167 protein-coding genes, 2 tRNA genes, 1 pseudogene and 1 riboswitch (1 of these 171 cut by a window edge) are annotated in these 230686 nt (G+C 40.8%); of the genes and pseudogenes, 89 read left to right on the plus strand and 81 right to left on the minus strand.

Features of this window, described 5'->3' with window-relative positions:
• Positions 1-142, plus strand: a pseudogene (locus tag AAG747_RS11435) (IS630 family transposase); the annotation flags it as partial.
• Here the strand turns inward: AAG747_RS11435 and AAG747_RS11440 are convergent.
• Together AAG747_RS11440 and AAG747_RS11445 are read right to left on the minus strand one after the other, a co-directional pair.
• Positions 139-459: a hypothetical protein gene (locus tag AAG747_RS11440; RefSeq protein WP_346821307.1), complete on the minus strand. Its 321-nt coding sequence runs from the start codon at positions 457-459 to the stop codon at positions 139-141. The pseudogene AAG747_RS11435 and the gene AAG747_RS11440 overlap by 4 nt on opposite strands.
• A gap of 259 nt (positions 460-718) precedes the next feature.
• Complete coding sequence (locus AAG747_RS11445) at positions 719-2635, minus strand: OmpA family protein (protein ID WP_346821308.1); 1917 nt, start codon at positions 2633-2635, stop codon at positions 719-721.
• A 188-nt stretch (positions 2636-2823) separates the two neighbouring features.
• Between AAG747_RS11445 and AAG747_RS11450 the strand changes: the two genes are divergently transcribed.
• The 3 genes from AAG747_RS11450 (at position 2824) to AAG747_RS11460 (ending at position 5926) form a co-directional block, all read left to right on the plus strand.
• Positions 2824-3183: a phage holin family protein gene (locus tag AAG747_RS11450; protein ID WP_346821309.1), complete on the plus strand. Its 360-nt coding sequence runs from the start codon at positions 2824-2826 to the stop codon at positions 3181-3183.
• 278 nt (positions 3184-3461) lie between these two features.
• Positions 3462-4811 (plus strand): magnesium transporter, encoded by a 1350-nt coding sequence (mgtE, locus tag AAG747_RS11455; protein ID WP_346821310.1) that lies wholly within the window; start codon positions 3462-3464, stop codon positions 4809-4811.
• A 554-nt stretch (positions 4812-5365) separates the two neighbouring features.
• Positions 5366-5926 carry a hypothetical protein gene (locus tag AAG747_RS11460; RefSeq protein ID WP_346821311.1) on the plus strand — a complete coding sequence of 187 codons (561 nt, stop codon included), beginning with the start codon at positions 5366-5368 and terminating at the stop codon, positions 5924-5926.
• A 149-nt stretch (positions 5927-6075) separates the two neighbouring features.
• On the opposite strand, the gene AAG747_RS11465 is transcribed toward AAG747_RS11460, so the two are convergent.
• From AAG747_RS11465 to rpoN, 6 genes are all read right to left on the minus strand, one after another.
• Positions 6076-7260, minus strand: a complete 1185-nt coding sequence (locus AAG747_RS11465) for a homoserine dehydrogenase (RefSeq protein WP_346821312.1) — start codon at positions 7258-7260, stop codon at positions 6076-6078.
• Positions 7244-8326, minus strand: coding sequence for a homoserine O-acetyltransferase MetX (metX, locus tag AAG747_RS11470; protein ID WP_430300608.1), 1083 nt, complete (start codon positions 8324-8326; stop codon positions 7244-7246). The genes AAG747_RS11465 and metX overlap by 17 nt, the downstream gene beginning before the upstream one ends.
• Before the next feature lie 112 nt (positions 8327-8438).
• Positions 8439-9758 carry an O-acetylhomoserine aminocarboxypropyltransferase/cysteine synthase family protein gene (locus tag AAG747_RS11475; protein WP_346821313.1) on the minus strand — a complete coding sequence of 440 codons (1320 nt, stop codon included), beginning with the start codon at positions 9756-9758 and terminating at the stop codon, positions 8439-8441.
• Positions 9759-10032: 274 nt separating this feature from the next.
• A riboswitch (SAM riboswitch) is annotated at positions 10033-10142 on the minus strand.
• Between the two features lie 165 nt (positions 10143-10307).
• Complete coding sequence (gene dacB, locus AAG747_RS11480; protein ID WP_346821314.1) at positions 10308-11765, minus strand: D-alanyl-D-alanine carboxypeptidase/D-alanyl-D-alanine endopeptidase; 1458 nt, start codon at positions 11763-11765, stop codon at positions 10308-10310.
• A gap of 267 nt (positions 11766-12032) precedes the next feature.
• Positions 12033-12656, minus strand: coding sequence for a hypothetical protein (locus tag AAG747_RS11485; RefSeq protein WP_346821315.1), 624 nt, complete (start codon positions 12654-12656; stop codon positions 12033-12035).
• A gap of 30 nt (positions 12657-12686) precedes the next feature.
• Positions 12687-14153, minus strand: coding sequence for an RNA polymerase factor sigma-54 (gene rpoN / locus AAG747_RS11490; protein WP_346821316.1), 1467 nt, complete (start codon positions 14151-14153; stop codon positions 12687-12689).
• Between the two features lie 929 nt (positions 14154-15082).
• On the opposite strand from rpoN, the gene sufB reads away from it, so the two are divergent.
• A complete protein-coding gene (sufB, locus tag AAG747_RS11495; protein ID WP_346821317.1) occupies positions 15083-16534 on the plus strand; it encodes a Fe-S cluster assembly protein SufB in 1452 nt (483 codons plus the stop codon).
• Positions 16535-16629: 95 nt separating this feature from the next.
• On the opposite strand, the gene AAG747_RS11500 is transcribed toward sufB, so the two are convergent.
• A complete protein-coding gene (locus AAG747_RS11500) occupies positions 16630-17385 on the minus strand; it encodes an O-methyltransferase (RefSeq protein ID WP_346821318.1) in 756 nt (251 codons plus the stop codon).
• Positions 17386-17652: 267 nt separating this feature from the next.
• Here AAG747_RS11500 and ychF point away from each other — a divergent pair, with 267 nt between their 5' ends.
• The 5 genes from ychF to AAG747_RS11525 all read left to right on the plus strand — a co-directional run bounded on the left by ychF (position 17653) and on the right by AAG747_RS11525 (position 22501).
• Entirely contained in the window at positions 17653-18750 is a 1098-nt protein-coding gene (ychF, locus tag AAG747_RS11505; RefSeq protein WP_346821319.1) for a redox-regulated ATPase YchF, read from the plus strand.
• Positions 18751-18911: 161 nt separating this feature from the next.
• A complete protein-coding gene (locus AAG747_RS11510) occupies positions 18912-20015 on the plus strand; it encodes a glycosyltransferase (RefSeq protein WP_346821320.1) in 1104 nt (367 codons plus the stop codon).
• On the plus strand, positions 20006-20611 hold the full coding sequence (locus AAG747_RS11515; protein ID WP_346821321.1) for an RNA polymerase sigma factor: 606 nt from the start codon (positions 20006-20008) through the stop codon (positions 20609-20611). Before AAG747_RS11510 ends, AAG747_RS11515 begins: the two co-directional genes overlap by 10 nt.
• A gap of 138 nt (positions 20612-20749) precedes the next feature.
• Positions 20750-21373: a 16S rRNA (guanine(527)-N(7))-methyltransferase RsmG gene (gene rsmG, locus AAG747_RS11520; protein WP_346821322.1), complete on the plus strand. Its 624-nt coding sequence runs from the start codon at positions 20750-20752 to the stop codon at positions 21371-21373.
• Positions 21374-21526: 153 nt separating this feature from the next.
• The gene (locus tag AAG747_RS11525; RefSeq protein WP_346821323.1) at positions 21527-22501 is read left to right on the plus strand and encodes a polyprenyl synthetase family protein; all 975 of its coding nucleotides are present in this window, start codon (positions 21527-21529) and stop codon (positions 22499-22501) included.
• A gap of 47 nt (positions 22502-22548) precedes the next feature.
• Here AAG747_RS11525 and AAG747_RS11530 read toward each other — a convergent pair whose 3' ends face one another.
• Positions 22549-24219: an AMP-binding protein gene (locus tag AAG747_RS11530; RefSeq protein ID WP_346821324.1), complete on the minus strand. Its 1671-nt coding sequence runs from the start codon at positions 24217-24219 to the stop codon at positions 22549-22551.
• 676 nt (positions 24220-24895) lie between these two features.
• Here AAG747_RS11530 and AAG747_RS11535 point away from each other — a divergent pair.
• The 3 genes from AAG747_RS11535 to AAG747_RS11545 all read left to right on the plus strand — a co-directional run bounded on the left by AAG747_RS11535 (position 24896) and on the right by AAG747_RS11545 (position 28192).
• Positions 24896-25561, plus strand: coding sequence for a ParA family protein (locus AAG747_RS11535; protein ID WP_346821325.1), 666 nt, complete (start codon positions 24896-24898; stop codon positions 25559-25561).
• Entirely contained in the window at positions 25561-25839 is a 279-nt protein-coding gene (locus AAG747_RS11540) for a hypothetical protein (protein ID WP_346821326.1), read from the plus strand. Before AAG747_RS11535 ends, AAG747_RS11540 begins: the two co-directional genes overlap by 1 nt.
• 940 nt (positions 25840-26779) lie before the next feature.
• Positions 26780-28192, plus strand: coding sequence for a sigma-54-dependent transcriptional regulator (locus AAG747_RS11545; RefSeq protein ID WP_346821327.1), 1413 nt, complete (start codon positions 26780-26782; stop codon positions 28190-28192).
• 70 nt (positions 28193-28262) lie between these two features.
• On the opposite strand, the gene AAG747_RS11550 is transcribed toward AAG747_RS11545, so the two are convergent.
• The gene (locus AAG747_RS11550) at positions 28263-30962 is read right to left on the minus strand and encodes an ATP-binding protein (protein WP_346821328.1); all 2700 of its coding nucleotides are present in this window, start codon (positions 30960-30962) and stop codon (positions 28263-28265) included.
• 1034 nt (positions 30963-31996) lie between these two features.
• On the opposite strand from AAG747_RS11550, the gene AAG747_RS11555 reads away from it, so the two are divergent.
• Together AAG747_RS11555 and AAG747_RS11560 are read left to right on the plus strand one after the other, a co-directional pair.
• Positions 31997-32617 (plus strand): DsbA family protein, encoded by a 621-nt coding sequence (locus AAG747_RS11555; protein WP_346821329.1) that lies wholly within the window; start codon positions 31997-31999, stop codon positions 32615-32617.
• A gap of 207 nt (positions 32618-32824) precedes the next feature.
• Positions 32825-33301 carry a hypothetical protein gene (locus AAG747_RS11560; protein WP_346821330.1) on the plus strand — a complete coding sequence of 159 codons (477 nt, stop codon included), beginning with the start codon at positions 32825-32827 and terminating at the stop codon, positions 33299-33301.
• Here the strand turns inward: AAG747_RS11560 and AAG747_RS11565 are convergent.
• The 3 genes from AAG747_RS11565 to AAG747_RS11575 form a co-directional block, all read right to left on the minus strand.
• Positions 33298-34068: a LytR/AlgR family response regulator transcription factor gene (locus AAG747_RS11565; RefSeq protein WP_346821331.1), complete on the minus strand. Its 771-nt coding sequence runs from the start codon at positions 34066-34068 to the stop codon at positions 33298-33300. The genes AAG747_RS11560 and AAG747_RS11565 overlap by 4 nt on opposite strands.
• A 117-nt stretch (positions 34069-34185) precedes the next feature.
• Positions 34186-35208: a histidine kinase gene (locus tag AAG747_RS11570; RefSeq protein WP_346821332.1), complete on the minus strand. Its 1023-nt coding sequence runs from the start codon at positions 35206-35208 to the stop codon at positions 34186-34188.
• 109 nt (positions 35209-35317) lie between these two features.
• Entirely contained in the window at positions 35318-42037 is a 6720-nt protein-coding gene (locus AAG747_RS11575; RefSeq protein ID WP_346821333.1) for a PAS domain S-box protein, read from the minus strand.
• A gap of 866 nt (positions 42038-42903) precedes the next feature.
• On the opposite strand from AAG747_RS11575, the gene AAG747_RS11580 reads away from it, so the two are divergent.
• Entirely contained in the window at positions 42904-44406 is a 1503-nt protein-coding gene (locus AAG747_RS11580; RefSeq protein WP_346821334.1) for a GH3 auxin-responsive promoter family protein, read from the plus strand.
• 40 nt (positions 44407-44446) lie between these two features.
• Positions 44447-45031 (plus strand): DNA-3-methyladenine glycosylase I, encoded by a 585-nt coding sequence (locus AAG747_RS11585; RefSeq protein WP_346821335.1) that lies wholly within the window; start codon positions 44447-44449, stop codon positions 45029-45031.
• Positions 45032-45129: 98 nt separating this feature from the next.
• Here the strand turns inward: AAG747_RS11585 and AAG747_RS11590 are convergent, their stop codons facing one another.
• Complete coding sequence (locus AAG747_RS11590) at positions 45130-46779, minus strand: S8 family serine peptidase (protein WP_346821336.1); 1650 nt, start codon at positions 46777-46779, stop codon at positions 45130-45132.
• Between the two features lie 243 nt (positions 46780-47022).
• Between AAG747_RS11590 and AAG747_RS11595 the strand changes: the two genes are divergently transcribed.
• Complete coding sequence (locus tag AAG747_RS11595) at positions 47023-48333, plus strand: cryptochrome/photolyase family protein (RefSeq protein ID WP_346821337.1); 1311 nt, start codon at positions 47023-47025, stop codon at positions 48331-48333.
• 58 nt (positions 48334-48391) lie between these two features.
• Here AAG747_RS11595 and AAG747_RS11600 read toward each other — a convergent pair whose 3' ends face one another.
• From AAG747_RS11600 to AAG747_RS11610, 3 genes are read right to left on the minus strand one after another with little or no spacing between them, the layout of a single operon-like run.
• Positions 48392-49600 carry an exo-beta-N-acetylmuramidase NamZ family protein gene (locus AAG747_RS11600; protein ID WP_346821338.1) on the minus strand — a complete coding sequence of 403 codons (1209 nt, stop codon included), beginning with the start codon at positions 49598-49600 and terminating at the stop codon, positions 48392-48394.
• A 40-nt stretch (positions 49601-49640) separates the two neighbouring features.
• Complete coding sequence (locus tag AAG747_RS11605; protein WP_346821339.1) at positions 49641-52697, minus strand: AAA family ATPase; 3057 nt, start codon at positions 52695-52697, stop codon at positions 49641-49643.
• Positions 52698-52746: 49 nt separating this feature from the next.
• Positions 52747-53970 (minus strand): metallophosphoesterase family protein, encoded by a 1224-nt coding sequence (locus AAG747_RS11610; protein WP_346821340.1) that lies wholly within the window; start codon positions 53968-53970, stop codon positions 52747-52749.
• Positions 53971-54276: 306 nt separating this feature from the next.
• On the opposite strand from AAG747_RS11610, the gene AAG747_RS11615 reads away from it, so the two are divergent.
• Positions 54277-54855, plus strand: a complete 579-nt coding sequence (locus AAG747_RS11615; protein WP_346821341.1) for an RNA polymerase sigma-70 factor — start codon at positions 54277-54279, stop codon at positions 54853-54855.
• Between the two features lie 193 nt (positions 54856-55048).
• Positions 55049-56077 (plus strand): FecR family protein, encoded by a 1029-nt coding sequence (locus AAG747_RS11620; protein ID WP_346821342.1) that lies wholly within the window; start codon positions 55049-55051, stop codon positions 56075-56077.
• 78 nt (positions 56078-56155) lie between these two features.
• On the opposite strand, the gene AAG747_RS11625 is transcribed toward AAG747_RS11620, so the two are convergent.
• A complete protein-coding gene (locus tag AAG747_RS11625; protein WP_346821343.1) occupies positions 56156-56995 on the minus strand; it encodes a hypothetical protein in 840 nt (279 codons plus the stop codon).
• Between the two features lie 539 nt (positions 56996-57534).
• Here AAG747_RS11625 and AAG747_RS11630 point away from each other — a divergent pair.
• The 7 genes from AAG747_RS11630 to AAG747_RS11660 all read left to right on the plus strand — a co-directional run bounded on the left by AAG747_RS11630 (position 57535) and on the right by AAG747_RS11660 (position 66558).
• A complete protein-coding gene (locus tag AAG747_RS11630) occupies positions 57535-57897 on the plus strand; it encodes a hypothetical protein (protein WP_346821344.1) in 363 nt (120 codons plus the stop codon).
• A gap of 511 nt (positions 57898-58408) precedes the next feature.
• On the plus strand, positions 58409-60415 hold the full coding sequence (locus tag AAG747_RS11635; protein ID WP_346821345.1) for a DUF3858 domain-containing protein: 2007 nt from the start codon (positions 58409-58411) through the stop codon (positions 60413-60415).
• Between the two features lie 14 nt (positions 60416-60429).
• Positions 60430-62382, plus strand: coding sequence for a DUF3858 domain-containing protein (locus AAG747_RS11640; protein WP_346821346.1), 1953 nt, complete (start codon positions 60430-60432; stop codon positions 62380-62382).
• Between the two features lie 332 nt (positions 62383-62714).
• Positions 62715-63488: a hypothetical protein gene (locus tag AAG747_RS11645; protein ID WP_346821347.1), complete on the plus strand. Its 774-nt coding sequence runs from the start codon at positions 62715-62717 to the stop codon at positions 63486-63488.
• Positions 63489-63832: 344 nt separating this feature from the next.
• On the plus strand, positions 63833-64348 hold the full coding sequence (gene folK / locus AAG747_RS11650; protein WP_346821348.1) for a 2-amino-4-hydroxy-6-hydroxymethyldihydropteridine diphosphokinase: 516 nt from the start codon (positions 63833-63835) through the stop codon (positions 64346-64348).
• A 124-nt stretch (positions 64349-64472) separates the two neighbouring features.
• Complete coding sequence (gene rlmD, locus AAG747_RS11655; protein WP_346821349.1) at positions 64473-65882, plus strand: 23S rRNA (uracil(1939)-C(5))-methyltransferase RlmD; 1410 nt, start codon at positions 64473-64475, stop codon at positions 65880-65882.
• A gap of 223 nt (positions 65883-66105) precedes the next feature.
• Positions 66106-66558, plus strand: a complete 453-nt coding sequence (locus tag AAG747_RS11660; RefSeq protein ID WP_346821350.1) for an Hsp20/alpha crystallin family protein — start codon at positions 66106-66108, stop codon at positions 66556-66558.
• An 89-nt stretch (positions 66559-66647) separates the two neighbouring features.
• On the opposite strand, the gene AAG747_RS11665 is transcribed toward AAG747_RS11660, so the two are convergent.
• The 9 genes from AAG747_RS11665 to rocD all read right to left on the minus strand — a co-directional run bounded on the left by AAG747_RS11665 (position 66648) and on the right by rocD (position 85220).
• Positions 66648-67100, minus strand: coding sequence for a hypothetical protein (locus AAG747_RS11665; protein WP_346821351.1), 453 nt, complete (start codon positions 67098-67100; stop codon positions 66648-66650).
• Between the two features lie 108 nt (positions 67101-67208).
• Positions 67209-69785, minus strand: coding sequence for a leucine-rich repeat domain-containing protein (locus AAG747_RS11670; protein WP_346821352.1), 2577 nt, complete (start codon positions 69783-69785; stop codon positions 67209-67211).
• 182 nt (positions 69786-69967) lie between these two features.
• Positions 69968-72748, minus strand: a complete 2781-nt coding sequence (locus tag AAG747_RS11675; RefSeq protein ID WP_346821353.1) for a leucine-rich repeat domain-containing protein — start codon at positions 72746-72748, stop codon at positions 69968-69970.
• 51 nt (positions 72749-72799) lie between these two features.
• Complete coding sequence (locus tag AAG747_RS11680) at positions 72800-75598, minus strand: leucine-rich repeat domain-containing protein (RefSeq protein WP_346821354.1); 2799 nt, start codon at positions 75596-75598, stop codon at positions 72800-72802.
• Positions 75599-75647: 49 nt separating this feature from the next.
• Positions 75648-78188, minus strand: a complete 2541-nt coding sequence (locus AAG747_RS11685; RefSeq protein ID WP_346821355.1) for a leucine-rich repeat domain-containing protein — start codon at positions 78186-78188, stop codon at positions 75648-75650.
• A gap of 85 nt (positions 78189-78273) precedes the next feature.
• On the minus strand, positions 78274-80946 hold the full coding sequence (locus AAG747_RS11690) for a hypothetical protein (protein ID WP_346821356.1): 2673 nt from the start codon (positions 80944-80946) through the stop codon (positions 78274-78276).
• A 44-nt stretch (positions 80947-80990) separates the two neighbouring features.
• A complete protein-coding gene (locus tag AAG747_RS11695) occupies positions 80991-82100 on the minus strand; it encodes an ATP-binding protein (protein ID WP_346821357.1) in 1110 nt (369 codons plus the stop codon).
• Positions 82101-82305: 205 nt separating this feature from the next.
• Positions 82306-83502: a vWA domain-containing protein gene (locus AAG747_RS11700; protein WP_346821358.1), complete on the minus strand. Its 1197-nt coding sequence runs from the start codon at positions 83500-83502 to the stop codon at positions 82306-82308.
• 476 nt (positions 83503-83978) lie between these two features.
• Positions 83979-85220: an ornithine--oxo-acid transaminase gene (rocD, locus tag AAG747_RS11705; protein ID WP_346821359.1), complete on the minus strand. Its 1242-nt coding sequence runs from the start codon at positions 85218-85220 to the stop codon at positions 83979-83981.
• Between the two features lie 431 nt (positions 85221-85651).
• On the opposite strand from rocD, the gene AAG747_RS11710 reads away from it, so the two are divergent.
• Positions 85652-85987, plus strand: a complete 336-nt coding sequence (locus tag AAG747_RS11710; RefSeq protein ID WP_346821360.1) for a hypothetical protein — start codon at positions 85652-85654, stop codon at positions 85985-85987.
• 72 nt (positions 85988-86059) lie between these two features.
• Here AAG747_RS11710 and AAG747_RS11715 read toward each other — a convergent pair whose 3' ends face one another.
• From AAG747_RS11715 to AAG747_RS11730, 4 genes are all read right to left on the minus strand, one after another.
• Positions 86060-87130 (minus strand): o-succinylbenzoate synthase, encoded by a 1071-nt coding sequence (locus AAG747_RS11715; RefSeq protein WP_346821361.1) that lies wholly within the window; start codon positions 87128-87130, stop codon positions 86060-86062.
• A 102-nt stretch (positions 87131-87232) separates the two neighbouring features.
• On the minus strand, positions 87233-88069 hold the full coding sequence (locus AAG747_RS11720; RefSeq protein ID WP_346821362.1) for an ion transporter: 837 nt from the start codon (positions 88067-88069) through the stop codon (positions 87233-87235).
• Positions 88070-88226: 157 nt separating this feature from the next.
• A complete protein-coding gene (locus tag AAG747_RS11725; RefSeq protein ID WP_346821363.1) occupies positions 88227-89015 on the minus strand; it encodes a zinc ribbon domain-containing protein in 789 nt (262 codons plus the stop codon).
• Between the two features lie 153 nt (positions 89016-89168).
• Positions 89169-90266 carry a Nif3-like dinuclear metal center hexameric protein gene (locus AAG747_RS11730; protein WP_346821364.1) on the minus strand — a complete coding sequence of 366 codons (1098 nt, stop codon included), beginning with the start codon at positions 90264-90266 and terminating at the stop codon, positions 89169-89171.
• 232 nt (positions 90267-90498) lie between these two features.
• Here AAG747_RS11730 and AAG747_RS11735 point away from each other — a divergent pair, with 232 nt between their 5' ends.
• The 3 genes from AAG747_RS11735 to AAG747_RS11745 all read left to right on the plus strand — a co-directional run bounded on the left by AAG747_RS11735 (position 90499) and on the right by AAG747_RS11745 (position 96812).
• On the plus strand, positions 90499-90816 hold the full coding sequence (locus AAG747_RS11735; protein ID WP_346821365.1) for a DUF6660 family protein: 318 nt from the start codon (positions 90499-90501) through the stop codon (positions 90814-90816).
• Positions 90817-91143: 327 nt separating this feature from the next.
• A complete protein-coding gene (locus AAG747_RS11740; protein WP_346821366.1) occupies positions 91144-95490 on the plus strand; it encodes a CusA/CzcA family heavy metal efflux RND transporter in 4347 nt (1448 codons plus the stop codon).
• Between the two features lie 83 nt (positions 95491-95573).
• On the plus strand, positions 95574-96812 hold the full coding sequence (locus tag AAG747_RS11745) for an efflux RND transporter periplasmic adaptor subunit (RefSeq protein WP_346821367.1): 1239 nt from the start codon (positions 95574-95576) through the stop codon (positions 96810-96812).
• Positions 96813-96991: 179 nt separating this feature from the next.
• Here the strand turns inward: AAG747_RS11745 and AAG747_RS11750 are convergent, their stop codons facing one another.
• Positions 96992-98212 (minus strand): nucleoside permease, encoded by a 1221-nt coding sequence (locus AAG747_RS11750; RefSeq protein ID WP_346821368.1) that lies wholly within the window; start codon positions 98210-98212, stop codon positions 96992-96994.
• Positions 98213-99152: 940 nt separating this feature from the next.
• Between AAG747_RS11750 and AAG747_RS11755 the strand changes: the two genes are divergently transcribed.
• The 14 genes from AAG747_RS11755 (at position 99153) to AAG747_RS11820 (ending at position 112205) form a co-directional block, all read left to right on the plus strand.
• Positions 99153-99599: a BT0820 family HAD-type phosphatase gene (locus tag AAG747_RS11755; protein WP_346821369.1), complete on the plus strand. Its 447-nt coding sequence runs from the start codon at positions 99153-99155 to the stop codon at positions 99597-99599.
• A gap of 467 nt (positions 99600-100066) precedes the next feature.
• On the plus strand, positions 100067-100447 hold the full coding sequence (locus AAG747_RS11760; RefSeq protein WP_346821370.1) for a DoxX-like family protein: 381 nt from the start codon (positions 100067-100069) through the stop codon (positions 100445-100447).
• An 11-nt stretch (positions 100448-100458) separates the two neighbouring features.
• Positions 100459-101202, plus strand: a complete 744-nt coding sequence (locus AAG747_RS11765) for a DUF2071 domain-containing protein (protein ID WP_346821371.1) — start codon at positions 100459-100461, stop codon at positions 101200-101202.
• Positions 101190-101951 carry a class I SAM-dependent methyltransferase gene (locus AAG747_RS11770; RefSeq protein WP_346821372.1) on the plus strand — a complete coding sequence of 254 codons (762 nt, stop codon included), beginning with the start codon at positions 101190-101192 and terminating at the stop codon, positions 101949-101951. The genes AAG747_RS11765 and AAG747_RS11770 overlap by 13 nt, the downstream gene beginning before the upstream one ends.
• Complete coding sequence (locus AAG747_RS11775; protein WP_346821373.1) at positions 101935-102333, plus strand: hypothetical protein; 399 nt, start codon at positions 101935-101937, stop codon at positions 102331-102333. Before AAG747_RS11770 ends, AAG747_RS11775 begins: the two co-directional genes overlap by 17 nt.
• Positions 102334-102574: 241 nt before the next feature.
• A complete protein-coding gene (locus AAG747_RS11780) occupies positions 102575-103003 on the plus strand; it encodes a DUF1330 domain-containing protein (protein ID WP_346821374.1) in 429 nt (142 codons plus the stop codon).
• Positions 103004-103418: 415 nt separating this feature from the next.
• Complete coding sequence (locus tag AAG747_RS11785) at positions 103419-104843, plus strand: amidohydrolase family protein (RefSeq protein WP_346821375.1); 1425 nt, start codon at positions 103419-103421, stop codon at positions 104841-104843.
• A gap of 57 nt (positions 104844-104900) precedes the next feature.
• The gene (locus AAG747_RS11790) at positions 104901-105695 is read left to right on the plus strand and encodes an RDD family protein (protein ID WP_346821376.1); all 795 of its coding nucleotides are present in this window, start codon (positions 104901-104903) and stop codon (positions 105693-105695) included.
• Between the two features lie 243 nt (positions 105696-105938).
• Positions 105939-107447, plus strand: a complete 1509-nt coding sequence (locus AAG747_RS11795; RefSeq protein ID WP_346821377.1) for a serine hydrolase domain-containing protein — start codon at positions 105939-105941, stop codon at positions 107445-107447.
• A gap of 183 nt (positions 107448-107630) precedes the next feature.
• Positions 107631-109082: a serine hydrolase domain-containing protein gene (locus tag AAG747_RS11800; RefSeq protein WP_346821378.1), complete on the plus strand. Its 1452-nt coding sequence runs from the start codon at positions 107631-107633 to the stop codon at positions 109080-109082.
• A gap of 315 nt (positions 109083-109397) precedes the next feature.
• Positions 109398-109862, plus strand: coding sequence for a hypothetical protein (locus AAG747_RS11805; RefSeq protein ID WP_346821379.1), 465 nt, complete (start codon positions 109398-109400; stop codon positions 109860-109862).
• Between the two features lie 478 nt (positions 109863-110340).
• A complete protein-coding gene (locus AAG747_RS11810; RefSeq protein ID WP_346821380.1) occupies positions 110341-110703 on the plus strand; it encodes a DDE-type integrase/transposase/recombinase in 363 nt (120 codons plus the stop codon).
• A gap of 238 nt (positions 110704-110941) precedes the next feature.
• Entirely contained in the window at positions 110942-111514 is a 573-nt protein-coding gene (locus AAG747_RS11815; RefSeq protein ID WP_346821381.1) for a hypothetical protein, read from the plus strand.
• Between the two features lie 145 nt (positions 111515-111659).
• Positions 111660-112205, plus strand: coding sequence for a DUF4303 domain-containing protein (locus AAG747_RS11820; protein ID WP_346821382.1), 546 nt, complete (start codon positions 111660-111662; stop codon positions 112203-112205).
• Between the two features lie 323 nt (positions 112206-112528).
• On the opposite strand, the gene AAG747_RS11825 is transcribed toward AAG747_RS11820, so the two are convergent.
• From AAG747_RS11825 to AAG747_RS11845, 5 genes are all read right to left on the minus strand, one after another.
• Positions 112529-112612 (minus strand) — tRNA-Leu (locus AAG747_RS11825).
• Between the two features lie 74 nt (positions 112613-112686).
• Complete coding sequence (locus tag AAG747_RS11830) at positions 112687-114006, minus strand: dicarboxylate/amino acid:cation symporter (RefSeq protein WP_346821383.1); 1320 nt, start codon at positions 114004-114006, stop codon at positions 112687-112689.
• A 390-nt stretch (positions 114007-114396) separates the two neighbouring features.
• The gene (locus tag AAG747_RS11835) at positions 114397-116751 is read right to left on the minus strand and encodes an ABC transporter permease (RefSeq protein WP_346821384.1); all 2355 of its coding nucleotides are present in this window, start codon (positions 116749-116751) and stop codon (positions 114397-114399) included.
• 75 nt (positions 116752-116826) lie between these two features.
• Positions 116827-117513 carry an ABC transporter ATP-binding protein gene (locus tag AAG747_RS11840; RefSeq protein ID WP_346821619.1) on the minus strand — a complete coding sequence of 229 codons (687 nt, stop codon included), beginning with the start codon at positions 117511-117513 and terminating at the stop codon, positions 116827-116829.
• A gap of 284 nt (positions 117514-117797) precedes the next feature.
• The gene (locus AAG747_RS11845) at positions 117798-119021 is read right to left on the minus strand and encodes an ABC transporter permease (RefSeq protein ID WP_346821385.1); all 1224 of its coding nucleotides are present in this window, start codon (positions 119019-119021) and stop codon (positions 117798-117800) included.
• 341 nt (positions 119022-119362) lie between these two features.
• On the opposite strand from AAG747_RS11845, the gene AAG747_RS11850 reads away from it, so the two are divergent.
• The 9 genes from AAG747_RS11850 to AAG747_RS11890 all read left to right on the plus strand — a co-directional run bounded on the left by AAG747_RS11850 (position 119363) and on the right by AAG747_RS11890 (position 129914).
• Positions 119363-120337: a DUF2027 domain-containing protein gene (locus tag AAG747_RS11850; RefSeq protein WP_346821386.1), complete on the plus strand. Its 975-nt coding sequence runs from the start codon at positions 119363-119365 to the stop codon at positions 120335-120337.
• A 491-nt stretch (positions 120338-120828) separates the two neighbouring features.
• Positions 120829-122208, plus strand: coding sequence for a glycosyltransferase (locus AAG747_RS11855; protein ID WP_346821387.1), 1380 nt, complete (start codon positions 120829-120831; stop codon positions 122206-122208).
• A gap of 7 nt (positions 122209-122215) precedes the next feature.
• Entirely contained in the window at positions 122216-123439 is a 1224-nt protein-coding gene (locus tag AAG747_RS11860; RefSeq protein WP_346821388.1) for a glycoside hydrolase family 57 protein, read from the plus strand.
• Positions 123440-123718: 279 nt separating this feature from the next.
• Entirely contained in the window at positions 123719-125389 is a 1671-nt protein-coding gene (locus AAG747_RS11865) for a TolB family protein (RefSeq protein WP_346821389.1), read from the plus strand.
• Complete coding sequence (locus AAG747_RS11870) at positions 125359-125811, plus strand: OmpA family protein (RefSeq protein WP_346821390.1); 453 nt, start codon at positions 125359-125361, stop codon at positions 125809-125811. The genes AAG747_RS11865 and AAG747_RS11870 overlap by 31 nt, the downstream gene beginning before the upstream one ends.
• Positions 125812-125874: 63 nt before the next feature.
• Entirely contained in the window at positions 125875-126876 is a 1002-nt protein-coding gene (locus AAG747_RS11875) for a stage II sporulation protein M (RefSeq protein WP_346821391.1), read from the plus strand.
• Positions 126869-127873 (plus strand): hypothetical protein, encoded by a 1005-nt coding sequence (locus AAG747_RS11880; RefSeq protein WP_346821392.1) that lies wholly within the window; start codon positions 126869-126871, stop codon positions 127871-127873. The genes AAG747_RS11875 and AAG747_RS11880 overlap by 8 nt, the downstream gene beginning before the upstream one ends.
• 61 nt (positions 127874-127934) lie before the next feature.
• Positions 127935-128693: a DUF4129 domain-containing protein gene (locus AAG747_RS11885; protein WP_346821393.1), complete on the plus strand. Its 759-nt coding sequence runs from the start codon at positions 127935-127937 to the stop codon at positions 128691-128693.
• A gap of 12 nt (positions 128694-128705) precedes the next feature.
• Positions 128706-129914 carry a DUF4350 domain-containing protein gene (locus AAG747_RS11890; RefSeq protein WP_346821394.1) on the plus strand — a complete coding sequence of 403 codons (1209 nt, stop codon included), beginning with the start codon at positions 128706-128708 and terminating at the stop codon, positions 129912-129914.
• 75 nt (positions 129915-129989) lie between these two features.
• Here AAG747_RS11890 and AAG747_RS11895 read toward each other — a convergent pair whose 3' ends face one another.
• A complete protein-coding gene (locus tag AAG747_RS11895) occupies positions 129990-130472 on the minus strand; it encodes a SixA phosphatase family protein (RefSeq protein ID WP_346821395.1) in 483 nt (160 codons plus the stop codon).
• A 190-nt stretch (positions 130473-130662) separates the two neighbouring features.
• Here AAG747_RS11895 and AAG747_RS11900 point away from each other — a divergent pair, with 190 nt between their 5' ends.
• A complete protein-coding gene (locus tag AAG747_RS11900) occupies positions 130663-131520 on the plus strand; it encodes a hydroxymethylglutaryl-CoA lyase (RefSeq protein WP_346821396.1) in 858 nt (285 codons plus the stop codon).
• Between the two features lie 41 nt (positions 131521-131561).
• Here AAG747_RS11900 and AAG747_RS11905 read toward each other — a convergent pair whose 3' ends face one another.
• From AAG747_RS11905 to AAG747_RS11915, 3 genes are all read right to left on the minus strand, one after another.
• Positions 131562-133712 carry a 3-hydroxyacyl-CoA dehydrogenase NAD-binding domain-containing protein gene (locus AAG747_RS11905; protein WP_346821397.1) on the minus strand — a complete coding sequence of 717 codons (2151 nt, stop codon included), beginning with the start codon at positions 133710-133712 and terminating at the stop codon, positions 131562-131564.
• A gap of 71 nt (positions 133713-133783) precedes the next feature.
• The gene (locus tag AAG747_RS11910) at positions 133784-135082 is read right to left on the minus strand and encodes an acetyl-CoA C-acyltransferase (protein WP_346821398.1); all 1299 of its coding nucleotides are present in this window, start codon (positions 135080-135082) and stop codon (positions 133784-133786) included.
• A 457-nt stretch (positions 135083-135539) separates the two neighbouring features.
• Positions 135540-137102 (minus strand): malate synthase, encoded by a 1563-nt coding sequence (locus tag AAG747_RS11915; protein WP_346821399.1) that lies wholly within the window; start codon positions 137100-137102, stop codon positions 135540-135542.
• Between the two features lie 178 nt (positions 137103-137280).
• Here AAG747_RS11915 and AAG747_RS11920 point away from each other — a divergent pair, with 178 nt between their 5' ends.
• Positions 137281-138774, plus strand: a complete 1494-nt coding sequence (locus AAG747_RS11920; RefSeq protein WP_346821400.1) for a helix-turn-helix domain-containing protein — start codon at positions 137281-137283, stop codon at positions 138772-138774.
• Positions 138775-138894: 120 nt separating this feature from the next.
• The gene (locus tag AAG747_RS11925; RefSeq protein ID WP_346821401.1) at positions 138895-139776 is read left to right on the plus strand and encodes a 3-hydroxyacyl-CoA dehydrogenase family protein; all 882 of its coding nucleotides are present in this window, start codon (positions 138895-138897) and stop codon (positions 139774-139776) included.
• A gap of 82 nt (positions 139777-139858) precedes the next feature.
• On the opposite strand, the gene AAG747_RS11930 is transcribed toward AAG747_RS11925, so the two are convergent.
• On the minus strand, positions 139859-143035 hold the full coding sequence (locus AAG747_RS11930; RefSeq protein ID WP_346821402.1) for a trypsin-like serine protease: 3177 nt from the start codon (positions 143033-143035) through the stop codon (positions 139859-139861).
• A gap of 201 nt (positions 143036-143236) precedes the next feature.
• On the opposite strand from AAG747_RS11930, the gene ctlX reads away from it, so the two are divergent.
• The 3 genes from ctlX to AAG747_RS11945 all read left to right on the plus strand — a co-directional run bounded on the left by ctlX (position 143237) and on the right by AAG747_RS11945 (position 145830).
• A complete protein-coding gene (ctlX, locus tag AAG747_RS11935; protein ID WP_346821403.1) occupies positions 143237-144166 on the plus strand; it encodes a citrulline utilization hydrolase CtlX in 930 nt (309 codons plus the stop codon).
• 312 nt (positions 144167-144478) lie between these two features.
• Positions 144479-145087 (plus strand): RNA polymerase sigma factor, encoded by a 609-nt coding sequence (locus AAG747_RS11940; RefSeq protein WP_346821404.1) that lies wholly within the window; start codon positions 144479-144481, stop codon positions 145085-145087.
• Positions 145084-145830, plus strand: a complete 747-nt coding sequence (locus tag AAG747_RS11945; RefSeq protein WP_346821405.1) for a tetratricopeptide repeat protein — start codon at positions 145084-145086, stop codon at positions 145828-145830. The genes AAG747_RS11940 and AAG747_RS11945 overlap by 4 nt, the downstream gene beginning before the upstream one ends.
• A gap of 67 nt (positions 145831-145897) precedes the next feature.
• On the opposite strand, the gene AAG747_RS11950 is transcribed toward AAG747_RS11945, so the two are convergent.
• Together AAG747_RS11950 and AAG747_RS11955 are read right to left on the minus strand one after the other, a co-directional pair.
• Positions 145898-146137 (minus strand): CDGSH iron-sulfur domain-containing protein, encoded by a 240-nt coding sequence (locus AAG747_RS11950; protein ID WP_346821406.1) that lies wholly within the window; start codon positions 146135-146137, stop codon positions 145898-145900.
• Between the two features lie 22 nt (positions 146138-146159).
• Complete coding sequence (locus tag AAG747_RS11955; protein WP_346821407.1) at positions 146160-147182, minus strand: acyl-CoA reductase; 1023 nt, start codon at positions 147180-147182, stop codon at positions 146160-146162.
• A gap of 103 nt (positions 147183-147285) precedes the next feature.
• On the opposite strand from AAG747_RS11955, the gene AAG747_RS11960 reads away from it, so the two are divergent.
• Positions 147286-147633: a 4Fe-4S binding protein gene (locus AAG747_RS11960; RefSeq protein ID WP_346821408.1), complete on the plus strand. Its 348-nt coding sequence runs from the start codon at positions 147286-147288 to the stop codon at positions 147631-147633.
• Between the two features lie 89 nt (positions 147634-147722).
• On the opposite strand, the gene AAG747_RS11965 is transcribed toward AAG747_RS11960, so the two are convergent.
• A complete protein-coding gene (locus tag AAG747_RS11965; protein WP_346821409.1) occupies positions 147723-149960 on the minus strand; it encodes a hypothetical protein in 2238 nt (745 codons plus the stop codon).
• 447 nt (positions 149961-150407) lie between these two features.
• Here AAG747_RS11965 and AAG747_RS11970 point away from each other — a divergent pair, with 447 nt between their 5' ends.
• Positions 150408-151019, plus strand: a complete 612-nt coding sequence (locus AAG747_RS11970) for a fumarylacetoacetate hydrolase family protein (RefSeq protein ID WP_346821410.1) — start codon at positions 150408-150410, stop codon at positions 151017-151019.
• A gap of 148 nt (positions 151020-151167) precedes the next feature.
• Here the strand turns inward: AAG747_RS11970 and AAG747_RS11975 are convergent, their stop codons facing one another.
• The 5 genes from AAG747_RS11975 to pheT form a co-directional block, all read right to left on the minus strand.
• The gene (locus AAG747_RS11975) at positions 151168-152379 is read right to left on the minus strand and encodes a hybrid sensor histidine kinase/response regulator (protein WP_346821411.1); all 1212 of its coding nucleotides are present in this window, start codon (positions 152377-152379) and stop codon (positions 151168-151170) included.
• 265 nt (positions 152380-152644) lie between these two features.
• On the minus strand, positions 152645-154231 hold the full coding sequence (gene rny, locus AAG747_RS11980) for a ribonuclease Y (RefSeq protein ID WP_346821412.1): 1587 nt from the start codon (positions 154229-154231) through the stop codon (positions 152645-152647).
• Positions 154232-154323: 92 nt separating this feature from the next.
• On the minus strand, positions 154324-154599 hold the full coding sequence (locus AAG747_RS11985; protein ID WP_346821413.1) for a cell division protein ZapA: 276 nt from the start codon (positions 154597-154599) through the stop codon (positions 154324-154326).
• Positions 154600-154614: 15 nt separating this feature from the next.
• Complete coding sequence (locus AAG747_RS11990) at positions 154615-154917, minus strand: hypothetical protein (protein ID WP_346821414.1); 303 nt, start codon at positions 154915-154917, stop codon at positions 154615-154617.
• Between the two features lie 371 nt (positions 154918-155288).
• Complete coding sequence (gene pheT / locus AAG747_RS11995; protein WP_346821415.1) at positions 155289-157706, minus strand: phenylalanine--tRNA ligase subunit beta; 2418 nt, start codon at positions 157704-157706, stop codon at positions 155289-155291.
• Between the two features lie 250 nt (positions 157707-157956).
• Between pheT and AAG747_RS12000 the strand changes: the two genes are divergently transcribed.
• Together AAG747_RS12000 and AAG747_RS12005 are read left to right on the plus strand one after the other, a co-directional pair.
• On the plus strand, positions 157957-158601 hold the full coding sequence (locus AAG747_RS12000; protein ID WP_346821416.1) for a DUF502 domain-containing protein: 645 nt from the start codon (positions 157957-157959) through the stop codon (positions 158599-158601).
• 303 nt (positions 158602-158904) lie between these two features.
• A complete protein-coding gene (locus AAG747_RS12005; RefSeq protein ID WP_346821417.1) occupies positions 158905-161310 on the plus strand; it encodes an ATP-binding protein in 2406 nt (801 codons plus the stop codon).
• Positions 161311-161622: 312 nt separating this feature from the next.
• Here the strand turns inward: AAG747_RS12005 and mdh are convergent, their stop codons facing one another.
• Positions 161623-162555, minus strand: a complete 933-nt coding sequence (gene mdh, locus AAG747_RS12010; protein ID WP_346821418.1) for a malate dehydrogenase — start codon at positions 162553-162555, stop codon at positions 161623-161625.
• 362 nt (positions 162556-162917) lie between these two features.
• Here mdh and ccsA point away from each other — a divergent pair, with 362 nt between their 5' ends.
• Positions 162918-165482: a cytochrome c biogenesis protein CcsA gene (ccsA, locus tag AAG747_RS12015; protein ID WP_346821419.1), complete on the plus strand. Its 2565-nt coding sequence runs from the start codon at positions 162918-162920 to the stop codon at positions 165480-165482.
• A 175-nt stretch (positions 165483-165657) separates the two neighbouring features.
• On the plus strand, positions 165658-166185 hold the full coding sequence (gene rimM, locus AAG747_RS12020) for a ribosome maturation factor RimM (RefSeq protein ID WP_346821420.1): 528 nt from the start codon (positions 165658-165660) through the stop codon (positions 166183-166185).
• Positions 166186-166250: 65 nt separating this feature from the next.
• Here rimM and murB read toward each other — a convergent pair whose 3' ends face one another.
• Together murB and AAG747_RS12030 are read right to left on the minus strand one after the other, a co-directional pair.
• The gene (gene murB, locus AAG747_RS12025) at positions 166251-167267 is read right to left on the minus strand and encodes a UDP-N-acetylmuramate dehydrogenase (protein WP_346821421.1); all 1017 of its coding nucleotides are present in this window, start codon (positions 167265-167267) and stop codon (positions 166251-166253) included.
• Between the two features lie 12 nt (positions 167268-167279).
• Positions 167280-168647 (minus strand): UDP-N-acetylmuramate--L-alanine ligase, encoded by a 1368-nt coding sequence (locus AAG747_RS12030; RefSeq protein ID WP_346821422.1) that lies wholly within the window; start codon positions 168645-168647, stop codon positions 167280-167282.
• Positions 168648-169071: 424 nt separating this feature from the next.
• Between AAG747_RS12030 and dnaB the strand changes: the two genes are divergently transcribed.
• Positions 169072-170649: a replicative DNA helicase gene (gene dnaB / locus AAG747_RS12035; protein WP_430300595.1), complete on the plus strand. Its 1578-nt coding sequence runs from the start codon at positions 169072-169074 to the stop codon at positions 170647-170649.
• Between the two features lie 180 nt (positions 170650-170829).
• On the opposite strand, the gene AAG747_RS12040 is transcribed toward dnaB, so the two are convergent.
• The 3 genes from AAG747_RS12040 to AAG747_RS12050 all read right to left on the minus strand — a co-directional run bounded on the left by AAG747_RS12040 (position 170830) and on the right by AAG747_RS12050 (position 173523).
• Positions 170830-171447 carry a bifunctional nuclease family protein gene (locus tag AAG747_RS12040; protein WP_346821424.1) on the minus strand — a complete coding sequence of 206 codons (618 nt, stop codon included), beginning with the start codon at positions 171445-171447 and terminating at the stop codon, positions 170830-170832.
• Between the two features lie 327 nt (positions 171448-171774).
• Complete coding sequence (locus AAG747_RS12045) at positions 171775-172740, minus strand: electron transfer flavoprotein subunit alpha/FixB family protein (protein WP_346821425.1); 966 nt, start codon at positions 172738-172740, stop codon at positions 171775-171777.
• A gap of 51 nt (positions 172741-172791) precedes the next feature.
• Positions 172792-173523, minus strand: a complete 732-nt coding sequence (locus AAG747_RS12050; protein WP_346821426.1) for an electron transfer flavoprotein subunit beta/FixA family protein — start codon at positions 173521-173523, stop codon at positions 172792-172794.
• A gap of 213 nt (positions 173524-173736) precedes the next feature.
• On the opposite strand from AAG747_RS12050, the gene AAG747_RS12055 reads away from it, so the two are divergent.
• Both AAG747_RS12055 and AAG747_RS12060 read left to right on the plus strand, forming a co-directional pair.
• Positions 173737-174063, plus strand: coding sequence for a tetratricopeptide repeat protein (locus AAG747_RS12055; protein ID WP_346821427.1), 327 nt, complete (start codon positions 173737-173739; stop codon positions 174061-174063).
• A gap of 142 nt (positions 174064-174205) precedes the next feature.
• The gene (locus tag AAG747_RS12060) at positions 174206-175147 is read left to right on the plus strand and encodes a helix-turn-helix domain-containing protein (RefSeq protein WP_346821620.1); all 942 of its coding nucleotides are present in this window, start codon (positions 174206-174208) and stop codon (positions 175145-175147) included.
• 98 nt (positions 175148-175245) lie between these two features.
• Here the strand turns inward: AAG747_RS12060 and AAG747_RS12065 are convergent, their stop codons facing one another.
• From AAG747_RS12065 to AAG747_RS12075, 3 genes are all read right to left on the minus strand, one after another.
• On the minus strand, positions 175246-176694 hold the full coding sequence (locus AAG747_RS12065) for an alpha-L-fucosidase (protein ID WP_346821428.1): 1449 nt from the start codon (positions 176692-176694) through the stop codon (positions 175246-175248).
• 31 nt (positions 176695-176725) lie between these two features.
• Complete coding sequence (locus AAG747_RS12070; protein WP_346821429.1) at positions 176726-179011, minus strand: GH92 family glycosyl hydrolase; 2286 nt, start codon at positions 179009-179011, stop codon at positions 176726-176728.
• Between the two features lie 459 nt (positions 179012-179470).
• Complete coding sequence (locus tag AAG747_RS12075) at positions 179471-180217, minus strand: phosphoglycerol geranylgeranyltransferase (protein WP_346821430.1); 747 nt, start codon at positions 180215-180217, stop codon at positions 179471-179473.
• Between the two features lie 184 nt (positions 180218-180401).
• Between AAG747_RS12075 and pyk the strand changes: the two genes are divergently transcribed.
• The 3 genes from pyk (at position 180402) to AAG747_RS12090 (ending at position 183986) form a co-directional block, all read left to right on the plus strand.
• Positions 180402-181829 (plus strand): pyruvate kinase, encoded by a 1428-nt coding sequence (pyk, locus tag AAG747_RS12080; RefSeq protein WP_346821431.1) that lies wholly within the window; start codon positions 180402-180404, stop codon positions 181827-181829.
• Positions 181830-181980: 151 nt separating this feature from the next.
• The gene (locus AAG747_RS12085; RefSeq protein WP_346821432.1) at positions 181981-183069 is read left to right on the plus strand and encodes an LptF/LptG family permease; all 1089 of its coding nucleotides are present in this window, start codon (positions 181981-181983) and stop codon (positions 183067-183069) included.
• 5 nt (positions 183070-183074) lie between these two features.
• Positions 183075-183986: a DMT family transporter gene (locus AAG747_RS12090; protein WP_346821433.1), complete on the plus strand. Its 912-nt coding sequence runs from the start codon at positions 183075-183077 to the stop codon at positions 183984-183986.
• Positions 183987-184072: 86 nt separating this feature from the next.
• Here the strand turns inward: AAG747_RS12090 and xylA are convergent, their stop codons facing one another.
• Both xylA and AAG747_RS12100 read right to left on the minus strand, forming a co-directional pair.
• Positions 184073-185401 carry a xylose isomerase gene (gene xylA / locus AAG747_RS12095; protein WP_346821434.1) on the minus strand — a complete coding sequence of 443 codons (1329 nt, stop codon included), beginning with the start codon at positions 185399-185401 and terminating at the stop codon, positions 184073-184075.
• Positions 185402-185486: 85 nt separating this feature from the next.
• Positions 185487-186974 carry a xylulokinase gene (locus tag AAG747_RS12100; RefSeq protein ID WP_346821435.1) on the minus strand — a complete coding sequence of 496 codons (1488 nt, stop codon included), beginning with the start codon at positions 186972-186974 and terminating at the stop codon, positions 185487-185489.
• Positions 186975-187761: 787 nt separating this feature from the next.
• Here AAG747_RS12100 and AAG747_RS12105 point away from each other — a divergent pair.
• The 3 genes from AAG747_RS12105 to ahcY all read left to right on the plus strand — a co-directional run bounded on the left by AAG747_RS12105 (position 187762) and on the right by ahcY (position 190952).
• Positions 187762-188490 (plus strand): NUDIX hydrolase, encoded by a 729-nt coding sequence (locus AAG747_RS12105; protein ID WP_346821436.1) that lies wholly within the window; start codon positions 187762-187764, stop codon positions 188488-188490.
• 262 nt (positions 188491-188752) lie between these two features.
• Entirely contained in the window at positions 188753-189526 is a 774-nt protein-coding gene (surE, locus tag AAG747_RS12110; RefSeq protein WP_346821437.1) for a 5'/3'-nucleotidase SurE, read from the plus strand.
• Between the two features lie 115 nt (positions 189527-189641).
• On the plus strand, positions 189642-190952 hold the full coding sequence (gene ahcY / locus AAG747_RS12115) for an adenosylhomocysteinase (protein ID WP_346821438.1): 1311 nt from the start codon (positions 189642-189644) through the stop codon (positions 190950-190952).
• 85 nt (positions 190953-191037) lie between these two features.
• On the opposite strand, the gene AAG747_RS12120 is transcribed toward ahcY, so the two are convergent.
• From AAG747_RS12120 to AAG747_RS12130, 3 genes are all read right to left on the minus strand, one after another.
• Positions 191038-192918: an ABC transporter ATP-binding protein gene (locus tag AAG747_RS12120; RefSeq protein WP_346821439.1), complete on the minus strand. Its 1881-nt coding sequence runs from the start codon at positions 192916-192918 to the stop codon at positions 191038-191040.
• Between the two features lie 246 nt (positions 192919-193164).
• A complete protein-coding gene (locus AAG747_RS12125; protein WP_346821440.1) occupies positions 193165-196566 on the minus strand; it encodes a ThuA domain-containing protein in 3402 nt (1133 codons plus the stop codon).
• A 120-nt stretch (positions 196567-196686) separates the two neighbouring features.
• Complete coding sequence (locus tag AAG747_RS12130; RefSeq protein WP_346821441.1) at positions 196687-197439, minus strand: 3-keto-disaccharide hydrolase; 753 nt, start codon at positions 197437-197439, stop codon at positions 196687-196689.
• 362 nt (positions 197440-197801) lie between these two features.
• Here AAG747_RS12130 and AAG747_RS12135 point away from each other — a divergent pair, with 362 nt between their 5' ends.
• A complete protein-coding gene (locus AAG747_RS12135; RefSeq protein WP_346821442.1) occupies positions 197802-198674 on the plus strand; it encodes a sigma-70 family RNA polymerase sigma factor in 873 nt (290 codons plus the stop codon).
• A gap of 361 nt (positions 198675-199035) precedes the next feature.
• Complete coding sequence (locus tag AAG747_RS12140) at positions 199036-199269, plus strand: hypothetical protein (protein ID WP_346821443.1); 234 nt, start codon at positions 199036-199038, stop codon at positions 199267-199269.
• A gap of 115 nt (positions 199270-199384) precedes the next feature.
• Here the strand turns inward: AAG747_RS12140 and tig are convergent, their stop codons facing one another.
• Entirely contained in the window at positions 199385-200743 is a 1359-nt protein-coding gene (gene tig / locus AAG747_RS12145; RefSeq protein WP_346821444.1) for a trigger factor, read from the minus strand.
• Between the two features lie 87 nt (positions 200744-200830).
• Positions 200831-200912: transfer RNA gene (locus AAG747_RS12150), tRNA-Leu, on the minus strand.
• 587 nt (positions 200913-201499) lie between these two features.
• Between AAG747_RS12150 and AAG747_RS12155 the strand changes: the two genes are divergently transcribed.
• A complete protein-coding gene (locus tag AAG747_RS12155; protein ID WP_346821445.1) occupies positions 201500-203710 on the plus strand; it encodes a RelA/SpoT family protein in 2211 nt (736 codons plus the stop codon).
• 57 nt (positions 203711-203767) lie between these two features.
• Here the strand turns inward: AAG747_RS12155 and AAG747_RS12160 are convergent, their stop codons facing one another.
• The gene (locus AAG747_RS12160) at positions 203768-204637 is read right to left on the minus strand and encodes a sigma-70 family RNA polymerase sigma factor (protein WP_346821446.1); all 870 of its coding nucleotides are present in this window, start codon (positions 204635-204637) and stop codon (positions 203768-203770) included.
• Positions 204638-205087: 450 nt separating this feature from the next.
• Positions 205088-205936: a DUF4349 domain-containing protein gene (locus tag AAG747_RS12165; RefSeq protein WP_346821447.1), complete on the minus strand. Its 849-nt coding sequence runs from the start codon at positions 205934-205936 to the stop codon at positions 205088-205090.
• A 371-nt stretch (positions 205937-206307) separates the two neighbouring features.
• Here AAG747_RS12165 and moaA point away from each other — a divergent pair, with 371 nt between their 5' ends.
• Positions 206308-207309, plus strand: coding sequence for a GTP 3',8-cyclase MoaA (gene moaA / locus AAG747_RS12170; protein ID WP_346821448.1), 1002 nt, complete (start codon positions 206308-206310; stop codon positions 207307-207309).
• Between the two features lie 7 nt (positions 207310-207316).
• Here the strand turns inward: moaA and AAG747_RS12175 are convergent, their stop codons facing one another.
• The 6 genes from AAG747_RS12175 to rsmA form a co-directional block, all read right to left on the minus strand.
• Positions 207317-207508, minus strand: a complete 192-nt coding sequence (locus AAG747_RS12175) for a hypothetical protein (RefSeq protein WP_346821449.1) — start codon at positions 207506-207508, stop codon at positions 207317-207319.
• A gap of 329 nt (positions 207509-207837) precedes the next feature.
• A complete protein-coding gene (locus AAG747_RS12180; RefSeq protein WP_346821450.1) occupies positions 207838-208452 on the minus strand; it encodes a hypothetical protein in 615 nt (204 codons plus the stop codon).
• A 162-nt stretch (positions 208453-208614) separates the two neighbouring features.
• A complete protein-coding gene (locus AAG747_RS12185) occupies positions 208615-209028 on the minus strand; it encodes a hypothetical protein (RefSeq protein WP_346821451.1) in 414 nt (137 codons plus the stop codon).
• 200 nt (positions 209029-209228) lie between these two features.
• Positions 209229-209876, minus strand: coding sequence for an NUDIX hydrolase (locus tag AAG747_RS12190; protein ID WP_346821452.1), 648 nt, complete (start codon positions 209874-209876; stop codon positions 209229-209231).
• A gap of 245 nt (positions 209877-210121) precedes the next feature.
• Positions 210122-211219 carry a DNA-processing protein DprA gene (gene dprA, locus AAG747_RS12195; RefSeq protein ID WP_346821453.1) on the minus strand — a complete coding sequence of 366 codons (1098 nt, stop codon included), beginning with the start codon at positions 211217-211219 and terminating at the stop codon, positions 210122-210124.
• Positions 211220-211486: 267 nt separating this feature from the next.
• Positions 211487-212281, minus strand: a complete 795-nt coding sequence (rsmA, locus tag AAG747_RS12200; RefSeq protein ID WP_346821454.1) for a 16S rRNA (adenine(1518)-N(6)/adenine(1519)-N(6))-dimethyltransferase RsmA — start codon at positions 212279-212281, stop codon at positions 211487-211489.
• Positions 212282-212550: 269 nt separating this feature from the next.
• On the opposite strand from rsmA, the gene pdxA reads away from it, so the two are divergent.
• Positions 212551-213639 carry a 4-hydroxythreonine-4-phosphate dehydrogenase PdxA gene (gene pdxA / locus AAG747_RS12205; RefSeq protein WP_346821455.1) on the plus strand — a complete coding sequence of 363 codons (1089 nt, stop codon included), beginning with the start codon at positions 212551-212553 and terminating at the stop codon, positions 213637-213639.
• A gap of 63 nt (positions 213640-213702) precedes the next feature.
• Here the strand turns inward: pdxA and hemL are convergent, their stop codons facing one another.
• The gene (hemL, locus tag AAG747_RS12210) at positions 213703-214998 is read right to left on the minus strand and encodes a glutamate-1-semialdehyde 2,1-aminomutase (protein ID WP_346821456.1); all 1296 of its coding nucleotides are present in this window, start codon (positions 214996-214998) and stop codon (positions 213703-213705) included.
• Between the two features lie 469 nt (positions 214999-215467).
• Between hemL and AAG747_RS12215 the strand changes: the two genes are divergently transcribed.
• The 4 genes from AAG747_RS12215 (at position 215468) to AAG747_RS12230 (ending at position 219295) form a co-directional block, all read left to right on the plus strand.
• Entirely contained in the window at positions 215468-216109 is a 642-nt protein-coding gene (locus tag AAG747_RS12215) for a TetR family transcriptional regulator C-terminal domain-containing protein (protein ID WP_346821457.1), read from the plus strand.
• 15 nt (positions 216110-216124) lie between these two features.
• Positions 216125-217462 (plus strand): ABC1 kinase family protein, encoded by a 1338-nt coding sequence (locus tag AAG747_RS12220; protein WP_346821458.1) that lies wholly within the window; start codon positions 216125-216127, stop codon positions 217460-217462.
• A gap of 115 nt (positions 217463-217577) precedes the next feature.
• The gene (locus AAG747_RS12225; RefSeq protein ID WP_346821459.1) at positions 217578-217970 is read left to right on the plus strand and encodes a GtrA family protein; all 393 of its coding nucleotides are present in this window, start codon (positions 217578-217580) and stop codon (positions 217968-217970) included.
• A gap of 296 nt (positions 217971-218266) precedes the next feature.
• Positions 218267-219295 carry a glycoside hydrolase family 73 protein gene (locus tag AAG747_RS12230; protein ID WP_346821460.1) on the plus strand — a complete coding sequence of 343 codons (1029 nt, stop codon included), beginning with the start codon at positions 218267-218269 and terminating at the stop codon, positions 219293-219295.
• Positions 219296-219380: 85 nt separating this feature from the next.
• Here the strand turns inward: AAG747_RS12230 and AAG747_RS12235 are convergent, their stop codons facing one another.
• Both AAG747_RS12235 and hemF read right to left on the minus strand, forming a co-directional pair.
• A complete protein-coding gene (locus tag AAG747_RS12235) occupies positions 219381-220601 on the minus strand; it encodes a serine hydrolase domain-containing protein (protein WP_346821461.1) in 1221 nt (406 codons plus the stop codon).
• Positions 220602-221198: 597 nt separating this feature from the next.
• On the minus strand, positions 221199-222116 hold the full coding sequence (hemF, locus tag AAG747_RS12240; RefSeq protein ID WP_346821462.1) for an oxygen-dependent coproporphyrinogen oxidase: 918 nt from the start codon (positions 222114-222116) through the stop codon (positions 221199-221201).
• A gap of 373 nt (positions 222117-222489) precedes the next feature.
• Between hemF and AAG747_RS12245 the strand changes: the two genes are divergently transcribed.
• Positions 222490-223299: a DUF3108 domain-containing protein gene (locus AAG747_RS12245; RefSeq protein ID WP_346821463.1), complete on the plus strand. Its 810-nt coding sequence runs from the start codon at positions 222490-222492 to the stop codon at positions 223297-223299.
• A gap of 172 nt (positions 223300-223471) precedes the next feature.
• On the opposite strand, the gene yaaA is transcribed toward AAG747_RS12245, so the two are convergent.
• On the minus strand, positions 223472-224239 hold the full coding sequence (yaaA, locus tag AAG747_RS12250) for a peroxide stress protein YaaA (protein WP_346821464.1): 768 nt from the start codon (positions 224237-224239) through the stop codon (positions 223472-223474).
• Positions 224240-224467: 228 nt separating this feature from the next.
• Between yaaA and AAG747_RS12255 the strand changes: the two genes are divergently transcribed.
• The 4 genes from AAG747_RS12255 to AAG747_RS12270 all read left to right on the plus strand — a co-directional run bounded on the left by AAG747_RS12255 (position 224468) and on the right by AAG747_RS12270 (position 230060).
• The gene (locus AAG747_RS12255) at positions 224468-225046 is read left to right on the plus strand and encodes a hypothetical protein (protein ID WP_346821465.1); all 579 of its coding nucleotides are present in this window, start codon (positions 224468-224470) and stop codon (positions 225044-225046) included.
• 167 nt (positions 225047-225213) lie between these two features.
• Positions 225214-226560 (plus strand): argininosuccinate lyase, encoded by a 1347-nt coding sequence (gene argH / locus AAG747_RS12260; RefSeq protein WP_346821466.1) that lies wholly within the window; start codon positions 225214-225216, stop codon positions 226558-226560.
• Between the two features lie 458 nt (positions 226561-227018).
• Complete coding sequence (locus tag AAG747_RS12265) at positions 227019-227564, plus strand: hypothetical protein (protein WP_346821467.1); 546 nt, start codon at positions 227019-227021, stop codon at positions 227562-227564.
• Between the two features lie 123 nt (positions 227565-227687).
• Complete coding sequence (locus AAG747_RS12270; protein ID WP_346821468.1) at positions 227688-230060, plus strand: prolyl oligopeptidase family serine peptidase; 2373 nt, start codon at positions 227688-227690, stop codon at positions 230058-230060.
• Between the two features lie 63 nt (positions 230061-230123).
• Here AAG747_RS12270 and AAG747_RS12275 read toward each other — a convergent pair whose 3' ends face one another.
• Together AAG747_RS12275 and AAG747_RS12280 are read right to left on the minus strand one after the other, a co-directional pair.
• Positions 230124-230417: a hypothetical protein gene (locus tag AAG747_RS12275; RefSeq protein WP_346821469.1), complete on the minus strand. Its 294-nt coding sequence runs from the start codon at positions 230415-230417 to the stop codon at positions 230124-230126.
• Positions 230401-230686, minus strand: the 3' end of a protein-coding gene (locus tag AAG747_RS12280) for an RNA polymerase sigma factor (RefSeq protein WP_346821470.1). The gene runs 287 nt beyond the window's last position; 286 of the gene's 573 nt are visible here — the last part of the coding sequence; its start codon lies off the right edge, out of view — the gene reads right to left on this strand; the stop codon is at positions 230401-230403. Before AAG747_RS12280 ends, AAG747_RS12275 begins: the two co-directional genes overlap by 17 nt.

Below are 230686 nucleotides of genomic sequence, written 5' to 3' on the forward strand. Positions count from 1 at the left end.
GGGAGACCAAGAGACTGTCGCCAGAGAGGTGAATGCTTGGCAAAATGACCGCAACAACAAAGAAAGTCGGATAAACTGGCAGTTTACCACCAAGGAATCAAGAGTGAAACTAAAAAGACTTTATCCGTCATTTAATGATTAACATAACACTAGTTCAGGTTGAGGCCCGGGGGGTTCCTCAATTATTTCTTTCGAAACTTCCCCCTCATCCTCTACAATTTCTATACAAGGATATGAACCTTCGGAAGGAGAAGGCGGTGGCGGAGGGTCTTCTTTGATATTGGAAATATATATCATTTCGATAATTTCCGGTTCTGAGCTTCCCAAAGAAACTAATGGCTTTGGATCGTCAATTTCCCAATCAAAAGCTATTAATACAAATGAAAGGCTCATGATAAAGCCAATTTGCATATGGAGAGGTCTTCCTTCACTCCAATGATTGTTTTGTTTTACTACCATAGTAAAGGGGGTTTGTTTTTTTACCTTTATAATGGTAGTATTGAAAATAGATACAGTTTTTGTGAAAATCTTTTTCACATGGGTTGTAAAAGCAAAAACGGCAACACTTTAAACAAGCACTGCCGTTTTCGCTTTTAAATGAAGTAGGATATTATAAAGTGGTTTACACTTATCGTTTTTGACCGAAGGTTGAAAAAAGGAACACAGAGGAAGCGTTTATGAAACATTTTTTAGGAAAAAGAAAAAGGATAATTCACTTCTATAATATCTCAAATTCGATTCTTCTGTTTTGGGCTTTATTTTCATCGGAATCATTAGGCACCAAAGGCTCTGACTCTCCATAGCCAATAGAGCTGATTTGTTCCGAAGCAATCCCTTTCTGAGAGAGGTACTCCACCACGGCCTTGGCTCTGTTGAGCGATAAGTCTTGGTTGTATTTTTCAGAACCATCACTATCCGTATGGGCTCCGACCTGGATTTTTACGCTTGGATTTTCCTTCATAAATTTCACCAGTTTTTCCAATTCCGTTTTGGATTTACCCAACAAGGTATAGGAATCCGATTCAAAGAAAATATTGTTCAATCGCACTTTTGAACCCTTCTTCAAAGGGTCTAAGGGAACATCAAGCTCCTTGGATTCGTGTGTTTTGTCTGCTTGTAAATCAAAGCGCAAACTTTTAAATAAATAACCAGGCCGGTTTACATACAAAGCATATTCAGCGCCTTCATTCAGTACGATGAGGTATTCCCCATTTTCAGCATCCGACTCTACGGTCGATAAGATTTCTTCCGTTTCAATATCAATCAAATCGATCTTGGCAGCAAGGCTTTGCTTAGTGCTTGCATCGTACACTTTTCCTTTTACATACCGGCTGACTTTCTGAGGTTTAATTTGAGCAGGCACCTCAAAGGAAAGTAATTTACTTCTTACATTATCGCTTTCATCTCTGTACTGTCGTGAGAAGTAAGCGGTTTGTCCGTCTGAAGTGATAAACAGTGATAATTGATGTGTATGATCGTTGAGAGGATACCCCAGGTTTTCGGGCATTTCCCATTCACTATTCACAAATTCGGCTTTGTATAAATCAAAACCACCCATGCCAAGATGCCCGTTTGAGGCAAAAAACAGGGAAAGGCCATTCACATGGATGAAAGGAGAAATTTCATCATGAGGTGTATTGATTTCCGGACCCAAATTTATGGCTTGAGACCATTGTCCGTTTTCTTGTAAAGTGCTCATCCAAATGTCTCGTCCTCCTACCCCACCGGGCCGGTCTGATGTAAAAAATAATTTACGCCCATCCGCCGAAAGCGAAGGTTGCGAATCCCAATTTCTCGAATTTACAGCCGGTCCCAAGTTCACCATTTTGCTCCAAGTGTCCCCCACTTTTTTACAAATATACAAATCACACTGCCCGTAATTCTTTCTACTCCGGTTGCCATCACAAGAAGTAATGATCATGGTTTTACCATCTGCCGAAATACTACAAGTGCCTTCGTTGATCGCTGAATTGATATCTTTTAAAGGGATGGGTTCTGTCCAGTCACCGTTTTCAAACTTACACTCGTAAACATTCTCATCGCCCAATTCGGAGAGGCCTGTAAAGATCAAGGTTTGTTTATCGGCAGTAATTACCGGAAATGATTGTTCGCTCAGCCGGTTCACCTTACTATTTAAAGAAACCGGATCAAACGGGATAGGATGGTTAACAGCCTCCAAGGCATACTCTACGTTTTTCATCAACAAATTCAACTCGTTGACCAATCGCTTACGTTTCCGGGGAGAATTGCTGTTCAGGTACTTCCCGGCTAATTCTTTCGCTTCTTGATATCTTCCGGAGGCCATGGCATCCTGGGCCAAAAAATACCAAGCGTGAAGAAAACGGCTTTCCGCAGGCGACAATTTTACCGTTTGTTGATAGTATTCACGGGCCTGATTACCTTCCCGGTATAGCTCGTGAATATTCCCCAAAGCAAAATAAGCATCGGAAAAGGTATCGTCTGTTTTGATAGCTTTTTGCAATAATTCTTTGGCTTTGTCAAAATTCCGGGTCTTTTTGGCCTCAACCGCTGCTTCGAATAATTTGACAGCCTTCTTGCTCCTTGTATGAAACTGAGCCTCTGCCGTAAGCCAGGTAAAAGAAATGAGTAGTAGTGTGAAAAATGGGGTTTTCATAGAATTAAAATTCCTTATGTGAGCGTTTATCATGAATCTTTTCATAAATTACAACAAGAATTTCCAAGAAAGCATGTTTTTTATCCAATGTTGAAACTTCCTTAACCTGATTAAGCGTTAAAAACTGCGATTTTTTACATGCTTGAATGTAATTAAAAGGATAAATATTGTTCCAAAAGTGAAAAACAGTGAATAAACAAGTAACTAAATTTATCATTTCGATAATGGCTCTGTTTGTCGGAGCTTATCTTTTGCCTGGTATTTCTATTGATAGTCTCCTGACCAGTATCATTGTGGCCATCGTTTTATCATTTCTCAATATGTTTCTACGGCCAGTGTTTATTTTACTCACCTTGCCCTTTACCATTATCACCTTCGGGTTGTTCTTGATCGTTATTAATGCCTGCCTATTTTTACTCACAGACTGGCTCGTCCCCGGTTTTGAAATAGGCGGCATGTGGGATGCTATTTTTTACAGCATTATTTATTCCTTAACACTCTCATTTTTAAGCTATTTACTTGGACTAGACAAAGAGAAAAGAAAATAATAGCTCGAACATCAAACAAACTTACCGGCAGGAAACCACATGGGGGTATAGATTTTGAGCAGATATTCTTCAATAATACAAAACAGGTCAAATTATCTTTTAAAGGGCGAATTCCTAAAGGGAAGCGCCTTGGTTTTACGGAAACTTGTTAATTTCTGCTAAAGCAGTAAATTATAATTTTCAATATTTTAATTCCTGAAAATTATTTGTTAATTCTGCACTTTGATTCACATTTTTGAATTGCGAAAACGAGTCGCAAACACAAAAAAGCCCTGCGTATGTCGGTAAAGCTGAATGAGAAACTTCTGGAAAGCCTACAAGTAGCAATACAACAACAAAATAACCGGTTCATCCAAGAAACGCTGAAGGATAAACACGCAGCCGATATCTCGGTTTTATTGGACCAAATGGATGCTCTAGAGTCCAAATACATTTTAAGACTCTTAAATCCCGAAATGAGTGCGGATATTGTAGCCGATCTGGAAGAAGACACTCGCAAAGGCTTTTTGAAAAACTTTTCATCGGAAGAGTTGGCCGGACTCATGGACTATACGGATTCCGATGATGCCGCCGATATCTTAAACGATCAGCCGGTAAAAGTAAGGGAAGAAGTAATTGCTTTAATGCAAAACAGTGAAAAGGCAGAGTACATTATCGACTTATTGCACTATGAGGAGGACTGTGCCGGAGGGTTGATGGCCAAAGAACTGATCAAGGCCAATATCAATTGGAATATTAAGCAGTGTATTGAAGAAATCAGGCGGCAAACCAAAAATGTAGAAAAGGTCTATACGGTATATGTGGTAAATGATAAAGATACTCTGTTGGGTAGGGTTTCTTTGAAAAAGATTGTATTATCAACAGATGATACGAAGATCAAAGATATCTACGTCAGTAATATTCAGACGGTACAAACATACTATAGTGAAGAAGAGGTGGCGGAGATCATGCGAAAATACGACTTGGAAGTGGTGCCGGTAGTCAATGTACAAGGCAAACTGCTGGGTAGGATTACGATTGACGATGTTGTGGATGTCATCACCGAGCAGGCCGAGTTAGAGCGGCAAATCATGTCCGGACTTTCGGAAACGGCAGAAGTGGATGACAGCATCTGGACCTTGTCCAGGGCCAGGCTCCCTTGGTTGATTATTGGAATGATGGGAGGTTTATTAGGAGCTCAATATATGGGATTCTTTGAAAACGAGCTGAAAATCGTGCCTGCCATTGCTTTTTTCGTTCCGTTGATACAAGCTACGGGGGGAAATGTAGGAATTCAATCCTCTACCATTGTGGTACAAACGCTGGTAGGCAATCCCTTTGACGGAAAATCACTGGGTTCCAGGCTGTTCAAAGTGCTGTTGGTAGCTATTTTCAATGGGATTGTTATTTCTTCACTGGTATTTGGTTTTGTCATGATTTTCAATGAAATGAACATGGCCTTTGTTGTTGCGGTGGCATTATTCAATGTGGTATTGATTGCATCGCTTACCGGAACCATCACGCCTCTCATCCTTGACAGGTTAGGGGTAAATCCGGCATTGGCCTCCGGCCCATTTATCACCACCGCCAATGACCTAATAGGTTTGGCTGTGTACTTCACAGTAGCCAAATTGTTATTTTCGATCTAAGATATTTCAAAATGCAAAAACAAAAATTTGATTGGCGTGTTATACTACTAAATTGGCTTTTGCTCCCAGCCTTTCTAGTACTATTAGCCGTATTCCTTTACCATATTGCACAAAACCAAGAACCGGATAAAAGGACTATTTCTTATCCGTTATTAATAATAGGAGGCATCCTACTTATCATGCGGTTTATCACCCAAAAAAACCGCTGATCACAGAATACAAGTCAATTTATTTCAAAAAAATAAAAAAAATGGAAACAAGAAGATTACAGTATTGTTGTATAGACATTAAAACAGTGATTTCTTACTGTCTTTGAGAGAGATAACATTTAATACATCAATCACCCCAAACGGTAAAATGATGTAAAGTGAATACCATGAAATTCTTATTTAAGGTAAAAACCCATAACTAAAACAGTAGATATGTTTATACAACAGTTTGATTATAAGCGATTAATTTTCTATTTTGCCCAAAAATTAAGGAGGTTATTCTCACCGAATAGGACATTTACCATCTTACAATTAAAATACATTCACTAACATTATTTATTGGCTATGCACGAAATTTGGCAAGAAATTGACTTTAATGATCAATTTTTCTCTAACTACGATTTTAAAGGAAAAACACCCGTACACAGTTATGCAATATCCAATTGGGGTCATATCAAACGCGATGGCGAATTAATTGCCCCCAGGGTATGTAAAATCAGAAAAACAGAATATAAATACCTGATTGTTTACTGTGGCTATGACAAAGAAAAAAGACGGGGCATCGAAGTCAGAATTCCTTTACAACGCGTAGTGGCGCATTATTTTGTAAAAAACACGCAACCTGAGACCCTCAATTATGTGACCTTTGTGGATGAAGACCCCCTAAACTGTATTGCTTGGAACCTGAAATGGATTGACCAAAGCGAAGCTGGAAGAAAGGGAAATATGTCTCCTAAGCGGCAAGGCCCCAACAAATACGGCAAGCATGTAAAGCTTAATAAAGCCAAGGCCGATATTATCCGGAAACTGGTGAGTCGCGGTACACGCCAGAAGGTTATTGCCAAACGGTTTGGGATATCAGAAATGCAAGTTACCAGAATTATGCGAGGGGAAAACTGGAAGTAACAGCAATAACACAGTATAAAATTATTATACCCTTAAGCTTATTTCCTATATGATTGATCTGTACTGAATGATAAAAAGGGGCTGCATAATAATACTAGCCCCTTTTTATCTATGTGCATTTTGATCATCCAAGCCCGTTGAATGATCGATTAATTCGCTAATTCGATCAGCATCGTACCTTCTTGGGTATAATAGTCTGACTTCTTGAGGTCACTGAGCTTCACAGTCGCTATCACGTAATTGTACTCTTCACTTTCGTACTTTTCATTAATCCGAACAAAGCGATCGCGGACAAACTGATCTTTGTTCAAATAGCGGAAGTAGACCTCCAATTCAATGTCTTGATGAATGTTCAAGCCGTTTTTACGATAGCTCTTTCGATACTCGTACTTATAAGCATACCGGGTGGCGGAAATATCCGAAAGCACGGCTGAGCCTGTGGGGTGCCCTCCGGCTCCTTTTCCACGAAAAAACTGACGATCAGAAAAGGCCGCTTGTACTATCACTCCATTATACTCATTATCCACATTGTACAGGTAATTATTTTCCCGTACAAACTGAGGCATTACATATAATGCCAAGTGGTCGTCATCTACTTTGTAAACCTTGGCAATCTGTTTGATCCTTAAGCCCTTCTCTTTCGCATATTGGATATCATAACCTGCCAGTTGTTGTATGCCATAGTTAAAGACCTCTTCCGGCTTTACATACACTCCATAGCTATGAGCTGTAAGAATCACCAGTTTATACTTTGCATCAAACCCACCGACATCTAAGGTAGGATCGGTTTCGGCAAAGCCTTTCTCTTTGGCTTCTTGCAGAGCCGTTTGATAATCTACATTTTCGTCAAATACCTTGGTGAGGATGTAATTGGACGACCCATTAAAAATCCCTTGCAAAGAGTAAAGCAATTCGTTGTCATAATACTCCTCCAAGGTGCGAATGATCGGAATACTCCCACAAGCAGAAGCTTCATATAAGAAGGAGGCACCGGTTTCTTTTTGTAGATTCACAAATTCTTCCAAATGCTCCGCAATCATTTTCTTATTTGCACTCACCACTCCTTTTCCGTTTTTCAGGGCAGTAGACACGATTTCATATGCATCATCGGCATTGTCGATCAACTCGACAATCAGGTTGATATCTTTGTTAGAAAGTATTTCCTCTTTCTCATAAGTAAAGTACTCTGCGGGCAAAGAACGCTTTTTGTCCCGGTGTTTTACTGCAATTTTATGAATGTCAGCCGTAATTCCTTTACTATTGTTAAGCACATCATGTAAACCTTGACCTACACATCCGAATCCGAATAAGCCAATTTTAATATCCCTCGTCATGAATTAATTTTTTTCTGTTTTTCTGTTTAAAAAATGCTTGAATCCCCTTTGTTAGTTTTTCAGTTTCTATTAAAAAACCATCATGCCCATACATGGAATTGATTTCTTCATAGGTTACGTTATCCGTATGCCGGGCAATAAACCGTTGTTCGATAATGGGAAAGAGCACATCCGTCACAATCCCGATCACCATGGTGTAGGCTTTGACTTTTTTCAAGGCCTCTTCCACGCTGCCTCTGCCCCTCCCTAAATTATGCGAATCCATCGCCTTGGAAAGCGTCCAATACGAATAAGCATTGAAACGGTTTAGCAGTTTTTTTCCTTGGTACACTTGATAAGAGGAAGCCCTGAAATCATCCGATTTCTCTATGTCTTCTTCGTATTGTGTTTTTTGGTAAGTTTCATAGTTACGATACGACAACATTGCAATGGCACGTGCCGCTACCAGGCCATCTGCACCTGCATCTTCTTTACTTTCTTTCCAAGAAGGGTCAGCGGCAATAGCCAAACGTTGCGTTTCATTAAAGGCAACGCCCCAAGGAGAATGCCGGGCATTTGTACCGATTACGATCAAATTTTCCATCAGCTCCGGTTGCTGTACGGCCCATTCCAACGCTTGTTGTCCTCCCAGTGATCCGCCAATCAATGTATTGATGCGTACAAGCTGTAAATGTTGCCGGAGCAGATCCAATGAACGCACAATATCCCGGATGGTAATATCCGGAAAATCATGATAGTACGGAGTTCCCGTTTCCGGATTCATGGAAAGTGGCCCGGTAGAACCATAACAAGACCCGAGCACATTGGCACAGATGACAAAGTGTTCTTCAGCATTGAAAAGGCAACCTTCTCCGAAAAGTCCGGTCCACCAATCCTCCACTTCGGCATTGCCTGTAAGTGCATGGCACACCCATACGCTATTGGACTGGTCAGCATTCAACGTCCCGGCGGTATAATAAGCCAAAGTAAAGCCCTTCAGCGTTCCGCCTTTCTCCAGTTCAAACTCCTGATCGTAATGAAAATACCTCGTTTGCATGCAGCGTATTTTTTTAACAGTTAGTGTTATGATATTTCTAGTAATTCTCAAGTGATCATTCTTCTGCTTTTCAAGCAGCTTTTCACACTATTCCATTCCTCTGAAAAACCGGGCGAACCTCAACCTCCCAGCTTTTTACAACTTATGCTTCTACGGAAGTGGCTACTTCTTTAAAAGCAGCTTCGAAATCCGCTTTGATATCTTCAATATGTTCTATTCCCACAGACACCCTCAATAGACTAGGGGTGACTCCAGCCTTTTTCTGTTCTTCCTCAGACAATTGTTGGTGGGTTGTTGAAGCAGGGTGAATGATCAATGTTTTTGCATCTCCCACATTCGCCAAATGACTCACAAGCTTTAAGCTATTCACAAATTTTTTGGCATTTTCATACCCTCCGCCAATTTCAAAGGAAAGAACGGCCCCAAATCCGTTTGTTAAATATTTCTTGGCCAATTCGTGGTGTGGGTTATCTTCCAGACCCAGGTAATTTACATTTGTTACCGCCTCATGTTGTTGCAACCATTGGGCGAATTCCAAAGCATTGTCTACATGTTTTTGCATTCTGAGGGACAAGGTTTCCAAGCCTTGTAACAGCAAGAAAGAGTTAAACGGGCTTATCGCCGGGCCAAAATCGCGAAGTCCCTCTACTCTTGCCCGGATAGCAAATGCAATGTTTCCAAACGGCCCGTCAGCACCGAATACCTCCCAGAAGTTCAAGCCATGGTACCCCTCGGCCGGCTCGGAAAACTGAGGAAACTTTCCATTCCCCCAATTGAAGTTTCCGGCATCCACAATGATTCCACCAATGGATGTACCATGCCCTCCGATCCATTTGGTAGCAGAAGCAACTACTACATTGGCCCCGTAATCAATAGGCCTGCACAGGTACCCGGCACCGGCAAATGTATTGTCAACAATCAAAGGAATATCATACTTTTGAGCGAGTGCTGCCAAGGCTTCAAAATCCGGAATGTTAAACCTCGGATTTCCGATAGTTTCTACATACAAGCCTTTGGTTTTTTCATCTATTTGTCGCTCAAACGAACCCACATCGTCTCCATCCGCAAAGCGAACATCAATGCCCAAACGCTTAAAACTTACTTTAAACTGGTTGTATGTTCCTCCATACAGGTAAGAGGTTGATACTATATTATCTCCAACAGAAGCCAGGTTCTGAATTGCCAAAAATTGTGCTGCCTGACCGGAAGCCGTAGCAACAGCCGCTACCCCTCCTTCCAATGCAGCAAGCCGCTTCTCGAACACATCGGTGGTGGGGTTCATAATTCGGGTATAAATATTACCAAACTCTTTGAGAGCAAACAAGTTTGCACCGTGGTCGGCATCTTTGAACTGATACGAAGTAGTTTGGTAAAGTGGTACGGCTCTGGAAAGTGTGGTTGGATCTATTTCTTGTCCGGCGTGTACTTGTAAAGTTTCAAATCTAAGTTTATTTTCTGACATGGTATTAAGATGTTTAAGTAGTAGATGGAAGAAAAAGGATATACGGATGCGCCCTCGTGGCAATCACAATGCTGTGATATACACATCCACCCGCCTTGGCGAATCAACCTATATATTTTGAGAAATGGAGATTGGCTACAGGCTTGTGAGGGTTAACAACAGCTACAACAAGCCATCATCATACACATACTGACAGACATCTGTCCGGTAGCTTTGTGAGATGGAATAAAGTGTGGGTAATCTGAATTTAATTGGGTCTTTTTCATAATTAATTAATTTATATACCCTAAATAAAATTTAGGCTAGGAATTAGCACCATCGCCTTTGGTAGACAGGTTGCTAGAGGGTCATTGAGCCTAGTCTCTCGCCTCTTCTTTATAAATCAATCATGCGTACATGGAATGACTTAATCTTGGGACACAAAGTAAGGATGATTTTTTTTAATTACCAAATACTTTGACTTTGTTTCTTTCTTTCGAAGAAACACAAACACACAAACTACTCATTATCAATATAATAAAAGCAATATTCTTCGATAGAATATTTCTATTATAAGTGGACCAAGGTATTCATTAATTCAACAAAAAACGGATTTAACGATGAATACGCACCATGATAATTATTCACCATCACAGCAAACGCCAACTGTTTCCCATTTACAGTTTCTGCATATCCGGTATATGCCCGTACCCTTTTGATATAACCGCTTTTTGTACGCACTTTGCCTTGAGCCACGGAGCCTTTTCCCATTGAGCGAACCGTACCACTTTGTCCCCAAACCGGTAAAGAATTAACAAATGCGGTAGAAGATGCACTTTTTGCCATAACCGTTCCCATTTGCCGGGCAGTTAAACCATTGGCTCTGGACAAGCCGCTTCCATCCTCCATCGTAAATCCCAACACATCAATACCTTTTCCTGCCCAATAAGCTTTTATTACTTCTGTTCCTGCTTCCGTACTCCCTTCTCCACCCTTCGCTTTCCCAAGCATTTTAAGAATGGCTTCGGCATATAAGTTGTTACTTTTATGATTGGTTGTTTTTACAATTTCCTTTAACGTTTCAGAGTGGTGGGTATAGATAAGTGTTTTATTGACTTCTTGGGAAGAAAGCGCCTGAGCTGCGCCTGTAACTGCTATTCCACGTTGGAGTAATGCTTTTTTTAAGGCTTGCGCAAAAAATAAAGCAGGATCCGGAATAGAACCCTTGATGGAAAACTTTTGTACACCTGCCGGAACAGACCCTCTTAAATGCCGGATATAGGAAAACGGAGCGCCATAAATATACCCGTTGTCACCAGATCCTATTTTGCCGGTTTTCATTTCATTGACAAAAGACAATCCTGGAATTTCCGGCCGGGTACCCAGTACTTTCGCAATACTTCCCACCGTTTTTCCGGGCTGAAAGTCCACATAATATAAATTTTGATGAATGCTTAACCCCGATGCTCCGGCACCGTAATAATTCCCCATGTCTTCCCATTGCCAGGTGTTGGGAGTCAGCTGTGTATTGTAAATGGAAGCGTCCGCAACAATATTTCCCGTAATGCTTGTAATCCCGCTTTCCTTCACTTTACTGGCTAATAGATCAAGTTCATACTCATAATTTTTAGCCCCAAAGGTCGGATCCCCTCCCCCTGTAATATACAGATCGCCCTGAAGGGTTCCTCCTTCTACCTTTCCGCTACGTTCAATTTTCGTCTTAAAGGTAAAGTTATCCCCCAATACGGCCAAAGCCGTAGCAGTCGTAATGGCTTTCATGGTAGAGCCGGTCGCCAGGCTTAAATCCCCTTGATAATTGACTAATTCTTTCCCACTCTCCACTTCTGTTACATATACCCCGATGGTGGCGGGATTCATCGCTCTGATATTCTGCTTGTGTTTTTCAATCACACTGACAACGGTTTGCCCTGAATACAGTATTTTTTCCTCATTTTCATATTCACCGGAAGACAATTGAGAAGAACACCATACGAGCAATAAAGCGGGAAGGGTAAAGATCAATTTCATAAATCAAAAAAATTACAAATACCAATAAAACCTCAGTTCTAAACACTCAATGCAATCAGGTTCTGTTCAACATTGGCCTGGCTTACTAAGAAAACAAGTGATAGTTGATTAAGAACTGGTTCGGGATACCAAGTTACCAATAAAGAGTGGCTATTTCATAAAAATCAATGGCGGAAATTTTATGACACAGAATTTCCTTTCTTCCATTCCGCAGTTTTCTTCCTTTTGGCATGAAAATATTTATGTAACGGAATAGGGCTCTTCCTCCTAAGCGGCCAGCATAAAAAATACCGTAAAAAAGCAAGCCGGTACTCCTACGGCCACACCACTGTAGATTTGCTTTGGAGTATGTGCATCCAATGCCAGTCTTGCTGCCATCACCAAACCCATAGCCATTAAAACTGTGATGGCGGGATATACCAATGAATATTGAGAATACACATAATCAATCCCCATAATCACGCCCAACACACTTCCGATTGCACTGCTATGCAAGCTAATCTTATAAAACAAGGAAATAACTGTTACCAAAAACAAAGTAACGGTTAAGCCCAACATGATGGATGAGATCAATTCACCTGCATGAAGTTTGTTAATCAAGACATAGGTAAGCATGGCCTGATAGACAAAAGAGATAAGTAAGGGGATAGGCCGCTCCTTTCTGGACTTCATAAAAATGCTCTCGATAAACCCGGAGCGGTAAAGTAAATACACACTTAAAAACGGAAACCCTAAAGTAAAAATACCGATATAAAGCAGAAGTAGGGCCTGGGCCTTTTGATCAAACATAAAGTCAGTTCTACAATAATGCAATACCAACCATATACAAAGAACCGGCATCATCGCCGGGTTCAATACAAGCGAAATAATATCTGCTAACTTTTTATTCAAAATTCAAGTAAGGTATTTGGAACGGTTCCACTACAGTTCTTTGCGCAAGCGGGCAACGGGAATATTCATTTGTTCCCGGTATTTTGCCACGGTTCTTCGCGCAATATTATACCCCTGTAGTTTTAAAAGTTTTTCTAATTTATCATCAGACAAGGGTTTGCGCTTATCCTCTTGTTCGATAATGTTTTTCAATTTGTATTTCACTTCTTTACTACTTACATCCTCTCCGCTTTCTGTGGAAATACTTTCCGAAAAGAAGAATTTTAAAGGATATAAACCGAAATCGGTTTGAACAGCTTTACTATTAGCCACCCTGGATACCGTGGAAATATCCATGCTGATCTCCTGGGCAATATCCTTCAAAATCATCGGCTTTAACTTGCTTTCATCACCGGTTAGGAAAAAGTCAAACTGGTACCGGACTATTGCGTTCATGGTTTTCAACAAGGTTTCCTGCCTTTGCTTAATGGCATCGATAAACCATTTGGCCGCATCCAGTTTCTGTTTCACAAACGTTACCGTCTTCCGCAGCTTCTTATCCTTCTTTTTACTTTTGTCGTATGCATCCAGCATTTCCGCATAAGAACGGCTAATTTTCAGGTCGGGAGCATTTTTCGAATTCAACGAAACCTCCAATTTCCCGTTCACTTCCTTCACAATGAAGTCAGGAGTCAGGTATTGCGTTTTGGAATAGACCCCACCATATCCTCCGGGTTTAGGATTAAGACGGATGATTTGCTGAATGGCGTCTTTTAACTGCGATTCCGTCAGCCCCAGTTTCTTTTGGATTTTTGTATAATGCTTTTTCTTGAATTCTTCAAAACAAAGCATCAATACTTTCAGCGCATTTTTTACTTTGGGTTCCTCTTGATTTTTGCGTCTGATTTGTAAAACCAAACACTCCTGAAGGTCACGGGCGGCAATACCGGGAGGGTCAAAATGTTGAATTTTTATCAATAGCGATTCTACTTCCTCCGCAGTCGTTTCAATGCCTTGTGCAAATGCCAAGTCATTTACTACGGCTTCCATTTCCCTACGGATATATCCATCCCCATCGATGCTTCCGATCAACTGCTTTCCGATGATCGTTTGCCGTTCATCCAGGCGAAGGTATCCCAATTGATCCATCAGGTTATCAACCAATGTCTCTACCGTGGCTATGGGCATTTCTTTCTCCTCATCGTCTACAGGCAAGCCATCACCGTACATTTTATAGCCACTTACATCATCTTTATTGATATAATCTTCCAGATTGATTTCCTCCATTGAGTCAATATTCTCTTCTCCGTATTCCTCATTTCCTAAGGAATCCTCCTCCTCGTACGTACCGGGTTCTTCATACTCGTCTTTCCCCTCTTCCAATGCAGGATTACTCTCAAGCTCTTCCTCAATACGAGAGGCCAACTCAATAGTAGGCACTTGCAACAACTTGATAAATTGAATCTGTTGTGGCGAGAGTTTCTGTGATAAAGTCTGTGTTAGATTGAGTTTTTGCATACTTCTATTTGGTTAAAAACCCAACAATTTTAAAAAGTTGAACTGGTTTAATTGCGGTTCTTTATTTCTACTAAAACGAAATAAAATCCATTTTGATTAAAAATATCGTACCAACTAATATTATCTATCTAATAATCAATTATTTAAAATTTGTTTTTTTCTTAATCACTACTTTTTTTCTACATCTCATTCAAAAAATAATCACTATAATATGCTTTCTATATATACAAAAATAATGTATCTCAAGGTGTAGGCCGAAGAGGTTGTGGATCTTCTTTTATGAGTGGCTGTTCAAACAGCAATTTCGGAAGGTTGAAAAGGCAAAAGAATTATTTACAAATTTAACTATTGCATAATCCACTCTTCTACTTGCCCACTTTGCACTGTTCCATTAAAAAAGTTGGTAAAATAAATAAATTTTTCTGTTTTTCTACTTGTGCCCCTTAAGAATCTTACTTTTTAGAGCATATCTAAAATACATTGTGCCCCCCGTGGGAGATGTCCCTTTTCCCTTGGGTAGTAAAAATTCTCGGTTTAGGGTTCTCAGAAGATCATTTTTGTGGCCCGACACTCGGTGGTCCCACACTCGGCGGTCCGGTATACCGGAGAGCAATCGTACTATTTGACAGGATGCCGGCCGCCGGGGTACCAGCCATTCAACAAGCTGCGTTGAGGTTTCTGAAATGGGAATTTTTGACCCAAAGGGTGAAATTTAAACATGCTCTTCTTGTTAAACTTCAGGCCTTCTCATGTAAAATTAATAGAAAAATAGTTCGGAATACATATAGAGTGCTTAGTTTTGCTATAAAGCCAGGTACCAAAAGGCGAGAACTTCACCTCTCTGAAAATTTACCTGGAAATAACATTGAAAAGCAAGAATTTGTTATAGCTTTGTAATTTAGTATTATTCTAAATAAAAATTATCTACAATGAGCGCAGATAAGGATTCTCAAATCTTAGAGGAATTTACATCCAAGGAATATGAGCATGGGTGGACTGTAGACCTTGAGGCGGATACAATTCCCAAAGGGCTTAATGAGGACATTATCAGAATAATTTCACATAAAAAGAATGAGCCGGAGTGGCTTACAGAGTGGCGGTTAAAGGCTTTCAAGCGATGGAAAGAAATGGAAACCCCACGCTGGGCAAATGTAAAATTTGATGAAATCAACTATCAGGATATCATATACTACTCTGCTCCCAAACAAAAAGTCAGTCCCTCTTCGCTGGATGAAGTAGATCCGGAGTTGTTGAAGACTTTTGAAAAACTGGGGATTTCTCTCACCGAACAAAAGCGATTGACAGGAGTAGCGGTAGATGCCGTAATTGACAGTGTTTCCGTCAAAACCACATTTAAAGAAAAGTTGGCAGAGCAAGGTATTATCTTTTGCTCTTTCAGTGAAGCGGTTCAGGATCACCCTGACTTGGTAAAAAAATACCTGGGTTCAGTGGTGCCTGCCAACGACAACTACTTTTCAGCCCTTAACTCTGCTGTGTTTAGTGATGGTTCGTTCTGCTATATCCCTAAGGGAGTGCGTTGCCCCATGGAGCTATCTACTTACTTCCGCATTAATGCCGCGAATACAGGACAATTCGAGCGAACGCTCATCATTGCCGATGAAGCTTCTTATGTCAGTTACCTGGAAGGTTGTACAGCTCCAATGCGTGACGAAAACCAACTGCATGCTGCCGTAGTGGAGATTTACGCAGCAAAAGATGCAGAGGTGAAATATTCGACCGTGCAAAACTGGTACCCTGGGGATGAAAACGGCAAAGGAGGAATTTATAACTTCGTAACCAAAAGAGGGATTTGTGCCGGAGACAATTCAAAAATTTCTTGGACACAAGTGGAAACCGGTTCTGCCATTACTTGGAAATACCCTAGTTGTATATTAAAAGGAGATAACTCTATCGGAGAGTTTTATTCGGTAGCTGTCACCAACGGTATGCAACAAGCAGATACCGGAACCAAAATGATTCATATTGGTAAAAACACCAAAAGCAGGATTGTTTCTAAGGGGGTTTCTGCCGGAAGAAGCCAAAATAGCTATCGCGGCTTGGTAAAAATCCAAAAACGGGCCGAAAATGCCAGAAACTTCTCCCAATGTGACTCCCTGCTAATGGGCGACCAATGCGGAGCTCATACCTTCCCTTACTTGGAAGTAGAAAACAATACCGGACAAGTAGAACACGAAGCCACTACTTCTAAGATCGGTGAAGACCAAATCTTCTATTGCAACCAACGTGGAATTGATACGGAGCAAGCCGTGGCCTTAATTGTCAACGGTTACTGTAAGGAAGTGTTAAACCAACTTCCGATGGAGTTTGCTGTAGAAGCCCAAAAACTACTGGCCTTAAGCTTAGAGGGCAGTGTCGGATAATTTGTATATCAGTTTTTAACAATACCAATATTTAAGGCGGCCCTGTTTGGGGCCGCCTAATTTTTTTATCTCACCGCTTCAGTTTCAGAGCATGTTTAAAATTTGAGCGTAAAATGCTGTTTGGGTTGCTTTTTCCGGAAAAAGACCAATCCCACCTGAAACAAATCAACCGTTAAAGTGACATCCGGGTGATTTTGAATCTCTTGCCAAGCCTCTTCCATTTCATCGGACCAATGGATATCGTCAAAAATAAATACACTTGCCTCATGGGCTTTGGATAAGCATGTACGGAAGTAATTTAATGTAGGCTCCTTACGATGATTGGCATCAAAAAACACAAAGTCAAGCTTAGGCACTTCTTTTACCTTAGGAGCCAGTGTATCATCCAAATTGCCCGTAACGATTTTGATAGGTTTATTTTTAAACTGCCGGAAATTACCCTGTGCCACTTTTGCAATTTCATTGCAGCCTTCAAAGGTTATTACTTCTGCCTTATGAGAAGCCAAATTCATATACAAAGTATTGACCCCCAGGCATGTACCTAACTCCAAAATAGATTTAGGATTAAAGTAGTCGACCAGACGAAAAAGCAACTCTGACACTTTGGTAGAACTGACAGAATACTTGGCTATTTCGGCAACTTTCCGTTGGTTACTGTTCATTTTCTTGGAGCCCGCCCCAAAATCGGTAACGTCTATTTGTTCGCGACTTTTCAAAAGTTTTTTGCGAATACGCCCAATCCGCTCAAAGTGATAGTACTGCTTTTTACAAGCAATTGCCTGAGTATAAAGGGCAAAGACAAACGGCGAATGCACGCCATGAGCATCTTGCGCCTGCAGTTTATACTTCAAATACCTAGCTGTAAATTTAATTTTATCGAACACTTATTTATGTAAATTTATCATTTCGTTATACTAACATCGCATCAACGGCTGCACGGTATCCACCCCTTGGCAAAAGCTGACAGACATGACTATCTCAGGCAAAAGAACGCATTTCAAAGGAATACAATTTTTCCCTAAGGATATCTTTCATGCTTCAAAAGTAAGTAGAAAGCTCTATCTTTGCAGCGTTTCACTTTATTTTGAATAAAATTTTCAACAAATAAATCACGACAAATGGGACTGAGATGTGGAATTGTCGGTCTACCCAATGTGGGAAAATCGACTCTTTTCAATGCCTTATCCAATGCTAAAGCAGAGGCTGCCAATTACCCTTTTTGTACCATTGAACCGAATGTAGGGGTAGTTACCGTTCCGGACGAGCGCTTACAAGTATTGGAGTCACTGGTAAATCCGGAAAAAGTACTTCCTACCGTCATTGAATTTGTGGACATTGCCGGTTTAGTAAAAGGAGCCAGTAAAGGTGAAGGACTGGGAAATAAATTTTTAGGAAATATCCGGGAAGTGGACGCCATTATCCATGTAGTACGCTGCTTTAAAGATGACAACGTAGTACATGTGGATGGAAAAGTAAATCCGGTATCCGATAAAGAAATCATCGACACGGAGCTTCAAATCAAAGATTTGGAATCCATTGATAAAAAAATCCAGCGATTTCTAAAAGTTGCGAAAAGTGGTGACAAAGAGGCCCGCAAAGCATTGGAAATGCTGGAAAAATTTAAAACCCATTTAGAAAATGGAAACAATGCCAGAAGTCTGGAAGCATCCAAAGAAGAATGGGAAGTCGTAAAAGATTTGTGTTTGCTTACCGCCAAACCCGTCATCTACTTGGCCAATGTGGAGGAAGGCTCTATTCTCAACGGGAATGAACACTCGGAGGCCTTGAAGGAAGGGGTAAAACATGAAGACGCTGAAGTATTATTAATCTGTGCAGCCATCGAATCGCAAATTGCGACCCTGGAAGACGAAGAGGAAAAAGCGATGTTCCTTCAGGAATACGGCTTGGATGAATCCGGCTTGAACAAGTTGATTAAAGCATCTTACCGCTTATTAAACCTGATCACATATTTTACTGCGGGGGTAAAAGAAGTAAGAGCATGGACCATTCGCAATGGCTGGAAAGCCCCTCAAGCGGCCGGGGTAATCCACACAGACTTTGAGCGGGGTTTCATCCGTGCCGAAGTCATTGGCTATGAAGACTATAAAGAATATAAGTCCGAAGCGGCCGTCAAAGATGCTGGAAAAATGTCCATCGAAGGAAAAGAGTATGTTGTGAACGATGGGGATATTATGCATTTCAGGTTTAATGTATAATACAACAGAACTGTTTTCAAGGGGTTGCTTCCGGTATCAGGGAGCCTCTTTAAAAAAGAATAGTTTTACCATTTTTAAATAATCAGTGCAGTCCTTGATTGGTAACATGTTTGTATCAGTCAAGGACTGACATTTCTAAAAAAGTACACAATACTCTACTCTTGTCGATAGCGCTTCTCTCCATATTGCTTTTAGCCAGTGCTTTTCAAATTTTGCTATATGCCATCATATTTGGAAAGCTCCTTAAAAAGCAGACTCCCCCCTCCTCTTCTACCTTTCCTCCGGTTTCAGTCATTGTGGCCGCTCATAACGAAGCCCCCAATTTACAAAAACTTGTTCCACTTTTACTGAGTCAAGAATATCCTCAGTTTGAGATCATAATTGCTAACGATCGCTCTACTGACAACAGTGAAGCGATTTTGGAAGATTTTGCGAAACAACATCCATCCTTTCGTTTTATCACAATCAAACAAACCCCTCCGGAGTACACATCGAAAAAATTCGCTTTGACACAAGCAATTCAACAAGCCCGTTATGATACCCTTTTGTTTACTGATGCAGACTGTTGGCCTACCTCGCCTCATTGGATAAAAACCATGTGTCAACCTTATACAGGTACTACTCATGCAGTGTTGGGGTTCAGTCCATATGTTAAAACAGACGGTTTGCTCAATCAACTTATCCGGTATGAAACCTTTATCACGGGTATTCAATACCTGTCTTTTGCTTTATGGGGAAAGCCTTATATGGGAGTAGGTAGAAATATTTCATATCAAAAATCTTTGTTCAGGCAACAAAAAGGCTTTGGAAAGTATTCTTCAATATTAGGGGGGGATGATGATCTGTTTATCAACGGGCTACAAGCGGGTACCAAGGTTGCTATTGCACTCTCCCCTAACAGCCAAATGCTTACGGAACCCAAGCATACCTGGCGGGAATGGTATATACAAAAAAAACGCCATCTATCGGTGGGAAAACACTACCAGAAGGGTAGCCAAGCGCTCTTAGGACTTATTCTCCTTTCGCATTTTTTACATTATTTTTTGGTTATCATACTGACAATCCTAAATTTTTATACTAGTATTGCTATTGGAGTACTACTTATTCGACTATTAGTCGTTTCCATAGTGTTAAAGTATCTTAGTTTTAAATTACATTATAAAATTAGCATCTTTAGCATCCCCTTATTAGACAGCTTGTATTTAGTCTATTTACTTATTATGGGGGGGGTGACCCTTACTTCAAAACGAATAACATGGAGTTGAAAAAACGGTTTTCAGAAAAGGCACTAGCTGATTTTAAATTAATTGATCAAGCTCTTAACGGTGAAGAGAAAGCCTATGCTGAGTTGATGGATAAGTACCGGAAATCGGTGTATCATATGATGCTCAAAATGGTAAGAAACGTAGATGACGCGGAAGACTTGACCATAGAAGCCTTTGCCAAAGCCTTTAAAAACTTACATAAATTTAAACGAGATTATACGTTTAGCACTTGGTTGTTCCGGGTGGCTACCAATAATTGTATTGACTTTATCCGAAAAAAGAAACTGGATACCTATAGTATCAACTCGGAGTTTGAAAACGATGAAGGTGACAATATCAGCATTGATATCAAAGATAAAAACCTCAATCCTCAGGAAGTCGCTATCAAACTTCAAAAGGTAGAAATCGTCCGGAAGGTGGTTGACTTATTACCGCCGAAATACAGGCGACTGGTAAAGCTCCGCTATTTCCAAGAGCTTTCATACGATGAAATTGCCAAGGAAATAGAAGCCCCGCTAGGTACGGTCAAAGCACAACTACACCGGGCCAGAGAGTTACTCTATGATATGGTCAAAGACAGCAAACATGTCATATAAGTTTCAGCGGGTTTAGCCCGCTGTTTTTTTGTCGGGGAAATTAAAGACGATTTTAAGCTTGCACATTGATCATAGCTATTAGGTTTTTATATTTGCTCTTTCATTCAGAAATCCACAAAGAGTACTATACTATATTACATGGAGGTATTACTAAAAAAGTATTTTCCTGAGATCACTCAAACGCAATTAGACTTATTTAAAAGTCTGCCACCTTTGTATGCTTATTGGAATGAGAAGGTGAATGTAATTTCCCGCAGAGATGTGGAGAATTTAACCGAACGCCACATCCTACATTCCTTGAGCATTGCCAAAATTTTTCCACTGGCTCCCGGTACCCGTGTATTGGATGTGGGAACAGGGGGTGGTTTCCCTGGAATTCCTCTGGCGATTTTTTACCCTGAAGCTCAGTTTCATCTGGTTGATTCTATTGGCAAAAAAATTAAAGTGGTGGAAGAGATTGCCAAAACCCTGGAACTGTCCAATGTAACGGCAGAGCAAATCCGTGCTGAAAAACTAACCCAACAATATGACCTCATTGTAAGCCGGGCAGTCACCCGCATTGACGTACTTCACCGTTGGACGAAAAAACTCATTCGCAGCGGACAAGCCAACTCATTTAAAAACGGTATTCTTTGTTTGAAAGGAGGCGATTTAAAGGAAGAGTTTGCCAAATTCAAAAACCATCATCGCTTCTACCCTCTGAAGGAATATTTTGAAGAAGAATTTTTTGAGACCAAAAAACTCGTTTACGTTCCGGTTTAGTGGCTTTTTTATGTATAACCAGCATTGCTCCTTAAAGGACTCTAACAGTACGATTCAAGGCAGTGTGAAACCCTAAGCGCCCAAACATAAAAACTAAACATGGGTTGTGGATTATTAAGGAATAAGATTGTATAATTGCGCCCTGTAACACTCATGGCTATAAACATCAAGCAAATAAAGTCCCCCGTCTCGGATGAGATGGCCGAATTTGAGAAGAAGTTCCGCTTTTTCATGAAAAGTAAAGTGATGTTGCTCGACAACATCATGAGTTATATTGTCAAGAAAAAAGGGAAACAGATCCGGCCCATCCTGGTTTTCCTGACTGCAGGAATTACCGGTGAAGTCAAAGAAGCCACTTACCGTGGCGCTGCTTTGATTGAGCTATTGCACACGGCTTCCCTGGTACACGATGATGTGGTGGATGACTCTCAATACCGCAGAGGTTTTTTTTCGGTCAATGCCTTATGGAAAAACAAAATTGCCGTCTTGGTTGGAGATTACCTTTTGGCCAAAGGCCTGCTTCTTTCGGTGGACAACGGGGATTTTGAACTCTTGAGAATTGTTTCCAATGCAGTAAGGGAGATGAGTGAAGGAGAACTCTTGCAAATGGAAAAGGCCCGGAAATTGGACATTACCGAAGAGGTATATTTCCAGATTATCCGTCAAAAAACCGCCACACTTATTGCCGCTTGTTGTGCCGTAGGTGCCAGCTCCGTAGGAGCTCCTCAGGAAACCGTTGACAGGATGTTGACTTTTGGAGAGAAGATCGGTATTGCCTTTCAAATGAAAGACGACCTGTTTGATTATGGCAACGCTGAAATCGGTAAACCCCTTGGTATTGACATCAAGGAAAAGAAAATGACCTTGCCTCTCATCTATGCCTTAAATCAAGCCGACAAGCCTACCAAACGGAAAATCATCAATACGATCAAAAATAAAAGTGACAACCCGGATAAGGTAGCGGAAGTGATTGACTTTGTCAGAAAATCCGGGGGAATTGAGTATACCACCCAGGTAATGAAACAATATGTGCAAGAGGCCAAAGATCTCTTGGCTTCATTTCCCGAGTCGGAATTTAAGTCTTCTTTACATGCTTTGATCGAATACATCATTGAAAGAAAAAAATAAGGGGAAATTTTCGTTCCCCCTTATTTTTTCATCACCGGGATATCTGCTTAAGCATCCTGCTCTTTTAAAGCCCTTCTCAGTATTTTACCGACATTCGTTTTAGGCAATTCGGTTTTAAACTCATAGTACCTCGGCACCTTGTAGGCGGTAAGTTGCTCTTTACAAAAAGATTTTAACTCTTCTTCTGTTAAGCTTTCATCTTTTTTCACAATAAAGACTTTTACGGCTTCGGTAGACTTGCTATCGGGCACTCCTATTGCGGCAGCTTCCAGTACCTTGGGATGTTCCATAATTACATCCTCCACCTCGTTCGGATATACATTAAACCCTGATACCAAGATCATATCCTTTTTGCGGTCGACAATTTTGAAAAAGCCATCGGGCTCCATCATCGCCACATCTCCTGTTTTAAACCAACCCTCTTTCCAAAAAGACTTTTGCGTTTCGTCCTCTCTCTGCCAATATCCCTTCATCACTTGAGGGCCACAAGCAACCAACTCCCCTACTTCACCCACTTCTTGTTCGATACCGTTTTCATCGATAATTTTGACCTCCGTGCTTGGAAATGGCAAACCAATAGTCCCTACATGTTCACTGCCATCCAATGGATTACAGCACAATACCGGGGAGGTTTCCGTCAAGCCATACCCTTCCAACAGTGGGCATCCGGTCACTTCTTTCCAACGTTTGGCAACGGCCTGTTGTACGGCCATTCCCCCGCCTATGCTTACTTTCAATTTACTAAAATCCAGTGTCGGAAAATCAGCCTGATTCAACAAGCCATTGTATAACGTATTTACTCCTGTGAAGATCGTAAACTGATGCTTTCTCAACTCTTTCACAAAACCGGGCATATCTCTTGGGTTCGTAATCAAAATATTTCTAGCCCCGATTTTTAACATGGTCAATGCATTGACCGTCAGAGAGAAAATATGATACAAAGGCAAAGCAGTAATCACAATTTCTTTTCTTTCGACTAATTTGGGTTTTAACCATTGCCCGGTTTGCTCCAAGTTGGATACAATATTTCTATGGGTAAGCATCGCCCCTTTGGATACCCCGGTGGTTCCGCCCGTATATTGCAAATAGGCAATGTCTTCTCCGGTTACTTTTACTTCCTTGTATTCTCCCGGACTGGTTTTTCCAATTGCCTGGTTAAACGGTATCGCTTGAGGAATGGAGAATGCCGGCACCATCTTTTTGATATATTTGACCACCGCATTGACGATTAGCTTTTTAGGAAAGCCCAACATATCGCCAATATTGGTTACAAAAATGTGCTCAATTGAGGTATCCGCCAATATATTTTGAAGTTTTGAGGCAAAATTTGACAAGATAACGATCGCCTTCACTCCCGCATCGTTAAACTGATGTTTCATTTCCCGTTCAGTGTACAGCGGATTGGTATTTACAACAATCATCCCTGCCCGTAGTACGCCATACATGGCCACAGGATATTGCAACAAGTTGGGCATTTGAATGGCCACCCGGTCCCCTTTTTTCAACCCTGTATACTGTTGTAAGTATGCAGCAAATTTTTTAGATAAATCATCCAGCTCTCCATACGTGATGCTTTTTCCCATATTCTCATAGGCCGGTAAATCTTTGTATTTTTGAAATGCTTCATTCATCAAGGCCAACAAAGAACTATATCGATTGGGATCGATCTCTGCATTGACACCTTCGGGATAATGCTTTAGCCAAGGCTTCATTTCCATATTCATCAGTGTTTAATTGGTTACTTTTTAGAAATCTTACGATGAAAGTCCGTTTCAACTATTTGTTAATGAAGTGAATTAACCTTTTTCTTTTTCCTGAAAAAGGTTTCAAACACGCCTCCTCTGTCTTACTTTTTGCAACAATAGCTTTGGCTATTCTCTTCAAAAAGCGCCTTGATGAGCCGATTTTGATTCCATCTTCGGTCAAAAACTATACGTGGAAACCACCTCAATAGAAAGAGTATTTAAGTAAAAAACATATTTTTATAGACAAACATCATTTTTTTACGATATTCCTTACTCAGAAGGTTGATCTTATCATTACTTTTTCCACAAACTTCCTCAATATGAGAAAGCTACCTTTCCGCTTAGTACAAATCCTTTTACTATTGCAATAAAGAAAGCATTAATATAAAAATATCTTGGCAAAAGAGGAACAGAGTGCTTGCTTTTTAAGCAAGCGAGTGATAAATAATGTAAGAATAACACAATAACCATATGACAATCAAGCTGATTACCACCTGTCTAATCACTCAACGGAGAGCAATGAGGGCCCTGAAATTTCGTCAAAGAGTTTAAAGCAATAAGATACACTTCTACCTTATACGTATAAGTAGAATTTGATGATGTAAGATTTTCCTATTAATTTTGCAGATACAATTAAACAAAGTAATTCATGAGTTGTAGAATTATCTCATTTGCCACTCAAAAAGGAGGAGTAGGCAAAACTACGCTATTAATGCTTACGGCAGCGGCTATACATAATCGCACCAAAAAACGAGTACTTGTGATAGATTGCGACCCGCAAAGATCGGTGAAAACGATTTACAACCAAGAGAACAATAACGATTCGTACGATGTTTTTGCTTTTAACTGGAACCAGCCAAAACCGGAAGCTAACTTTGAGAAGACCATTACCCTGGCCGAAAAAAGGTATGATGTAATATTGATGGATGTGCCGGGAAAAATGGAGGGTAAAGAGATTTATTATAGCGTATTAATTTCCGATTTCCTGATCGTTCCTGTAGTAGCCAGTGCATTGGACATTAATGCTACCATCAGTTTCCTGAAAAAGATTCCGCCCATACGCGAAGACAAAATGGACCAGGGGTTTCCTTTCGAGGTATATGGAGTCATCAATAAAAAGGATCAGACGATCGAACATCAACGACTGAAAGAATTGGCAGGCATCGGAGGAATGAAACTGTTCTATTCGCCAATTTCTAACTTGGTACGATACCGGAGAAATATTTCTACTGTTCATGACATTACGGACTCATCCATCGAGAAGGATGAATTTAACATGTATTTCGATGAGTTTATGACTAAATGCTTATTATAATGGCAGAGAAAAAAAGTAAATCTGATCTCATATTCGACTCGCTGAAAAAAAACAGAGATTCGTTGCTATATCGAGAGAAAGAAAAAAACTTGTCCTTCACTAACTTGGACATTGATTCCATTAAACCTAAGAAAAAACAAATTGAATACGCTTCGGTGAAACTGAGGGCTGACTTGTATGAAAGGCTAAGAAATGCAGCAAAAGACCAAGGGATCAAACAACCGGGAAAACTTATTGCCCTAATCCTTGAAACATACCTAAACCAAATTGAAAAGTAAACGGCTTACGTCTTTTACCCACTAATTGTAGTCAACATCAACAAAATGTAGATTTTTTCCACAAAAACATCTCCTAGAGACCTATCACTATAAGCTGATTTACAGATACTTACAATATTTTATTTTTATGGTACACAATTTTCTAAGTTAAGAGTAGAAATGCAAAAGATAAGTTATAAACTACTGAATAAAATCAGTAATTTGACTTTTCATTACTAGGGGAATTGTATAGGAATAAGGTCTTTGTTTCAAGGACCTTATTTTTTTTGCCTTTGCTAAAATAATGAAAGTCAACAAAACGTAACTCTCACAACAGCCCACGATCTTTTCCCTTATAAGCTCAGTATGTTTATACCAACCCAGGTTCCTTCTTGTTTTTTTGTATAACAATGCACTTTAACACCGTACAGGATTAGCTCAGATTTAACTATCTAATCTTGTCTTCATTTAATATGTTAACGACACTCATGTATAATAATCTAAAAAAACGCCAATTTGAAGTCAGAATAAAAAACAAAATAATACCGGAAAATGTAGGGAAAAGTGTTTATGAAATCAACAACCTGAGGAAGGCCTCAACAATATTTTCAAATAGCACGGGAAGCAGTATTAGTGATATTATTTTGAATTACAGTCATTTAGTGAAATTTTATACTTTTGGTACAAATTTGTTAATTATCCTTAATGTCTTTGACAGTATTAGGAAATAGAAATTGACTAAAAAGTAAACTTACTTATCATTACTAGGGGAATTGTATGGAATGAGATCCTTGCTTCAAGGGTCTTATTTTTTTATATTTACCTATAAACGAAATAGTTATTCTTTCTTTCAGAACCTACAGCTTCATTTAGAATAAACCTCTCAACATTTCCACACAATAGCGCAAAGTTTAATAAATTTGCAGAGCGCAACATTCCTGACGAACGATTATAATTCTATATGAAAAAGATATTGATAATAGACGATGATCCTACGTTTCGTTTAATGCTTAAAACATTTCTTTCAAAGAAGAACTACAACATTACCGATGTGTCTTCGGCAAAAGATTGTGTAAAGCTACTCCAATCGGAACGTTATGATCTTATCCTAACAGACTTCCGGCTTCCAGACCTTGACGGTCTTGAGTTATTACAAAAAATAAAATCTATTTCACCCGGGACACCCGTCATCATTATGACAGGATACGGAGAAATCCGTATGGCGGTCAAATCCATGAAATACGGAGCATTTGACTATGTAACCAAGCCCATTAACCCGGATGAAATTCTGCTGATCATCAATAATGCTTTACAAAAAAAGATTATTGAGAAAGAAGAAAAGCCCGTTAGCAACAGCAGCCGGCCTGCACCTGGTACGGGAAGCTCTCCTCAAAAGACAAACCTTAAAGACAGGGAGTTTGTAAAAGGAAGCAGTAGTAGTGCAAGTCAAATTTTAAAATATATTGACTTGGTATCTCCTACGAATATGTCAGTGATTGTGCAAGGAGAAAGCGGTACGGGAAAAGAATATGTCTCCCGGATGATTCACCAAAACAGTAAACGTGCCGATGCTCCGTTCATCGCCATCGACTGTGGGGCCTTATCCAAAGACTTGGCCGGAAGTGAGTTGTTCGGACACATCAAAGGTTCTTTTACGGGCGCGCTTGGAGATAAGACAGGGCAATTTGAAGCAGCCAACGGAGGCACCTTGTTTTTGGATGAAATCGGAAACTTGTCTTACGATATCCAAGTAAAGTTACTCCGGGCAATCCAAGAGCGAAGAATCCGGAAGCTGGGAAGTAATAAGGATATCGAAGTGGATGTGCGGATCATTGCCGCTACTAATGAAGACTTGCTATTGGCCGTTCAGAACGGTGACTTCCGGGAGGACCTTTACCACCGAATCAACGAGTTTAAAATCGAAGTACCTCCGTTACGAGAGCGGAAAGAGGATATTGAAATATTTGCCCAACACTTTTTGGACGAAGCCAATGCCGAGCTGGAAAAAGACATCACAGGCTTTGACCAAGATGTATTGGATGTGTTATATACCTACAGTTGGCCCGGTAACTTGCGGGAGTTCAAAAATGTAGTGAAGCGTGCGGTTTTACTTTGTCAGGAAGAAATTATTACCATGCCTTGTATTCCGCAGGAAGTAACCTCCGAAGACCGGAATGATCTCTTAACGGTAGAAAAAGGAAATATTCCGTCTGATTCTGTGGATTTAAAAGCAATTCAAGAGAAAAACGAAAGGGAGTTAATCATCAATACGTTAAAGAAGACGAGTTATAACAAATCAAAAACAGCCCGTTTGTTAAATATTGATAGAAAGACATTGTATAACAAACTCAAATTATACGAGATTAGCATATAATTTATTTAGCACAGCACAAAAAAACAGCTCTGATTCATGGAGCTGTTTTTTGAGTGTTGTTTTTTCGCCCTTAGGCTCCTTCCAGCGTTTCCAATTCTTTGGCTTTTTCATCAATTAACACAAACAACGTTTTGGCTCTCTCCGAGATCAACGTTACCAGCTCCGGCACCCTTTCCAGATGTTGGTTTTCTTTAACCCAACTTTCCAGATATTTGACTGGGACAGCTAACGCATCTACTCGCAAATGCTCCAAAGCCGGATGTAACCGATGGGCCAGCTCCCTGATTTGTTCCATATTGTTTTGCGCCATTGCTTCCGACATTCGTTTTACTCCCTCTTCACTGGATTCTTTTAGGGTCGTTAAAATGGCGGCTAATGCCGTTTTGTCTCCACCTGCGTAAACTTCTAATTCGGATAAGTCAATCACGACTTCTTCAGGCCCTTTCCAATCTATCTCTTCCAACTCTTCCTCCTCTTCGGATTCCGAATATGCATAATTTCGCCCTTCATCTTGCACTTTCACACTTTCCATTCCCAATACATTGGCAATTTTATTTAATAAACTTTCTTCCTTGAAGGGCTTTAACAAGTAATCGGTCATTCCCTTTTCCAAATAATGATCCAGGTCTGTTTGTTTGGCATTAGCCGTCAGTGCGACTACAGGCAATTCGGATTTTTCTTTATCCGGCATTGCTCTTAAAGCCTCTATAAACTCCACCCCACTCATTTCAGGCATTTGAATATCCGACAAAATAATATCGAATGGATGTAAGTGAACAAGCCTCAAGCCTTCTTTTCCATTTTTAGCGATAAATAATTGCACGCCACACTTTTTTAATATCGCTTGGGTCAACATGATATTAAAGTCATCATCATCCATTACCAGAATGCGTAAACCCCGGTTGATAAACTCTTCGTAATTGATAGAACTGGATTGTTTAACAATTTCTTTCAGTTCGCTAATTTTATATGCCAGATTGAACGAAAACTCAGTTCCCTTGCCCGGTTCACTGGCTACTTGGATACTTCCTCCTTGCTCTTCCAGAATTTTACGAGAAATGGTTAAGCCTAAGCCTGTACCGCCATATTTACGAGTAATGGTTGTATCACTTTGGCTAAAACTCTCAAAAATCACTTCCAATTTATCTTTGGGAATCCCGATCCCCGAATCTTTCACCATAATACTCACCTGTAGTGTTCCGTCTTGGTTATCTTCCCCACTGGCAAATATTTGTACCGATCCTTTTACCGTAAATTTAATGGCATTGGAAAGCAAGTTATACAACACTTGTCGCAGGCGAAACTCATCCCCTTCCAATATATACGCTTGGACTTTATCATCCAGAATATAGGAAAGCGCTAAGTTTTTTTTGTCCGCTTGCACCTTACAAATCCGGTACACCTCACTCAAGACGTATTCCAACTTAAACGGTTTTTGTTCAAACCGCAATTTCCCGGCTTCTAATTTGGAAAAATCCAGGATATCGTTCACCGTATCCAATAAGTGAATTGAGGAATCTTTGACAGCACTTAACCATTGTTCTTGTTTACCCACCAACCGGGTTTGGGCAAGCTGTTCTGAAAACCCCAAAATAGCATTAAGCGGAGTCCGGATTTCGTGGCTCATATTGGCGAGAAATTCCTCTTTGACCCGGGCCAAACGCTCCGCTTCGCTTTTGGCTTTAATCAATTGCCTCCGGTAAAAATTACTTTTTGCTATATCCCTGGAAATCAAATAAATAAAAACAATACTAATCACCAAACCTGCCAAGCCCACTACTAACATTACTAAGATGGAGGAGTTGGCAATATTTTTTGCCGCCTTGGTTTTTTCTTGGGAACGGAGAAATTGCTCCTGCTCCATTTCGGTAATGATGGACTTGATTTGTTCCATAATTTGCTGATCCTTCTGCAAAAGCTTCAACTCCTGTTCATTCATATACCAGTTTTGATACCGCTCTTCCATTTTTATTTCTTCCAGAATACTTTTCACATCCCGGATTAGCTTTCCCTGATTACTTTTTACCACCACACTGGTATCGTATTTCACTTTGGTTTCAGTCACTTTCGTGGCGACTTCGTTTTCAACGTTTTTCGCCTTATCGCTCTCTTTGCTTTCCTCGCTCTCTGTTTTTTCTTCTTTAGCCTCTTTGGCCTTTTTATTTTTTTTAGATGAAAACAAGCCTCCCAAACCCAAAAAGCCCTTTTTCTTTTTTTCTTCTTCGTTTTCAACTACCAGTGTATCCACCTTTACATCCGTAGTTGTTTTTGTTTGCGTAGTGATAATAGCAGAAACCGTATCAGAAGTGTTTTGGTCAATCTCTTTGATGGCTTTGTCCGTAAACATTTGACTTTGTTGCCAGGATTTCCATTCAATGTAGGTAGCAAACCCCTCTTTTTTCTCTGCCATTAAGGTAGAAATAGAATCTAACCGGACTCGTTGAGAATCAACATCCAGTGTAAAGGATTTGAGAGAGTCTAAAGTTTTGGAGATTTTATCCATGTATTTGTAATACATGTCCAGGTTCTCTTGATTGCTGGTAAGAGTAAAAGCTCTGGCGCTGCCTTCAGCCTCGGAGATATCCGTAAGGACCCGGTTAAACATAAAGAGCTTTTGATCCGGATGCGAAAGTAGTTCAACCGAAGAGGAAAGCTTTTGGAAATTAGAAATCGTAATGTACCCGGCAACTACTATGATCAGCAAAGCCAAGCCAAATCCTAGGCGTACTTTTGCTTTGATGTCTGGTACCTGATTATTTGTTTTCGCCATTTTATAAACTCATTTCTTTAGAGCCCCGAAAAGCAGTGTAGAGTCTTTCAGTTTTGCTCACCATCACCCCCCTCATTACATCAACACAGGGTATTTCACCCACTCTCTTACAACATAGACAGATTTTAAAATAGGGGATTTATTCGGTTTTAAAGGTCTTCGCAGCTCTATGATAAAGCATTCTTTGCCAACATTCTCAGGGATTGAGAAATACTATTTTGTGAATTTTACTATAAAAATAGACCTTTTGTGTCTGCTAAAAAAAGATTTTACTTTCTTTTAAAGTACTCCCTGATATTTCTTGAATTTTCATTTCGTTTCCATTCGTACAAATCGAGCTCACTTAATGCCCTATAGAATCCAGGCACAAAAATACGATAAGCTGCTGATTTTATGTCCATAGCAATTCTAAACTTTTTCGCTAATGCCTTTTCAATAACCTCCTCATTTCCATTCATTGTGATCTCAAATGTATTGATCACAACAGCTGTGATTCCCGGATGCTAAACCAGTCTTATTTGTATATACAATAATCAACCCTATACAATGCTGTAATCTGATTTTTTATAAGGAACTTTGCATATCTTTAATCGCCCTAAGAGCATGTTTAAATTTCACCTTTGGGTCAAGAACTCCCATTTCAGGAACCTCAGTGCAATATGTTGAGAGTCCTAAACTGAGATTTTTTACCGCCAAAGGGGCGACCTCTCAAAGGAGCAGCTCCCGCAACGAGTTTTCAACATGCTCTAAACAGGTATTTGCCCTCAGGGTATCAAGTATTTACGCACTACCCTTGAGAGGGAGGCAGTCTCAAAAGAGGTAGCTGTTTTTCTTTGAACTTAATTATTGAATGAAGTGGTTTAAACGTATAGTTTTTGACCGAACATGGAATCAAAACCGGCTCATCAAGGCACTTTTTGAAAAGAATAGCCAACGCTATTGTTAAAAAAAGTAACACAAAGGAGGCGCTTTTGAAACATTTTTCAGGAAGAAGAAAAAGGTTAATTCACTTCCATAACAAAATTCCTTGTTATATGAAAGAAGAAATTATTTATATAGGTGATCCCATGTGCTCATGGTGTTACGGAATGGTCAACGAGCTTGACAAACTGATGTCGAAGTATCAAGATAGGTTCCCATTCAGAACTGTAGTAGGAGGCTTGCGTCCCTATGAAACTCAACCGATGGATCAAAAAATGCGTGATTTTCTGAAAGACCATTGGCAGGAAGTACACACCCGCACACAACAGCCTTTTGATTTCCGGCTTTTAGAAAGTGCAAAAGGCTTTGTTTATAATACGGAAAAACCTTGCCGTGCCATAGTTACTGTTCGACATTTCATACCTGAAAAAGCTCATGCCTATTTTAAGGCAATCCAAAGTGCCTTCTATGCGAAAGCAATAGATATTACCCAAGATGAAGTTCTTATTGAAACAGCAAAATCACTAGGTATCAACCCTATAGATTTTAATACCTATTTCCAAAAAGAAAGCACCCGAAAGGAAACATACGATGACTTCACATGGGCTCAACAGATAGGCGTTACCGGGTTTCCATCCGTTATCCTCAGTTACAACCAAGAGCTTTTTGCCTTGGCTTTAGGTTATAGGACTTTTGAAGACATGGATGAAATCATCCGGAAAATCATTGACTAGCCCGATCCCTTACTTGAAAAGAGGTCAAAATAGGAGACAGAGTTACCGAGGTTTTCGGAGCAATGTTTTATTTTATGCTTTACAACTCATAAATTTGTTTCTATTCAATTCAGCTTGATTCATTCTATCCGAATATAAGACTATTTTATGAGACACTATATCTCCTTTTTGCCCATTATTTTTCTTTCCTTTTTACCAAACTTCAGTATGGCGCAAGATCCTATTGAAGGATATACTAAAATTGCCACATTAAGCGCTTCTGACTTTGACGGAAAGGCATACAAAGTACTGGTTTCCAGCGATAATAAATATATATTTATTAAGCATGGCAATGATAATAAAAGCCGGGCACTTACGGTTTACCGGTTCGGTTCCTGGGAGAAGCTGTACGATATTCGTTTAAGGGGAAATTTTATTTCTTTGCAAGAGGCCTACATGGATGAAGAGAAAAAATACTTCTATGTACGAATCAGTAACGAAACCACTTTTTATCAAATTGATTTAAACAATGGAAACGATAAAAAGCTGCCGTGCAAAAAAACACCGAAAGGTTGTATTGTGTTTAAAGCCGCCAGCTTTGGATCTATCTTAGAGGATGTATACAAACATCAGAGTGCCTATGTATTTACCAGGGACAAAAGCAACCCGAAACTGGTTACTGTTTACGGGTCAAAGCCCCATTAGTGATTCAGCCACTCTTTGAAGTTTGCCGAGCGTTCCACACTGACAATCGTTTCCATTTCATCGGCTACTTCAGGCTTTAAAATTAGCTTAACCCGGCTTTTGGAGTAGGCGATCATTTCCGTAATGGCCTCAAAGCTAACAATATACTTGCGGTTAATCCGGAAAAACCGTTTGGGATCCAAAAGTTTTTCGAGTTTTACCAATGACATATCCATAATGTATTTCTGATTATCTTTGGTAATGATGTATAAATACTTGCCTTCACCTCTGAAATAGGCAATGTCTTCTACTAAAATGGAGCGAATGGTGGCTCCGGAAGTCACCATAAAGCGGCTTTGAAATTTATTCTCACTACGATCCAGCGCATTGACCAAAGCTTTATAATCAAACGATTCCCCGGATTGTTTACCTACGGATTTTTCATATTTCTGCAAACTAATCCGTAAATCTTCCTCATCAATCGGTTTCAACAGATAGTCAATACTATTGACTTTAAATGCTTTGATGGCATATTCATCATAAGCAGTAATAAAAATAATGGGGATATCTACTTCGATTTGTTCGAATATGGTAAAACTGTTTGCATCTGCTAAATGGATATCCAAGAAGATCAGGTCAATTTGAGCTCCATGTTCTTTGAGCCACCCCACCGTTTCGGAAACGGTATCCAATTTATTGACAATTTGAATACCTGGCCGAATCTCGGTTAACATATGCTCCAACTCTACTTGTGCTTTTGGTTCGTCTTCTACAATCAAAACTCTCATAGTACTCAGTTTATACCCTAAATGGAAATTTATTCTAAGTAGTCAACATTTATCTGTAATTGTTGTCTATACAAACTTCCCTGAAAAAAGGGAGGGGAAATGCGTAAATATATTTTTTTAAATCTTGCTATACCCTGGTTTTAGCAAAGGTATTCGGGCGATATAATCCCTTTCGGAGCGGTAAAATTCGGGTTGCAAAGTAGAGAGAAAGCGGTACCTCTCTTTCAAATTATTCTGCCCTACTCCTGTAGATGTCACTTCACCTTTTCGGGGCTGAAAGCTATTCGATACTAACAGGTAGTTATTTTTGTCCAAAAGTACTTTAATTTCCAGCGGGCGTTTGGAAGAAATGACATTGTGCTTGATGGCATTTTCAATCAGCAATTGCACGGCTGATTGCGGCACAAAGTATTTATACATTTGGTCGTCAATCTCACAAACAAATTTCAGTTTGTCTTCAAACCTTGTTTTTTGCAAATACACATAGTCATCTACGTATTGCATTTCATCCTTTAGGGAGACAAGTTGTTGATCTCGAAAGTCCAACGCGTAACGGTACACTTTGGACAACTTGGTAATAAACTTTTTGGCCTCCCTATCGCTCACCATGGCATATAAGGAGTTCAAAGAATTAAAAAGGAAGTGGGGGTTAATTTGATTTTTCAGGTTTTCTAATTGCGACAAGATATGTTCTTTCTCCCGTTTTTCGGCTTCCAACTTCAATTGTTCCTTTTCCTGAATCAATTGAATTTTATCTTTACGAAGTTGATAAGCTTCTAAAGCTTTGTCCAATAAGATTTTAAACTCATCGGGATCATAAGGCTTCCGCAGGTAGTAATTGACTTTACCTTTGTTGATTGCATCAATGATGGCCTGAGTATCACTGTACCCTGTCAGCACAATTCGCACGGCTTCAGGGCTGACTACGATCGCTTGTTCCAAAAATTCCACACCTGTCATCCGGGGCATTCGCTGATCGCTGATGATCAGATCTACCGAGTGTTGTTTTAATAACTCTAAGCCCTCATTGCCACTTTGGGCTTTTAAAATATGGAAGAACTCACGAAAGGCCGCTTCAAAAGATATCAGGTTAAATAGCTCATCATCAACATATAATATAGTATATTTATGTTCTAACATAATCTATGGTTAGATTGGTAATTTGACATTCAAGTATAGCATTTCCTTTGACATCAGGAAAAATTTATTTAGCATTAATAGTTAGTTGACAATGGTTGTCGACAACGATTTACACCGTTTTTTCTACAATATATTTTGGGTTTTGGAGCACCGGTAATGTGATTATAAATTCGGTACCATGACCCGGAAGCGAATGTACAGTAATCTTTCCATTGTGTTGTTCGATAATACCATAAGATATAGACAAACCTAACCCCGTCCCTTCTCCAATATCTTTGGTGGTAAAGAAGGGTTCAAAGATTTTGGATTTTAACTTTTCATCCAGGCCTAACCCCGTATCTTTGATGGATACCATCACTTTATGGCTGTTTTCATTCCAGGTTTTGATATAAATCGTTCCTTTTGTTCCCACTGCCTGAATCGCATTGTTCAGAATATTCATAAAAACCTGGTTAATCCTCCCAATCTGACATTGCACTTTTGGCAGTTCTCTCAAGTCTTTCTCTACCTTGATCGTCTTTTTGAGTTTATTACTCAACAAGGTCAATGTAGACTCCAAACCTTCGTTCAGGTCTGCATACCGGAACACCCCGGCAGAGTCCATTCTCGAGAAGTGCCGCAGGCCGTCTACTATTTCGGCAGTGCGGTCGGTACCTTCTTTTATACCTTTTAAGAGAAGATCCACTTCCGAAAAGACCTCATTTACTTTCAATTGTTTATAAAGTGTGATCAAGGATTTTACCTCTTCTATTTCGATGGTAGTCTTATCAAAGGCTTCTACTTTATTCAATACACTTTTGATAATGTCCAAATCTTTCAATAAAGGCTTGACACTTACACTCACAAAGTTAATCGGGTTATTGATTTCATGGGCAATACCAGCTGTTAATTGCCCCAAAGAAGCCATTTTTTCTGCTTCGATCAAATGACTTTGAGTGGACTTCAATTCTTTATGTGCATGATTTAGTTCGGCATAGGCCATCTCCAGTTTTCTGTTTTGCATGGACAATTCTTCATTCAAAACACGCATCTCTTCACTATATCGTTTGAGTTGTTCTTCGGTGATTTTGCGCAATGTAATATCCATAGATACTCCTATCATCCGTGCAGGAGTGCCGTCTTCTTTATAATCGATGATGGCTCCTTTGGACAATATCCAGCGAAAACCGCCTTTTTTCAGTCTCACCCGGTATTCCACTTCATACCGCGGCACTTCTCCGTTTAAATATGCCTGGAAGAAATTTTTGGTTTTTTCATAATCCTTTGGCACCAATGAATCCAACCAATCGTCCAGGGTGGCATAGCGGTAGCTTCTTGGAAAGCCATGCATTTTCGCACAGGCTTCGTCCCATATGGTACGTTCAAAGTTGGTATCCCAAGACCCTAAACGGGAAGCCTCCATAGCAAATTTAAGCCGGTTTTTACTTTCCTCCAATGCCTCATTGGTAGCTGCTAACGACTCCATCATGGTCGTAATTTCTTCGTTTTGTTGTTGAATTTCCTCGTTTTGCAACTGGATTTCCAAGTTCTTTTGATAGAGTTCTTCGTTAGTACTGCTCAACAAATGGTTTTGATGTTGGATTTTCTTCTGAGCAGCTTTGATTTCCGTCACATCAATCATTCCGAAGACCGTAGTCAAGTTACCTTCGTATTCAAACAGGCTGCCGGAAAGTGCCATCCACATTTTACGACCGTTGATATTTAAAGGCACTTCCCAATTGTTGATGATTCCCTTTTCTTTTAACTCTAACATCATCTTCACCCGGTCTTCTTTGTTCTCATACAGTTCGATAGAGCTGGCCTTCAACACCTCCTCGGGTTCATAGCCTAATAGTTCCAAGCCATTTTTGTTAGAATAAATGATCTTTCCGGTTTTATAGTCCGTCATCACCACCGGAATAGGCAAACTTTCCAAAATCACCCTACGCAGGTTCTCACTTTGCTTCAGTTTCTCTTCGGCTTCTTTTTTATCGGTAATATCAAAACGAATGCTTAAAAACTGGTCGGTTTTTCCATCCTCGTTCATAAACGGAGAGATAACGGTGTCCACCCAAAAAAGCGTTCCGCTTTTCGAACGGTTACAGATTTCTCCCCTCCAAGTGTTTCCTTTGCGGACGGTAGCCCAAAGTTCGTCAAAGAAAGACTCGGGATGGTAACCCGAACGCAACATGTCAAAATTTCCTCCTATCAATTCATGGGCTTCGTATCCGGTTAATTCCCTGTACTGTTCGTTTGCGTAGAGGATATTTCCTTGATCATCCGAAATAGTGACAAGGGCAGCAGTATCCAAGGCCCGGTTTTTCGTCATCATGTTCCGGTTAAGCTCTTTCAACTCGGCCAAAGCAGTTGACAATTCGTCTCTTTGTTCTTGTACCTGTTTGTTTTTCAACATCAGTTGCCTTGTACGCTCCTCTACTTTCTCTTCCAACTTTTGATACACCAGCGCATTTTCAATCGCAATAGCCATTGGAGTTGACAGGAGTTTCAGGATTTCCACCCTGTTCCGGGTAAAAGCCCTGTCTGTCAGGTTGTTTTCAAGATAAAAAATCCCCACCGTCTTTTGCTTGGTGATCACGGGAAAACAGATTACTGATTTGGGTTTATACTTTTTGTTATAAGGATCGTTTCCAAACTTCAACTCTTTACTCAAATCATCAAATACCATCATCTTATTGGTCCGGTCTACATAGCGAATCAATGAGTTGGGTTGTAATTGAGATGCTGACAAAGCAGTATTGCGAGACAAGGTAAACCGTCCATTGGTCATGGAAGCAATGGGCAAGAGTTCTTCTTTCTGCCGGGTAATCAACACGGCCTTTTCTGCTCCGGCATTTTCAATGAGTAAAGCCAGCATTTTCTTCAACAAACGGGGCAATTGTACTTCCCGGGCCAAGGTTTCGGAAACTTTGAGTACGCTCAGTACATCGATAGAGACGGTAGAGGAAGTGGTTGAGCTGGATACATAACTCTGCCCTGTCAGATTGGGGAGCCCCGGATAAAAGGAAGAGGAGATGGTGGCTCCTTTGTCCCAAGTAGTGGAATTTAAAGTGGCGGAATATTTTGCTTCCAGCTGGTCTACTTTGGTTTTTGCCCCCCAGATTTGATACTTATACCGGGCTTCGGTAAGGTAAGTACGGGCAACTTTATCCATATTTTGACTTCTGGCAAACTCTCCGGCCATCTCGTTGATCAATGCCTCGTCAAACAAAGCTCCTACTTTGGCGGCTTGTTTGGCGGCTTGGTCGTAAAGCTGCATAGCTTCCCAAAAGCGTCCATACTGCTTGGCCAGTTCCGCTTTTACCAAGCTTAATTTATGGGCAAAATTTTCAGGAGCATGTGCGGCCAAGCCCTCCAATTCCGGCAAGGATTTTTCAATGGCGGCCAATTGAAGGTGTTCACCTTCTTTAATATTGGCCAGCGCAATCAATACTTTATAATAACTAAAGGTAGGTTTAAAATATGCCCCCACCGTTTCAGTTTTGTATTGCTCGGCCAGTTGTGCAAACTCTTCTGCTTTTTGATAATTTCTAAAAATATAATGCAAGATGGCTTTTGCCCCGTTCCAGTTAAAAGACAGTACTTTGGAACGATTCCAATCCACTTTTTCAAAAGCATCGGTTTCATCAAAAGCTTTTCCGTTAAGCAAAGCAGGTTGTTTCCCTCCCTCAGACAGGTTGTACAACACCTGTAAGAAAAGACTGGAGGTTAAAAAATTATATTTGAGGCGATAAGGCTTAATTTCTTCCAGCATCCTTTCCAACTTTGCCTTGGCAAAGTCCACATTCTTACACGTAAAAAACTGCCCCATTGCATAGTTGGTCATCGCATACCCTGCATACTCAATATCGCCTATTCCGATGCCCTCTTTCACCAGTTTGCCTAACTCTTCCACATTATCAGACATATTGTCTTTGTAATAGGAAATATAATTATAGTACAGATAGCGAACCCTTAATTCGATTTCTTTATCCGGGTACTTTTTGGTTAATTCTATTCCCAACTTTCCCAGATCGTATCCCAGATCAATTTCGTCTAGCGAATCACAAAGCTGGATAGCTTTCAAACAGATAGCAAAAGAGGCGTATTTGGAGAGCCCATATTCGTTGACCATCCCCATCATTGCATCAATTTTATAGCGCATTACTTGTGGGGCAGAGCTGTAGTATACAGGCATCATTGCAATGAGTATACGCATAATAGCCAAATGATAGGGGTCTTTCATTTCAGGCAGCTGTTGTATGGTCTTGAAATCAATCTCTTTGGAGAGAAAGGCTTCCTGTTGAAAACCCAACACTTCCAACATCCTTTCCCCTTCTTCCAGCATTACTTTTTGATTTCCTTTCTGCGCCAGATAGCGGATTTTCAACTCAAATACATCCACCTTGTCATGAACGTTACGGATTTGCTGTTCTAGTTCCACAATAAAGGTTTCCGCCTTGTCTTCATCTTGCAATAGATAAGCAATGCGAATGGCTTCATTGTACAACCTTAACACTTCAGCATAATCGGACTCCCAACGCTTCCCATCCACCAACTTGAGGCCTTTTTCTATAAAAACCATCGCTTCGGCATAGGTCAATACATCCCTGGCTTTTATAGCCGCATTCAGGAAAAGGCCCAACAAGGCTTTGGCCGGGGGCTTTTCTTCTTGTAAACACTGATCCACTTGAAGAAAACGGGCTATTTCAAAGACTTTTTGTGTAGTATCTTTCTCCCTCAATTCTTCCCAGAAAAACAAGGCCACTGCATGGGGAATCTGTTTCTTCTCATCCCCTTTTAATAAATTATAGGTAGCTTCAAAAAACGTATCATGAGAAAACTTCAACAATACCTTGCTTGCCACTTCTTTCCCGCTATTGGCATGAAGCAACTGATACTCTAAGTTAATCGGAATGACAAATTGTTGTTCGATAGCCGGAGTCAGTATTTCCAACACCTCTTTGGGGGCCTTCCCTCCTATTTGGGAGAGGGCATACAAACTGAACGGATTCCCTACGCAGGAAGCAATTTTCAACAAGTACAGGCACTCTTCCGGTAAGGTATTGATTTTCAAAATATTGTACTCTGCCAGTTGCTTGGATAAATTGACCTGTTGGATTTGCTTCTCATCCCACACCCATTGTTTTTTTTGAAGAGTCAATACTCCGTCTTCTTTCAAACTATGTAAGGTCTGCCAAATATCAAATGGGTTCCCGGAAGTACGTTCGTATAATATTTTGCTGAGCCAACCCGTCTGGGAGGGTTCCCGCTTCAGGATTGCGCTGACCATTTCATTAACAGCCAGATAATCCATGGGTTCAAGTGGATGTAAGGTAAAATTGCTTGTTTTAATTCCGGGTAAGCCTCCTGTCAAGGCTAAGAGTTCAGGGCCTTGCCGGCAAGCCGCACTGATCATACAATAGGGAATACAGGGGTCTTTGATGACCTCTGTAAAAAAATCCGAGGTAGAGGTATCGGCCTGATGGAGGTTATCAATAAATACCAACAATGGCTTTCTGAATGAAGTCACACAACCGAAAAGTTTTTTGATCAAGTAAAAATTACTACTCTTCTGTGTTAAAAAATGACCTTGTTTCAATTCGCTGGCCCTAATTCCCAATACTAATTGCAGACGTGGAAACAATGCCACCAGCCGGGAAGCTTGGGGGCCCAGTTCCATGATAATTTTTTCGCGGAAAGCCGTCAGTTTTCCATCGCTTTCCGAAAGCAGGCAATCCACCAGTCCATGAATTATTTTTTGGACCCCACCCAGCGGAATGTTCTTCATTTGTGCATCACATTCAACTTCCACATAGTAACATTCGGCAAGACAGGTTCTGGCGAATTCTTTTAACAAGAGGGATTTCCCCAAGCCGGGTTTTCCGGTTAATAAAACCGTAAGATTTTCTCCATTTTTAACAAACTCCCATTGGTCGGCTAAAAACGAGAATTCTTTATCCCTTCCAAAAAGCTTTTCCGGTTTCGGTAAAGAATTGGAGACATCTGCAAATCCCAATTCAAAGGACGGAATATTCTTGGTTTGAGCTAAAAACTGAATTTTGTTCAAATCGACAATCAGCCCTTGGACCGTTTGGTAGCGCTCTTCTGGCAATTTGGCCAAAAGTTTTACAACTAAATCGGAAAGAATTTCGGGTATGGCGGGATTGAGAGCTTTGGGCTCTATTACTTTTTTGGCAAGGTGTTGATGAATCACCGACAGAGGATCTTTGGCAGTAAACGGCAGACGTCCTGTCAACAGTTCATAAAAAACGACTCCCAAAGAATACAAATCACTTCGTTGGTCAACATTGCGATTCGTCCGGCCGGTTTGCTCCGGTGAGATATAGCTTAATGTACCATGAAGGTGGGTTACAGATTGATTCGTAGCCAAGTCGGGATGCAAACGGGAGGACAATCCAAAGTCAATCAGCACCACCTTTCCGGCATCATCCAAGAGGATATTGTTGCTCTTCAAATCATTATGCATATAGTGATGCTGATGAATAACCTTCAGCAGTTTGGCACATTGAATGGCAATAGTCAGAAATTGCGGGATGGGTATGGCCCCTTTTTCGACCAACTCTTTTAGAGAGCATCCCTCCACGTATTCCATCACTAAAGCCTGATGCCCATCGACAATGGTTTTTGCCAGTACCTTTCGAATTCCCGGAGACTGTACCTCTTGCGTAAATGTGTATTCATTATTAAAACGGGCTATTTGCCAGAGATCCGGATATTCCAGGCTCATTACTTTCATTACCTTTGGCGGCCCATCGCCTTCATTTTTCAGGTAGATACGCGTCCTATCACTAGCATAGATTAGCTGCTCCTGATCTAATGTATATTTCATTTGTTAAGTTGAGTAATTGACACTTACTATTTCACATAGTCTGCATATCGAAAAGCAAGAATTTGGTTTATAATATAGCAAAAAATTCTCTGGGGAAACAGCCTTTAAGGGATAAATATGTCCTGAAAGAGATATCTTTACGCTTGTCGAGGAGATACCTCTCAATCTTTGCCCTCCTTTTGGCAATGGCCGTTGCCTTTACATTGTATTTCAAAGAATTCTTTTTGCTCAATTTAATCTTTCTCTTACGCGAATGCTTTTTTCACATGATTGCGTTTTAAACATAAAGAACTCAATACTACGTATTTTCATTCCCCGGATTTGCACTTATTTTATACAAACCGGAATTTCTAAAAGAAAAATCTCAGTGAGATACAATAAGGACGTATCCAGAAAGACTTTCCCCTATAGAAGCCTGCTTTTTTATCGCATTTTTTTCGGGTACCGTATCATCCTCATTTCCCATTACTAACTCGAACGATAACCAGGAGCCGTGTATGTACTCGGCACATTGTTAGGATCATCAATTCTTTGTTACTTAAACAGCTTCTTTTAGGAATTTTCAAAGAATTCACACTGGTCTAAAAACATTCTCTACACAAGGGCCGTTGTTTAACAAAATTCTCAAACAAATGCCCTGTTCGAAATAAGAACAAGGAGCATATTTTTTCAACTGACATTTGATTTTTTAGGCTAGTTTTAGGAAAGTTATCTCAAGAAAAACCCCTGGCAACTTGCCAGGGGTTTTTCTGTTTGGTTCCCAGACAAGAGGGAAAAACAGGAAAATTCCCGAAAATTCTTGCCTTCGTTTATTGCGTTCCTCCTTGGATTATTCATCTTTGCTTTGAAAACAGAAGCAAGAAACTATGGGTATCAGATCTGTACTAAGCAAGCCTTTGGCCGCCTTTGTATACCGGCAGCAACAGGCTTGGGCTTTACAAGCAGCAAAGACACAACAAAACGTATTTGGGAGCCTGATCAAAACGGCTTCGTCTACTCATTTTGGGAAAGACCATGCCTTTGATGAAATCAAAACCTATGAGGATTTCAAGAAACGGGTACCCATTCGCGATTATGAAGCGCTCAAACCTTATATAGAAAAAATAATTACCGGGACACAAGATGTGCTTTGGCCTGGAAAACCGGTATATTTTGCCAAAACATCCGGTACCACTTCCGGAACAAAATATATTCCTATTACCAAAGCGTCTATTCCCAATCATATCAACTCAGCAAAAAATGCCTTGCTGAGCTATATTCACACGACAGGAAATAGTCAATTTTTAGACAAAAAACTAATCTTCTTATCCGGAAGCCCGGTATTGGATACCAAAGGAGACATCCTTACCGGAAGGCTATCCGGCATTGTCAATCACCATGTGCCCGGATATCTACGAACCAATCAAATGCCCAGCTATCCGACAAACTGTATAGAGGATTGGGAAGAAAAGCTTGAGAAAATCATTGATGAGACATTAACACAACCTATGTCTTTGATTTCAGGAATCCCCCCTTGGGTGCAGATGTATTTTGACCGGATTACGGAGAAAACCGGTAAGAAAATCAAAGATATCTTTCCGGATTTTTCATTATTTGTCTATGGAGGGGTCAACTTTGAGCCTTACCGGGCAAAACTATTTGACTCCATAGGTAAACCCATTGATTCGATTGAAACATACCCTGCCTCCGAAGGCTTTATTGCTTACCAGGATTCACAGGTAGACCCGGGATTGCTTCTGCTATTGAACAGTGGTATTTTCTTTGAATTCATCCCCACGGAAGAATACTTCAATGAAAACCCTACCCGCTTACGAATTGAAGAAGTTGAGTTGGATAAGAACTATGCTTTGATCATTAATTCCAATGCAGGTTTATGGGGTTACTCCATTGGAGATACCGTAAAGTTTATTTCCAAAGACCCGTATCGCTTGTTGGTTACCGGAAGGATTAAGCATTTTATTTCTGCTTTTGGAGAGCATGTGATCGGAGAAGAGGTGGAACAAGCCATGCGGTATGCCATGAGCCAACACCCGGAGGTTGCCATTTCGGAATTTTCGGTTGCTCCTCAAGTAAATCCAATGGAAGGCTTGCCTCATCATGAATGGTTGGTGGCCTTTGAACGCTTACCCACAGACCTCAATGCTTTTGAAAAAACACTTGACCAAAAGTTGTGTGAGCTCAATTCCTATTATGAGGATTTGATTCAAGGAAATATTTTGCAAACACTGAAAATCAGCCCATTGCAAAGTGATGCTTTCCAACAATATATGAAATCTATAGGAAAATTGGGCGGGCAAAATAAAGTTCCTCGACTTGCCAATGACCGGAAAATTGCCGACCAAATTAACCAATATACCTTAAACGGGTAATCGTCAAATACCTTTATTAAAAGAAAGCATTATCAAAACCATGGAAAAGCAGCGATGTAAATGGGCAAACCCTAAAAATAAACTTTACATTCAATACCATGATGAAGAATGGGGGGTCCCGGTGCACGATGACCAAGTCTTATTTGAATTTATCGTATTGGAAAGTGCTCAAGCCGGATTGAGCTGGGAAACGGTATTGAACAAACGGGAAAACTACCGGATAGCTTTTGATCAATTCGATCCTGAAAAAGTGGCGACCTACGATAACGAAAAAATAGAAACCTTACTACAAAATCCTGGCATTATACGTAACCGGGCAAAAGTGGCCGCAGCAGTAAACAATGCGCAAAAATTCCTGGAAATACAAGCAGCTTATGGCTCTTTTGATCAATATATCTGGCAATTTGTTGAAGGCACGCCCAAAGTGAACCATTGGAAATCCAATGAAGAAGTGCCTGCCACTACTGCCGAATCCGATGCATTAAGCAAAGATTTAAAACAAAAAGGATTTAAATTTATGGGCAGCACTATATGCTATGCCCATATGCAAGCAACCGGTATGGTAAATGATCATACGTTGGATTGTTTCCGGTATGCGGAATTAAAAAACGGTCACTTAAAATAAGTGACCGTTCCGAATTTCATCCATTATGAAAACGATTTATCAAAAGTTGAATGACAAGCATTCCAACTCTTATATAGATAACTCGCATTGTACATTTCTTAGTTTTTCAACAGTCTGAAAGTTTCCACTTCCCCCTCTAGATCGATCCTTAAAATATAAGGCCCGGCAGCTTCCATCACGGCGGGTATCTGAAACGTATGACGGGTTCCTTGAATGACAATTTCCGATTGTAATACGCTTTTTGCATCTGTGCTATAAATGGCCACTTTGCAGGGCTTACCGATCACTTTCCGGGGAAAACGGATGGTCAACTGCGCATCCTGAATCGGATTGGGGTATACCGACAATCCCTCTACGCTTTTACTTAAACTTTTGATAAACTCAGTCGCATTTGTATAGCCGGGAATTCCAAATCCTAATTTTGAATTAGCACTGTGTGCCATAGAGGCAGACTCTTTGATTACAAAAATCAAATCCATATTGGTCAGTTGAGGATTGGCTTGCCATATACCCGCGGCCAAACCTGCCACCAATGGCGCAGAAAAAGAGGTTCCGCTATTGGTCGCAATATTGCCATTAATTCCATTCACTACAGTACCTACTCCCAGGGCCACAACATCCGGCTTGATCCGGCCATCCGCCGTAGGGCCTACACTGCTGAAGAAAGCTAATTCATTATTCCGGTCAACGGCCCCGATACTCAAAACAGAATCGGCATCGGCAGGGGCGGTAATTTTTTTCCACGGATCATTCCCTTCATTACCGGCACTGGTCACTACTAGCATACCCGTAGCAGCAGCCAGATCCGCAGCTTGGGTAATGATAGCCGTATTACCATCCAAATTCTCATGAGTATAGTTCTGCGACTCATAATCAAATGTATTATACCCCAAAGAAGAACTGATAATATCCACCCCCAAACTATCCGCTTTTTCGGCTGCAATCAACCAATTAATTTCCTCCAAGCGTGTTTCCGTTGAAAAATCTTCGGTACGAAATAAATAATAGTCTGCCTTGTATGCCGTACCAATCAACCCCTCCGAAGAGTATCCGGCCAAACAAGAAAGTACTTGCATTCCATGCCGGTGGTCATCGTATACATTCTCTTCGGCATCGACAAAATCGTATGTACCTAAAATTTGATCGTTGGCAAACAATGAATCAAAAGCGGAAAGAGAATTAACTTTATAAAACCCCGCATCCAGCACGGCTATTTGTATCCCTTGCCCCGCAAAACCGTCCTCGTGCATTTGATCGGCATTTAACATACTGACCTGATCAAAAGAATAGCCATAATTCAATTTGGCATTGCTTTGTGGCTTCACAAGAGGTAATGATTCTTTATGGTAGGATTCACTCAATTCTTTTGTTTCCAATTGACCGAAGGCATGTAAATAGCCCGATACGAACTCCAAGGCTAGCAAACCTTTCAATTCTTCCTCCGTCACTTTGACCAACACCCCGTTCAACCACTTGGAAGCATACAAGACCTCTACATTTTGGGCTCGCAACGCGGCAATGTACTGATCACTTACAGGCAAATCGCGTTCAGACAAAGTAATATTTTGACGACTTCTGCGCTGCAAAGCCCTTTCCGATAAAAATTCCTCCGGTTTCTCCAGGGTATAAGTATTGTGGTCCTTATCTTTAAAATAAAGGAAAAACTTCAATGCATCCTGGCTCCATCCTTTCGTAGGCATGCTCATACCCAGTACACATGCCCCAATCAAAAGCAGTATTTTTTTCATTTTTTAATCACAATTATCTTCAAAGAATTCTGCAAACTAAACAGTATTTTTCTAAACACAATAACAAACATTTAGTTACCCATAAGTTTAACATTCTTTTATGTTGAATGCTTTTTGGGATTCGCACAAGTTGACTTTCATGTAGGCGATACCAATGCAAAAAACACATACACTACTGTAAGCAAGATACTTACATACAAATACAAATTGATAAATCAGCCACAAAATCCGATTATTTAATATATGCAAATAGCAATTCATTGGTTTAGAAGAGATTTACGGTTACAAGACAATGCCGCTTTGTACCACGCTTTAAAAAGTGGGTACCCCGTCCTCCCTATTTTTATCTTTGACAGGAATCTCTTGGAAAACCTTTCCGACAAAAAAGACAGAAGGGTGCAGTTCATTCATCATCAACTCAACCTTCTGAACAAAGAGCTGGCCCGGTACGGAAGCACTTTACTTGTGAGCTATGGCACCCCTTACAAAGTGTGGACTTCTCTTCTAGAGAAATACAACATTACGGAAGTCTATGCCAACCGGGACTATGAGCCCTATGCCAAAGAGCGTGATCAAGTCATTGCCGAATATTTAGCCTCCGAAGGCATTTCTTTTAAAAGCTATAAAGACCAATGTATATTTGAAATGGATGAGGTGGTAAAGGCAGACGGTAAGCCTTATACCCTATTTACTCCTTACAGTAAAAAGTGGATGGAAAAGCTAATGATCAAGGATGGGTTTTACTATCAGCCTTATCCCAGTGTAGATTATATGCAAAATATGTTTGCCTTACCTTCTTCAACTATTCTTTCCTTGGAAGAAATAGGTTTCCAAACGATGAAATGTGATTTTCCCAAAAAGGGCATCAAGGTGGATATACTCGACAAGTACTCTCAACATAGAGATTTTCCCGCAGTTGAAGGGACGAGCCGCCTCAGTGTTCATTTCCGCTTTGGCACAATCAGCATACGGAAAGCGGTACAAGCCGGACTTCAATACAGTCCGAAATGGTTAAATGAATTGATTTGGAGAGATTTTTATATGATGATTTTACATCATTTCCCTAGCGTTGTGACTGAAAATTTCAACACAAAATATAACCGGCTAGAATGGAGAAACAATCCGGAGGAATTTAAAGCATGGTGTGATGGGCAAACCGGTTATCCCATTGTGGATGCGGGTATGCGGGAATTAAATGCTACCGGTTTTATGCATAACCGGCTTCGAATGATTACGGCCAGTTTTCTAACCAAACACTTATTGATTGATTGGCGTTGGGGTGAGCAATACTTTGCCCAAAAATTATTGGACTATGACTTGGCGGCCAACAATGGAGGTTGGCAGTGGGCCGCAGGCACCGGTACGGATGCTCAACCGTATTTCCGGGTTTTTAACCCTTCTACTCAAACCGAAAAGTTCGACAAAGACCTTAAGTATATAAAAAAGTGGGTACCGGAGTTGCACACAGGTAATTACCCACCACCCATAGTGGATCATACGTTTGCCAGAGAGCGAGCCATCAAGGCATTTCAAAAAATCAGTAAGGGTGTATAAAAAGCCATCGCCCTCAAATTTTGAACATTGAGGGCGATGGTCTAAAAAGCTATTTTGCTTAAAAATCTTCATAGAGCAGGTATTGCTTTCGCATTGCTTTGTAGGCTCCCAGCTCCGGCTCCCAGCTTTGACGGATTTCGGCTTCGGACTTCTCCTCTTTGATTTGCTGAATCAACCGGTCATTACCCGCCAGCTTGTTGAAAAAAGAGCTTCTGAAGAAATTTTTTTTATCCGGTGAGTTTTGATAAAAATCAATTAACTCTGAGAAAAACAAATTGTTTTCTCTTTCCTCTTTCTCCCGCAAATCTTTTCCACAACATTTTTCATTTTTGAATTTAGGGTGTTTTGCCCCCTCCCGGCTCACCGGAGTAAAAGTATAAGAACAATCAGGATACCAAGGTGCCCCGATCATTTGAAAAGGCGCTTCGGTTCCTCTCCCCTCACTCACTACTGTTCCTTCAAAGAAACAGATGGAAGGGTATAATTCAATGGCCCGGTCATTCGGCAAATTCGGTGATGGCTTTACGGGAAGCGAATACCGGGTAGTGTGCGTGTAATTTTCCATGGGCACCACTTCCAAATCACATTGTTTTCCTCCTTTTAACCAAGCTTCTCCATTGATCATGTCAGCCAACTCGCCCACCGTAAGGCCATGTACTACCGGAATAGGATGCATGCCTACAAAAGAGCGGAATTTCAAATCCAACACGGGCCCATCCACATACCAACCATTCGGATTAGGCCGGTCCAATACAATTACTTTTTTGCCATTTTCCGCACAAGCTTCCATGATATAGTGCATTGTACTGATGTAGGTATAAAAACGGACACCCACATCTTGTATATCAAATAAAATGACATCTAAGTTTTCCAGCTGTTCCGCGGAAGGCTTTTTATTTTTCCCATATAAAGAAAGAATCGGCAAGCCCGTTTTCACATCTTTCCCGTCTTTCACCACTTCTCCGGCATCAGCCGCCCCTCTAAAGCCATGCTCCGGGGCAAAAATTTGCTTCACTTCTATACCCTGATGCAACAAGGTATCTATCAAATGTGTCTGTCCCACCATAGAAGTCTGATTCACAACCGCCCCTACCCGTTTGCCTTTTAACTGAGGCAAATAACTACCCATCCGCTCGGCTCCTAAACGGAGTGTTTTGGCAGTGGGATTTTGTTGGGTTTCTACTTGTTTTTTTTGTTCATTTTCTGGCTTTTCCGAGGGTTTACATGCGAGGGTAAACAGTAAACACAAAAGGGTTAAAATATTCATGTACATATGTTTAATAGTTATATTTCCAGGTTGATTTCGCTCATACTGGCATTTGCCAACTGTATTTCACGATACTTCCTTCTTCACTGTGATTTTCAATCTTAAGGGCCACGTCTATTTCCTGTTGAAGTTCTTCTACATGCGAGATAATCCCTACGATGCGATTCTCTTGCTGAAGAGCTCTCAGAGTATCAAATACAATGGAAAGGGATTGTTTGTCCAAAGTACCAAAACCCTCATCTAAAAAGAAGAAACTTTGCTCGGATCGATTCAAGGCTTTTACATTTTCTGCCAGTGCCAATGCCAAGCATAAAGCCGCCTGAAAAGTTTGCCCTCCGGACAATGTTTTCAGCAAACGCGTCCGGCCATTGTTCAAATAATCCCTGACGATAAATTCATAGCGATCGTTCAGCTCCAAACTCATCTGGCTGTGCGTAAGCTTCATAAAGCGTTGGTTGGCAGCATATACCAATTCTTTCAAATAAATAGAAGAAACATACTCTACAAAACCTTTGCTTTTAAACAGGTCTTGAAGGGTTTTCAAATTCTCTCTTCTTTTGTCCAGTTCACCGGTTTGCTTTTGCAACTCTTTTTTCTCTTCCAGTTTACGGATCAGCTCTTCGATTTCTTTTTGCAACACAGCCAATTGTTGTTCATTTTGCAAGCGCTCCTTTTCAAAGATTTCAATCTGTTGCAAAAGATTTTGATAGGCTTCTTTATCAAATACCTTTCCGGCTATTTTTCCCTCAAGCTCAGCCAATTTTAATTCTAAATTCCGCCAGGCTTCCTTATAAGCTTCTAGCTGCTTTTTCAGCTCCTGAACATTCAGGTTTTTATTTAAGATCTCTCTGATATGCTCCAAACTTTCAAAAGGGCTTTCTTCCACCTCTTTTAAGAGGTTTCCTTCCAGTGCCACCATCTTACCTTTCAACTCTTGTTGATGGACTTGTTCCGTCTTTAATTGCCCCTTGGTTTCTGCCAATTGCTTTTCCAAACGGTCCACTACCCTCTGCCTTTCTTCCAGAATTTTATCGATGTTTTTCAACTTTTCTCTTCCTTTTTCCTGGCTGGTTTCCAGTTGACCTAAAGTAAATTTGATCATTTTATCATAGGCCAACACCTTCAGTGAGTTCCTGTCTTTTTCACAATTGCTTCTCAACACTGTCAATTTCGTCTGCTGCTCGTTGACGATTAATTTATGTTGGTCGATTGCCTTACTTAATTCCCGTTCCTTTTGCCGGAGCTCTTCCGATTGTTTATCCAACTGTTGTAATTGTATTTCATTTTTCCGGTTGAGCTGTAAGGCTTCTTGCACTTTTTCCAATTTCCATTCTTGAAAATCATCCCATACAAAAGCGTTCTTATGCAAGCGTATTATTTCCCGGACCTCTTTTACTTCCCGTTTATTTTTCTCTAAAAAAGTACCTTCTGTCAGCAGTTTGTTTTGCAACTCCTGCAAATACCTTTCAGCTTTTTCCAACTTGGCAAGTTTCTGATCTTCCGGTTTCGCTTTGTCATGTTCAGCATGCACTTTCCCCTCTAGGCCGGGGTGCTCAGTGGCACCACATACCGGACAAGGCTCACCCGCTTTCAACTGTTGTCTGACTTCCTTGTACCGCTCTTCTAGTTGTTGGGCAATTTTTGCTTCATGCAAAAGCTCTTTTTCACTTTTGATCCTCTCAAACAATTGTTCAATGTTTACTTGTTCAGTGATACCGGATAGCCCTAATTTTTTTATAATTTCACCTTTCTTTTGCTGAAGTTGAGCAACGGTATTTTGATATTGAACCGACAGTCCTTCTATTTTTTTGAGTTGTTCTTTCAAATCATACATGCGCAAATGCCAGCCTTCCACATCTTTTAAAGTAGTTGTATCCTGCTTTTCACCGACAAGCTTTTTACGTTCCAACAGCAAAATATCCTGCCGCTCCACAGCCTTATTTTTTTCTTGTTCCCGCTTTTCCCCTTGCTCCACCAATACACCCAATTGTTTCTCTAAGACTTCCATCTCTTTCAAAGCATGCATGATCCCAATCACTTTGGTCAAGTCTTCCAACTTCGCTTGCTGTTCTTCTTTCTGTTGCACATTTAAGCGGGCCTCCTCCAATGCCTTCAAAGCAGGCAACAATGCCTTTTCCGTCTCTTCCTTTTGAGATAGTAAGTTGCCAATATGTTTATGTTTCCGGGTGGTTTCTTCCGCTAATTCCTTCAATTGGCGAAGCCTTTCCTTATAGGTTCGTTCCGCCAAGTCAACTAATTCCAATACTTGTTCTTTGGCAAGGACATTTGTTTTTTGCTTGACTAATTTTTGTTGTTCCGCTAGCGTATATTCTCTTTCTCGAAACAGCTGCTCCAACTCTTTGAATGCCCCGAGTTGCTCTTGCAAGTGTTGCCACTCCAAGGTCATTGCTTCTTTTTTCTTTTCCCTTTCCGACTTTTGAATTTCCTTTTCGTCCAATACTTCTTTCGAAAACTCTTCCAAACCTTCCAGTTTCGTACGGGTTATGGTCAATGCCTCGCTATTTTTGGCAATCAGTTGTTTGGTTTTGTCAAACAGGTCAAATTTATCTAGTTGGAACAACTCCTGTAACATCCGGGTACGGTCAGTGGGTCCTAAGTCAATAAATTCCCGAAATTTTCCTTGAGGAATAATCACCGTTTGCCGGAAATGCTTGGCACTCATCCCCATAATAGATTCTACCTCCCAATCCTCCATAGCCACCCAATTTCCTTGTATTTTTTTCATCACCCTACGAGCAGGTGATTTCACATCCTGAAAGTTTTTCGAATTCCGTTTGGCCTCGTACACAAAGCGGAATTCTTCCAGGCATTGTTCCCCTGCATAGCACTCCAAATCGATCAACAGGCGATCTGACTTCAGGTTCATCATGTTATAGTTCCGGTTATCTCCCCGGGCACTCAAGCGGTCTGTTTCTCCATAGATGGCAAACATCATCGCTTCCAGAATGGTGGATTTCCCGCTCCCCACCTGTCCGAAAATCCCAAAAAGCTGATTGGATATCAGGGTGGAAAAATCTATGGTTTGCTGCTTTTGATAAGAATAGAGCCCTTCTAAAGTCAAGCGAATGGGTATCATTATTTTCTTGAATTTAATAGATTGGAAATTTAATTGGAGACATGAGCAATCAAGACTCCCGGTGTGTCACTTGCCGGAACAATTCCAGAAGCTCTTCATTCACTTCTTGTCCTTTTTTGTGTTGAAAATACTGTTTGAAAAGTAACTCCACATCACGGCTGGGGTCAATATGCTCTACCCCTTCCCTTTCCAACCGGTCTCTTTTTACTTCGGGAATTAAGGTAACAATGCCTGAATGTACATTAAACAACTCCTTTTTTAATTGAGCACTCAGATAGTCATCACTTACCAAAGTAAGTTCTACAAAGCAGTCTTGGTTTTGCTCCAGCCATTCCAGAGCCTCACCGGGCGATTCAAAGCGCTTTCTATACAACTTCTTCCCGGAGGTAATTTTAAGCGGTGTTACTTGTACCTCTTCGCCTGGTACGGCATCCAATAACATGACAAATTTTTGTTGATGGGCTTCGCTAAAACTATACTCTAACAAACTTCCGCTATATACTACAGGGCTGGCATTCTTTTTATTTGCAAAATGAAAGCGATGTAAATGTCCCAAGGCTGTATATTGAATTTGCGATGGAATATTTTCCGTATATACCGCCTGGGCCCCACCCACATGCAAAATATGTTTTTCGTCTTCCGGCTCTTCCACCGGTTGCTCCTCGGTTCCGTTGACCATAAATAAGTGACTAAGCAAAATATTTACCCCCTGCTCGTCACAATACTTTTGAGCAGTACTTTGCCAGCTTTCTTCCAATACCTGCCGAAAAGCCGCTTCAGGGTCATTCACTCCCAAAAATTGCCGCAGTCTGGCCTCATTGGCATATGGGGTTAAAAGCAGACGAAGAGGATACTCATATTGAGGCAAACTTAATTCGATAAACCCGGGGGCAGAGTGAACACTTTTCAAGCCCGACTCCAAAGAAAAAGCGGGCACTTCGGTAGCGGGATACCCAGAAAATACAATGCCACAGGCCCTTGCCAAGGGATCAGGCGCTTCGATACGATCTGCCGAATCGTGGTTTCCGGCAATAGCCACTACTGCCCTTTGCCCCCGGTTTGACAAACGGTGGAGAGTTTGGTAAAATAATTCTACGGCATCGGCCGGGGGGTTGAACGTATCGAATAAATCTCCTGCAATCAGCACTACATCCACTTGATGCTGGTCGGCCAAGTTGCAAATTTCATGTAAGACCTCTTTTTGTTCATCCAACCGGGAAAATTCATTAAGCTTTTTCCCTAAGTGCCAATCAGCCGTATGCAATATTTTCATGAAATAATTGAAATTAAAACCTAAACCTGTACAGAGAGTGTTTTACTTACAAAGTAATCTATGACAACCCTCCCATGTTGGATAATAATTGATTCCAGTAATGAGTAGAGGCTGTTTGATTAAAAAAATGAAATGGATTTTTCTTAAAGATTTTGACATCCAATTGACTCAAATTTCGTATTTAAAGATTAAAAATAAATATCCCGAATCAGGATTTACCATTATTTCCATAAAAACTCACTAAATTTAGCACTAGAAAATGGTATTCCTTGAATTACACTTATACAGATCAAATTTCTAAATCACTTGGCAAAAACAGAATATATACCTACAGATGAACAGGCACTTGTAGACGCTATCTGCAAGGGAAACCGCTCTGCCTGGGAGTTTATGACCAAACAATATTACGAACCTTTACTGTATTACATCTTGAGCATGGTCAAAGAGCGGGAGAGTGCGGAGGAGTTGATTCAGGATGTCTTGGTTAACTTCTGGGTAAAACGGGAACAAATAGAAATCACCTCCTCTTTAAAAGCATATCTTTACCGCGCAGCCAGAAACCACGCGCTGAACTTTATCCGGAGAAGAAATTTTGAATTGGATTACCAAAAAAGCCTTCAACACAAGCTCACCTTACACCACAATGATACCGAAGAACAGTTTCATTTTAGCGAGTTAGAAAAAAAGCTCACGGATGCCATTGAGAACCTTCCTGACAATTGCCGGGAGATTTTTAAATTAAGCCGGTTTAACAACCTCACCTACAAAGAAATTGCCGATACATTGGACTTACCCGTAAGAACGGTTCACTACCAAATCGGACTGGCTTTGAAGGAACTTCGACAGAAACTTAAAGGGTATGTGGACCAACAATTAATCTCCTAACACAAAAAAAGTTACCTCATCTTTGTCTAACCCCTACTTTTATTTGTCACATTATAAATGTAACTTGGTCTGGAGTAGACCCAATTGATAGATAGCTATCAGAGTATTATTACTGAAAAATATACTATTTCATCTTTTACTGATCAAAACTTACTGAACAGTAATCGGAGGTGAGTAAAAAAATATACGCCCTATGAATAATAAAGATTGGGATTTGATCGCGCAGTTTCTTTCTTCTGAAAAAGATGAGGACTTGTATAAGGAAGTAGAGTCCCGAAAAGGAGAAAGTGCCAGCTTCAAAGAAACCATGGACGATTGTAAGCTCATTTGGTCCAACTCCCAGAAGCTTTCCAAGGGTCGGAAAAAACTCGTTGACGAACAGGCATTTACGAACTGTTTGGCAAAAATGAACGAAAAAATCGACCAATTAGAACAGAAAGAACAGGTACCGTCCAAACGGCAACAAGTTGAATTTTCTACGGTATTCAACCTTACCTTTTTTCAAAAAGCGGCAGCCGTCATAGTACTGGCCATAGCCGTATCCAGTTTGGCCTATTTTTTAGGAGGGGAATCCCCCACTAGCCCCTCTTCGTATGTAATGAGTGAATCACACGGTGATCAACTCAAAAAAGTAATTCTTCCCGACAACTCTATCGTTTGGCTCCAAGCAAAAAGTAAATTGCAATACCCACAGGCCTTTCAAGGCAATGAAAGAAGGGTGAGCTTACAAGGAGAAGCCTTTTTTGATATCGCTCATAACCCGGAGCAACCCTTCGTCATTGAAGCGAACGAAACAGAAACCAAGGTACTGGGGACCTCCTTTAATTTGAAAGCCCAACCCCATGCCAACCGGGTAGAGCTCGCTCTGCTCACGGGTAAAGTAGCCTTTAAATACAATGACCAACTGACCGAGGTAGTTCCTGATCAAATGATTACCGTAGATAAGTCATCTGCTTCTTTGAAAGTTGATCAAGGAAATGTAAGAGAGTTAATTTGGCAAAAAGGCTTGTTGAAGTTTAACGACACACCTCTGGCAAGTGTAATCAAAGCTCTTGAAAGTTTGCATCAAGTTAAAATTGATACTCAGGGAGATTTTTCACAAAACAATGCTATTACCGGAGACTTCACCGGAAAAACATTGGAGGTTAGTTTAAAACAAATCTCAGAGATCTTAGGAGCTCAGTTGAATGTGGAGAATCATCAATATAAACTCATCATGTAGTAATTCTTAACGCATGAAAAAAGCCCCGGCAAGTTGAACTTGTCGGGGCTTTTTTCATGCGCTGGAAACCCCGCTAACTTATAAATCTTCGGTAAACGTTGGAGCTGCCATACTGGTAAACACTTTATCCGGTAAACTCTCATGCACTTCAATCTCCGACAGCTTTCTATCCCCCCGGTCTCCCGAAAGAAGGATGTTCCCCTTCTTTTCATATCCTACCCAAGGAGTTACAAAAGCAGGTTCTTCGTCCGTTGCCTTTGCAAAAAAGGCCCATTGGGAAACCAACTCGGAATCTTTCTCTACAAATACCTGGTATTTATTTTCCGGTGTGACACCTACACTTTCAAAGGTTAATTGCAATACATCACAACGCTTGCCTTGTTGGTCAGCTTCTTCCCCTTGGTATTTTAAAGTTACTCCCGAGTCTTTTAACTTAAAAGGCATCACCAGCCAATAAGAGTCATTGATCCAAATTTCTTTTCCTCTTTGCAAAAGGTTGGACAAGGCTTCGGGGTCGGAAACCTCCTTTTCGTTCACCCAAGCTTTTCCTTTCATGGTATGGATATTCATTGCGATACTAGTTTCCTGTTCGGGAATATCGATACGGACACGCCCCTCCCATTTGTCCCACACCAAAGAGCGTACTCCAAAGAAGTTCCAGGAAATAAAACGGGTATTATCCCAATTCTGCCTCCCTCCCATTGCCTTCATCACATCATCGGCAACCTCTATGGCTTTTTGATCAGAGCTTTCCAAATGAAAACCTTCGGCTGGAGGGTTTCCAATCATTGCGTCTTGGACTTTTCCGGCATTTGCATTGTCCTCTCCTTCTTTTTCACGATGAGAGGTACATGCAAGTACCCCAGAGCACAATAAAGTCATCACTCCCCATTTTACTGCATTTTGTAGTTGTTTCATAAGTTGTTGAATTAAGAAATAGATTACTTTTGAGTACTATTTTTGTTTTCTTTAAGATTAAATTTATCAGTCGACTGTATCCCCACATTAGTATAATACCCAATAACTTATACAGACAGATTCTAAATTACAAATTGTACTTTTAGGTGATTACTTTTTTTTGTATCATTGCAAATAAATAAAAAGGACTCGATGAAACTAGAAAGATATCAAAATATTGATTTAAGCGCTTCTACTGAAGTAAGAAAGGTATGGACGGATTAAGCAATTCACAACTGTTTGCTACTAATTCGCCCTGACCCAACCGTCCGGGCTTTTTTATTGCCAAAAAATATATACCCATTAGAAAAAATAGATTTTAAACTTTAAAAATAAAAAATATCACTGCTCATGAAATTCGGCATCGACTTATATCGTATCACTACCCGGTGGAAAAGGAATTATTGCTGATAAGCATCGAATTCTTGAGCATACAATGCTTACAAAAACCGGGTTTTTTAGCCCGGTTTTTTTGTTTTTAACCCCTAAAGAGTAAAACCATGAAAAATCTTAAAATTCAATTAACACTCATACTTCTCTTGCTTCATGTTCAAGCTTTGGCAAATGAGGAAAATAAAAAAGAGGCACAGGCTTCCCGCTTGATGACTCCTGTGGAAGTCATTCTGACCGTAGCAGGCTTAATCCTCATGTTCAAAGTGTTTGGAGCTTCTAAAAAGAAAGTAAAAAGCCAAAAAAGCATAAAAAGTGCACAAGAAGCACCGAAAGTCCAAGTAGTGGCCGGTGTAAAAAATGCTATTTCCACTCCTCATGGACAAGATGTAATACTAAAATGTAAGGTCTTAAGAAATGAACATAAAGATCAGATCGTATTGGTGGTTTCTGAAATGTATGAAGCCAAATAAACCGAAGTTTTTCTGTTAAGCATTCATTGCACAAGCCCTTGCTTTCGAGCAAGGGCTTTTATTTACAATTATTAAACATATGTTCTAAAGCCGGGTTTTAGTATAGTATACTCCTCATTTTCAAAAAAATAATCAGTAAAAAACTATAAAAGCTGGTACCATCAGTAACATAACACCAAAACTAAATACCTTTTTAAAAGTATATTTATTAATATTGAAGTTTTCGTTTTTAATCGTTTTCCAATAAAACATTCAACAGTCACCGTGAAGTGCATGTTTAAAATTCGTTGCGGGAGGCCGCCCCTTTGGTGGTAAAAACTCTCAGTTTAGCGTTTTCAAAATGCTGCGCTGAGGTTCCTGAAATGGAAGTTTTTGACCTAAAGAATGAAATTTAAACGTGCTAAAATACATTCCGGACAGAAAGATTATAACACTTTATTTTTCTGTAAAAGGATACGCATATTGAATTCTTCAATCGGACCATTTGAATACACACTACAAAATTTACTTTATGAAAAGATTATTTCACTCAATTTCCCTAGTAGCATTCTTCTTATTTACTATTTCTCAAAATTCTTTTGCCCAAAGCGAAAAATTCGGAAAAATCGACAAACAATCCTTGGAAATGGACTACTATGAAAAAGATAGTAGTGCCAATGCCGTAGTACTGTTTGATGTGGGCCGCTCTTATTATGAATATAACCGCAATGAGGGTTTTAAATTGGTGTATGAAAGACATCGTAGGATTAAGATCTTTAACCAGAATGGATATGACTATGCCGAACATGCATTTTCCTATTACAACCCCAAAACTTCCCGGGGAGCGAATGAAAGAGTGTATGGCCTTAAAGGATACACCTACCTTTTAGAAAATGGGAAAATAGCAAAGTACAAACTGGAAAAAGATGCCATCTTTGAAGAAGAAGTAGATAAAAAAGGGCGGTACCGCACAAAATTTACCATGCCCAATATCAATGACGGAGCGGTGGTAGAATACACTTATAAAATAGTTTCTGATGGCTCTTCTCTTCGCGATTGGTATTTCCAAGGTGAAATTCCTGTTATGTGGAGTGAGTATACGACTGAAATCCCTGAGTATTTTCACTATAAAAAATTCTCTCAAGGCTTTGAAAGCTTTCACAAACATGAGGAAAACCAACGAACGGGCACGATCACATTTATGGGACGAGGCTATGCGGAGAATCTCAATTACACTATTAATACTGAAAAATTTGTCATCAAAGATGCCCCGGCTTTAAAAGACGAGAAATTTATTACTACCGAATGGGACTACTTTACTCAAGTAGAATTTCAGTTGGCTACGGTCAGATACCCCAACTCTCCATTGAAAAATGTACTTAACACATGGGAAAAAATATGCGAAGTGTTACTTCAACACGAAGATTTCGGGGGGCAAATTCGAAAAAAAGGTTATTTAAAGGAAGTTGCAGAAGGAATCAAAAGCCAATACAAAACGCCTGAAGAGAAAGCCCTTGCCGCGTATGCATTTGTCCGTGAAAACATCAAGTGGAATGGTGAAAAAAGCCTGATAGCGGATAAAGGGAGTAAAAAAACCTTTGATGAAAAGGTGGGAAATTCCGCAGACCTCAACCTTATGTTGGTTTCACTTCTGCATGCCGTAGATATAAATGCACAAGCCCTTATTTTAAGTACGCGCGACCATGGAAAAGTAAACCCTTTTTACCCTTTGATTGATAAGTTTAACTATGTCATTGCTTATGTCAAACTAGGAGAGAAAACATTTCTCTTGGATGCCACAGAAAAGACACTTCCTTACGGTATGCTTCCCTACCGTTGTCTCAATCAGCAAGGGAGAATCATCTCAGAAAAATTTTCCGATTGGGTAAGTCTTTACAACGGAGGAAGCCACTCTTCTCTTACTTCGGTTCATTTGAAGATGAACGATATGGAAGAACTCAGTGGCGTGATGCAAATGCAAATAAAAGATTACTCAGCCCGTCCGGCACGTTTGGCTTTACGCAATGGGACTTCAGAAGAGGAATATTACAAAGAAAATATTCAATCCGAAACAGCCGGCTATTCTGTAGATTCCTATACATTCAAAAATGTGGATGATTTAAATAAACCGCTGGATACCCAGTTGAATATTACCTTGGAAGATGTAACCGTAGGCGGCCGGGTATATTTGAACCCTATTTTGGAAAGTCCTTTTACCGAGAACCCTTTAAAACAAGAAGAGCGGAAATTTCCGGTAGACTTCGGGTGCCCACAAAGCTACCAGTTTAACCTCACCTTAGAATTGCCCGAAAAGTATGAAGTAGAAGAGTTACCCCAAAACATTAAAATTAACCTGCCCAATAAAGGAGGCTACTTTCAATATTTAGTGGGGAAAAGCGCTAACCTGATTCAACTCAGATGCGTTGTGAGTATTTCACAAACAATGTTTTTACCGGAAGAATATCCTATTTTAAAAGAGTTTATCAATCAAATTGTCAACAAACAAAAGGAGCAAATTGTATTGAAAGAACGCACTTAAGCTGAATATTCCTCATGAAAAAATATTGGATGTATCACTCAATTCAAAATAAGCTAGGCCCCAACATATTCATATGGGTACTGGCTTTTGCCGGTTTGCTTAGCTTACAAGGTTTTGCACAAAACTATCCGGTCAACACAATCCCCAAAGACCTTCTTCAGGGAGCGGATGTTGTAGCCAGGGAAAGCGTACTTGAAATTGAATTTATTTCTGAAAAAGAATACCTTACCAAAGAAAAACAGGTATATACCATCTTAAACCGGGCAGGAGAAGAGTTTGCCGAGCATATTAGTTTTTATGACAATGACATCAATATTTCATATATCAAAGGCAGCGTGTACGATGCGAGTGGTAGAGAAGCAAACAAGTTAAAAAAGTCCGAAATCCAAGACTTTAGCGCTGCCGATGGTATTAGTCTGCACACTGACGCCCGGGTGAAAGTAGCCAAGCTCACTCATCACACTTATCCCTTTACGGTAGCATACGAAGAAGAAAATAAATATAACACTTTGTTTCACTTACCCACTTGGATGCCTCAATCGGCAGAAAAAATGGCCGTGGAATATGCTTTGTTAAAAGTACATATTCCTAACAACCTAAAAATCCGGTCCAAAGAATTGAATTTGCCCAAACCGGGAAAAATCAATAAAACAGAAGGAAGCACTACTTATACTTGGGAAGTAAAACAATTATCCGCCATCAAAGAGGAGCCCTTTAGCCCCAGATGGGATGAACAAACACCAAGTGTCATTTTTGCGCCCAGTCAATTTGAAATGGGTGGATACTCGGGCAATATGGATTCCTGGGAAGGCTTTGGAAAATGGATTGCTCAATTAAACCGCAACCGGGATCGGTTGCCGGATGCCACCCTACAGGAAATAAAAGAACTGACACAAGGTGTAAACTCTTCCCGTGAAAAAATTGCGAAAGTGTACGAATACCTCCAAAACAAAACCCGATATGTCAGTATACAATTAGGCATCGGAGGATACCAACCTTTTGAAGCTTCTTTTGTAGATGAGAAAGGATATGGCGATTGTAAAGCACTTTCCAACTATGCCTATGCCCTGCTAAAGGCCATTGGCATCGATTCACATTATACTTTGGTATATGCAGGAAAAAGCGGTGGGTATCCTCTTTACAGAGACTTTCCCGATAACCGGTTTAACCATGCCATCTTATGTGTACCCAACCAAGGAGATACCGTATGGTTGGAGTGTACCAGTCAAACACAGGCTGCAGGATATATGGGTACTTTTACAGGAGATCGTGAGGTTTTGCTTATCACCCCGGAAGGAGGAAAGATCGTTAGTACTCCTCAATATGGAAAAAAGGAAAACCGGCAAGTCCGGGTAGGCCATGTAAACCTGGATGCACAGGGCAATGCCAATGCCAACGTTACTTCTCGTTACTATGGGGCTATACAAGACGGCAGCCGGGCACACTATGTCAACCAATCTGCCAAAGAACAAAAAAAGTGGCTATATGAAACTATGGAAGTATCCAATTTCGCTATTCAGGACTTTGAATTACAAAGACAAAAAGAAGAAATTCCGTTTGTAACAGAACGCCTGACAATCCAAGTCAATAAATATGCCTCTCAAAGTGGCAAAAGATTGTTTTTCGCTCCTAACCTCATGAGCAAAAACTCATTTGTCCCACAGCGAACGGAAGAACGCAAAAACGAAATTGTAAAACGCAATGCCTACATTGAAGCAGACACCATCACCTATCAGCTACCCGAAAACTATCATATAGAACACCGGCCGGAAACCACCTCTTTCCAATCGCCTTTCGGAAGCTATGAATCTTCCGTTCTTCAAAAGGATGGCAAGTTGATTTATATACGAAAAGTAGAAATCAACAAAGGCCGGTTTCCCAAAGAAGAATACGATGCGTTAGTCAATTTTTATAAAGCCATGTATAAGGCAGATAAACAAAAAATAGTACTCGTAAATAAAACCTAAACAAAGTACCTCCTGCATACTCAAGGGTCTCTACGGGGCCCTTTTTTTAATTTATTTCGTTCAACTTGGTACACCGCTGAACAATTCCGTACACTCCGGTTGTTTTAAATTTAACTACACAACACTGTATCACAGATACTTACACACAAAGGCATTAAACTTGGCAAAAACAAGTTAATAATCCTTTTGGGAGTAAACCCCTCCTCTGATACATCTATTTAACTCCTTATTTCACGCAAAGGGCCTTTCCCTTCTGCCAACTTCCACTGTACTATCTCAAAGTATCCTTTAAGATTACTACCGTCAAATTAATGTTTACAAAAAACACCGCAATGAAACTCATCCAACCTTCCTTGCTCATACGTTGGGCTTTCGTATTTTTTTTCTTTGTATGTTGTAATTACGGAATGGCTGTCGATGGCAGTAAACACAAATTGAAAAGGCTTCAACAAGAGGCTGCTAAAGTGGGGCTGAAATTCAGCTTTTACCCTGTCAAAGACAGCAAAATCATCAAAGTATTTTACAGCAAGGAAGATGGCAAAAAGTTAACCTTTGAAGTCCTGAGCCTTAATGGAAAGGTACTTGCCAAAAGTGTACATAATGCCAAACACGAAGGGAGAATTACGTTTAACCTTCAAAAAGAAAGCCCCCGGTTTGTTCAATTAAGAATTGTCAAAGAGCAGTTTAAAGGCACTTTTGAAATTGATTTAGAGCATTTTTCCCAACCTGCTTTAGAGGCTGATTCCGGTAGCAAAAACGCTTTTGAAAGTAGTGCTTATGCTGTGATTAACACATTTCATATTAAATTTTTCTATATCAACCCTGACTTAGTTCCTACAGTGGTCAAAATTTACAATGAGAAAGATAAACTGGTAATGACCCAACTACTTCCCCAGGAAAAAGAAGCACAAATACGCTTTGACATGGAAAAAATCGGATTAGGTAAATATACCATCGTAGCAGAACAGGCTGATCATCAATATACGCATAGAGTATGGGTGAAATTTCATAAACAATATGCTCCCTTTAAAGCCGACAAAAAGAAAAATCCCGTAAGGCAATTGGGGAAATACTTGTTATTGCTCCCCTTAGCACTTTTATTATAGAAGTGGTTTACACGTATAGTTTTTGACCGAACATGGAATCAAAACCGGCTCATCATGGCACTTTTTGAAGAGAATAGCCAAAACCATTGTTGAAAAAAGTAACACAGAGGAGGCCTTTTTGAAACATTTTTTAGCTAAAAGAAAAAGGTTAATTCACTTCATAACTTAAGTTCAATCCTCAACCGATAGCTCTACTCTGGTCGGTTCCTTATCCCCTCAAAGTTAAAAACCTTGAGGGGATTTTACTTTCCACCAAATGATCCTGTTCCGGAACACATGAAACCCAGTCTTACATTTTGCCTTGTAGTCTGGGATTGATAACTTTGCGCCTTGATTGAAAGGCTATGCATAAGGTAGTATTATTATTAGGCGGCAATATTGGCGACAGGCAAGCCAACTTAACACAGGCAAGGTTGGAAGTCGATCGGCAATTGGGAAAAGTACTGCAAACCTCCGCGTTGTATGAAACGGCTGCTTGGGGAGTGGAGGATCAACCTTCTTTTCTCAACCAAGCCTTAGTCATCCTTACTGCATTGCCTCCCGAAGAACTCCTTCAAAAGATTCATAAGGTAGAGGCTAAACTGGGCCGCAAACGCCAGGAGCGTTGGCATAGTCGCACCATCGATATCGATATTCTTTTTTATGGGGATTTACAGATAGATACTCCCACACTCACCGTTCCACATTCCGAACTACATAACCGCAAGTTTGCCTTATACCCCCTGAGTGAAATAGCCGCAGACTGGATGCACCCGGACTTTAAGATGTCTGTCAAACAATTATTGGACATATGCCCTGATAAACTTCCGGTCAAGCGCTTCGACAAACACCACGGCCTCCTTACTGTAGACGAATTTTAGAAATTCAACTGAAATAAATCATTGATTTGGCTACCAAGCTGCCACAAACAGAAGGCTCTTGGCTTTAATCACTTATCTTTGCTTTACAATTTAATTACCTATTGATCAACTTGAACTGTATTCGATGGCAAGAAAAAATAGAAATCGGATTATTGAAAATTTGGAAATTATCGATATCGCGGACGAAGGAAAAAGTGTGGCCAAACAAGACAATATGGTCATTTTTATAGACCGGGCCATTCCGGGCGATATTGTGGATGTCAGAATCACCAAAAAGAAGAAGAACTATATGGAAGGTCTGCCGGTCCGGTTTCATCAATATTCCCCGGAACGCAAAGAGCCTTTTTGTGAGCATTTCGGCTTATGCGGAGGGTGTAAATGGCAACCCCTTGAGTACAGTAAGCAGCTTGCCTACAAACAAAAACAAGTAGTGGATGCATTAACCCGCCTGGCCAAGGTAGAATTTCCGGAATGTAAACCCATCCTCCCTTCTGCAAAAACAACTCATTACAGAAACAAGCTGGAGTTTACTTGCACCAATTGGCGTTGGTTGACTACAGAAGAAATTGAAAAGGCAGAAAACGAAAGTATTGAACGCAGAGGAGTAGGTTTTCACATTCCGGGTCAATACGATAAAGTCTTAAATATCCATACCTGTCATTTACAAGCCGATCCTACCAACCAAATCCGAAACCTGATCCGGGATTTTGCCATTCAACATGATTGGTCTTTCTACAATGTCAAAAAATTCGAAGGCTTTCTCAGAAACATCATTGTCCGGACGGCTACCACCGGGGATCTGATGGTGATTGTACAGTTCGGTGAAGAACAAAAAGAGGAGATTAACAAACTTCTGGATTATCTGAAAGAACAAATTCCTCAGATCAGTTCTCTCATGTACGTGATCAATACTAAGAAAAACGATACATTCCACGATCTGGAGGTACAGCTGCACAGTGGCAAACCCTATATTACGGAAGAAATGGAAGGCTTGCAATTCCGGGTTGGGCCCAAATCATTCTATCAGACCAACTCCGAACAGGCGTATGAACTTTATAAAGTAGCCCGGGACTTTGCCGGGCTAACAGGAAATGAAACTGTGTATGACTTGTACACCGGCACCGGAACGATTGCTCAGTTCGTAGCCCGTTCCGCGAAAAAAGTCATAGGGGTTGAGTATGTGCCTACTGCAATCGAAGATGCAAAGAAAAACGCCCAACTTAACCAGATTGAGAATACCGAGTTTTTTGCCGGAGATATGAAAGACATCCTTACGGAAGAGTTCATAACTACCCATGGCCAGCCCGATGTGATCATTACAGATCCACCACGCGCCGGCATGCACCCCAATGTGGTGGAAACCATTATCAAAACACAAGCGCCCCGAATTGTCTATGTGAGTTGTAACCCTGCCACTCAAGCCCGTGACATCGCGCTTCTCAAAGAGCATTACCAAGTGAAAGCAGTACAACCGGTAGACATGTTTCCCCATACGGCTCATGTAGAAAATGTAATTTTATTAGAAAAAAAATAGGGTAAATTATTACATACTTGTATAAAAAAAGGTGCACTGCTCAGCGCACCTTTTTTTATACGGTAAAAAGTGAAAGTTTGTCAGAACACAAAAGGTTTCCTTTGAAAAACTGTCATAAAAAACGACATTTTTTCACAATTAACCCATTGGTATACAGATTGATATATATAAAATCAGAAAACTAAATTTACGAATCACTAATTAACCTTAACAGTAATTTACCATGGGAACTTTAATGAAAACAAACGGTGGCTTTTTCCCTGATTTTCCCACCATCTTTGAAGACTTTTTTAACCGGGATTGGACAAACAGGTTCGCAAACGCACCCGTACCGGAACGAGGCACACTTCCTTCTGTTAATGTCAAAGAAACAGACAAGAGTTTTGAATTGGAAGTAGCTGCTCCGGGAATGGACAAAAAAGATTTCAAAATCGAACTAGACAATGACATGTTAGTCATTTCGGCAGAAAAAGAACAAAAGACGGAAGAAAAAGAGGGAAAATATACTCGTCAGGAGTTTAGCTACAGCTCTTTCAGACGCTCATTCACTCTGCCCGAAAGAATGGTCGAAATTGAAAAAATTACGGCTAACTACAAAGAGGGTATCTTGTACCTCCATATTCCGAAAACAAACGAGGCCAAAACAAAGCCTGTGCAACAAATTAAAATAGGATAAAGGAAAAAAGAGCGGGAATTATCCCGCTCTTTATATGTGTCAGTCCAAAACCTCTTCAAGGAATAAATACTTGGAAAGGTTTTATTTAATTATTTCACTTGTACACTCACCTTGGCAAACTTCCCGATACTTTTGTGATTCGTCTGCATCAACAGCAACTTTACCGTATACCTTGTTTTCGGATTCACTTCCTCAAATACAATGGGTTTTAAATTCCGGTGAATGCCAATCTGCAAATTTGCCACAGCCCCCTCTGCATTTAATTCTTCCAATATCCAATGAATATGGGTGGTATCTTCTCCTACGGCCCAGTTTTTCACTTGAAAGGCTACTTTAAAGGGCGATATTACCATACTTCCATCCTTTGGGGAAAGAATGGTAATGGAAGGCCCTCCGGTACTCGTCAGCCCTTCCTCTGCCTCCTCAATACCGCATACAGGAATGCTCGCAGCATAATACCCCCCTGAAACAGATTTCTTGTGTTGGGAAGAAAACAGGAGAAAACTACTTAGTAAAACAATAACAAGAGAAAATCTGAACATGGCTATTCCGGTCAATTTACACAAGATGAAAATAAACGGTTCAGCTATATAAAGCACAGATTTTCAGTTAATATTCCCAAACAGTGACAAAACCTTCCCTCCTATTTTCTACACCAAAATCTCACATTCCGGCAAGGCTTGTTGTACCTCTTCCGGTATTTGTAAAGGAGGAAGATTTTGATTCTTTCCATTATAGCGCAAATTGAGGAATTTTAAATTTTTCAGGCTCATGACTTCCATTGGAAACTCCGGAAAACGGTTGAAAGACAAATCCAAGCGTTCCAGGTTTTGCAATTTTTCTATTGCCTTAGGCAAGGACTTGAAATAGTTGGCAGAAGCATCCAATTCTTTCAGATTGTCAAACTTGGCTACATCTTTTGACAAACGCTCCAGCTTACAATTATGCAAGTCCATTTTGCTGATTCTTTCTTTTTGAGGATGTTCTGAGGGAAACTTGATTTTCGTCTTTACATAAGACAACATCACTTCTTCCGGGTCTGTTTTTCTCCAATCAAAGTACCCTACTCCTTTATGAAAATTCAAAAAATCACCGGAGGTAAGCACTTCCAATGCTTTTATATGCCATTCGCTTTTTTGAGGCAAGTTTGCCAATGTATAATTCAATCCTTTTCCATAGCGCTGATAAAGTGCCAAGCTCAACATGGCGGCTAGTTCCTGCCCCGATATTTTTTCCAGCTTTTCTAATTTTTTGCTGATTTCCCGTTCCTTACTGCTTTCCATAGTAGTGAAAAGTTGCCGGTCACGTACAATCCCTAACCATTCACCGGGGCCATAGGCCTCCAAGAGTTTTTTGGCTTCTTTTCTTATGTCAGCATCCTCCGAGCATTTCTGCACCAACAGCAATTCGACAAACACCGTTTCCGGTATCCCTCCGCTCTTCAACATTTCCAAAGCCACTTGTTGTGTTGCCGGGTCATTGCTCTGTAACATTTGCACTACCCCTTCTCCCATTTGTTGTTCTCCTTGCCGGGCTTCCTGCACCAAAAATTTCGGATCGGCTTCTTCAAAGACTTGGTACAATTGATTCTCCAGCAAAACATTGACCTTGGCATAGGTTTCTTCCGGCAAGATCACCGGAGGCTTTTTACCAATCACAAGGTGACTAATGCCTTCTTCCCATTGATTACACAATGTCAGGTGCAAGGCTTCCATATTTTCTTTGATCTCTTTTTTAGACTGTTGGAATTTACCCGACATAAAAACTTTGCTCCCTGCACAGAGTTTTGTCACGGATTCTTGTTGTTGCGCAAGGGACAAGATCCGTTGTACGACATGATCCTGTATGGGTTTGAAAGGGATATTCAAGGCTTGTAATAAACGGTATAGCGGCCATTCTTCAGAGATGGCAAATTTCTTCAGAGGTTGAAGTTGATAAAAAAACCACTCCTTATCACTCCGCGAAAGCCCGCTTTTTCCCAATGCCGCCATCAAACGAAAAGCGTCTTTTTGGGATAAAGACGGAAATTCAAATGGAAGCCCATCTTCGATAGGCAACATTTTTTTCCCCTCCATCAGAAAGAGAGGATCGGGAAAAGGATTCCCTGAAATCAAAAGCCGTTCTAACTTCGGTATCGTAAACAGAAAACCAAACTCTTCTATTTGAGTGTTTCTCAACATCAAATCGACTAAGCTCTGCATCGTACTCCAATCTTCCGGCACTTTGGATAGTTTGGAATTTTCAATGAGCAAAGAGTCGAGATGTTTCAACTCCATTACATAAGGCGGCAGCTCCTGTATTTCAGCATCCGTAATATATAAGATCCTCAAAGAATGACATTCCTCCAGCTCCTGGGGAAACGTAGAAATCCCTTGCAAGCATAATCTGTATAAGTTCGGAAGCTTCTTAAATTCCCGCATGTCAAAACCAGGCGCAACCAAAATAAAGACTTCAACATTGGATAATCGGGAAACTTCCCGGGGAAATTGCCTCCATTTTGCTCCGGTTAATTCCAAATGCCTCAAGCTTGGTACACAAAAACAAGCGGGAAATACTTCCGTCTTCTCTACCTTTAACTCCAAATGCGTGAGATGAGGAAAAAGCTTGGAGGCTTCTTTTTCCTTCCAGGCTTCCGGGGCTTCGGGCAATTTTGTACATTCTAACGTTAAATGGCTGAGAGGATTTCCTTCCAAAAAAGCCGGGAACTCATTCAACCTGGGTAAATTGAGTTTTACATATTCTAATTCGGGCAACGTTCCTATATCTTCCGATACGTTCTCTATGGGTCCGGTTAGACTTAAGGTTTTTAAACCTGGCAAGCAAAAATAAGCGGGGAATACCTCCGTCTCCTCTACCTTTAATGTCAAATATGTGAGAGATGGAAAAATCTCAGAGGCTTCCTTTTGCTTCCAGGCCTCCGGAGCTTCGGGCAATTTTGTACACTCTAATATTAAATGGCTGAGAGGACTTCCTTCCAAAAAAGCCGGAAACTCATTCAACCTGGGTAAATAAAGTTCTAATTCTCTTAATTCCGGAAAAATCCTAACGTTCTCCGGTATTTTTTCCAATTGCTCACATTGAAGACTCAAAAGCCAAACTTCAGGATTGCATTTGGCTAAAAAATCGTTCAATTCTTCTAAGGAACATTTTGAATCTTCGACCTTTAAATATTTAGCTTCTTGTAGTTCTTCGGAAGCTAAGGCCGCACGGATATCTGTAATGGTCATATTATATTTATGTCTATAATGCTCAAAAAAGATACTTTCAAATTTTATATTTAGAGCATGTTTAAATTTCACCTTTTGGGCTAAAAAATTCCATTTCAGGAACCTCAGCGCATCATTTGTTGCGGTCCGGTAGCCGGCACTCTGCAACAAATTTTAAACATGCTCTTATTACAACTTTCGAGTTAAAGTAAAATTTCACAGTCCGGCAAAGCTTGGGAAGCTTCTTTAGGAATGGATAATAGATGAAGGTTCGCACGCAAATCCAGCCGTTTTAAGCTTTTCAAAGCCAGTACTTCCATAGGAAATGTGGACAATTTGTTATAAGACAAATCCAATTCTTCCAACCGTTCTAATCCCCCCATATTTGCAGGGAGTGATTGAAGCAAATTGGTATTCAGATTCAAACTTTTCAGCCGTCTCAATTGCAGTATGCCTTTAGGAAACACCCGGAGTTTGTTCCTTTCAAAATCCAATTCTTCCAACTGCTCTAACCCTGTCAGGTTGTTTGGAAATGATTGGAATTGACTTGAACCAAGATCCAGCCTTTTCAGCTGATTTAGTTGCAACACATTCAGAGGAAATTCCTTAAGCGTATTAAAATTTAAACCCAACTCTTCCAACTGCTCTAATTCCACTATGTTTGCCGGAACGGATTGGACACCATTCCCGAACAAATCCAAGCTTCTCAGTTTTTTCAAAGACAACACTGCTTCCGGAAATTCCTCTAGTAGATTAAGAGAAAGGTCCAGCTCTACAAGATTTTCAAATTCAGCGAGTTCACAAGGCACTAGCTTTAAATTACAATGCTCTAAATTCAATTGGGTCACCTTCTTTTTATAAGGATAATCCGAGGGAAATTTCAGACGTATTTTTGAATGCTGCCCTCCCCCATGGCTTAAATCCATTATACTGTCTGTGGTAAGAGTTTCCAAAGTCTTAAGGCGCCATGGATGGAACAAAGGCAGATGAACCAAGAGGTAAGGGAGTCCCTTACCATGCCGTTGAAACAGTTCAAAACTAAACCGGGCCAGCAGCTCGCGCCCTACGAACGTCTCCACAAAACACTGCTTTTCATAAATATCCTTGGATTCCTCTTTGAGGTTTTCAAAGTCAGCATTCCAGACAAGACTCAACCATTCGGCTGGCCCATAGATTTCCAGCAATTTTTTCGCTTCCGCCCGCACGTTTTCCTTTTCCGAACATTTTTGCAACAGCAGTAATTCCATAAATAACGGCTCGGGTACCCCTCCTTTTTCCAATATTTCCAAAGCCAGTATCTGCGTGGCAGGATCATCGCTCCTCAACATCCGGACAAGCCTTTCTCCGAAAGCTTTCTCTCCTTTTACATCTTGTAAAAACCCTGACTGATAAGCCATTAACAAACGACACAGTTGGTTTTCCAATAAAACACAAGCCCCGATAAAGGCCACTTCCGGCAAGGCTACCGGAGGACATTTGCCGATTACGATATGGCTAATACCATCTTCCCACTGTTTGCACAAGGTCAGTCCCAGTACCTCCAGGTTCTTCGCAATCACTTGTTCCGGCCAGTGGAATTTGCCTAAGAGCAGTACTTTGGCCCCTGCACAGAGTTTTGTCTCTGCCTCTTGCGCTTCGGAAAGAGCCAATAGCCAGTTTACTACCAAACTATGCAACAGTGAATAGTCAATATGGAAGGCTTGTAACAAGCGACTCACCGGCCAATCGTTGGGAATCTTCAGCTCAGTCAGCTCCTTGAACCGGTAGAAAAACCACTCTTTGTCTTTCCGGGAAAGCTTACTCTTCACAAGGGCCTGCACAAAACGAAGAGTCTCGCTTGCATTTAATAAAGAGAACCCTTTGAAAACATCGGTTGCTATCGGAAGGTGATGGTTGCTATCCAACATAAACAAGGGATCGCGGATTGGATTTCCCTCGATCGAAATTCGCTGAATGTACAAGCTCGAAAGTGTATAAAGAAAGGAAAAATCCTCCAGTTGGTTGTTAGCCAATTCCAAGAATTCCAGGTTTTTCAGAGCACTCCAATCTTCCGGAACCCGGGACAAGCCGGTACCTGTCACCTGTAGGTGTTTAAGGCATTTCATCCCGGTTACGTAGGCTGGCAGCTCCACAAGCTCCCCTCCTTCGAAAGTTAAGCTCTCCAGTTGTTGGCATTCTTTCAGATCCGGATGAAGGGAAATATTTTGTACCTTGAGCTCATTGAGGAATTTACAGGCAGATATTCCCGCTAAATCAATTTGAGACGGCTGATCACTTTTCCATTTCAGATACCTCAACTCTTTCAAAAAAGAAAATACAGGCCCTTTCTTCACCCTCTGTTTGCTAGTGATTTGCAAAGACTCTAACCTCTCGGGCCAAGCATCCGTAGTGGAAAAAGTTTCGATTTCTACGTCTTCCAATTTCAACGTTTCCAACTTTGGGCAATTATTCAACTCAGGAAGTTGGCGCAGTGGAGCTTTGATGATCAACCCTTCCAAGCCGGACATTGCAACAAACTCTTCAGGTAACTGTGGTAGCTTTTTGCTACGTATTCTCAACGTTTTCAAGGTGGGCAAACAAAAACAGGCCGGAAGCTGCCACATCTTGTCCACATTTAAAGAAACTGTTACCAATTGGGGAAATACCTCCGTTTCCCCAAGGTAGTTCCATTCTTCGGGTATCCCGGGCATTTCAACACAGGCAATACTTAATCTCCTATAAGCAGCTCCTTGGAAAAAAGCAGGCAGTTTTTTCAAATTGGGAAGCTCTAGTATTACCTGTTCCAAACGGGTAAACCCACCCATGACTTCCGGCAATTCTTCTATCTTCTCATTCCAGATCACCAAGCTCACACATTGAGGATTACAGCTGGCTAAGAAGCTGTTCAATTCTTCTACCGAGCAAGCAGGATCTTTAATTTCCAGGGAAGTCGCATATGCCAGCACCTCCGGATCGCTGGCGGCCCGGATATCTGTAATTTCCATGTTTTGAGTTACTCAGATCAATGGTTTTGTTTTTTAGAAAGCCCTCTTCCCTTACAGTAAAATTTCACATTCCGGTAAAGCTTTCTGAATATCTTTAGGCATTGGAAATGAACGATTTTGCCAACGCAAATCCAACCGCTTTAAGTTTTTCAAAGCCAATATTTCCTTTGGAAATTGAGTCAGTTCAAGCCTCGTCAAATCCAGTTCTTCCAGCTTTTCCAGTTCCCTGATTTCCACCGGAAGAGCATTGATCGAGTTACGTCCAATTGTTAGTACTCTCAGGTTTTTCAATGCCAATACTTCTTTAGGAAACTCGGTAAGTTTATTCGCAAATAGATCAAGCTTCTCCAACTTTTCCAATTCAACGATTTCCGCAAGAAGAGAGCTAATATTGTTGATACTGAGGTCCAATACTTTCAAATTTTTCAACGCCAATACTTCTTTGGGAAACGCCTCCATACTACAAACTCCCAAGCACAATTCTTCCAAATTTGCTAAACCGGCAATACTTGCAGGCAGAGAAATAATTTTACTGGAGTACAAATTCAACACCTTCAGTTTTTTCAAGCTCAGCACTACTTCCGGTAGTTCACAGAGATTATTCCCATAGAGGTTCAGTTCGGTAAGGTTTTCAAATTCACGGATCTCCCGGGGTAAAACCTCTATACCACAATTGCTTAAATTCAATTGGGTGATTTTGGCTTTATGGGGATAATCCGAGGGAAATTTCGGGAGGACATCAATATTCCACTTTGACCAGTGATCCAGATTCAACACGTTCTCATTCTCCCGGGTGAGGACTTCCATAGCTTTTAAACGCCATTCGTTATGCAAAGGCAAGTTCGCAAACAAATAATGTATTCCTTTGCCATAGCGCTCAAACAAGCCCAAGCTAAATTGGGAAAGCGGTTCTTTCCCGGTTACTTTCTCCAACTCACATTGCTTTTTATAAATTTGATGCTCCGCTTTTTCCTGGCTGTTCACAAAGTTTTTCCGGTCGCGCACAAAGCTCAGCCACTCAGCCGGCCCGAAAGCTTCCAAAAGCTTTTTGGCTTCTTTTCTCACCTTGGAATCCTCCGAGCATTTCTGTATCACCAGCAATTCGATAGATAAGGGTTCCGGTACACCTCCGCTTTTTAACATTTCCAGGGCTACCATTTGGGTTCCGGGATCCTCACTTTGCAACATTTGCATAACTCCTTCACCCATCTGTTGCTCTCCTTGCCGGGCCTCTTGCAGCAGGAATTTCGGGTCTGCTTCTTCCAACAAACGGTACAATTGATTTTCCAACAATACACAGACTCCTTCATACGCTTCTTCCGGCAAATTTACCGGAGGCCGCTTCCCTACGACAATATGGCTAATACCTTCTTCCCATTTGTTGCATAATGTCACATTTAAGGCCGTCAACTTCTCTTTGAGTTCTTTTTTGGTTTGCTCGAATTTCCCTGTTAAATACACTTTGGTTCCCGCCTGAAACTTCTCTTCTGCCTTCTGTTGTTCGGAGAGTTCCAAAATTCGGTGCGTCAATACATCTTGCAAAGGCTTATAGGCAATATGCAATGCCTGCAACAAGCGGTACACTGACCAGGTTGGAGGAACCGTAAAGCTGGTTTGCTCCTTGAATTGCGTATAAAACCATTCTTTCTCTTCCCGGGAAAGTTTGCTTTTTGCCAAACCCGAGACAAAACGAAGGGTCTCTTTATAACCAAGAGCAGTAAATGAATCCAGAGCCTCTATACGTACCGGAAGCATTTTGTTGCCTTCCAACATAAACAGAGGATCGCTTATAGGATTTTTTTTAAGGTTGATAAAATGTGTTTTCGAATTAGGTAATGTATAGACAAATGCCGCGTCTTTGAGTTGATTATTTTCCAAATCCAAACACTCCAAGCCTTTCATTCCACTCCAATCATCCGGTACTTGTGACAGCTGGGTATCTATAACCTCTAATGAAAAGAGGTGTTCCAACGCCGTCACATAGAAAGGCAAGGAGGCCAACTCCCCTCCCTTTATTTTAAAATATTTCAAGCCTTCACAACCCTTCAAACCTTCGTGTAGAACGACATTCTTTAACTCAAGATGCTCCAGCGATTTACACACGGAAATACCCGCCAAATTGGCTTTGGAAGGCTTTTGGTTAAACCACTCTATTTTCCACAGGTTTTTCAAGATAGAAAAAACCGGGCCTTTGTTCACCGCTATTTGATTTGAGATAAACAAATATCCCAAGCTCTCCGGCCAATAATCCGTAGAAGAAAAATCTTCTATTTCCGTTTTTTTCAGATACAAATATTTCAAGCCCCTGAGGGTATGCAAAACAGGCATTTGACAGAGAGGAGCCTCTACAGACAAGTTTTGTAGCATTGTCATCTTTGCTAACGTTCCGGGAAATTCACGCAACTCGTTGCTGAATACTTTCAAGTATTTCACGCTGGGCAAACAAAAGCTGACCGGAAAATGCTTCATCCTTTCTATGTCAAGGGTAAAGCGGATCAATTGAGGAAGCAAAACAGGCTCTCCGGTATGGCTCCATTTCTCAGGGATCCCGGGTAACTCAGCACATTTGATGGTTAATTCCTTATAAGCGGCCTCCTGAAAAAAGGAAGGAAGCTTTTTCAAGTTAGGAAGGTCAAGTATCACATACTCCAAGGCAGTCAATTCCCTCATGGCCTCCGGCAGCTCTTCAATTCGATCGTTCCGGAAAAACAAAGTCCTGCAATTCGACTTATATTTTGTAAAGAAATCATTTAGTTCCTCTACCGTACAGCTTTTGTCTTCAATGAACAGCTGACCTGCTTCTTTCAAGGTGTCAAGATCTACAACTTGATGTATATTATTAATTTTCATCTATTTACAAGTTCTATTATCGGTTTTAGTTTTTGAACCTTTCCTAAGACTACATCTTAATTTCGCAGGAGGGCAAAGCTTCTCTGATTTCTTCCAATAAGGATCCGGCCAATTGCTTTTTATTGAATTTACAAGTATATAAATTCAGTTCTTTTAAATTTTTCAAGGCCAATATTTCCTTCGGAAACCCGGTTAACTCATTCGCATATAAACCAAGCCTTTCCAAGTTTTCCAATACAGCGATTTCTTGAGGAACGGATTTTATTTTGTTACTCCCTAGATCTAATGCTTTCAGTTTTTGCATACTCAACACCACTTCCGGAAACTCGTGAAGCTGGTTTTCTTTCAGACTCAATTCGGTTAAGTTATCAAACTCGGTTAACTCGCGCGGTAAATATTTCAACCCGCAACAACTCAATTTCAATTGGGTAATCTTCGATTTATGGGGATAGTCTATGGGGAATTTCGGATAGGTGTCAATTTTCCACTTTGACCATTGGTCCAGGTCCAACACCCCGTCTTTGGTAAGGAGTTCCAGTGTTTTCAGACGCCATTCATCATGCAAAGGCAAGTCTGTTAACAAATAATGTACTCCTTTGCCAAAGCGTTGAAACAATTTCAAACTAAATTGAGCAAGCAATTCTTTCCCGGCTACCTCTTCCAGATCGCACTGTTTTAAATATAGATCACGTTCCTCTTTTTCCCGGATGTTCACAAAGGTCTTCCTGTCACGGACAAAACTCAACCATTCAGTCGGACCGAACGCTTCCAAAAGCTTTCGGGCGGCTTTTCTTAGGGCCACCTCCTTCGAGCATTTTTGTATCAATAGCAATTCAATAAATAACGGCTCCGGTACACCTCCGTTTTTCAGCATTTCCAAGGCTACCATTTGTGTGCCGGGTTCTTCGCTTTGTAACATCTGTTCTACTCCTTCTCCCATCTGCCGCGCTCCTTCTTGGGCCTCTTGCACCAAAAATTTCGGATCGGCCTCTTCAAACAAGCGGTACAGTTGATTTTCCAGCAAAAGACACACCTGGTCATAGGATGCTTCCGGTAGTTTCATGGCAGGCCGCTTCCCTACCACAATGTGACTGATACCTTCTTCCCACTTGTCGCACAGCGTCAGGTTCAGTGTTTCCAATTTTGCTTTGATTTCCTTTTTGGGCTGTTGGAATTTTCCTTCCAAATAGACCTTCGCCCCTGCCCGGAGCTTTGCTTCAGCCTCTTGTTGTCCGGAGAGTTCCAGTATCCGTTGCGTTATGATGTCCTGTAAAGGTTTATAGGCAATGTTCAAGGCCCGTAATAGCCGGTATGTTGACCAATCATGGGGAAGGGTCAGTTTGGGAACTTGCTGAAACTGATGGTAAAACCACTCTTTCTCCTCTCTGGAAAACTTGCTTTTGCTAAGCCCAAACACAAAACTAACCGTTTCTTGATACGAAAGCGGGGCAAATTTTTGCAGTTCATCGGTTTCTATAGGGAGCTTTTTTGTGCCCTCCAACATGAATAGAGGGTCGCTGATGGGATTGTCCCCAATAATAATTCGGTCAATTTTCGAACTCTTAAGGGTATAGAGAAAAGAAAAATCCTTGAGTTGGTTGTTTTCCACACTCAAGGTCACCAAGTGCTTCAATCCACTCCAGTCCTCCGGCACCCGTGACAATTGTGTATCTTTGATATCCAATAAGCGGATGGAATCCATCCCCATCAGATAAACCGGTAGTTCTTCCAGTTGCTCTCCTTTGATTTTTAAAAACCTCAAACGGTCACATGCGGTCAAATCTTCATGCAAATCCACATTCTTAACCTCTAGCTCCTCCAGGTTTTTACAAACAGAGATACCCATCAAATTGACTTTGGAAGGCTTTTGGTTACGCCAAATTATCTTTGTCAAATTTTGCATCGTAGAAAAATCCGGTCCTTTGTTCACCCCAATCATATTGTGAATAAACAAGCTTATCAGATTCTCCGGCCAACAGTTGGCAGATGAAAAATCCTCTATTTCTACTTTGTGCAAACTCAAGTTTTTCAGATTTGAGAGATCATGCAAAAGAGGCATTTGCCGCAGGGGGGCTTCTATCACCAACCGCCTCAGCTCCGGCATTACCGCAAAATCCTCAGGCAATTGGTGCAGATAGTAGCTGTATATTGTTACTTGGCGCAAAGAAGGGACACAAAAGCAAGCCGGTAATTCTTGCATCTCGTCTATATCCAATCTCAAGCTGATGAGAGGAAAGGAGAGCGGCTCTCCCGATTGAAGCCAAGCCTCGGGCACCTCAGGCATTTTGGTACAACTGATGGTTAATTCCGTATAAAAAGCCTTTTGAAAAAAATCCGGAAACTTCTTCAGCTTCGGAAGGTCAAGCGTTACCTCTCGCACTGTAGACAGTAAGCCCATGGCCTCCGGTAGTTCTTCCAGATGATCGTGTTTAATTTTTAAAGCCCGGCAAGTAGGTTTGTATTCCAATAAAAAATCATTTAACTCTTCTTTGGAACAGTTAGCATCTGCAATCACAAGCTCGTTTACTTGTTGGATTTCATCTTTAATAGCAGTATCTAACGTTTCAATATATTTACTTTTACTATACATGAATACAGGTGGTTTAGGGAAATGCCTGTAGGGGTTTTGCTTTTCAAACATCACAAGCAAAACCCCTATAGGCAGGATATCCGGATTAATTCAATGCTTTGGGATAACAATACAAACGCTTTAGTTTGGATAGTTCTTTTACTCCTCCGGGCACTTTTACAGGTACTTTGGAATACACAAAAAGCTCTTTCAGGTGTATCAATGCTTTAAAACTCTCCGGTATGCTTGTTATTTGGTCTCCTTGAATTCGAAGAATGCGTAAGCGGTTCAACTGTGTCAGTTCATCCGGCAGTTTCTCCCCGGTAATGTTCAAACTCAGTTCATTCAATGTGATATGTTTATACAATGACGGGGGAATGCCCTCCATTGCTCCCCCATCCATCATCAGACGTTTTAACTTTCCTTCAAAAAGCGGTTGGGAAAGCAATTGCTCCATTTCTTCCTTTGTCAAGGCCCAACCCGTGGTCTTTAAGTAATGCGCTTTTTCCAAAAATTGAGGAAAGACGTTTTCAAAAAATTCACTTCGGAAAGGGCTTTTCAAGCTACTTTTCAAGCGGAAAAACTCGCGTATAAATTTTCCGCTACGCTTGTAGTGGCAAACGGCCATTGAGGCAATATCAAACTCCGGGGCCATTGTTTCATAATCCCCGTAAGGGCATATGGAAAGTTGCAAGTTGGTCGGGTCGGAAAGGATTTTTTGAGCTCCTACTGGCAGTTGTGCTTTCAGTAGCTTTCTCAATTGGGTTTTGACCGATTTATCTTGAGAGGTTTTTGCTATGATTATTAACTCCGGCCAAAGCTCTTCCGGTGTTCCCCCTTGTTTTATCATCTCCAACACTATTTTTTCATTGGCCGGATCGTTCGTCCAGAGCATAGCCCGGAGGTGCGATAAATGATCATCGGGTATTTCCATCAAAAAGCCAGGCTTTTCTTTTTTATGAAGCGCTTCACTTTCCATTTCCGAAAAATAAAAATGCGGATACTCACAAAATTCCTCTGGCAACTTGGCCTTGTTGCACAACATCACAAAATCCGTATCCTTTTTTACTTTGGTTTGATAAGTAAAACCCATCGCTTGTAAATGTTCTTTTATCTGAGTTTTACTATTTTTCGAAGTACCGGCAATGGCCACCGTTTTTCCGTTAAAATCTTTTACGTCCTTATCAGATAGCTTTTGCCTTTTGGGGTTCAGTGCATATAAGCGCTCGAAAAGTATTTGCTTGAGTTCCGGGTTTTTCCCATTGAGCACTTCCACACAAGCCGGGACTAAATTTTGCGGCAAACGTTGAGATACATCCATTTCAAATAGCAAATACCCGACTGCCAAACGGGCTTCCGCAGAATATTTGTCCCTATAGAATATTCCGGGCAGATCATTGATTATGCTCTCATATTGTTCGGGTATACAGTCTACCTTATAAAATCTGTAACTTATACGATCCGACTCTACAATAAACTCTTTGGGGATAAATTGGAGGCTCACTTCCTTTAATAGGACCTTCTTCAGTGAGGGCATTTTCAACCAAGAGAGAGGAAGCTGTTGAACTTGTAGTTTGGTCAGGGTGATTTCTGTCAATTTAGGACATTTTGCCCAAGACTCCGGCAATTCTTTCAGGACTGGGAGACCTTTTAACTCGATTGTGTTTAAATTACTATTTTCACGACCAAAAGCAGGCAACTGTTTTAAATCCGGACAATCCTGAATACCAACTTTTTTTAAATGAGAAAGTTCTTGCCAGTCGGTAGGAAAATGCTCCAAGGGCAAGTGTTCAATGTTTACCTCTCGTAATGACTTGAAGCCATTGGGCAAAGACTTCAATTCACAATTCTTCAACCGCAAACGTATCAAATCAGAACATTGTAATAATTTCTCAGGCCAGTTTTTAAGCGCAGAATCGGATAAGGATAATGTTTGCAATGCGGGCATTTCTCCCAGAAAGGCTCGGGTATCGTCAAAAAAGCAATTATTCAAATGTAACTCATGTAATACAGGCAAACGTTCAAAGGAAAAGGCCAAAGGGCGTTCGGGTTTTCCCAGGCTGCCACAATACAACTCGTTCAATTGGAAAAGCGCTTCCCACCCTTCGGGCATTTGAGTAAGAACAGGCAAGTTTGCCAATACACAATGCTCTAGTGCAACAAGGGGCTTGAAGGAAGGGATCTGTGAGAGGTTTGAATATTTCTGGAGACTAAATTTCTTCAGCTTTGTTAGTTTTTCAAAATGAATTCTCAAAACGGTGTCCGGGCTTTCCTCCAAAGACAAATGTTCGAGATTTACAGCCTCAGAAAGGGCTTCGACCCCCTCCACCATACCTTTCAATTCTACTTCGAGGAGCTTGTCGGAAGCCAAAAAAGCTTTGGGAATTTGTGATTTTTCGCCGGTAAAACTCAGTTTTTCCAGATAAGGAAAAGCCTGCCAACCCATAGGCAATTGTTCCAATTTCGGAGCATGGCCGATGGTCAACTTACGCAAAGGATGTTCTTGTAATTCTTCCGGTAATTCCGATAGATATTTGTTGGAATCCAACACCAGTTCTTCCAAACGGAAATGAGCGGCAATTTCTTTTAAATATTGGTTGACATCTACTTTACTTCGCGAGAAGGTTGATTTGTAAAGTTCAAGACGAATTCCCTTCAAATTAGGGTATTGTTTTTTTAACCTTTCCGGCACCTCCGGTTTATTCAAGTAAATAGCCTCTACTTCCGGAAATTGTTCAAATTTGCCATAATAATAAGACGAATGATAGTATAATGACATTGGTTTAGTTTTTTAACTGTTTGAAAAAAATGAGTCTGTTGGCTTTACATTTTCTTTAATAAAAGCATACTGACTTCCGGGTCTGTCATGACCATTTTCAAGTGTTTGTTATTGGAATTTACCAGGTCTTGCAACAGAGACAAGCGCAAATCATTGGGTAAAAAGTCCATTTTGATAAAACTCTGAAGATTTTTCACTTCTTCCTTATCAGGCTTTATATCATTGATGGTTAGGTAATTCACCAAGCGGGTACACAGTGTTGCCATGATATCCACCCGGAAGATATCCTTATTCACACAGCCTTTTACTTCCTGGTACACTTGTTTGGTAAAGTCTTTGGCTTTACAGATTTTTTCCGGACTGATCAATTCGCTCAGGTTTTGTTGCACAAAGGCGATAAAAGCCGAAACGGTCTCTTCATCCAGACAGGAAGCCGCCAGCATTTGCACCAAGGAAAGTTCTTCCGAAAGATTTTTGATATGAGCAATACTCTCAAAAAACTGCACTAAAGAGCGGGGAGTAGTGCGATGCCCTTGGGCAATTTCGGGATAGGTGAGTACAAAGTTGATCCCCCGTGCATCCACTCCGGCTTTTTCAGCCCAGTAGGCCCAGGTTTTCGCTTCGAACTGCATGGTGATATGCATCATCCGGGTCAGCATGGCATCGTCCATAGGCGTTACCGAATAATCTCCTCCGTCCGGGTTCGCCGTTAGTACGATTTGCCATTTTTCGGGCAGTTTCCAACTGACCAATTCGTAGTTTTGCAAGAGCTGCATAATTCCCCGGAGGATACGGTCGTCTGCCCGGTTCACGTCATCGATCAACAAAATACCCGGTCCCGGAGTATCGGGCACCCAATCCGGTGCACTGAATACGGTTTTGCCCTTTTCCACCGCCGGCATTCCCACCAAGTCTCCCATTTCTTCAAACTGGGCCGGAGCTATATAAGCAAAGGCATAGCCATTCTCTTCAGCTACTTGTTGTACAATATCCGTTTTACCGATTCCATGGGTTCCCCATATACATATCGGGGTTTTCTTTCGCCCCTGTACTTCAGCAGTGGCATTGGTTTGCAACAAGTGCCCGATAAAAGTTTTTACTTCCCGGGCATTTGCTTCAGTACCATAAAAAATGTAGTTGTGTCCTTGACTCATTTTCCAAAATATGATTAATGTGGTATAAAGTTTTTTCTGGGATTAGGGCTTAGTTTTAGGGATTAGAAAGGATCCCATTCAAACATTGAACCCGGACGACTTATTCTCTCAAAACCGGTCAGAAGAGTAACACATACCGGATCTTCCTTCCTCTCTCAAAAACTCGCCTCTACCCCCCTCCTATTCAAAGTAAAATAACGACTTTCTACAAACGAATCACTCTTCCCGGCAAATGTGCTCCGCTATTCATTTTTCCACTGGAAAGCACCCACAATATGGGCATCCGGGGCTTTACTTCGGGTGCCGGTGCGCCTCCATCCGTAAAGTAAATCACCGCATCCGGACGCAGCTTTTCATTCGCCAGCTCGATAGGTGCATTAAAATCTGTTCCCCCTCGACCGCTCACAGTATCGGGAATTTCACCTTTAAAAGGGTAAATCTTCTGGATATTGACATCACACTCCACGATCGTGACAACAGCACCCTGCCGGTATACATGGTATATTTCATTAAAAAACTCCTTAAACTCCTCTATAGCCACACTACCGGAAGTATCGATGGCTAACAACAATTCGTGTTTGCGTTTGATTTTATGCCCGGGGGTGGTGCCATAGCGTTTGGAAGGTCTACGGATGGTATTCTTCAAATAAGTACTATTACTGGAAGCCGCAAACAAACGCAAGGCCCGTTTCCAATCCACTTTGGGTTTTTCAAGCAACAAGTTTTCCAAGGCTTCGATAATCCCGGCAGGTAAATTTCCCCAACCTTTATGACGAATACGCAAAGCTGCTTGCTTGGTCACATTTTTCAGTTGTTGTTCCAGTACTTTGAGTTCTCCCGGTGTTAGCTCATTAAACTCTTCCCAATAACGGTGCTGTTCAAAGGCTGGCAAATTTTCTTTTAACAACTCGTCTAACATTTTCCTTCCTTCACCAGGTTGGCCGGTCTCCGAGGAGGTTTGATGGAGTACCTTTAGTAATTGATGATAATAGTAATCCACATCCTGTTCGGCTTTCAACTCGATACCACACTCCTCTTCCACCCATTTAAAAAAGTCGAGGGTCATTCCACCTTCCGGCAATTGTTCCGGTTTGATGTACTGGTTTACGACCAAGTCGGCTGCAATATTGTATAACCGTTTGTTGGAATAGCCTTTTTGTCTGATCAGATGTTTTAGTACCAAATGCAGCACTTCGTGTTTGATCAAGCCATATTGATGCTCTTGAGATAAGGACTTCCAAAAAACGGGGTTCACCATCAACTTTACCATTTGCTTCCGGTAAAGTGCCACTGCTGCCGTGTTTACCCTTTTTGTGAATTCTTTGGGAACCCCCATTAAAAAATGCCCATAAAAAGGCTCATGCAGCAATAGTTGAATGCATACTTTTGAAATTTCTTCCAATGTTTGTTGATTTTAAATACTTGTAACAACGCTTCCAATTTAGAAGTGTACAAGTACGGTTGAGCCCATCACAATCTATAAGATCCCCCTCTTAAAGTTAACCTTACTACTCTCAGAGGGTTCCTAGCTTTTAGAGCATATTTACATTTCAGCCTTTGGGTCAAAAACTCTCCTTTCAGGAGCCTCAGCTCAGTATTTTGAGAACCCGAAACTGAGAATTTTTACCATCAAAAGGGCAGCCCCCGCAAAGAATTTTAAACATGCTTTTAGTATATTCTTTATCGTATAATAATAAATACCACTGTTTGGTATTTCACACAAGTATATCTTGCCAGTCCGTAAACTATTTACGGTGATATCTTTACCCAGAAAATTAGCTTTGTTCCATTGCCAGTGAAAAGATATGAAATAAAAATAAAAAAACCTGACAGAGACTGCAACTGCCAGGTTTTTTTCGAATTTCGAATAATTACATTTTATTTTTTATAGTTGAGAATTACTTTCTCAATAATATCGCAACATTCATGCAATTGCTCTTCTGTAATCACCAAAGGCGGAGCAAAACGGATGATGTTTCCATGGGTTGGTTTTGCCAGTAAACCATGATCTTTCAAAGCCACACAAATGTTCCAGGCGGTTTTGCTATCGGGGGTATCGTTGATTACGATAGCATTCAACAATCCCTTTCCTCTGACTTTTTGTAACAAGTCGGTTTTTTCCACTAACTGCCGCATGCGATCCCGGAACACTCTCCCCAAACGATAAGCATTTTCCGTCATATTTTCCTCTTTGAGCACCTGCAAAGCACTCATCGCTACCTGACAAGCCAAGGGGTTTCCACCGTAGGTAGAGCCGTGTTGTCCCGGCTTGATAGTCAACATGATTTCGTCCCGGGCCAAAATAGCCGATACAGGCAACACGCCACCGGAAAGGGCTTTTCCTAAGATCAAAATATCCGGTTTTACCTCTTCATAGTCACAAGCCAATAATCTCCCCGTACGGCCGATACCGGTTTGTACTTCATCGGCAATAAACAGCACATTTTTCGCCCTACACATTTCGTAGGCTTTTTTCAGGTAGCCTTTTTCAGGAACGACTACCCCGGCTTCCCCTTGAATAGGCTCCACCATAAACCCGGCTACATTGGGATCTTCCAGAGCCTTGGCCAAGGCGTCCAGGTCATTGTAGGCAATCAATTCAAAGCCTGGCATATACGGCCCATAATGCTCGTAGCTATCCGGATCGGTAGAAGAAGAAATAGCGGCTAAGGTACGTCCCCAGAAATTCCCTTTGGCGAAAAGGATTTTCGCTTTGTTTTCCTCTACTCCTTTTACTTCGTAGGCCCATTTACGGCATAGTTTGATGGCCGTTTCCCCTCCTTCAACCCCGGTATTCATGGGCAAGACCTTATCATAGCCAAAATATTCGGTAATATATTTTTCGTATACCCCCAATGTATCACTGTAAAAGGCCCGGGATGTCAAGGTCAGTACAGATGCCTGGTCCGTCAGAGTTTGAATGATACGAGGGTGACAATGTCCTTGATTAACAGCTGAATACGCGGATAAGAAATCGTAATATTCCCTTCCTTCCACATCCCATACCTTCACCCCTTTTCCCTTGGCAAGGACTACCGGTATCGGATGATAGTTATGCGCTCCATAGCGGTTTTCCAATTCCATCGCCTCTTTTGATGAAGTTACTATTGCATCCTGCATAATTCTGTGATTTTATGTGTTTGTAATTGTTTTCAACAGGTAACTCACTGATTACCAAAATGGTCTGTAATTTATTTACATTGCTGCGTAAGAACTGTTATTTATGTTGACAAGTAAAGTTCTTTCCTATGATGGTAAAATAACAAATTCTAGGGCAAAAATTAAAATTTACAAAGCCATGACTCCTACTTATCTTTGTCTTCAACCACTCATGTAAAAAAGGCAACTTTTTCTTAATTATTCTCGATATTTTTAATGTAAAAGGAAGGTACAGGGCTAAGAGGGCCAATATAGTGATTACTTATAAAGGACTCAAGAGTTTTGCAAAACGGATGTTAATTCGATTTATATACCCAAAAAATAACATGAATCGCTTGTGTACGTATAACAAGCAAGATACATGGAGTTATTAGAATAGAAACAGCAGGATTATGAACAGCTCAGAAGACAGAATAGAATTTTTAGTGAAGCAATTTATGCGGGAAGTCAAGCGAAAGATGAAGGAGCAGGAAGATAAATATAAAGGGCATAAAAGCCCTTCCATTGATGACTTCTTCAATTGGTTCAAGGATTTTACCCAACCGGGTAGTCCTTCTCAGGAAGGCCAGGACACCGAAGGCCAACAACGGAATACGGAACAAGACTTGCAAATAGAGCTTGCCTTACTCAAGGAGCAAGCGGCACAATTGAAAGCGCAATTGAAAGATAAAGATGATATCATTGCTCTGTTAAGAGAACAGTTAAAAAGTAAAGGTAAAGAAGAATAAACTGCCCTCTTTTAAAATAAAAAGAGGAGGTGGCCTACCCATCTCCTCTTTCTTTTTTTCAGGTTTTGCTTTTTATATCTTCAGCCCTTCCAGATTCCATTCTTTTTTCAAATCATACCGGATACTTCCTTCGGCCACAGTTAAAGGAGAATCTATATTGTTATGGTATAATTGCCCGGTACCCAAACCTTGAGGCATGTTTACTTCATAATTGGCGGTAAACTGGCAGATAGCATTCAATCCGATATTTGCTTCTAAAGCGGAGGTAATCCACCAGCCGATTTCCAGGGACTTACACACCTCGACCCACTCTTCGGAAGCCCGTAAGCCTCCCAACAAAGAAGGTTTTAATATAATGTATTGTGGCTGTATTTTTTCCAATAGTTGAATTTTGTCCGTAAATCCCCGGGCTCCGATCAGCTCTTCGTCCAAAGCAATGGGCAAGGGAGATTCCGCACACAAACGGGCCATTTCCTTGTATTGCCCCTGGCGAATAGGCTGTTCGATAGAATGTAAATCAAAGGAAGCCAGCTTTTCCAATTTGGCCATGGCATCTTTGGGAGAAAAAGCCCCGTTGGCATCCACTCTGAGTTCAATTTGTTCTTTTGCGTATTGCTGCCGGATATGCGCCAGTAGTTCACACTCCTGCTCAAAGGCAATCCCGCCTATTTTTAATTTAATACAATGATATCCCTGCTTGATCTTTTCATCAATCTGTTTCAACATAAATTCCTTATCCCCCATCCAGATCAAGCCATTGATGGGCAACGGAGCCCCGGCAAGCCGGAAGGCATTTCCTAAAACCATTCTTTGCCCTCCGTTAAGCAAATCGTTCACGGCCGTTTCAAAACCAAAACGAATGCTGGGCCATTCCACCAAACCGGGTAATTTCCGGAATTCCTGTAAGTCGTTGAGTTTGCTTAATTGCTGGCAATAGTTGTCCAGTACCTGCTCGTAGCCTTCCCGGTCGTCCACACTCAAGCCTTTTAATACACTACATTCCCCTAAGCCAAATACTTCAGGGTTACCTTTCCGGTACACTTTGACAAAATAGGTATCTTTTGATTTCATTGCGCCCCGGGAAGTACGGGCATCAAATTTAAAATCGAGTGTATATTTTTGATAATCAACTGTATACCTCATAATTTATTTGTTAAGTTATGGGAGTGAAGATTGAGAGATTACTCCAGTACTTGAATGTAGTAAAAATTTAGCAAATCCACCTTACGGAACTCAGCGCAATCCTTACAATTTTGTCCCGCAATATTTACAAAAGCTGGCATCGTGTTCGTGTCCTTCTTTACCACAACCCGGGCAGGCTGCATTGATCATGGCATTTTTTTGAGCATGGGCAATCTCCACAGAGACAATACCCGTGGGAACAGCCAACACTCCATACCCCAGCACCATCACGCAGCTGGCCAGAAATTGCCCTAAAGGGGTTTGGGGAGAGATGTCTCCATATCCTACAGTGGTCAGCGTTACAATCGCCCAATAAATACTTTTCGGAATACTGGTAAATCCGTTGTCCCGCCCTTCAATCAAATACATCAAGGTACCGATGATGACGGTAATACTCACCACAAAGCCCAAAAAGACGGTAATTTTATGCCTACTGGCTTTTAATGCGGTCACCAGCACTTTGGCTTCCCCCAGATAGCGAGCTAGTTTAAAGATCCTGAACACACGTAACAAACGGATCACACGAATGACCAATAACGTTTGTGAGCCCATCACAAAAAGGCTTACGTAAGTGGGGATGATGGACAGCAAATCCACAATGCCATAAAAGCTCGTCATATAACGAAGCGGCTTACGGACCGAAAGAACCCGGGCGACATACTCAACCGTAAACACTGCAGTAAAGCCCCATTCTATCCATCGCAACCATGTTCCATATTCACGGTCCAAAAACGCCACACTTTCCAATACCACGGCAAGTACACTGATAAATATGGCCCACAATAAGGCTACATCAAACGCCTTGCCTTCCGGAGTATCTGCTTCAAAGATAATTTCATGCATTCGCTCCCGCCATTGAGGCCAGTTTTTCCGGTTTATGTCTTGTAAATTGCGATTCATAGTAAGTCTTGATTAACTCAAAAAAGTTGCCCCTATCCGGTTCAGTAATAAAAAAAATGTCCGGTGAGTAGTTGGAAAATCCACTACACACCGGACAGTACATGTTTTTAACTTCAATACAGGCAAAACCTGACAGGTTACAGAAAGGTGATCCGACTTACTTCGCTTTGGTTTTTGTAGTCGCCTTTCTCCGGGTAGTTCTTTTAGGTTTTTCCACCTCTTCCACTACTTCCACATCGGCGAGTACTCTACCGCAGTGTTCACAAACGATCAGCTTTTTCTTATCTTTTACATCTGCCTGGCGTTGAGGAGGAACCATATTGAAACATCCTCCGCAAGCCCCTCTCTTCACTGAAACAACAGCCAGTCCGTTCGCGGCATTCAAGCGAATTCTCTGATAAGAATTGTAAAGGCGTTCTTCAAGGTTTTCGGCAGCCTTTTCCCTGGATTTCAATAATTTTTCTTCTTCTACCTCTGTTTCAGAAACAATTACTTCCAGCTCTTTTTTCTTGTTATCCAGATCTTTGTTCCGTTCGTCCAGGGTATGCTTGGTATCATCAATCTGTTTCTTCTTCCCTTCAATTGCCGTTTGGGCTTCTTTGATTTTCTTGTTAGAAATCTGAATTTCCAAATCTTGCAATTCCATTTCCTTTGAAATGGCATCGTACTCCCGGTTATTACGAACATTCATTTGTTGATCTTCGTATTTTTGCAGGAGTTGCTGCGATTCTTTAATTGCTTGTTTTTTCTGTTGGATATGCTCCTCCAACTCGTTTGCTTCTTTCTTGAACTTCTCAATTCTTGTCTCGTAACCTACAATCTCATCTTCCAGGTCTTGCACTTCTTCAGGCAAATCCCCTCTTACCTTTCTGAGTTCATCTAGTTCCGAATCTATAGATTGTAATTTTACGAGGGCGGCAAGCTTTTGCGGTACTGTATTTTCCATAAGAATATTTACGAGTTTTCAGGAAATGTCCCTAAAAATTGATCCTCTACTGTTTTAAGCCTAGTTAAAAATGAAGTGCAATTTTAACAAAAAGTTACCGAATAAACACCTACTTTGGGATTATTTTCGCTTTCTGCGCAAATATTCTATCCTTTATAAGTAGTGAACCGGATTGGTATTCACATCCGATAAACACACCCTCAATCCTTTGAATTGTTCTTTTAACCAATCAGCAAGTAACTCTTTGGTAAATACTTCACTTTCATAATGCCCTATATCGGCTATGAGAATGGTTCCTTCCGCATCGAAAAACTCATGGTATTTAAAATCTCCGGTGATAAACACGTCTGCTTTTTGAGCTTTGGCGGCTTTTAACAAGAAACTTCCCGCCCCTCCACATACTGCAACGCGTTGAACTTGATGCCCGGTGATAGGGGTATGCCGGATGCAATGTAAATTCATGCGTTCTTTCAAATACAACAAAAACTGTTGAGGAGATTGGGCCTCGGGCAAGGTCCCGATCATTCCCGATCCTATTGCACCATTATTATTCAACAAGGGATATATATCATAAGCCACTTCTTCGTAAGGATGGGCTTGTTTGAGGGCTGCAATGAGGGCACCCTGAAGGTAATCGGGAAACACCATTTCCAAACGAACTTCTTCCACATATTCCAAGCTTCCCTGTTCGCCTATATGAGGATTAGTTTGTTCATTGGGTTCAAAGGTACCGGTACCTTTGGTTTGATAACTGCATTTGGAATAATTTCCGATCACCCCGGCCCCGGCTTCCGATAAAGCACTAAGGACGTCCTGTTTGTTTTCTTCCGGCACAAAAGTGACCAATTTGCACTGTCGTCCGGATTTGGGAGCCAGGATTCGACAATTTTCCAAACCTATTTGCTCAGCAATTTTACGATTTACACCAATTTCCACATTATCCAGGTTGGTGTGAATGGCATAAATAGCAATATCGTGTTTAATGGCTTTGATTACCGTACGCTCTACATAATTGCTTCCGGTTAGTTTTTTTAAACCGGAAAATACAATGGGATGATGCGCTACGATCAAATTGCATCCCGTACGGACCGCTTCTTCTACAATTTCTTCTGTGGAATCCAGGGTAACCAATACTCCCTTTACTTCCTCTTCCGGATTCCCGACTATCAACCCCGCGTTGTCATAACTCTCTTGATAGGACCTTGGTGCTTTCGATTCCAGATAGGTTGTAATGTCTTTTATCTTTAACATAATTGCATTTTGTAGTAACCGATTGATCATGTATCAAGGCTTACGTGTTCTTTTTACCTTGGGGTGTACCTTATACATTACCAGAAGTACAATATTAAAAATTACTGTTGGGTTCACCGGAGAAACGCTCATATTTTTTAAAGAGGAACGCTACATCAAGCAGTTCTGGTTTTCCAAAGCCTCTCTCATCAAATTGTTAAAGTTGCCAAAAAATACTAATTTTGCTTCATAAATGAATAGCACAACCTTCATATGGGGCCTATACCTCTGCTTTTTGGCAATTCTGCCTTGTTCTGATCAAGCAATTGAAAGCCAAGAGTCAGAGCATGCCTGTATCGCAGTGCAAAAGCACGATCATGACCATACCGGTGAAGCACATCCGGATATGTGTTCTCCTTTGTGTAGTTGTTCTTGCTGTCAGGTACATGTAGTAATGCCTGTCGTGTATATTCCCATCTCATATCATACGTTCCCTCTTCCTCAAGAGGATTACCACCAAACACTAATTTCCTTTAAGGATTTTAGGTTCTGGCGCCCTCCCATCGTTTAAGCTTATCTCAAGGGATTATTGTGTCCTTTTCCTTATAAAGGATAAAGGAGGTATACTTCTGTTCGCAATTCGTATGACTTACTCATATTAGCACTTCAGGCCTATACCTGGTACACTTCTCCCAAGATTTTCTATTTCAAATTCGCATTTGTTCACTTTTTCTCTAAGCTACTCTGCTTGGCAGGCAAGAAGCATTATACGTTTCGATGCTTTAGGCTCTGTTTGCAAGTACGTTTTTCCATCATTCTTGTATGGAGAGAGTTTTAGTGGATTATGTACCTGTCTCTATCGGTACAATTTGCTTAAACGATAAAGATTGTAAGTTTTATGATTGACCGCATTATTCATTATTCCATAAAAAATAAACTCATTACCGGCTTAATGACATTGGCATTAATCGTTGGCGGAGTTTATTCCATGACCAAAGTTCCTTTGGATGCCGTACCGGATATCACCAACAACCAAGTTCAGGTGATTACCACCGCACCCAATCTTTCCACCGAAGATATTGAACAGTTTGTCACTTATACGGTGGAACTTTCCATGGCCAATCTGCCGGGAGTCGTAGAAATACGTTCCATTTCACGGTTTGGCTTATCCGTAGTGACCATTGTCTTTGAAGACGATATGGGGACTTACCTCCCTCGCCAGTTGGTTAATGAAAAGCTCACTGAAATCAAAGATGAGATTCCCAAGGGCTTTGGCGAACCTTTTATGGGACCGATTTCCACAGGTTTGGGAGAAATTTATCAATATACCATCGAACCCCAATCCGGCTATGACTCAACGTATTCCGCTACTGAGCTGCGTACTATTCAAGACTGGATTGTGAAAAGGCAAATGGCTATGGTGCCGGGAGTCGTAGAAGTCAACAGCTTTGGTGGAAATATCAAACAATATGAGGTTGCCATTAACCCCAACAAATTAAAAAGCCTGGGGATTACGACCCGGGAGATCTTTTCGGCCCTGGAAGAGAATAACCAAAATACCGGAGGAGCTTATATTGAAAAGAATCACAAGGCAAATTTTATCCGGGGCGAAGGCTTGGCCCGCAACCTGAAGGATATAGAAAACATCGTCATCCAAACGGTCAATGATATTCCGATTTTGGTCAAAGATGTGGCAGAAGTACAATATGGCAGTGCTATCCGCTACGGGGCATTTACCAAAAACGGAAAAGGAGAAGCCATAGGAGGAACCATTATGATGCTCAAAGGTGCTAATTCCAACGAAGTCATTGCCAACGTAAAGGAACGCGTTTCCCTGATTCAAAAATCTCTTCCGGAAGGCCTGCAAATCAAACCATTTCTGGACCGGAGTACCTTGATCAAAAGTACTACCGGAACTGTCACCCAAAATTTATTGGAAGGGGGCCTGATTGTGATATTCATCCTGGTGTTTCTATTGGGGAATTTTCGGGGAGGCTTGATTGTCGCTTCTACCATTCCCCTATCGCTTTTGTTTGCGTTTGTTCTAATGCACCAATTGGATGTCTGGGCCAACCTGATGAGTTTGGGAGCCATCGACTTCGGAATCATTGTGGATGGAGCGGTAATCATTGTGGAAAGTACGGTATTCTACCTCACTCAAAAGGTCAATTCCCAAAGCTCGGTAAAACTGTCTCAAAAAGAGCGGGACAAGATGACGGCTCAGTCGGCTTCCAAAATGATGAACTCTGCCTTTTTTGGCCAATTAATCATTTTGATTGTATTCTTACCTATTTTGGCCCTTACCGGAGTAGAAGGAAAAATGTTCAAACCCATGGCTCTGACCTTTGGATTTGCCATGCTGGGTGCCATGTTGCTTTGTCTGACTTATGTCCCCATGATGTCAGCTTTATTGCTCAATGTAAAAAAAGAGCAGAAAATCACTTGGGGAGACAAACTGGTACTCCGGTTAAAACGGCTATACGAACCCATGTTGCTTTGGGCTTTGCGCAAAAAAGCCATTATCCTGGGTGTATCGCTATTGTTGTTGTTTTCAGCCGGATGGATATTTCATCGAATGGGAGGAGAGTTTATCCCACAATTAGACGAAGGGGATATCGCCTTCCATGCAATCGCCAAGCCCGGCAGCTCTTTGAGCGAAGCCATTCAAACCACTACCAAAATCGAAAAGCTCCTCTTGAATAAATTTCCGGAGATTGACCAGATTGTCAGCCGGATCGGTGTATCCGAAGTTCCCACGGACCCTATGCCAATGGACATTGCCGATGTGATTGCCACTCTCAAGCCACAGGAGGAATGGGTAACCACAAACGATAAAGAGGAGCTGATCCGGATGATGAAAGAAACCGTTTCCAACATTCCCGGAGTGAACTATGAATTTACCCAACCCATTGAGATGCGGTTTAATGAATTGCTAACCGGAGTCCGGGAAGATGTTGCCATCAAGCTTTACGGAGAGGATTTGAGCATTTTAGCCCAAAAAGCCGAAGAAATCGGAAAAATCATCTCTGGTATACAAGGGGTAGCCGATATGAATGTGGAAGCTACCAGTGGCCTGCCTCAAATGACCGTAGAATATGAAAGGGGCAAACTGGCCCAATACGGCTTAACGATCAGTGACCTTAATACTATAGTCAGCATGGCTTTTAGCGGAGGAAAAGCCGGGGTGATCTTTGAAGGGGAAAAGCGCTTTGATTTAGTTGTCCGGCTAGACAAATCCCAACGCTCAGACATCGATGACTTAAAGAACTTGTTTGTCAATTTGCCTAACGGAGAACAAATTCCCTTAAAAGAAGTTGCACATATTAGTTATCAACCGGGTCCAATGCAAATTTCCAGGGAGAATACCACCCGCAGAACCTATGTAGGAATAAATGTGCGTGGCAGGGATGTGCAATCGCTAGTCAAAGAAATCCAACAAAAACTGGACGCGCAATTGCAGCTTCCGGCCGGTTATTTTATTCGGTACGGAGGAGCCTTTGAAAACTTCGAACGCGCACAGAAGCGGCTGATTTTGGTAGTACCGATGGCTTTGGCACTCATTTTTGTACTGCTCTATTTTGCTTTAAATTCGTTCCGTCAAACCTTGATGATCTATATGGCCATTCCTTTGGCGGCCATCGGAGGCATTTTTTCCTTATGGCTCAGAGACATGCCCTTTAGTATTTCGGCAGGAGTCGGTTTTATTGTGTTATTTGGAGTGGCAGTGCTCAACGGCCTGGTATTGATCAGTAGCTTGAATGAATTAAAAGAAAGAGGAGTAAATGACTTGTTCCAAAGGATTATTCAAGGGACTAGCAGCCGGGTGAGGCCTATTTTACTCACTGCATCCACCGATATCCTGGGTTTTCTGCCAATGGCAATTTCCACTTCGGCAGGCGCGGAAGTACAGCGTCCTTTGGCTACGGTAGTGATCGGAGGCTTATTGACCTCTACCCTATTGACATTGTTTGTGCTTCCTATAGTATACCACTGGTTAGAAAACCGTAAAACCAAAACCTCCTCCATGGTAACCGCCAAATGGCTCTTGCCAGGCTTTTTATTACTGGGACTAGGAAGCATAGACAACCCTCTGGCTGCTCAAGAAGCGGTTACTATTCCGCTAGTAGAGGCACAGGAACTGGCAAGAAAAAACTATCCGGCCGTTCAGTCTGCCCAACTTGCGATCGAGAAACAACAGGCATTATCCAAAACAAGTTGGGACCTTGGGCAAACGCAAGTGTTTACCGGAGGAGAAGAAAAAGGAAATGGTGAAGGAGGAGTAACTACCTTGATTGGTATCAGTCAACAGAACATCGATATCTTCGGAGGATTTAGCAAGAGCCGGCTAAACAAAGAACAAGTCACGCTTGCTCATAGTCAAAAACAACTCACCGAGAGACAAGTAGTTCAGTATACCACTCAGGCTTACTATACCGCCTCTTACGCCAAAAGCAGAAGGGCTCTCACCCTTCGGTTGGATAGTATTTATCAAAACTTTAAAAATGCGGCTGAAGTCCGGTACCAAACCGAAGAGACCTCTCAAATAGAATATTTGATAGCCTTGAGCAAGTATCAGAAAGTTAAAGTCTTAGCTCAACAAGCTCACGATGATTATAAGATTGCTTTAAAAGCCCTTAATCAATGGCTAATGCAAGAAGGTTCATTTGACGTGTACTCACAAGAAGAATTACTGGAAGTTCGGCCTCCTTCTTCTTTGCCGAAAAGCCCGGAAAACTCTCCATTGCTACAACCTTTGCAACAGCAATTAAAAGTCAGTGAGCAAATGGTAAGAGTACAAAAAGCCCAATTGCTACCCAAACTGAGCTTGCAATACGGGCAGCAAAAAATCGGAGGGCAAACGGGCTTTTACAGTTATCAGATTGGCTTAAGTATTCCGTTATGGTTCTCTCCCCAACAGGGTATTATTCAGGCGGCTAGAATCGAGCAAAGACGAATGGAACAGGAGTTGGCACTCCGTAAAACAGAGCTAAACGCCTCTTATCAGCAAACGCAAAAAGAGATAGAAAAAACGGCCCGTACTTTAGACTATTACCAACAACAGGTTTTACCCCTGGCCGAGCAACAAATCGAGGCCGCTGACAAAGGGTATCGCTTTGGGGAATTGGATTATGTAGCTTATATCCAAACCCTGGACCAGGCAGTCAATACCAAACTGGAATTCTTAGAATACCTGTTGGAATATCATCAAAAAATCAACCGGTTGAATTTTATAGTAAGAGAGTAATCCGGCTGAATGAAGTCAGCGAAAAATCATATCGAATGTTTTTACACTGGCACAGTCACTTAATTTTTAAAAATTGAAATACAATGAAATCGATAATAAATAGCATCATCATATTCAGCACCCTGATCGTATGTATTACATCCTGTGGAGCGCCTCAAAACGTTGAAGAAGGCCATTCCCATGAAGAAGAACATGCCCACGTTGAAGGTCAGGTTTCTCTCACCAAATTGCAGAGGGAAGCTATTGAGTTGGAATTAGGCAACATCAGCTACCGGGAAATGAATAGCACGGTGAGTGTAAACGGAATTTTGGAAGTTCCGCCTCAAAATGAAGCGAAAGTAAGCAGTTACCTTGGAGGCAATATTGATCAGATCAAAGTGATTGAAGGAGATAAAATTCGCAAAGGACAAGTCTTGGCCTGGCTATCACATCCGGACTTCATTCAAATACAACAAGATTACCTGGATGTCTGTGCGCAAATTGATTATTTAAAACAAGAGTATGAGCGAAAACAAAAATTATTCGAAGAAAAAGTATCCTCCGGCAAAGAGTTTCAAAAGGCCAAAAGTGCATACAACGCAGCCCTGTTTAAACAAAAAGCCCTCGCTGCCAAGTTAAAGCTTTTGCACTTGAGTCCACAAAAAATTGCTGAGGGCACCATATACGAGAAAGTGCCGATAAAATCTCCTATCCGAGGGTTTGTAAAAACCGTACAAACCGTTACCGGGCAATACGTTCCACCGCAACAAGAATTGTTTGAGATTGTGGACAACAGCCATATCCATGCGGATTTTATGGTATATGAAAAAGATGTACATAAAGTAAAAGAAGGACAAGGGGTGCGTTTCTCTGTCACCAGCCTTCCCAACCGGGAATTCACGGCTGAAATTTACTCCGTCAGCAAAGCTTTTGAAAGCGATCCCAAAGCAGTTCATCTACATGCTGAAATCCATAACAAACAAGATGATCTCATTCCGGGAATGTATATTCAAGGAAAAGTCATTGCCAATGACACCAAAGTACTTGCCCTTCCCGAAGGCAGTGTGGTGACTGATAAAGGCAAAAGTTATATTTTCATCAAAGAAGATCAAAAGCCACACGAGCATTTGCATAAAGAAGGCGAAGCACATTCTCATTCGGATGAACGAGACAAAGAGGAATGGGCTTTTAAAATGATGGAAGTAACTACGGGAATTCAGGAAGAAGGCTATATTGAAATTAAACCCATGGAAGAGCTCGCCCCGGATGCTCCAATCGTTACCAAGGGAGCTTACTATTTGCTGGCCGACATGCTGAAAAGCGAAGCAGGGCACAGCCATTAGAAATGAATCCTTAATTAAATATCTTCCTAATAAGAAAAGAGGCTACTTAAAAGAATATAAAATGCCACAAAGACTCTAAGACACAGAAAATTGTACAAAAAGTGATTTATCATTAGTAGTTCTGTTGTAAACCTTAGTGCCTTTGTGGCTATATATTGTTTTTTTAAGCTTTGTTCAGATTAATTAGCCATAGCCGGCTCTTCTTCTTTCTGCTTTTTCTTTTCGTGGAATAGCATGGTAAACAGAATCAAAATAATACCACTGGCCATGGCAGGTACCATCCAGATGGTCGACCAATCGTGAGGAACGGTTCCTTCGGTTTTATAATATTCAACTACCTGTCCACTGATATAAGCTCCGATAAACATCCCGACCCCATAGGTAGCGAAAGCAATCAATCCTTGTGCAGCGTTTTTTACATTTTCACCCGCTTTCTTGTCCACATAAATTTGCCCGGTCACAAAGAAGAAGTCATAACATACTCCGTGCAATACAATTCCCACAAACAACATCCAGATTCCTTCATCAATATTTCCGTAAGAGAACATGATATAGCGGGCCACCCATGCAAACATCCCTACCATCAACATCTTCTTCACTCCTAGCCGGATAAAGAAAAACGGCATTACCAGCATAAACAAGATTTCGGACACTTGTCCCCAAGACATATTTCCGGCGGCATTTTCCATCCCCAGCTCATTTAAAAAGGCATTGGTAAAGTTGTAGTAAAATGACAAGGGGATACAAATCAACATAGAAGCGATAAAGAATACAGAGAAGGAAAAGCTTTTAAACAACGAGATAGCATCCCAACCGATCACCTCTTTGATACCCACTTTCTTTCCTTTGTCTTTGGGAGGAGTATGCGGTAATAACAAACAGTAAAAACCCATCAATGCCGAAACGCCCGAGGCAATATAGAAAGTAGTAGCCTGGTGTTCGATATTCAGCAGCCCTACCGTCCAGCCTGCTGCAATCCATCCGATTGTGCCTAACACTCTCACCCCCGGAAATTCTTTTCCCGGATCCTTCATTTGATTCATGGAAATGGAATTGGTCAAAGCGATGGTAGGCATATAACATATCGTGTAAGCCAAAAGCAGTAGGTAAAAATCGTCAAATAAGGTGGCATCGGCAGCTAAATAAAGAAAAACAGCACCCACCAAATGTAATACAAACAAAACTCTCTCCGAGGCAAAAAAACGGTCGGCAATCATCCCCATAAAAAACGGGGAAATCATGGCGGCAATGGCACCGGCTCCGTAAGCCATTCCAATCTGTACATCACTAAACCCTAATGTTTTTCCTAAATAGGTGGACATTGTCACCGACCAGGCTCCCCAGATAAAATATTGAAGAAACATCATGGACGATAATTGAAAGCGCACTTTTAACTTCATATTTACTTTTTCGTTTAGCTATTATTTTAACAAGTTATTTACAAATTAGGCAATTTAGAGGTTCATAACTTTAAAGTATGTCAAAAAAGCCCGATCATTCTTGTAAATATACAAAATCTACGTAATCCTCCATGCAACTCAAAAAGAACTTCCTCCCCTATCCCGGAAAATCATTTCCGGAAGATTTCGGGTACATGCCTTTCACAACAAAACCCATCAAACCCCTATAATCCACTACTAATCAAACAGCTAACATCATTTCCATAAAAGCTATGCCTTTTAAAGATACCCTTTCCCAAACAAACCACCAAGCGTAAACAAGCTCTACATACAGAGACACTATACTTGCCAACTGCAAACACCTTAAGGCCTATTTCCACATTGTTATCAATCCGGTTGCGAGAGCACTACAAGTCACTCCGTTATCCACCAGGCCAGGTAACAGATACTGTTGAGAATTGCTTTTCTTTCGGTTTGTAGCAATTTTCCGATATTTTCATATTTTTTCACTAGCTCCCTAATTCTAAACAATCGTTTGTTTATCATTTTCAACTACTTAAAGCACAATCCGGCAGAATTTTCCCGCTCAAAAAACATGTAAGTTTTGTTAATTAATTGTAATATTCTTTGATCCATTATGAATTTTTCCGTACTTTGAAGTATCAATTACTACACAGCCGATTTGTCCTTTACATTCAATCCCATATCTTTTTAAACAATCACCTCAACTACCTATTCACAAGATTACAGAAGAAGGTTAGACTTTGTATGGAAGGGATTATTGCATGCAAATCAACATAAAAAAACTCCGTTCGACCAAGGTAATAGCCGGATAAAACACCATGTAAGTATTTTAACAAATATCACAAACCAAAGCAGTTATAAATTCAACTGCAATTTCTTGAAACCAGAAAATCGGAACTTCTTAAAAACGCTTGTTATGATAATAGCTGTAGATTTTGATGGAACCATTGTAGAACACAGGTATCCGGAAATAGGCAATGCAAAACCCTTGGCTTTTGACGTACTTAAAGAGCTACAAAAGCAAGGACATCAGCTTATATTATGGACCTACCGGGATGGTGCCGAACTGGACGAAGCGGTGGAATTTTGCAGAAAACGAGGCTTGGAATTCTATGCTATCAATCACAGTCGCCCGAATGAAGATTTTGACCAGTTAGTAAGTCGAAAAATCTATGCCGATGTATATATTGACGACCGGAATATTGGCGGCTTTATCGGCTGGGAAAAAATCCGGGAACTACTCCTTGACAAAAGCTCTATTGGCTACCGCGCCCCCAGACAAGAAGAAAAACTAAAACATTCACCCAAAAACAAACCCGGATTTAATTTTAAATCATTCTTCAATATACTACTCGCTTGGTAAACTAATAAAGAAGTGGTTTACACTGAACATGGAATCCAAATCGGCTCATCAAGGCACTTTTTGAAAAGAATAGCCAAAGCTATTGTTGAAAAAAGGAACACAGAGGAGGCGTTTTTGAAACATTTTTCAGGAAAAAGAAAAAGGTTAAATTCACTTCAAAATAAACTCTTCAAACAAACGACTCACTCGTTATAAAAAAGAACCGTTGCAGTAAAACACTGCAACGGCTTAAGTTGAGGATAGTTACATGTTTAACCATGTTATAATTTATAACGCAATAACTATACAACTCTTACATGGTATTGAATTTTTCAAAGTGTATTTTTTCGCTTTTTCATAGGTTTTCAACCCGATAAGGCTTTAATTTTCTTTTAGCTGAAAAACCACCTTCCTGCATACATAAATTGCATTCACCCCTAATTCTTTCCCTTATAGGCCCTACATTAGCCGGAAAACACGCTAAGTCGATGAATGCAAAAACCTCTCACAAACTCCTGACCTTCTCCATTGCCCTTGTATGGTTTATCAACGGATTCTATTGTAAAATCCTGAACCTGGTTCCAAGGCACCAACAAATTGTTGCCCACATATTGGGGAATGAGAATGCTGATATTTTCACCAAAATGATCGGTACCTCAGAAGTTTTTATGGTCGTCTGGATCATCAGTAGAACCTACTCCCGCATCAACGCTATCACCCAAATCCTGATTGTGGTAGTAATGAATATCCTGGAATTGATCATTGCACCGGATTTATTACTTTGGGGAAAATTCAATTTACTCTTTGCTTTATTGTTTTGTATACTTGTTTACTTCAATGAGTTTATACTGAATCGCAAAACTACCTAACCTTATCCTCTATGCTCTCAACTTTAAAGAATCATCCTTTTGCCGTGGAAGCTTTTTTTGAGCGTTCGGTGGTATTAACCTTTGCCGTTCCCCAAAAAGAACTACAAGCATTGATCCCCGAATGCCTGAGCTTGGATACGTTCCAAGATCAATGGGCTTTTCTTGCCATTGCCATGGTTCAAACCCGCAACCTCAGACCCAAAGGCTTTCCCGGTTTTTTAGGGAATAATTTTTTCCTTATAGGATACCGTGTTTTTGTCCGGTATGTCAATGCAAAAGGGAAACGGCTAAGAGGATTATATATACTTAAATCGGAAACGGACAGCGCTCAAATGAAATTTATGGGAAACCTGTTTACGCATTACCAATACACTACTACGGATATCCAACAAACCCGTCACCCAAACACAAGCAAGTTCACCTCAAAGTACTCTGACTTTAGCATTGAAATAGAGGAAAAGCCGGAACAAGATCTTTTACTTCCTCCGGAATCCCCCTTTGCCAATTGGAAAGAAGCCAGACGGTTTGCCGGACCCCTGCCATTTACATTTACTTACCTGCCCGCTTCTAAAAAGGTCGTCATCATTGAAGGGGTAAGACAAAACTGGCAACCCAAACCCCTGGAGGTAAAGCATCACCGGATTTCTTTTTTGGATTCCTTAAACCTTCATGACATCCGGTTGGCCAATGCATTTTACATTCAAAACATTCCTTATTATTGGAAAAAAGGCAAAGTAGAAACATGGCAGGGATAAGAAAACCTTTTCAGGGGATATGGAACATTATCCGGTTCAACTGGCATTTTTACGCATTGGCTTTTGGGATAGCTATAGTGGCACTATCAGGCAGCCAGTACCTCCCCGTTTCATTCCGGATTTACCCAAGTGTAATCAGTATTTTAATCCTTGTAACCAGCTTGATTTCTTTATTGGTTTCCATGTATGTTTACGATTTTTCTTCATTGTACAAAATGACTTGGCTAAACTATGTCAAAAAAGTAAAGAAAGCCCGGATACTAAACATTCATGCCGGATTTGACGAAACCAGCCAACTCCTTAACAGCCATTATCCGGATGCCGGACTTACCGTATTCGATTTTTACGACCCTGCGAAGCACACGGAAGTTTCCATAAAGCGGGCCAGAAAAGTCTACCCTCCTTATCCGAATACCCGGAAGACAAGTACCACCCAACTTCCTTTGGACTCACACACAACCGATATCGTATTTATTTTACTATCCGCACACGAAATCAGAGAGGAATCAGAGCGGCAACAATTTTTTCATGAACTGCGAAGAGTTCTTAAACCATCGGGGCAAATTGTGATTGTTGAACATTTAAGAAACCTCCCAAACTTTATCGCCTACACTATCGGCTTCTTTCATTTTATTCCTCAATCCTCTTGGTTGCTTTCTTTTCAAAAAGCGAACTTGCACATCGTTACTAAAAAAAACATTACCCCCTTTATCACTCTCTTTATTCTTGAAAATGGAAATCCATCTTAAAATTACCGGCACACTCCTTATCGTATTGGCAGGCATACATGTCATCTTTCCTAAGTATTTCAATTGGGAAAACGAACTTAAGTCACTCAGTCTGATCAATAAGCAAATGATGGGCATCCATACCTTTTTCGTAGCCCTAATAGTGTTGCTTATGGGATTACTATGTGTAACCTCCGCAAAAGAGCTATTGCACACACCTTTGGGAAGCAAAGTCGCATTAGGATTGGGAATCTTTTGGCTACTCCGCTTACTGGTTCAATTTTTCGGCTATTCCTCCAAACTCTGGCGCGGCAAGAAATTCGAAACCTTCGTTCATATTGTATTTTCCGCACTTTGGACCTATCTCACCGGCATCTTTCTGGCTGTGTATTGGATGAGTTGAGTTCTCATTCAAACAAACTGTGCTCACATAGCGCACTTTTTTTCAGTTAAAAGAAGTTCAATCATCCGGCTTTACCGTTTAACACCTCCTATTTTCACAAAACCGGGAATACGCATACTAAGATGAATTTGGTATTTTTTCTCTTAAAGTATTATACTTGTGTTATTATGCTATGGATAAATGGAATATTTTGGTTATCCGGTAGTTGGAAGTAATTTACCCCTTGAAATAGATTAAAATCATGAGTAAATACATTGACACAAATCCTGAAGCAGGAAAAGAGTTTTATCAAAATTTCCACGACAAAGGAAAAATCGTAATGTTGAATTTACTGAAGTTTAGAACAACGGCTGATTACACAAACTTCGAAGAATTAAAACCTACTCGGGAAATCAGCGGTGAAGAAGCCTACCAATTGTATATGGACTACACTTTACCTGAATTAGAAAAAGCAGGAAGCCGGATTATCTATTATGGACAGAGCAAAAGTTTTCTAATAGGACCCGACCCGGAAAAATGGGATGCTGTACTATTGGTTGAGCACGAATCTGTTTTGAAGTTTATGGAATTTGCCCAAAATAAAGATTATCTGAAAAATGCAGGGCATCGTACCGCGGCATTAGAAGATTCAAGATTATTACCCTCAGCCGAAATAAAAAATTACACCTAACAATGCTTATGGTGGGTGAAATGTTAAATTCAAGGCTTTCGGCTCTTAGCCAAGTTCATCTTGAGTAGATTCGAAAATCGCTACAAATCATATATGAGACCGTTGTGGGGGATCAAAAAAGCATTAAATATCAACTTTATCAGAAATATTAATTCATCCTTTAAATAAGGAAGAAGTTATTTCTTTTTTGTCAAGTTATTATGATGATTTTCAGCCTTGGCTGAAAAAGTTGGGATTCAAATGGACAAAAGAATATGAAACATATAAAGATTATATGCATCTCGAAATATTAGGAGAAAATAAACTCTCCCCAACAAAACCTAAACTGCATGAAAACACAGTTTAGTCGAGATCCTCGACAATTACGGTAACAAAAGCCGGAACTCATCGCCCCATCATCAATCAAAAAATCTACATGAAATACTCAAAACTTCTCATTCTATTGATATTTATCAGCCTCCGTTTACATGCACAAAACAAATCACAAATAGAAATCAAAAATCCAGAGAACACTACTTATGCCATCAAAAACGTAAGCATAATTCCGATGACAATGAACAATGAAGTCATCGAAAAGGCAACCATAGTCATTCAGAATAAAAAAATACTATCCATTAATGATAGGATTCCTGCCGGTGCAACAACAATAGACGGAAAAGGAAAATGGCTCATTCCCGGACTCATTGATATGCACGTACATAACCTGGCGGATGGACCGTATAAATCTTATCCTACAAAAGGCCCGGCACTACATTTTGATACACAAAATTTTATGACACTTTATGTGGCGAATGGAGTGACTACCGTATTTGAACTAAGCGCAAGGGCAGAACATATTGGACAACGAAACGAAATATTAAGAGGTGATATTATAGGACCCCGAATCGCTTTAGCAGGGTTAATAGATGGAAGTAATGCCAATATGACTGCAACAACACCCTCCGAAGGAAGGCAAACCGTTAGGCTTGCAAAAGGGGAAGGTTATGAGTTCATAAAAGTATATTCGCAATTGAATAAAGCAACGTTTAAGGCGATTGTAGACGAAGCTGAAAAGCAAAAAATGAAAGTTGTCGGGCACATACCCAATGAATTTAAAAACAATACAGAAGAAGCTTTTGTACCGCATTTCGGTTTGGTTGCACATGCAGAAGAATTTTCTAAACAAACAGACCGGTTTACCGACAAAGAAGCCGAAAGGTTTGCAAGCATGAGCAAAAAGAATGGCACTTGGTTAATTCCGAATTTATCTAACCTTGTGTACATCGCAAAACAGGCACGCTCACTCGATAGCGTTCGAAATCTTGAAAGTTTCAAATATGTGCATCCGCTAATGCAGAGCAAATGGATTGTCTCTAATCAATACAATCAAGGTACAAATGCCCAACGAATTGCTTACTACGATGAACTGGTTGACTTCCACCGTAAGATTGTCAAGGCGTTTAAAAAAGAAGGAGTCCCTATAGTAGCGGGAACAGATGCAGGAACGTCAGGTATCGTATGGGGATTTTCACTTCATGATGAATTAAAACTTTTGACAGAAGCCGGTTTAAATAATGAAGAAGCCCTGGCCGCTGCTACACGTTTAGCTGCCGAGTGGCTAGAAATTGACGATAAAATAGGAACAATCGAACCCGGCAAGTTTGCGGATTTAATATTATTAGACAAAAACCCTTTGGAAAACATTCGCAATACGGGTAAAATTTCCGGAGTTTTTGTGAATGGCCAGTGGCTTGATAAACATAAAATGGATACGATGCTTTCAGAGGTGGCGAAATGGAACAAAGCCAACAAAGAGAAATATAATTGGAAAGAAACCCTCAAAAAAATAAGAGGAAAATAATAATATGCTAAACCAGGTAACTACTCATAGCCGAGACCGTTGTACACTAATTTCGCCATGGAAAAAAAATCAGCAAAACAAACTGGACTTTACTACCTAGTACTCCTGACGGTGTTACTTATAATTTCTGAATTAGTTTTTAGACATATCACTGAAGCAGAAATTGAGGAAACAGTGGTCAAGGTTCTTATCGTCGGGATTCCTTTAATATTCGTATTCCTAGGACATAAATGGGCAAAGTGGGTTGCTTCTATGATTCTCATTTTGAACGGAGCAATCTCTTTGGTCGGTGTTTATCAACTGGATTCGCAGGGCCTCTATATTGTTGGATTGTATAATGTCTTTTTTGCTGTTGTATTACATATTTCCAAAAAGATTAAACCATTCTTTTCAAACGGCCATGAGCTACAAGTTGAGGCTACGGAAGAAGCAATGAAGATCAATTCTGAAAGTTTTGATTACCCCTATTTGCTGACGAGATATAAGGCAGCTTTGCTAGAGGGACTTCTGCTAGTTGGGATATTTGCCACCCTAATGATTTTGACCAAAAACCCGGAAAACAGGCCGACATCATTTATCATCTACATTGTTATTGCAATACTTTATGAACCCATTATGCTAACAGCTTTTGCAGGAACATTGGGACATAAGATCATGAGAATTAAAATAAAAGCTATTCAAGATACATCGAAGAACATTAACCTTTTTCAAGGAGTCATTCGAATCTTAAGTAAAATCATATTGGGCTGGCTTTCTTTCTTAACCATCAACCTTAATCCGGAACATCACGCAATTCATGATTATTTAAGTGCAAGCATAGTCCTGAACGATCCCAAAGTGCACAACAAATGATATGAACGCATGTCTCAAACTACCAGTTTGAAACTGAACTACAAATCCCTTACTTTATAAGAAAGTAATTTAGAGCATGGTTAAAATTCGTTGCCGGGGCCGTCCCTTTGATGATGAAAATGTTCAGCCCGAAAGGTGAAATTTAACTATGCTCTTAGTCCAGAGGCACAGCATCATACCTGGGCGTTATATGCAATTAAAAAACCAATTTGAATGCCTTACCCATATAAAAACCATAAAAGAATGGACAGAATACATCGAATTTTCAGACCGCAATACTTAATACTATTTTTGTTATTTACATTTTCTTGCAATACAAGCAAATATTCTACACTTCAAAACACAAGGAAATTTCAAGAAGAGCATCCTAAATTTTCATCAAAATTTGAAAGCCAAGTAAAAGACATCTACAAAGAAAAAGAATTGTTTGGCGATTTTATTTTTGCTGTAGTTGATGAAAATGGATTAGCTTATTCTTTTGCTATAAACAGAGAGATTTTAAATGGCAAAAAATCATCGCTTGATAATAACTCCCCCATTTACATTGCATCCAGCACCAAAGCATTTACAGGAACACTACTCAAAATATTAGACCAAAAAAAAATACTCGATATAAACGAATCACTTTATCATTACCTTCCACAATTAAATTACAACGACAACATTGATACAAAGAAAATCACGGTTAGAAATCTTTTAAATCACACTCACGGCACATTTAGCACCAGTATGACGTGGAAAACAGCCTTTTTGGGATATAATGGTCAAAATGAAGAGTTAATCAATGATTTAAATACCGACTTTCTTTTTGACCCTTCAGGCAAATTTCGATATTCCAATGTGGGGTCAATCATCGCAGGTATGGTTGTGGAAAACGTAACAGGAGAAACGTGGAAAAGCAAAATGAAAGACTATATTTTCAAACCTCTAAAAATGACCAACACAAGTACTCAGGTTAGCCATTATAACTTTAAAGCAATTCGACCATCACTTACAGTTTCCAAAGAAAGAGGAATAATTGAAAAAGGCTTTTACAAAGAAGACATTACAATGCACGCAGCCGGTGGAATAATTTCAACCATAAACGACCTTTCCAAATGGCTGAGTGCCAACATTAGAGAAGACAATATTTTGCTGAATAAAAGTTCTTGGACAGAACTTCATACTCCGACCACCTCTCAAGACAAAGAATATTTCACTTACAATCGTACTGGCTACAGTTTAGGTTGGGATATTGCTGAATATCAAAAACAAAAAATCTTAACACGCTTTGGAAACTTGGCAGGAATAAGTTTCCATATGTCATTTATGCCAGAGAAAAAAATTGGAATTATTGCATTTTCAAATGATAACAGAGCTTATATATTCCCTCATTTAATGGCAAATTATGCTTACAATCTTATAAATGCATTACCAACAGACAGTATCTTCAACAGTGAAAAACCAAACTTCGACAAAAGTTTTGAGCATGAAAATGAAATGTCATATCCAAAAGATTCTCAACTTCTAACAGAAAGTAGCCTTAATCACAAAATACTAGGCACATATCAAAACACAGCAAATTGGCCAAGTATTTCCATTGATAGAAAAGATAATTACTACATTTTTAAGTGGGGAATCCTAAATGGAAAAATTTATAAAAAAAAGGAAGGCAGCTATTTTAGTAATTTAGGCGTTTTGATAAGAGATTTTAAAATAAAAAATGATACCCTTTTAACCGGTTCATTAATTTACAAAAAAGTGGAACATTAAAAAGGCTATAAGCAATTGCTTGTTCCCTCCTACGTCTGAAAATCCCCCCGGGTTTTTAGTTTGGTGTGTACTTGTAAAGTTAAGTGTTAACCCAGGCAAACTACTCACAGTCGAGACCGTTGGCAGTAATTCTGCAACATGCAAAAATTAGCATCCTATTTATTAAATCTAGCTTTCAAAACAATGAAGATATTCAAAGCTTTACTTTTCTTATTATGCATACTTTTCTCTATTTCTTGCACCAACCAAACAAAGAAAATTACTTCAGCTGAAGTAAAAAACGAGATCGACAATTACCTTTCTAAAACAATGGAACTGCATCACATTCCCGGATTGGCTTTGGCCGTTGTTGAGGGGGATAAGATAATTTATGAAGATTACTTTGGGAAAGCCTCTTTAGAGAACAATGCTCAAGTTGATAAAAACACCCTATTCAGAATTTTTTCCGCCACAAAACTTATCACTTCAACGGGAGTATTTCAGCTTATACAAAATGGGCAACTAAATTTAGATGATAAAATTTCAAAATATATTGCTGATTTGCCTCCACCATGGCAAGACGTTAAGATTGAAAACCTATTAAGTCATTCTTCCGGTTTACCCGATATCATAAAGTACGAAAGCACTTTAACCGATAAAGAATTAATAGGAAAACTATCCGAAGACAACATGGATTTTGTTACTGGAAACCAATTCCGGTATAATCAAACTAATTATTGGCTACTTGCTCAAAGTATTGAGCAAGTTACAGGAATGCCCTTTGACAATTACATTCTTAAAAATCAGTTTGATAATTCTACCACTGGGGTTTTATTTTCTTCTAACTCACAAGAAATTATTCCCAATCGTGCTACCAGATATTTTTATAATGGCAAAACGCAAGAATTTGAAAAAGATACCAATAACAGTGGTAGAAGAGGACATTCCGGAAACGGACTGAATATCACACTTGAAAGATTCATTGAATGGAATAAGAAATTAGATGACAATGTACTGTTAAACAATAACATGAAATCCAAAATGTGGAAGCCATTCAATTTCAAGAATCAAAAAGACAATTTTTTATATGGTTGGGGCAATTACCGGGTAAACGGATTAAATTCCTATGGGTTTTCAGGTGGAAATTTAGCCGCATTTCGAAAGTTTGTGGATCATAAAACAACAATTATCTTATTGTCAAATGCTTATGAAATCCCAGCATATGACATTATTATTAATGACATAGCAAGAATTGCGATTCCTGAGTTAAAAGCCAAAAATTTAACGATGGAAGGAGAGGTTATGAATTTTGTGATAAACAGTCAATTTAATGAGGCCACTCAATCATTCAAAAAATTAAGAAGAGAAAACCCAAACTCTGACTTTGATAATTTGAAATGGAACATTAATCGTATAGGGAATTCGTATTTGTACGGTGAGAAGAACCCGGAAAAAGCACTTGACGCATTTAAATTTAATGTGGAGGCAAATCCTAATTGGTGGGTTTCAATGGCTAGTTTGGCAGAAGTCTATGAAATAAAAAAGGATAGCCTCAATGCAATTGAAAGCTATAAAAAAGCCATTTTGCTAAATGAAGATAATGAATGGAATTATAATGAACAGATGAAAAATAAAATTGAAGAACTAAAAAACTAAGGCTAACCAAAACAAGAAAGTAAAACCATTTAGGAGACCTTACTCATAAGCGAGACCGTTGCCATTCATTAAATTATAGTTACAATGTTAATAAAAGCTTGATTTATGGATAAAGAGCTTCGGGAAAATAGGGAACGGTCATAGAACATACCAATGCCCGGATATGGATTCAAAGCATTGTCGATAAGGTTTGAATTTACCGTTAGATGACTAACCGGATGAACTTACATTTTATGACTTTTTCGGTGATTTCCTAAGAAAAATCAAAAGTTTAAATCAACTCAAAATCAAGCTTATAGTTTAAATAATTTTTTTATGTCGAAAAAAGTAGATTATTATAATTTTAAACATTATACTTTTAAAGGGGCAGGCCTCATTCAAATTTTTATAGGCTTATTTTTTGTACTATTAATTGGACTTGAATACGGAATAAGTTTCTTCAGTTCTTGGGTTTGTTTATTGCCTATATCTTTTTTTATAGCAATGTTAATATTGGGAACATTGCAATTGTATTATATAGAACTGAGCGACAAACATTTAAAGGTTAAGAATTTGATCATGTTCTGGTTTGAAGAAACCTACTTAAAAAGTGAGATTTCTTGTGTAGGCTACTATTCTAAGGGAGGAGGAAAAAGTTTTAGAGAGGGAATTGAGCTCAGTTTTTTGAATAGCAATAGGAGGAAAAAAATATACTTAATGAACCTATACCAAGGTTCTTTTTGGGAAGAAATGCAACAAAAATTAGAGGCATATCATTACCCTTGTTTTAGAAAGAATTAAGGACAAAAGAAGAAACAAAAGTCAAGAAGACTATCAAATCATATTTATGAAGTGGTTTAAACGTATAGTTTTTGACCGAAGATGGAATCAAAATCGGCTCATCAAGGCACTTTTTAAAGAGAATAGCCAAAGCTATTTAATGTTTCCCCAAAAATTCGGACAGTAAATTAAGTTTAAAAATAAACCATTAAATTTACTGATATGACAAGAAGGAAATTCACATCAGCCTTCAAGACCAAGGTGGTTTTGGCAGCCTTAAAAGAGCGGGAAAGTTTATCGGAACTTGCCCAAAAGTATGAGGTGCACCCCCCCAGCAGATCAGGACATGGAAACGGGAGTTTCTAAAAGGCGCAGAAAATGTATTCGGCCATAGTGAAAAGAAAAGCGCCAGGACGGAAGCCGAAGAAAAAGAAGAGAAGTTATTGAAAATCATCGGCCGGCAAAAAGTGGAACTTGATTTTTAAAAAAAAGCCTTGTCGTGAAAAAAACAGTACCGGAACGCAAATCCATGATAGACAAGGATCATGCAAGCCTGAGCCTGGTACAACAGTGTATTTTATTGTCGATAAGCCGCTCAAGCCTGTATTACAGAAAAATGGGGTTGCGTTCATTGCTGCCCGGTCCCCATACTTCCAAGCCGAGCCAGGAAAACCCGGTGTACCCGTACCTTTTGAGGGGCCTGGAAATCAGTCACCCCAATCAGGTGTGGGCTACCGACATTACATATATACCGATGAAAAACGGATTTATGTACCTGATGGCCATCATCGACCTGTACAGCCGTTATGTGGTACACTGGTCGGTGTCCAACAGCATGGAGGTCGAATGGGTGGTTATCTAATTGCGACATACAATAAGAAAACAAACAAATTTGACGTAAATCCCGACCCAATAATTGATGGACCAAATTAAAAAAACCACACACAACAATGGCTATAAGTAATTGCTTGTTCTCACCTACTTTGATATTTTCCTTCTGAGTTTTCAGTTTGGCGTGTACTTGTAAAGTTAAGTGCGAATACACGCAAATACTCATAGCCTAGTACGTTAGAATCAATTTACCCAAACAGAATTTTAAAATGATAAAACTATATAAAGACGATAATAAAGGAAATAAACTATACGCCGAATATTGGATCGACAATAATAAAATGATCATTCATACAGGAAAAGTTGGCAAAGAGGGAAATACAGAAGAATTTAACGTATCAGAAAAGTTTAATTCTGAAAATAATGCGATAAAATATTTCAAAGAACGGTTTGAGCCCGAGGGTTACAAAGAAATACCGGACAATGACATTTGTTTTCTTGTGGTTCAATTTCCGATGAAAAGTTTGAAAGGAAATAACCGTGATCATTGGTTAAAAGAAAAAGTAACTGAATATCTTAATAGTGAATTAGGGTGGAGAGGCATTGGACACGTTGATGGCTTTGATATGGGAGAACAAATTAACTTCCCCAAAAAATATGCTCTGAATATATTTTGTGATGTGGTTGATGAAGAAAAAGGGATTGCAGCAATTAAACGGTGCTTACGAGAATATAGACTTGATTATACACAAATCAAAATCGCAAGCAAACCTTATCTGTCTGACGGAGAGTTTGAATTAAAATATTCAGCGAAAAAGAAAGACCAAACATTTAGTATATAAAAAACCGGTTACAATTGATGCGGATTTAAGTGCTAAGACAAAGTTTCGGCTTTGGTTACCCTTCGTTTTAAATTAAAAATGAAGAACCTTAAAATCCCGCACTACTCATATCCCAACCGTTGTATGTCAACCCAAAACAACAGTTATGAATTTCAAAGAATTAGAACAAAAAATTGAAAGTGCTACCCAAAAAGCCTTCATTGAAATTTTCAATACCCATAAAGACGAAGAAATTTATGGTTTTTCGCTTTACAGTGACGGTGGCGCAATGACTGTTTGCCCTTCTACAAACACCATTGATTTTTTGAACAACTTGGATGAAGAAGAAAAAGAAGAACTGTCATATTACAAATATGAACCTGCCGAATGGAAATATGAATCAGTTGGTGCAGAGGAAGAATTTAATAATATAAGTACTGAATTAAGAACTGAACTCGAAAAAGATGACTTCAAGAATGAAGAAAAAGAAACCTTTATAACCTTTAGGAACCATCTTTTTAAAACGTGTATTAACGTTCTCAACAAACTAAAGAAAGAAGCCTTTTTCAAAAACATTGTTGGAAAAGATATTTTTTTAATCTTTTCTGTTTCAGATTTCGAGTTTGAGAACAAAGAACTTGAGAAAATAGTAATCGAACTGAATGACAATGATTATAAAGATGAATATTTAAAATGGATGAAGACGTGGTAAGTATAAAAGCCAAACACACAACAAGGGCTAGTTTAAGTGCTGCTAAGGTGAGGTTTCGGCTACCGTTTGTTCTAAACTAAAAATGAATAACCTTAAAACCTCGCATACCCCATAAGACCGACCGTTGCAGGGCATTGACAGAGACGTATACAAGTGGCGTATTTGAATTTGAAAATAGAAGAATTTACTACAAAATGCTTTGAGGATAAAATTATCAAACCTTCAGAGGAAATTCAATTTTTCAACATAATCTCTGCATTATCAGTAAAAACGAGCATAAAAAAACGGGAACAAAACTGAAAAATCAGCTTATTCCCGTTTAGTACCTAGAGCCGGAGTCGAACCGGCACGGCCTAATGGCCATTGGTGTTTGAGACCAACGCGTCTACCAATTCCGCCACCTAGGCCTCAAATTTGCTGTGCAAACATAAGGCATTTTTTCTTTTTTACAAAATTAAAATTATTTTTTTCTGCCATTACCTCAACTTTCTACGGTTTCCACCGATTTTGGCTCAGGCTCTTCGTTCTTCTTTACTGTAGTTCTGTCTACAATCAAACTGACGGAAGCATCTCCGGTCACATTCACTACTGTCCGGCACATATCCAAAAGGCGGTCCGGAGCCAAGATCAAGGCAATTCCATCGACTGGAATTCCGGCTTGTTCCAATACGATAATCAACATCACCACTCCAGCTCCCGGCACAGCAGCCGCTCCCACAGAAGCCAATACAGCGGTTAAGATAATTCCCAATTGCTGTACCAGGCTAAGGTCTATTCCATAAGCTTGAGCGATAAAAACCGCTGCCACTCCTTGGTACAAACTGGTACCATCCATATTGACCGTAGCTCCCAAAGGCAACACGAAACTTGCCGTTTCTTCTTTTACCCCCAAGTTTTTCTCCACACAATTCATCGTAACAGGCAAGGTGGCCGCACTGGAGCTGGTAGAAAAGGCCATCATTTGTGCCGGAGCGATCGAAGATAGAAGTTTTCCGAAATTCATTCCGGTAGTAAACCTCACCAACAGTGGATAAAACCCAAACACCATCAGGAACAACCCTGCAACCACCACCAATGAATAATATCCCAAAGTGACCAGTAGTTCCCAGGCTTTCGCCGGGTCTTCCCCGGCAAAATCGGCAATCAATGAGGTGAGCAGGGCAAAAACCCCATAGGGGGCAAATTTCATGATGATGTTTACCATCTGGATGATCACATCATTGGCACCGTCAAAAAAGTTTTTCAGTGTTTTGACTTTTTGTCCATCGATCATCACCATTGCCACACCAAACAGCACGGCAAAAAAGATGATCTGAAGCATATTCCGGTTATCCGTAAGAGAGAGGAAGATATTGCCTGGCACCATATCCACGATAGGTTGCAATGGACTTTGATCTTTTACTGCTGCCGCTACTTCCGATCGTTTTTGCGTGTCGGTAGCAAATTTCTCACTTAATTCCTGCCGGGTTTCTTCGGAAAACCCACTTCCTGGCTCTAAGATATTCACTAAAACCAAACCCAATGAAATCGCAACAACGGTGGTAAAGATATAAATCCCCATAGTACGCGAACCCATTTTAGAGAGCTTGGAGATATCGGTAAGACTTGTAATCCCATTGACCAGAGATACGAATACTAGTGGTACTGCAATGAGTTTCAATAAGTTAATAAAGATAGTCCCAAAGGGTTTGATCCAGTCAATCGCAAATGCAGCATTGCCTGACAAACTAAATGCCAAGCCCACGGCTACCCCTAGTACCATTCCAAAAATAATCTGCCAGTGTAAAGGAATTCTCTTCATAGTTAAATTTACTAATCTGTCTTGTTTAATTGGATTTCTTGATTGTTCAACAGCAGAAATTCGGAACCTTTATGGAAAATCACACAACCCACTCATTCACAATACCTTTTCAAAGATCCATAAAATCCTTTTACAGCTCAAATGGTCCGACCGAGATCTTGAAAATGAAAGCTTCGGACTTATCAAGATTCCAAATATAAAATAAAATCCTCAAGCGACCTGAGTTTGTTACCGTTCAATCTGTCAATCCGTTGATTTATACTTGCTACCTGGCTCACAATATGAGCCGGACCAGGAAGTATCCGGCCGGCCATCCCAATATCAGACAACCCACAAGGAGCGACTTGCCAAGACAACAGCCGGAAGAACTCTTGGAAAAAAAACCTTACATTAATTGGCTTGTAAACTCGGAACGGGTTGGCGCAATGCGGCTTTTAGCGTATGATAACTGATCGTGAGTAAGGTAATGATAAAGATAACGGCACCGCTAACGACAAAAGCCGACCACCCGATTTGTATATGATAAGGAAAGGTATTCAACCAGCTATTCATCATCAGATAAGATAATGGCCAGGCAATTAATAAGGCCATCAACACATAGCGGAAAAAGTCGGAAGCCAACAAAAGTACTACTTCCATATCAGTTGTACCCAAGGCTTTGCGAATAGCGATTTCTTTTCTGCGTTGATCTACCATAAACGAAGCCATACCAAACATGCCAATGCAAGCAATTAGCATAGCAATACACGCAAAATACATAGATGTTTTGCCCAAGCGCTGTTCTTTTTCATAAAGTTGATTCAATTGCTCATGCAGAAAAAAGCTTTCAAAAGGTTCATTGGGATTGATCTTTCTCCATACTTTTTTCACTTCGGCTTTAGCCGCTACCGCATTGGTTTTATTGAGTTTTATCGCAGCATATTTCAGGTAGTAATTGCGGCTACGCCTCGAATTGGGCATATCCAATAAAAAGGGTTCTACTTTATTATGTAGGGATTCGAAATTGAAATTTTCTACCACACCAATTACTTTCTCCTTCCCACCATAAGAATAAAGCGCTTGCCCCAAGGCTTTCTGCGGTGATTCCCACCCCATATATTTCACCATTTCTTCATTGATGATCACCGCCCGTATACTGTCTCCATTAGCTTTATCAAAATACCGCCCTGCTAAAAGTTTAATGTCAAACACTTGAAGAAATGAGCCGCCACATACAAGTAAAGAAGGGAGAAATATCACCGATTTTTCCTGTCCTTTGCGGTAAAACGGATGAGTTTGATGCTTGCTACCCAATACATCTTCCATAGCACAGACCCCTTCTATTAATTCACTCTGTATTAGTTGCTCTTTAAAAGCTTCGTACCGCACCCGGTTTTCATGATGAGGCATGGGCACAACCAATACTTCTTCTTTATTAAAGCCCAAATCGGATTTTTGCAAAAACCAAAGCTGCTCCAAACTAACCAAAGTGCTGATAATCAAACTAATGGTAATCACAAACTGCAACACTACCAAACCACTGCGAAACCTTCGTTGAACAGCTCCCAAACTGGGAGCACCTTTGATTACTTCAGCCGGGATAAAGTTGGACAAGTAGTAGGCAGGATATAATAAAGAAAGCAGACCAACCAAAATCCCCGAACTAAAAGCACAGACAAAAATCAATTGGCGGTCAAAATCCGTAGACAATACCTGACCGTTGGTAATGTATTCTACCACTGGCACAATCAACTCCAACTGAATCAAACCCAGAAAAACAGCAATTAGACTGATGATTAATGCCTCAATGACAAATTGAACGATCAACTCTATATAAAAGGCACCGATCGCTTTGCGTATTCCGATTTCCCTGGCCCGCAAAACCGAACGGGAAGTACTCAAATTGACAAAATTAATAGTGGCGACCAATAAGATTAAGGCGGCAATAATTGAAAAAATCGCAATGTAACGGTAATCACTGTTTGGCCCTAATTCAAAATCCAGTTTGGAATTCAGGTGAATTTCCTCAAGGGGTTGTAAAAACAAACTTAACTGATCACTGATCTCACTGGGAAATCGCGACTCAATCAGGTCGGGAAAGGTGCTTTCCACATCCTCCGGGGCAACTCCCTCTTTCAAGAGCACATACGTCCAACAAGGATTCCAAACCATCTGGTTCAGCGATTTCTTATAGTACGGTTCAATACTGTCTATTACGGCAAAGGGAGCTATCAGATCAAAAGAGATATGGGAATGAAAGCGGTTTTTTTCAAACACTCCGGTTACCTCCAAGGGGACATCGCGGGAATAATAAATTGTTTTTCCAATGGGATTTTCTTCTCCAAAATACTTCTTAGCAATCCTCGGAGTGATGACCACCGTATTGGGTTTGTAAAACACCGTATGGGGATCGCCTTGTTGTAAGCCGAAATCAAAAACATCAAAAAAAGAGGGATCAGCTAAATAGAACCCGGCTTCATTATAGATTTTATTATTAACCTTTATTCGGTGATACGGCAGTTGGAAATTAAAAAGGCGAACAACATTTTCTACAAAATCGGGATAGTTTTGCTGTAATAGAGGCGCCATGGGATATGGCACACTGGCAGAGTGCTCCCCTACTCCGTTTTTATCTATTTGCTCAGTGAGCCGGTAAATTCTGTCAGCATGAGAATGGAAACGATCAAAAGTCAGCTCAAAACGGATAATAACAAACAGGAGAGTGAAAAACGAAACCCCCAGAGACAAGCTTAAAATATTTACCAAGGAGTAAAGCTTGTATTTATATAAATTTCGAAACGCAGTTATAATAAAATTCTTAAACAAGCCCTTATCTTTATTTTAGCGCGAAACATTGCTTAAATTCTCTGTAACCACCTGTCCATCAAATAAATGTATGGTACGGTTACTATATTCCACCGCATTACTGGAATGAGTCACCATAATGATGGTTGTGCCCAATTCGTTCAGCTCCACCAAGGTTTCCATCACTTCTTGTCCACGGGCTGAATCCAGGTTTCCGGTAGGCTCATCGGCTAGTATTACCTTGGGCCGGGTCACAATGGCACGGGCTACAGCCACTCGCTGTTGTTGCCCTCCTGACACCTGTTTGGGAAAGTACTTTCGCTTATGGGCAATTTGTAACCGCTCCATTACCAACTCCACTTGTTTTTTCCGTTCATACGGAGGCACCCGTTGATAGATCAAAGGTAATTCGATATTTTCGTACAAAGTAAGTTCTTCAATCAGGTTAAAACTTTGAAAGACAAAGCCAATATGTTGCCGGCGAAACAGGGCCCGTTTTTTGGCAGAGGCGTTTGTGACCTCTTCTCCCATAAAAAACAATTGCCCGCTGGAAGGAACATCCAGCAGTCCCATCAAGTTGAGCAAGGTAGACTTTCCACAACCCGAAGGACCCATGATCCCCACAAACTCTCCTTTTTCTATGCTTAAATTTATATTTTGGAGAGCCACTGTTTCTATATCAAAGCTAGTATAGGTTTTACCCAGATTCTTAGTTTCTATCATCATTACATTTGCCTCATTGTATTATGACCTTACCGGCCTGCCATGAGATTTGGTTTATTTGCCTTATAGAAACAACTACTCTTGTTTTTCAAAGGCATTTATGCTAGTTATTGGTAATATATTAATTGATTATCGTCCAATCCGGTGCCACAGCTTGTAAAGAATTGTAAACCAAGAGAATGAACAAAGAAAGACATAGGTAAGAAATGTTCAAAAACGGCCCAATTTGTTCATTATCGAACACTTCATAAATCACTGATTCCAAAGTTATTACCCATTAAAAATCAATCAAATTTAATGGCTTTGATGGGTTCTACTCTTGAAATAATCATGGTTGGAAATACTAACACAATTGACACCACCAAGGTAATGAGCAGATTCATCAAAATAACCAAAGTCCAATCGAAGTAAACCGGTACCACTTCCATATAATAATTTTCGGGGTCCAAGGGGATCAACCTGAACTGATGTTGGAGAAAGCCGAAGCCCAAGCCGATAATATTGCCCCAAAACAGCCCCTTTGCGATCAAGCGGATACCATTGAAGATAAAGATTTTTTGTACTTGCCAATTATTGGCTCCTAAGGCCTTCAAAGTGCCGATCATGGGCGTACGTTCCATAATCATAATGATCATGATGGAAATGATATTAAACGAAGCCACCACCAGAATAATAATGGAAACAATCAATACATTCCGGTTCAGAATCACAAACCAATCAAAAAAGTGTACATAGGTATCTGTTACCTTTTCGGGATACAAATCGTAATCAATGGTATTATAAATATGCTCGTACGATTCATCCAGTTTGTCAAAGTCTTTTAAAAACACCTCAAACCCACCCACCAACGTATCCGGCCAGTTATTCAGGCGTTGAATCAAGCGCACATCTCCCAAAATCAATAAATTATCAAAATCTTCGATACCTGTATGGTATATGCCTTTTACCTGGAGCTTTCTTAAGCGGGGTGGATCTTGAATAAATGCCATAATCACTTCATCTCCCACATGTAAAAACATTTTATTGGCAATCTTTTGACTAATCAAGATTTCGTTGGAGTAGGTAGAATCCGAAAAATCCAACCATCGGCCCTCTACTATATTTTTTTTAAACCTAAGTGTATCAAAATCTGTATAAACGCCTTTTAGCATCACCCCCATCACTTCCTCATTACTTTTGAGCAAAGCGGCTTTCCGGCTGTATCGCTGCACCGAAGCGATGTTGTCATCAATTGCCTGACTGTTTTGATAAATCTCTGACTCTGTGGAAATAGGCATCTCTTCGTACGACTTGTTCAGGTCAAAACGATTGACTTGAATATGCCCGGCATTTGCAAAGATTTTGTCTTGAATCACTTGCTTAAACCCCTTAAAAATCAAGGCAGAAGCTATCATCACAGCCAAACCTATCGCCACACTGCCAATGGCAATTTTGGTAATCAATGAGGAAAAATCTGTCCCTCCTTTGCTTCGCAGACGTTTGGAAATAAAAAATGAAAAACCTGCCACTTTGTTGGTGATACTTTTAAATCCGTTTACAATACTGAAAATTCAATGTGCCAAAATTACGATGAACACGAACCAATTCACCCAAAGCTAAATATTCTTTTTACAATACTGTATTATCTCCCGAAATTTTAAGGTTTGAGAGAACATATACGTTTTTTTACCCTGCTGTACACAAAGAAAAAGCATCTATTGCCCTCTTTCTTCTGATTTGACCGTAATCGATCTTCTTCCTTTTTTGTAAGCTTCCTTGCTTGCGCTAATTTTGTACTTGCCCCCCTCATACAAGTTGACAAAAAAGCATAAGGGGGGACATTCAAGCAATTATAAAACATCTGAAGAAAATGAATATAGGTGATAAAGTAAGAAGTATCAGGGGACAGGAAGAAGGAACCATTGTACGGTTTATCTCTTCCACGGAAGTTGAAGTAGAAATTGAAGACGGATTTCAAATTCCTTTTATGGTCCGGGACCTAGTGTTGATCTCAAAAGATGAACAAGCGTTTTTTGACGACAAACCTACAACGGTATCCAATACCCCCAAACCCCAAACGACTTCGGCTTTTTCCAGTAAGGGTATCTTTGTGGGAATGCATCATAAAAATGACAAGCTTTTAGAAGTATTTCTGGTGAATAACACCGACTTTCAAATTCCCTATACCTTTGGAGAAGAAGAAAGTCAAAACTACAAGGCGATTGCAGCCGGGGTACTGAAAGCCAAAAGTTACCAGCAAGTACATGAGTTAAACCTGGATAAATTCGAACGCTGGCCAGCCTTGGTATTTCAAGGCTTGTTCTTTAAAGCAGGCCCTACACAATACAGAGATCCATTCGTACAAAGGCTCAAGTTCAGGGCTTCTAACTTCTATAAGTCCAAAGCTGAAATTCCGCAATTAAAAAAAGACGGTTATGTATTTCAGTTGGATGCCAGTGGAAAGCCTCCACAACCCTTGGACAAAGAAAAGCTACGGGAACAAATGCTTTCGGGAAAAAAACAAGAGGAAAGTGAGTTTCAAATTCGCTCTATCAAGAAAAATAAGGGTTTAACACAAACCATTGATCTTCATGCTGAAAACTTTCCGGATGCCCCCAAGGATAAAGACAAGTTGCTTTCATTCCAGATAGACCAATTTGAAAGTGCTTTGGACGAAGCCATTATTGCCGGAGTGGATGAAATCACCTTTGTACACGGAGTAGGCAATGGGGTATTGCGTTTGGAAATACAAAGAAGGCTTGGGCAAAACCCTCAGGTGGAATACTTCAAAGATGCCCAAAAGGAGAAATTTGGCTATGGTGCTACCTTAGCCAAAATATTGTAAACAACAGAAAATCTTGAACCCGGCCGGCACTTACCGGCCAACTATTACATTTCCCAAAAGAGGCCAAAGGGTGAGCAAAAGTTTTCCTTTGGCCTCTTTGTATTTCCCATAGCTCCTCTTTTAAAGAAGCCCCAACCTTCCGAAGAACCCAGGCCTGAGAAGGGGAAATTGAAAAATCTAAAAAAAGCCGGGACAAATATTTTTATTACCTTTCTTCGTGTATTAACTTTAGCGTACAAGAATCATGAGTCATAAAGCCAGCATGAGTCTGGCACTTGCCTCTGGCAAAAATTACTCAGTCAGCAGGCCTATTAAAATCCATCCCTCCAGGGACTCTCTCAATAACATAAAAAAGGGAAGCCTTGGAGGGTTTTAAGCACCGGTGCTATTATTCATTAAAAGTACTACACTCTTAACAAGAATATTGATTTGTTTGTACCATTGATCCAAAGCGCTAAAGTTCAAATAACAATACTCCATAATCATTAACCATGACTGACAAAAAACTCAAAGTACTCATGTTAGGCTGGGAGTTTCCCCCACTACTTACCGGAGGCTTAGGCCCTGCTTGTTATGGATTGGCCAAGGCTCTTAGTACCAAAGTGGAACTGACATTGATCATCCCCAGAACGGACCCTACTCACCTCACTGAGAAATTTAATTTATTAGGACTCAATCAAGTAGATTTAGATAAGCTCGCTCAAGAAAAACAAAAATCTAAAAAAGCTTTTGAAGAAATTGCTAAAGAGGTGGAGTACATAGAAGCTACTTTTGACCCGTATCCCTTCGAGTTGACTCCCGAAGAAAAACCCCAAACAGAAAATACACCCTCTCTCCTACGCCCCAAGCAATACACCATCAGCCAAGCCTGGGTAAATCTTGATTTGCAAATACCCAAAATCCCCCCTAAGCAAGCGCAAAAGTATTTTGAAGACACAGAAAATTACGGGCCTGAAATTATGGAAAAGGTCCAGGCTTATACCGAGGTGGTAACGCACTTGGCAATGGACAAGGATTTTGATATCATACATGCCCATGACTGGATTACCTTTCCGGCAGGGATAGAAATCAAAAAACGGGTCAAAAAGCCCTTGGTTGTGCATGTACATTCCCTGGAAACGGATCGTGTGGTAAACCCTTACGCCCGGAACAAAGTATACGAAATCGAACAAAAGGGAATGCAATTTGCCGATTGGGTTTTTCCGGTAAGCCATTTTACCAAAGACAATATTGTAAAATACTACGGCATCCAACCGGATAAAATTTTTCCTATTCACAATAGCATAGCGCCACAAAAAAAGCAACCGGCACCCAAAAACAGTAACGGGACCAAAACGGTCATGTTTATGGGTAGAGTAACCCGTCAAAAAGGGCCTGAGTTTTTAGTAGACACAGCTCAACGGCTATTACAAAAGATGGACAATGTCCGGTTTCTGGTGGTTGGTGTAGGTGACTGCCTGCGGGAAACGATGTTTTTGGCCAAAGAGAAAGGCGTCAGTGATAAAATGCAGTTTATGGGTTTCCTTAATCGCGAAAAAATTGATGAACTCTTGTGCGGTACCGATGTCTATTTTATGCCTTCCGTGTCCGAGCCTTTTGGCCTGTCAGCACTGGAAGCAGCCCAGTTTCAAATCCCCGTGTTGCTTTCTTCACAATCCGGAGTCAGTGAAGTGCTGCCCAATGCCTTGAAGGCCGACTTTTGGGACACGGATAAATTTGCGAATTATTTGTATGCCCTTCTGAATTACCAAGGCTTGTACCAAGACCTGACAGCGTTGATCCAACAAGACCTTCAAAAAAGTACCTGGGAAAAAGCGGCTGAAAAAGTTGTCTACTATTATCAAAAACTAGAAGAAACCTATTTCAAATAATCTGGATATGACTGCCATCTGTTTCTACTTTCAAGTGCACCAACCTTTCCGGGTGAAAGATTTCCGCTTTCATCAAATTGGCGAGGACCCGGTACATGAGTACGAAGCGCTTAATCAACAAATACTACAAAAGGTAGCAGAAAAATGCTATCTGCCATCCAACTATTTAGTAAGTCAGTTGATTCAAAAATTTCAAAACGAATTCAAAATCACCTATTCCTTTTCCGGTGTGGTGCTGGAGCAAATCGAGCTGTATGAACCCTTGTTGTTAGAATCATTCCAGTCAATGGTAGCCAGCGGGAGTATTGAGTTACTCAGCGAAACCTATTACCATTCGTTGAGTTCCATCGCTTCTCCCGGCGAATTTGAAAGGCAAATCCATAAGCACCGCGACAAAATTCAAAGTCTCTTCCAATATACGCCCAAAGTATTTCGAAATACGGAGCTTATTTATAATAATGACATTGCCACTCATGTAAACCACTTGGGCTTTCAAGGCATTTTGTGTGAAGGATTGGGAAAATACCTTTCTGAAAAGGGCCCCAACCATTTGTACCAAAGTCCTACGGGCCTGAAAGTATTGCCCCGCAACTATCAACTTTCTGATGATATAGCCTTCCGCTACTCCTCTCCCCAATGGGAAGGCCCAACTTTATCCGCAGAACAATTTATTAAAATATTGGAGGCAGAGGCTGAAAAGGGCGCTGAAACCATCAATTTGTATATGGATTATGAAACCTTTGGCGAGCACCATAGTCGCACTTCGGGTATATTTGATTTTTTCTCAAAACTGATTCATTTGCTTATTGAGCACAACGATTTTGAGTTTCGGACACCCCAGGAGCTAGTGCAATCATTCACACCCATCGCAAGTTACGATGTGCCCACACTCACTTCTTGGGCAGATGAGGAACGCGACCTTTCTGCCTGGACCGGCAATCATATGCAAGAAGAAGCCTTACGAAAACTTTATGAATTGGCACCTCAAGTCATTGCTACTAAAAATGACAGTTTGATTGAGTCCTGGTCTAAATTACAGACTAGCGACCACTTGTATTATATGTCGACCAAACTCAAGGAAGACGGAGAGGTACATGCTTATTTCCGTCCTTTTTCTTCTCCCTATGACGCTTACATTACTTTTATGAACATAGTGGCCAACCTTAAACTACAGGTTGAAGGCTACCTAACCTACAAAAAAGCCTTTAAAAAAGGCTTCAGGGCTCAATAATTGTCATGCCCCATGCCGGTGTTCATGGAGAAATGTAGCATGCATTCCGGCCTTGGCCATACAGGCCTTGCAGATTCCCCTCCGGACTTCTGCTTTTTAGCTTTGAATCCTTATTTTTGTGGACAGTGAGGAATATTATTCCTTAATTTGTCGTATATTTTTTTATTCTTATACCTACACCTGACTTGAACAGAAATAAACGTATTATTTCTTTAAAAATCTTCTGGTCTGTTGTTGTATTAAAAAGACAAACTAAAATTTTCACTAACGCACAAAACCTTGAAACTGAGGACTCTTATATTTCTTTTGCTTCTATGTAGCATTTTACCAGCACTTACTTTTGCTCAGAAAAAGGAAAAGAACAAAACTGATAAAAAAGAAAAAGGGCTACTCTTACAAGATTTCAATCCCTCTGACAGCAGCTCTGTGCTACGCCTGCCCAGCCTCCGGTTTGAAAACATCAACAAAGTTGCCTATTACTACGATGCCGCCAAATTGGCCAAAATCAAGCGCTACCGACAAGACAAACAGTGGGACAAGCTTTTCATTTCTTTGTACGACTATATCAGTCACTTTGGAATTAATAACTTCCTCAAGCATCAGGATATGGAACTCCTTTGGCTGCTGGCCCGCGTGTCCGAATACGTAGGTCATGTCACCATCACCAAAGATGTATACACCTTGATTATCAAACACTACCGGGGTGATCTGCAAAAGGCCCTGTTGCACTACGATAGTCTGACGAAGTTTGAAAAGGACTTGTATGTAAACATTGAGCACTATTATAAACTGGTGCAAAAGAGAAAGGCCATTGATACCCTGAAGCCTCCGGAAAATGTATTGCAAAATATGGGGGAGGCCATCAACTCTCCCTTGGAAGACTATGGCATGACCATTGGCGGAAACAACGATAACATTATCTATTTTACTTCCCAACGCCTCGAAAAGGAAGGTGGAATTGAAGGAATTGAGATTGGCAATGAACCCAAAAATGAAAATATTTACTATTCCATGCGAGACACCGAAGGTATTTGGAGTCCTGCCAAACCCTTTGAAGGCATTAATACCAAATACAACGAAGGGTCACCCTGCGTAAGCCGCGATGGGAAAACGCTGGTTTTTGTACGCTGCCATAGCCCTGAAGGATTTGGCGACTGCGATTTGTTTATTTCCTATAAAAAAGAAGATGGTACTTGGACTCCCGGTGAAAACCTGGGTGAGTCCATTAACAGCTATGCCTGGGACTCCCACCCTTCTTTTTCTTTGACTGAAGACACCCTCTATTTTGCATCCGATCGCAGAGGCGGTTTTGGAGGCTCAGACATTTACTTTAGTGTAAAAGGGAAAAAAGGCAATTGGGGAAAGGCCCAAAACATTGGTCCTATTATCAATACACAAAAAAGTGAACTTTCACCTTATGTACACCCCAAACATAACGTACTGTATTTCAGCTCTAACGGTCAGTTAGCAAACTTCGGAAGCTTTGATATTTTCAAGTCCTTTCAGGTGGATGCTTATTGGATCGAACCCAAAAACGTAGGCCCCTTGGTCAACGGCCCCGGAAACGAATTTTACTTCTCCACCGATTCCAAATCCGCATGGATTTATTATGCCAAATCCACACTCCGAAACATCGAAGACCTGGACTTGCATTCTTTTCCTATGCCCATGGAAGCAAAGCCCAACAATACCATTCGTTTTTCCGGCAAAGTGGTGGAGCCCACTACCGGAGAAGTGTTTGAAGGGATTGTCTCCGTTATTGACCTATCGGATGGCGTAGAGGTCGCTCCCAAATATTTACGGGAAGACGGAACATTCGAGTTTGAATTGATCGACCAGAAAAAATACTTATTGGTCATTGAAGGAGATAATTTTTTCAAAATCGAGGAAATGTTTTTTGTAGACGGAGAGACGGAGATTTGGATGTCAACATCCCCGCCACTAATGTAGAGCAAGCAGTAACCTTTGAGTCCATTGATTTCGACATCGGTAGTAGTGAACTAAAACCGGAAATGGAAAACAACCTGCATTTGATCATCGACTTTTTGGTGAACCGCCCCCAATTCAATTGTAAAATCACCGGCCATACAGATACAACCGGAGACCCGGCTATCAACAAAAAGCTTTCGCAGGAAAGGGCTGAAAATATTCGTAATTATTTACTCTCTTACGGAGGCTTGGACTCCTCCCGGGTACAAGCGGTGGGTATGGGCTCGGCTGACCCGATTGTCAAAGACGAATACAGCGAAAAAGACCGGAAGCTCAACCGAAGAGTTGAATTTCATATGTATCTTAGTGAAAAATTCAGAAAAAAAGCAGAACACGGAGAGCCGGAAGAAGGGAAAAAAGACAGGGAAAAGTTTGAGAAATAATTTCTTTACAATAAACTTACCTGAAAAAAGGCAAAAAGGCCCTTCGGACATTCAATTATACTCATGAGAGAATCACTTTTTATTCAAAAAAATAAAAAAAAGTGGGAAAGGACGGATCGCTGGTTGAAAGACCCGAGTGAACACAACCCCGATACATTAGCTGACTTATTTATAGAACTTACCGATGATTTGTCTTATGCCAAAACCTATTACCCAAAAAGCCAGATAACCACGTATCTGAACCAACTCACGGCCACGGCCCATCAAATCATTTATAAAAATAAAAAGGAAAAGTCTTCCCGTATCCTTACTTTCTGGACCCAGGAGCTGCCTCAAGTACTGGCAGAAGCTTACCCTCAAATCTTATATGCCACACTGTTTTTTTTAACCTTCGTACTGATCGGGGTAGTATCCGCTGCTCATGACGACACGTTTGTCAGGTTAATCATGGGGGATGCTTATGTAAACATGACCATTGAAAATATCAAAAACAATGACCCCATGGCCGTCTACAAGCAAGCCAGTGAGTTAGATATGTTTTTTGCCATTACTCTGAACAATATAAGGGTGTCCTTTTATGCTTTTGCTATGGGTATTCTCGGTTCGGTCGGAACCCTTTTTATTTTATTGAACAATGGCATAATGTTGGGAGCCTTTCAATATTTCTTTTTTAAATATGACTTGTTGTTTACTTCCGTACTCACCATTTGGATACACGGCACCCTTGAAATATCCGCCATTATGATTGCCGGGGGAGCTGGCTTATGTATGGGCAACAGTTTGTTGTTTCCCGGCACTTACTCCAGGTACCAATCCTTTTTGAAAGGAGTAAAAAGAGGTTTGAAAATCATCGTAGGCCTGATCCCTATTTTTATTATGGCCGGCTTTTTAGAAGGCTTTGTGACCCGGCACACCGAATTTCCGGTTTTTGTAAAGTTATGTATTATCATCGCATCGGCTGCCCTGATCGTTTGGTACTTTTTCATTTTGCCTTACCGGATCAGAAAGGCTTCTCAAGCTCCTAAAAATCAACCCCTACAAACCCTTACCCAAAAACATGAATAATTCATTGAAAGAAAAAGAGATTATACTCAGGCGAAAAAGAGATTTTGGAGAGAAAATCAATGCTACCTTTGCTTTTATTTCCCGCAATTTTGCTCCTCTTTATAAATCAATTTTATTCATCTTAGGACCCATCATTGCAATTACCGGAGCCTCTTTCGGCCTTCTCATGCAAAAGATTAGTAACCCTGAAACTTTATTGGATGGGCTCGACTCCAATTCCATAGAGGATTTTTACTTCGGTTTGTTCCAAATGAAAGAAATCCTCGGAATGATGTTTTTTGGAAGTATCGGTTATATCATCGCCATTTGCCTGATCTACGGATATTTGAAATTATACCTGAACGGAGAGCGGGACATTTCCACTGAAATGGTATGGGGAGAAATCAAAGGGAATTTTCTCAAAGTGCTGATCAGCGTATTAGGACTTTTTCTTTTTACTCTTTTTATCTCTTTCATCCTTATTTTTATTTTTGGGATCATGATTACCGTAACCGGGGCAGAAGACATCGGACTGATCTTGCTGTTGGTTTTCCTTTTTTTTGGCGTATTCATCTATTTAATCACCTCCATCGCTTTCATATTTGTAGCCCAAGTGATTGAAAACATCGGCTTTTTACAAGCCATCGGCCGTTCGTTCAAACTCATTCAAAACCATTGGTGGAGCTCCTTAGGCTTTTTTGTCATCCTTAGCCTTATTACCAGTTGCACATCCTATATCTTTCAGCTCCCCATGCAAATCGTCAATATGATCAACACTTTTCATACGATTCAGAATATGGAACAGGGTATGAATGGCTCTCAATTGCCGGATTTTTTGATGATCTTTTTCGGTATCCTGACGAACCTGGGAACCTACGCCACTTTACCCATTTTGTATATAGGAATTGCATTTCAATATTTTAATTTGGTAGAACATAAAGATCAAACCGGACTAAAAGAACAAATCAGCGCATTCGGAACTCTGACAGACGATGAGGAGGAAGAGGAAGAGTATTAGCAATATCTATTAAGGTGTATTTATGCCCTTTCTATCAACCCTTAAAAGCCCCCATAAGTGAATGATTAGTAAGATTACTCATCTCAATTCCAGAAAAATCTCAACTGCCTTTTGTATTCTTTTGAGCCTTATCGGACTTCAAGCACTGGCACAGGCGGATACTTTGCAAGTACAATATGACAGTATTGCTGTAGAGATAAGAGCTTTCGATGCCCAACAGTTACAAGAGTACCTACAAGATGATACTTTCGTTTACGAACAAAAAAAAATAACAGAAGATGTATCGTTCTTAGACTTTTTGCTTTACTGGATTCGTGACTGGTGGAATAGCCTCTTTGAGGATGTTCAAAATATACAATCCTTCAAAATGTGGATGTATATCCTTCTCGGCATTGTGCTGACCTATATCGTATTGCGCTTTTTCGATATTGACTTGGTCAGTTTTATGTACAAAAGCCCCTCTGCCAATCGCTTCAAAGCACAACTGGTAGAAGAAGATATTCATGAGATGGACCTGGAAGAGGAAATCAAAAAGGCCATTGCCGAGGGAAATTTCAGATTGGCGGTACGCTATTCCTATCTCAGGATACTGAAAATACTCAGTGAAAAGGAGCTGATCTCCTGGCGAATAGAAAAAACTAACCATGAATACGAGGTAGAAATCCGGGACGATGCCTTGCGACAGGAATTTGAACAAGCCACCTATATTTTTGAAAGCATCTGTTACGGCAACTTTGACGTAAACCGGGAGCAGTTTGTCACCGCACACACCGAGTTTGAAACGCTAAGCCAAAAACTAAATCAGGTAGCCGCCTCTTAACCGGCCATATATATGCAAAAAAAAGACAGGAAATTCTTATATATTTTGGGCTTCTCTTTTCTATTGCTTTTTGGGGTGGAATACACCGCTCCCAAACCTCTTGACTGGAGCCGCACCTTCTCAAAAAATGACAAAATACCCTACGGCAACTACCTGTTGTACAATTTGTTACAGAGTATTTTTCCCGATATGCCTATCCATACGCTCAACACCTCTTTATATCAGCTCCTGAATGAAAGCTCTTTGGATGAAGCACTGTGGGAAAGTAATTTTATTTTGATTAATGACCAGTTTCAACCGGACGCAACCGACCTGGGAAAGATGTTGGCATTGGCAGAAGAGGGGAGTAATTTTTTTATTGCTTCGCATACCTTTTCCGAGAAATTTCAAGATACCTTACAACTCGGAGCCATGAATATGCTGCCTTTTTGGCGTATGCGTCCACAACAAGGGGACACCACGCATCATACAGGGGCGAATTTTGTAAATCCTCAATTGCGAACAGAACCCTTCTACCCCTTCCGGGAAAATGAAATATTCTTCAATTTTTCCTCTTTTGACACTCTCCGTACCACCGTACTGGGGCAAAACAGCATGGGGGATATCAATTACATAAAGGTGGAATATGGCAAGGGAAACTTCTACCTGCATGCCAACCCTTTGATTTTCACTAACTACAATATGGTAAAAGCCGATAATCAGGAATATATTACCAAAGCCTTGTCCTACTTGCCCCTACGCCCTACTTATTGGGATGAATACCATAACAAAGGCTACCAAATGGCGAAAACGCCTTTGCGCTTTGTGCTCATGCAGCCTTCGCTAAAATGGGCCTATTACCTCACCTTTTTTACCTTGATCGTTTTTGTGATCTTTCGAGGCAAACGAAAGCAAAAAATCATCCCGATTCACAAACCTCATCCCAATACGACTTTGCAATTTGTAGGTACTATCGGCAGGTTATATTTTCAGCACAAAGACCATAAAAACCTGGCACTGAAAAAAATCACTTATTTTAAGGAATTTCTACGAAGTCGTTATTATTTGAATACTCAACAGCTTGATGAGCATTTTATCCGACAGTTGGTTTCCAAATCGGGGAAAAAAGAAGAGGAAGTAAGACGTTTATTCCAATTGATTGATCAAATTTCTTCTCAAGGCCAAATTTCAGAGGCTACCTTACTTGAGCTGAATGACCGGATGGAAAAGTTTTATCAATAAAATAACCCATCCGCCCTTACCAGCACAAGCGGTTCTTAAGGGTGGATGGGTACTTCTACCTCAAAGCAAACCAACTCAAATATTCACGACCTCCAACAGCTCCCCACTTCCTTGAGTTACCATATGCCAGTTGTCAAAGGCAAAGCGAATACGGGCAAAAGCGGCTGTATCCAATGTTACGGAATGATTGGTAATATACTCGGTAAAATAACTCAGATTGGGATTGTGCCCTACGATAATCACCGTATTGTATTCGTTGGGCATCTCATTTACAAACTTGAGCAATACTCCCATAGGAGCTAAATACAAAGAATCATCTTCAAAGATCAAGGAAGTATCAATAGCCAAAGGCCCGGAGATGTATTGCGCAGTAGTTTGTGCCCGTTCTGCCGGACTTGTATAAATACAATCGATGTTTAGTTCCAATTTATTCAGCAAGATCCCCACATGATGTGCATCGTTCAACCCTTTACGGGAAAGTGAGCGGCTTTGATCGGTTTCACCGGCCAGCTTTTCCACAGCTTCGGCATGCCTCAATAAAATTAATTGTTTTTCCATGAAATTGATATTAAAAAAATAAGCGATACGATTGTAGTGAATAGCTATTGAACGGACACGAATAGCCGCCATCAGCACTCTTCTCTTCTCACTGTACTAACAATCTTTCAATTTGGTTTACGGGATAGTTGGTGATCTTAGATTTCTTTTTTCAAGTTAGAAGTCTTATTTTTTAGAAAAAATTTTAACTATGAAAATTATCGAGTGCCCCCGGGATGCCCTTCAGGGAATCCACACTTTTATTCCCACCTCTCAGAAAATCCGGTATTTGAATGCACTTCTGAAAATAGGCTTTGATACCATCGACTTTGGAAGTTTTGTTTCTCCCAAGGCCATCCCCCAGATGCAAGACACGGCTGCGGTACTTCAGCAACTAGACCTTTCGGCCACCACATCCAAACTGCTAGCCATTATTGCAAACCTAAGAGGAGCTCATCAAGCCGCAAGTTATGAAGAAATTTCGTATCTAGGATTTCCTTTATCGATTTCCGAACAATTTCAACAGCGCAATACCCGTAAATCCATCGCCATCGCCTTCAAAGAATTGGCCCAAATCCAGGAAGTTTGTCAGCAAAACAATAAACTATTAGTCGTATACCTCTCCATGGGCTTCGGCAACCCGTATGGAGAAGCTTACCATCCGGATATTGTAGTGGAATTTGTACAAAAACTGGCTTCTTTACAAGTACAGGTCATTTCTTTGGCAGACACCATTGGTTCGGCCCGGCCGGAATTAATTCAGTCGTTGTACTCTCAATTGCTTCCGGCTTACCCTTCTATCGAGTTTGGTGCTCACCTGCATGCTCAGCCCAAAGATGCTTTAAAAAATATTGAAGCGGTTTTCACAGCAGGTTGCCAACGGATTGACGGAGCACTAGGGGGCTTGGGAGGGTGCCCGATGGCCAAAGATGTGCTTGTCGGTAATATTGCCACCGAAACCATATTGGCCTTACTGGAAACACAAAACGAACCGTTTGCATACAACCGGCAAGCTTTTGCCGAAGCACAACAGATCAAAGATGAAATTGTTCGATTTAGCCAAGCTTGAGATTTGCGCCTACATCAAAGCGTTCAATTTTGTATTGTAGTCTACGGATAAAACTGATGCCCGGCCTGAGCCATTTCCTGCAAAAGCGGACAAGGGGCAAACCGCTCCCCTACCCGCTTTTGCAGGTCATAAAACAAATTCAAACTTTGGTCCCAGCCCTGTTGATGCATATACCGAAAAGGCCCTCCTAAAAAGGGAGGAAACCCCAACCCTAATACCGCTCCAAGGTCACCATCTTGTGGCGAATCGATAATTTTACCTTGTAAGCAGTAAGCCGCTTCGTTCATCATCATACATACTAACCGCTGAAAAATATCCTGACTACTTACCGGGTGAGCGCGGTTGATGGTAAGATACGGTAAAACTTCTTCGTTTATTTTCCCCTTTATTTTCTTTCCCTGTCGATTATACACCCAAAAGCCCTTCCGGTTTTTCCGGCCTTGAAACCCCGCTTCAGACAGGCGCTTTAATGTCTCACTCAAAACCGTTCCCTTTCTTTGCAAAAACAAGTCTTTTAAGCCCCCTTCTGTGATCTGCGCTCCTATGTCAATGCCTACTTCATCTATCAAGGTAATGGGCCCTACAGGGAAACCATATTGTTGCATCACCTTATCCAAATAAGCAGGCTCTACTCCTTCTTCCATTAACAAAAGCGCTTCATTAAGATAGGGAGCCAAAATACGGGTAGTATAAAATCCGGGACCATCATGAACTACAATACAGGTTTTTCCCTGGCGGATACCAACATCCACGGCAGTGGCCACTACCCAATCGGCCGTTTCTTTAGACCTTACAATTTCTAATAAGGGCATTTTAGCCACCGGAGAAAAATAATGCATTCCAATGATGCGCTCAGGCTTTTGGCTATTCGCAGCGATTGCCGAAATGGGTATGGATGAAGTATTACTGGCAATCACACAACCTTTGTCCACAATAGCTTCCAAATCATGCAATACTTGTTGTTTTACAGACAGGTCTTCTACGATCGCTTCCACTACCAAATCGCAGTGTTTTAAAAAGGTATCGTCCAACGAGCCTGCCAATCGGAGCATCTGTTTTTCAGCTTGTGAGGAACTTATAGCCTTTTGCTTGATTTTTTTATAAAAGGCTTTCCAAACAGCTTGCTTGGTTTTACTAAGGGCTTCGGAATGTATATCCTTTAACCGTACTTTGTAGTCGTTAAACAAAGAGACTTCCGCGATGCCCTGCCCCATGAGTCCCGCTCCTAAAATTCCAATGGTATCTACCTGACTGGCCAAGTGCCCGAATGGATTTTTCTTTAGTTCATGCATATGTAAAAACAATTGAATAAGCGCATGGGCTACCGGGCTATGCAAAAGCCGCTCGAACAGATGGGTTTCATGAATCACCGCTTCTTCAACGGAATGCGTAGTATTATACCTCAAACACTCGATGATCAGAAGAGGAGCCGGGTAGTTGCCAAAGGTCTTTTTTAAAACTGTGGATTTGGCTTTATTTAATATCAGATTACGGGCGATCGAATTTTCTCCCAATTTTTTCAGTACGGAAGACTTTCTGTAAAACTTTTCTTTGGCAATGGACAATGCCATTTTTTTCGCAGCGGCTAAGAGTTTGGGCTCCTCCACAATATCGTCTACCAGACCAATTTTACGGGCTTTATGAGCATAGGTGTTTTTTCCTGTCAGCAGCATGTCCAACGCCTGTGGCAAACCGATTAATTTGGGAAGACGGATAATCGCCCCCATACCTGGCAACAATCCTAATTTCACTTCCGGCAAAGCCATCATCGTTTCTCTTGACCGGGTAGCAATGCGTCCGGCACAGGCCAAGGCGATTTCGGTTCCACCTCCCATACAAGCTCCATGAATTGCGGCTACAAACGGTTTGGGTGAGGTTTTGATTTCTTTTAAAATCCGGTGTCCGTTTCTGGCTGCCTCTTCGGCTTCCCCCGGTCGCATCCGTAAAAAAGCTTTGATATCCGCTCCGGCTACAAAACTCTTCTTACGGCTTATCAATACCACAGCCTTTATTTGGGAATTTTCTCGAATACGCTGCAATACTCCTTCAAATTCACTTAACAAATCAACGGATAGCAGGTTGTGCTCTTCTCCTTTCAAATCCATCCACACCACTCCCACATTTTCTTGAATTTCCAGGCTTAAAAAAGACTTACCGGTGAGTTCACTTTTTTGATCAGACACTTCATTCATGATTTACACTGAGAAAAATGCATTAAAAGGAATACGGTTCAAGCAGCAATTTGGGCCTGTGAACCGGTAATTCAAATACAGGTTTGTACCAACATTGCATGGCCGAGCCCTCCTGCAGCACAAGAGGCTAATAAGGCCCATTCCCCCTGTTCTTTGCCCAGCCGGTTCACAGCAGTGGTAAGTAAACGTGCTCCTGTTGCCCCAAAAGGATGACCGATAGCCAATGAGCCTCCCCATGCATTTAACTTCTCGATGGGTACTTCTCCTATTTTGATAGAGAGTCCCAGGTTTTCGGCAAACTTCTGAGAATCCAGGCATCTAAGATTTGACAAAACTTGTGCGGCAAAGGCTTCATGAAACTCAAACACATCGATATCGCTCAGTTTCAGCCCTGCCACCTTCAATACCTTAGGTATGGCATAGGCAGGCCCCAACAACAATTCCTGTTCAGGGTTGCGTCCGACAAAGGTATAGCCACGAATGACGGCTTTGGGTTGCAAGCCCAAAAACTCAGCCCTGCCCTTGGACATCAAGAGTACTACAGCGGCTCCATCTGTGAGGAAAGAAGAATTTCCGGCCGTTAAGGAGCCATATTTTTTATCAAAGACAGGAGGAAGTTTACTTAATTTACTTACCGAAGAGTCCGGCCGGATGCCGTTATCCGTGACGATCCGATGAAATGCAGGGGGAAACTCAGCCGCGGCCACCTCTTCACCCAACCAACCATTTTCCTGAGCAGCCAACGCCAATTGATGAGAGCGCACGGCAAATTCATCCTGTTCTTTGCGGGAGATTTCAAATTTCGCCGCCATTTTATCACAGTCTTCGCCCATGGTCATCCCCGTCAAAAATTCGGCAACTTGAGGAAATTCGGGCACAAAATCTTTCGGGCGAAAGTGGGCCAACATTTTCACCATATCTCCGGACGACTTTACTTTTTGGGCTTTAAAAAGTTTTTTACGCATTTCTTTACGAAAGGGAATCGGGATATCAGACAAACAATCCGTACCTCCGGCTACCACCATTTCGTATTGCCCGGTCCGGATCCAGTCGGCAGCCTGACAAATTGCCGCATTGGCAGAGATACAAGCCATGGATACGGTGGTAGCCGGAGCAAATTCGGGAATTCCTCCAATAATAGCCGCTTCACGGGCCAGGTTTGGTGTCTTATTATTATGGGTGACGGTGCCCAATACCACCCGTTCCACTTCTTTTTCAAAAGGGCCTGTTTTTTGAAACAGTCCTTTGATCGCCATCGCTCCTAATTGATAACCCATCAAATCCTGATAGTGGGTATTGGAACGAAGAAAGGGAATCCGGCAACCTTCCACCACCACGACTTCTCTCCCTAAAAACTCATTTTCTGCCATAGAGATTTATTTTGAGATATTGTTTTCAAATCAGAGGAGTTTCTGCGATAAAAACTCCTCACAAGGAAGTGTTTGAAAAGCAGGAATTACAAATTTCAATACAGAAAAAAACATTCTCCTGAATCCTTAGGCAGGCTTAACAAACAATTTTTGAAAGCTTGAAGCGATTGCTTTGCTTCCATTGAGGATTATTTGGCTTATGAAAGGCATTGCATTTCCGGCATCTATCGCTCCGGTTGAGTTGGCAATGTTTCGAATGTATTATAAAAATGCAAAGAGTTTCTCAAAAAACAAACCCCTATAAAAACAAAAAGGCTGCCTTGAAATCAAGACAGCTTTTCATTAAAAACGAAAAATTAAAGTTCAAATCTGCTATGCTCGTATGTCCATAAAGTATGTTAGAGAGAGTTTATGTGCTTACAAAAGTTAACGTTTATTGATTAAAATTAAAAATATGCTAAGGTAAATATTTATATGCTACTTGTATAAAGAACTCGTGAAAGTTATCACTTGTTATCAAAATATCAAAAATATCTGCGGCTTCTTCAAATTTAGCCTTGTTATACCCACTTTCTCCTATCTCTTCTTTGATTTTCCGCAGTTGGCTCAGTAGCATTGCTTTGTACAATTCATAGGTGATCGCGGTACCGTCATCCAGACGAGCGTGCGGACATTGGATCCATTGCCAAATTTGCGAACGGGCAATTTCTACCATCGAGACATCCCAATGTTTGTCAGAGATACTCTCCGCAGCGTTTCCACTGATCCAGGCTTCCAGGAATTTCAAGGTACATTCGATGTTCTCCTGCATACCGTTCCGGGTGATACTACCCTCAGGCACAGTCAGCAGTTCATTTTCCTGTACTTTAAATTCTCCGTTCACCCGCAACACTTGGTTGAAATGCGGCATAAAGCGTTCAAATTGCTCACGGGCCACATCCACAAAGGTCAGGTCAGAGACACAAGTACCGTCAAATCCTAATTTCACTTCTTTTTCAAATGTCTTTTTGACTTCCTCCAAGTTCTCCATTCCTGGTAAAAACTTATTTTCGGAGGCGATTGCCAAGGCATTTCTTGTATGGCAGGTTTTCACCAACAATTGCGCTAAAACAGAGATAAAAGAAGCATTTTTTACCACCGCTACCCGGTCCGGTAAAATAAATTCGGGCAAATGTCTGAATTTTTTTATAAAAGAAAAAATATAATCATGAATTCCCAATTGCAAGCCACAAGCATAATCGCTTAGTTCATAAAGGATTTCGTGCATTTGATAAGCCGCATGCACCGTTTCGATAATCACTTGTGCCTTGATAGAGCCTTTGGGCAGATGTAATACTTCTTCTGTAAATTCAAACACCTCGTTCCATAAGCTCGCTTCCATATACCCTTCGATCTTGGGCAAGGTAAAATATGCCCCTTGGCCGTTTTGTCGCAATGCATGGATATTATTGTACAAATACAGGCCATAATCGAACAGAGAAGCCGAAATTTCTTCCCCGTCAATAATCATATGCTTCTCTGTGAGATGCCAGCCCCGGGGGCTTACAAAAATGACGGGTAACTGCTCTTCGTGTTGCGCATCAATGCGGTTACTGATGTAGTTATACAGCTTTAAATGGCTGTTCATCACATTCTCCCACGTCAGGGAACAGATGCTTTCGAAGCTTAACATGAGCGTATCGGCATTTACGGCCTCCAGCGCTTCCAGTTTGGGAGAAGAAGCAGATATCGCTACTTCCACTTTCCGTTCCAGCAAATGCAAGGGCACTGGCCCTATCTCCCATTCACCTTCACGTACATGCTTGGTTTCAGATAAGAAGCCGGGCATAATGCCAAAGCTTGTTTCCTTCTGCCGATCTTCGCGTTTGGCCAGCAATTCCTTGCGCCTCGCGTTAAACCTACGGTGTAATTTGACAAGAAATTCCAAAGCCCTCGGTGATAAGAGGGCTTGGAATGTGCTGTGTTGTTTACCGGTTAATCGTATTTTTTCTTCTTCAAGAAAATCTATGAGCAGTTTCATGTGGGTTAAGGTGTTATTGTAAATAAATCTGCTTGGGGCAAAATTATATAATGGCAAGAATATACGCAAGCGAATTTTCGCTAACAATTGCAAATTCGTTAAATTTCTATATTCTTCCCCGCTCTAATTCGATTAAACTAAATCTTTCGTATTTTTATGCCTGAAAATTATAGATGCCGTGATTACAGACGAAAACATTAGAATAATCTTTGGGTTGAAGATTCGCATGCTGCGCCAACAGAAAAGCATGTCGCTGGCTGAACTTTCTAAAAATACCGATATATCTGTTTCGTACCTCAACGAGATAGAGAAAGGGAAAAAGTACCCCAAAACCAATAAGATCGCCTCTTTGGCCAAGGCTTTGGGCACTTCCTATGATTGGTTGGTTTCCCTTAAGTTGGAAAAGAAACTTCGCCCATTGGCCCAAATATTGGAATCCAACATCTTAAAAGAACTGCCTTTGGAGGTCTTCGGGATAGAACCCCGTGACTTGATTGAATTGGTGTTAGATGCGCCTGACAAGCTTAATGCATTTATCAAAACCTTACTGGAAATCTCCAGGAACTATGACCTGACAGTAGAAAACTTTTACTCTTCGGTATTGCGTTCTTACTTGGAGTTGAAGGAGAATTACTTTGAAGAGTTGGAAGAAGCTGCAGAAAAATTCAAAGCGGAATTTTTGCCCGATACCCCATTGACGATCGAGAGCTTGTCGGACTTTCTGGCCAAGAATTTCAATTATGAAATTGATTATGAAAAAATCACCGAGTTTCAATCGCTCAATGAAATCCGTTCGGTACTAAGAGTAGAGGCTGATAAAAAAATCCTTTATATTAACCCTAAACTCTCCGAACCTCAAATACTATTTATTTTGAGCCGGGAAGCAGGGTATAATTACTTAGGACTTAGCCCTCGTTCGTATGCTTACTCCTGGGTGAAAGTGGACAATTTTGATGAGTTGCTCAATAACTACAAAGCCACGTATTTTGCCGATGCAATGCTCATTCCACGCAAAAAACTGATCATTGATTTGGAAGAGTTTTTTGCCTTAACGGAATGGAAGCCAGATGCTTTTGTGCATTTGATGGAGAAATACCATCAATCACCACAAATGTTTTACGCCCGCTTGGTAAGTATTTTGCCTCGCTTTTTCGGAATTAACAAATTGTTTTTTCTACGCTTGTATAATACTCCGCACACCAATCATTTCAAACTGACCAAAGAAATTCACTTGGCGGGTTTACACAACCCGCACGGTACAGACTTGAATGAGCACTATTGCAGACGCTGGGTTTCCCTGACAGTATTTAAGGAATTGGAGGAGCTACAAGTACAAAAGGCTTATAAACGTCCTGTTTGCGATGCACAGATTTCCAAATACATTGACTCTGACAACCAGTATTTCTGTATCTCTATCGCCCGGCCTCTTCATCCTACACAAAACACCAATTGCAGTTTGACGATCGGAATAGCAATCAACGAAGAGTTTAAAAAGAAGGTGAAGTTTTGGAATGACAAAGCAATCGATGCAAAAGAGGTAAATGAAACTTGTGAACGTTGCTCAGCCTTCGATTGTAAAGAAAGGGCCGCTGTACCTAGTAAGTACGAAGAAGAAAGAGCGAATGCCAATATGCAAAGAGACATCGACTTATTGCTTCAAAAAGAAGATTAAAAAGTAACCGAATATATAGTTCTGACCGGAACGGGTAGTTTTCTGAAGCGGAATGACTGCCACACTATCGTCTTTACACTGAATAACATACTTTAACCTCAACCAAAAACAACTGTTTAAATGAAAAAAATCACTGTCTTAGGTGCCGGAACCATGGGAAACGGCATTGCGCATGTCTTTGCTCAACATCAATACCAGGTCACTTTAGTAGATATTTCTGAAGCGGCTTTGGAAAAAGCGTTAAAAACCATTGGCAAAAACCTGGACCGGCAAATCAAAAAAGACCTGATTGACGAAGCGCAAAAACAACAAACATTAACTACGATCAATACCTCTACAAAAATAGAAGAGGCGGCTCCTTTGGCAGATTTGGTCATTGAAGCCATCAGTGAAAATATAGATTTAAAGAAGAAAATATTCCGTCAGTTGGATGAGGTGTGTGATAAACAAACCATCCTGGCATCCAATACCTCTTCGATTTCCATTACGGAAATTGCCAGTGTGACCCAACGCCCTTCGCAAGTAATCGGGATGCACTTTATGAATCCGGTTCCTGTGATGCAACTGGTAGAAGTGATCCGCGGGTATGCCACTTCCGATGAAGTAACTCAAAAGGTGATGGAGGTTTCTAATAAACTGAATAAAATTCCGGTGGAGGTGAATGATTATCCGGGATTTGTATCCAACCGGATTTTAATGCCCATGATCAATGAGGCCATTTACACACTTTATGAAGGTGTGGCCGGTGTAGCCGAGATTGATACGGTAATGAAACTGGGTATGGCCCACCCTATGGGACCATTGCAACTGGCCGATTTTATCGGATTGGATGTGTGCCAGTCTATTTTGGAAGTTATGCACGATGGCTTTGGCAATCCCAAATATGCTCCTTGTCCTTTATTGAAAAACATGGTTATGGCCGGACATTTGGGTGTAAAATCCGGAAAAGGTTTTTACGATTGGTCACAGGGAACGAAAGAGTTGATTGTAGCAAAAAAATAAAAAGCGTAGAAGTAAGAGGAATTAGGGCAAGTGGGTTATTTACACAACTTCACCCGCTAATAAACCTAATTCCTCTGTTTTATTATTCCTTATTTAAAACGGCAATCCGTTTCACCCCTACTCCTTCTTCCGTGACAACTTTCAACAAATACACCCCTGTTGGAAAGCCTTTCAAATCTAATTGTATTACTTCTTTCAAACTACCGGACAAACCTTTAAAAGGCTTCACTTTTCCTTGTAAATCATACAGAATTAAATTCATCGCATGTACACCGGATAAATCCACCGTCACCATCCCGGCAGTTGGATTGGGATAGATTTTGACTTTTTCGTTCCACTCATCTTGCATTCCAAGCGGCTGTGTAAAAACTTCCTCCGCATTAGAATAATTTGAATAGAGGTTTTCCTTGAAAGCCCTGATTTTATAGACAAAGTAAGTATTAGCACTGGCCGCCCCATCTTCAAAAGAAAAAGTATTGGCATTGACAGTATTCAGCAACTCAAAAGCCCCACTTTCCTTTTCGCTTCGAAACAATTGAAACCCATCTATCTCCGGGCCTGTATATTCCCAGGACAATGCAACTTTGTGCCCGGCTTGAACGCTTGCCTGAAAATTTGCCGGTTGGGAAATAGCAAAAGGCAAACAAAACGGCAATTGTACACGCGATTCAAAACTTCCGGAATCCACTTTTATATTCCCCCACTGATCCATTACCTGGAAATATCCTCCGTCAATTCCATCGTCAAACACATCCGTCAGTTCCAGTAAGAAGCAACCTTCGGGCAGACAAAGGCCTTCGTTCAGTAGTCTGCTGCCTGGGGCATCCTCATAAAAGCCCCCTTGAACCAAGGAAACTCCCTGTTGACTAAACAGCTCCCAAAACGTCTCCGAAGCAAATTCATCCGATTGTATCTGTAATTGCACCGGATTTCCCGAAAAGTCCAGCAGTTGGCTGTCTGTATTATTTGACAAATTAGTATCTTCTTTTGCATTAACACGATTGACCTTGACCTTCAATTTCTCAGTTTTCCCTGTCCATCCGGCAACGTTAAATGCGCCTAAAGTGATCTGTGTTTTTTCTCCGTTAGGCAACGTACCGGACCAGGTTTCCTGGTAGTGCTCATTCCCAATAGAAAGCAAAAATTGCAGTTGATGAATGGTTTCTTTTCCCACATTCCATACCTCTAACACAGGGCTTATAGATTCCGAATCTTTACACTGATACACTACATCCGGTTCTTTCAGATGGATGGCAGCATCCACTTCATGGATTTGAGTACAAAATGTAACCTGGGTCTGATCTCTGAATTTCTCATCAAACTTTCCTAATAAAAACCCATCTTCATTTTCTATATGGATGCTTCCGCCTTGAATACCGTCTCCAAAAGCATCGTACACTTCCAATACATAACATGCTGAGGGCAAACAATAGGCGGCTTGCCATATGCCGTTGCTGCCCCCTTGTGCCTCGCCTCTAAAAAGCACATCGCCTTGTTCATTTTTAATTGCCCAACTTGTTTCTTCCGGAAAATTATCGGTCTGAATAGAGAGCCTTATGGAGTTTCCTTCTTGTTCACTAGTGGTAAATTGAAATTCCGCATGGCTATTCAATTCCACTTCATCCGCACTCCCTTCTACTTCAGACATGCTGAACTCAAGGGTATATTCCGTACCCAAATTGGCTAGAAAACGAAATCCATGCTCGGATAAATCGACTTCCGCCAATGCTTTGGGAGATAGCCCTACTCCAGCATTGAATGTAACAGGAACTTGCCAAAAGGAATTTTCAACACCTTTTTCTTTTATATTTACAATAAATGAAGAAACTGTTTGAGTACCTGTATTTTTAACTTGCAATTGTAAAGGCACACTGTCTTGGCAAACGGTCACTTCTACCTCTTGCAAAGCACCGGGAATTTCAACATTCGTAATTTCCAAATCGTATTCAGGGGCCTGGGTAATATGTACTCCAGGACTGTTGAATTGCGCCTCTACGGTCCATTCGTAAAATTTATTTTCTTGAAAAAAGCCCCAATTACCTGAAGTGACAAAGCTTTTCCTCACAATGGCCTTTTCTTTAAAATGCCAATACGCCAATGCATTTTCACCCAATTGATCGATGGTGCGAAGGGTCAAAGTATCCCGGATAGCCAGGCGCTCCTGCCCTGTGAAAACAAGTGAGGGGTGAATTTTATCAGGAAGTTTGTCTTTAAAAAACGTTGCGTCCGATACATTGGCAAGTAAAAACACATTGCCTGGTAATACTTCACCAGACAAAGGAATCTCTTCATCCTCTATTTGAAGTACAACTCTATCCAAATTCACAGTTTCCTCTCCGGTATTTGCAATTTCCAGATAGTTCACCGTACCATTAGTTGCCTGAGGAGTAGCCACTTCACTAATCAACAAGCCGGGAAATACCGGTGCATTTTCATAAATCCATTGTTCAAAATGAGCTACCCGGGTATAAATGCCCGGCTTTCGGGCTTCTCCACAACCAATTCCCCAACTGGTAATGCCGGCCAGTTTTTTACGCCCGGCTGCATCATTTACGACCAAGGGTCCACCACTGTCTCCTTGACAGGCATCTACTCCTCCTTCTTCTTTTCCAGCCGCCAACATATGGGGAAAAATTTTAGAAGTAATTCCCTCATCATCCAACCAGCCCGCTACTTTTTCATTGGCTACTACCGGTACTTGCGCCTGACGCAATTGGTTCGAAGCGATTCCTGTACCGAATTGCATTGCCCCCCATCCGCTAATGGTTGCCCACACACCCTCATTGGTCAGGCCAAGTTGCTCCTCTGCCAACGAAAAGACAGGAATGGGTTGAGCGGTGAGTGCCTGAGTAGTAAAATCCAAGGGTGTTGCCAATTCAAGGATGGCCAAATCATATTCATTGGTAACCGGATTAAAAGGTTGACTCACCCAGCGTTTGATGGCGAAACGTTGCCCCTCCGTAGCAGACAATTTTGATTGCCCAATCAAGACTTGTAGACTTCCGGGGTCACGTCCTTCCAGGCAATGAGCTGCCGTCAAGACAAAACGCTTGGTAAGGATTGCTCCCCCACAATGCAAACGCTCTCCATTATTCATATCCAACAATGCCACTTGATAAGGAAAATCCTGGATATTTGCCTCACTTCCTCCTACAATGGTCACTCCGTTACCTATTACCTGTGCACTTGATACATAAGTACAAAAGAGTAGAAAAGTTAAAACAGGTAGAATTGTAATTTGCTGGCATCGAGCATTCATGAATAGTCTATCAGAAAAGTTTTGAATAAAAAAATAAAACAACAAGGTACAATTCAGCCCTTTAGGAGGCAAAAATTTCCTAAAAAAACAGAAATTTGCTTTGAGCCTTTTGAAACAAGCTTTTTTACAAATTCCAGGTTTTAGCCTTCACTATTTTTAATTACTTTAGGCCAAAAATTTAAAAACCAGTAAACAAGCATCATGACACAAACCACGCAACATATTTTAATGGTGAGACCAGCAGCTTTTGGTTACAATGCCATCACGGCACAAAACAATGCCTTTCAACATACCGGAGAGCAATTACAAGAGGAGTCTTCTTTGCAAGAGAAGGCTTTGGCCGAATTTCAAAATTTCACCAATGTGTTAAGAGAAGCCGGTGTACACGTTATCGAAATCTTTGATACCCCGGAGCCGAAAAAGCCTGATGCCATCTTTCCTAATAATTGGTTTACTTCTCACGCTGACAATACGTTGATTTTGTATCCCATGTATGCTGAAAACAGGCGATGGGAAAGACGCAGAGGAATAATCGAACTGTTAGAAGGAGAGTTTATCATTGAAAATGAAATTGATTTCTCCCACTTTGAAGAGGACCATAAGTTTTTAGAGGGTACCGGCAGTATGATCTTCGACCGGGTCAATAAAATTTGTTATGCTTGCCTCTCCGAACGCACCGAAAAAAGCTTGTTAGAACTCTTCGCTGAAAAAACAGGGTATCAAATTGTGGCTTTCCATGCCTCAGACGAAAAGGGCACGCCTATTTATCATACCAATGTCATGATGGCCATGGCTACGGACTTTGCTGTTGTCTGTCTGGAATCTATACAAAGCTCACAGGAAAAGGAAGATATACTGGAGCAACTGAAGAAGACCCATAAAGCAGTCATTGATGTTTCTTTAACCCAAATGAAAGAATTTACATGCAATGTACTGGAAGTTGAAAATGCCAAAGGTGAACGGTTTTTAGTAATGTCAGAGCGGGCTTACAAGCATTTCACAGAAGAGCAAAAAACGCAGATCCGCCGATTTACCGGCATCCTTAAAACCCCCTTAACAACCATCGAACACATCGGAGGAGGCGGAGCCCGGTGCATGATGGCTGAAGTCTTTTTTCAACCTCGTCATTAAGCCTTCCAAGGGCTTTTCCCCCTTTCTAAAGGGTCTTTTTACCCTGTAACATCTTGTACAATAAAAAGACCCTCAATCCGACAAGTTTTCCCAAAAACACAACTTGGTATATCCAGCACAAAGAAAACGAATATATCTCTCTGGATTCCATATTATTAAAAATAGTATTTTACCCAAATCTTTGCACTAACCTGTTACGAAATTGTTATAAAAATTGTATATTTAATCTCTAAATAGTACCGACTAATTACTAATAATAAAACTTAGGCTTTTTCAAACCTCAGAGTTTATCCTAACCGAATTTGCGAATTAATGAAAGTTTTCAAGAAAAAATTTTCTGATCAAGAAATCATCAAGGCCATAGTTGACAACCAAAAGCTGGATGATTATATCAAACAGTTGTTTTCAGATTGTTTTGCATCAGTTACTCGTTTTGTAGGTAAGTATTATGGAAACAAAGAAGATGCTGAAGATATTTTTCAGAATGCTTTATTGGTATTTATTGACTTGGTAAAAAAGGACCGGTTTAGGGGAGAGTCTTCGATCAAAACCTATTTCATTGCCATCTGCAAACACCTGTGGATGAATGAGCGCAAGAAAAAATACAATGAGCAACAACGGGAAGAAAAGTACTTCTATAGTCAACCCCAGTTTGAAGAGGATGTGGAGCTTACCATCCACGAGCGGGAAAAGCGTCAAGGTTTATTCGAGCTCTTTGAAAAACTAGGGCCTACCTGTAAAGAAATTCTCATCCAATTTTATTTCTATGAAAAACCCATCAAAGAAATTCTGGAATGCCTGAACTATGAAAACGAACAGGTGGTTCGCAATAAAAAATATAAATGCATGAAGAAACTAACAGATATGATTCGCAATGACTCAACTATCATGTCAGCTATAAAAAACTACTTAGTATCATGAAAGATCAATTTAATTTTGAGCAATTTGAAGAGATTGAGAGTTACCTTGCCGGGTCCCTTTCTCAATCTAAAAAAGAGTATTTTGAGCAACAGATGAAGAAAAATAAAACCTTACATGAGGAAACCAGTGCCATACACTCCGCACAACAGCTCATTAAAGATTATTGCTATGAAGAGGAAGTAAAAGAATCATTTCAAAAGATGCTTAGAGAGCAAGATGTAGAAAAAAGAATTCACTTCGGATATTATTATATGCGGCTTGCGGCTGTGTTTATCGCAGGATTGATAGTAGCCAGTATAGGAATACAATTTGCTACCATTCACCCCCAAGACCTTCTCAGTGATTTACAGCCTTATGAAGCTTCGGTAAAGCGGGGGGATGTGACTGCCGAAGCCTCCATGCAAGCGGCCTATCAGGAACAAGACTATAAAACTTGTCTTAAATTATATCAAAACCTGGAAGCTCCCACTCTACAAGCTCAAATGCTTTCCGCTCAAGCACATTTTAACCTTCATCAGACTCGACAAGCAGTTCAACAATTCCAAGGGTTGAGGGCAAGTGACCATGTTTTTTATTCACAAATAGCCGAGTGGTATTTGGCTTTTGCCTACCTGGAAACAGGAGAAATAAAAGAGGCAAAACAGATATTTGACAGCATTAAACAAAATCCCGATCACCTAATGCACTCCGAATATTCGACTTGGATGGAATGGAAATTAAAATTGCTTCATTGGAAAAGTTAAACCTGAGAAAAGAATATATAGTAAGAAAGGCAGCCGTTTAAAGCTGCCTTTTGTATTTTTATGTTTTTCATTTCTTACAATGGCTACCATCACAAAAAGGGGCATGATCAGTTTTTTTGCACCCACACCATGTCACCGTACATTTTTCTCGAAGGGAGATAGATAACGGTGTATACCCAGAGCCTTTATGCGACCCGTCACAAAAGGGGCCATGGTTACTTTTGCCACATGTGCACCAAGCATATTGTCCTGGCTCCATTTCATACACCCAAGGCCCCGGTTGTTGTTGATTTTCTTGTTTCAGCATTAAATTCCTAGCTTCCGGTCTTTCACTTCTTTAAATCTATCAAAAACTTCATTGTATCCACGCCATCGGCATAATCACTCACTTCGGGAAATTGGGCTTTTCCAAATGAGAAACTTCCTGGCAGCCATGCCTCTCTGGAAACCACGCACTGAATTTTTGCTTGATTTTCCTGCAATTTTTCTTTCAGACTTTCTTCACTCTGATAATATTCATAGTATACCACCCCCACTGGTGATACCAATGCTTCATTTGCAGTGAATAATACATATCCATTGTCCAAATGCTCCACTTTATTTACCAAATAAATGGATTTATTATAATCATAATTGTTGGCATATTTATGATTGTCTATGGCTTCAATACCCAATGGTTCCATCACTTTTAACAAGGGTACGAGATCAAATCCTTCCGGCAAATACAACTTCGAAACATTGCGACAGCCTAAACCAAAATAAGTTAGAATATCGCCCCCCAGGGCTTTCAAATCTTCTTCTGTTTCCTTGCCGGAAAGTACGGCTACGGACGTTCGGTTTTTCCGGATAATATTGGGAAATTTCGAAAAGTAATATTCAAAATAGCGCGCTGAGTTATCACTACCGGTGGCAATGACGGCATCTACATCCTTAAGGGATTCTACAAAATGAATCATAGAAGCAAATTCCGGCTCAACTTCCGTCAACAAACTTGCTATGACTTTGGGTAAAAATGCATCTTGCGAACTCAATTTTGCATAGAGTGGATGACCACTTAACAAGACGGTCATAAAATCATGAAACCCCACCAAAGGGATATTGCCCGCCATAATCACCCCGACTTTCAAGGGTTTCTCCGGTTCGGTGATAGGATATGCTGCCAGCCACTGTGTCAGTGATTTTTCTTTCAGTAACCTCACAATGCCTTTTAAAGCGGTTTCAACAGACGACTGACTAAACCAGGTATTATGATTATAGGCCTGTGTTACCCATTCTTGCTGTTTCTCTTTAGGTAGATTTTCCAGAATCTTACCTAATTTTACAAATGCATCAATTCTTTGTCTTATGAACATAATTTTGTATTTAATGGCAAAATTATTTGAACAAAACCAACAGTCTTCTAATTTTGTTAAAAATCCGTAAAATAATTAAAACCAAACTTAAAAGAGGTAGAAAATGGCTATTATGATCACTGACGAATGCATCAACTGTGGTGCATGCGAACCCGAATGCCCCAACACTGCAATCTATGAAGGTGGTGTTGAGTGGTCTTGGGCTGGAGGGACTGACCTAAGTGGAGATATACAACTTCCGGATGGCAGTACAGTAGACGCTGATGAATTACATGAACCGTTTTCTGATGAGTTTTACTACATCGTTACCGGCAAATGTACTGAATGTACTGGGTTTCACGAAGAGCCTCAGTGTGCAGCGGTATGCCCAGTGGATTGCTGTGTAGAAGATCCCGACAATGAAGAATCTGAAGAGGATTTAATGCAGAAAAAAGAGTGGATGCACGCGTAAGCCCTTCAGTTTCAAACGAGGATGTCGTTTTTTCACATCCTAATCAAGGTAATTAAAAAACTTAACAATACACCAAGTGAACACGGCAATTATATTTTGCCGTGTTTTTTTTGTTGTTCCGAAACAATCAATTTCCAATACTCTCCTCCATTCACTTTCCCGGAGCCTCCAAATGTAAAATCGCCTTTTACTCCTTTGACGGCCAGTGTACCATCGGCACTTTCATTAATTTCATTGGCAAATATTGGTGTATTCGAAAACAATGGAATCATATCGGTAAGCTCTCCGGCCTTGTTCAATAGCATCAAAAGCACATTAAATCCTCCTTTGCGAAAGGCTTCACTTTTAATCGCCATTTCTCCGTCCACAAATTCCAGAAAATTAGCCATCACAACAAAACCTGAGCGAATAGGTGTTACAGGTCCTACCAAGCCCCGGATTTTTAATTGTCTCTGATAACTCATATTCCCCATCCGGTCCAAGCGCTCAATAAAGCAATCTTCCAATGATTCAAAACGGTCTTCTTGTTTTTGGCCTTTGGAAACGACCAATACTTCATTCCCTCTCTCCACCCATGAAATGTTCCGGGGGACTTTCTCCTCCTCCATCATATGGTCAAATTTTACCATTCCTTGCGGATCCAAACGCACAATCCGGTAAAAAACTTTCTCCCCGTTTACCGATTTTAACACCATTGCCGAATGATCGTCTTTCACACTTAACATTTTAATCTGGTCGTTACAATTTGCTCCGTTTTCCGTTTGGTGCCGGAAGGTTCTCAACCATTTGCCATGAAACTGCGAATCAATTTGAGCCAAAAAGGCATCTTGTTGTTGTGAATTATTCGGAGTAAAAAAGCCCGCAACCAGTTGTCCTCCATTGTCCAATTTGACTAATTCCGTTCCGGCATAGCCACCAAAAGAAAGTAAGGAGTCCAGATTGATGTTGGACACATCCAAGGCGATAGTTTTTTTGCGGTATTCCACTCTGGGAAATGCATAGGAAATTTTCTCCATGGAGTGCATGGGTTGCCTGTCCGAACGGTTTTTGTTCTTTCTTTTGGCAATCAAATATTCGTATTCCAATATTTTATGGTCTACATACAATCGCTCTGTTTGAATATAGCTTTCCAGGCCGGCCTCACCCTTTGGATAAGCTTGCCGGATATACTCCCGGTATTTATTCAGTTCCGTTTCGCTGAAAGACATATTTTTCAGCAAAATATCCGCTTCTTTCAGGTTTTTATGAATCAGGTCTTCCAAGTGGTTGTTATCCGAAAGCCTTCTTTTGTTTTGACCGGATAAAGTTTGGTGCAATTTGATATAATGTAGCAAATCCAGTTTAACTTGTTTGAAGGAAAGGATTTTTGCCGCCAGCGAATTCCCATCCAAATCAAACAAATCCGTGATCACTTGATTGTGTTCTGCCCGAAGTTGCTCATCCGGAAAAGCAGCGGTATCCACTTCCTGAAGCATTTTGCTAAGTTGCTTGTCGGTTACAAGCAAAGTTTGTTTTATCCTTTTGGCCTTCTCTAGCGAGATATTCAGAATATTTTTTGCCCACGTTCCGTAATCAAACAAAAGCACATTTTTTTCATGAAATGTACCGGAAGTAACTTTTTCCGCATCAAATTTATTGAACTGCCTAAAGGAAAACTTTTGCTTGTGTAAGACCAACTTTTTGATTCGCAGGTAATGATGATAGTCTTTGAGGGCTGTTTGTAAAGAATCAAACTGGAAGGCAATATTTTCAATGTCGTTTTTTACATTGGGGTTTTCAATAAAGTACAATTCGGCCATTGTTGAATACTGCTCCCCAATCGAGCTATAAGCGTTCTGAGCTACCAAGTAATGCTTTTTGATCCGGCAGTGATATTGAGTGAGTTGATCGATTTCATCCTTATACGTTTGAAACTCTTGGAACGTTTGCTCAAACCTGGACTTTACTTCGGGTAGCTTCGGCCGTTTTGTTTTTAACAATTCCTGATAAAAACGCTTATTTTTCCGGATATCTTTTCGGGATGCATTTGCCAAGGCCCTGGAAAAATGCTTCTCAAGCGAATCCTGAAGTGCTGAAAAATGAGGCGCATCCAAATAATACATTTCTTTGAATTTCTGCCACTCCAGCTTGGCCAACAGAAAGTTCGCTAACGCATTGTTATGATTACCGGCAACATAAAAGCTTAAAGCTTTTACAGCTTCCTCATTTTTCTTTTCTTTGGCCAAGTGATAAACCTCTTCAAAAGCTTGGTCTTGAGCTATCAGAGGTGTAATGCTCATCAACAAGCCCAATACGGCTATCAATAATGGTCTAATCGTTCTTCTCATTCACCCACAAGATTTTATTCAGATTTATTTGATTTATTCTGTAACCTTCCAACGATATCTTCCCGCTCATTTATGCTCTTCCCTTCATAATACTTCTTAATTTTTGTAGAAAAAACACAAAAGCTACCCCGGGAAAACTGCCCACTGCACCGGTATAAGTTAATCATCTTTCCGTCATTCTGTCAAGCCTTTGTACAGGCCAAAATAATAACCGGGTCACTAAAATAGCGAAGATTCTATGTAATCGAAAATGGCGCAGCAGATCAGTATCGGAAATGCATTTACTTCTGATCCGTAAAAACAGGCAATGAGCGTACAATAGAATTTTAGTAGGGAAACTTGTAAGGTCAATTCCGGTCAAAAAAATCATGGAACCATTGCAAAAACAAATGATATGCGAAAATTCTTCCGAAGAAGCTCTATCTTTGAAAATTAAAAATAATACACATGAAAATACTAGCAATAGGTAGAAATTATGCGGCTCATATTGAAGAGCTTAATAATGAAAAACCGGACGAACCGGTCATTTTTATGAAGCCGGACACAGCCCTACTCCGCAACAACCAGGCTTTTTATTACCCAGACTTTTCCAAAGATATTCACCACGAGGTCGAAATTGTCCTCAAAATTTGTAAAGAAGGCAAGTCCATCAGTTCTAAATTTGCCCATACATACTACGACCAGATAGGATTGGGAATCGACTTCACGGCAAGAGATCTTCAGAGTAAACTCAAGGCAAAAGGCTTGCCATGGGAAATTGCCAAAGCCTTTAATCACTCAGCTCCTGTTTCCCATTTTGTAGACAAAACGGAATTTCCTGATCTACATAACCTTAACTTTAACTTGAAGATTAATGATGAAATCCGGCAGGAAGGAAACACGAACAGGATGCTCTTTACTTTTGATGAAATGATTTGTTATATTTCCCGGTTTATCACCTTAAGGAAGGGGGATCTCATTTTCACCGGAACTCCTGCTGGGGTAGGCCCGGTATTGGTGGGAGACAAACTAAAAGGCTATATTGAGGATCAATTGTTTTTAGACTTTGAGGTGAAATAATGTAAAGACCATTGTACTTTTTAATAGACCAATAGGCTAAAAAAATCCGGGTAAAACTCTCACATATCCGGATTTTTTAGTTGATAATGCTAAAACTCGCTTTTAAATCCCGGCCTTACTTCCCGGAAAATACAGCGTCCAACCTTATTTATACAGGTTGTTGATTAGGAAAAGTCATGGTAAAGGTAGTTCCTTTGCCCACATGACTTTCCACCTCGATAGTCCCCCGGTTTCTTTCTACAAACTCTTTGCATAAGGCCAGGCCCAATCCTGTTCCTTTTTCGGCCGAGGTCCCCGGTTTGGACATCAAACGGTCGGACTTGAAAAGGTTTTTCAAGGTTTTTTTATCCATTCCCACTCCATTGTCTTTTACCTGCATTTCAGCCGTAGTACCATCTCTTTTACACGTAACTTCGATCGCACCACCCAAGTTGGTGAATTTGATTGCATTCGAAATCAAGTTTCTCAGAATAAAATCAATCATATTTTTATCGGCATAAGCCACCGTATTTTCTTCCACGGCTTTGATCAACTTAATTTCTTTGGAAGCTGCCCCCGGCGTCAACAGTTTTACATTTTGTGAAATGATCCAACATAAGTCCACTTCTTCAGCGTCCAACTCCAGTTTGTTCATCTGCGACAGCGACCATTTTAACAGGTTATCCAACAAAGAAGAAACTCCATTGAGCGAACTCTTGATATCGATAGAAAATTGCCGCATCTCTTCCACGGTAAAGGTGCCGGAGTGATTGATAAACACATCCAACAAAGATGTCAGGGTATTCAAAGGGCCACGGATATCATGGGAAATGATCGAAAACAACTTGTCTTTCAAATCATTCATGCGCTGTAGATTGCCTTCGGATTTGGTCAGTTGTTTATTCGTTTCTTTCAACTTGATGTTGATAGAGTTCACCTGTTCATTCTGGTGAGAAATAATGTTGTTTTGCTTGAGGATCTCTTCTTTTTGACGGTTGATTTCTTTATAAGAATCATAAAGTCGCAGGGCAGAGTTCACCCGGGCCAAGAGTTCCTGTTTGTCGATGGGTTTGCGCACATAGTCAGTAGCTCCGGCATCAAGGGCTTCCTTCAAGTTTTCGGATTCTTTCAAGCCGGTTGCCATGATAATCGGAATATCTTTGGTTCTGGGTTCCGCTTTTAAAACCCTTACCGCCTCAATTCCTTTCATCACGGGCATTTCCCAATCCATGACAATAATATCCGGCAACTCTCTCAAAGCTACTTCACAAGCTTCCTTTCCATTCGTTGCCAGGAAGATTTCTCCAAAACTCGAAAGTAAACGCCTGAATATTAACAAAGAATCTTCCTGATCATCAACAACTAGTAATCTGTATTCCATTGGCTAGAAAAAATCATATCTATAATAACCCAGGATATTTGGCGGTTTTCTCCCTTTTCTAATAATTCAAAAAATTCCTATGGACTAAAAACCCAGAAGGATAACAAAACCATCCGGTGAGTAACAAATAAAAGAAATAAATTACAGAAATGTTTATTTTAAAAAGACAAAAGGGCTGTTTCGCAGAAAAACAGCCCTTTTGCAATATTGTATCATTTAAGTATTTTTAAATACCCTGTAAAAGGGTGATCGTATTCAAGATTATTTATTTCGCATAATTTACCGAGCGCATTTCCCGGATCACAGTCACTTTAATCTGTCCCGGATACTGCATTTCATGCTCAATTTTTTGAGAGATATCAAACGAAAGCTGACCTGCCTGGGCATCCGTTACATTTTCCGCATCTACCAATACACGTAGTTCACGTCCTGCTTGCATCGCAAAACATTTATTGACTCCCTGGAACGACAGCGCCAATTCTTCCAAGTCTTTCAAGCGCTTGATATACGACTCCATCATTTCTCTACGGGCACCAGGTCTGGAACCTGAAATCGCATCACAAGCCTGGATGATCGGAGAGATTAAAGAGTTCATTTCGATTTCATCGTGGTGTGCTCCAATTGCATTGCATACTTCGGGATGTTCTCCGTATTTTTCTGCCAATTTCATCCCCAAGATTGCGTGTGGCAACTCAGACTCTTCTTCCGGCACTTTCCCAATATCGTGTAATAAGCCGGCCCTTTTGGCTGATTTTGCATTCAAGCCCAACTCGGCCGCCAAAGTGGCACTGAGGTTGGCAACTTCCCGGGAGTGTTGCAATAGGTTTTGCCCATAAGAAGAGCGGAAACGCATTCTTCCCACCATTTTGATCAATTCAGGATGCAGTCCGTGAATCCCCAAATCAATGACGGTACGCTCTCCTATTTCAATAATTTCGTCTTCAATATTTTTCTTGGTTTTCTCCACCACTTCTTCAATACGGGCTGGGTGGATACGGCCATCGGCCACCAAGCGGTGTAATGCGACACGGGCCACCTCTCTCCGTACGGGGTCGAATCCGGAAATGATAATTGCCTCCGGGGTATCGTCTACAATAATTTCCACACCGGTAGAGGCTTCGATGGCACGGATGTTACGTCCTTCCCGGCCAATGATTTTACCTTTAATCTCGTCACTTTCCAAGTTAAAAACCGATACGCAGTTTTCAATGGCATGCTCGGCCGCTGTTCGTTGAATGGTAGAGATGACCAGCTTTTTTGCCTCTTTGGTAGCGGTCATTTTTGCCTCCTCCATGATGTCTTTGATATGGACCGAAGCTTTTGAACGGGCCTCATCCTGCAAGGTCTGAATCAATTGTTCCCGGGCCTCATCCGCTTTCATATTTGAGATTTTCTCCAAGCTTTCTACTTGTTGAGCCAAAAGTTTATCGACTTCTTCGAACTTCCGGCTTACCGCCTCCCGTTGTGTTTCAATATCTTCTTTGTGATGAGATAATTCTTGGGCTTCTTTTTTGTGTTGTTCCAGTTGTTTGGACAGGGCCACTTCTCTTTGCTTGACCTTCATCTCAAACTGCTTTACTTTGCTTTCCCGGTCATTGATATGATTGCGTTGTTTGCTGGTTTCGCTGTCTAATTGAGATTTTAATTTAAGGTATTTCTCCTTTGCCTCCAGCATTTTATCTTTTTTGATAGATTCGGCTTTCACTTCGGCCTCCCGGACCATCAATTCAGCCTTCTTTTGTGCGTCTGTCTCCATTTGGGTAAACATGCGTCTGAGCATGTTGCGTCCAATAAATATACCTATGCCTAAAGCTGCCAGTACGGCAACTACTAATACAATAACTGAATCCATTTTTCCTCTAAGTTTTAAGCTCCTAAAATTGTGATGGTTTAGCCGTGGCGGCCATTTCCACAAGAGGGGCTAGCAATCGGGTGAGCCAAAAGTCACTTAATAACTTCATCAATCCAATGGTTACATTGCTGCAAGCGTTCAGCCAGGAATTGTTGTCCTTCTTCATTCTTCATCTGATTCACAATATGATCAAAAGCAATCATGGCTAAAAGATCTTGCTTACTTGCTATACCGGACTGTTGTTTTCGCTCATTGAGTTGTTCGTCCAAAAACTTCCCTGCTTTCCGCAACACTGCCTCGTCTTTGGGATCGATTTTAAGCGAGTATTCTCTATCCAGAATTTTTATTTTAATGTAAAAATCTCTCATTATCAACCATTTGCACTACAAGCTTTTATTCAAATACGCAATGCAATTATCTAGTTCTTTTATATACTCACTAATCCTAGCCTTTAGCTCTGATGGGTTCATTCTTCCTTCAGCTAAACTATTTACAATAGTTGCAATTTCAGAATTATATTTCAAATAATTTAATTGTTCATTTTGTTTTGATAGTTTCAGTTTCAATTCCTGGTTTTCATGGGTCAGTTGAGCCAATTCCGCTTGTTGTTTTTGATAAGCTTTTAGCAAGAGTTGAAGTTTTGACTCTAACTTATTCAGCTCTACTTCTAATTGTTTCTGACTCATTGCTAAATCAACAATTCGCATTTAGGCCGCTACCATAATTCTTCCCTGCTCCCACACTCATCGCTCTTTTCTTGAGCAAAGGTTGATTTTATGATAACTGGGGTTTTACAATTCCAACCAAGCCTCTTTGGCTTGTATAAGGTATTTATAATTTGCAAAGAAGCCAAATTTAATACGCCTTTCCTATAAAAGGGAAAAATAAATTTAAGGACAGTGCTCCAGAATCCAAAACGATCATAGGATTCTACCAGAAGCCTCTACAGAACGAATACTACTTTGAAAAGGGATATTCTTCAAGCTTGTTTCCCGTTCGTCAAGTTTGTAAGCAGCAGCCTTTCTTTCTGAGAGCACTCCCCTTAAACCTCAATGTATTATTTCCGGATAAGAATATTCAACTGCTTTTCATATGCCCCGATCAGACGGTTCATCGTTTTATCGATCACTTTGTCAGTCAAGGTTTTATAATCATCGTGCAGAATAAAGCTTACCGAATAGGACTTTTTGTTATCTCCCAGGTTTTCTCCTTCATACACATCAAATACATTGATCTCTTTCAGTAGTTTCCGCTCTGTTTTAAAGGCCAAGTCTTTGATCTGGTCAAAGGTTACATTCCGGCTCATCACCAATGACAAATCTCTCCGCACTGCCGGAAACTTGGAAATTTCCTGATAGCTGGTTTCACCGGAGTATATTTTCAATAAGGCATCCCATTCCAACTCCGCATAGAAGACCTCTTGTTTTACCTCGGCAAGTTTGGCTAATTTGGCATTGACCTTCCCAACCCGCCCTACAACTTGGTTGTTAATCAATAATTCCAAGCCGTAGTCCAAGCCTTTCTTTTGATCAAAGCTTTGTTGTTGGAACTTATCCAAGCCCAAGCGCTGCATTACCTTACTGACAATGGAAGCCAAAGTATAATAATCGGCTTTGCCGGAAGCTTGTAACCAACTTTCTTCGGCTTGGTTTCCTGACACCAATATCGCCAGTTGTTTTCGCTCGGTATACTTATCCCCTTTCTGTTGATACACCTTTCCGAATTCAAACAACTTCAAATTATGTTGTTGTCGATTGACATTATGGGCAATGGTTTCCAATCCCGAAAACATCAAAGATTGACGCATCACGGCCAAATCCTCACTCAGATAGTTAAGGATATGCACATTTTCGGAAGCTTCTACCCCATCCAAAGCCTCAGCATATTGAGCTTTGGTCAGAGAATTGGTCATGATTTCTTGATAGCCGGCCCCAACCAACATTTCCGTGGTCTTCTGTTGTATTTTTACCGGGTCCTTTTTAGGAAATTCCGCTAAATAACTGGCGGCCAGGTTTTCACTTAGTTCAATATTGTTAAACCCGTGAATCCGGAGTATTTCCTCGATCACATCGGCTTCTCGCTGTACATCCACCCGGTACGGAGGAACCGATACGGTCAACATCTCTGCATTTTCTTCTACAATGCCGATTTCCAACCCTTCCAAGATGGTCTTGATTTCCACTTTGGAAAGCTCTTTCCCGATCAACCGGTGTACATTCTTGTACTTTACCTCCACCGTAAAGTTTTTGACAGGCTTGTGGTGCTCATCGATCACTTCGGAAGTGATCTTTCCTCCGGCCAGTTCTTTGATTAACATTGCGGCCAGTTTCAAGGCTTTTACCGGCATATTCGGATCCGTGCCTCTTTCGAAGCGGAAAGAAGCATCCGTTTTAATGCTATGCTGTTGGGCGGTTTTGCGGATATGGTCGGCAGAAAAATAGGCACTTTCCAGGAAAATATTTTGGGTCAAGGTAGTCACCCCTGAATCCAATCCTCCCAAAACACCACCGATACACATGGGTTTTTCTTCATTACAGATCATCAGGTCGTTGCCTTTCAAGGTACGCTCCTGTCCGTCCAAGGTCACAAATATTTCCCCATCGACAGCATTTCTCACGATCACTTTATCCCCTTTCACTTTATCCGCATCAAAGGCATGCATAGGCTGCCCTAGTCCATGCAAAATATAGTTGGTAATATCCACTACATTGTTGATAGGGCTCAGTCCCACAGCCTTCAGTTTGTTTTGCAACCAGTCAGGAGAGGCTTTGATATCCACTCCGGAAATGGTAAGCCCGGCATACCGTGGACATGCATCCGGATTTTCTACCTCGATAGAAATGGTCCGGGAAGTATCGTCTGGCTTAAAAGAGGCTATATCCGGAAAGTTCAAATCTTTGTCTAGCAGAACTTTCAAATCGCGTGCGACCCCATAGTGAGAAGCGGCATCGGCCCGGTTAGGTGTCAAACCGATTTCAAATACTTGATCCGATGAAATTTGTAAATACTCAGCAGCAGGTGTACCGTTGGCTAAGATTGTATCCAACACCATAATGCCATCGTGGGAAGTTCCCAAACCTAATTCATCCTCGGCACAAATCATCCCCAATGATACTTCGCCTCTGATTTTCGCTTTTTTAATTTTAAACGCTTCTCCTCCATTGGGATACAATGTAGCTCCTACAGTTGCTACTAATACTTTTTGTCCTTTTGCTACATTGGGTGCTCCGCATACAATTGGGCTTAGCTCCTCTCCACCGATATCTACCTTCGTTACACTTAATTTATCCGCATTAGGGTGTCTTTCGCATTCCATTACTTCTCCGATCACTACCCCCGAAAGTCCTCCACGAATCGTTTCAAATTGCTCGATCCCTTCCACTTCCAAGCCTGACATGGTGAGCATATGTCCGATTTCTTCAGCCGTTTCGTCAATGTCTATATATTCCTTTAGCCAGTCTAATGAAATCTTCATTGGATTTTATTTTGTGATTTTGTGTTTTTGCAGAAACTTTGAACTTAGCAGGAGCATGTTGAATTTAATCTGTTGTGCCGTAAAGCCAAAATTCAACATGCTCCTGTTCAATCTTTATTAGCCAACAAAATTAGGATAAATTACCAGAATTAACATATCTTTTCAGGGTAATATTAGCGAAAGGACAGGATTGCGGAACAGGATTTCTCTAAAAGACTGTAAGCGAGAATTATCAAAAAAATCACATGCTATGAACATTCCAAACAACCCCAGTGCAAGTTTGAAAAAAGCCTTAGGATATTTTATCCAAGGAGCCTTGCTGGTAACGCCACTTGCCATTACAATCTATGTAATCGTTGCCGTGTTTCAGTGGATCGATCAATTGTTAAACTTTAAAGTCCCTGGCTTAGGCATTTTAATTTTAACTGCTTCCATTACCCTTATCGGTTACTTCACCTCTACCATAGTGGAAAAATCCGTGGTGGATACAGTCGACCGGTTTATCTTAAAAATACCCTTGGTTAATCTCGTCTATACTTCCGTAAAAGATTTGATCGGAGCTTTTGTGGGGGAAAAGAAAAAGTTTAAAACTCCGGTATTGGTACAACTCAATAAGGAAAATAACTTATACCGCATCGGTTTCATCACTCAACATGATTTGAGTGAAATACAGATCAAGGATAAGGTGGCTGTGTACCTTCCACATTCTTACAATATTTCCGGAAACTTATACATTGTCCCTAAAGAAAATATCCAAATCATCGATGGGGTGCCCTCCTCCCAAGTCATGAAATTTATTGTCTCCGGAGGCGTCTCGGATTTGGACTCCCAGGTAGACTCCCAAGCGGGTTCCGACCCCTCCCTTCCGGCCTCTTCCATCCCCCCAAAACCCTAAAGCAAAAAAGCTCACAGCCAAGCATTTAACAAAGTACCTCACTTTCCTTCCCCCTTTAGAATCCCATAAAACGGGGGAAGGTTTAATTACCTAAAAAGTCTTAGATAAACTTTACTATTGTTTTTGGAAATTATTTAATTTATATTAGGGCTTTTCTATCGATTATCGCCTAAAATACGGCCATGCATAAGGCCTGTTTTATAGACCAACAGTAAGTACTACATGAACATTAATTAGTTAAACATTGCTCCCGACAAACAGAGAAGCAGATTACCTTTATCAGAATTTCTAACCGAATAATTAATGTCTGAATTAGAGACAATTACTCCTGAGTCTAAAACTAAACATAAACTGACATATTCGAGTCTAGGCCATGACTATATTTCTATTATAGAACAACTTCACGATCAAGTCATTCAGGTGTCACTGAAAGGCAAGCCCAGCCTCACCGATACCGAGCATACTCTGAACTTGTATGATAAAATGATTGAGCGCATACGAAGGGCGCAGGGGATTACGATGTTTTACTTAATCGTAGACTTAAATCAATTTGAAAACCCCAAAGCCAATTACCGCAGGCTCATCATTCATAAAATCACAGAAGAAATAGAGAAAGGAGTGATCCGGTATACCTGTATCCTTTCACCGGAACGGGTCACCAAGGCCCGGATGAAAATTCTTTCTTTATTTAATAAAAATTTAAAAATAAGTTACCATCACAACCAATTCAATGCATTAGAACGCATTGAAAAGGAAATTGCCCATATACAAAGCCCTGCTCTTTACACACCGTTAAACACCCCTTATGACAAGAGTTGGCGCAAACGGAAGTACATACAAGTGAATGGCAGGCCTCTTCGTATTGAAAATCACCCTGACTGGAATATCAAAGCCCCGGACCGCAGTTATGAACTCAATGTCTTTTTGATTGACAACAACATTATCCTGATCAAGGACTCCGGTCACCTGAGTGAAGAATACGCGGTACAATCAGGAGAAATCTTTCAAAAAGTACTGGAAAAAGCGGGCAGAAAGTTGTATTTCGTGGCGGATTTGTCCGATTTACGCTCAGCAACCCGCCGGGCCAGAAAAGCAATCAAAGTGATTGGAGAAGCCTTATACGACAATTGGATCCATCACTATTACGTCTTCACCGGCTTCACAAAAACCCTTTTTCTAATTTATAAATCCATACAACCTCAAAAACTTAACAACGCAACAATTGTGGATTCCATGTATGAAGGCCTAGGCAACTGTATCAGCGATCAGGAGTTTGGCAGCCGGTTAAGCCTGGAGCTGGAGGAAGAAAATTATCCGTACGAACAGCTCAATCAATACTCCAAAGAGGCGCTTATCAAATTGATCCAAAAGCAGCAAGGAGAAATTAATTTTCTGAAACGCAACCAAAGCAAACGGACCAAGGAAATCTTTGAAGCCCTCAGTAGCATTTCCTGGGACGAAACCTTTCAACCTAAAAAATTAAAAATTGATGACCCGGAGGATGTGTTTTACGACTTATTTAATGCCGTTACCATCTTACAACAAGATGCCTTTAACATAGTTGAAGAACAAAAAAATCTCAACAAAACCTTGGAGGAAAAGGTATTGGAACGGACTCAGGAAATCCGCTTAAAAGAGGCCAACCTTTCTTCTCTGATTGAAAATACCACAGATCGCATCTTTTCCGTTGACCGGGATTTCAGGCTATTGGTTGTCAACCGGGCTTATCGGCAATATTTATTTGAAAACTATGGCAAAGAAGTAACTTCCGGCCACCGGATTGCCGATATTTTCCCCAATAAAATATTCGAATACTGGATGCCTTTTTACGCAAGGGCCTTTAACGGGGAAATCGTCAAGAAACTGGAAACCAGAAAGGTCATGGGGCATGACAAATATTACGAACTATCATTTTACCCTATCCGGAAAGAAAACGAAGAGATCACCGGCGTATCAGTCTTTATAAAAGATATCTCTGAACAACAAGCTCAAAAACAACGCTTGCTCTTGCAAAATGAAGAGCTTAAAAAAGTAAACAGCGAGTTGGACAAGTTTGTTTATAGTGCTTCACACGATTTGAGGGCACCGCTTTCATCGGTGTTAGGCTTGATACAAATTTCCAAAACGGAAAACCAAAACGAACAAATCAATGGTTATATGGATTTGATGGAAAAAAGCATTTCCCGTCTTGACCATTTCATCCGTGACATCATTGATTATTCGAGAAACACCCGGTTGGAAATTAAAAAAGACATCATTCAATTTGAAAAACTCGTAGGGGAAATTTTTGATGAGTTGCATTTTTTGGAAGAGTCAAAAAACATAGACCGGTTAGTGGAGATTGACCAACAATGGTCTTTTGTAAATGATCATCGAAGGTTAAATGTAATCTTCCGGAATGTACTGAGCAACGCCATCCGTTACAGCAATCCTTTTCGCAATGACAGCTTTGTAAAAGTAGCCATCACCACCCGCAAACACGAAGTCTCGATTATCATTCAAGATAACGGATACGGTATTCCCACAGAGCATCTCGAAAAAATCTTTGACATGTTCTACCGGGCCAATACACATAAACAAGGTTCCGGTTTGGGGCTTTATATTGTAAAAGACACGGTCAATAAACTTAACGGAAACATCAGTGTAAGTTCCCAAGTGAACGAAGGAACCACTTTTTGTATCACATTACCCAACTTATCAACGGAATAAAATAATTGAAAACACTAACAGGGGCGCGTTCTTCAGGCTTTTCGGTTATTGTACACTCCTTCCTACTTTCGAAAAGAATGGAAAGCGCCTCCTTGACCTGCTCCTCGATTCAAAAGACTCAAATAAATCAAAGGAATTTCGCACCTGTTTCAACCTTTTCTCAGCCCCAAGTGTCTGTTAATAAAGAATGTGGTGTGTTTTTTTGAACATTATCGTAAAGCCTTTCCATTTTTGGATAGGCTTTATACTTTTTCGAGCATAAAAAAAGCTACCCCTTAGTACGGGCAGCTTTCTTTGAAAACGTTGGAAAAACTAAGCGTTCATTTTATCCAACACTTCCATCACAGCTTTTACATGACCTCTTGAAGTTTCCAACAAGGCTTTTTCGTCTTCGGTCAACTGTAATTCAATTACTTTTTCTACTCCGTTTTTACCTAAGATAACAGGTACACCCAAGTAGCAATCATCGATGCCGTATTCCCCTTCGAGCTTGATACATACCGGGAATACTCTTTTCTGGTCTTTTACGATCGCTTCTACCATTTGGGCAGCGGCTGAACCCGGAGCATACCATGCAGAAGTACCCATCAGTTTTACCAATTCGCCCCCCCCTACTTTTGTGCGGTCAACAATTTTGCTCAGAGATTCTTCATCGATCAACTCTGTCACAGGGATTCCACCTACAGTAGTATAGCGAGGTAATGGCACCATGGTATCCCCATGTCCACCCATTAACACCGCTTGAATATCTTTAGGAGATACGTTTAACGCTTCTGCCAAGAAGGCACGGTAACGGGCGGTATCCAGAATACCCGCCATACCCATGACTTTATTTCTACTCTTTCCTGACTTCAAGTGCGCAGCATACGTCATTACATCCAAAGGATTCGATACAATGATAATGATCGCATCCGGTGAATGTTTAATTACATTTTCAGTCACCGATTTTACGATTTTCGCATTGGTTTCGATCAAATCGTCACGGCTCATGCCCGGTTTTCTAGGCAAGCCGGAAGTAATCACCACTACATCCGAACCAGCTGTTTTTTCATAATCATTGGTCACCCCGATAGTCCGAGAGTCGTACAGATTGATGGGAGCTTTTTGCCAGATATCCAAAGCTTTACCTTCGGCAAAACCTTCTTTGATATCGACCAAAACAATTTCGTTGGCAACTTCACGGTAAGCCAAAACGTCCGCGCAAGTTGCTCCTACATTACCAGCTCCTACTACAGTAACTTTCATAGGTTTATGTTTTTTTATGATTTAGTGGATCGTTTAAATACCTGTGCGAATATACTCAAGAAGGCCTAAAGATGTAAGGAAATCGCCTAAAGATTTGCCCTCCCAAAATAAGGTTGAAGGCTGGGAGGAGTAGCAGATGGAAGGGAAAATTGCAAGAAAGGTTGGGAGCGGGAGGGTTTGCAAAATCCGTTTTTTTTAAACGCATAACATTAACCTGAAATGAAGCAAGCGCTCACTTTTGCCCTCCTCCAACAACAGCTGTCTATTTTCTGATGATTCTTTTTTTGAAACCCGCCCCCCGGTTAGTAATTTTGAAGCAGAACAGTAGAACGATACACAACCCTCGTTTATAAACAACTCTTATGATACATACATTTATAGGGCAATTGGGGAGCTTAATGGTCAACACGGCATTTATTACGGCTATATTGACCGCCGTGGCTTATTGGATGGCCAGCAGGTCCCAAGCCGACCTCCAAGAAAAAAGCTGGCGGAAATTCGGCCGGATAAGCTTTATGATCCATGGCCTGGCCGTAATGGGCACCGTAGCATGTTTATTTTTTATCATTTACAACCACTACTACGAATACCATTACGCCTGGAGCCATTCTTCAAACAACTTACCGGTTCACTTTATGATTTCCTGTTTTTGGGAAGGTCAGGAAGGGAGCTTTTTATTATGGATTTTCTGGAATGTGCTTTTAGGGTTTGTATTGCTCAAATCCGCTAAAAACTGGGAAAAACATGTCATGCCGGTCTTTGCCATCGTACAGGCATTTTTGGTATCCATGATTTTAGGAGTGGTTATTTTTAATCTGAAAATCGGTAGCTCCCCCTTTATTTTGTTGCGGGACGTGATCGATGCACCGATTTTTAAAATGGACCCTAATTTTGTACCTGAAGATGGTAACGGGCTCAATCCTTTATTGCAAAATTATTGGATGGTCATCCACCCCCCCACACTTTTTCTGGGCTTTGCTGCTACACTCGTGCCTTTTGCATTCTTGATAGGCGGATTGCAGTGTAAAAAATTCAGCGAATGGGTAAAACCCGCTTTGGCATGGTCGCATTTTGCGGCTTTGGTATTGGGACTCGGGATTATGATGGGAGCCTATTGGGCCTATGAAACGTTAAATTTTGGTGGGTACTGGAACTGGGATCCGGTTGAAAATGCCGTCTATATCCCTTGGTTGGTATTAGTGGGGGCGATTCATGTCATGATTATTTACAGAAATAATCACACGGCCCTAAAAACAGCCATGATTTTAGTGATCGCCACTTTTATTTTGATTCTTTACTCCACCTTCTTAACCCGGAGTGGTATTCTGGGAGAATCCTCCGTACACTCCTTTACCGACTTGGGCTTGTCCGGCCAGCTTCTGATTTACTTATTTGCTTTTATAGGAATTTCCGTTTACTATTTGGCTAAAAACTGGAAAGAAATTCCCACGGATGAAAAAGAAGTATCAACATATAGCCGGGAATTTTGGATTTTTATTGGAGCAACCACTCTCTGCCTGGCAGGGTTTCAAGTATTAATCCCTACTTCCATTCCGGTTTGGAATGCCATTCTTGGCTTAGTAGGCATCGACTCCAACATGGCCCCTCCGGCAGATCAGGTGGAATTCTATACAAAATTTCAACTTTGGGCCGCTGTTGCCGTAGCTTTGTTATCGGGTACCGGTCAGTTTTTCTTCTGGAAAAAGATGGACAAACAGAAATTTCAGGATGCCATCAAACTGCCGGTTGCCGCAACCCTCATTGCTTCTGCCTTAATCATTTCTTTAGGACAAGTCTATGACATCAAATACATTGTACTGCTTACCACTTCATTGTATTCGGTTGTAGCCAATATCTTTATTCTTTTCAAACTCATCAAGAGCAAATTTACTTTGGTAGGCGGTGCAGTCGCACACATGGGGCTTGCCATGATGTTCATTGGAATTCTATTTTCTTCAGGCTATTCGAATGTTATTTCCTTAAATATGACCGGAAGGCCTTGGAGTGAATCATTTGAAGAAGAAATGAACCGGGAAAACCTGTTGATCTTCAGAAACGAACCCCGGCAAATGGGAGAATACACCCTCACTTATAAAGGTCCACGGGCGGAATCAGAAGATATACCGGGATATTTTGACAGAGAACTATTGATTTCCACCGGTATTCCTTACCAGGCCGTACTAAAAGACGATATCGTTTTAAAAGGAAATACTTATGCCAAGCGCGGTGATACCATTCAGGTGTACAATGAAAATACCTATTATGAAATTGAATACCGCAAAGCTGATGGCAAAGTATTCACCTTGTACCCTCGCGTACAGGATAACCCTCAAATGGGGATTGCAGTGTCTCCGGACATTCTTAACTTCTGGAGTTCGGATATCTATACCCACCTTACAACAATGGCGGTAGACGATGATGAAACACACTGGAGTGAACCCGAGCATCATGAGATTGCCATTGGTGACACGGTAATTATCAACGATTACTTTACCATTCTGGAAAATGTGGTGCGCGTAGATGACCCGGTACAATTTGACCTGACTCAGGGTGATTTTGCCGTCAAAGCCCGTTTAAGGGTACTAGGCTTAAACCAAAACTATTATATAGAGCCCTTGTATGTCATCAAAGACAAACGCATTGGCACAGTTCCTAACACCAACCGGGCCTTAGGAATACGGGCTACTTTTGAAAAAATAGATCCGGAATCAGGGAAATTCAGCTTTTCTATTGAGACTTCCCAAAAAGACTGGATTGTCATCAAAGCCGAAGAAAAGCCATTTATCAACGTCCTTTGGATCGGAACCATCCTGATGTGTATAGGATTTGGCATTGCCATGGTCAGACGATTTTCAGAAAGTAAAAGAGAAATCCTGACGGATAAATCCGATATGTCGATTGAGAAGAAAAACAAAGCAGTGGCTTAATAGCCAAAAAGTTTATAGTTTACCAGATACATACTAGGTACGGGGCAAAGCTCAATTTGCCCCTTTTACTATTGAAGTGGTTTAATCTTATAGTTTTTGATTCCATTTTTCAGGAAGAAGAAAAAGGTTAATTCACTTCATTAAAAACTAATTCATTCAGCAATATATCGATGCGATGAAAAAAGACGAATGTTTTGAATTGGGGTATATCACAAAAACCCACGGACTGGAAGGAGAAGTATCAGCAGTATTTGATGTGGACATTCCGGAGCATTACGCAGATATAGAAAGTGTTTTTATTGAGATTCAAAATCAACTTGTTCCTTATTTTATCGAATACATCCACTCAGCCAACAACCGGTTGATAGTCAAATTCGAGGAAATAGACGGAGTGGAACAGGCTAACCCATTAAAAAACAAAAAACTATACTTGCCCCTAAAAGCCTTACCCGAGCTGGACGAGGATCAATATTACTATCATGAGTTGATTGATTATTCCATCCATGATCAGGGTTTAGGTGAATTGGGTACGGTTGAAAATGTGTTCGATATGGGCAGTCAAATGTTGATTGCCATGATTTATAAAGGAAAAGAGGTGCTGATCCCTATCCAGGATGATATTGTCAAAAAAGTAGACAAACAGCAAAAAGTCATTGAAACGGCCTTGCCTGAAGGGCTGTTGGATTTATATATGGAAGAGTAAAAAACAAGGATCCGTTAACCAAGACCTGTGCTTGTTAACGGATCAAATTTTAAGCTTTTTTTCTACTATAAAATATTCACTTCAGGTTCTATGAGTATTCCAAACTTGTCTTGAACCGATTTTTGGATTTTTTGAGCCAATTGCCAGGCCTCCTCTCCTTTCGCCCCTCCCAAATTGACCAATACCAAGGCCTGTTGCGCGTACGTTCCTACCTTGCCTACTTTTTTTCCTTTCCAACCACATTGTTCGATCAACCAGCCTGCGGGAACCTTTACTTGTCCGTCTTCCACCGGATAATATGGTATATTAGGAAATAACTGTTGGATTGGGAGTAGTGCTTCTTTGGGAATGATAGGATTTTTGAAAAAGCTACCGCAATTGCCTATTTCCTTCGGGTCGGGTAATTTGCTTTGACGAATAGCAATTACCGCATTACTCACATCCCGCAAGGTAGGATTTCGAATTCCTTTTTCTTGAAGTGTTTTCTCAATAGCTCCGTATGAAGTATTCAGTTGTGGTTTTTTCCGTAAGCGCAATGCCACTGAAGTTACCAGGTACTTTCCTTTAAAAGTACGTTTAAATATGCTATCGCGATAGCCAAACTCACATTGCTCTTTATGAAAAGTGTGCAGCTCTCCCGTAGACAAGTCAAGCGCTTCCAGGTGGTCAAACACATCTTTTAGTTCGACCCCGTAAGCTCCGATATTTTGAATAGGGGCTGCCCCTACCGTACCCGGAATCAAAGAAAGATTTTCTATACCTTGCCAACCTTTTTCCACACAATAAAGTACGAAGCGATGCCAATTCTCCCCGCCTCCGGCACGTACATACACCCAGTCATGCTCCTCTCTGATCAGTTCAATGCCTTCAATTTCATTCTTTATGACCAACCCTTCAAAATCTTTGGTAAACAAAATATTACTACCTCCTCCTAATACTACATAAGGCCGTTGAGCCAACGTACCGGATGCTACCATTTCTTTTGCATCTTCTGTACTTGCTATCCGGACAAAAAAATGGGTAGATGCCTCTACCCCAAATGTATTATACGCAGTAAGTGATATATTTTGTCTCAACTCCATGATGATATCCGGTTAAGCCGTAATTTCCCCCACCAGTTTTTCCAAATCCAAATTATTAAAGGACCCTGAAGACATCAATGCCAAATTAGCAGCATTCCACTCTTGAGTGCTCAGGTATGTATGCAGTTCGTCTGAATTGGTAAAGACTTTTAAGTTTTGGTCGTTAAAAGCATCTTTCAACTGCTGTGGCGAGATAGGCGGCATGTTTTTCAATTCCAGTGTATGCGGGTTAAAATAAACCATAGCCTCATCCGCCTTCTTCATTGCCCCTTTGTACTGTTGAATAAACTCGGAATTCAGGCTGCTATAGGTATGCAATTCGAAACATGCCCGAAGCTTGCGTTTAGGAAATTGCTTTTTCAATGCTTCTACAGTCGCTTTCAGTTTGGAAGGAGCATGCGCAAAGTCCCGGTAAACATTTACGGAGCCCGATGCTACGAGCAGTTGCATCCGCATATGAAGCCCTTGGTAAGATTGCATAGCCTTACAAAAATCTTCGTTGCTCACCCCCATTTTTGCACAAACTTCTTTGACAGCCGAAACATTCAACATATTATGTTCGCCAAAGAATTTCACCGGATACAAGTCCTTATTTTCCGACTGTAACAAAGTTTGCCCGTCTTTCAGTTTGTGTTTTTGTGAAGTGTAGGGGATCAAAGTCACATCCTCTTGGATATTGGCCTTTTTGACCAACTGACTCAATACCTTATCCTCACTATTATAAATTATGGTACCGCCTTTAGGAGTCTGTTCAGCAAGTCTGACAAACTGCTGTGTATATGCTTCCAAAGTGGGGAAAACATTAATATGATCCCAGGCAATGCCCGTCATAACCACTACATGGTGTTTATAATGCAAAAACTTAGGATTGAGATCCAGTGCCGAAGTCAAATATTCGTCTCCTTCAATCACAATGCTTGGTGCACGCTCGGTCAAGCGGATGGTGTGGTCCATTCCTACGGGCAAAGCCCCCAGCAAATAGTCCAAAGGTCGTTGTACGGTGTTCATCACATGCACAATCATTGAGGTCACGGTTGATTTCCCATGACTGCCTGCTACCACAATCCGCTGTTTGTCTTGATTTTGCTGATAGATATATTCAGGAAAGGAATAAATCTTTAGTCCAAGTTCTTGAGCTTTTTGCAATTCAGGGTTATCCCTCTTAGCATGCATCCCCAACACCACCGCATCAATATCCTGAGTAATTTTTTCGGGAAACCAGCCGAAGGGCTCCGGCAATAAGCCTTTCGCTTTTAACCGGCTATAAGAAGGTTCAAATATTTCGTCATCTGACCCAGTTATTTTATTTCCACGCTCCTGTAAAGCAATGGCAAGGTTATGCATTACGCTACCCCCAATCGAGATAAAATGAATTTTCATTTAACTTTAGTACAAATCTGTTCTATGATTGTATATTCTCAAAAGCAGAGACAAAATTAATTGAAATTTTTAAAAACCTATGCTCCTGCCCTACAGCTTTCCAGATAAAGTGTAGAAATTGCCTTTTAAAAAGCGCTATAAGCATGTATAAGTGAAGGTTTTACTACTCATTTTATCCTTTTTTCAAATTTTCCAGGTATTTTTTTTTCGACAGCCTTTTTACAACAAGTTATACCCCCTCCCTTGTCAACTGCTTCAATCTTTTGTTTGTGTAGCCTTTGAAAGAAGAAAATTTCAACAAGCATCAGACCTTCAGTTCCTTTGGGTACCAGAAAATTTTTACCGGAGTCTTAATTTTCAAATTCCTTTTCCTCATATGCTTTTGAAATTGGTAATCCACCGACAAAATATCTAATTTTGCAGCATGGACAACAACGCAAATTCAGGTCAAAAACCTTCTGTAAATAGATTTACCCGTAAACAAGAACCAGCTATGATGCTCGGGAACAAAAGGCCTTATGACATACAGTTAGAACAGGCCGTATTGGGTGCCTTAATGCTTGAAAAAGAAGCATTGAACGATGTCATTGAGATCCTCAAACCGGATACGTTTGACAAAGATGCCCACCAATCCATTTACCAGGCCATTCAAACGCTCTTTGCCAAACAAGAGCCGATTGACCTGCTGACGGTGACCAACGAATTGCGGGCCAAAGGCGAATTGGAAAAATGCGGAGGGCCACAATACCTGGCTCAGTTGACCTATAATGTCAACTCTGCAGCCAATATCGTTTTTCACGCCCGGATCTTACAACAGTACGCCATGAAACGGCAATTGATCAAAATTGCCAGCGAGATTCAGCGAGGATCTTACGATGAGACAAGCGATGTCTTCGAAATCCTGGACCATGCTGAACAGTCCTTATTTGAAGTATCTGAATTGAACTTGCGTAAAAACTACTCTGCCATGCCTGAGGTGATGAGTGAAGTGGTAGCAGAGTTAGAAACCATGAAAGACCGGGAAGAAGGACTGACCGGGGTAGCTTCGGGATTCACCGAATTGGACCGGGTAACTTCCGGATGGCAAAAATCGGATTTGATCATTATCGCAGCCCGTCCGGCCATGGGAAAAACAGCCTTTGTCTTGTCGGCAGCCCGAAATGCAGCCGTGGAATTCGGACAGGGAGTTGCGGTTTTCTCCTTGGAGATGTCGGCAGCCCAACTGGTAAAACGTTTGATCTCCGGAGAAGCCGAAATCGAAAGCGGAAAGCTTAAAACCGGAAAACTCTCCGACTTTGAATGGAAGAAATTTGTAGATAAAACCGCCTCTTTGGCAGAAGCCCCTATTTATATCGATGACACACCGGCATTGACCGTACTGGAGCTTCGGGCAAAGTGTAGACGCTTGAAAGCACAACACGATATACAGATCATCATCATTGACTACTTACAACTCATGACCGGTGACAGCAAAGGAGGAGGCAACCGGGAGCAGGAAATTGCCTTTATCTCCCGTTCTCTGAAACAAATTGCCAAAGAATTGAACGTACCGGTCATTGCCCTTTCGCAGTTGAGTCGTGCCGTGGAAACCCGGGGAGGAGACAAAAGACCACAGCTGTCTGACCTTCGGGAATCCGGATCTATCGAGCAAGATGCGGATATGGTCATGTTCCTTTACCGACCGGAATACTATGGTATTACGGAAGATGAAGAAGGTAACCCGGCAACCAATATGGGTGAGGTGATTATTGCCAAACACCGGAACGGCTCTTTGGAAAACGTTAAACTGAAGTTTATCGGACAATACACCCGCTTTACCGATTGGGAACCAGATGGCTTTGTAGATGATTTGGGAGGCGGCAACTTTGGTGGAGGACAGTTTATCGATAACTTCGGCCCCGGTAACAGTGAGACCATTACAATCGGAAGCAGGATTAACGATATCAAAGGCAACGAACCTCCTCAAGGAGGTCAGGATAGCCCCGGGGATGTGCCGTTTTAGTTTTAGAGTATATTCTATTTGTAAAAAAGAAAAGCCTGCCGCCTTATAATTTAAGGCGGCAGGCTTTTTTATACTGAATATATTCGGATACACCGAAGTGTAAACTATTTCTTTCGAATCTCTGTAGGACAGTTCCCAATTGGTAGTGTAAAAGTTTGGCTATAAGCGTTGAGTTTATGGTTACTGTCTGCGGTTAATTTCATCCCTGATTTTCGCGGCCCTTTCATAGTCTTCCTTTGCAATGGCCTTTTCCATCATTTCTTTGAGCTCATCGAGTGGCAAATCTTTCAATCCTTCTTCACTTGTAGAGGAAGATTTTTTCGATTTGGATCTCCGGGTACTGGCTTTTTTTCCACTGTTGCTCTCTTCACCCTCATCGATATCACTCAATTCAATCCCTGCTTCTTCCAAAATTGCTTCATAAGCGTAGATCGGCACTCCAAAACGGATTCCGATGGCTACAGCATCTGAAGGGCGGGCGTCCAATTCGATAAAATTAGAGCCGTCTTTCTTAGCACAAATAATTTTGGCATAGAAGACCCCTTCCTTTAAATCGGAAATGATGACTTCGTGCAGATCTATCTCAAAATTTATGGCAAAAGATTTAAACAAGTCATGCGTCATGGGCCGGTTCGAAACGATCTTTTCCATTTCTATCGCAATCGCCTGCGCCTCAAACATGCCAATGATGATCGGTAATCGTCTGGTGCCCTCTTCTTCTCCTAATACCAAAGCAAAAGATCCGGATTGCGAGTGACTTGCCGATAATCCTAGTATTTCTAATTTAACCTTGTTCAAAGCCTATTTTTTAATTTTCTGATGATTACAAATGTACAGGTTTTCATAACAGTACAACACCGTCTCTACCAAACCTAAAATCGAAATTATAAAATATCTTTAAAGAATTAATAATAAAAACCCTACAATTGTTTACACCCTCTCTAAGTATTTTTAATGAAACACTGAAAAACAATCATTTACAAAAGATATTCAATACAGCATTTTATGAGGTGTCTATGCGGCAAATTTTAATTCAACCGGCAAAAGTATGGGTAGCTAGTACCCGGAGAGGGAAAGACAAAAAAACTCCCGGAGGGCAATCTCCGGGAGTAGTACGATGGGTATCTATTGTGCTTTAAAAGCTTCAATCAATTTCGGTACCACGTCAAATGCATCGCCTACAATGCCATAATCCGCGGCTTTGAAGAAAGGTGCCTCCGCATCTTTGTTCACTACCACAATGACCTTTGAGGAGTTCACTCCTGCCAAGTGTTGAATGGCTCCGGAGATTCCGATCGCAATATACAAATTCGGGCTGATTTTGATCCCGGTTTGCCCTACGTGTTCGTGGTGAGGGCGCCATTCCATATCCGACACGGGTTTGGAGCATGCTGTAGCTGCCCCCAAAAGCTTCGCCAGCTCCTCTACCATCCCCCAGTTTTCCGGCCCTTTCAATCCCCGGCCACCCGAAACGACAATATCTGCTTCCGGTAACAATACTTCGCCTTCGGCTTTTTCTTCGGATAACTTACTCACGGCAAAATCGTCAGAGGCGAAATCAGTGTTCAAATCCACTACTTCTGCACTTCCCTCTCCTTTTTCTACAGGCACCGTATTTTTCTTGATGGTAATCACGCGGTTTCCTTCCGGCAATTGTACATCGGCAAATGCTTTACCAGTGAAAATGCTACGTTTTACCGTAAATCCGTTTGCCGTATCAGGCAAAGACACTACGTTAGTAACTACCGAAGCACCGACTTTGATACCTACCCTGGAGGCAAGAGCATCTACCATGGAAGAACGAGCCATCACCAAAGTATTGGCCTGTACTTCTTTAAAGGCATTTGCTATCAAGGTGCTTACTCCTTGTACCGTAGCATTCTCATTCAATTGGGTGCTTTGGCAATGAAGTACTTTCGCAGCACCGTATGCGCCTAATTGAGCGAGGCTCTCGGTATCTATCTCTCCGTAGGTGACGACTTGTACTTCCTGGCCTGTTTGGCCGGCTACACTCACTCCATAACAAAGCGCTTCGATCGAGGAGGTTTTTACGGATTTGTCTTCTATTTCTACAAAAACTAATATAGCCATTTGTCTAAATTTTCAGGGTTAAATTAAAAAGGTAAACTACTACCGTGACACTTACAGCACTTTCGCCTCTTCTTTGAGTAAAGTCACCAGCTCCGCAACATTGTCCGGGTCAATCATTTTGCACTGCCCCTTTCCTTCCGGCAATTCATAAGACACATATTGCGTTACCTCCCCTACTTCTTCAGCAGCAATCACTTCCAAGGGCTTCTTGCGGGCCATCATAATTCCTCTCATATTTGGGATTTTCCATTCGGCAATGGGTTCCTGACATCCGGCAACAAGTGGAAAACTCACTTTCAGTTCTTCGGACCCTCCTTCTATTTCTCTGGCCAACACGGCCGAATCTCCCTCGAGATCCAGTTTCATACATGGAGCGATGGAAGGCATTCCTAACAGCTCGGCTACCATCCCGTGCACTAAGCCCCCGTTGTAATCACTGGACTCCCTGCCCATCAGAATCATATCAAAGTTTTTATCTTTGGCATAGGCCGCAATTTGCTTAGCCACAAAATATGCATCAAGAGGTTCCGCATCGATTCGCACGGCCTGATCAGCCCCGATAGCCAGCGCCTTCCGGAGGGTGGGTTCCGTATCGGCCGGCCCTACGTTCAAAACCGTAATCGTTGCTCCATTCGTTTCTTTCAGCTCTACTGCCCGGGCCAAGGCAAAATCATCATATGGTCCTATAATAAATTGTACACCATTGGTATCCAGTTTGTTATCAACAAACTTTATCTTTGTAGTGGTATCCGGTACATGACTAATACAGACAAGGATATTCATCTTATGTGGGTTTTATTGATTAATAAAACAATATTTAACATTTCTAAAAAGAATTGTCTTTCTGGTTAAGAGTAGACTATTTTGCAAAGGGTGATAAAAAATTGGCCTTTCGCAGAAAATGTTATGCATGCATAACATTTTCAAATGTATCATTTAAATCGGATTTCACAAAAAAATTATAAATAAATCGCAGCAACTCAAACAAAAACAGTCATGAATTTAGAACGGATAGAGAAGTTAAACGAATTTTTGAACAAGGAGCCGAATGATCCGTTCCTGCTTTATGCCCTGGGAACTGAATATGCCACTTTTGATGCAGAGAGAGCCTTGGTTTATTTTGAGCGCTTACTGAAAGAATTTCCGGACTATACCGCTACCTATTATCATGCAGCTGCATTGTATGATGAAATGGGGGCCATTGACCGGGCCAAGGTGGTCTATGAAAAAGGCATTGAGAAGTGCCAACAGGTAAATGAAGCCCATACCTTGCGAGAATTGCAATCTGCGTATCAAAATTTCCTTTTTGAAAACGATTTTTAGACTATTCCAATACACTAAAAAAGTTGTATTTATGTTTGATTATTCCTTATTATTGTATAATTTCAAGAACAGGCACGATTTTTTCATCTCATCCAAATTGACTATATAATTTTTTTACACTAACACAATTGAACAAACTATGATTGAAGATTATAATAAAATAATTGAGTCGTTAAATATCAAATTTATACGCTCAACTTCACTCAATGCCATTAAATCGGTACGCATCGAAAATTACTATGATGTGCAAAATACTATCTTTTTCATTGAAAAAGGTATGATGAATTTTGGCAATGAGAATGAAAGGGCCAAAGAAGGAGATATCCTTTTCATCCCTGGAGGAAAAAGTACTTCAATCGTGTTTGGAGACAATGCAGATGTAAGCATAACTAACGAACAATTCATCAACCAGAAGGAGGATTACCTGCGTTCCAGACACCATCTTGAACTCTCTCAAACCCCTGTAGTAAAGTTTACTTCGGTAACTTTTGATGTGAAAGCCTTCGATTCGGTGAACTTTTTCACTTCTTTAGATATCCCGCCATTTTTAGTACAAGAGCAACTTGATTTAGGACATATTGTCCGGAAAATTTATCAGGAAACTCACAATGACTTGCCTGGCAAATCCCGAGTCATCAACTTGTATACGGAAGAATTGGTGATTGGCCTGTTCCGCTTCGTGCTTGACCAAAAAATGTTTGTGGAACAACTGGCGACCAACAGCAATTACTTCAAAGACCCCCGCTTGATCGATATATTTAATTATATAAAAAATAACCTGGATGGAGACTTGTCCAACAAGGCCTTGGCCAGTGTAGCCAATGTCTCAGAGGACTATGTAGGGCAATATTTTAAAATGTTGACCGGCATCAACCCGCAAGATTATATTGAATACCAACGTATGGAAAAAGCTGTAGATTTACTACGGACTTCCAAGAAAAGCATCCGTGCAATCGGTGCGGAAGTAGGCTATAAAGATACGGCTTACTTCTGTCGAAGATTTAAAATGATGTTTGGTATACCGGCTGGAAAAATGCGTAAAAGAGAATCACTCATTGACGTATCCAGCGAATCAGAAGCGTAATTGTATATGCACAACTTGGATGAAAAAATCTTTTTGCTAACCAATATAAAAAAGGGCTTTTAAAAGCCCTTTTTTATATACCATAGCATGAATCCTCCCTAAGGATTGACTTCCGAAATTTTGATTGTCCAAGCATGTTGGCAAGGCGGGTTCTTTTGCACGGAAGCCGGAAGGTATACTTCAAAGCCGTTACCTACCTTTTTCCATTTCAGATTGCCTTTTACACCTAACATACTCACTTTGGCTCCTTTGGCTGGTTGGATTGTAGACAACCAAATTTTTGAAGGGGCTTGCTTTTCGTTTTCATCTGCCAAATAGATTGCATAAACCGCCTTAGTATTTTTATTCTGTGTCAAGGCAACTTTCGCTTCTTTATATGGCTTGACAGGACGGGACTCGTAAATCGCTTCGCTGTTTACCTTCATCCATTCTCCCATACCTTTCAAACGCTCATACACCTGAGGGTCCCAATCTCCTTGAGGCGATGGCCCTACATTTAATAGAAAATTCCCTCCTTTGGCAACAATATCAACCAGCATATGTACCAATTTGCTTACGGACTTGTATTGGTCTTTCGGCACATAGGACCAGCTGTTTCCCATAGTAATACAAGATTCCCAAGGAACGGTCATGGCCTCTTCCGGTACTTTCTGCTCAGGAGTCAGGTAATTTTCATAAGGCCCGTGTACCCAACGGTCTACCACAATTAAACCCGGTTGATGTTTGCGGGCCATGCTGGCTATACCTGGGATGTCTATATCCTGGTCATAAGTTTTCTTCTTCGCCCATTCTTCGTACTTTTTAGGAATATTATTATAAGGCCTTACCCAAGCACCGTCTAACCATAAGATATCTACAGAACCATAGCCGGTCATCAATTCTTGAATTTGTGTAGAGGTAAAATCCTTAAATTTTTGCCAACGCTCCGGGTATTTGGCCGGGTCGTAATTTACATGTCTGTCTGGATTGACAAAATAAGGCCACCAGTAGTACTCTGTATTCCAGTCCGGCTTCGAATAATACGCCCCGATCATAAATTCTTCCTTACGGAAAGAGTCAAAGATCTCTTTGGTTACATTGGCTTTGGAATTGCTGTGAAAAGGGCTTTTTTCGGAGGTTATTTTATAATCGGTAGTCTTGGTATCGAACATACAAAAACCATCGTGATGTTTAGTGGTAAACACGACATACTTCATCCCTGCATCTTTTGCGGCATCCACCCATTTCTCCGGATTGAAGTCTACAGGGTTAAATTCCTTTTGCAGGTTTTCATAATCTTGCTTGTATTCAAAATAATTCTCATAACGGCCTCTTTTCCGCTCTGTCCAGCCCACATCTTCGTTACACAAGGACCAAGATTCTACAATCCCCCACTGGCTGTAGGTTCCCCAATGCATAAACAAACCGAACTTATAATCTTGCCACTGTTCCAGCTTTTTGAGCACTTCGGGGTCTTTCACCGGCACGTAATCCTCCGCATCATGCTGTGCAAAAAGAGCACTATGCAACAAGCAAAGCAAGGCAATACTTTTAGCAATTACTTTCATATTTAATGTAATTAGTTAGTTATCAAATAATCTATTTTTTATCACTCAAATAAAACATCAGCTTGCCCGCTTTGAGTAATTCTTCCTGACTGATAAAGGAGCCCCGTAAACGTTTACTTCCCAACTCCACTTTATCAATATAAATATTTCCTTCATTGTTATTACTGGTTTCAATCACCAGCTCTTTTTTCGGGAAATACTTTTCGTCCAAATGAATGGTTACTTTATCAAATACCGGACTGGTCAGGGTAAAAGTAGGCTCACCAGGGCAAGTTGGAAATATTCCCATCATGCTCCACATGACCCATGTTGACAAAGTACCGGTATCATCGTTACCCGGAATTCCTCCCGGAGAAGCATTAAAATCGTTTTTCACCAAACTCCGGACATACGCCTGTGTACGCCATTCTTCACCTTTGATGTAGTTGAAGTAATAGGGATATCCCATATCCGGCTCGTTGGTTACATCAAATAAGGAATCTTCAAAAGAGCGCACTAAACGGCTAACAAAATTTTTCTTCCCCCCATGCAGCTTAATCAAACCTTCCATATCAAAAGGAATATAAAAAGAGTAGTTCCAGGAAGTCCCTTCATGAAAGCCATTGGCAGGCTCAAAATTTTCACCTTGTAGCGGATCGAAGTTTTCCATAAACTCCCCGTTTTCTTTCACCGGACGCAATAGTCCATATTCCGGATCAAAATATTTTTTATACCCCTCTACCCTTTTCATCAACATCTCATAGTCGCTTTGTTTGCCTAGAGCTTTGGCTAGCTGCGCCAAACTGTAGTCGGCAGCATAGTATTCTAAGGCTTGTGAAACGGAGTTGTCAAACTTTTTGGTAAACGGCACATAGCCATTTTTGCTATAAAAATCGTTGTCATGCCGTACCGGGTTTTCCGCTCCCGGCCGGGTAGCCTGGCGAATCATTGCTTCATAAGCCAGTTCCTTATCAAAATCGTTAAGACCTCGAAGCCAAGTATCGGCAATGGTCGGCAAAGCAGGATCTCCTTCCATTACGTCAAAATTGCGGCTGGCCAATTCCCATTTAGGCAAATGGCCACTCTCCTTGTAAAAATCCAACAATGACCGGACAATGTTCAATTGACGTTCCGGATATACCAAGGTCATTAACTGACCGTACCAACGGTAGGTATCCCACATCGAAAACACATTGTACCGGGTGCCGGAGGTATTTTTACCAACATAGGATTGATTAGCAGCCGAATACTCTCCATTGACATCCTGAAAGATGTTCGGATGAATCAAGCTATGGTATAAAGCCGTATAGAAAACAGTTTTGTCTTCATTACTTCCTCCTTCTACTTCGATCCGGCTCAACTGCTGCTCCCAAGCCGTTTCCGCTTCTTTTTTTACTTGCGCAAAAGCAAAGCCTTGCTGCTCGGCATTCAAATTGGCCCGGGCATTTTCAATACTTACATAAGACACCCCTACTTGTACTTCAATGACTTCGTCTTTTTCGGTTTGATAGCTAAAAAACACCCCTAAATCGTCCCCGGCCAATTCCTTCTGATATTCCTTATAGACTTTATACTTTCCGGTATGTTGATACCATTCTCCACGGGTGCCAGGCATATCCGGGATTTTTTTGAAAAACCCTTTTTTATCCGCCGGCTTGCTAAACCGCACAACAAAATACACCGGAAAAACCGACTGGTCTGAAGTATAGCAAAAAGAGCCATTCATTTTAAAGCCTTCGATTTCCGTATCGGAAACAATTTTGGCATAAGACCCGGGTTCGTTGGTAAGGCCCAATCCCAAATTCAAAAGGATATGCGACTGCCCGGCAGGAAATGTATAGCGACTTAAACCACTTCGAACTGTGGCCGTCATCTCGGCTTTAATATTGTATTTATCCAAGTTGGCCGCATAGTAACCAGGCGCTGCCTGTTCATCGGAGTAGGTAGTCCCGTACTCTCCATGAAAAACTTGCAGCTCTCCTGTGGTCGGCATCAACAGGATGCTTCCCAAATCCGGACATCCTACTCCACTTAAATTCACATGAGTGAAGCCGGTCAATACTTTGTTTTCATAAATGTAAGGAGCCGAACACCAACCTTCATCAATATTGATCCGGTTGCCAGGGGCTTTCGAAACATTAAACGGTGTAACCGACACCATCCCCTCCGGCAGGATTGCTCCGGGGTTGGTAGCTCCAAAATTAGATGAACCGATAAACGGATTTACATATTTCGTATACTTCTGGGAAAAACTTGTGTGGGCACATAGCAATGCTATGAGTAGAAATAAAGGAAATTGTGTTCCCAAACGTCTCCTTCTATCAATGTTTCTTTTCATTTTTACATTAGTTAGTAGTTAGTTTTTTTACCTCTTCAAATGTAGGAATATAATTTTTAGATAAAGTATCCGGAGGGGAAAAGGAGGCAACTTCCGGGGTCTTTTCGGGCAAAAAAGGCTCTTATCCCTTTGCAAAGGTTTGCAAGCAACGAGTTAATTCATTGAATTGCTTGTCCCTTACCGGGAATTAACCCATCAAGTTGTGATCAATGATATGAAAAAACGCACCTTTGGTAATTGAGAGTAAAGTAAAAAGACGAACAATTAATTCTTCACACAAGCTTCAATGGCCGGAAAGTTTTAACTGAACATTTTTTACAATTTTACCTCAATCCCAATTTCTGCATTCTCTAAACAACATTTTACAATTTGAAGAAACCGGAAGGGGATGTATGGCACCCTCTCAAAAAAACAGATAAAAAAATTCGGGCCTTTCCCTTTCGATGAAGGGAATAAGGATCAATTCTCATTGATCTTTTTAGTAGCTTCGGCCATTTCCTTTATAAAATCCGGATTTTTTTCAATCGCATTTCCTACCACCACCAAATCGGCCCCTGCCTGATAGCAAGCCAATAGTTGTTCCACATTACGGACTCCTCCTCCCAACACCACCGGCAAATCTACGGCTTGTTTTACCGCACGGATCATTTCAGAAGAAATGGGCTTCACGGCCCCACTGCCGCCGTCCATATAAATAAGTTTCAGTCCTAATAATTCCCCTGCCATTGCCGTACAAGTAGCAATGTCTTTGTTGTTGTAAGGGATAGGGGTCGTATTACTCATATAAGACACTGTGGTTTGAGAACCACAATCCACCAACATGTACCCGGTAGGAATCACTTCCATGCCGGATTGTTTAAGAAAAGGAGCGGAAACGACATGGTGACCAATTAAAAACTCAGGGTTCCGGCCGGAAATCAGCGATAAAAAAAGTATACTGTCAGCTGAAGAGATCAGATGTAAGCTATTGCCGGGAAATAAAACCGTGGGCACGGAGGAATGTTTCTTAAAAAAATCATTGACCTCTTGTATATTTCTTTTCGTGAGCAAGCTTCCTCCTATTAAAAAAGCAGCAGGAGGACACGACTGAGTTAAGGTTAAAATGCGCTGACATGCCTGTTCGTCACAATTATCCGGGTCAATTAATACTGCAAATGCTTTGTGATTTTTTTGCCGTAATCGGGCAAGAGTAGTATAAAAACTCATGTATTCAACCAAAAGTTAACCAACAATAATGAAAAATTCATCGCGAAGTTCCAAATTCGCTTTTGTAAATTCAGATTTCAAACTAATTTTGACCCTTCCTTGTAACCTTCCAATAAACATACTCAATAACTACTAACTTTTAAACTGTACAATTATATTTTGAAAATTTTAAATATAAAATTAAATGAGTACTCCTTTCTCGAAAACAAAAATAGTAGCCACAGTAGGACCTTCCTCTAATACAAAGCAAAAACTATTGGAACTAATGGTGGCAGGGGTAGACGTATTCCGTTTGAATTTTTCACACGGCACACATGAAGACCATAAGAAAGTAATTGAGCATATTAAAGAACTTAGAAAGACCTTTAATAAAAACGTAAGTATCCTTCAGGACTTACAAGGCCCCAAGATCCGTATCGGGCAAATCGAAGAAGGACAAATTGAGTTAGTGGAAGGTGAAGAACTCGTCATTACTACTGAGGATATAATCGGTAAGAAAGGAATTGTGAGTACTACTTATACCACTTTGGTCAAAGACGTGAAAGCGGGTGACACCATTTTGTTGGATGACGGTAAAATCGAATTAAAAGTATTTAAAGTAGAAGGTCCTCAAATTCATACCCATGTAGTAATTGGAGGAATCTTAAAGCCCCGCAAAGGAATGAACTTGCCTGATACCGATATTTCCGAACCTTCTTTGACTAAAAAGGATAAAAAGGATTTGGAATTTGGTTTGGAACATGGCGTGGACTGGATCGCGATCTCTTTTGTACGCTCTCCTGCGGATATTATCGAATTAAAAAATATCATTAACGAACATAAAAACCGGGCAAAAGTAGTTGCCAAAATTGAGCGCCCGGAAGCGCTGCGACATATTGATGAGATCGTGGAAGTATCGGATGCCTTGATGGTAGCCCGGGGGGACTTAGGTATTGAGATCCAGATGGAAGACGTTCCGATGTACCAAAAACAAATTGTGAGCAAATGTAACGAAGCGTCCAAACCGGTCATCATTGCCACTCAAATGATGGAGAGTATGATCGAAAACCCCCGACCGACCCGCGCTGAAGCAAACGATGTGGCCAATGCGGTAATTGACGGGGCAGATGCCGTAATGTTAAGTGCCGAAACCGCCTCAGGTAAATATCCTTTGCAAACCATCCAGCACATGTCAGCCATTGTGCGTTCGGTAGAACAACAAGCGGATATCTATCACAAATATTACAAAGATGAAAAGGGAGATGCTGATTTCGGAAGCAAGGTTGTTATCAACAGTGCCGTGCACTTGACAGAACTGACGAATGCCAACGCCATTATCGGAATGACCAATTCCGGCTTTACGGCTTTTCAAATTGCCAAGCACCGTCCTTTGGCCAATATCTTTATCTTTACTTCTAACCGTCCCCTGTTAAATACCTTGAATTTGGTTTGGGGAGTAAGAGCTTTCTATTACAACAAGCAGGAATCCACCGATCAAACCTTTGCCGATGTAGAGGAAATTTTGGTAAAAGAAGGGCTTTTGCGCAAAGGCGATGTGTATATCAATGTAGCCAGTATGCCTTTAAAAGCCAAAAAGAAAACCAACACGGTGAAGTTTACCGTTGTAGAATAAACCGAACTTCGGAAATATTTCCTGAAATTCGCATTGATTCAAAAATCCACAATTAAATTTGTCCTAATTGTGGATTTTTTGTGTCTAATAATAAAGGCAGGGGAAAAACGAGGGAAAGGAAAATGTTAAAAACTCAACGAATCAAATCAATATGTTCAGGATTAAAATTCTCGATTGGTATATCTTCAAAAAATTTATAACGGTTACGTTTTATGTAATCCTGATCCTGAATACAGTGGTCTGTGTGATTGACTATACAGAGAAATCCGATGATTTTCTCAAGCACGAAACCCTGTCTTATGCCGAAATATTCGGGGACTATTACCTGAATTTTTTCATTTTCATGGCCAATACCCTGAGTCCTATAGCCGTGTTTATCTCGGTGGTCTTTGTCACGGCAAAGATGGCTTCCCATTCGGAAATCATTGCCATGCGCAGTGCGGGAGTGAGTTTGCTGCGAATGATGGCACCCTATATGGTCGGTGCTATATGCCTGGGAGTTGCCTCTTTCTTTTTGGTGGGTTGGATTATCCCCAACTCTTCCAAAATACGCCTGGCGTTTCAAATAAAATACCTTAAAAACGACTTTTATTACAGCGAAACAGACATTCACTTCAAAACCGATGACTCTACTTATGTATACATGAGGCGTTATGACAACCGGAGGGACGTAGGTTCTGACTTTACGGTGGAAAAAGTGATTGACGGAGAAATGAAATACAAACTGAAGGCTCGTCAAATACAGTGGGATACCACACAGAATTTGTGGCACCTGGGACGCTACTCAGTACATACATTTGATGGAGAAAAAGAATCCATATGGGAAGGACATAAACTGGATACCATGTTTAACCTTTACCCCAAGTACTTTGAAAGCCGGTATAAACTGAACGAGCGACTGACTTTCCCGGAGTTAGAGGAGTTTATTCAAGACGAACTCACCCGGGGAGCGGGAAATGTAGAGCTGTATATGCATGAAAAATACGAACGGTACGCTTATCCTTATGCCATCGTCATCCTTACGTTTATGGGCGTAGTGGTTTCTGCCAGAAAATCCAGACAAGGAACGGGAGCACAAATTGCTTTAGGCTTTTTTCTTGCCTTCTTGTTTTTGCTGGCCGTGATGATGAGCCGGAGTATTGGTGCTGCCGGGGCATTGGACCCTAAAATCTCCGCTTGGCTACCTAATGCAACATTTTTTGTTATTGCAATCATAATGTACTACACTTTTCCCAGGTAAACTCAATGTTAAAAGATCAATTACAATTGCACTTCATCGTCTTCTTGTGGGGCTTTACAGCCATTTTGGGCGTATTAATCGACATCCCTTCTACCGAGGTGGTCATATTACGCACATTTATTTCGGCCCTGGCTTTAGGCGGTTTATTATTCTTTATCAGAAAGTCACTTTCCTTGCCCAGAAGGGTTATTTGGAAGATTTTAGGTATCGGAGGAATTGTCGGATTGCATTGGACTTTGTTTTTTGCCGCAGCCAAAATTTCCACTGTAAGTGTTACGCTGATTGGCATTGCGACTACTTCTCTATTCACCGCATTCATTGATCCCTTAATCAACCGGTCCAAGATCAAAGTGGTCGAAATCTTTTTGGGTTCTTTGGTGATTATTGGCTTGTATGTGATCTTCCGGTTTGAATACGAGCATGTAATCGGATTAAGCATAGCCTTGGTATCGGCTTCTTTCAGCGCCCTATTTTCGGTGTTAAACAGCCGTATGGTTAAAGCATACGATTCGCTTGCCATTGCTTTTTACGAAATGGTCGGTGCTTGTATCAGCACGATTTTGCTCATTCCCGTTTTTCAACTTTTCATTACGGAGGCCCCCTTGAGTGTGCCCACTCCATCCGACTGGTTATACCTGGGATTGTTGGCATTGGGGTGTACCGTTTTCCCTTTCTACCGGGCCATTCACTTGATGAAACGGATTTCGGCCTTTAATATCAACCTGGCGGTGAATTTGGAACCGATATACGGCATTATCCTAGCGGTCTTCATCTTCGGGGAAAGAGAGAAAATGAGCCCTGCTTTTTATTTGGGAACAGGCATTATTTTAGTGAGTGTGCTGATGTACCCTATGCTCAACAAAAAATTCAGTGCATATCAAATTCCTCTGAGCTTACGGAAGAAAAAGGTGGTTTAGATTGGCAAGGACCAAACTCTTATCCTACAAAAACCCCTTCCAGGTTATATAACCTGGAAGGGGTTTTCTTATAGATTTTTTGTTGGTTAAATAAATTGGTTGATCAGGTTTTCAAACAATTCTTGTTTACCGCTGATCTGCTGAGGCTCTCCTTTTTCCAGCACCAATCCGGTTAAATCTTCCAGTTGTAACTCTTTCTTTTCAAACGCTTTTCCCAAACCCGTATCAAAGGACTGATAACGCGCTGTTCTCAACTGCTTATAAGGGGACTCTGTCAGTATACGGTCTGCAATGATCAATGACCGGGCAAAAATATCCATCCCACCTATATGAGCATAAAAAATATCGGCAAGGTCGGTTGAGTTTCTTCTGACTTTTGCATCAAAGTTGATTCCTCCACCTTGAAAGCCTCCACTCTCCAACAACACCAGCATGGTCTCTACGACTTCATATAAGTTGTTTGGAAACTGGTCCGTATCCCATTGGTTTTGATAGTCTCCCCGGTTGGCATCCATACTTCCTAACATTCCTGCATTTGCAGCCACTTGCAATTCATGTTGGAACGTATGACTTGCCAAGGTAGCATGATTAACTTCAACGTTTAATTTAAAATCTTTTTCCAAGCCGTATTCTCTTAAAAATCCCACCACTGTAGCGGCATCAAAATCATATTGATGCTTGGTAGGTTCCATGGGCTTGGGTTCTATAAAGAAGCTCCCTGTAAACCCGTTTTTACGGGCATAGTCTTTCGCCATATGCAAAAACGTAGCAAAGTGCTCTTGTTCTCGCTTCATATCCGTATTCAACAAGCTCATATACCCTTCTCTACCACCCCAGAACACGTAATTTTCTCCGTCCAAAGCGATGGTTGCATCCAGGGCATTTTGCACTTGTGCTCCCGCGTAAGCCAGCGTATGGAAATCGGGATTGGTAGCAGCCCCGTTCATATAGCGAGGATGCCCGAACAAGTTGGCAGTTCCCCAAAGCAATTTCACTCCTGAAGCAGCCTGTTTTTCTTTGGCATATTCTACGATGCTTTGTAGTCTTTTTCCCGACTCTGCCAACGATCCCCCTTCAGCTACCAAATCATAATCGTGAAAACAGTAATAAGGAACACCTAACTTAGTAATAAATTCAAACGCAGCATCCATCTTGTCCCTGGCCTGTTGCTCGGGATCATTATTTTCCAACCAAGGGAAACGCTTAGTGCCCACACCAAAAGGATCATCCCCGGTATTACAGAAGGTATGCCAGTACGCACAAGCAAAGCGAAAATGTTCTTTCATCGTTTTACCGGCCACCACTTCGTTTTCATTATAGTACTTGAATGCCAACGGATTATCCGACTCCTTTCCTTCGTATTGAATTTTGTCTATGCCTGCGAAGTATTCTTTATTTCCGATTAGTACACTCATCTTCTATTTACTTTATATGATTAAAAAATTTCCTTAACTCTCTGAATTGTATCCGGCATCTCCCCTATTCACCTGTAGTATATCACTATTGGGTAAGTATTTCTTTCAAGCGCTCTTTCCAGGATTGATACAACTCCTGATACATAGCAGCTTCCACACCCGGTTCGTACCTTGAAAGACAGGTCAAAGATTGAAATGCTTCTGTATAACTTTTGAAATATCCTGCACCTAAAGCCGCAGCCCTGGCAGCTCCTTCTGCACCATCCGTCTCATAAAGCTCGAGCACCGTACCAGTCGTATTGACAAATGCATTTCTAAATACCGGACTTAAAAACATATTTGCCTGACCCGCCCGAACAGTTTGGCTGTGCACACCCAGTTCTTTTAATACCTCAAAGCCATAATTTAAAGCAAACACAATCCCCTCTTGAGCGGCCCTTGCCAAATGCCCCCGTTGATGCAGGTTGAAGTTGAGTCCTTCCCAACGAGCAGTTACTATCCGGTTGTTCAGCATCCGTTCGGCTCCATTGCCAAAAGGAAAACAACTTAACCCTCCTGCACCTGCCGGAACCTCAGCCGCTAAAGCGTTTAATCGCTCATAACTGAGTTGCCCTTCTCCTTGCAAGTTCTTTTTCAACCAACTATACAAAATGCCCGTACCGTTGACACATAATAAAACACCGTTCCGGGCCGCTTCCGGAGTATCCGATACATGCAAAAATGTATTTACTCTCGATTCGGGATCGGCAACCGGTTTTTCCGTGACGGCATAAATGACTCCGGAAGTTCCGGCAGTGGCCGCCAATTCACCCGGTTGCAACACATTCAATGAAAATGCATTATTAGGCTGATCTCCCGCCCGGTAAACAATTGGCACCCCTGGTTTAATCCCCAAACTTTCGGCTGCTTCAGCCGTCACCTTTCCCTGCCAACCCAAGGTAGGAACCCTTTCCGGAATCAGGCGTTCGTCAAGTTCCATCTTCTCCAATAACCTGTTAGCCAATTGTTTTCCCCGAAAATCCCATAAAACACCTTCCGATAAACCGGAGGCTGTAGTGGTGATCTCTCCGGAAAGTTTCATGGCAATAAAGTCTCCCGGTAGCATCATCTTATGTATTTGTTGATACAACACCGGTTCATGCTCTTTTACCCACTTGAGTTTGGAAGCCGTAAAATTTCCCGGAGAGTTTAACAAATGCTGTTGGCACCATTCCACGCCTGTAGTTTGAAATGCCTGTTCTCCGGTTTGGATAGCCCGGCTATCACACCAGATAATGGCAGGTCGCAACACACGTTGTTGTTTGTCTACCAATACCAATCCATGCATCTGATACGAAATCCCAATACCTGATACAGATGCAGGGTCATAATTATGGGTAAATAACTTCCGGCACCCTTTTTTGACACAATCCCACCAGAGCTCGGGATCTTGCTCAGCCCAACCTGATTGAGGGCTGACAATTTCCATTTCTTCCTCCGGATAAATTACGGAAGCGATTCTCTTGCCTGCTTCGCCATCGAATAAACTTAATTTTACCGAAGAGCTTCCAATATCAATTCCTAAAAACCACATAGTTAAATACCAGTCCTTTTTTATTTATAAAAGAAGCTTATTTGCTTGTTATCAATACTTTATAATCTCATACATTAACCCAATGCTGATTTTTCGCATTTTATAAAAGGCATATACACCAGTTAAGTAAGGCCCCTTCAGATAAGCGAAGGGACCTTCTCCAAGCATAGCGATTATTGTATTTTATCTTATCACACCTCTTTTTTTCAAAAAGTATGATAAGTTAAATAATCAGAATTCCGTGATCCGGCTGTCATCAACTTTACCCAGTTCTAAAAGACTTAAAAGTAAAGCTACGCAGCTTATAGTCATTTATACAACAAGTATATATTTTTATTTCCAACTAATCAACTGGTTCCTATGAATTCTTGTGTAGGATTATTTTATTCAGGTAAAATTTCAGCATCATCAAAAGGTACATTCATTCCATAAGGATTTACGAAATGAATATCGGAATCAATATTTTGGAGTGTATGGAGCATAAGAAAGGAGAAAACTTCAAACCCGGTACTCTGCCTCTCAAAAAAGGATTGGTTTTTCGTTTAAAAATTTTCAAAGGGTGACTTTTATAGTAGACTCTGACACCCTCTTTAGAGACAGCTTGGATTGATAGCATTTAAAAACCAAGAAGCCACTCCTTATAACTAGGTATAAGTTAGCATAAATAATTGAATCCGTATAAGAATCCTTTCTAAAAAAATATCATCCGTGCTGATTTTTTGTAAATTCATCAACAATCAAGATATTGCGGCAAATTTGAAGAAGGAATCAAAACCATAAAGGGATAGTGGATAGTAAAACCAAAACAGGCCAAAATTTTATTTCTGAGACTCAATATCCGGACAAAATTATTGAAGCCCTCTCAATTGACTGTGTTATTTTTAGTTTTAAAAACAGCCATTTACAAATACTCCTTGTAAAACACGGAGAGGGAATTGGAAAAGGGAAATGGGCTTTGCCTGGAGGTTGGATCAAATACAATGAACATCTAGATAGTGCTGCATACCGTTTGTTGGAGCATTTGACTGGTGTAAAAGACGTTTATCTGGAGCAATTACAAGCTTTTGGAAACACAGATCGCTATCCGGGTAAGCGCGTGATTACCATTGCCTTTTTTGCTTTGATTCAGTCCGAAAATTATGAATTGCACCCAGGGTTTACTGCTGCAGATGCCAAATGGTTTGATATTCAACAACTTCCCGACTTGCTCTACGATCACAACCGCATCTTACGCTTTGGTTATGAATATTTAAAACTCAAAGTCAGGCACGAGCCCATCGGGTTTAACTTGCTTCCCGAAAAATTCACTTTACTCCAATTACAGGAACTTTACGAAGCGATTTTAGAGGTAAAATTGGACAAGCCCAACTTCAGGCGAAAAATCATGAAAATGAATTTGATAATCGATTGTAAGGAAAAGCAACAAAATGTCTCTCACCGGGCGGCCAACCTTTACCGATTTGATGAAAGCGTTTATAACCGTTTGAAAAAAGAGGGGTTCAATTTTGAATTTTAACCCTGCTCTTAAAGACAAATCATAGTGGCCCTATATAGAAAACTCGACATTCTGAGCCCTTGCAGTTGCTTATTCAAATGGAAAGCCGACTAGCAGACCCCATTTATTTGTCTCCTTTCCAAAGCACAAAAGGAAAATAGCACTATGAAATATTCCCCCAACGAAGAACGACTTCGCAGGGGGAATTTACAACGTCAAAAAATAGGCTTTGCCATAAATTCGAACTAGCTTTGCTCTCGAATCAGTCTAATTATTTTTTTATATGGCTAACCAACCTTTAATACTCATTTCAAACGATGATGGGATCACAGCGAAAGGTATCCGGCACCTGGTAGAATGGATGCAGGAGCTAGGAGATGTGGTCGTTGTCGCCCCTGATAGCCCCCAGTCGGGAATGGGCCATGCCATTACGATAAATGACCCGTTAAAATGCTACAAGTCTGATATCTTCCCAGGTGTTGAAGCTTACGAATGCTCCGGCACTCCGGCAGACTGTATCAAACTGGCTAAAAATTATATTTTGAACGGCCGGGTTCCCAACTTGGTGGTGAGTGGCATCAACCATGGAAGCAATGCTTCGGTAAGCGTATTGTACTCCGGAACCATGTCTGCCGCCATTGAAGCGGGAATTGAAGGGATGCCCGCCATAGGATTCTCCCTGTGTGATTATGACCGAGAGGCCGACTTCTCTCACACATATCAGTGGGTAAAAAATATTGCAATTCAAGCCTTGGAAAAAGGCATTCCGCAAGGCACCACTTTGAATGTCAACTTACCGGCACGGAACAAAGAAGAAATTAAAGGAGTAAAGACATGCCGGCAGGCAAAAGCCAAATGGCAGGAAAACTTTGATGAACGCGTTGATCCTTATGGTAGAAAATACCTCTGGCTGACCGGTGATTTTATTTACCAAGACGAAGGAAGTGATACCGATATATGGGCAATCGAAAATAACTATATTTCGATTGTACCTGTAAAATACGATATGACGGCCCATCAAGCCATCTCTGAAATGAATGAGAAGTGGGAAATTTGAAATTAGCAGACGGAAGCATTATTTTTGCAAAAAATAATTTAAATAAAAATATTACTTTACAGGATTTCTACCTACTTTAATCTACTGTAAAGAACTTATAAAATTTATATATCAAATGGCTGAAGTAACTTATATTCCTTACAAAGTAAAAGATATAGCATTGGCGGATTGGGGCCGAAAAGAAATCCACTTGGCAGAAGCAGAAATGCCTGGCCTGATGTCTCTCCGCGAAGAGTACAAAAACGAAAAGCCCCTAAAAGGTGCACGGATTGCCGGTTGTTTGCACATGACCATTCAAACGGCTGTTTTGATTGAAACCCTAGTAGAACTAGGCGCTGAAGTCACTTGGTCTTCTTGTAATATTTTCTCTACGCAAGACCAAGCGGCTGCAGCAATTGCGGCAACAGGTGTTCCCGTATATGCATGGAAAGGGATGTCAGAAGAAGAATTCGAATGGTGCATTGAGCAAACGTTGTTCTTCGGAGAAGACAGAAAACCCCTGAATATGATCCTGGACGATGGAGGTGACTTAACCAATATGGTTTTGGATAAATATCCCGAATTGGTTAGCGGCATCAAAGGACTTTCGGAAGAAACTACTACCGGTGTGCACCGTTTGTATGAGCGCATGACGAACGGAACCCTTCCTATCCCTGCCATCAACGTAAACGACTCTGTAACCAAATCAAAATTTGACAACAAATACGGTTGTAAAGAGTCTTGTGTGGATGCCATTCGCAGAGCTACGGATGTAATGTTGGCCGGAAAAGTAGCCGTTGTTGCCGGTTATGGCGATGTTGGAAAAGGATCTGCTGCCTCTTTAAGAGGAGCTGGGGCAAGAGTCATTGTTACTGAGATCGACCCTATTTGTGCTTTGCAAGCTGCCATGGATGGCTTTGAAGTGAAGAAGATGGTAAATGCTATCTCTAAAGCAGATATCGTGGTGACGGCTACCGGAAACAAAGACATTGTAAAAGCAGAGCATTTCAAGGCGATGAAAGACAAAACCATCGTTTGTAACATCGGTCACTTTGACAATGAAATCCAAGTAAGCTGGTTGGAAGAAAACTACGGTGATTCAAAATACACGGTAAAACCTCAAGTGGATGTCTATAATGTAGAGGGCAACGAAATCATCCTATTAGCTGAAGGTAGATTGGTGAATTTGGGTTGTGCCACAGGCCATCCTTCTTTTGTCATGTCAAACTCTTTCACCAACCAAACCTTGGCGCAACTTGAGTTGTGGAACCACAGTGACAAATACGAAAATAAGGTGTACACTCTGCCAAAACACCTGGACGAAAAAGTAGCAAAATTACACCTGGCAAAAATCGGTGTAGAGTTAGATGAACTGAGTGAAGAACAAGCTGCTTATATTGGTGTAAAACCACAAGGCCCTTTCAAACCTGAATATTACCGTTATTAATGTACCTCGGTACCCATTATAAGATAAGCCCGGCTTTGTGAGAGCCGGGCTTTTATTTTTCCCTTTCCAGAACTTCTGATGATACTTATTTCTCTATTTTGACACTTGCCGGAAAACGCTTGTTCGCTTGTTGAAACGAGGTGGTTTGCCGAAAGCTTTTTTGTAAATTCCGTTCAAACAAGGTCTTTTTAACTTCCAGTAAATCGCCACTGGGAATGGATTGAATAAGCTTCCGGGTATAATCTGCTTGTGGATTGGTAAATAAAGGTTCGGTATAATTTTCTTCCACTACTTTGCCTTGATGCATGACAATCACCCGGTCTGCGATAAACTTAATCACTGACATATCATGAGAAATAAATAAATACGTCAAATCATATTTGTTTTTCAATTCATTTAAGAGATTTAAAACTTGAGCTTGAACGGAAACATCCAAGGCCGATACCGACTCATCACAAATAATGAATTTAGGCTGTACGGCCAATGTCCTGGCAATACTGATGCGTTGTCTCTGCCCCCCGGAAAACTCATGCGGAAAGCGGTAAAAATAATCCGGGTTTAAATGCACTGCTTCCAATAGCTCCATAGCTTTGCCCCTTCTATCGTGCTCATTTTTGCCAATATTGTGCACTTTCATGGGTTCCATAATCGCTTCACCGATTGGTATACGCGGGTTCAAACTGGAAATCGGATCTTGAAAAATGATCTGTAAATCTTTCCTGTATTTTCGCATGGCTCTGGACGACAAACGCATTAAATCGATTCCCTGATACTTCACGTTTCCACTATGAGCTTGTACCAACCTTAAAATACTCTTGCCAAGCGTAGTTTTACCACAGCCCGATTCCCCTACTATCCCTAAGGTTTCATTGGGATATATTTTGAATGAGATATCGTCCACGGCTTTTAGCTGTTTTACTTTGTGCAAAAAACCTCTCTTTTTTTGATATACCGTAGTCAAATGGCAAACTTCCAAAAGGGGCTCTTGAGAGGAAAGGACTTGGGCTTTTATTGATTTCTCTTTAGAGGACTGTAAATTCGGCCTTAATGACTCAAATACATGAGTGTATTTCACCACTTGACGCTGCCCATCTACTTGAAGAAAATCATTCAGAGTCGGTAGCTTTGACAAATTAAAGTCAAGCCTTGGCCGGCAAGCCAGAAGACCTTTGGTATAGGGATGCTTGGGCTTTGAAAACACATCCCAAACACTGCCCTTTTCCACGATTTCGCCCTGATAAGTCACGATAATGCGTTCGGCAATATGAGCAGCTACGGCCAGGTCATGCGTGATAAATACGATAGAGGTACCTTGTTCCTGGCAAAGGTTTTGTAATAAAGCCAAAATGCTTTTCTGAGTAGTCACATCCAAGGCTGTAGTGGGCTCGTCTGCCAGGATCAATTTCGGTTTGCATGCTACGGCCATCGCAATCATCACTCTTTGTTGTTGTCCTCCTGACAATTGGTGAGGATAGGCCGAGTACACCTGTGATGGGTGGGCAAGTTGTACTTTTCTGAATAACTCCAGCGTTCTTTTTCGTGCCTCGGTAGAGATTAATTGAAAATGCGTTTCAAACATTTCATTCACTTGTTTTCCACATGTAAGTACAGGGTTCAGAGCACTCGTAGGGTCTTGAAAGATCATGGAAATTTCCCCTCCCCGGATTTTTTTCATTTGAGAGTCGTTCAACGACAATAAATCCACTTCTCCAAAAGATGAAGACTGGTAATACAATTCGCCTTGAACCTTCGCAGCCTTTTGGTTAATCAATTGTAAAATTGACAAAGCAGTGAGTGTTTTTCCCGAACCTGATTCCCCTACAATCGCAATTGTTTCACTTTGACCTAACTCTAAATTTATATTTTTTAAGGCGGGAGGACTGCTCTTTTCTGCGTGGAATTTAACCGAAAGGTTCTTTACTTTCAGCAGTTTACCAGGAGTGATTGTTTGATGTCTGATAGTCATAGAAATACAAAAAATACAATTACTGGTTCACTCTTTATAACTACCATATACCAGAAGAAGTATATCAAAAGAGTAGAATACGAGAAGGAACCTCCGGAAAGTTTTATTTATGCTGAGCGGTAAAGATTCGCCTTCTACGAAAAGGTTAGCCCCTATTCCCAACAACCTTCAGGCTGGAACAGAGGCTAACTATCACATAACAAAAATTTTATTGAATCCCTATCAGAGGATGTTCCGAACACAAAATCAATTTAACCGGGCTTGATGGGCTTGATGGAAGAAGATCCAATCTACCGTCACATACGCTTTCGGATTCTCCCCTTCATAGTCAAACGTAAAATATACATCGCATTTCCCTTTTACTTCCTTCAACTTCACTTCCAAATCTGACCAATCGGTTTCTTCTCCGGAAGTATAAGGAATGGCAACAGTACCTATCACTTCTCCATCCGGTTTATCTTTTCTAACTTTCACTACGTACCCCGGTCCATGCACACTTCCTGTACGTAAGGAAAGCCGGTCCACTCCTGTCAAATCAATATTTTTAAACATAAAATAGGAGTCCGAACGGATATTTTTCAGCAACATGTAATTGGTGCCTCCCGGCTTGCGTTTCGTCAGGTTTTTAAAACCGTCATACTCCTCTGCTTCTACCCTAGGTGAGCGAAACTCACTCTTATACACCGTTTTCAATGGGTCAATCATCGCCCCTCCTTGATCTTGATAACTGGCTGTAAAAATATACTTTCCATAGGTATTGGTTTTCACATGTTCGTCTAACAGCAAGGTTCCCTCAGTAGGCAGGCTTTGGTTTTCATCGGTTAAGGAGAATATATACTTCACAATTGCCTCCCCCATCTCCTCCGTAATTTGCGGATTAGCCGCCATCATTCTCTCTCCCCAGTTTCCACTACCTCCTGACTGTATTTTTTTGATCAATACAGGTATTTGCGTATCCATCCCCTTGTACCGCTTTGCCACCTCCATATAACTGGGGCCAATGGATGGCTCGTTAATGGCATGGCAAGAGATACAGGCATTTTCTTTGATCAATTTGGCTCCGTCTAGCGCTTGTGACTTTTGCTGGTGCCCTTGTTCGATCAAGGTCAGGTCATTACCGATTGCCAAATAGTCCAATGCAACCATTACTTGGTTCCGGTCCACAGTTCCGTCTTCTTTGTCCGTTACATTTACTTGATAATCCAATGCAGTTGTTCCCCAATAGAAAGTGCTGTTACCGACAAACTCTACGGCAATAGCAGGCGGTTCATTGCCTACCTTTATTTCTATGCTTGCCTCAGAAACACCCTCTTGAGAGTCATATACTTTTACTTTGGCTTGATAAATACCCGGTTCTTCAAACACAAAATTAGGGTTTCCCTTTTCAGATTGCACCGTACCGGTTCCATCAAAGAACCACTCAAAACGCAAGGCGTCATTTTCATCAAAATCAAAACTATTTTCCGCGCTGAAATTCACCGAAAATGGAGCCGCTCCCACAACTTTGTCTGCCTGAATTTTGGCAACCGGATTGCGATTTCCTTCTGCATAATCAATATGAGACAATACGGCATCAGGGTTGGCCGAAAACCAGTTTTTCCCGTATTCCAACATATACAAAGTCCCGTCTTTTGCCAACACCACATCCACGATATTTTGAAATTTAAAGGATTCTAAAAAGGGTTCTTGTTTTAAATAATTGCCCTTCTCATCCAATGTAACTGCATGAATCCAGTTGCGCATCCAATCGTAAACAAATACTTTTTGGTCATAATACCTTGGCAGCCTTCTTTTGGAGCCTACAAAATCGCCATAGTAATAAGTAGGTCCGGCCATGGCATTTCGTCCTCCCGCTTTCATATGTGGGAACTGGTCTGTTTTGGCATAAGGATACCAAATAAAGGCAGGATGAGCCGGTGGCAGTATTTGTGCACCGGTATTGTTGGGAGAGGTATTTTCAGGACGATCGGAGTCGAAAAGAGGGCCTAACTCCCCGGTTACATAATTCATTTTCCGGTAGGTTTGATTATCTCCCACAAAATAAGGCCAACCGAAATTCCCCGGGCCTCTCGCCTGATTTACTTCATCATAGCCTCTTGTACCCCTTTGTTCGTCATCATTGGCAGCATCAGGGCCTACATCTCCCCAATACAACCAGCCCCGTTTCATATCGATAGCCATACGGTAAGGGTTACGGCAGCCCATTACATAAATCTCCGGCCTGCCTTCCGAACCGTCCTTCGCAAATAAATTCCCATCGGGAATGGCATAACTTCCATTCTTCAAAGGATTTATTCTCAATACCTTACCCCTAAGATCATGGGTATTTCCGGAAGTTCGTTGAGCATCATACGGGGTTCTGCCGGGCCGCTCGTCCATAGGACCAAAACCTTGCGTATCGAACTGCATTCCTTTAGTATTAAAAGGGCTGGTATTATCCCCCACAGCAATAAACAAATTTCCATCCGGGCCAAACTCCAAGGACCCGGCCGAATGGCAACATTCATCTCTTTGAACGGGAATTTCCAACAGCACTTTTTCCGAAGCTAAAATCAAACTGTCACCTGAAAGTAAAAAGCGGGATACATGCTGTTTAGGCACATCTCCAACAGGCGAATAAAACAAATACAGCCAACCGTTAAAATCAAACTTCGGGTCAATAGCAAGCCCTAACAAACCATCTTCGTATTTAGTGTGTACATCGAGCTGGGCCAATGTTTTCAACTGCTCCGTAGCCGGATCAAACAACTTCACAGCTCCTTTTCTTTCCACAAACAGGATTTTGCCATTTGGCAACACCTCCAGTTCCATGGGTTCGTCCAGGTGATCCGCTAAAATATTTTTGACAAAGCGATTTTCAGGAGGTACCCTTAAGGAGGTCGCTTTTGCGTAATCCAAGCGGTTATCGCCTATGGCATAACGAATGCCATTGCGTAAAAGCTTTAAGAACTCCGGCTCGGAAAAGGTCTCATCCGTATGGCCAAAGTTGGTATAAAAAGCCCTTCCTCCATCAAATTCATGGCACCAGGTGATCGGGTGAAAATCGCCATGCTTGCCTCCACCATAGGATTTTTCATCCACGGTCAACAAGACATCCACCTCTTCATTAAAATTTTTAAAATCGTAAAATTCGTCTCTCTTTTCCCAAGAATCCGGCAGGTCTTTGGTAATAGGGTGGTGCTTATCGTGTCGGTGAATCATTCCCGTACGGACATTCGGATTTGAGGGGTGTCCGTTGAACCAGGCACCGATTAATTGATTAAACCAAGGCCAATGATATTCGGTATCCGTAGCGGCATGAATGCCCACAAAGCCCCCTCCGGCTTGGATATAGCGTTCGAAATCGGCTTGTTGAAAGCGATTCAAAACGTCTCCGGTGGTATTGAGAAATACTACTGCACTGTAGCTTTGCAAAGAATCTTCCGCAAAGAAAGAAGCATCTTCCGTGGTATCAACGGCAAAGCCTTCCTGGTGGCCGAGTTTTATCAAAGCCTCAATACCTGAGCCGATGGATGCGTGGCGAAACCCTGAGGTTTTAGAAAAGACTAGGATGCGTTTTTGTTTTGTTTGCTCTCTTACACATGAGGCACATAATAAACTCCCTATCATTGCCCATGCAATCACACATAGTAATTTTTTCATTTTCATCACATTAGAGGTTAAAAAACGGACTAAAAGCATCCTATAATAAACAAGTAGTATAGTTGAAAGGGGAGAGAAAAAAGTAGGAGTTCTTTAGGTCTCTCCCCTCTGAAGGGGGGGTATTGGTTATAACCTTTTAATTTTAATATCTCTGAACCAAACCTGGTCGCCATGGTCTTGTAAAGCAATATGCCCTACCGCATTTCTACCATAAGCCGGCCATTGAGTAAATTTACTGTTTTTTAATTGTTCTTCCCACTCCGGGCTTTCAATTTGGTACTCCACTACTTTGGTACCGTTCAACCAATGCTCTACATGCCCGTTATTAACGATTAGGCGTGCCTGATTCCACTCTCCGGCAGGTTTTACCGTCTCTTCAGTACAAGCCTGTAGATCGTAATTATCTCCGGCACGATGTTTATCAATTTGGGCATCGGGGTGTCTTTCATTATCCAAAACTTGCATTTCAGGACCTGAAAAGTACACCGCTCCCAACGTATCTGCTTCTACAACTCTGAAAAACACCCCACTGTTTCCACCTTCGGAAATTTTCCATTCGAGGCTGAGTTCAAAGTTTTCAAATTTTTCCTGAGTGATAATATCACCACCGCCTTTACCGGTCAGGCTAATGACCCCTTCAGCCTCTTCCCAGATAGGAGATAGCGTATCCGCGTGATAGTTTCTCCAGGCGCTTAAAGGCAAATCAATCCATTCGGTCGTAGTGGTTTCTTCCATAGGTGCTTCCGTATTTGCAGATTCTTTTGCCTGATCCTCTTGCTCTTTTTTTGAACAAGCACTGCTGATCAAGGCCACGGAAAGACCGGAAGCCCATAGGATTTTTTTAAGAGGTAATTGTCTAAACAGTGTACTTCCCTTCATAGGATTTCCAATTTAAAAAGTTAAAATTTATAGTTGTCGATTTTACGAATTTATATAAAAAATTCCTTGTATTTGAATTATTTCCAATAAAACTACATTCTTACAATGAATTTAGCATTATACTTAAACGCCCTTTTTTTCAGTTAATAAAGTGTCACTTCAGATAGAATTTTTCTTTTTTTCAAGTTTGAAAGGCTGACTACTTACGGTAAAATTTAAGGAATAATCACGAAAGCGAAACTTGAAATTAATTTTGGAGTTTATAAAGAAATACACTTGGTAAATAGATAAAATTTCACGAATTTCATTACAGCTTTTAAGGTTAAGCATTTTTTAGCCTTCTCAAAAACCGATTAAATGCAATGCGCCAATTAAAAATAACACAAAGTATTACCAATAGGAGAGAAAGTGAATCCTTGGAAAAATACTTTCAGGAAATCAATAAAATAGAATTGCTTACAGCTCAGGAAGAGGTAGACCTAGTGAGAAAAATCAAACAAGGAGACCAAAAAGCATTGGAAAAGCTGACCAAAGCCAACCTGCGCTTTGTGGTTTCGGTAGCCAAACAATACCAGAACCAAAACCTTTCCTTGAATGACTTGATTAACGAAGGCAATATTGGTTTGGTAAAAGCAGCACATAAATTTGATGAAACCCGGGGGTTTAAATTTATATCCTACGCAGTATGGTGGATTCGACAATCTATCATGCAGGCTCTTTCGGATAATACGCGAATGGTAAAACTGCCTGCTAACATGACCGGGACAATTAGTAAAATCAAACGGGTCGCTTCAGAGCTAGAGCAAGTGTATGAAAGAGAACCTACCGATGATGAATTGGCCGATGCATTGGAAATGAGTCCGGATGAAATCAAAAATGCCCTTAGCAACATGACCAAGCAAGTATCGATAGATGCGCCACTGGGAAGTGATGAAGATGGCGGCTCCTTATTGGATGTGCTGGAAAATACCAACAGCGACAAAGTGGATAAAAATATCGTCGACAAAGAATCCCTGAAGGTGGAAATTGAAAGAACCCTTGGGTCTTTGACTCCCCGTGAACGGCAAGTCATCAAAATGGCTTTCGGCTTGGATGGAAGCGAACCGTACTCCTTACAAGAAATAGGTGAATACATGGGGCTGACCCGCGAAAGAGTCCGTCAAATCAAAGAAAAAGGGATCCGGAAACTTCGCTATACCTCTCGCAGCAAGCTGTTGTCAAAATACCTGGAATAGTCTTTAAGTCTTTTTTATACCTTCAACCTCCCTTGCCAGTTTGTTATACTCAAGGGAGGTTATTTTTTTAGATAATGAAGTGGTTTACACGTATCGTTTTTGACCGAAAATGGAATCCAAACCGGTTCCTCAAAGCACTTTTTGAAAAGAATAGCCAAAGCTATTGTTGAAAAAAATAACACAGAGGAGGCGTTTTTGAAACATTTTTTAGGAAAAAGAAAAAGTTTAATTTACTTCAAAGTACCAGGAGTAAGAGATAATCCCTTTTTACTATTTATTTTTCGCATTTGGGTTTGGTGGTTCATAGATAATTCGACAATTTTGTCTCCTCAATAATTTTAGGGAATAAAAAAATCAAATAATGAAAAAAGGATTGCTAAATGTGGCAGTAGTTATTGCCTTATTTTCATTGGCGTCTTGTTTCGGACAACACAACAAGGCTCCTAGCAAAGATGTTCATAAAGGTAGCGAATGGGTATACGGCCAAGCAGGCGGCCCTCCTCGCCAATTGGAAATCACCTACCCAGAGGACGAAACCGGAGAAGTAGCCGAAAAAATCGAAAACATTCGCCATAAGTTATACCCGGCAAAGTAATCATAGAAAATGATGCAAAAAGGGCTGATTCATCAATTTGAATCAGCCCTTTTCTTATGACATAAAAAAGAAGGTATCCTTATGGGATACCTTCTTTTTTTGTACAGAAAGAATCTTAGTTCTGGCCAAACTCTTCTTTGAAAACTTCTTCGAGTTTTTCCAAATCAACACTTTCCTTCTCTACTTTTATTTTTCCTGATACGTACTCGGCAATTTTTTCATTAAAGATGGTGTTGTAAACTTGCTCATAGTTTTTACCATTCTCATGGCGCAAGTAATTGTCAACAAATCCATCCAGCATCTCATCATCAAACTGCTGTGCCATACCATATCCCATAAAGCTACTTTGGATCAGTTCTTTGGCTTTGCTCCGGATATCCGCCTCTTCTACTTTCAACTCAGCATCGTCAAACAAACGTGTACTGATTACATTCCACTTCACTTCCTCCAAAAACTTAGGATACTGCTCTTCTACTTGCTCTTCAGTTGACTCCTCTTTGAAAGAATCTTTTAAGAACTTCTTTAATAATTCTTCCGGAAGTTCAAATTCGATTTTATTCAATAATTTTTCACGGATTCTTTTGTTCAACAAAGACTCCAATCCGTTTTCATTATTCTTTTTTAACTGCTCTTTCAGTTTCTCAGTAAACTCAGTTTCGTCCTTCGCCACATCTTTCCCTAACACCATGTCAAAGAAATCCTGATCCAATTGCGCAGGTTCGTTCCGGGTGATTTCAGTCACTTCCAATTCGAATTTACCTTTCAAATTTTCAGCTTCTTCCAACTCTATGCCGAACAAGTTTTTCACTTTCCCGGCATCAATGATGACCTCTTCTAAGGTAAACTCAATTTTCTCACCTTTTTTCTTTCCCACAAACTGCTCTTTTGCCTCCTCTTTCACCATTGTAGCGATGGGCAACAAAGTATCTTTTTCAAATTCTCCATCCACTTGCTTGAATACCCCTTTCACATAATCTTCCTCCGCAATTTCTTCCACTTGGGATACTTTAGGATAGCTTTCTTTCAATTTATTAACGGTCTTCTCGACATCAGCATCCGAAATTTCCAGATCGTAAGATTTTACTTTCTGTTTTTTGTTCAGCTCATAAGAAAACTCAGGAGTCAAACACATTTCGAACTCCAAATTCAGCTCTTCAATCCCCCCCTGCAATTCTTCTGGAGTAACCGGCTCACCTTTGTAGTAAGGATAAAAGAGATGTTTTACTTCGTTCTCTTTCAAGTACTTCTGCAAATTCTCAGAAACTGCCTTATTGAAGACCTCCTGAAGCAGTTCTTTGCCATACATTTTCTTGATTAATGAGGCAGGAACCTTACCCGGCCGAAAGCCCTTGAGGTTTACTTTTTTACCATAAGCTTTAAGTTGCTTATTAAATTCAGGATGGTAATCTGCCTCAGTTACTTTGACCTTCAGAACACCGTATGCTTCTGACTGTTTCTCGAGTTGGATGTCCAAGATTATAGAGTGTTTAGGTTAAAACAATTCTTTTACACAAGTTATAAAAAAAACCCAACTTGATGGCCAAGTTAAGGTTTCTTCTTGTGCGGATGGAGGGACTCGAACCCCCATGCCTCGCGGCGCTAGATCCTAAGTCTAGTGCGTCTACCAATTTCGCCACATCCGCTTTTCAATTGTTGCGAGTGCAAAAGTATAAACAAATTTCTAATTCACAATTTTTCCTCCAGTCTTTTTTGCATTTTCTTTATATCTCTCTCTGTTTGAAAGACTTATTTTTTTAGAAAGTTTTTTTCTGAAAAGATTCATTCAATTTCCAGACAAATTTGCTTAACTTCATTCTACTAAATCTGGAAATCCTTTTTAAACCTTATATAGCGTACAAAAATTGACCTACTGCGCGAAACGGATGCATATCTTTACAACAGCGTATTGGGTTGTTTGATAAAACCACAGAACTCCAACACCCAATTGACAGACTAAAAATATCTTATGGAAAAGCAAAGCAATACAGAGCCGCATGAATCACACTACCCCTAGCAAATAAGTGTACCGGCTCACATAATCACGAATTTAACACGCTTCATCCATAAGCGCACAATCCGGGTACAATTGAAAAAAAGAAAGCCAAATTCACTTTTCATTACTTTAAAATTTGTGAATGGTAGAATGCTCATTAATTTTCCAGTTCAATCCAGCTTTTGATTGAAATATATTAATTGATCTGTTTCCTTGAATATTTAGTTAGAGAAGTCTATGTTAACAATAGATATAGAGCAAGAGAACAAAACCTTATTAAGAAAATACAGGGCCTTACTCAGAAAAGCCAAACCCTTACTCAAAAATTACGAGGAGGACAGCAAACAAATCCGGAAGGCTTTTAAGTTTGCCGTGGATGCCCATAAGGATATGCGGAGAAAATCCGGTGAACCGTATATCTACCACCCCCTGGATGTAGCTACCATCGTAGTAGAGGAAATCGGCTTGGGCAAGACTTCCATCATTGCGGCTTTGCTACACGATGTAGTGGAAGACACCGAATGGGAACTAAAAGACATAGAGGAACGCTTTGGAACAAAAGTCGCCAAGATCATCGATGGCTTGACCAAAATATCGGCTACCGCCTCCAAAGGCCGCTCTTTACAAGCGGAAAACTTCCGGAAAATGTTGCTCACCATTTCGGAAGACATCCGGGTAGTTTTGGTCAAAATAGCCGATCGCTTGCACAACATGCGCACACTCGACAGCATGCCCAAAGACAAGCAACTGAAGATTAAGTCCGAAACGGAATACATCTACGCTCCTCTGGCACACCGCCTAGGTTTGTACAACATCAAATCCGAATTAGAAGACCTCTGTTTAAAATATTCCGACCGGAGTGTTTACGATGAGATCACGGAGAAAATCGAACAGACCCAGACCGTCCGGAACCGCTTTATACAAAACTTCATCAAACCGATACGGGCAGACTTAAAAAGACAGGGCTTTGAATTCAAGATCAAGTCCAGAACCAAGTCCATCCGCTCGATCTACAATAAGATGAAGCGGCAAGGGGTCTCTTTTGAACAAGTCTATGATTTGTTTGCGATCCGGATTATCTTTCAATCCATTCGCGAAGTAGAGAAAACGGGTTGTTGGAAGATTTATTCGGTAGTAACCGACCACTATACCCCTAATGTCAATCGTTTACGCGACTGGATCAGTGTCCCTAAAGCAAACGGATACGAATCCCTGCATACGACCGTCATGGGTCCCAAAGGTCAATGGGTAGAAGTACAAATCCGCAGTGAACGCATGGATGAAATTGCGGAAAAGGGATATGCGGCCCATTGGAAATACAAGGATAACTCTAATGACAAAGGGGACCAAGGGATAGAAGGTTGGCTGAACCGCGTCAGACAGCTATTGGAAGATAACAATACCTCCGCCATTGAGTTTTTGGATGATTTCCGGGCCAACCTGTTCAACAAAGAGGTATTTACCTTTACTCCCAAAGGAGATTTGAAAGTATTCCCGGGAGGTGCCACGGTACTTGACTTTGCTTTTGAAATTCATACAGAAGTGGGGGCCCGATGCTTAGGCGCCAAAATCAACGGACGCTTGGTGCCGCTTAATTACAAACTACAAAACGGTGACCAGGTAGAAATCCTTACGTCTAACAAACCTAAAGCTAACGAAGATTGGTTTAAGTTTGTCACCACCGGAAAGGCCCGCTCTAAAATCAAAGAATACCTCAAAGAGGACAAAAAGCGAATTGCCTCGATGGGAAAAGAAATCGTTGCCCGTAAGTTGAAACACTTAAAACTGCCGATGAATGATCAGGTGGTGAGGCAAATGATGGAGTATTTCAACCTAAAAACGGAAACGGAATTTTATTTCCAGGTTGGCGAAGGCATCATCGAACATAATCAACTCAAACGCTTCCAGGAGAAGAAGAAAAAGCAAGACAATACACCTAAGATCCGGCCTACCGATGCTAAAGAATTTAAGCAAAAAATCCGCGAGATCCGGAAAGGTGAGGATGAACTGGTAATCGGTGAGGATATTGACAATGTAGATTATAGCCTGGCTCCATGTTGCAATCCTATTCCCGGTGACGATATTTTTGGTTTTACAACAGTGAGTAGTGGTATTAAAATCCACCGTACAAACTGCCCGAATGCAGTAGCCATGATGGCAAACTACGGCTACAGGATTATCAAAGCCCGTTGGTCTTCTCTACAAGACAAGCAGTTTGATGTACATATTAACATTGAGGGTACGGATCGCATGGGCATCGTCAACGATGTAACCCGGATTATTTCCAGTCAGATGCGAGTCAATATCAAATCCATCCGCTTTGAAACCCGTAACAGTATCTTTGAAGGAGATATCAGTCTTTTGGTACACGACACCAAAGAAGTCTCCCGCATAGCCAAATTACTGGAAGGGATCGAAGGGGTAATCAAGGTAAAACGCTTAGAATAATTAAATCCATAACAATAGAAAAGGGAGGTCTTGTAAGCCTCCCTTTATTTCTTTGCTCTATCCTAAATATTCTACCAAAAGCTTGCTTCTGGATTTATTTCTCAATTTTTTAATCGCCTTTTCTTTAATCTGACGGACGCGCTCACGGGTCAGGCTCAACACTTCTCCAATCTGCTCTAACGACATGGCTTCTCCACCGCCAATACCAAAAAACATTTTAATCACCTGACGCTCTCTTTCAGTCAAAGTCGCCAAAGTTCTTTCGGTTTCGATAGCCAAAGAAGAACGGTAATTGATGTTCTCATCTGTTTTTTGAATGTTGTCATTCTCCAATACGTCCAATAGAGAATTGCTTTCGCCTTCTTGAAATGGCGCATCCACAGAAACTTGCTTCGAACCTGCATTCAGCGTACTGGTCACCTCTTCAGGAGCCATATCCAAGACTTTTGCCAATTCTTCAGGAGTTGGTTCTCTCTCAAACTCTTGCTCTAACTCTGAGAACGTTTTATGGATTTTGTTCAATGCCGCAGTACGGTTCAAAGGCAAGCGTACAATCCGGGATTGTTCCGCCAAAGCTTGCATGATGGATTGGCGAATCCACCAAACGGCATAAGAAATAAACTTAAATCCCCGAGTTTCGTCAAAACGCTGAGCGGCTTTTACCAAGCCCAGGTTCCCTTCATTGATAAGGTCATTCAAGGAAAGGTTTCTATTTTGGTATTGTTTGGCTACAGATACGACAAAACGCAAATTGGCTTTGGTCAATCTTTCAAGCGCTTTTTGATCTCCCTCTTTGATCCGCCTGGCCAGCTCCACCTCTTCATCAGGAGTTAACAACTCCACTTTACTAATTTCCGAAAAGTACTTCTCTAAAGACTCACTTTCCCGCCTGTTAGTAATGGTTTGGGTTATTTTCAGTTGACGCATTTTTATATAATTCGGTTAATTTGAGTTCTATTTGCTAGGTTTTTGGATTTTACTTACTTCAATCGTAGAACAACTAACAAAGGCAAAAGTTCTAAAACGAACCGCCTAATTTACGCCAAATAAATGAAAGAGTAAACAACTTGGCATATACTTATTGACAAATATTTATAATTTTTAAATCTCTAACGCTCACATACTTCCATAAGCCGGCCTCTAAACAGCCAGATCCACCAAAGGAATATGCTTCTTGTAAAAAACACCTGTTAGGAGAATAGACCAAATAATATTTGGCATTTAATGTTGCAGTTTGTCAGTTAATTTTGACAGTAGGTAAGATAAATGTATTTTGATGGAAAAATTGACATGGCATAAAGAACCGGAATTTTCAATTTTAACAGGAAAAATCAGTTTCTCCTTTTATGTAAACTCCTTTCCTTTCCATGAAATCAGTTATTGAACAGCTTTCTTTTCTCTTCCGGATTTACGAAAAAGCCATTTGAGCATGAAGATAGTCAAAATTAATAGCAATACAAAAGGCCAGGCTTCTATTAAAAATACAATAATGGCTAAGAATGTGTCCCATCCGGTTTTAAATCCACCTGTCACTTTCTCCATAAATGTCAAACCTGGCATAGCGGCCTCATAGCCTTTGACCTTTTGAAATAACTCTACACGCAGGGTACTATAACTCACCTGGTCTTGCAGATACTTCAGGCGCCCTTCTTGTGATTCGATCTCCGAGCGGACATTGCCTAATTCCGTTTGTACCTTTAATATTTCGTCAACGGACTTTGCTTTCTTCATTAATTCCAAAAAGCTCTGCTCCACCGCTTTTTTATTCTTTATACGGGCTTCCAAATCAATAAACTGCTCCGTGACATCCTGTACGTTTACCGTTTTCCGGTCCAGGTAGATGCCCAACCCTATAATATTTTGCAAAAGACTGTCAAAATTTCCCGCTTTTACCCGTATCTCTATTTGTTGATTAATTTCATATCCGAAATTACTCTCACTACTGGATGAGATATACGCATCAAATTGTTCCGTTAATACTTCAAGCTTTCCCGATGTGGCTTCCATATCTTTTACCTGCATACGCAAGTCGGCGGTTTTGATCAGTTTGGCTCCTCTGGATTGTTTAACAGAAACAGCGTCAGCACCAGGTGCGGCAAGCTGTTCACTGGCAACATCCGCTCCCACTTCAGCCAAATGGCCCAAACTACCAGCATACTCGGCTTTTTGAGCATTACACGCCCAAAGCATAAAACAAGGAATTAAGAGCAGTTTGTAAATCATCATAAAATCTTCAAATTAAATATATTTTCAACTTAGAGCATGTTTAAATCCGCTCTTTGGATTGTAAACCCTCTCTTCAAACACCTCGGCACATCATTGTAGTGAGTGGCATTCCGGTCAATTATTTTCCAAAAACCCAACCACTCAATTATTATTTTCTGAGCACCTTAAACAGAGAATATTCTTCATCAAAGAGGCATCCCACAACGAACATTAAATAGCTTCTCATATATGATAGTAAAATGAATGGCTATTTCAAATTTTATTTTATGCTCAGTATAGATTTCATTATATTGAATTACTTTTGTTAAGTACTGGTTGCTTGTCACCCACAAAATAATTTGCCTCATCAACTGGCCAAACCTCAACAAACTATGAAACCCAAAGCTATCATCGACAACCATGGACGCCCTGTCAACTATCTTCGCCTTGCTGTGACAGACCGTTGCAACTTGCGCTGTTTTTATTGTATGCCCGAAGAAGGGATTCACTATCTTCCCAAAAAGGAATTACTCACCTATGAAGAAATGTTGCGGCTCTGCCAAATTTTAGCCAGCTTGGGTATCAACAAAGTACGGATTACCGGAGGTGAACCCTTTGTTCGTAAAGACCTACTCTATTTTTTAAAGAACTTACGTAAAATTAAGGGCATTGATAAAATCAGTTTGACTACGAACGGAGTCCTTACTTATGACTATATTCCTGACTTGGTAGAATTAGGCATTTCTATGGTCAATTTAAGTCTTGACACATTGGATGCTGAAAATTTCCTGCGCATCACCCGTAGAAATGAATTTGAAAAGGTGATGCAAACCTTTTATGCATTGGTAGAATCAGGTATTTCTACTAAAATAAATACAGTAGTGATGGATGGGAAAAACACGGAAGACCTCATCCCATTAGCCCAACTCACCGAAAAGCATCCCGTATCGGTGCGGTTCATTGAAGAAATGCCTTTTAACGGTGAAGGCAATCACTATGCAACCCTCAAGTGGAGCCATCATAAAATATTGGACACCTTACGACAGGCATATCCCAATTTGCAAAAGCTCCCGGTCCCGGCCCATTCTACCGCCACCCTCTATCAGGTACCGGGTTTTCAAGGGAACATAGGCATCATTGCTGCATTTTCCAGAACTTTTTGTGGGACCTGCAACCGGATTCGCATTACGGCCCAAGGACTTTTAAAAACCTGCTTGTACGATGAAGGTGTACTCGACTTAAAACAAGTGATGCGAAGTGGGGCCAATGACCAACGACTGGAGGAAACGCTCATCCATGCATTCCGCCACCGGGCCAAAGACGGCTTTGAGGCGGAAAAACAACGCCAGAGTAACCACCCGGTAAAAGAATCCATGTCTACTATAGGAGGTTAACCCCTTACTATTCTAGCACTTCTTGTTTTTGTGGTAAGGGAAAGTTCAGCGTTACTTTCTCCTGATGTGCAAACAACCATATCAAGATAAGGGAAACCAGTATGGCAATCCATGCCTGCCTCTTTTTATTGTACATCCACATTTCCCGGATCCCTTGTTGTGAGTGCAGTTTGATATAATTATTATAAAAAAATATCATACTGTTTGTATCTCCAAATAATATGTACAGGGGGGGGCGGCTTTACCAATTCGCACTTTAATCTTGATCATTTTTAATTTGAACTTTTTCTTTTTCCTAACAAATGTTTATGACTTTTTTCTTGGAACTCAATTTCATTCACAAACAGCTCCACATATTCACTTTGCAAGCGAACTGTTCTCGGTTGATTTTTGGCTCTTCTGAAATACAAGTTAATTTCATTAAGCGCGATTTTAAAAAGCCAATTGGAAAACAGGGGAAAATTACTTATTTCAAGAGGGTGTGAAACAAGGTCAAAATCATGACAAAAAGGAAGGTAATTGATGAATTTATTTTCCGATCCGGCCAAGATGTAAACCAATGCCTGCCGTCATACTGAGGTTATGGATAAAAAAATGCTGTCCTGTATCTTCAAACTCTCCGCTACTTAAGGTATAGCGAAGAAGCAATTCCAAACTCAATTGCTTGAACCAAAAGTTGCCTAAACCAGCCCCGACAGAAAAATGCTGGATTTCAAAAGGAGATTTTACCAATATTTCATTGTCGTTCAGGACCTGTTCGGAGCCTCTCCCCCATCCCATTTGGGTTTCACCGAAAAAGCCTGACTTCAGATAATAACGGACATAAGGATTGAAGGTGTAATAACTTAAGGTATGCGACTCCGCATAGCTGATACTGGCAAAGGAACCAAACATATCCACACTTATTCCGGCTTGTAAGCGGTCCACCACATAAAACCCTACTTTAGGATTAAACATGGCATCTCCCAAAGCCGAGCCTGTACTCAAATTTAACTCTTCACTTCTTACTCCCAAACCCACGCCAAATACAGCCCCGGCATACAAGCTTCCTTTTTTTGTTTGAAACTCAAACATTTCCGCCTCTTCTAAGAATACCTTGGAAGTATCAGCCCCCTGGGATTGCCCCCATACTCTCATTGACAAACATGAAAGTATCAACCATATGGTTATATTGAGCCCTCGCATAAGTTTCTTTTGTATTAATGACCAGGAGATTTTTAACAAAGTAAAACAGTAATTTCCAAACAAGCTTCTTATTTTCCTCTTTTCATTTGAAAAAAATATCCAATTTTGAGCGTATGCCTCTTATTGAACGGGAAACATGATGAAGCCAGGATCATCCCGGACCTTCATCTTTTTATTTTCACCATTAATGGCTGTCAACTTTTTCAAATACAATACGACAATATCTCCTTTACTGGCAATGGTGAGCAACTTGCCCAAGCCTATTTCATTGGTATTGGTACTGATGACTTTACGAATGGGTAATTGTCCGCGGGTAAGAACGGCCTCTATTTTTTTACAAGAAAAGCTCACTTGACGAGCTGTGTCTTTGACGACTTTGGCCGTAATGTCTTTTGGTCCGTCTGCTTCAATAATTTGCCCGTTAAAGACCGGCTTTTTTTCATGAAAAAGTTTAACCTTGATTTGGTAAGCTTGTCCCCAAGCTACAGAAAGCTGTATAAACAGAAGCCCGGATAGAAGGATAGAAAACCGCATAAGTTGAATTGTGAGTGAGTTTAGTTTAACCTTTTGTTTTAAATGAGTGCTGTAAACAACACAGAGGGACAACGTATATCGACTCTCGAATGAAGGACTTTACGTTCTCTTATAATTTCGCAAATAGGATAAGTTAGGCTACTAAAAGTTAAACATCCTTTCAGGACTTTCAAAATTTAAAACAGAGGCACAGGGTTTGATCAACCGTCAATCACTGTGGACAGAACTTCTATTAATTCACTCATCATCATAGCCGTAGCTCCCCAGATAACTTTCTCTTTCACCACATAGGCAGGGGCCTGAATCCGTAAACGTTCCCCTACTTGTACATCTACATCTTTGCGGTTGGCCGGGTCGAAAAAATCTAATAAAGGAACTTCCACTAACTGATCAACTTCTACCGGATCCAAAACAAACCGGGGGCGTTCTGTAGAGTATGCCAGCACAGGTCTTACCATCATATTACTAGGGGGAATATACAAATCGGACATCTGCCCTAATATTTCAACCTTCTCATAAGGTATCCCCACTTCTTCTTCAGCCTCCCTTTGCGCGGTCATTACCAAATGCTTGTCGCCTTCTTCATACTTACCTCCGGGGAAGGCCATTTGCCCGCTATGCACCCCATTATATCGGGGGCGTTGAATAAAAGGAATAAACCATTGTTGTTGAAAAGGGTACATCAATACCAACACAGCAGACTTCCGGGGAACCACTCCGGTAGGAATTGAACGTTGTTCCCGCGTCTTGACAGACATCTTTAGATGTGCATCCAGCCCTGGCAATTTTTCGGTTAATTGATTTTTTATTTTTTCAACAAACGATTTTTGAAACAACCTTCTGTTCATAGAGTTTATATCAATACGATTTGAAGTGGTTTACATTTATAGTTTTTGCCCGAAAATGGAATCAAAACCGGCTCATCAAGGCACTTTTTGAAAAGAATAGCCAATGCTATTGTTGAAAAAAGTAACACAGAGGAGGCGTTTTTGAAACATTTTTCAGGAAAAAGAAAAAGGTTAATTCACTTCGTTAATAAAATACCATCCCTCTTTACTTTTCACAACACTTACCATCCTGTCTTTTATTCAGATTATTGAAGTTTTTTGCCTAGTGCAAACTTCTTCCCGGGTAGGGCTTGAACATATCCTTCAAACTCCATAGTCAACAACAAAGAGGCCAGCTTGTTCATTGGAATCTGCGTTTTAAAACTTAACTCATCGATCAACAGTTCTTTTTCTTTTAAGCATTGGATAATGGTTTTCTCTTTTTCTGAAAGATGCACCGGCACTAACAGCTCGGGAGGCTTCGCGTCTAAATCCCAATTCATAATATAATCCAAGTCGTCTACGGATTGAATTAAATGAGCTTTATGAGTTTTAATTAAGTAATTACAACCTAAAGAATACGGTTGGGTAAGATTGCCGGGCACGGCAAATACCTCTCGGTTATAAGAATTGGCAAGTTCGGCAGTAATCAGAGCCCCACCTTTTTTAGCGGCTTCTACTACGATGATTGCATCACACATACCGGCAATGACCCGGTTTCTCTCCGGGAATTTCGGTGCATCGGGCAGCGAGCCAATCCGGTTTTCGGAAAGCAAGCCTCCGGTTTCCAACATTCTTTGGGCTATTTCTTTGTGAACGTAAGGGTAGACACTGTCTACACCGTTGGCCATCACCCCTACGGTTGGGATTTGATAATCCAAGCAAGCTTTGTGTGCATGAATATCGATACCATAAGCCAAGCCACTGACCATCAAAATATTGGAATAACGCCTCAACTCCCGAACCAACTCATTGGTCATTTGAAATCCGTAACCGGAAGCTTGCCGGGTACCGACAATGCCGATGGTTTTGATGGTATTTAAGTCCGTTTTTCCTTTGAAATATAAAAGGCTGGGAGCATCGTAAATTTGTTTCAAGCGAAAAGGGTACTGTTCATCCATATAAAAAAGCAATTGGATATTCAGTTTTGCAGCCTTTTCCAATTCCTTTTCGGCAAGGGCAAAGGTCGCTTTTTTGGCGATTTCGGCAACCAAGCGTTCGCCTACACCCGGTACTTTTTTCAAGAAGGAATGCGGGGCTTTAAATACCTGCTCAGCTGACTCACAATAACTGATCAATGATTTAAACAGCTTATTGCCTATGCCTGGCACCATCCCTAATGCCATCCGATAAAAGGTTTCCATGGTGTATTGAAATAAGAGGTAAATTACCTGGTATTATTTGCCCTAGTTGTAAGATAGCAAATCTCCGAGAACCCGGCAACGCCCTCAGCCTTAGCCTTCTTTTTTCTGTCATAAAAAATCCAATCAAAAGAGGCCGAAAAGGCATGAACATTCACTATGGGGAATGAAAAAAGGCCCACGGCTTTCACTATGGGCCTGATTGTAGATATCATGTATCTCTCTTTTCAAGTACAGAACCCCATAAATTCATTCACTGTCCACAAGCACTTATTGCTTTCTAGCCTCCATTGCCTCAGTCACCAAATGGGTCAACTGTACAAAACCCTCCACAGACAATTGTTCAGCCCGTTTACCAAAAATTTCATCCTTCAAAACCAAGTCCCCACCCAACAAGCTTTTCAAAGCATTTCTTAAGGTTTTTCTCCGGTTGTTAAACCCTTGTTTCACCAATTTAAAAAACAATGCTTCATCGCAGTCCAGTTGTGTACATTGGTTTCGAACCAAAGAAAGAACCCCTGAGCGTACTTTGGGGGGAGGGTTAAACGCTCCAGGTTCTACGGTAAACTCATATTTAATATCGTAAAAGGCCTGCAACAAGACACTTAAGATTCCATAAGTCTTATTTCCCGGAGGGGCGGCAATCCGGTCAGCTACTTCCTTTTGAATCATACAAACCATTTCCGGAATCAGGTTGCGGTATTCATACAATTTAAAGAAAATCTGAGAGGATATGTTATAGGGCAAATTGCCAATCAAGGCCACTTTTTCAGGAAATAAACCGGGCAAGTCCAACTTTAAAAAATCTCCTTCGATGATTTGTTCTTCTGCCAATAAGAATTCTTTCAGGTAGGCCACTGATTCGGAATCCAGCTCTATCACTTTGAGTTCAAAGCGGGCATCATCTTTCAAAAACTGTGTCAATACTCCGGTACCGGGCCCAATTTCCAGCACCTCTTTGTATTCTCCTGTACCTTGCAAGCAAGCAGCAATTTTACCCGCAATCCGGTTGTCTTTCAAAAAATGTTGCCCCAGGTGTTTTTTCGGTCTTACGTTTGGTTTCATTGGATTGAATATAAAGACACTCCATGAGCATTCTGAAAATGCATACGGCTATTACTCAACAAATTTTCATTCAATTACTCATTGGAAAACCGTGTCATTGAAACATACAAAACAGTTGGCGCAACGGCCCGGATTCGCATCCTTTTTCTCCTGTTTCGTTTATTTAAGAAATATTATTTTACTTTAGAGATGATTAAGAAAAATGCACAGGATTCCGGCATTCTTTCTTATTAAGTTTAATTTTGTGAAGAAATAACAATCAATAAAAGATGGCAAATAAACAAAGGAAATCACAAAAACCACGAATTGGGATAACAATAGGCGATATAAATGGTATAGGACCGGAAATTATAATCAAGGTATTACAAGACAAAAGAATCGCCAACCTTATCACTCCCATTATTTATGGCTCCGGAAAAGTGTTGACCAAATATAAGCGATTACTCAACTTGGAAGAGTTCAGTTACCATCAATACAATACCAACAGTTATCTGAATGAAAAAAAGCCAAACGTAGTCAATTGTTGGCATGATTCCGCTGAAATTCAACCGGGCAAAGTAGTAGAACAAGCGGGAAAATACGCCTTACAGGCTATGCAGAGAGCTACGGAAGATCTAAGAAATGACTTTTTGGATGCGGTAGTCACATGCCCTATCAACAAAGCCAATATGCCCAAAGACGAATTTCCCTTCAAAGGACATACGGACTATTACACCAGTGAGTTTGAAGCCCAAAACAGCTTAATGGTCATGTGCTCCGAGCAATTAAAAATTGCTGTATTGACAGATCATATCCCCTTAACCGAAGTTAAAAAATTCGTTACCAGGGAGCGCCTCATCAACAAAGTGGAAGTGCTTGAGAAAATGTTGAAAGATGACTTTGGCATTCAAAAGCCAAAGATTGCGGTTTTGGGACTCAATCCTCATGCCGGAGAAGAAGGTTTGTTAGGGAATGAAGAACAAGAGGTCATCTCTCCCACCCTTTCGGAATTGCATAAAAAAGGCCACCTTGTCTTCGGGCCATATCCGGCTGACGGTTTCTTTGCCTCCCTTACGCATCAAAAGTTTGATGCGGTATTGGCTATGTATCACGACCAAGGGCTCATTCCTTTTAAAATACTGGCCTTTGAAGAGGGTGTAAATTATACAGCCGGCTTGCCGATTGTCCGCACCTCTCCGGATCATGGAACGGCTTACAATATTGCGGGAAAAGGCATTGCCCATGAAGGGTCTTTAAGAGAAGCCATCTTTATGGCACATAATATTGTGAGAAACAGAGAGGATAAAATCGAACGGAAAATCCGGGTAAATGTAGATGCCGAGTTGAAAAAAGACAGTAAGGACACTGTTCAAAACTAAGCAACCCGGTTAAGTCAGTAATAAGGGAAAATGAAATCAGCTTCATTTTCCCTTATTTTATTTTTAGGCGTGAATTGCTTTTAACGAATCCAGGTTGGCTTCAATTACCTTATCGATATCCTCATCCGTCAAGGCATAAGATAAAAACAGGGTTTCAAACTGAGACGGAGGCAAATACACTCCTCTGTCCAACATCGCATGGAAATACTTTTTGAACAGTTCCATGTTGCTTTTCTGGGCATCGGCAAAATTATTTACCGGCTCATTGGTGAAAAACAAAGTATGCATCGACCCGACTGTATTCATAGTATAATCCAGTCCCAATGATTCCAGGTTTTTTTGAAAGCCCTCATGCATTTTTTTGGTAACTTCTTCCAAACGACTATAAACCTCCGGATGTTCGTTCAAGTAACTTAACATCGCTAATCCCGCAGCCATGGCCACAGGGTTACCGGAAAGCGTGCCTGCCTGATACACAGGCCCCACGGGAGCCACATGATCCATAATCTCTTTCTTCCCGCCATAAGCCCCTACGGGCATTCCTCCCCCGATGATTTTCCCCAAGGTGGTCAAATCAGGAGTCACCCCAAAGAACTCTTGTGCTCCTCCTTTACGCAAACGGAACCCAGTCATCACTTCGTCAAAGACCAAAAGAATACCGTGTTCATCACATAAGGTTCGAAGACCTTCCAAATACGCCTTTTCAGGAAGTACACATCCCATATTCCCAGGCACCGGTTCAATAATGATTGCGGCAATCTCCCCTGGATTGAAGCGGATCACTTCATCAATTGCTTCCAAGTTGTTGTAAGGGGCTGACAAGGTATCCTGGGCAGTACCTTTAGTTACTCCCGGACTATTGGGTTGCCCTAAAGTAATGGCTCCGCTACCCGCAGCGATCAAAAAGGAATCTCCATGCCCGTGGTAGCAACCCTCGATTTTAATAATCTTGTCTTTCCCTGTAAACCCTCTCGCCAAACGAATTGCCGACATGGTGGCTTCGGTGCCGCTGTTGACCATTCTCACTTTCTCAATACCTGGCACCATTTGGGTAATCAACTCCGCTATTTCAACTTCTTTTTGACAAGGAGCACCAAAGGATAAGGAATTTTTTACGGCCTTTTCTACCGCTTCTTCTATCAAAGGGTGGGCATGCCCTAACACCATAGGCCCCCAACTATTGATCAATTCAATATACGTATTTTCGTCTTGATCGTACATGTAAGCACCCTTGGCGCTTTTAATAAACAAAGGGGTTCCTCCTACAGCTTTGAATGCCCTCACCGGTGAATTGACTCCTCCCGGAATTACTTGTTGAGCTTTTTCATATAAAGCTGTACTCTGGCTAATTGATTTCATATTGCTTTCGATATTTTTTTATTGAATTACGAATATTGGTCACTACCTTTAAGCTTTATTCGCTACTGATTATCAGCAGGATAGAACACCTTCAGATTTACACATAAAGCGTTGTAAATAAGCATGTTCAAGTTATTTAAACGCACCTGTTTTAAGACCAAATCAAACTGCCACTCAAAGGTAGTTGTTCCTAATAAGAAGGGAAAATATTAGATGGAGATTCTAAACACTAAACTCTTACAATCCGTTGAGCTAGTTATAGGAAAATTTACGACTTACAAGATGGAGGGTTCCTACGGTTAAGAATGAATTGAACGGGCAAGCAAACCTATCCTCTCTTGTCATTTAGCAAAAGCATAAAAAAAAAGAAACCTCCGAAATTCAGAGGTTCCTTCCCACTTTAATAAACTAAACTAACAAACAAACTTCAATTTACTAACCCTTACATTGACCATTTGTTATATCTAGTATGGAAAATTTCAAAAAAAACATTCAGGAAAAATACATCGAATATCTTTCTGAGTACCAACGAAAACCGAACTCCGTATATAGTTTTGTGAAAGGAATCGGCATAGAAGAAAAACAATTCTATGAATATTACAATTCTTTTGAAGATATTGACAATTCTATTTGGAAAAAACTGATAGAATCAACCCTTGAAGCCATACAAAAAGAAGAGGTTTGGCAACAATATTCCGTGAGAGAAAAAATGTTATCTTATTGCTATACCCTGATTGAGCAATTAAAAATACATCGCACTTACTATAAAGTAGTGGCAGAGTATACGTCCCCCAGCTTGTTTTACAAACGACCTGCCCCTTTGGAAGCCATGAAAGAAGCCTTTTCTTCATTTGCAAGTGATATGGTATTAGAAGGTATGGATAGTGGGGAAATGGTCAACCGGCCCTATTTCAGTGACAAATACACTGACGGTTTATGGTTATTAAATGTATTTGTGATCAAATTCTGGCTATCAGATTCCTCTACCGGGTTTGAAAAAAGTGATGCGGCCATTGAGAAAAGTGTAAACCTGTACTTTGATGTGTTAGCCAAAACCCCGCTCGACTCTGCCTTTGATTTTGCCAAATTCATGTTCCAAAACCGCTGTTAATAATTTCAACCAGTTATGAAAGAAGAAAACAAAACTCAACAAAGCATTCCCGCTACAAAAGTTCAAAGGGCGATGAAGTTTGTTACTACCGGTGCCAAGGTTGGTAAAAACTATATGAAGCACTATGCTAAAAAGATAGTGGATCCCAAGGTGTCCAGAGAGAACTTACATGAAGACAATGCCAACGATATATACGAAGCCTTAAGCGAATTGAAAGGCAGTGCATTGAAGGTAGCGCAAATGATGAGTATGGACAAAAACTTACTGCCCAGGGCCTATGCCAATAAATTTCAACGCTCGCAATATTCGGCCCCACCCCTCTCCTACCCCTTGGTAGTCAAAACTTTCCAGAAACACTTTGGTAAAAGTCCCAGTGAAATGTTTGATACGTTCACACAAGAAGCTGTGAATGCGGCATCCATTGGTCAGGTGCATCAAGCTACTTTACAAGGTAAAAAGCTAGCGGTAAAAGTACAATACCCTGGCGTGGCAGACAGCGTTCGTTCCGATTTGAAAATGGTCCGTCCTTTTGCTTCCAGGCTTCTAAGGGTTAATGAAAAAGATGTGGATTACTATATGGATGAAGTGGAAAGCATGCTACTCTCCGAAACGGACTATGATTTAGAATTGCAGCGTTCCATAAAATTGTCACAAACCTGTATGGCTTCTATTGCCAATGTTTCTTTCCCAACTTATTACCCTGAATACTCCAGTACCAAAGTACTCACCATGGATTGGCTGGAAGGAAAGCATATCGATCAGTTTATGGCCGACAACCCTTCTCAAGAGCGTTGTAACCAAATCGGACAAGCCTTATGGGATTTTTATAATTTTCAGGTACATGAATTAAGGGAGGTACATGCCGACCCACATCCGGGAAATTTCATCCTGCAGGATAATGGCACCTTGGGCATCATTGACTTTGGCTGTGTCAAAGAAATTCCGGATGAATTTTATTACCGCTATTTTCCAATGATCAATATTCATATACTAGAACATCCGGAAAAGCTTCAAAAGATTTTTCAGGACCTGAATTTTATTTACCCGGATGATACTGCCGAAGAGAAAAAACAATTGGAAGCTATATTCATTCAAATGATTAAATTATTGGGCAAACCTTTTCACAATGGGACTTTCGATTTTGGGGACGAAGGATACTTTAATGAAGTATATGCGTTTGGCGAAGCGACTTCCGATACTCCCATTTTAAAAAACTCCAAAAAAGCCAGAGGCTCCAAACACGGTTTATATGTCAACCGTACATACTTTGGACTGTATCATTTGCTTCACCAATTGAAGGCTCAAGTAAATACGCAAGCAAACTGGTACGAAGATATACTGGATCATGTATAAAAGTCTATGGATGATTCTACATTACAATATTTCAGTAATCGGCTTTGTTTTGCATAAGCCAAATTCAGCATCTAACTTTGCAGCTTTATTTTTTGTCTATTAGTTTAGAAGTTGAATGTCACTGGCTGTATACGAATTAATTCTCAAGTTTATAAAATTTGGTGTAGTGGGTGGTTCCGGAGTAGGAATTGACTTCGGACTCACCTATTTGCTAAAAGAAAAAGCCAGTTTTCAAAAGTACATGGCCAATAGCCTCGGTTTTATCGTAGCAGCAAGTTCTAATTATTATTTTAACCGGGTCTGGACCTTCGAGAATCACAACCCGGAAATCGCCTTGCAATTCTCGAAATTCATTCTGATTTCATGCATTGGCTTATTGCTGAACAACCTCTTTATTTTTCTGCTCAATAATAAATTCAAGCTTCATTTCTACCTTGCCAAATTATTTGCCATTGGCATTGTCACCATGTGGAATTTTGCGGCCAATTATATATACACCTTCAGTTAATCCTGCTCATTAATTAAGCATTTGTTAACTTTCCTCTTTCTTTAATTAGAAGCAACCTTGTAATTAGCCTCTAATTTTACCCCTGTTTAGCAAGCCCTCTCCTGTAAATACTTGACTTCAATACAATTGATAAATTTTTTAACATTAAATGTTAAATATATTGACATTGATATTTTCAGCCCCTACCTTTGTAGTATACTTTTCAGCTAAATCATAGAAAGACGATGAAGACGAACTACTCAATCATACAATTACCCTCTGAGAATTCCATTTACTTAACCCAGAAATATACTTCAATGAAATCATCCAAACCGTTTAAACTTCCTATTAAATATGAAGCAGGAAACCTCCGGCCATTCTTCCCTGATTTCTCGGTGATACTCCCCCCTGCATTGTTCCATACCAATCGCTTGTTACTTTACATTATCATTGGTTTACTGGTATATATCATATCACAACAAAGCTTCCCCTCTATCTTTCAATCGGAAGCCAACACACCCATCGTTTCCACTGAGGACATACAAGCGGTAAAACCAGCAAAATCTTACGCTTACTACCCAATGAACCCATTGCATTCTACTCAACCGGCATTCCTTCCCGATCCAGCGAAAAACCTATCCTATGAAGAGGAGTTTTTAGTGAGAAAACAACTGTTGATCACAGAAGCTCTAATTAAAGAAAAAGCACCCCGGATTGACCAACTATCAGCAAAAGCAACCCTAGGCCTTAACAAAGATATCAGTAATCTATTTGCAGAAATCGTACTCAAAAACACTCCTATGGAGGCGCATGTACTTTCCTTTTTTACCGATACGTCAAAAATTAAAATTTTTGAAACGGCACTTATGGAGCAAGCTAAATTTAACGTACCGGCCTCCGTAAAATTAGCCCAAGCAGCCCTGGAAACCGCCTATGGCAACCGGGTAGTTGAGAACAACTACTTTGGAATCAAAAGCAAAAAACGCAAAGGAGAGACTACCTTAACCGTTGAATATTTAACACCAAAACAAATGAAGCAATTTCAGGGGAGAGTTATATCCAAATCAAAAACCCAACGGGAGGGCAAGCTGTATTACCGTTGTGTAGTGCGAGATCATTTCGAGAAATTTTCCACTCCTTGGGAGTCTTTCAGGGCACATTCCCTACATCTTAGCACTAACCCTCGTTATGCCTCGCTTTTTACAAAAGGGAAAGATTACAGAGCCTGGACAGAAAAATTGGGCAATGCTCAAAACGGAGGAGTAGGCTATGCTACCAACCCGGCATACGGTAAATTACTAAAGAAGATCATAGAAAAATACAGGCTGTACTTATTGGATTATTAACCAACCTCCTGAAATTATGATTAGCACTTTAGGTCCTCACCCGTTATAAAGTTCTTATGTGAGAAAGTTACTTTATAACGGGTTTTTACCACATATAAACTTTCTCAAACAGATCATGCTCCGGCCAGCTTTTTACCGATCCCTGAACATTTTGCATCAAGTTATAAATATCCCTGTAAAACCCAGGTCCTTTCCAGGTACTGGTATTCGAAACAAACACCCAAGTGCTTCCGTCTTCCAGTCGGCACACCAAAGACGCTGCACCTGCCATATTCCCTGTACGCATCCATTTATATTTATCCGAATACATCCATCCCATGGTCAATTGATTGGCTGAATCGGCTCCGGCCATCAGGCGGATAGAAGCATCGTTCAGGATATTTTCTTTGGTTTTATCACCGTCAATTGCCATCACAAAGCGAATCAACTCCACCGGGCTTGTCACCCATCCCCCAGCCGGCCCCAAAGCCTCAATATGATTTCCTTCATACACTCTTGATACGGAATCACCGGTACCATAAATTGAAAGTTTCGGCTCGGCATCTTCAAAATCGTAATGCATCACCTCATCCGTTCTTTTATCTTCTACCCGGTTCTTCGCCAAATGCATTTGATGGACTCCTATGGGTTGCAACAATTGAGTTTGAACATAGGATTCGTAGGATTCCCCTGAAACTTTTTCGATGATAGCCCCTAGTAAACAATATCCAAAATTCGAATAATCAAAATAAGACCCCGGGTGAATATGTCGCTTTTGCTTCAACATAAAATGCAACGTTGTGGAAAAAGCCGGAGGGCAAGCCGCATCCATGGTATTGGCAATATCCAAGGGGATAAACATAGGATCAGTGCGGAATTGGTTTATAAACCCGGAGGTGTGGTTTAACAAGTGCTGAACTTCTATATCCAATACTCTTTTGTTCCGGGGGTGCAGATAAAGGCTATCATTTAAAATCCCATTTTCCCCAAACACCTTATCCGTTAACTCAATTTTACCTTGTTCTTTTAATTGCATGATTGCTGCTGCCGTGATTAATTTAGACACGCTCGCAATCCGAAATTGATGAAAAGGCTGAACCAAAATTTGTTCTTCTTCATTAGCATACCCGAAGCCCTTGGCATATTTCAACTTCCCGTCTTTAGCCATGGCTATGGAAGCTCCTTTCAACTCCCATTTTTCCAAAAAACGATTAATTTTCCGGTCTACTTTGGAAAAAACATCCAACTCCGAGTCTTTATTTCGTAAGAGATGTAATTGAGGGCGAATCTCCGGCAAGTTATTTTTAGACGCAACTTGCTCTGTCATTGGAAAGGTAATTATAAAAAAAACTACAAATAGGAAAACAGTCCTCACTAGTACACTTCGCTCCATCATGCCTTAAAAAAATCGTATAGTATTGTTCTATAGGTTGAGAACATGTTTAAATCTCACCTTTTGGGTTGGAGACTTTCATCATCAAAGGGGCGACCTCTCAAAGGAGAACCTCCCGCAACGAATTTCAAACATGCATTAAATTCTAATTTTGAAAAAGAAAAATTATACAGATTCACTTTTCCCCCAATCCTTACACAAGTATATTGCCAGTATTTTTTTATCTTTTTATACTAAATCAAGAAGTATTTATACAAAAAAAAGCCACCCAGGCTCTTCTTCCAATAGTTCAATTTATCACTAATTTAGTACAATATCTTCTATTGCTTTGTCGTGTACCACATTATACAAGTCATCACCAGCTTGGCTACACGTTGTTAAATGCACATTGTATTTGAGTCAAACTGTTGAAAAGTACAATTACCCACTCTACAAAGATGTAGAAACATTCCACAATTTCATTTTGTTTTATTTATAATACCTTTAAAAACTTACATTTTTATACCTCCATTACTTACTTTTTCATGGAGATCACTCCCCAACCCAGTCAATCCCTTTTTTGAGCAAACCCAAGGTCTGTTGTTCCTTACTATGCTTTTCAGGCACAAAATCGTATACCCATTTGACTTCCGGAGGCAAACTCATTAGGATGGATTCGGTCCGGCCATCAGTATCCAATCCGAATTTTGTCCCCTTGTCCCAGACCAAATTAAACTCCGCATACCGTCCTCTCCGAAGTAGCTGCCAGTACCGCTCTTGTTCTCCGTAAGCCATAGAGTGGTTTTTCTTCATAAAATGAGTATAAATTGGCGCAAAGCTTTTCCCGACTTCTTGTACAAATGAAAAAACCTGCTCTTTTGTAAGTTGAGTATTTTCAGACAGGTGATCAAAGAAAATACCTCCCACTCCCCGGGTTTCTTTGCGGTGTTTTATATAAAAATAATCATCCGCCCAGTTTTTAAATCTCGAATAAAACGAAGCATCATACCTGTCACAAACGTCCTTCAGCGCCAGATGAAAATATCTTGCATCCTCTTTGTCCACATAATGCGGTGTAAGATCGATACCACCCCCAAACCAATATTTCCCATTATCCATTTCAAAGTAGCGCACATTCATATGTATAATAGGCACCATGGGGCTGATAGGATGCAAAACAATGGAGACACCTGTCGCAAAAAAATCAGCCTCTTCCAACTCGAGTGCTTTTAAAATTCTTTCAGGCGTTTTACCGTATACCGCAGAAAAATTCACTCCTCCTTTTTCAATCACAGTTCCGTTTTCTATTACGCGCGTACGTCCTCCGCCACCCCCCGACCTTTCCCAACGATCTTCACGAAACTTACCTTTTCCATCAGCCTCTTCCAATGCTATACAAATCGCATCCTGAAGCGTTTTAAATTCCTCTTCTATGTCTTCTTTATTGACTATTTGATGTGTATCATTCATTCTATTCAATGATTTTAAGTTTTTATTTAACAAGCTCAACTTTATCTTGTTAAACACAATGAGGAAAAGTCTTTATTTCAAGGTACATTCACCTCATTCGGCTTTCAACTAAGTGCATGTTTAATTTTCATCCCTTGGGTCAAAAACGAATTTTAAACATACTCTAACTCACTTACAAAGATAGCATTCAAATAAATATTCATCCGCTGAAATACAAATACCATAGGAAGCATAAGCAATTTCACAAAATAAGAGTTGACAAAACGCTCTTTTCAAGTGTCTTTTTAGTAAGCCCGGGTTAGTCAATCAAAATAACCCCCTTAAAATTTTACCGTAAGTACTCTTTACTATTTTTCATGAAATGGAAGTTCTTATGAAAAAGCTTATATACACCTCCTTATTAGTACTCTTCTTTTGCTCTTTCAAAGGAGAAAACCAAGCCGTATTTCGCAAGCTCAACACCCATATTGCCACAGGCGAAAGGCTTTCCTACCGAGCTCATGTAGGTTTCATCAATGCTTGCAGGGCAGAAATCAATTTGGACAAAAACATTTTTGAGGTAAATGAACGCCCCTGCTACCGGGTGAAAGTGGATGCACAATCCGTAGGGACCTTTAAAATGTTTTACAAATTTGAAAACGAGTACCAATCGTATATTGACACGTCAGCAATAACCACACATAAATTTTACCGGAGCACCCATGAACCCGACTACGAACTGGAAGAAACAATTGAGTTTGACCATCGCAGTGGCAAAGGAAAGTTAACTCAAAACAAAAATGGAAACCCCAAACAGAAAACCTTTGACTTTCCCGGTTACCCTCAAGACTTAATCAGTGGCTATTACTATTTAAGAGCTGTCAATTTTAAAAACAAATCCAAAGGCGATGTAATCAACATGTGCGGAATTTATGAAGACTCCGTATATAATTTCCAGTTAAAATTTTTAGGAAAAGACATCGTAAAAACCAAGTTTGGGAAAATCCATGCCTACATGTTATCCCCAATTATGCCGGACAATAAATTATTCAAAGGAGGAGATGCCATTACCATCTGGGTATCGGAAGACAAAAACCGCATACCTCTGAAGGTAAAAGCCAAAATGTTCGTAGGTTCCGTAGAGCTTGACTTAGAGGATTATTCAGGCTTAAAACAAGATTTTAACTTTGCCAAACGCAAATAAATCCTTCTAGAAAACGAAAGAGGCTGTTTAAAAAGACGATATATAGCCACAAAGACACTAAGATTTACACAAAAAAATGAATTGTAAATTAAATATTTATGACTCTTTGTATCTTAGAATCTTCGTGGTATTTTATGTTCTTTTGACTTTTCGGACAGCTTCTTTCGTTTTTTCATCCCCGGGTAAACACCCATTCATTCTTGTTGGACAAAGGTTCATTAAACGCATACCCTTCCCAATCAAATAACTTTAACTGCTCCGGATCTGCCAGCCTATTCTTAATCATATAAGCACCCATCATTCCCCTGGCCTTCTTTGCAAAAAAACTTATGACTTTGTATTTATCATTTTTAAAGTCTTTAAACACAGGTTTAATCACCTTAGCCTTTAATTCCTTTGGTTGAATCGATTTAAAATACTCATCCGAGGCCAAATTAATAAGTACCGGACACGCTGCTTCTTTCAAAGCCTTATTGAGCAATTTGGTAATTTTACTCCCCCAAAATTTGTAAAGATTCTCAGAACCATTCACGGGTAATTTTGTCCCCATCTCCAAGCGGTAAGGCCTGATCAAATCCATTGGCCGCAACAACCCGTGCAAACCGGACAAAATCCGCAAATGGTCTTGCGCAAACTCTAGGTCGCTCACTGTAAAAGAAGCAGCATCCAACCCTATATATACATCGCCCTTAAAAGCCAACAGCGCTTGCTTCGCTTCGGGCGTTTCCATTTTTTTCGACCAAGCTGCATAACGTTCAAGATTGAGATCCGCCAAATTCCCGCTAATATTCATTAACGTTTGCACTTCCTCGGAAGAAAGTTTTTTAAGCACATTTATAATCTTTTGAGAATCAGAAAGATACTCAGGAATCGTAGACCAGGAAATACTTGTTCCCGTTTCAAAATCCAATGTTTTTGCTGGCGATATTACCGCTATCATGAACCAATTTTTTCTAGTTTTACATTACTAAGATATGAGGGGTTTCTTTCCTAAAAAATTCACTCCTCAACTATCCTATCTATCAAAAAATTCTTGTATTTTTAATAGAAGAATTTCTATTAAATTTGATCTGCGAAATTACTAAATCTTGAGCAATCCCAGAGAGTTAAAATTATAGCAATGACAAAACCTGTAAATATGAAAATTGATTAAACTCCTAAAAAAAAGATGATGGATTCTACAATTGAAGCAATAAAGGAGAAAATTAATTACCGAAAAAAAGTCCGTAACTCGAGAAAGTGGATTTTAGGCATATACATGGCTATCAACCTTATCATATTTGCCTTTAGCACTTTCTTTATCTGGAAAAATGACGTTCATGTTCTTTCGGAGGAATCCCCCTTACCAGTTAGCATCCTTCTAATAGGCATTACCTTACTGGCAGGTGTCATCTGCATGCATACCTCCATATATTATGCAAAAAGAAACGAAATACTGTTATTAAAGACTTTATTATCCATTCACCTTGCCCTGATTACCATCTATCTACTCGGGTTTGCTTGGAGCTACTATACCCTATTACATATTCAATCCCCGGGTATCAACTATTTATTTACTACCCTTGCCTGGTTTGCACTCAACATTATCGGAGGCCTTACTTTCTCATCGGTTTTACTCTTCCAAACCCATCAATATCAAATCCACTCTAAAAACTTAGACAGCATTCTATTGGCAGGTGCCTTTTACGATTTCTTATTAGGACTGTGGGGCTATTTATTAATCTTTATGTTATTTGTAATCTGGTAACCTCCCGGAATTCTCCTTGACAACAACCTCTATACCCACTGATATTTCCCGGAAAAACAAAACTTAAACCTACACTTGTTAAAATCTCTCCCTGCAGTTCCTATTTTTGCAGATACAAATGAGAAAGCAACTCGTGCAGAGGTATCAATCTTATAATTCGCAAACTTATGGAAAAGAGCAAACTTTGGCAGAAAGACATTGATGTAGATACAAAAGTAGAAAACTTCACTGTGGGAAAAGACCGGGAATTGGATATGGTTCTCGCCCCCTTTGATGTATTAGGCTCCATCGCCCATGCAAGCATGCTTGCTGAAATCAACCTATTGACAGAAGCGGAAAAAGAAGCCCTCATCAAAGAACTGAGAAATATCTACAAGGATATCCGGGCGGGGAATTTCCAAATCGAAGAACATGTGGAAGACATTCACTCTCAGGTCGAATTACTTTTAACAAAACGCCTTGGTGATATCGGTAAAAAAATTCATAGTGGGCGCTCCCGGAACGACCAGGTATTAGTGGATTTGAAATTATGGCTCAGACATGAACTCTGGAACCTCGCTCAAAACACCCAAACGTTTTTCAAACAACTCATCCAATTAAGCGAGCAATATAAAAACACCTTATTGCCGGGATACACCCACCTACAAGTTGCCATGCCTTCTTCTTTTGGCTTATGGTTTGGTGCCTATGCCGAAAGCTTGGTCGATGACATGATTGTCATGCAATCGGCATTCAAAGTTGCCAATAAGAACCCACTAGGTTCAGCAGCCGGATATGGCTCATCTTTCCCCCTTAACCGTACACTTACCACACAACTGCTAGGCTTTGACACGCTTAACTTTAATGTCGTGTACGCGCAAATGGGCCGCGGAAAAACCGAGTTGGTAGCCGCTAATGCCCTTGCCACCCTTGCGGCAACTTTAGGCAAAATGGCAATGGACAGCTGCCTGTACATGAGTCAAAACTTTGGATTCATTGCTTTTCCCGACCATCTTACTACCGGCTCTTCCATTATGCCACATAAGAAAAACCCGGATGTATTCGAGTTAATCAGAGGGCGCTGTAATCAGTTAATGGGACTTCCGACTCAAATTCTCATGATTACGCAAAACCTCCCATCGGGATATCATCGCGACTTCCAACAAATCAAAGAGGTAATTGTTCCGGCTTTTCATGTACTCAACGAATGCCTGGAAATGCTTTCTCTAATGTTTGACAATATAAAAGTGAATTCGGATATTTTGGAAGATGAAAAATATAAATACCTCTTTAGTGTTGAAGAAGTAAACAAACTGGTATTAAGCGGTATCCCTTTCCGGGAAGCCTATCGCCAAGTCGGAATACAAATCGAACAAGGGGCTTTCAACTATTCCAAGGAGGTACAACATAGCCATGAAGGCAGCCTTGGCAACCTATGTAATGAGCAAATCGAACAACTCATGAATAAAACCCTTGACGAGTTCAATTATTCACAAGTGGACCAAGCCACTAAGGCCCTACTGAATGAGCAATAATCTTGATAAAATACAACCACAACTGTAAAAAATAAAAAATATTTTAAAAGGACTCTTCTTACAACAGGAAGAGTCCCTACCTATTCACGCAACTATCCCTTCCAAATTCCTCAATTAAGACTTAATTTATTCACATTTTATATTTTTATATACAATCACTCCCCTTTTTATACATCATGTAAAAAATATTTACGTTTTCCTACACAAAAAATGATTTTTTTACTAAAATTACCTAGTAAATATGATTAAACTAAGGGATTTACGCACAAAACATTACGTAATATTTTTACTAAAAATAAATTATTTTAAAATAAAATCAATTAATTATTTCCTTTTTATCTCAAAATCATACAAGGTAAACTTACTTGGTCATTTGAAAGATAATTCCGTAAAAAAGCCCTTAATATTGATATTACAATTGAAAGAAAATAGGATTCTTCACTAACAGGTTGGTAAATATGGACCATAAAAAAAGAAACTTGCAGCATGATTTCATCAACGCAAGTAAAGAAACACAAGCAACTACTCAGTTAGAACTTGTACTAGAAGACTCGATGGATAATTTTTCAAACCGATCCTTTCTTTTCAACTATCAGGTTGATACCACACTTTTGAGTTCCCTTGGCAACTACAACCCTTGGTCAGATAAGTGGGTCATCGAGATGATAGCCGATGCTATTCAATCAGAAGTTGCGGAGGAGCATTCTCTAATTTCTTATGAAGAATTAATCGAACAGTTTCACGCTGAAGATAAGGACAATATCTTACGGTACTTTGAGGAAGAATTTGCCTGCACGGAGGTAAGTGAAGCCCGATTGTATGTTAAACAAGATGAAGACGATCAGTCCCTTATAGAAATTTCAAGCATTATTAAACCAAATACATCCGTTTCGAAGGATGAAATGCATTATACCGAACCAAATAATCCTTATCCTTTTGATACCCATTATTATATCAATGATACCTTAGACGTAAAAGAAACGTTATGGTATACTGATTTTTAAAGATCTCACTATACAAATTCTCCGAATTTAATCTATAGCCCTGGTTTCGCCCTGTTGCGAACCAGGGCTAACTTTTTTTACCTATTTTTGACGACAGTATTCGGAAACTACAAACACAAACCAATGAAAAAAACAAACATTTTATTAATAGTCCTGACCTTGGCTTTCCATCTAAGCCAGGCACAATCTCCTCTTACCATCGATCAAATTATGAAAGGAGAAGAGTTTGTAGGGCATTTACCGGGAGCACCCTACTGGGGAGAAGATGGAAAAACCATCTATTTCCGTTGGAACCCGGAAGGAAAAAGTTATCAAGAGCTCTACAAATTTACCTTACAAAACCCTACCCCTGTAAAAGTCAGCCAAGAAGAACAATTACAACTCCCTTCTTCCGGAGGAACCTACAACAAAGACTTCAGTAAAAAAGTCTATGCTAAACATGGCGATCTTTTTCTACTGAATATACAGAGTAACTCCGTACAGCAAATTACCAACACCCTGGCTTCCGAATCACAACCTGTGTGGGTAGCAAACGAAGAGAAAGTTGCCTACAGACAAGGCAATAATTTGTATACCTGGGATATCCAAACTGGGAAAACAGAACAAATCACCCAGTTTATCAATGGCTCCAAACCCGCCAAAAATAAAACCCTCAGTTCACAAGACGAATGGTTAACACAAGACCAACTCGCTTATTTCGAAGTGTTAAAAGAAAGGCATGACGATAAAAAAGAACGCAAGGAATTCCACAAAGGCTTTGAAGCAAAAAGACCTTTAAAAATCTATCTTGAGAAACAAAAAAAGCTGCAAGGCTTATCGGTTAGTCCGGACGGGCAATACATTGTCTACCGAACGACAAAACCAGCGTTAAAACAAAAACCAACGCATGTACCGGACTTCGTTACCGAATCCGGATACACCGAAAATCTCAATGCCAGACCCAAAGTAGGTACCCCTCAACCCTCTTATGAATTGGGAATTTATAACCGGGCAACAGACACTACTTACCTGATAGAGGCACATAAGCTGGAAGGCATTTATCAAAAACCTCTTTTCTTAAAAGAATATACCCCTGAAGATTCTACCTTTCGGGAAAAGTACGAAGCACCTAAAAAAGTCTACTTCAGTGATCCCTTATTTTCCAAAAACAGTAAGTTCGCGATTATCAACATCCGATCATTGGACAATAAAGACCGCTGGCTCACCCTTTTGGATCTTACAACCGGCAAACTTAAAACCCTCGATTGGCAACACGATGAGGCTTGGGTTGCAGGACCGGGTATAGGTTGGGTATATTATTCTTCAGGAAACTTCGGCTGGCTGGAAGAAAATAAAAAAATATGGTTTCAATCGGAGGCTTCCGGCTATTCACACTTGTACTCGGTAGATATTCATACAGGCAAAAAGCAAACACTTACCAAAGGAAATTTTGAAATCAACCAGGCGACCTTGTCACAGGATAAAGCTTATTTTTACCTGATCAGCAATAAAGAGCACCCCGGAGAGCAACATTTTTACAGAATGCCGAGCAAAGGGGGGAAAATGACAAAAATAACGTCCCAACCCGGGAAATACGAAGTCGCGGTTTCGCCTGATGAAAAACACCTGGCCGTACTGTATTCCTTCAGCAACAAGCCTTCAGAAGTGTACTTGATGGAAAACAAAGCAGGAGCCGGTTTGGAGGCGATTACCCAATCCCTCACTCCCGAATTCAAAGCATACCCTTGGAGGACCCCCAAAGTAATACAATTCGAAGCTCGGGACGGAGCCAAAGTACATGCCCGTATTTATCGCCCTGAAAACCCCGAACCCAACGGCAAAGCAGTAATCTTTGTACACGGTGCAGGTTACTTACAAAATGCACATCGTTGGTGGAGCAGCTACTACCGGGAATATATGTTTCACAACTTCCTGACCGACCAAGGCTATACCGTATTGGACATTGACTACCGGGCAAGTGCAGGCTATGGCCGCGACTGGCGAACCGGAATTTATCGACATATGGGCGGCAAAGATTTGACTGATCAAGTGGACGGAGCTAATTTTTTGACAAAAGAATATAATATTGACCCCAAACGCATTGGTATTTACGGAGGGTCCTATGGCGGATTTATCACTTTGATGGCTATGTTTAAAGAGCCCGGAGTATTCAAAAGCGGGGCGGCTTTGCGCTCGGTTACCGATTGGGCTCATTACAACCATGGCTACACAGCCAATATCTTAAATACTCCTGAAGAAGATAGTTTGGCATACCGAAGAAGCTCACCGATTTACTTTGCAGAAGGCTTGCAAGATCGCTTACTCATTTTACACGGCATGGTGGATACCAATGTACAATACCAGGACGTAGTTCGACTGGCTCAACGTCTGATCGAACTACGAAAAGAAAATTGGGAGATGGCTGTATTTCCTATGGAAGGACATGGGTTTGTAGAACCCAGTAGCTGGGCGGATGAATACAAACGCATCTTCAAACTGTTTGAAGAAACATTGTAGAAAAACATAACGAGAGGCCGGTTATTTCATTCGCAAAAATTCAGGCTAGTGAGATGACCGGTTTTATTCTTTGAGAGGAGAACTTACCGGCTGTTCGTTTTTTGATTTCGGAGTACCGGGCTGAGAGGTTTTATCCTCCGATTGTTTGACAAAGAAAAAATACGCAATCACAAGAAAAATAATAATCAGAATCAATAACGGAAGATGCTTATTTAACCGGTAAACAATTAAGTGTACGGGTTGCGAAGGCTTCCTCCTCCGGTACTGATTCAGCACCCTGTCAAAGTTCTTAAATTGCTTCACCTCTTCTTCCGAAGTAGGCTTGTTTCCAACCTTAAGTTTATATTTTTTTGCCATAAACGCTACCTTGCACTAACTTTCTTACCTTGTCTAAAATACGATATGTCTTTACTTTGGCGTGATTTTCAGTGATCCCTAAAATAAAAGCCACTTCTTTAAAAGACCTCTCTTCAAAAAAACGCAATTCCAGGATTTGCACTTCTGCCTCTTCCAATTCATTCAAAATACCGATCAGCAATTCTTCCTGATCCAATTTAGGTTTTTCCAGCTCAGCTTCATCAAACAAACTTTGAAAGTGATAGGGTTCCAAACTTACTACCCTCTCC

Source organism: Rapidithrix thailandica (assembly GCF_039710355.1).
GTDB classification, from domain to species: domain Bacteria; phylum Bacteroidota; class Bacteroidia; order Cytophagales; family Flammeovirgaceae; genus Rapidithrix; species Rapidithrix thailandica.

Excerpts from the sequence above, each read along its gene's own strand:
- AAG747_RS11440 (WP_346821307.1), bottom strand. The coding sequence starts at position 459 with ATGGTAGTAAAACAAAACAATCATTGGAGTGAAGGAAGACCTCTCCAT.
- AAG747_RS11445 (WP_346821308.1), bottom strand. The coding sequence starts at position 2,635 with ATGAAAACCCCATTTTTCACACTACTACTCATTTCTTTTACCTGGCTT.
- mgtE (WP_346821310.1), top strand. The coding sequence starts at position 3,462 with ATGTCGGTAAAGCTGAATGAGAAACTTCTGGAAAGCCTACAAGTAGCA.
- AAG747_RS11460 (WP_346821311.1), top strand. The coding sequence starts at position 5,366 with ATGCACGAAATTTGGCAAGAAATTGACTTTAATGATCAATTTTTCTCT.
- AAG747_RS11465 (WP_346821312.1), bottom strand. The coding sequence starts at position 7,260 with ATGACGAGGGATATTAAAATTGGCTTATTCGGATTCGGATGTGTAGGT.
- AAG747_RS11475 (WP_346821313.1), bottom strand. The coding sequence starts at position 9,758 with ATGTCAGAAAATAAACTTAGATTTGAAACTTTACAAGTACACGCCGGA.
- dacB (WP_346821314.1), bottom strand. The coding sequence starts at position 11,765 with ATGAAATTGATCTTTACCCTTCCCGCTTTATTGCTCGTATGGTGTTCT.
- rpoN (WP_346821316.1), bottom strand. The coding sequence starts at position 14,153 with ATGCAAAAACTCAATCTAACACAGACTTTATCACAGAAACTCTCGCCA.
- sufB (WP_346821317.1), top strand. The coding sequence starts at position 15,083 with ATGAGCGCAGATAAGGATTCTCAAATCTTAGAGGAATTTACATCCAAG.
- ychF (WP_346821319.1), top strand. The coding sequence starts at position 17,653 with ATGGGACTGAGATGTGGAATTGTCGGTCTACCCAATGTGGGAAAATCG.
- AAG747_RS11515 (WP_346821321.1), top strand. The coding sequence starts at position 20,006 with ATGGAGTTGAAAAAACGGTTTTCAGAAAAGGCACTAGCTGATTTTAAA.
- rsmG (WP_346821322.1), top strand. The coding sequence starts at position 20,750 with ATGGAGGTATTACTAAAAAAGTATTTTCCTGAGATCACTCAAACGCAA.
- AAG747_RS11525 (WP_346821323.1), top strand. The coding sequence starts at position 21,527 with ATGGCTATAAACATCAAGCAAATAAAGTCCCCCGTCTCGGATGAGATG.
- AAG747_RS11530 (WP_346821324.1), bottom strand. The coding sequence starts at position 24,219 with ATGGAAATGAAGCCTTGGCTAAAGCATTATCCCGAAGGTGTCAATGCA.
- AAG747_RS11535 (WP_346821325.1), top strand. The coding sequence starts at position 24,896 with ATGAGTTGTAGAATTATCTCATTTGCCACTCAAAAAGGAGGAGTAGGC.
- AAG747_RS11540 (WP_346821326.1), top strand. The coding sequence starts at position 25,561 with ATGGCAGAGAAAAAAAGTAAATCTGATCTCATATTCGACTCGCTGAAA.
- AAG747_RS11545 (WP_346821327.1), top strand. The coding sequence starts at position 26,780 with ATGAAAAAGATATTGATAATAGACGATGATCCTACGTTTCGTTTAATG.
- AAG747_RS11550 (WP_346821328.1), bottom strand. The coding sequence starts at position 30,962 with ATGGCGAAAACAAATAATCAGGTACCAGACATCAAAGCAAAAGTACGC.
- AAG747_RS11555 (WP_346821329.1), top strand. The coding sequence starts at position 31,997 with ATGAAAGAAGAAATTATTTATATAGGTGATCCCATGTGCTCATGGTGT.
- AAG747_RS11560 (WP_346821330.1), top strand. The coding sequence starts at position 32,825 with ATGGCGCAAGATCCTATTGAAGGATATACTAAAATTGCCACATTAAGC.
- AAG747_RS11565 (WP_346821331.1), bottom strand. The coding sequence starts at position 34,068 with ATGAGAGTTTTGATTGTAGAAGACGAACCAAAAGCACAAGTAGAGTTG.
- AAG747_RS11570 (WP_346821332.1), bottom strand. The coding sequence starts at position 35,208 with ATGTTAGAACATAAATATACTATATTATATGTTGATGATGAGCTATTT.
- AAG747_RS11575 (WP_346821333.1), bottom strand. The coding sequence starts at position 42,037 with ATGAAATATACATTAGATCAGGAGCAGCTAATCTATGCTAGTGATAGG.
- AAG747_RS11580 (WP_346821334.1), top strand. The coding sequence starts at position 42,904 with ATGGGTATCAGATCTGTACTAAGCAAGCCTTTGGCCGCCTTTGTATAC.
- AAG747_RS11585 (WP_346821335.1), top strand. The coding sequence starts at position 44,447 with ATGGAAAAGCAGCGATGTAAATGGGCAAACCCTAAAAATAAACTTTAC.
- AAG747_RS11590 (WP_346821336.1), bottom strand. The coding sequence starts at position 46,779 with ATGAAAAAAATACTGCTTTTGATTGGGGCATGTGTACTGGGTATGAGC.
- AAG747_RS11595 (WP_346821337.1), top strand. The coding sequence starts at position 47,023 with ATGCAAATAGCAATTCATTGGTTTAGAAGAGATTTACGGTTACAAGAC.
- AAG747_RS11600 (WP_346821338.1), bottom strand. The coding sequence starts at position 49,600 with ATGAATATTTTAACCCTTTTGTGTTTACTGTTTACCCTCGCATGTAAA.
- AAG747_RS11605 (WP_346821339.1), bottom strand. The coding sequence starts at position 52,697 with ATGATACCCATTCGCTTGACTTTAGAAGGGCTCTATTCTTATCAAAAG.
- AAG747_RS11610 (WP_346821340.1), bottom strand. The coding sequence starts at position 53,970 with ATGAAAATATTGCATACGGCTGATTGGCACTTAGGGAAAAAGCTTAAT.
- AAG747_RS11620 (WP_346821342.1), top strand. The coding sequence starts at position 55,049 with ATGAATAATAAAGATTGGGATTTGATCGCGCAGTTTCTTTCTTCTGAA.
- AAG747_RS11625 (WP_346821343.1), bottom strand. The coding sequence starts at position 56,995 with ATGAAACAACTACAAAATGCAGTAAAATGGGGAGTGATGACTTTATTG.
- AAG747_RS11630 (WP_346821344.1), top strand. The coding sequence starts at position 57,535 with ATGAAAAATCTTAAAATTCAATTAACACTCATACTTCTCTTGCTTCAT.
- AAG747_RS11635 (WP_346821345.1), top strand. The coding sequence starts at position 58,409 with ATGAAAAGATTATTTCACTCAATTTCCCTAGTAGCATTCTTCTTATTT.
- AAG747_RS11640 (WP_346821346.1), top strand. The coding sequence starts at position 60,430 with ATGAAAAAATATTGGATGTATCACTCAATTCAAAATAAGCTAGGCCCC.
- AAG747_RS11645 (WP_346821347.1), top strand. The coding sequence starts at position 62,715 with ATGAAACTCATCCAACCTTCCTTGCTCATACGTTGGGCTTTCGTATTT.
- folK (WP_346821348.1), top strand. The coding sequence starts at position 63,833 with ATGCATAAGGTAGTATTATTATTAGGCGGCAATATTGGCGACAGGCAA.
- rlmD (WP_346821349.1), top strand. The coding sequence starts at position 64,473 with ATGGCAAGAAAAAATAGAAATCGGATTATTGAAAATTTGGAAATTATC.
- AAG747_RS11660 (WP_346821350.1), top strand. The coding sequence starts at position 66,106 with ATGGGAACTTTAATGAAAACAAACGGTGGCTTTTTCCCTGATTTTCCC.
- AAG747_RS11665 (WP_346821351.1), bottom strand. The coding sequence starts at position 67,100 with ATGTTCAGATTTTCTCTTGTTATTGTTTTACTAAGTAGTTTTCTCCTG.
- AAG747_RS11670 (WP_346821352.1), bottom strand. The coding sequence starts at position 69,785 with ATGACCATTACAGATATCCGTGCGGCCTTAGCTTCCGAAGAACTACAA.
- AAG747_RS11675 (WP_346821353.1), bottom strand. The coding sequence starts at position 72,748 with ATGGAAATTACAGATATCCGGGCCGCCAGCGATCCGGAGGTGCTGGCA.
- AAG747_RS11680 (WP_346821354.1), bottom strand. The coding sequence starts at position 75,598 with ATGAAAATTAATAATATACATCAAGTTGTAGATCTTGACACCTTGAAA.
- AAG747_RS11685 (WP_346821355.1), bottom strand. The coding sequence starts at position 78,188 with ATGTATAGTAAAAGTAAATATATTGAAACGTTAGATACTGCTATTAAA.
- AAG747_RS11690 (WP_346821356.1), bottom strand. The coding sequence starts at position 80,946 with ATGTCATTATACTATCATTCGTCTTATTATTATGGCAAATTTGAACAA.
- AAG747_RS11695 (WP_346821357.1), bottom strand. The coding sequence starts at position 82,100 with ATGAGTCAAGGACACAACTACATTTTTTATGGTACTGAAGCAAATGCC.
- rocD (WP_346821359.1), bottom strand. The coding sequence starts at position 85,220 with ATGCAGGATGCAATAGTAACTTCATCAAAAGAGGCGATGGAATTGGAA.
- AAG747_RS11710 (WP_346821360.1), top strand. The coding sequence starts at position 85,652 with ATGAACAGCTCAGAAGACAGAATAGAATTTTTAGTGAAGCAATTTATG.
- AAG747_RS11715 (WP_346821361.1), bottom strand. The coding sequence starts at position 87,130 with ATGAGGTATACAGTTGATTATCAAAAATATACACTCGATTTTAAATTT.
- AAG747_RS11720 (WP_346821362.1), bottom strand. The coding sequence starts at position 88,069 with ATGAATCGCAATTTACAAGACATAAACCGGAAAAACTGGCCTCAATGG.
- AAG747_RS11725 (WP_346821363.1), bottom strand. The coding sequence starts at position 89,015 with ATGGAAAATACAGTACCGCAAAAGCTTGCCGCCCTCGTAAAATTACAA.
- AAG747_RS11730 (WP_346821364.1), bottom strand. The coding sequence starts at position 90,266 with ATGTTAAAGATAAAAGACATTACAACCTATCTGGAATCGAAAGCACCA.
- AAG747_RS11735 (WP_346821365.1), top strand. The coding sequence starts at position 90,499 with ATGAATAGCACAACCTTCATATGGGGCCTATACCTCTGCTTTTTGGCA.
- AAG747_RS11740 (WP_346821366.1), top strand. The coding sequence starts at position 91,144 with ATGATTGACCGCATTATTCATTATTCCATAAAAAATAAACTCATTACC.
- AAG747_RS11745 (WP_346821367.1), top strand. The coding sequence starts at position 95,574 with ATGAAATCGATAATAAATAGCATCATCATATTCAGCACCCTGATCGTA.
- AAG747_RS11750 (WP_346821368.1), bottom strand. The coding sequence starts at position 98,212 with ATGAAGTTAAAAGTGCGCTTTCAATTATCGTCCATGATGTTTCTTCAA.
- AAG747_RS11755 (WP_346821369.1), top strand. The coding sequence starts at position 99,153 with ATGATAATAGCTGTAGATTTTGATGGAACCATTGTAGAACACAGGTAT.
- AAG747_RS11760 (WP_346821370.1), top strand. The coding sequence starts at position 100,067 with ATGAATGCAAAAACCTCTCACAAACTCCTGACCTTCTCCATTGCCCTT.
- AAG747_RS11765 (WP_346821371.1), top strand. The coding sequence starts at position 100,459 with ATGCTCTCAACTTTAAAGAATCATCCTTTTGCCGTGGAAGCTTTTTTT.
- AAG747_RS11770 (WP_346821372.1), top strand. The coding sequence starts at position 101,190 with ATGGCAGGGATAAGAAAACCTTTTCAGGGGATATGGAACATTATCCGG.
- AAG747_RS11775 (WP_346821373.1), top strand. The coding sequence starts at position 101,935 with ATGGAAATCCATCTTAAAATTACCGGCACACTCCTTATCGTATTGGCA.
- AAG747_RS11780 (WP_346821374.1), top strand. The coding sequence starts at position 102,575 with ATGAGTAAATACATTGACACAAATCCTGAAGCAGGAAAAGAGTTTTAT.
- AAG747_RS11785 (WP_346821375.1), top strand. The coding sequence starts at position 103,419 with ATGAAATACTCAAAACTTCTCATTCTATTGATATTTATCAGCCTCCGT.
- AAG747_RS11790 (WP_346821376.1), top strand. The coding sequence starts at position 104,901 with ATGGAAAAAAAATCAGCAAAACAAACTGGACTTTACTACCTAGTACTC.
- AAG747_RS11795 (WP_346821377.1), top strand. The coding sequence starts at position 105,939 with ATGGACAGAATACATCGAATTTTCAGACCGCAATACTTAATACTATTT.
- AAG747_RS11800 (WP_346821378.1), top strand. The coding sequence starts at position 107,631 with ATGAAGATATTCAAAGCTTTACTTTTCTTATTATGCATACTTTTCTCT.
- AAG747_RS11805 (WP_346821379.1), top strand. The coding sequence starts at position 109,398 with ATGTCGAAAAAAGTAGATTATTATAATTTTAAACATTATACTTTTAAA.
- AAG747_RS11815 (WP_346821381.1), top strand. The coding sequence starts at position 110,942 with ATGATAAAACTATATAAAGACGATAATAAAGGAAATAAACTATACGCC.
- AAG747_RS11820 (WP_346821382.1), top strand. The coding sequence starts at position 111,660 with ATGAATTTCAAAGAATTAGAACAAAAAATTGAAAGTGCTACCCAAAAA.
- AAG747_RS11830 (WP_346821383.1), bottom strand. The coding sequence starts at position 114,006 with ATGAAGAGAATTCCTTTACACTGGCAGATTATTTTTGGAATGGTACTA.
- AAG747_RS11840 (WP_346821619.1), bottom strand. The coding sequence starts at position 117,513 with ATGATAGAAACTAAGAATCTGGGTAAAACCTATACTAGCTTTGATATA.
- AAG747_RS11850 (WP_346821386.1), top strand. The coding sequence starts at position 119,363 with ATGAATATAGGTGATAAAGTAAGAAGTATCAGGGGACAGGAAGAAGGA.
- AAG747_RS11855 (WP_346821387.1), top strand. The coding sequence starts at position 120,829 with ATGACTGACAAAAAACTCAAAGTACTCATGTTAGGCTGGGAGTTTCCC.
- AAG747_RS11860 (WP_346821388.1), top strand. The coding sequence starts at position 122,216 with ATGACTGCCATCTGTTTCTACTTTCAAGTGCACCAACCTTTCCGGGTG.
- AAG747_RS11875 (WP_346821391.1), top strand. The coding sequence starts at position 125,875 with ATGAGAGAATCACTTTTTATTCAAAAAAATAAAAAAAAGTGGGAAAGG.
- AAG747_RS11880 (WP_346821392.1), top strand. The coding sequence starts at position 126,869 with ATGAATAATTCATTGAAAGAAAAAGAGATTATACTCAGGCGAAAAAGA.
- AAG747_RS11885 (WP_346821393.1), top strand. The coding sequence starts at position 127,935 with ATGATTAGTAAGATTACTCATCTCAATTCCAGAAAAATCTCAACTGCC.
- AAG747_RS11890 (WP_346821394.1), top strand. The coding sequence starts at position 128,706 with ATGCAAAAAAAAGACAGGAAATTCTTATATATTTTGGGCTTCTCTTTT.
- AAG747_RS11895 (WP_346821395.1), bottom strand. The coding sequence starts at position 130,472 with ATGGAAAAACAATTAATTTTATTGAGGCATGCCGAAGCTGTGGAAAAG.
- AAG747_RS11900 (WP_346821396.1), top strand. The coding sequence starts at position 130,663 with ATGAAAATTATCGAGTGCCCCCGGGATGCCCTTCAGGGAATCCACACT.
- AAG747_RS11905 (WP_346821397.1), bottom strand. The coding sequence starts at position 133,712 with ATGAATGAAGTGTCTGATCAAAAAAGTGAACTCACCGGTAAGTCTTTT.
- AAG747_RS11910 (WP_346821398.1), bottom strand. The coding sequence starts at position 135,082 with ATGGCAGAAAATGAGTTTTTAGGGAGAGAAGTCGTGGTGGTGGAAGGT.
- AAG747_RS11915 (WP_346821399.1), bottom strand. The coding sequence starts at position 137,102 with ATGAAACTGCTCATAGATTTTCTTGAAGAAGAAAAAATACGATTAACC.
- AAG747_RS11925 (WP_346821401.1), top strand. The coding sequence starts at position 138,895 with ATGAAAAAAATCACTGTCTTAGGTGCCGGAACCATGGGAAACGGCATT.
- AAG747_RS11930 (WP_346821402.1), bottom strand. The coding sequence starts at position 143,035 with ATGAATGCTCGATGCCAGCAAATTACAATTCTACCTGTTTTAACTTTT.
- ctlX (WP_346821403.1), top strand. The coding sequence starts at position 143,237 with ATGACACAAACCACGCAACATATTTTAATGGTGAGACCAGCAGCTTTT.
- AAG747_RS11940 (WP_346821404.1), top strand. The coding sequence starts at position 144,479 with ATGAAAGTTTTCAAGAAAAAATTTTCTGATCAAGAAATCATCAAGGCC.
- AAG747_RS11945 (WP_346821405.1), top strand. The coding sequence starts at position 145,084 with ATGAAAGATCAATTTAATTTTGAGCAATTTGAAGAGATTGAGAGTTAC.
- AAG747_RS11950 (WP_346821406.1), bottom strand. The coding sequence starts at position 146,137 with ATGCTGAAACAAGAAAATCAACAACAACCGGGGCCTTGGGTGTATGAA.
- AAG747_RS11955 (WP_346821407.1), bottom strand. The coding sequence starts at position 147,182 with ATGTTCATAAGACAAAGAATTGATGCATTTGTAAAATTAGGTAAGATT.
- AAG747_RS11960 (WP_346821408.1), top strand. The coding sequence starts at position 147,286 with ATGGCTATTATGATCACTGACGAATGCATCAACTGTGGTGCATGCGAA.
- AAG747_RS11965 (WP_346821409.1), bottom strand. The coding sequence starts at position 149,960 with ATGAGAAGAACGATTAGACCATTATTGATAGCCGTATTGGGCTTGTTG.
- AAG747_RS11970 (WP_346821410.1), top strand. The coding sequence starts at position 150,408 with ATGAAAATACTAGCAATAGGTAGAAATTATGCGGCTCATATTGAAGAG.
- AAG747_RS11975 (WP_346821411.1), bottom strand. The coding sequence starts at position 152,379 with ATGGAATACAGATTACTAGTTGTTGATGATCAGGAAGATTCTTTGTTA.
- rny (WP_346821412.1), bottom strand. The coding sequence starts at position 154,231 with ATGGATTCAGTTATTGTATTAGTAGTTGCCGTACTGGCAGCTTTAGGC.
- AAG747_RS11985 (WP_346821413.1), bottom strand. The coding sequence starts at position 154,599 with ATGAGAGATTTTTACATTAAAATAAAAATTCTGGATAGAGAATACTCG.
- AAG747_RS11990 (WP_346821414.1), bottom strand. The coding sequence starts at position 154,917 with ATGAGTCAGAAACAATTAGAAGTAGAGCTGAATAAGTTAGAGTCAAAA.
- pheT (WP_346821415.1), bottom strand. The coding sequence starts at position 157,706 with ATGAAGATTTCATTAGACTGGCTAAAGGAATATATAGACATTGACGAA.
- AAG747_RS12000 (WP_346821416.1), top strand. The coding sequence starts at position 157,957 with ATGAACATTCCAAACAACCCCAGTGCAAGTTTGAAAAAAGCCTTAGGA.
- AAG747_RS12005 (WP_346821417.1), top strand. The coding sequence starts at position 158,905 with ATGTCTGAATTAGAGACAATTACTCCTGAGTCTAAAACTAAACATAAA.
- mdh (WP_346821418.1), bottom strand. The coding sequence starts at position 162,555 with ATGAAAGTTACTGTAGTAGGAGCTGGTAATGTAGGAGCAACTTGCGCG.
- ccsA (WP_346821419.1), top strand. The coding sequence starts at position 162,918 with ATGATACATACATTTATAGGGCAATTGGGGAGCTTAATGGTCAACACG.
- rimM (WP_346821420.1), top strand. The coding sequence starts at position 165,658 with ATGAAAAAAGACGAATGTTTTGAATTGGGGTATATCACAAAAACCCAC.
- murB (WP_346821421.1), bottom strand. The coding sequence starts at position 167,267 with ATGGAGTTGAGACAAAATATATCACTTACTGCGTATAATACATTTGGG.
- AAG747_RS12030 (WP_346821422.1), bottom strand. The coding sequence starts at position 168,647 with ATGAAAATTCATTTTATCTCGATTGGGGGTAGCGTAATGCATAACCTT.
- dnaB (WP_430300595.1), top strand. The coding sequence starts at position 169,072 with ATGGACAACAACGCAAATTCAGGTCAAAAACCTTCTGTAAATAGATTT.
- AAG747_RS12045 (WP_346821425.1), bottom strand. The coding sequence starts at position 172,740 with ATGGCTATATTAGTTTTTGTAGAAATAGAAGACAAATCCGTAAAAACC.
- AAG747_RS12050 (WP_346821426.1), bottom strand. The coding sequence starts at position 173,523 with ATGAATATCCTTGTCTGTATTAGTCATGTACCGGATACCACTACAAAG.
- AAG747_RS12055 (WP_346821427.1), top strand. The coding sequence starts at position 173,737 with ATGAATTTAGAACGGATAGAGAAGTTAAACGAATTTTTGAACAAGGAG.
- AAG747_RS12065 (WP_346821428.1), bottom strand. The coding sequence starts at position 176,694 with ATGAAAGTAATTGCTAAAAGTATTGCCTTGCTTTGCTTGTTGCATAGT.
- AAG747_RS12070 (WP_346821429.1), bottom strand. The coding sequence starts at position 179,011 with ATGAAAAGAAACATTGATAGAAGGAGACGTTTGGGAACACAATTTCCT.
- AAG747_RS12075 (WP_346821430.1), bottom strand. The coding sequence starts at position 180,217 with ATGAGTTTTTATACTACTCTTGCCCGATTACGGCAAAAAAATCACAAA.
- pyk (WP_346821431.1), top strand. The coding sequence starts at position 180,402 with ATGAGTACTCCTTTCTCGAAAACAAAAATAGTAGCCACAGTAGGACCT.
- AAG747_RS12085 (WP_346821432.1), top strand. The coding sequence starts at position 181,981 with ATGTTCAGGATTAAAATTCTCGATTGGTATATCTTCAAAAAATTTATA.
- AAG747_RS12090 (WP_346821433.1), top strand. The coding sequence starts at position 183,075 with ATGTTAAAAGATCAATTACAATTGCACTTCATCGTCTTCTTGTGGGGC.
- xylA (WP_346821434.1), bottom strand. The coding sequence starts at position 185,401 with ATGAGTGTACTAATCGGAAATAAAGAATACTTCGCAGGCATAGACAAA.
- AAG747_RS12100 (WP_346821435.1), bottom strand. The coding sequence starts at position 186,974 with ATGTGGTTTTTAGGAATTGATATTGGAAGCTCTTCGGTAAAATTAAGT.
- surE (WP_346821437.1), top strand. The coding sequence starts at position 188,753 with ATGGCTAACCAACCTTTAATACTCATTTCAAACGATGATGGGATCACA.
- ahcY (WP_346821438.1), top strand. The coding sequence starts at position 189,642 with ATGGCTGAAGTAACTTATATTCCTTACAAAGTAAAAGATATAGCATTG.
- AAG747_RS12120 (WP_346821439.1), bottom strand. The coding sequence starts at position 192,918 with ATGACTATCAGACATCAAACAATCACTCCTGGTAAACTGCTGAAAGTA.
- AAG747_RS12125 (WP_346821440.1), bottom strand. The coding sequence starts at position 196,566 with ATGAAAATGAAAAAATTACTATGTGTGATTGCATGGGCAATGATAGGG.
- AAG747_RS12130 (WP_346821441.1), bottom strand. The coding sequence starts at position 197,439 with ATGAAGGGAAGTACACTGTTTAGACAATTACCTCTTAAAAAAATCCTA.
- AAG747_RS12135 (WP_346821442.1), top strand. The coding sequence starts at position 197,802 with ATGCGCCAATTAAAAATAACACAAAGTATTACCAATAGGAGAGAAAGT.
- AAG747_RS12140 (WP_346821443.1), top strand. The coding sequence starts at position 199,036 with ATGAAAAAAGGATTGCTAAATGTGGCAGTAGTTATTGCCTTATTTTCA.
- AAG747_RS12155 (WP_346821445.1), top strand. The coding sequence starts at position 201,500 with ATGTTAACAATAGATATAGAGCAAGAGAACAAAACCTTATTAAGAAAA.
- AAG747_RS12160 (WP_346821446.1), bottom strand. The coding sequence starts at position 204,637 with ATGCGTCAACTGAAAATAACCCAAACCATTACTAACAGGCGGGAAAGT.
- AAG747_RS12165 (WP_346821447.1), bottom strand. The coding sequence starts at position 205,936 with ATGATGATTTACAAACTGCTCTTAATTCCTTGTTTTATGCTTTGGGCG.
- moaA (WP_346821448.1), top strand. The coding sequence starts at position 206,308 with ATGAAACCCAAAGCTATCATCGACAACCATGGACGCCCTGTCAACTAT.
- AAG747_RS12175 (WP_346821449.1), bottom strand. The coding sequence starts at position 207,508 with ATGATATTTTTTTATAATAATTATATCAAACTGCACTCACAACAAGGG.
- AAG747_RS12185 (WP_346821451.1), bottom strand. The coding sequence starts at position 209,028 with ATGCGGTTTTCTATCCTTCTATCCGGGCTTCTGTTTATACAGCTTTCT.
- AAG747_RS12190 (WP_346821452.1), bottom strand. The coding sequence starts at position 209,876 with ATGAACAGAAGGTTGTTTCAAAAATCGTTTGTTGAAAAAATAAAAAAT.
- dprA (WP_346821453.1), bottom strand. The coding sequence starts at position 211,219 with ATGGAAACCTTTTATCGGATGGCATTAGGGATGGTGCCAGGCATAGGC.
- rsmA (WP_346821454.1), bottom strand. The coding sequence starts at position 212,281 with ATGAAACCAAACGTAAGACCGAAAAAACACCTGGGGCAACATTTTTTG.
- pdxA (WP_346821455.1), top strand. The coding sequence starts at position 212,551 with ATGGCAAATAAACAAAGGAAATCACAAAAACCACGAATTGGGATAACA.
- hemL (WP_346821456.1), bottom strand. The coding sequence starts at position 214,998 with ATGAAATCAATTAGCCAGAGTACAGCTTTATATGAAAAAGCTCAACAA.
- AAG747_RS12215 (WP_346821457.1), top strand. The coding sequence starts at position 215,468 with ATGGAAAATTTCAAAAAAAACATTCAGGAAAAATACATCGAATATCTT.
- AAG747_RS12220 (WP_346821458.1), top strand. The coding sequence starts at position 216,125 with ATGAAAGAAGAAAACAAAACTCAACAAAGCATTCCCGCTACAAAAGTT.
- AAG747_RS12225 (WP_346821459.1), top strand. The coding sequence starts at position 217,578 with ATGTCACTGGCTGTATACGAATTAATTCTCAAGTTTATAAAATTTGGT.
- AAG747_RS12230 (WP_346821460.1), top strand. The coding sequence starts at position 218,267 with ATGAAATCATCCAAACCGTTTAAACTTCCTATTAAATATGAAGCAGGA.
- AAG747_RS12235 (WP_346821461.1), bottom strand. The coding sequence starts at position 220,601 with ATGACAGAGCAAGTTGCGTCTAAAAATAACTTGCCGGAGATTCGCCCT.
- hemF (WP_346821462.1), bottom strand. The coding sequence starts at position 222,116 with ATGAATGATACACATCAAATAGTCAATAAAGAAGACATAGAAGAGGAA.
- AAG747_RS12245 (WP_346821463.1), top strand. The coding sequence starts at position 222,490 with ATGAAAAAGCTTATATACACCTCCTTATTAGTACTCTTCTTTTGCTCT.
- yaaA (WP_346821464.1), bottom strand. The coding sequence starts at position 224,239 with ATGATAGCGGTAATATCGCCAGCAAAAACATTGGATTTTGAAACGGGA.
- AAG747_RS12255 (WP_346821465.1), top strand. The coding sequence starts at position 224,468 with ATGATGGATTCTACAATTGAAGCAATAAAGGAGAAAATTAATTACCGA.
- argH (WP_346821466.1), top strand. The coding sequence starts at position 225,214 with ATGGAAAAGAGCAAACTTTGGCAGAAAGACATTGATGTAGATACAAAA.
- AAG747_RS12265 (WP_346821467.1), top strand. The coding sequence starts at position 227,019 with ATGGACCATAAAAAAAGAAACTTGCAGCATGATTTCATCAACGCAAGT.
- AAG747_RS12270 (WP_346821468.1), top strand. The coding sequence starts at position 227,688 with ATGAAAAAAACAAACATTTTATTAATAGTCCTGACCTTGGCTTTCCAT.
- AAG747_RS12275 (WP_346821469.1), bottom strand. The coding sequence starts at position 230,417 with ATGGCAAAAAAATATAAACTTAAGGTTGGAAACAAGCCTACTTCGGAA.